This is a genomic window from Sphingomonas sp. KR3-1 (genome assembly GCF_040049295.1).
Taxonomy (GTDB): domain Bacteria; phylum Pseudomonadota; class Alphaproteobacteria; order Sphingomonadales; family Sphingomonadaceae; genus Sphingomonas.
On sequence record NZ_JBDZDQ010000004.1, the window covers coordinates 1 to 229,148 of the forward strand.

The 229,148-nt window shown below is 67.8% G+C and carries 203 protein-coding genes, 2 tRNA genes and 1 riboswitch (1 of these 206 running past the window's edge); of the genes, 94 read left to right on the forward strand and 111 right to left on the reverse strand.

The window, feature by feature from the left end:
• Positions 1–497 precede the first annotated feature (497 nt).
• The 8 genes from ABLE38_RS19205 to ABLE38_RS19240 all read left to right on the forward strand — a co-directional run bounded on the left by ABLE38_RS19205 (position 498) and on the right by ABLE38_RS19240 (position 10,903).
• Positions 498–2,027 carry a beta-3-deoxy-D-manno-oct-2-ulosonic acid transferase gene (locus tag ABLE38_RS19205; protein ID WP_348975862.1) on the forward strand — a complete coding sequence of 510 codons (1,530 nt, stop codon included), beginning with the start codon at positions 498–500 and terminating at the stop codon, positions 2,025–2,027.
• Positions 2,024–3,262 carry a capsular biosynthesis protein gene (locus ABLE38_RS19210; RefSeq protein WP_348975863.1) on the forward strand — a complete coding sequence of 413 codons (1,239 nt, stop codon included), beginning with the start codon at positions 2,024–2,026 and terminating at the stop codon, positions 3,260–3,262. The genes ABLE38_RS19205 and ABLE38_RS19210 overlap by 4 nt, the downstream gene beginning before the upstream one ends.
• The gene (locus ABLE38_RS19215; RefSeq protein ID WP_348975864.1) at positions 3,259–4,530 is read left to right on the forward strand and encodes a glycosyltransferase family 1 protein; all 1,272 of its coding nucleotides are present in this window, start codon (positions 3,259–3,261) and stop codon (positions 4,528–4,530) included. Before ABLE38_RS19210 ends, ABLE38_RS19215 begins: the two co-directional genes overlap by 4 nt.
• Before the next feature lie 23 nt (positions 4,531–4,553).
• On the forward strand, positions 4,554–5,336 hold the full coding sequence (locus ABLE38_RS19220; protein WP_348975865.1) for an ABC transporter permease: 783 nt from the start codon (positions 4,554–4,556) through the stop codon (positions 5,334–5,336).
• Positions 5,337–5,340: 4 nt separating this feature from the next.
• Positions 5,341–6,591, forward strand: coding sequence for a capsule biosynthesis protein (locus ABLE38_RS19225; RefSeq protein WP_348975866.1), 1,251 nt, complete (start codon positions 5,341–5,343; stop codon positions 6,589–6,591).
• Positions 6,588–9,101, forward strand: coding sequence for a glycosyltransferase (locus ABLE38_RS19230; RefSeq protein ID WP_348975867.1), 2,514 nt, complete (start codon positions 6,588–6,590; stop codon positions 9,099–9,101). Before ABLE38_RS19225 ends, ABLE38_RS19230 begins: the two co-directional genes overlap by 4 nt.
• Before the next feature lie 104 nt (positions 9,102–9,205).
• The gene (locus ABLE38_RS19235; protein WP_348975868.1) at positions 9,206–10,153 is read left to right on the forward strand and encodes a class I SAM-dependent methyltransferase; all 948 of its coding nucleotides are present in this window, start codon (positions 9,206–9,208) and stop codon (positions 10,151–10,153) included.
• Positions 10,154–10,243: 90 nt separating this feature from the next.
• Positions 10,244–10,903 carry an ABC transporter ATP-binding protein gene (locus ABLE38_RS19240; RefSeq protein WP_348975869.1) on the forward strand — a complete coding sequence of 220 codons (660 nt, stop codon included), beginning with the start codon at positions 10,244–10,246 and terminating at the stop codon, positions 10,901–10,903.
• Positions 10,904–10,948: 45 nt separating this feature from the next.
• On the opposite strand, the gene ABLE38_RS19245 is transcribed toward ABLE38_RS19240, so the two are convergent.
• The 6 genes from ABLE38_RS19245 to ABLE38_RS19270 all read right to left on the reverse strand — a co-directional run bounded on the left by ABLE38_RS19245 (position 10,949) and on the right by ABLE38_RS19270 (position 17,191).
• On the reverse strand, positions 10,949–12,040 hold the full coding sequence (locus ABLE38_RS19245; RefSeq protein WP_348975870.1) for a polysaccharide biosynthesis/export family protein: 1,092 nt from the start codon (positions 12,038–12,040) through the stop codon (positions 10,949–10,951).
• 23 nt (positions 12,041–12,063) lie between these two features.
• Positions 12,064–13,440 carry a glycosyltransferase family 1 protein gene (locus ABLE38_RS19250; RefSeq protein ID WP_348975871.1) on the reverse strand — a complete coding sequence of 459 codons (1,377 nt, stop codon included), beginning with the start codon at positions 13,438–13,440 and terminating at the stop codon, positions 12,064–12,066.
• On the reverse strand, positions 13,437–14,261 hold the full coding sequence (locus tag ABLE38_RS19255) for an FkbM family methyltransferase (RefSeq protein WP_348975872.1): 825 nt from the start codon (positions 14,259–14,261) through the stop codon (positions 13,437–13,439). Before ABLE38_RS19255 ends, ABLE38_RS19250 begins: the two co-directional genes overlap by 4 nt.
• Entirely contained in the window at positions 14,258–15,520 is a 1,263-nt protein-coding gene (locus tag ABLE38_RS19260) for a glycosyltransferase family 1 protein (protein WP_348975873.1), read from the reverse strand. The genes ABLE38_RS19255 and ABLE38_RS19260 overlap by 4 nt, the downstream gene beginning before the upstream one ends.
• Before the next feature lie 157 nt (positions 15,521–15,677).
• Positions 15,678–16,199: an AraC family transcriptional regulator gene (locus ABLE38_RS19265; RefSeq protein WP_348975874.1), complete on the reverse strand. Its 522-nt coding sequence runs from the start codon at positions 16,197–16,199 to the stop codon at positions 15,678–15,680.
• Between the two features lie 371 nt (positions 16,200–16,570).
• Complete coding sequence (locus ABLE38_RS19270) at positions 16,571–17,191, reverse strand: hypothetical protein (RefSeq protein WP_348975875.1); 621 nt, start codon at positions 17,189–17,191, stop codon at positions 16,571–16,573.
• Positions 17,192–17,593: 402 nt separating this feature from the next.
• Between ABLE38_RS19270 and ABLE38_RS19275 the strand changes: the two genes are divergently transcribed.
• Entirely contained in the window at positions 17,594–18,187 is a 594-nt protein-coding gene (locus ABLE38_RS19275) for a cell wall hydrolase (RefSeq protein ID WP_348975876.1), read from the forward strand.
• 16 nt (positions 18,188–18,203) lie between these two features.
• Here the strand turns inward: ABLE38_RS19275 and ABLE38_RS19280 are convergent, their stop codons facing one another.
• From ABLE38_RS19280 to ABLE38_RS19335, 12 genes are read right to left on the reverse strand one after another with little or no spacing between them, the layout of a single operon-like run.
• Positions 18,204–20,615 (reverse strand): tetratricopeptide repeat protein, encoded by a 2,412-nt coding sequence (locus ABLE38_RS19280; protein WP_348975877.1) that lies wholly within the window; start codon positions 20,613–20,615, stop codon positions 18,204–18,206.
• Positions 20,616–20,640: 25 nt separating this feature from the next.
• On the reverse strand, positions 20,641–21,486 hold the full coding sequence (locus tag ABLE38_RS19285; RefSeq protein ID WP_348975878.1) for a hypothetical protein: 846 nt from the start codon (positions 21,484–21,486) through the stop codon (positions 20,641–20,643).
• Entirely contained in the window at positions 21,483–23,531 is a 2,049-nt protein-coding gene (gene gspD / locus ABLE38_RS19290) for a type II secretion system secretin GspD (protein ID WP_348975879.1), read from the reverse strand. The genes ABLE38_RS19285 and gspD overlap by 4 nt, the downstream gene beginning before the upstream one ends.
• Positions 23,531–23,992, reverse strand: coding sequence for a hypothetical protein (locus ABLE38_RS19295; RefSeq protein ID WP_348975880.1), 462 nt, complete (start codon positions 23,990–23,992; stop codon positions 23,531–23,533). The genes gspD and ABLE38_RS19295 overlap by 1 nt, the downstream gene beginning before the upstream one ends.
• 7 nt (positions 23,993–23,999) lie before the next feature.
• Positions 24,000–24,551 carry a type II secretion system protein GspM gene (gene gspM / locus ABLE38_RS19300; protein WP_348975881.1) on the reverse strand — a complete coding sequence of 184 codons (552 nt, stop codon included), beginning with the start codon at positions 24,549–24,551 and terminating at the stop codon, positions 24,000–24,002.
• A complete protein-coding gene (locus ABLE38_RS19305; protein ID WP_348975882.1) occupies positions 24,551–25,570 on the reverse strand; it encodes a PilN domain-containing protein in 1,020 nt (339 codons plus the stop codon). The genes gspM and ABLE38_RS19305 overlap by 1 nt, the downstream gene beginning before the upstream one ends.
• Positions 25,567–26,250: a prepilin-type N-terminal cleavage/methylation domain-containing protein gene (locus tag ABLE38_RS19310; RefSeq protein ID WP_348975883.1), complete on the reverse strand. Its 684-nt coding sequence runs from the start codon at positions 26,248–26,250 to the stop codon at positions 25,567–25,569. Before ABLE38_RS19310 ends, ABLE38_RS19305 begins: the two co-directional genes overlap by 4 nt.
• A 3-nt stretch (positions 26,251–26,253) precedes the next feature.
• A complete protein-coding gene (locus ABLE38_RS19315; protein WP_348975884.1) occupies positions 26,254–26,625 on the reverse strand; it encodes a type II secretion system protein in 372 nt (123 codons plus the stop codon).
• Entirely contained in the window at positions 26,622–27,059 is a 438-nt protein-coding gene (locus ABLE38_RS19320; protein WP_348975885.1) for a prepilin-type N-terminal cleavage/methylation domain-containing protein, read from the reverse strand. The genes ABLE38_RS19315 and ABLE38_RS19320 overlap by 4 nt, the downstream gene beginning before the upstream one ends.
• Entirely contained in the window at positions 27,043–27,486 is a 444-nt protein-coding gene (gene gspG / locus ABLE38_RS19325; RefSeq protein WP_348975886.1) for a type II secretion system major pseudopilin GspG, read from the reverse strand. Before gspG ends, ABLE38_RS19320 begins: the two co-directional genes overlap by 17 nt.
• Positions 27,483–28,694, reverse strand: a complete 1,212-nt coding sequence (locus tag ABLE38_RS19330) for a type II secretion system F family protein (protein WP_348975887.1) — start codon at positions 28,692–28,694, stop codon at positions 27,483–27,485. The genes gspG and ABLE38_RS19330 overlap by 4 nt, the downstream gene beginning before the upstream one ends.
• Positions 28,694–30,355, reverse strand: a complete 1,662-nt coding sequence (locus tag ABLE38_RS19335) for an ATPase, T2SS/T4P/T4SS family (RefSeq protein ID WP_348975888.1) — start codon at positions 30,353–30,355, stop codon at positions 28,694–28,696. The genes ABLE38_RS19330 and ABLE38_RS19335 overlap by 1 nt, the downstream gene beginning before the upstream one ends.
• 594 nt (positions 30,356–30,949) lie before the next feature.
• Between ABLE38_RS19335 and ABLE38_RS19340 the strand changes: the two genes are divergently transcribed.
• Complete coding sequence (locus ABLE38_RS19340; protein WP_348975889.1) at positions 30,950–32,947, forward strand: hypothetical protein; 1,998 nt, start codon at positions 30,950–30,952, stop codon at positions 32,945–32,947.
• 129 nt (positions 32,948–33,076) lie between these two features.
• Positions 33,077–35,059, forward strand: a complete 1,983-nt coding sequence (locus ABLE38_RS19345; RefSeq protein ID WP_348975890.1) for a hypothetical protein — start codon at positions 33,077–33,079, stop codon at positions 35,057–35,059.
• 63 nt (positions 35,060–35,122) lie between these two features.
• Here ABLE38_RS19345 and ABLE38_RS19350 read toward each other — a convergent pair whose 3' ends face one another.
• From ABLE38_RS19350 to ABLE38_RS19390, 9 genes are all read right to left on the reverse strand, one after another.
• Entirely contained in the window at positions 35,123–36,961 is a 1,839-nt protein-coding gene (locus ABLE38_RS19350; RefSeq protein WP_348975891.1) for a sulfotransferase, read from the reverse strand.
• A gap of 55 nt (positions 36,962–37,016) precedes the next feature.
• Complete coding sequence (locus tag ABLE38_RS19355; RefSeq protein WP_348975892.1) at positions 37,017–38,477, reverse strand: Hint domain-containing protein; 1,461 nt, start codon at positions 38,475–38,477, stop codon at positions 37,017–37,019.
• Between the two features lie 43 nt (positions 38,478–38,520).
• The gene (locus ABLE38_RS19360; protein WP_348975893.1) at positions 38,521–51,582 is read right to left on the reverse strand and encodes a filamentous haemagglutinin family protein; all 13,062 of its coding nucleotides are present in this window, start codon (positions 51,580–51,582) and stop codon (positions 38,521–38,523) included.
• A gap of 118 nt (positions 51,583–51,700) precedes the next feature.
• Positions 51,701–53,491: a putative porin gene (locus ABLE38_RS19365; RefSeq protein WP_348975894.1), complete on the reverse strand. Its 1,791-nt coding sequence runs from the start codon at positions 53,489–53,491 to the stop codon at positions 51,701–51,703.
• A 79-nt stretch (positions 53,492–53,570) separates the two neighbouring features.
• A complete protein-coding gene (locus tag ABLE38_RS19370) occupies positions 53,571–54,308 on the reverse strand; it encodes an energy transducer TonB (protein WP_348975895.1) in 738 nt (245 codons plus the stop codon).
• A gap of 15 nt (positions 54,309–54,323) precedes the next feature.
• Positions 54,324–54,734, reverse strand: coding sequence for a biopolymer transporter ExbD (locus tag ABLE38_RS19375; protein ID WP_348975896.1), 411 nt, complete (start codon positions 54,732–54,734; stop codon positions 54,324–54,326).
• Between the two features lie 22 nt (positions 54,735–54,756).
• Positions 54,757–56,532 (reverse strand): DUF2341 domain-containing protein, encoded by a 1,776-nt coding sequence (locus ABLE38_RS19380; protein WP_348975897.1) that lies wholly within the window; start codon positions 56,530–56,532, stop codon positions 54,757–54,759.
• Positions 56,533–56,557: 25 nt separating this feature from the next.
• Complete coding sequence (locus ABLE38_RS19385; protein ID WP_348975898.1) at positions 56,558–58,258, reverse strand: ShlB/FhaC/HecB family hemolysin secretion/activation protein; 1,701 nt, start codon at positions 58,256–58,258, stop codon at positions 56,558–56,560.
• Between the two features lies 1 nt (position 58,259).
• Positions 58,260–59,063 carry a helix-turn-helix transcriptional regulator gene (locus tag ABLE38_RS19390; RefSeq protein ID WP_348975899.1) on the reverse strand — a complete coding sequence of 268 codons (804 nt, stop codon included), beginning with the start codon at positions 59,061–59,063 and terminating at the stop codon, positions 58,260–58,262.
• Positions 59,064–59,255: 192 nt separating this feature from the next.
• Between ABLE38_RS19390 and ABLE38_RS19395 the strand changes: the two genes are divergently transcribed.
• The 5 genes from ABLE38_RS19395 to kdsA all read left to right on the forward strand — a co-directional run bounded on the left by ABLE38_RS19395 (position 59,256) and on the right by kdsA (position 62,969).
• Positions 59,256–59,489 (forward strand): hypothetical protein, encoded by a 234-nt coding sequence (locus ABLE38_RS19395; RefSeq protein ID WP_348975900.1) that lies wholly within the window; start codon positions 59,256–59,258, stop codon positions 59,487–59,489.
• Positions 59,490–59,495: 6 nt separating this feature from the next.
• A complete protein-coding gene (locus ABLE38_RS19400) occupies positions 59,496–60,209 on the forward strand; it encodes an STN domain-containing protein (RefSeq protein WP_348975901.1) in 714 nt (237 codons plus the stop codon).
• 91 nt (positions 60,210–60,300) lie between these two features.
• Positions 60,301–61,290, forward strand: a complete 990-nt coding sequence (locus ABLE38_RS19405) for a KpsF/GutQ family sugar-phosphate isomerase (protein ID WP_348975902.1) — start codon at positions 60,301–60,303, stop codon at positions 61,288–61,290.
• Positions 61,290–62,123 carry a 3-deoxy-manno-octulosonate cytidylyltransferase gene (locus tag ABLE38_RS19410; RefSeq protein WP_348975903.1) on the forward strand — a complete coding sequence of 278 codons (834 nt, stop codon included), beginning with the start codon at positions 61,290–61,292 and terminating at the stop codon, positions 62,121–62,123. Before ABLE38_RS19405 ends, ABLE38_RS19410 begins: the two co-directional genes overlap by 1 nt.
• A 15-nt stretch (positions 62,124–62,138) precedes the next feature.
• Positions 62,139–62,969 (forward strand): 3-deoxy-8-phosphooctulonate synthase, encoded by an 831-nt coding sequence (gene kdsA, locus ABLE38_RS19415; RefSeq protein WP_348975904.1) that lies wholly within the window; start codon positions 62,139–62,141, stop codon positions 62,967–62,969.
• A gap of 46 nt (positions 62,970–63,015) precedes the next feature.
• Here kdsA and ABLE38_RS19420 read toward each other — a convergent pair whose 3' ends face one another.
• The 4 genes from ABLE38_RS19420 to ABLE38_RS19435 form a co-directional block, all read right to left on the reverse strand.
• Positions 63,016–63,756, reverse strand: coding sequence for a LuxR C-terminal-related transcriptional regulator (locus ABLE38_RS19420; RefSeq protein WP_348975905.1), 741 nt, complete (start codon positions 63,754–63,756; stop codon positions 63,016–63,018).
• 181 nt (positions 63,757–63,937) lie between these two features.
• Positions 63,938–64,909 (reverse strand): FecR domain-containing protein, encoded by a 972-nt coding sequence (locus ABLE38_RS19425; protein WP_348975906.1) that lies wholly within the window; start codon positions 64,907–64,909, stop codon positions 63,938–63,940.
• A 102-nt stretch (positions 64,910–65,011) separates the two neighbouring features.
• Positions 65,012–65,614: an RNA polymerase sigma factor gene (locus tag ABLE38_RS19430; RefSeq protein WP_348975907.1), complete on the reverse strand. Its 603-nt coding sequence runs from the start codon at positions 65,612–65,614 to the stop codon at positions 65,012–65,014.
• Positions 65,611–66,216 carry a TonB family protein gene (locus ABLE38_RS19435; protein WP_348975908.1) on the reverse strand — a complete coding sequence of 202 codons (606 nt, stop codon included), beginning with the start codon at positions 66,214–66,216 and terminating at the stop codon, positions 65,611–65,613. Before ABLE38_RS19435 ends, ABLE38_RS19430 begins: the two co-directional genes overlap by 4 nt.
• A 547-nt stretch (positions 66,217–66,763) precedes the next feature.
• Between ABLE38_RS19435 and ABLE38_RS19440 the strand changes: the two genes are divergently transcribed.
• A complete protein-coding gene (locus ABLE38_RS19440) occupies positions 66,764–69,103 on the forward strand; it encodes a Calx-beta domain-containing protein (RefSeq protein WP_348975909.1) in 2,340 nt (779 codons plus the stop codon).
• A gap of 103 nt (positions 69,104–69,206) precedes the next feature.
• Here ABLE38_RS19440 and ABLE38_RS19445 read toward each other — a convergent pair whose 3' ends face one another.
• From ABLE38_RS19445 to ABLE38_RS19460, 4 genes are all read right to left on the reverse strand, one after another.
• Positions 69,207–70,568 (reverse strand): HlyD family type I secretion periplasmic adaptor subunit, encoded by a 1,362-nt coding sequence (locus ABLE38_RS19445; protein ID WP_348975910.1) that lies wholly within the window; start codon positions 70,566–70,568, stop codon positions 69,207–69,209.
• A complete protein-coding gene (locus ABLE38_RS19450; RefSeq protein ID WP_348975911.1) occupies positions 70,565–72,298 on the reverse strand; it encodes a type I secretion system permease/ATPase in 1,734 nt (577 codons plus the stop codon). The genes ABLE38_RS19445 and ABLE38_RS19450 overlap by 4 nt, the downstream gene beginning before the upstream one ends.
• A 305-nt stretch (positions 72,299–72,603) precedes the next feature.
• Positions 72,604–72,960: a nuclear transport factor 2 family protein gene (locus tag ABLE38_RS19455; RefSeq protein ID WP_348975912.1), complete on the reverse strand. Its 357-nt coding sequence runs from the start codon at positions 72,958–72,960 to the stop codon at positions 72,604–72,606.
• Between the two features lie 10 nt (positions 72,961–72,970).
• Positions 72,971–73,723 carry an SDR family oxidoreductase gene (locus ABLE38_RS19460; RefSeq protein WP_348975913.1) on the reverse strand — a complete coding sequence of 251 codons (753 nt, stop codon included), beginning with the start codon at positions 73,721–73,723 and terminating at the stop codon, positions 72,971–72,973.
• 115 nt (positions 73,724–73,838) lie between these two features.
• Here ABLE38_RS19460 and ABLE38_RS19465 point away from each other — a divergent pair, with 115 nt between their 5' ends.
• Positions 73,839–74,762, forward strand: a complete 924-nt coding sequence (locus ABLE38_RS19465) for a LysR family transcriptional regulator (RefSeq protein WP_348975914.1) — start codon at positions 73,839–73,841, stop codon at positions 74,760–74,762.
• A 143-nt stretch (positions 74,763–74,905) separates the two neighbouring features.
• Here the strand turns inward: ABLE38_RS19465 and ABLE38_RS19470 are convergent, their stop codons facing one another.
• The 15 genes from ABLE38_RS19470 to ABLE38_RS19540 form a co-directional block, all read right to left on the reverse strand.
• Positions 74,906–75,139, reverse strand: a complete 234-nt coding sequence (locus ABLE38_RS19470) for a hypothetical protein (RefSeq protein WP_348975915.1) — start codon at positions 75,137–75,139, stop codon at positions 74,906–74,908.
• Positions 75,140–75,240: 101 nt separating this feature from the next.
• The gene (locus ABLE38_RS19475; protein WP_348975916.1) at positions 75,241–75,663 is read right to left on the reverse strand and encodes a hypothetical protein; all 423 of its coding nucleotides are present in this window, start codon (positions 75,661–75,663) and stop codon (positions 75,241–75,243) included.
• A complete protein-coding gene (locus ABLE38_RS19480; protein ID WP_348975917.1) occupies positions 75,660–76,247 on the reverse strand; it encodes an OmpH family outer membrane protein in 588 nt (195 codons plus the stop codon). Before ABLE38_RS19480 ends, ABLE38_RS19475 begins: the two co-directional genes overlap by 4 nt.
• Before the next feature lies 1 nt (position 76,248).
• Positions 76,249–77,040, reverse strand: a complete 792-nt coding sequence (locus ABLE38_RS19485) for a SapC family protein (RefSeq protein WP_348975918.1) — start codon at positions 77,038–77,040, stop codon at positions 76,249–76,251.
• A gap of 50 nt (positions 77,041–77,090) precedes the next feature.
• Complete coding sequence (locus ABLE38_RS19490; RefSeq protein WP_348975919.1) at positions 77,091–89,897, reverse strand: filamentous haemagglutinin family protein; 12,807 nt, start codon at positions 89,895–89,897, stop codon at positions 77,091–77,093.
• Positions 89,898–89,947: 50 nt separating this feature from the next.
• Positions 89,948–90,283, reverse strand: a complete 336-nt coding sequence (locus tag ABLE38_RS19495; protein WP_348975920.1) for a hypothetical protein — start codon at positions 90,281–90,283, stop codon at positions 89,948–89,950.
• A gap of 123 nt (positions 90,284–90,406) precedes the next feature.
• A complete protein-coding gene (locus tag ABLE38_RS19500) occupies positions 90,407–92,203 on the reverse strand; it encodes a putative porin (protein WP_348975921.1) in 1,797 nt (598 codons plus the stop codon).
• Between the two features lie 62 nt (positions 92,204–92,265).
• Positions 92,266–92,958, reverse strand: a complete 693-nt coding sequence (locus ABLE38_RS19505) for a hypothetical protein (RefSeq protein ID WP_348975922.1) — start codon at positions 92,956–92,958, stop codon at positions 92,266–92,268.
• A 4-nt stretch (positions 92,959–92,962) separates the two neighbouring features.
• A complete protein-coding gene (locus ABLE38_RS19510) occupies positions 92,963–93,364 on the reverse strand; it encodes a biopolymer transporter ExbD (protein ID WP_348975923.1) in 402 nt (133 codons plus the stop codon).
• Between the two features lie 6 nt (positions 93,365–93,370).
• Positions 93,371–95,086 carry a DUF2341 domain-containing protein gene (locus ABLE38_RS19515; protein WP_348975924.1) on the reverse strand — a complete coding sequence of 572 codons (1,716 nt, stop codon included), beginning with the start codon at positions 95,084–95,086 and terminating at the stop codon, positions 93,371–93,373.
• Between the two features lie 51 nt (positions 95,087–95,137).
• On the reverse strand, positions 95,138–96,703 hold the full coding sequence (locus tag ABLE38_RS19520; RefSeq protein WP_348975925.1) for a ShlB/FhaC/HecB family hemolysin secretion/activation protein: 1,566 nt from the start codon (positions 96,701–96,703) through the stop codon (positions 95,138–95,140).
• A 381-nt stretch (positions 96,704–97,084) separates the two neighbouring features.
• On the reverse strand, positions 97,085–98,071 hold the full coding sequence (locus tag ABLE38_RS19525; protein ID WP_348975926.1) for a FecR domain-containing protein: 987 nt from the start codon (positions 98,069–98,071) through the stop codon (positions 97,085–97,087).
• Between the two features lie 55 nt (positions 98,072–98,126).
• Positions 98,127–98,681: a sigma-70 family RNA polymerase sigma factor gene (locus ABLE38_RS19530; RefSeq protein ID WP_348975927.1), complete on the reverse strand. Its 555-nt coding sequence runs from the start codon at positions 98,679–98,681 to the stop codon at positions 98,127–98,129.
• 11 nt (positions 98,682–98,692) lie between these two features.
• Positions 98,693–99,418 (reverse strand): TonB family protein, encoded by a 726-nt coding sequence (locus ABLE38_RS19535; protein ID WP_348975928.1) that lies wholly within the window; start codon positions 99,416–99,418, stop codon positions 98,693–98,695.
• A 99-nt stretch (positions 99,419–99,517) separates the two neighbouring features.
• Positions 99,518–100,237 carry a TonB C-terminal domain-containing protein gene (locus tag ABLE38_RS19540; RefSeq protein ID WP_348975929.1) on the reverse strand — a complete coding sequence of 240 codons (720 nt, stop codon included), beginning with the start codon at positions 100,235–100,237 and terminating at the stop codon, positions 99,518–99,520.
• Between the two features lie 389 nt (positions 100,238–100,626).
• Between ABLE38_RS19540 and ABLE38_RS19545 the strand changes: the two genes are divergently transcribed.
• From ABLE38_RS19545 to ABLE38_RS19560, 4 genes are all read left to right on the forward strand, one after another.
• Positions 100,627–101,004 (forward strand): BlaI/MecI/CopY family transcriptional regulator, encoded by a 378-nt coding sequence (locus ABLE38_RS19545; protein WP_348975930.1) that lies wholly within the window; start codon positions 100,627–100,629, stop codon positions 101,002–101,004.
• Positions 101,005–101,006: 2 nt separating this feature from the next.
• Positions 101,007–102,656 carry a M56 family metallopeptidase gene (locus ABLE38_RS19550; protein ID WP_348975931.1) on the forward strand — a complete coding sequence of 550 codons (1,650 nt, stop codon included), beginning with the start codon at positions 101,007–101,009 and terminating at the stop codon, positions 102,654–102,656.
• Positions 102,657–102,742: 86 nt separating this feature from the next.
• Positions 102,743–103,681, forward strand: a complete 939-nt coding sequence (locus ABLE38_RS19555; RefSeq protein WP_348975932.1) for a hypothetical protein — start codon at positions 102,743–102,745, stop codon at positions 103,679–103,681.
• Between the two features lie 21 nt (positions 103,682–103,702).
• Positions 103,703–105,763, forward strand: coding sequence for a TonB-dependent receptor (locus tag ABLE38_RS19560; protein ID WP_348975933.1), 2,061 nt, complete (start codon positions 103,703–103,705; stop codon positions 105,761–105,763).
• A gap of 50 nt (positions 105,764–105,813) precedes the next feature.
• Here ABLE38_RS19560 and ABLE38_RS19565 read toward each other — a convergent pair whose 3' ends face one another.
• Complete coding sequence (locus ABLE38_RS19565) at positions 105,814–106,974, reverse strand: helix-turn-helix transcriptional regulator (protein ID WP_348975934.1); 1,161 nt, start codon at positions 106,972–106,974, stop codon at positions 105,814–105,816.
• 179 nt (positions 106,975–107,153) lie between these two features.
• On the opposite strand from ABLE38_RS19565, the gene ABLE38_RS19570 reads away from it, so the two are divergent.
• From ABLE38_RS19570 to ABLE38_RS19580, 3 genes are read left to right on the forward strand one after another with little or no spacing between them, the layout of a single operon-like run.
• A complete protein-coding gene (locus ABLE38_RS19570; RefSeq protein ID WP_348975935.1) occupies positions 107,154–108,449 on the forward strand; it encodes a hypothetical protein in 1,296 nt (431 codons plus the stop codon).
• Positions 108,450–108,452: 3 nt separating this feature from the next.
• Positions 108,453–109,037, forward strand: a complete 585-nt coding sequence (locus ABLE38_RS19575) for a hypothetical protein (protein ID WP_348975936.1) — start codon at positions 108,453–108,455, stop codon at positions 109,035–109,037.
• Between the two features lie 5 nt (positions 109,038–109,042).
• Positions 109,043–109,561 (forward strand): hypothetical protein, encoded by a 519-nt coding sequence (locus ABLE38_RS19580; protein WP_348975937.1) that lies wholly within the window; start codon positions 109,043–109,045, stop codon positions 109,559–109,561.
• Between the two features lie 243 nt (positions 109,562–109,804).
• Here the strand turns inward: ABLE38_RS19580 and ABLE38_RS19585 are convergent.
• Positions 109,805–109,879 (reverse strand) — tRNA-Gln (locus tag ABLE38_RS19585).
• A 23-nt stretch (positions 109,880–109,902) separates the two neighbouring features.
• A complete protein-coding gene (locus tag ABLE38_RS19590) occupies positions 109,903–111,000 on the reverse strand; it encodes a branched-chain amino acid aminotransferase (protein ID WP_348975938.1) in 1,098 nt (365 codons plus the stop codon).
• Between the two features lie 68 nt (positions 111,001–111,068).
• Between ABLE38_RS19590 and ABLE38_RS19595 the strand changes: the two genes are divergently transcribed.
• Complete coding sequence (locus tag ABLE38_RS19595) at positions 111,069–111,554, forward strand: MarR family transcriptional regulator (RefSeq protein WP_348975939.1); 486 nt, start codon at positions 111,069–111,071, stop codon at positions 111,552–111,554.
• Positions 111,555–111,623: 69 nt separating this feature from the next.
• Here the strand turns inward: ABLE38_RS19595 and ABLE38_RS19600 are convergent, their stop codons facing one another.
• From ABLE38_RS19600 to ABLE38_RS19625, 6 genes are all read right to left on the reverse strand, one after another.
• Positions 111,624–112,232, reverse strand: coding sequence for a hemerythrin domain-containing protein (locus ABLE38_RS19600; RefSeq protein WP_348975940.1), 609 nt, complete (start codon positions 112,230–112,232; stop codon positions 111,624–111,626).
• Positions 112,233–112,293: 61 nt separating this feature from the next.
• Entirely contained in the window at positions 112,294–113,082 is a 789-nt protein-coding gene (locus ABLE38_RS19605; protein ID WP_348975941.1) for a pyrroline-5-carboxylate reductase dimerization domain-containing protein, read from the reverse strand.
• The gene (locus ABLE38_RS19610; RefSeq protein WP_348975942.1) at positions 113,079–113,579 is read right to left on the reverse strand and encodes a YbjN domain-containing protein; all 501 of its coding nucleotides are present in this window, start codon (positions 113,577–113,579) and stop codon (positions 113,079–113,081) included. Before ABLE38_RS19610 ends, ABLE38_RS19605 begins: the two co-directional genes overlap by 4 nt.
• Before the next feature lie 106 nt (positions 113,580–113,685).
• Positions 113,686–113,997 carry an accessory factor UbiK family protein gene (locus tag ABLE38_RS19615; RefSeq protein WP_348975943.1) on the reverse strand — a complete coding sequence of 104 codons (312 nt, stop codon included), beginning with the start codon at positions 113,995–113,997 and terminating at the stop codon, positions 113,686–113,688.
• 19 nt (positions 113,998–114,016) lie between these two features.
• Complete coding sequence (locus ABLE38_RS19620) at positions 114,017–114,574, reverse strand: TspO/MBR family protein (RefSeq protein WP_348975944.1); 558 nt, start codon at positions 114,572–114,574, stop codon at positions 114,017–114,019.
• Positions 114,575–114,639: 65 nt separating this feature from the next.
• Positions 114,640–115,410, reverse strand: coding sequence for a TlyA family RNA methyltransferase (locus tag ABLE38_RS19625; RefSeq protein ID WP_348975945.1), 771 nt, complete (start codon positions 115,408–115,410; stop codon positions 114,640–114,642).
• Between the two features lie 135 nt (positions 115,411–115,545).
• On the opposite strand from ABLE38_RS19625, the gene ABLE38_RS19630 reads away from it, so the two are divergent.
• The 7 genes from ABLE38_RS19630 to ABLE38_RS19660 all read left to right on the forward strand — a co-directional run bounded on the left by ABLE38_RS19630 (position 115,546) and on the right by ABLE38_RS19660 (position 121,480).
• Entirely contained in the window at positions 115,546–116,013 is a 468-nt protein-coding gene (locus tag ABLE38_RS19630; RefSeq protein ID WP_348975946.1) for a lysozyme, read from the forward strand.
• A gap of 109 nt (positions 116,014–116,122) precedes the next feature.
• Positions 116,123–116,800, forward strand: a complete 678-nt coding sequence (locus ABLE38_RS19635; protein WP_348975947.1) for an alpha/beta hydrolase — start codon at positions 116,123–116,125, stop codon at positions 116,798–116,800.
• A 171-nt stretch (positions 116,801–116,971) separates the two neighbouring features.
• Positions 116,972–117,952 carry an alpha/beta hydrolase gene (locus ABLE38_RS19640; protein ID WP_348975948.1) on the forward strand — a complete coding sequence of 327 codons (981 nt, stop codon included), beginning with the start codon at positions 116,972–116,974 and terminating at the stop codon, positions 117,950–117,952.
• Positions 117,953–118,020: 68 nt separating this feature from the next.
• The gene (locus ABLE38_RS19645; RefSeq protein ID WP_348975949.1) at positions 118,021–118,407 is read left to right on the forward strand and encodes a MerC domain-containing protein; all 387 of its coding nucleotides are present in this window, start codon (positions 118,021–118,023) and stop codon (positions 118,405–118,407) included.
• 38 nt (positions 118,408–118,445) lie between these two features.
• A complete protein-coding gene (locus ABLE38_RS19650; RefSeq protein WP_180147944.1) occupies positions 118,446–118,904 on the forward strand; it encodes a transcriptional repressor in 459 nt (152 codons plus the stop codon).
• 93 nt (positions 118,905–118,997) lie between these two features.
• Positions 118,998–120,926, forward strand: a complete 1,929-nt coding sequence (gene dxs / locus ABLE38_RS19655) for a 1-deoxy-D-xylulose-5-phosphate synthase (protein WP_348975950.1) — start codon at positions 118,998–119,000, stop codon at positions 120,924–120,926.
• Positions 120,926–121,480, forward strand: a complete 555-nt coding sequence (locus tag ABLE38_RS19660; RefSeq protein ID WP_348975951.1) for an HNH endonuclease — start codon at positions 120,926–120,928, stop codon at positions 121,478–121,480. Before dxs ends, ABLE38_RS19660 begins: the two co-directional genes overlap by 1 nt.
• 3 nt (positions 121,481–121,483) lie before the next feature.
• On the opposite strand, the gene ABLE38_RS19665 is transcribed toward ABLE38_RS19660, so the two are convergent.
• The gene (locus tag ABLE38_RS19665; protein ID WP_348975952.1) at positions 121,484–123,199 is read right to left on the reverse strand and encodes an arylsulfatase; all 1,716 of its coding nucleotides are present in this window, start codon (positions 123,197–123,199) and stop codon (positions 121,484–121,486) included.
• A 134-nt stretch (positions 123,200–123,333) separates the two neighbouring features.
• Positions 123,334–124,233 carry a polysaccharide lyase family 7 protein gene (locus ABLE38_RS19670; protein ID WP_348975953.1) on the reverse strand — a complete coding sequence of 300 codons (900 nt, stop codon included), beginning with the start codon at positions 124,231–124,233 and terminating at the stop codon, positions 123,334–123,336.
• Positions 124,234–124,357: 124 nt separating this feature from the next.
• Here ABLE38_RS19670 and ABLE38_RS19675 point away from each other — a divergent pair, with 124 nt between their 5' ends.
• From ABLE38_RS19675 to ABLE38_RS19705, 7 genes are all read left to right on the forward strand, one after another.
• On the forward strand, positions 124,358–125,383 hold the full coding sequence (locus ABLE38_RS19675) for a COX15/CtaA family protein (protein WP_348976241.1): 1,026 nt from the start codon (positions 124,358–124,360) through the stop codon (positions 125,381–125,383).
• On the forward strand, positions 125,380–125,694 hold the full coding sequence (cutA, locus tag ABLE38_RS19680; protein ID WP_348975954.1) for a divalent-cation tolerance protein CutA: 315 nt from the start codon (positions 125,380–125,382) through the stop codon (positions 125,692–125,694). The genes ABLE38_RS19675 and cutA overlap by 4 nt, the downstream gene beginning before the upstream one ends.
• Positions 125,694–126,449: a hypothetical protein gene (locus ABLE38_RS19685; protein ID WP_348975955.1), complete on the forward strand. Its 756-nt coding sequence runs from the start codon at positions 125,694–125,696 to the stop codon at positions 126,447–126,449. The genes cutA and ABLE38_RS19685 overlap by 1 nt, the downstream gene beginning before the upstream one ends.
• Before the next feature lie 44 nt (positions 126,450–126,493).
• Positions 126,494–127,441, forward strand: coding sequence for a hypothetical protein (locus ABLE38_RS19690; RefSeq protein ID WP_348975956.1), 948 nt, complete (start codon positions 126,494–126,496; stop codon positions 127,439–127,441).
• Between the two features lie 142 nt (positions 127,442–127,583).
• Positions 127,584–128,063, forward strand: a complete 480-nt coding sequence (gene rplM, locus ABLE38_RS19695) for a 50S ribosomal protein L13 (RefSeq protein ID WP_348975957.1) — start codon at positions 127,584–127,586, stop codon at positions 128,061–128,063.
• A complete protein-coding gene (rpsI, locus tag ABLE38_RS19700; RefSeq protein ID WP_348975958.1) occupies positions 128,063–128,620 on the forward strand; it encodes a 30S ribosomal protein S9 in 558 nt (185 codons plus the stop codon). The genes rplM and rpsI overlap by 1 nt, the downstream gene beginning before the upstream one ends.
• 84 nt (positions 128,621–128,704) lie before the next feature.
• Positions 128,705–129,190, forward strand: coding sequence for a hypothetical protein (locus ABLE38_RS19705; protein ID WP_348975959.1), 486 nt, complete (start codon positions 128,705–128,707; stop codon positions 129,188–129,190).
• On the opposite strand, the gene ABLE38_RS19710 is transcribed toward ABLE38_RS19705, so the two are convergent.
• The 6 genes from ABLE38_RS19710 to ABLE38_RS19735 are packed head-to-tail and all read right to left on the reverse strand — an operon-like array spanning position 129,187 to position 133,267.
• The gene (locus ABLE38_RS19710) at positions 129,187–129,606 is read right to left on the reverse strand and encodes a hypothetical protein (RefSeq protein ID WP_348975960.1); all 420 of its coding nucleotides are present in this window, start codon (positions 129,604–129,606) and stop codon (positions 129,187–129,189) included. The genes ABLE38_RS19705 and ABLE38_RS19710 overlap by 4 nt on opposite strands.
• Positions 129,603–131,198, reverse strand: coding sequence for a DUF4166 domain-containing protein (locus ABLE38_RS19715; RefSeq protein WP_348975961.1), 1,596 nt, complete (start codon positions 131,196–131,198; stop codon positions 129,603–129,605). Before ABLE38_RS19715 ends, ABLE38_RS19710 begins: the two co-directional genes overlap by 4 nt.
• A complete protein-coding gene (locus ABLE38_RS19720) occupies positions 131,195–131,596 on the reverse strand; it encodes a thiol-disulfide oxidoreductase DCC family protein (RefSeq protein ID WP_348975962.1) in 402 nt (133 codons plus the stop codon). Before ABLE38_RS19720 ends, ABLE38_RS19715 begins: the two co-directional genes overlap by 4 nt.
• Complete coding sequence (locus ABLE38_RS19725; RefSeq protein WP_348975963.1) at positions 131,593–132,006, reverse strand: hypothetical protein; 414 nt, start codon at positions 132,004–132,006, stop codon at positions 131,593–131,595. The genes ABLE38_RS19720 and ABLE38_RS19725 overlap by 4 nt, the downstream gene beginning before the upstream one ends.
• Positions 132,006–132,692, reverse strand: coding sequence for a DUF4166 domain-containing protein (locus ABLE38_RS19730; protein WP_348975964.1), 687 nt, complete (start codon positions 132,690–132,692; stop codon positions 132,006–132,008). The genes ABLE38_RS19725 and ABLE38_RS19730 overlap by 1 nt, the downstream gene beginning before the upstream one ends.
• Positions 132,693–132,706: 14 nt before the next feature.
• Positions 132,707–133,267: a MarR family transcriptional regulator gene (locus ABLE38_RS19735; RefSeq protein ID WP_348975965.1), complete on the reverse strand. Its 561-nt coding sequence runs from the start codon at positions 133,265–133,267 to the stop codon at positions 132,707–132,709.
• A gap of 245 nt (positions 133,268–133,512) precedes the next feature.
• Here ABLE38_RS19735 and ABLE38_RS19740 point away from each other — a divergent pair, with 245 nt between their 5' ends.
• The 3 genes from ABLE38_RS19740 to ABLE38_RS19750 all read left to right on the forward strand — a co-directional run bounded on the left by ABLE38_RS19740 (position 133,513) and on the right by ABLE38_RS19750 (position 137,150).
• A complete protein-coding gene (locus tag ABLE38_RS19740; protein WP_348975966.1) occupies positions 133,513–135,204 on the forward strand; it encodes a DUF1800 family protein in 1,692 nt (563 codons plus the stop codon).
• 12 nt (positions 135,205–135,216) lie between these two features.
• Entirely contained in the window at positions 135,217–136,596 is a 1,380-nt protein-coding gene (locus ABLE38_RS19745; RefSeq protein WP_348975967.1) for a DUF1501 domain-containing protein, read from the forward strand.
• 173 nt (positions 136,597–136,769) lie between these two features.
• Positions 136,770–137,150 (forward strand): VOC family protein, encoded by a 381-nt coding sequence (locus ABLE38_RS19750; protein WP_348975968.1) that lies wholly within the window; start codon positions 136,770–136,772, stop codon positions 137,148–137,150.
• A 3-nt stretch (positions 137,151–137,153) separates the two neighbouring features.
• On the opposite strand, the gene ABLE38_RS19755 is transcribed toward ABLE38_RS19750, so the two are convergent.
• From ABLE38_RS19755 to ABLE38_RS19770, 4 genes are all read right to left on the reverse strand, one after another.
• Entirely contained in the window at positions 137,154–137,900 is a 747-nt protein-coding gene (locus ABLE38_RS19755; RefSeq protein WP_348975969.1) for a metallophosphoesterase, read from the reverse strand.
• Positions 137,897–138,733 carry a diacylglycerol kinase family protein gene (locus tag ABLE38_RS19760; protein WP_348975970.1) on the reverse strand — a complete coding sequence of 279 codons (837 nt, stop codon included), beginning with the start codon at positions 138,731–138,733 and terminating at the stop codon, positions 137,897–137,899. The genes ABLE38_RS19755 and ABLE38_RS19760 overlap by 4 nt, the downstream gene beginning before the upstream one ends.
• Positions 138,734–138,764: 31 nt before the next feature.
• Positions 138,765–140,216, reverse strand: coding sequence for a DUF5597 domain-containing protein (locus ABLE38_RS19765; RefSeq protein WP_348975971.1), 1,452 nt, complete (start codon positions 140,214–140,216; stop codon positions 138,765–138,767).
• 37 nt (positions 140,217–140,253) lie between these two features.
• Positions 140,254–140,327, reverse strand: a tRNA-Gly gene (locus ABLE38_RS19770).
• Positions 140,328–140,417: 90 nt separating this feature from the next.
• On the opposite strand from ABLE38_RS19770, the gene pncB reads away from it, so the two are divergent.
• Entirely contained in the window at positions 140,418–141,722 is a 1,305-nt protein-coding gene (pncB, locus tag ABLE38_RS19775) for a nicotinate phosphoribosyltransferase (protein WP_348975972.1), read from the forward strand.
• 62 nt (positions 141,723–141,784) lie between these two features.
• A complete protein-coding gene (locus tag ABLE38_RS19780) occupies positions 141,785–143,170 on the forward strand; it encodes a M20/M25/M40 family metallo-hydrolase (RefSeq protein ID WP_348975973.1) in 1,386 nt (461 codons plus the stop codon).
• A gap of 30 nt (positions 143,171–143,200) precedes the next feature.
• Here ABLE38_RS19780 and lspA read toward each other — a convergent pair whose 3' ends face one another.
• A complete protein-coding gene (gene lspA / locus ABLE38_RS19785; RefSeq protein WP_348975974.1) occupies positions 143,201–143,692 on the reverse strand; it encodes a signal peptidase II in 492 nt (163 codons plus the stop codon).
• A gap of 26 nt (positions 143,693–143,718) precedes the next feature.
• Positions 143,719–144,102: a hypothetical protein gene (locus tag ABLE38_RS19790; RefSeq protein WP_348975975.1), complete on the reverse strand. Its 384-nt coding sequence runs from the start codon at positions 144,100–144,102 to the stop codon at positions 143,719–143,721.
• A gap of 121 nt (positions 144,103–144,223) precedes the next feature.
• On the opposite strand from ABLE38_RS19790, the gene ABLE38_RS19795 reads away from it, so the two are divergent.
• From ABLE38_RS19795 to ABLE38_RS19810, 4 genes are all read left to right on the forward strand, one after another.
• Positions 144,224–144,793: a c-type cytochrome gene (locus tag ABLE38_RS19795; RefSeq protein WP_348975976.1), complete on the forward strand. Its 570-nt coding sequence runs from the start codon at positions 144,224–144,226 to the stop codon at positions 144,791–144,793.
• Complete coding sequence (locus ABLE38_RS19800) at positions 144,753–145,367, forward strand: hypothetical protein (protein ID WP_348975977.1); 615 nt, start codon at positions 144,753–144,755, stop codon at positions 145,365–145,367. The genes ABLE38_RS19795 and ABLE38_RS19800 overlap by 41 nt, the downstream gene beginning before the upstream one ends.
• Positions 145,368–145,451: 84 nt before the next feature.
• The gene (locus ABLE38_RS19805; RefSeq protein ID WP_348975978.1) at positions 145,452–146,366 is read left to right on the forward strand and encodes an ABC transporter ATP-binding protein; all 915 of its coding nucleotides are present in this window, start codon (positions 145,452–145,454) and stop codon (positions 146,364–146,366) included.
• Positions 146,359–147,204, forward strand: a complete 846-nt coding sequence (locus ABLE38_RS19810; protein ID WP_348975979.1) for an ABC transporter permease — start codon at positions 146,359–146,361, stop codon at positions 147,202–147,204. The genes ABLE38_RS19805 and ABLE38_RS19810 overlap by 8 nt, the downstream gene beginning before the upstream one ends.
• Here the strand turns inward: ABLE38_RS19810 and ABLE38_RS19815 are convergent.
• On the reverse strand, positions 147,197–148,165 hold the full coding sequence (locus tag ABLE38_RS19815) for a bifunctional helix-turn-helix transcriptional regulator/GNAT family N-acetyltransferase (protein ID WP_348975980.1): 969 nt from the start codon (positions 148,163–148,165) through the stop codon (positions 147,197–147,199). The two genes, ABLE38_RS19810 and ABLE38_RS19815, sit on opposite strands and share 8 nt — an antisense overlap.
• A 124-nt stretch (positions 148,166–148,289) precedes the next feature.
• Here ABLE38_RS19815 and ABLE38_RS19820 point away from each other — a divergent pair, with 124 nt between their 5' ends.
• Positions 148,290–149,879 carry an NAD(P)/FAD-dependent oxidoreductase gene (locus ABLE38_RS19820; protein WP_348976242.1) on the forward strand — a complete coding sequence of 530 codons (1,590 nt, stop codon included), beginning with the start codon at positions 148,290–148,292 and terminating at the stop codon, positions 149,877–149,879.
• Here ABLE38_RS19820 and ABLE38_RS19825 read toward each other — a convergent pair.
• Both ABLE38_RS19825 and ABLE38_RS19830 read right to left on the reverse strand, forming a co-directional pair.
• Positions 149,841–151,133, reverse strand: a complete 1,293-nt coding sequence (locus ABLE38_RS19825; RefSeq protein ID WP_348975981.1) for an amino acid permease — start codon at positions 151,131–151,133, stop codon at positions 149,841–149,843. The two genes, ABLE38_RS19820 and ABLE38_RS19825, sit on opposite strands and share 39 nt — an antisense overlap.
• A gap of 18 nt (positions 151,134–151,151) precedes the next feature.
• Entirely contained in the window at positions 151,152–151,907 is a 756-nt protein-coding gene (locus tag ABLE38_RS19830) for a molybdopterin-binding protein (RefSeq protein WP_348975982.1), read from the reverse strand.
• A 96-nt stretch (positions 151,908–152,003) separates the two neighbouring features.
• On the opposite strand from ABLE38_RS19830, the gene map reads away from it, so the two are divergent.
• Together map and ABLE38_RS19840 are read left to right on the forward strand one after the other, a co-directional pair.
• Positions 152,004–152,828: a type I methionyl aminopeptidase gene (map, locus tag ABLE38_RS19835; protein ID WP_348975983.1), complete on the forward strand. Its 825-nt coding sequence runs from the start codon at positions 152,004–152,006 to the stop codon at positions 152,826–152,828.
• A gap of 521 nt (positions 152,829–153,349) precedes the next feature.
• On the forward strand, positions 153,350–153,946 hold the full coding sequence (locus ABLE38_RS19840; protein ID WP_348975984.1) for a hypothetical protein: 597 nt from the start codon (positions 153,350–153,352) through the stop codon (positions 153,944–153,946).
• A gap of 61 nt (positions 153,947–154,007) precedes the next feature.
• On the opposite strand, the gene ABLE38_RS19845 is transcribed toward ABLE38_RS19840, so the two are convergent.
• Positions 154,008–154,235, reverse strand: coding sequence for a hypothetical protein (locus tag ABLE38_RS19845; protein ID WP_348975985.1), 228 nt, complete (start codon positions 154,233–154,235; stop codon positions 154,008–154,010).
• 259 nt (positions 154,236–154,494) lie between these two features.
• Here ABLE38_RS19845 and ABLE38_RS19850 point away from each other — a divergent pair, with 259 nt between their 5' ends.
• The 6 genes from ABLE38_RS19850 to ABLE38_RS19875 all read left to right on the forward strand — a co-directional run bounded on the left by ABLE38_RS19850 (position 154,495) and on the right by ABLE38_RS19875 (position 160,719).
• Positions 154,495–154,833 carry a P-II family nitrogen regulator gene (locus tag ABLE38_RS19850; protein WP_086131131.1) on the forward strand — a complete coding sequence of 113 codons (339 nt, stop codon included), beginning with the start codon at positions 154,495–154,497 and terminating at the stop codon, positions 154,831–154,833.
• 93 nt (positions 154,834–154,926) lie between these two features.
• Positions 154,927–156,339 (forward strand): type I glutamate--ammonia ligase, encoded by a 1,413-nt coding sequence (glnA, locus tag ABLE38_RS19855; RefSeq protein WP_348975986.1) that lies wholly within the window; start codon positions 154,927–154,929, stop codon positions 156,337–156,339.
• Positions 156,340–156,509: 170 nt separating this feature from the next.
• Positions 156,510–157,259 (forward strand): SDR family oxidoreductase, encoded by a 750-nt coding sequence (locus ABLE38_RS19860; RefSeq protein ID WP_348976243.1) that lies wholly within the window; start codon positions 156,510–156,512, stop codon positions 157,257–157,259.
• Positions 157,259–158,158, forward strand: coding sequence for a glycosidase (locus ABLE38_RS19865; RefSeq protein WP_348975987.1), 900 nt, complete (start codon positions 157,259–157,261; stop codon positions 158,156–158,158). Before ABLE38_RS19860 ends, ABLE38_RS19865 begins: the two co-directional genes overlap by 1 nt.
• Positions 158,159–158,214: 56 nt before the next feature.
• Positions 158,215–160,251, forward strand: a complete 2,037-nt coding sequence (locus ABLE38_RS19870; protein ID WP_348975988.1) for a M13 family metallopeptidase — start codon at positions 158,215–158,217, stop codon at positions 160,249–160,251.
• Positions 160,252–160,395: 144 nt separating this feature from the next.
• Positions 160,396–160,719, forward strand: coding sequence for a RebB family R body protein (locus tag ABLE38_RS19875; protein ID WP_348975989.1), 324 nt, complete (start codon positions 160,396–160,398; stop codon positions 160,717–160,719).
• A 47-nt stretch (positions 160,720–160,766) separates the two neighbouring features.
• Here ABLE38_RS19875 and ABLE38_RS19880 read toward each other — a convergent pair whose 3' ends face one another.
• On the reverse strand, positions 160,767–163,331 hold the full coding sequence (locus ABLE38_RS19880) for a TonB-dependent receptor (RefSeq protein WP_348975990.1): 2,565 nt from the start codon (positions 163,329–163,331) through the stop codon (positions 160,767–160,769).
• A 179-nt stretch (positions 163,332–163,510) separates the two neighbouring features.
• Here ABLE38_RS19880 and ABLE38_RS19885 point away from each other — a divergent pair, with 179 nt between their 5' ends.
• Positions 163,511–164,992, forward strand: coding sequence for a PQQ-dependent sugar dehydrogenase (locus tag ABLE38_RS19885; RefSeq protein WP_348975991.1), 1,482 nt, complete (start codon positions 163,511–163,513; stop codon positions 164,990–164,992).
• A 75-nt stretch (positions 164,993–165,067) separates the two neighbouring features.
• On the forward strand, positions 165,068–166,492 hold the full coding sequence (locus ABLE38_RS19890; protein ID WP_348975992.1) for an aldehyde dehydrogenase family protein: 1,425 nt from the start codon (positions 165,068–165,070) through the stop codon (positions 166,490–166,492).
• Positions 166,493–166,501: 9 nt separating this feature from the next.
• On the opposite strand, the gene ABLE38_RS19895 is transcribed toward ABLE38_RS19890, so the two are convergent.
• The 4 genes from ABLE38_RS19895 to ABLE38_RS19910 form a co-directional block, all read right to left on the reverse strand.
• Complete coding sequence (locus ABLE38_RS19895) at positions 166,502–167,338, reverse strand: hypothetical protein (RefSeq protein ID WP_348975993.1); 837 nt, start codon at positions 167,336–167,338, stop codon at positions 166,502–166,504.
• A 49-nt stretch (positions 167,339–167,387) separates the two neighbouring features.
• On the reverse strand, positions 167,388–168,362 hold the full coding sequence (locus ABLE38_RS19900; RefSeq protein WP_348975994.1) for a quinone oxidoreductase: 975 nt from the start codon (positions 168,360–168,362) through the stop codon (positions 167,388–167,390).
• Positions 168,363–168,376: 14 nt separating this feature from the next.
• The gene (locus ABLE38_RS19905; protein ID WP_348975995.1) at positions 168,377–170,149 is read right to left on the reverse strand and encodes an SLC13 family permease; all 1,773 of its coding nucleotides are present in this window, start codon (positions 170,147–170,149) and stop codon (positions 168,377–168,379) included.
• 240 nt (positions 170,150–170,389) lie between these two features.
• On the reverse strand, positions 170,390–170,602 hold the full coding sequence (locus ABLE38_RS19910) for a hypothetical protein (protein ID WP_348975996.1): 213 nt from the start codon (positions 170,600–170,602) through the stop codon (positions 170,390–170,392).
• Positions 170,603–170,759: 157 nt separating this feature from the next.
• On the opposite strand from ABLE38_RS19910, the gene ABLE38_RS19915 reads away from it, so the two are divergent.
• The gene (locus ABLE38_RS19915) at positions 170,760–170,945 is read left to right on the forward strand and encodes a hypothetical protein (protein ID WP_348975997.1); all 186 of its coding nucleotides are present in this window, start codon (positions 170,760–170,762) and stop codon (positions 170,943–170,945) included.
• Between the two features lie 138 nt (positions 170,946–171,083).
• Here the strand turns inward: ABLE38_RS19915 and ABLE38_RS19920 are convergent, their stop codons facing one another.
• Positions 171,084–171,707: a S24 family peptidase gene (locus tag ABLE38_RS19920; protein ID WP_348975998.1), complete on the reverse strand. Its 624-nt coding sequence runs from the start codon at positions 171,705–171,707 to the stop codon at positions 171,084–171,086.
• Positions 171,708–171,803: 96 nt separating this feature from the next.
• Between ABLE38_RS19920 and ABLE38_RS19925 the strand changes: the two genes are divergently transcribed.
• Both ABLE38_RS19925 and ABLE38_RS19930 read left to right on the forward strand, forming a co-directional pair.
• On the forward strand, positions 171,804–172,013 hold the full coding sequence (locus ABLE38_RS19925) for a hypothetical protein (protein WP_348975999.1): 210 nt from the start codon (positions 171,804–171,806) through the stop codon (positions 172,011–172,013).
• The gene (locus tag ABLE38_RS19930; RefSeq protein ID WP_348976000.1) at positions 172,010–172,327 is read left to right on the forward strand and encodes a hypothetical protein; all 318 of its coding nucleotides are present in this window, start codon (positions 172,010–172,012) and stop codon (positions 172,325–172,327) included. Before ABLE38_RS19925 ends, ABLE38_RS19930 begins: the two co-directional genes overlap by 4 nt.
• A 64-nt stretch (positions 172,328–172,391) precedes the next feature.
• On the opposite strand, the gene ABLE38_RS19935 is transcribed toward ABLE38_RS19930, so the two are convergent.
• Together ABLE38_RS19935 and ABLE38_RS19940 are read right to left on the reverse strand one after the other, a co-directional pair.
• Positions 172,392–173,369 (reverse strand): hypothetical protein, encoded by a 978-nt coding sequence (locus ABLE38_RS19935; RefSeq protein ID WP_348976001.1) that lies wholly within the window; start codon positions 173,367–173,369, stop codon positions 172,392–172,394.
• Positions 173,366–174,610 (reverse strand): TIGR04063 family PEP-CTERM/XrtA system glycosyltransferase, encoded by a 1,245-nt coding sequence (locus ABLE38_RS19940; RefSeq protein WP_348976002.1) that lies wholly within the window; start codon positions 174,608–174,610, stop codon positions 173,366–173,368. Before ABLE38_RS19940 ends, ABLE38_RS19935 begins: the two co-directional genes overlap by 4 nt.
• 87 nt (positions 174,611–174,697) lie before the next feature.
• On the opposite strand from ABLE38_RS19940, the gene ABLE38_RS19945 reads away from it, so the two are divergent.
• The 3 genes from ABLE38_RS19945 to ABLE38_RS19955 are packed head-to-tail and all read left to right on the forward strand — an operon-like array spanning position 174,698 to position 177,295.
• Positions 174,698–174,850 carry a hypothetical protein gene (locus ABLE38_RS19945; protein ID WP_348976003.1) on the forward strand — a complete coding sequence of 51 codons (153 nt, stop codon included), beginning with the start codon at positions 174,698–174,700 and terminating at the stop codon, positions 174,848–174,850.
• Complete coding sequence (locus tag ABLE38_RS19950) at positions 174,843–176,195, forward strand: putative O-glycosylation ligase, exosortase A system-associated (RefSeq protein WP_348976004.1); 1,353 nt, start codon at positions 174,843–174,845, stop codon at positions 176,193–176,195. Before ABLE38_RS19945 ends, ABLE38_RS19950 begins: the two co-directional genes overlap by 8 nt.
• Complete coding sequence (locus ABLE38_RS19955; protein WP_348976005.1) at positions 176,192–177,295, forward strand: acyltransferase; 1,104 nt, start codon at positions 176,192–176,194, stop codon at positions 177,293–177,295. The genes ABLE38_RS19950 and ABLE38_RS19955 overlap by 4 nt, the downstream gene beginning before the upstream one ends.
• Here ABLE38_RS19955 and ABLE38_RS19960 read toward each other — a convergent pair.
• Complete coding sequence (locus tag ABLE38_RS19960) at positions 177,246–177,797, reverse strand: type 1 glutamine amidotransferase domain-containing protein (RefSeq protein WP_348976006.1); 552 nt, start codon at positions 177,795–177,797, stop codon at positions 177,246–177,248. The genes ABLE38_RS19955 and ABLE38_RS19960 overlap by 50 nt on opposite strands.
• A gap of 104 nt (positions 177,798–177,901) precedes the next feature.
• Here ABLE38_RS19960 and ABLE38_RS19965 point away from each other — a divergent pair, with 104 nt between their 5' ends.
• From ABLE38_RS19965 to ABLE38_RS20015, 11 genes are all read left to right on the forward strand, one after another.
• On the forward strand, positions 177,902–178,921 hold the full coding sequence (locus tag ABLE38_RS19965) for a DNA topoisomerase IB (RefSeq protein ID WP_348976007.1): 1,020 nt from the start codon (positions 177,902–177,904) through the stop codon (positions 178,919–178,921).
• Positions 178,918–180,021 carry a mechanosensitive ion channel domain-containing protein gene (locus ABLE38_RS19970; protein WP_348976008.1) on the forward strand — a complete coding sequence of 368 codons (1,104 nt, stop codon included), beginning with the start codon at positions 178,918–178,920 and terminating at the stop codon, positions 180,019–180,021. The genes ABLE38_RS19965 and ABLE38_RS19970 overlap by 4 nt, the downstream gene beginning before the upstream one ends.
• A gap of 1 nt (position 180,022) precedes the next feature.
• Positions 180,023–180,454, forward strand: a complete 432-nt coding sequence (locus ABLE38_RS19975) for a nuclear transport factor 2 family protein (protein ID WP_348976009.1) — start codon at positions 180,023–180,025, stop codon at positions 180,452–180,454.
• A gap of 4 nt (positions 180,455–180,458) precedes the next feature.
• On the forward strand, positions 180,459–180,836 hold the full coding sequence (locus ABLE38_RS19980) for a VOC family protein (RefSeq protein WP_348976010.1): 378 nt from the start codon (positions 180,459–180,461) through the stop codon (positions 180,834–180,836).
• 189 nt (positions 180,837–181,025) lie between these two features.
• Positions 181,026–181,457, forward strand: coding sequence for a MaoC family dehydratase (locus ABLE38_RS19985; RefSeq protein WP_348976244.1), 432 nt, complete (start codon positions 181,026–181,028; stop codon positions 181,455–181,457).
• Positions 181,458–181,588: 131 nt separating this feature from the next.
• Positions 181,589–182,767, forward strand: a complete 1,179-nt coding sequence (locus tag ABLE38_RS19990; RefSeq protein ID WP_348976011.1) for an acetyl-CoA C-acyltransferase — start codon at positions 181,589–181,591, stop codon at positions 182,765–182,767.
• A 413-nt stretch (positions 182,768–183,180) separates the two neighbouring features.
• Positions 183,181–183,357 carry a hypothetical protein gene (locus ABLE38_RS19995; protein ID WP_348976012.1) on the forward strand — a complete coding sequence of 59 codons (177 nt, stop codon included), beginning with the start codon at positions 183,181–183,183 and terminating at the stop codon, positions 183,355–183,357.
• Entirely contained in the window at positions 183,336–183,707 is a 372-nt protein-coding gene (locus ABLE38_RS20000; RefSeq protein ID WP_348976013.1) for a DUF805 domain-containing protein, read from the forward strand. The genes ABLE38_RS19995 and ABLE38_RS20000 overlap by 22 nt, the downstream gene beginning before the upstream one ends.
• A 185-nt stretch (positions 183,708–183,892) precedes the next feature.
• Entirely contained in the window at positions 183,893–184,843 is a 951-nt protein-coding gene (locus ABLE38_RS20005) for an ROK family protein (RefSeq protein ID WP_348976014.1), read from the forward strand.
• A 44-nt stretch (positions 184,844–184,887) separates the two neighbouring features.
• The gene (locus ABLE38_RS20010; RefSeq protein ID WP_348976015.1) at positions 184,888–185,367 is read left to right on the forward strand and encodes a pyridoxamine 5'-phosphate oxidase family protein; all 480 of its coding nucleotides are present in this window, start codon (positions 184,888–184,890) and stop codon (positions 185,365–185,367) included.
• Positions 185,368–185,529: 162 nt separating this feature from the next.
• Positions 185,530–185,904, forward strand: coding sequence for a YkvA family protein (locus tag ABLE38_RS20015; RefSeq protein WP_348976016.1), 375 nt, complete (start codon positions 185,530–185,532; stop codon positions 185,902–185,904).
• Between the two features lie 121 nt (positions 185,905–186,025).
• On the opposite strand, the gene phaZ is transcribed toward ABLE38_RS20015, so the two are convergent.
• The gene (gene phaZ / locus ABLE38_RS20020) at positions 186,026–187,258 is read right to left on the reverse strand and encodes a polyhydroxyalkanoate depolymerase (RefSeq protein ID WP_348976017.1); all 1,233 of its coding nucleotides are present in this window, start codon (positions 187,256–187,258) and stop codon (positions 186,026–186,028) included.
• A gap of 273 nt (positions 187,259–187,531) precedes the next feature.
• Between phaZ and ABLE38_RS20025 the strand changes: the two genes are divergently transcribed.
• A complete protein-coding gene (locus tag ABLE38_RS20025; protein ID WP_348976018.1) occupies positions 187,532–189,313 on the forward strand; it encodes an ABC transporter transmembrane domain-containing protein in 1,782 nt (593 codons plus the stop codon).
• A gap of 159 nt (positions 189,314–189,472) precedes the next feature.
• Here the strand turns inward: ABLE38_RS20025 and ABLE38_RS20030 are convergent, their stop codons facing one another.
• Together ABLE38_RS20030 and ABLE38_RS20035 are read right to left on the reverse strand one after the other, a co-directional pair.
• The gene (locus tag ABLE38_RS20030) at positions 189,473–191,431 is read right to left on the reverse strand and encodes an ATP-binding protein (RefSeq protein ID WP_348976019.1); all 1,959 of its coding nucleotides are present in this window, start codon (positions 191,429–191,431) and stop codon (positions 189,473–189,475) included.
• Positions 191,432–191,592: 161 nt separating this feature from the next.
• Positions 191,593–192,018: an organic hydroperoxide resistance protein gene (locus ABLE38_RS20035; RefSeq protein WP_348976020.1), complete on the reverse strand. Its 426-nt coding sequence runs from the start codon at positions 192,016–192,018 to the stop codon at positions 191,593–191,595.
• Between the two features lie 134 nt (positions 192,019–192,152).
• Between ABLE38_RS20035 and ABLE38_RS20040 the strand changes: the two genes are divergently transcribed.
• Positions 192,153–192,596 carry a MarR family transcriptional regulator gene (locus ABLE38_RS20040; RefSeq protein ID WP_348976021.1) on the forward strand — a complete coding sequence of 148 codons (444 nt, stop codon included), beginning with the start codon at positions 192,153–192,155 and terminating at the stop codon, positions 192,594–192,596.
• 381 nt (positions 192,597–192,977) lie between these two features.
• Complete coding sequence (locus ABLE38_RS20045; protein WP_348976022.1) at positions 192,978–194,147, forward strand: saccharopine dehydrogenase NADP-binding domain-containing protein; 1,170 nt, start codon at positions 192,978–192,980, stop codon at positions 194,145–194,147.
• Here the strand turns inward: ABLE38_RS20045 and ABLE38_RS20050 are convergent.
• The 3 genes from ABLE38_RS20050 to rnr all read right to left on the reverse strand — a co-directional run bounded on the left by ABLE38_RS20050 (position 194,136) and on the right by rnr (position 197,172).
• Positions 194,136–194,489, reverse strand: coding sequence for a hypothetical protein (locus ABLE38_RS20050; RefSeq protein ID WP_348976023.1), 354 nt, complete (start codon positions 194,487–194,489; stop codon positions 194,136–194,138). The two genes, ABLE38_RS20045 and ABLE38_RS20050, sit on opposite strands and share 12 nt — an antisense overlap.
• Complete coding sequence (locus ABLE38_RS20055; RefSeq protein WP_348976024.1) at positions 194,447–194,863, reverse strand: hypothetical protein; 417 nt, start codon at positions 194,861–194,863, stop codon at positions 194,447–194,449. The genes ABLE38_RS20050 and ABLE38_RS20055 overlap by 43 nt, the downstream gene beginning before the upstream one ends.
• A 68-nt stretch (positions 194,864–194,931) precedes the next feature.
• Positions 194,932–197,172 carry a ribonuclease R gene (gene rnr, locus ABLE38_RS20060; RefSeq protein ID WP_348976025.1) on the reverse strand — a complete coding sequence of 747 codons (2,241 nt, stop codon included), beginning with the start codon at positions 197,170–197,172 and terminating at the stop codon, positions 194,932–194,934.
• Positions 197,173–197,226: 54 nt separating this feature from the next.
• Here rnr and glpD point away from each other — a divergent pair, with 54 nt between their 5' ends.
• Together glpD and ABLE38_RS20070 are read left to right on the forward strand one after the other, a co-directional pair.
• Positions 197,227–198,687, forward strand: a complete 1,461-nt coding sequence (gene glpD / locus ABLE38_RS20065) for a glycerol-3-phosphate dehydrogenase (protein WP_348976026.1) — start codon at positions 197,227–197,229, stop codon at positions 198,685–198,687.
• A gap of 48 nt (positions 198,688–198,735) precedes the next feature.
• Complete coding sequence (locus tag ABLE38_RS20070) at positions 198,736–199,068, forward strand: PilZ domain-containing protein (protein ID WP_348976027.1); 333 nt, start codon at positions 198,736–198,738, stop codon at positions 199,066–199,068.
• A gap of 271 nt (positions 199,069–199,339) precedes the next feature.
• On the opposite strand, the gene ABLE38_RS20075 is transcribed toward ABLE38_RS20070, so the two are convergent.
• From ABLE38_RS20075 to ABLE38_RS20085, 3 genes are all read right to left on the reverse strand, one after another.
• Entirely contained in the window at positions 199,340–200,347 is a 1,008-nt protein-coding gene (locus tag ABLE38_RS20075) for a pectinesterase family protein (RefSeq protein WP_348976028.1), read from the reverse strand.
• Complete coding sequence (locus ABLE38_RS20080) at positions 200,344–200,946, reverse strand: TIGR02466 family protein (RefSeq protein WP_348976029.1); 603 nt, start codon at positions 200,944–200,946, stop codon at positions 200,344–200,346. The genes ABLE38_RS20075 and ABLE38_RS20080 overlap by 4 nt, the downstream gene beginning before the upstream one ends.
• 82 nt (positions 200,947–201,028) lie before the next feature.
• Positions 201,029–202,564 carry an aminoacyl--tRNA ligase-related protein gene (locus ABLE38_RS20085; protein WP_348976030.1) on the reverse strand — a complete coding sequence of 512 codons (1,536 nt, stop codon included), beginning with the start codon at positions 202,562–202,564 and terminating at the stop codon, positions 201,029–201,031.
• A gap of 80 nt (positions 202,565–202,644) precedes the next feature.
• Between ABLE38_RS20085 and ABLE38_RS20090 the strand changes: the two genes are divergently transcribed.
• Entirely contained in the window at positions 202,645–203,295 is a 651-nt protein-coding gene (locus tag ABLE38_RS20090; protein WP_348976031.1) for a hypothetical protein, read from the forward strand.
• Positions 203,296–203,351: 56 nt separating this feature from the next.
• Complete coding sequence (locus ABLE38_RS20095) at positions 203,352–204,242, forward strand: DMT family transporter (RefSeq protein ID WP_348976032.1); 891 nt, start codon at positions 203,352–203,354, stop codon at positions 204,240–204,242.
• On the opposite strand, the gene ABLE38_RS20100 is transcribed toward ABLE38_RS20095, so the two are convergent.
• Together ABLE38_RS20100 and ABLE38_RS20105 are read right to left on the reverse strand one after the other, a co-directional pair.
• A complete protein-coding gene (locus tag ABLE38_RS20100) occupies positions 204,239–204,820 on the reverse strand; it encodes a DUF938 domain-containing protein (RefSeq protein ID WP_348976033.1) in 582 nt (193 codons plus the stop codon). The two genes, ABLE38_RS20095 and ABLE38_RS20100, sit on opposite strands and share 4 nt — an antisense overlap.
• Positions 204,817–205,326, reverse strand: coding sequence for a DUF1453 domain-containing protein (locus ABLE38_RS20105; RefSeq protein WP_348976034.1), 510 nt, complete (start codon positions 205,324–205,326; stop codon positions 204,817–204,819). Before ABLE38_RS20105 ends, ABLE38_RS20100 begins: the two co-directional genes overlap by 4 nt.
• Positions 205,327–205,435: 109 nt before the next feature.
• Between ABLE38_RS20105 and ABLE38_RS20110 the strand changes: the two genes are divergently transcribed.
• Complete coding sequence (locus tag ABLE38_RS20110; protein ID WP_348976035.1) at positions 205,436–205,909, forward strand: isoprenylcysteine carboxylmethyltransferase family protein; 474 nt, start codon at positions 205,436–205,438, stop codon at positions 205,907–205,909.
• Here the strand turns inward: ABLE38_RS20110 and ABLE38_RS20115 are convergent.
• Positions 205,906–206,220, reverse strand: a complete 315-nt coding sequence (locus ABLE38_RS20115; RefSeq protein ID WP_348976036.1) for a tail fiber protein — start codon at positions 206,218–206,220, stop codon at positions 205,906–205,908. The two genes, ABLE38_RS20110 and ABLE38_RS20115, sit on opposite strands and share 4 nt — an antisense overlap.
• Before the next feature lie 129 nt (positions 206,221–206,349).
• Here ABLE38_RS20115 and ABLE38_RS20120 point away from each other — a divergent pair, with 129 nt between their 5' ends.
• Positions 206,350–207,264, forward strand: a complete 915-nt coding sequence (locus ABLE38_RS20120; protein WP_348976037.1) for an oxygenase MpaB family protein — start codon at positions 206,350–206,352, stop codon at positions 207,262–207,264.
• 165 nt (positions 207,265–207,429) lie between these two features.
• Here ABLE38_RS20120 and gcvPB read toward each other — a convergent pair whose 3' ends face one another.
• The 7 genes from gcvPB to ABLE38_RS20155 all read right to left on the reverse strand — a co-directional run bounded on the left by gcvPB (position 207,430) and on the right by ABLE38_RS20155 (position 213,585).
• Entirely contained in the window at positions 207,430–209,004 is a 1,575-nt protein-coding gene (gcvPB, locus tag ABLE38_RS20125) for an aminomethyl-transferring glycine dehydrogenase subunit GcvPB (protein ID WP_348976038.1), read from the reverse strand.
• On the reverse strand, positions 209,001–210,359 hold the full coding sequence (gcvPA, locus tag ABLE38_RS20130) for an aminomethyl-transferring glycine dehydrogenase subunit GcvPA (protein ID WP_348976039.1): 1,359 nt from the start codon (positions 210,357–210,359) through the stop codon (positions 209,001–209,003). Before gcvPA ends, gcvPB begins: the two co-directional genes overlap by 4 nt.
• A 10-nt stretch (positions 210,360–210,369) precedes the next feature.
• Positions 210,370–210,729, reverse strand: a complete 360-nt coding sequence (locus ABLE38_RS20135; RefSeq protein WP_348976040.1) for a hypothetical protein — start codon at positions 210,727–210,729, stop codon at positions 210,370–210,372.
• Positions 210,730–210,791: 62 nt separating this feature from the next.
• Positions 210,792–211,163 (reverse strand): glycine cleavage system protein GcvH, encoded by a 372-nt coding sequence (gcvH, locus tag ABLE38_RS20140; protein ID WP_348976041.1) that lies wholly within the window; start codon positions 211,161–211,163, stop codon positions 210,792–210,794.
• A complete protein-coding gene (gene gcvT / locus ABLE38_RS20145) occupies positions 211,163–212,323 on the reverse strand; it encodes a glycine cleavage system aminomethyltransferase GcvT (RefSeq protein ID WP_348976042.1) in 1,161 nt (386 codons plus the stop codon). The genes gcvH and gcvT overlap by 1 nt, the downstream gene beginning before the upstream one ends.
• A gap of 159 nt (positions 212,324–212,482) precedes the next feature.
• A riboswitch (glycine riboswitch) is annotated at positions 212,483–212,571 on the reverse strand.
• A gap of 37 nt (positions 212,572–212,608) precedes the next feature.
• Positions 212,609–212,941: a DHCW motif cupin fold protein gene (locus ABLE38_RS20150; RefSeq protein ID WP_348976043.1), complete on the reverse strand. Its 333-nt coding sequence runs from the start codon at positions 212,939–212,941 to the stop codon at positions 212,609–212,611.
• Positions 212,938–213,585, reverse strand: coding sequence for a hypothetical protein (locus ABLE38_RS20155; RefSeq protein ID WP_348976044.1), 648 nt, complete (start codon positions 213,583–213,585; stop codon positions 212,938–212,940). Before ABLE38_RS20155 ends, ABLE38_RS20150 begins: the two co-directional genes overlap by 4 nt.
• 118 nt (positions 213,586–213,703) lie before the next feature.
• Here ABLE38_RS20155 and ispH point away from each other — a divergent pair, with 118 nt between their 5' ends.
• The 4 genes from ispH to ABLE38_RS20175 all read left to right on the forward strand — a co-directional run bounded on the left by ispH (position 213,704) and on the right by ABLE38_RS20175 (position 217,562).
• Positions 213,704–214,645: a 4-hydroxy-3-methylbut-2-enyl diphosphate reductase gene (ispH, locus tag ABLE38_RS20160; RefSeq protein WP_348976045.1), complete on the forward strand. Its 942-nt coding sequence runs from the start codon at positions 213,704–213,706 to the stop codon at positions 214,643–214,645.
• Positions 214,646–214,744: 99 nt separating this feature from the next.
• Positions 214,745–215,701 (forward strand): homoserine kinase, encoded by a 957-nt coding sequence (gene thrB, locus ABLE38_RS20165; RefSeq protein WP_348976046.1) that lies wholly within the window; start codon positions 214,745–214,747, stop codon positions 215,699–215,701.
• Positions 215,698–216,138 (forward strand): ribonuclease HI, encoded by a 441-nt coding sequence (gene rnhA / locus ABLE38_RS20170; protein WP_348976047.1) that lies wholly within the window; start codon positions 215,698–215,700, stop codon positions 216,136–216,138. Before thrB ends, rnhA begins: the two co-directional genes overlap by 4 nt.
• 65 nt (positions 216,139–216,203) lie before the next feature.
• Complete coding sequence (locus ABLE38_RS20175; RefSeq protein ID WP_348976048.1) at positions 216,204–217,562, forward strand: 50S ribosomal protein L11 methyltransferase; 1,359 nt, start codon at positions 216,204–216,206, stop codon at positions 217,560–217,562.
• Here ABLE38_RS20175 and ABLE38_RS20180 read toward each other — a convergent pair.
• Entirely contained in the window at positions 217,559–217,945 is a 387-nt protein-coding gene (locus tag ABLE38_RS20180; protein ID WP_348976049.1) for an STAS/SEC14 domain-containing protein, read from the reverse strand. The genes ABLE38_RS20175 and ABLE38_RS20180 overlap by 4 nt on opposite strands.
• A gap of 40 nt (positions 217,946–217,985) precedes the next feature.
• A complete protein-coding gene (locus ABLE38_RS20185) occupies positions 217,986–218,396 on the reverse strand; it encodes a thioesterase family protein (RefSeq protein ID WP_348976050.1) in 411 nt (136 codons plus the stop codon).
• 206 nt (positions 218,397–218,602) lie between these two features.
• On the opposite strand from ABLE38_RS20185, the gene ABLE38_RS20190 reads away from it, so the two are divergent.
• From ABLE38_RS20190 to ABLE38_RS20200, 3 genes are all read left to right on the forward strand, one after another.
• Complete coding sequence (locus ABLE38_RS20190; protein WP_348976051.1) at positions 218,603–219,772, forward strand: glycoside hydrolase family 88 protein; 1,170 nt, start codon at positions 218,603–218,605, stop codon at positions 219,770–219,772.
• Positions 219,773–219,780: 8 nt separating this feature from the next.
• Positions 219,781–220,722: a DUF4861 family protein gene (locus ABLE38_RS20195; RefSeq protein WP_348976052.1), complete on the forward strand. Its 942-nt coding sequence runs from the start codon at positions 219,781–219,783 to the stop codon at positions 220,720–220,722.
• 277 nt (positions 220,723–220,999) lie between these two features.
• On the forward strand, positions 221,000–221,497 hold the full coding sequence (locus tag ABLE38_RS20200; RefSeq protein WP_348976053.1) for a hypothetical protein: 498 nt from the start codon (positions 221,000–221,002) through the stop codon (positions 221,495–221,497).
• Positions 221,498–221,554: 57 nt separating this feature from the next.
• Here ABLE38_RS20200 and ABLE38_RS20205 read toward each other — a convergent pair whose 3' ends face one another.
• The 4 genes from ABLE38_RS20205 to ABLE38_RS20220 form a co-directional block, all read right to left on the reverse strand.
• On the reverse strand, positions 221,555–222,652 hold the full coding sequence (locus ABLE38_RS20205) for an alginate lyase family protein (RefSeq protein ID WP_348976054.1): 1,098 nt from the start codon (positions 222,650–222,652) through the stop codon (positions 221,555–221,557).
• 201 nt (positions 222,653–222,853) lie between these two features.
• Positions 222,854–225,748, reverse strand: coding sequence for a TonB-dependent receptor (locus ABLE38_RS20210; protein WP_348976055.1), 2,895 nt, complete (start codon positions 225,746–225,748; stop codon positions 222,854–222,856).
• Positions 225,749–225,904: 156 nt separating this feature from the next.
• On the reverse strand, positions 225,905–227,788 hold the full coding sequence (locus ABLE38_RS20215) for a hypothetical protein (RefSeq protein ID WP_348976056.1): 1,884 nt from the start codon (positions 227,786–227,788) through the stop codon (positions 225,905–225,907).
• Between the two features lie 70 nt (positions 227,789–227,858).
• On the reverse strand, positions 227,859–228,629 hold the full coding sequence (locus ABLE38_RS20220) for a FadR/GntR family transcriptional regulator (RefSeq protein WP_348976057.1): 771 nt from the start codon (positions 228,627–228,629) through the stop codon (positions 227,859–227,861).
• Between the two features lie 88 nt (positions 228,630–228,717).
• Here ABLE38_RS20220 and manD point away from each other — a divergent pair, with 88 nt between their 5' ends.
• Positions 228,718–229,148, forward strand: partial view of a D-mannonate dehydratase ManD gene (gene manD, locus ABLE38_RS20225; protein WP_348976058.1) — the 5' portion only. The gene runs 781 nt beyond the window's last position; the window shows 431 of its 1,212 coding nt (coding positions 1–431); the start codon lies at positions 228,718–228,720; its stop codon lies off the right edge, out of view.

Here is a 229,148-nt window from a genome sequence, read left to right on the forward strand (position 1 = left end):
AGGCTCGGCCGGCGACAACACCCGCGAGGGCCGCGCCTCCGTCCGCGTCAAGATCGGGTTCTGACGAACCCGTAACGCGGCGCGGGGTACGGAATCCCAACTCCCCCCGCGCCGCGTTTCGTCTTCGGGGCCGATCCACGCGCCAGCGCCGGTGGAGTGACCGACCCACGCCTCCAGACGCGGGGCGATCCGGCTCTTTTGTCTAATTCTTGCCCGGCTGGGGGAATCCCCAGCCCGGTCGCCGACAGCGCCTGCGATAGCGATTGCGAAAATTGCGATCGCAGACTTGCTGGAACCATGACCGCCTCTGTCGCCCCGATGCGCGCCGCCGCGGTTCTTCGCGCCATGTTCGGCGGGCGGCTGCGGCGATGACGCGGATCACGCTTCCGCTCTTGCAGGCACCGCCGGCCTTTGCGCGGCGGTCTCGGGCTCCGCTGGCAACGGTTCGCGGCCCGGTCGACCGTGCATGCTCCGCGCGGGCGGAACGGGCCGACGCGTTGATCGAGCGACTGTGCAAGGCGCGCGTCGGCGGCAGCTTCTGGGGCGCGCGGCCGGCACTGGCGCAAGGCTGTATCGTCGTGAAGTGTCGCGCGGGCGAGATTCCGCCGCTGCGCCTGCCAGCCGATGGCACGATCGTCCTGTGGACCGACGCGCCGCACCAAGTGCCGCCGGCCGCGCACCCGGCCAGGATTCTGACGGGCGAAATCGATCCCTGGCATATCCTCGACCACGCCGCCCAGGTGATCGCGCCACCGGACGAAGCGCTCGCAGTGCTCGCCCGGCTGCGCGGCATTCCCGCTACCGATTCCACCACCGGCGCACCGCTGGCGCGCGATGCAGAGGCCCGGCAGGCGCTCGCCTGGGACATGCTCGTCGCGGGGCTGGACTATCACGAGCCCTTCAACGGCGCGGCGATATCGGCAGAAGCGGCGATCGACTTGCTCGGCGAATGGCGGCGGCACCTCGAGGTGACCGCAGGAATTGCGGTGCAGCTGGGAATGCGCGCCTGGAAGCGCGGCCAGATCGATCGATTCCTCGCCCGCGGTTCCGACACGCCGCACCATGCAAACGGGACTGCCGACGCGTTGGCCAAGGCGCGGGCGGGCAACGCCGCGGTCGCGATCTGGCCCTCGCGCGTTCCACCCGGCTTCGAAGCCAGCGCGGCAGCGGCAGACGTGCCGATCGTGCGGATCGAGGACGGGTTCCTCCGCTCGCTGGGCCTGGGTGTCGATCTGGTGCCGCCACAATCGATCGCCGTCGATCGCCAGGGAGTCCATTACGACCCTTCCCGGCCCAGCGACCTCGAAGCGTTGCTGTCGCAGCATCCGTTCCCGCCGGAGTTGCTGCGCCGCGCCGCGGCCCTCCGCGCGGCGATAGTCGCCGCGGGCATCGGCAAATATGGCCGCGCCGGGGGCGAAAGCCCCGTGGTCCTGCCGCCGGGCCGGCGCAGCATCCTTGTGATCGGCCAGGTCGCCGATGATCGGTCGGTACGGCTGGGCGATGTCGCGGGCCTGGGCAATTCGGGACTGCTCAGAGGCGCCCGCGCGCTCGCGCCGGACGCGTATCTCGTCTACAAACCGCATCCCGACGTGCTCGCCGGCCATCGCCGCGGCGCGCTCGATCGCGACGTGCGCGGGCTTGCCGACAAGATCCTGGACGCGCCATGTAGCCTCGCACCGCTGCTCGACTGCGTCGATGAAGTCCATGTTCTCACCTCGCTCGCGGGGTTCGAGGCACTGCTGCGCGAACGCGCCGTCACCTGCCATGGCGCGCCCTTTTATGCCGGCTGGGGCCTGACCCGCGACCTGGTGGCGGTGCAGCGCCGCGAGCGGCGGCTCAGCCTCGACGCATTGGTCGCGGCGGCCCTGCTGCTCTACCCGCTCTATCTCGACCCCGGTACCGGGCTCCCCTGCTCGGCCGAGCGGCTCGTCGAATGCCTGGCAGGCGCCGCGCCACGCGCCTCGCTGCTCACGCGGCTGCGGCGGATCGAAGGCAAGGCGCGCGGCGTGCTGAGGCGCGCGGCATGAAGCGCCGATTCCTGTTCCTTCAGGGACCGCCCGGCCCCTTTTTCCGGCAGCTGGCCGCGGCGCTGCGCTGCGCTGGAAGCGATGTGATCCGCGTGAATTTCAACGGCGGCGATCGCCTCGACTGGCGCGGGCCGGCAATCGATTTCCGGCTGGAAGCCGAATGCTGGCCATCGGCTGCCGAAGCATTGATCGAACAGCATGATATCTCCGACCTCGTGCTGTTCGGCGATTGCCGGCCGTTGCACCTCGCCGCGGCATCCCTCGCGGCCGCGCGGGGGATCACCGTGCATGTGTTCGAGGAGGGGTATGTCCGCCCCGACTGGGTGACGCTGGAGCAGAGCGGCGTGAACGGCCATTCGCCGCTGCCGCGCGATGCCGAATATTATTGTCGGGCCGCGGCGGGCCTTGCGCCGGTCCCGGCGCTCCCGCCGGTGCCCGCAAGCTTCACCCAGCGCGCACGCGAGGCATTCGCCTATTACGGCGCGACCGCCGCGTTGGCGCCTCGGTTCAGGCACTATCGTTCGCACCGTCCGTTCCGCGGCGCGGCGGAAGCGGCAGGGTGGCTGCGCCGCTTCGCACGGCGTCCCTTCGCGCTGTGGCGGAGCGGCCGAGTGCGCCGCGCACTGGCCGGGCCCTATTTCGTCGTGCCGCTGCAGCTCGACTCGGACTATCAATTGCGCATCCATTCGCCGTTCGACGGCATGGAAAACGCCATCGACGCGATCCTGGCCTCGTTCGCGGCCCATGCGCCCACCGGGCCGATGCTGGTGTTCAAAGAACATCCGCTCGACAACGGGCTGCGCGACTGGCGCAGGCAGATCGAAGCCGCAGCCGCGGCGCGCGGCATCGCCGACCGGGTCCGCTATCTCGAGTGCGCGGACATCGCGCCGCTCGTCGCCCGCGCGCACGGCGTGGTGACCGTGAACAGCACCACCGGCACGCTGGCGCTCGCCGCGGGTGTGCCGGTCAAGGTACTGGGCCGTGCCGTTTATGATGTCCCCGGCATCACCCACCAGGGCCCGCTCGACGGCTTCTGGGCGGCGCCTGGACAGCCTCAGGTCGAGATATTCGCCGCGTTCCGCCGGGTGCTCGCGCATCGCTGCCTGCTTCGCGGCGGGTTCAGCAGCCGCGAGGGGCGTGCGCTGCTGATCGAGCCCGCAGTCACGCGGATGCTGTCGGCCGGCGATGCGATGCCGCGCGTCGAGGCTGCGAAACCAGTGCGGGCGCTGCCATGAAGCCGCAGATCCTGCTCGGCCCGACAGCCTGTCCGGGCGATCCGCGGCGGGTCCTGCCGGTCGCGCCCGAAATCGTCCTCGACCTCACGCGCCTGCTGTCGCGGGTGCGGCATCCCACCCCCACCGGCATCGACCGCATCGAGCTCTGCTACGCACGGGCACTGCTCGCGCGCACGCCCGAGCGGCTGCACTTCGCCGCGACGCATCCGTTTGGCCCCTATGGCCGGCTCGATCGCCGCGCGGTCCTGCGCTTCCTCGAGGCGACCGAAAGGCGCTGGAACGAGATTGGCGCCGGAGAGACCGGAACGGCCGGCTGGCGGCATCTGCTCGCGGCGCTCGCAGGATTGCGGCCGCGGCCGATCATGCCGGCTGCGCGCGCCCGCGTCCTGCTCCACATCTCGCCCAGCGCGCTCGAGAGTCCGCACAAGGTCGGCGCCCGGCTACGCCGCGAGAATGCCCGGCTGGTGTGCCTGGTGCATGACCTTATCCCGATCGCCGAGCCTGCCTTCGCCCGCGCGGACGGTCCGCATCGCCACGCCCGGCGGATGATCAGTGTGGCCCGGCACGCCGGCGGCGTTATCGCGAATTCGCAAGCGACCGGGGACGCGCTCACGACCTATCTGAGCGCCGTCGGGGAGCCGGTCCCGCCACTCATGGTCAATTCGCTTGCCGCTGCCCCGCTTGCCGCCACGGCATCAGCCGCACCGCCGATCGAAGCGCCCTATTTCCTGTGCCTCGGCACGATCGAACCGCGCAAGAATCATCTCCTGCTGCTGCACCTCTGGCGGCAGCTCGCGGAACGCGCAGGCACGCGGCCGATACCCAAGCTCGTCCTCATCGGGCGGCGCGGCTGGGAAAACCAGAGCGTGTTCCACCTGCTCGACCGCTGCGCGCTGCTCGGCCCGCATGTTCGCGAGCTCGGACGGGTTCCGGATCGGGCGCTGTCAGCATGGCTCGCCGGCGCATCGGCGCTGCTGATGCCGTCTTTCGCCGAGGGATTCGGGCTGCCGATCGCCGAGGCGCTTGCCGCCGGGACGCCGGTCATCGCCAGCGACCTCCCGGCGCACCGCGAAGCCGGCGGCGACGTGCCCGACTATCTCGATCCGCTCGACGGTCCGGGATGGCGCCGAAGCATTCTCGACTATGCCGATCCCGCTTCGCCCGCCCGCGCTGCCCAGCTCGCGCGGCTGGGGTGCGCGCGACGCCCGACATGGGACGACCATATCGAGCGTACGCTGGCGTTCGTCGACACGGTCGCGCGATCGTGATGACGGCCCACGCCCGGAGCGAATTGGCGCGGTATTTCCGAGGCCTCGAGGTCCAGGGCGCGGTGCTGGGTGCGTTGATCCTGCGCGAGCTGCACACGCGCTATGGGCGCGAGAATATCGGCTATGCCTGGCTCCTCGTCGAACCGATGCTGCTCGCCATATCGGTCGCGGCGCTGCACGGTGCGGAAAAGCCGCATGGCGGCAGCGACCTGTATCCGGTGCCGTTCGCGCTGGGTGGCTATTGCATGTTCATGCTGTTTCGCTCGGTGATTTCGCGCGCCGAGACAGCGCTCGAGTCGAACAAGCCGTTGCTGTTCCACCGGATGGTGACGATCTTCGACATGCTTGCCGCCCGCATGCTGCTCGAAGTCGCCTCGACGCTGCTCGCACTCATCGTCCTGCTGAGCCTGTCCTGGGCGCTGGGCTTCGGCGGCGTGCCCGCGTCGCCGCTGACGATGCTCGCCGGCTTCGGCTACATGGCCTGGTTCTCCTTCGCGCTGGCGATGCCGGTGTGTGCCGCATCCTATTTCAGCAAGGCGTTCGGCAAGTTCGTGCACCCGCTGGTCTATATCGCGATGCCGATCTCGGGCACGTTCTTCCTGCTCGAATGGATACCCGAGCCCTATCGGGGAATGCTGTCCTGGTTTCCGCTCAACCAGATATTCGAGCTGTTCCACGCCGGCCAGTTCGCCTCGGTGCGCAGCCCCTATTTCGACCTGACCTATCTCAGCTTCTGGTGCCTCGCCCTCAGCCTGCTGGGGCTGATCTCGATCCGCATCGTCCGCAAACACGTTCATCTGAGTTGAACCGATGGCAACGATCCCGCTTCATCCGACCGAGCACGAAACCGACCTGATCGAGGCGCCGGCGGCACCGCCCGACGAACCCGCCTTGCGCTTCAACCCCGAGCGCGGGCCCGTGCACGAGCTGCGCCAGTTCGAGCAGAACCTGCCCGGCGGGCCGGAACCCTGGCACCGCCGGCTCGCATGGCTGCGGAACCTTGCGCTGTTCGTGCTGCTGCCCACGCTCGCCGTGGCGATCTTCGAATATGGCGTCGTCGCGAACCAATATGAGTCCGAGACGCATTTCGTGATCCGCACGGCGGGCCAGAGCGGCTCGGCCGGCTCCGGGCTCGGCCAGCTGCTCGGCCTGGATCCCAATCCGACCGCCGCCGACAGCCAGACCGTCGTCGACTATCTGCTGTCGCACGACGCGGTCGCGAGCCTCGAGCGCTCGGTCGGACTGCGGGCGATGTTCCGCCGGCCGGACGCCGACATCTTCTCGCGGCTTGCGGACAACGCCCCGCCCGAGACGCTGCTGCGCTATTACCGCACGATGGTGGACGTCGAGGTCGGGCGCGACGCCGGCATCACGCGCGTTGCCGTGCGCGGGTTTCGCGGCGCCGACGCACAACGCCTGGCGGAAGCGTTGCTGGTCATCGGCGAGCGGCGCGTGAACGAGTTCAACAAGCGCCTTCTCGAGAGCCGCCTGGCCGCCGCGCGTGAATCGCTGCAGGCTGCGGAAGCCGGCGTCAGCGACACCCAGGCCGCGCTGAGCGGCTTGCGCGAGTCTGCGCGCGATGCCGACCCCGAACGCACCAGCGCAGCGCGCATCGCGATGGTGACCCAGATGCAGAGCGACCTCGCCCAGGCGCGCGCGCGCCTGGCGGGCATGGCTGCCGCGGTGCGGCCCGACAGCCCGCAATATGTCGCCCAGGCAGCACAAGTCCGCGCGATCGAACAGCAGGTCGGCGCGGCGCAGGCGAGCCTCACCGGATCGGCACAGGCCACCGCGAGCGGGCTTGGCCGGTTCGAGGGAATACGGTTTCGCCAGGAACTGGCCGCCAAACGCTACGAAGCCGCGACGGCGGCGCTCGATACCGCGCGCGAACAGGCGCTGCGCCAGCAATTGTACCTCGTGCGCATCGTCGAGCCCAATGCGCCGGGCAAGGCGCTCTACCCCAAGCGCATGAAGCTGATCGGCACCGTCTTCTTCGCGCTGCTGCTGGCCTATGCGATCGGCTGGCTGATCCTCGCCGGTGTTCGGGAGCATGCCGCATGACCAGCGACCTGATCCGCAACCTTCCGTTCAAGCTGCGCAGATCGGCCGGCGTGGCGGTGACGCCGCATGTCCACCGGATGATCGCCACGGGCAACAAGGCACGCGATGCCCGGGACTGGCCGGCGGCGGCCGGCGCCTACCGCGCCGCGCTCGATACCGATCCCTCGCTCAGCCATGTCTGGGTCCAGCTCGGCCACGCGCTGAAGGAACAGCGCGACCTGGATGCGGCCCAGGCAGCCTATCAGATCGCAGCGGATGCTGCGCCGGAGGATGCCGATCCCTGGCTGCACCTGGGCCATCTCCACAAGGAGCGCGGCGACCGCGCCGCCGCCAATCGCAGCTATATGCAGGCGCTCAGGCACGAGCCGGGCCATCCCGACGCACTGCGCGAGATCGCCCAGCTGGTCGGCAATGGCGACGGCGCGCAGATGCGCGCGCTGATCGCCGCGCTCGACCAAGGCGCGGAAGGAGGCGAGAGCGACGGTGCGCCCGACGCGCGGGAAGCGGAACGATCGCTGCGCCAGATCGACGCATTCCTCCGTACCCTCCCCGCGCAGGACCGAAACGTCGCCAGCGACCAGGTCCAGGCGCTGATCCAGCTCGTGCGCGGCGCCGGGCAGGCCTTGCCGGTGCCCGAAGCGTCGGAAGACGCCGCCGCCACGCCGGCGCTGGTGTTCGACGTATCGGACCTGATCTCCTATTTCCGCAACGCCCGGCTGCCGACCGGCATCCAGCGCGTGCAGATCGAGACGATCGGCAGCGCGCTTCGCATCGACGGCTTCCGCGTGCAGATCTGCGCCTTCATCGAATCGCGCGACGACTGGCTCGAAATCCCGGCGGCGAGCTTTGTCGCGCTCGCGCGGCTCAGCCTGACCGGCGGCGATCGCGACGCGCCGGAATGGATCGGCGCGCTCGCCCGGCTGCACCTCCGCCTGGCCACCGCCGAACCGATCGAGATGCCGCGTGGCGCCTATCTGATCAATCTCGGCACTTCCTGGTGGCTCCAGAATTACTTCCTCTTCGTCCGCCAGGCCAAGGCCCTGCGCGGCGTGCGCTACGTGCCCTTCGTCCATGACCTGATCCCGGTCATGGCGGGCGAACATTGCGTCAAGGAACTGACCCAGGACTTCGTCAGCTGGGCGATCGGCGCGTTCGCGCATGCCGACCATTTCCTGGTGAATTCGGAATCCACCAGGCGCGACCTGCTGCACGTCGCCGGAATCCTGGGCCATGCGATCGATCCGACCGACATCGCGGTGGTCCGCCTGGATGCCGATTGCCGCAAGCCGGACCTGGTTCCGGCGCCCGTGCGCGACCTGTCCCGCTGGGGCCTCAAGCCGAACGGCTTCGTCCTGTTCGTCTCGACCATCGAATCGCGCAAGAACCACCTCCTTGCCTTCGAGGCCTGGATCGCGCTGCTCAAGCGCCACGGCTCGTCCGCGATGCCCAAGCTGGTGTGCGTCGGCAATCGCGGCTGGCTCAACGATGCGGTCTATGCGCGCCTGGAGAGCCATGCCGGGCTGCGCGAGCACGTCGTGATGCTGTCGGGCCTGTCGGACGCCGAGCTCGAGCTGCTCTACCGCGCCTGCCTGTTTACTATCTACCCAAGCCGGTACGAAGGCTGGGGGCTGCCGGTGACCGAGGCGCTCTGCCACGGCAAGATCGCGCTGATTTCAGATGCCTCGTCGCTGCCCGAAGCGGGCGGCACGCACGCCGTCTATTTCCGATCCGGGGATGCCGAGGCGTTCACCGAAGCACTTGACCGGCTGGTCCGCGACCATGGCTATCGCGATGCGCTGCAGCGGCGGATCGCTGCCGAGTTCGCGCCGCGGGCCTGGAGCGACGTCGCCAACGACATGGCGGACGCCGCATTGGGCTGGCACGCGCGCGATCCCGAGACGCAGGCCAGCATCCCCGTCGCCCGGCTCGGCGCCTGGCATCCGCTCAAGCGCAACTACGCCACGACGATCTGGCCCGGCATGCGATCGGCCGAGATATTCCGTGCGGGAGACGGCTGGTGGGGGCCCGACAATTGGGGATGCTGGACCAAGCCGCAGGGCGGACGGCTGGAGATAGGCACCGACGCGCCCGGCGTGCCGATCCGGCTGTACCTGCAGCTGCACGGCATCCCCCGGCGCGAGCTGCGCTTCACGATCGACACCGGGAACCCGGCCATCGATATCGAAGGCGAGCTGAAGCCCGGCGAGTTCAAATGGCTCATGATGACGCTCGTGCCCGACTCCACAGGCGTCCTCCGCCTTGAGATCGGCAGCAGCACGAGCATCGATCTCGGCGAGGTGACCGAGGGAGGCGATCCGCGCGTGGTGTCGGTCGGCGTGGCGGGGTTCTTCCTTTGCCTGGAGGACGATGCCCCGGCCCGGCTGGCCTTCGTGGAAGCGTTGACGCTGGGCACGCTGGCGGACCTCGAATTCGGCGGCCGCGCTCCGGGATCGACCGAGTACCGCCGCCCGGGCGAAGCGGGCGCGAAGCCGCCTGCGACACAAGGCTGACATTTTCTCACCGCCCTAAGCGTAGGAGTGCCGAGTCCATGACCGAGTTGTTGTCGCCATCGCCGTCGCCAGCGTCCCCGACAGACGCGGGCCCCGCCGACCGAATGGCGACGCTCGACGATGTCGCGCACTGCTACCGGCAATTCCTCGGACGGGAGATGGACGACCTCGAAACCGCTATCGGGCATCTTGCCGACGGCCCCGACCTCTGGACGCTCATCCGGCGCTTCACGAACGCACCGGAAAGGCAACTCGCGCAGGCCTTTTCGGCCAGCCGCTACATCCAGGCGACGCAGGATGCCCGGAACATCGAGCATGCGATCGACGGTGCGCGGGAGCAAAGGCTCATCGATCATATCGAAACGGTGTGGCGCCGCTATGGTCGCGACGACGCCTATTATTCGGTGCTGACGCATCCCGCCTATCGCGCCGGGAGCATCACCGACGCCAATATCGATCATTTCTACACGACAGGCGCCGCCGAGATCGAGGAATTCGGCCAATTGTGCCGGCGCAACGCCGTCGAGCCCGATCCGGCCTGGTCGGTCTGCGAACTGGGCTGCGGGGTCGCGCGGGTCGGCACTGCCTTTGCGCGGAATTTCTCGGAGTATCTCGGCATCGACATCAGCACCGAGCATCTCGCCATCGCGCGGGCGCGCCTCGACGCGGAGGGCGCGACGCATGCGCGCCTGATGCTCCTGCCCGACTTCCTTCAGCAGGATGTCGCCTATGATCTGTTCTATTCGACGATCGTCCTCCAGCATAATCCGCCGCCGATCATGCGCCTGCTCCTCGATGCGGGGCTGGGCCGGCTGAGGCCCGGCGGCTATGCCTATTTCCAGCTTCCCTGCCATCTTAGTGGCTACAGCTTCGATACCGACTCCTATCTTGCCGGCGTCGGGCGCAAGGATGAGATGGAGATGCATGCGCTCCCGCAGCGGGAAGTGTTCGCATCGCTGGCGAAGCACGGACTGACGCCGGTCGAAGTGGTTCCCGACGGGCGCATCGGGCCGATCGGCTTCTCCTACGCCTTTTTCGCTCGGAAAGCCTGAGCCTCCCATGAAAGCGGGATCTATCCGGACACGCGATGACCGCGCGCGCGAAGGCGCCGGCGATCCGCGGTTCGAAGAAGGGACTGGCGCATGATCAGCTTCGATCGCGTGAGCAAGACCTATCATGGCCGTGGACTGACCAATCACGTCCTCCAGGATGCGAGCTTCACGATCCGCCCGGGGCAGGCGCTGGGGATTTGCGGAGCGAATGGCGCAGGCAAGTCGACGCTGCTCCGGCTGATCGCGGGCGTCGAGCATCCGAGCGGCGGAACCATTCGCCGCGGCATGAGCGTCTCATGGCCGATCGGCTATACCCATTGCTTCCAGGGCAGCCTCACCGGTGCGGACAATGCCCGCTTCATCGCGCGCATTTATCGCCAGCCGATCGATCGGCTGCTGGCCTTTGTCGAGCAGTTCGCCGAGCTCGGCGACTATTTCAACCAGCCGGTCAAGACCTACTCGGCGGGCATGTCGGCACGGCTCGCCTTCGGCGTCAGCCTCGCGATCGACTTCGACTGCTATCTGGTCGACGAAGTTACCGGAGCGGGCGACCAGCGCTTCGCCGAGCGCTGCCATGCCGCGCTCGCCCATCGCCGCTCCACGGGCACGCTGGTGATGGTGTCGCACAGCCCGATGACGCTGCAGGAATATTGCACCACCGGCGCGGTGCTCCACCAGGGGCGGCTCCATTTCTATCCGACGATCGAAGAGGCGATCGCAGTGCATCACGCGCAGCAGCTGGCGGCTTGAATCGATCGCACGCGCCGCGGCCGCCGACCCTGCGACCGCTTCGCCTTATCGCGTCAGCTCGCGCACGCCGTAGAAGGGCGAGAAGAGCTGGTTGATGATCTGAACCAGCTTGCTCGCCTGATTGGACCGGGCATTGGCGATGTAGATCACGTCGCCGTCGCGCATCGCGAAACGCTGCGACACGAAATAGCTTTCCGGATGGAGCATGTTGAGCCGGTAGATGACCGGAACGGGCGCCCCGCCGGGCGTGCCTGCCGCGGCCCAGCGGAACAGGAAGATCGCCGTCGGATCCGCCTGGCGATCGGAGGGGCCGCCGGCTCGCGCGACCGCCTGGGCGAGCGACAGCCGCCGTGCGTCGAACGGGATTTCGGAGACCTTGTCGCTCGCGCCGAACACGGTGAAGGTGCGCAGCTCGCGGAGCAGCTCGATCCGGTCGCCCGGCAGCAGCAGCAGGTCGTCGGGCGATCCCGCGAGCAGGGCGTCGAGGCCGATCTCGGCGCTGCGGCCCGCACGAGTGAGCCGCACGGTCGTGTCCTGCGCCGGGAACACCGTGCCGCCTGCCAGCGCGACGGCATCGAGCAGGTGCTCGCGCGCCAGCGACAGCGGAATGCGCCCGGGCGTCTTCACGCCGCCGAGCACGAACACCGCATTGGCGATGTTCTCGCGGACAACGACGTTGACCTGGGCGTGCTGGGAATAGCCGACCAGCCGTGCTTCGATGCTGTTGGCGAGCGACTGGGCGGTCTCGCCCGCGGCGGCGATGCGGCCGGCATAGGGCACCTGGATGGTCCCGTCCGCCGCGACGGTGATCGCGGGGAGGTTGGTCCCCGCCGCGGCAGGCTGGGCCGCGGCGGCCATCGGCGCGGCGAACAGCGTGGTGCCCACCTCGAAGATCGAAATCTGCAGCACGTCGCCTGGGCCGATCCGGTCGATGGCACCTTCCGCCGCCAGACCGGCGAGCGTCTCGGCCGGCAGCGACGCACGATTTGCCTCCAGCAAGGCTTCAGCGTCGAGCTCGATCAGCCGCGCCGGCAGCCGGGCGCCCGGCCGCGAGATCGCCACTATCTCGGGCGCGGTCGGGCCGCTCGACGGCAAGGTGACGCATCCGCCGGCGAGCACGGGCAGCGCGAGAAGCATGGCGCGAAACAAGGCAGGCAGTGTCATGCGATAGCCGTCCCGGAAGGCGAGGGTCGGGCAACCACGCCGGTCGCCGGAGCGAGCCCGCGGTAAAGCCCCGAAAGATTGGCGCGGAACCTGGCAGGCGCGAAGCAGGCCGCCTGGGCCGGGCCGGCGGTGGCCAGGCTTCTGCGCAACGCGGCATCCGTATCGAGCCTGCGGATCGCCGCAACCATCGCGTCCACATCATAGGGGTCGATGAGCAGCGCGGCGCTGCCGACCACTTCGGGCAGCGAACCCTCGGTCGAGGTCATGACGGGGACACCGCGCGCCAGCGCTTCGACCGCCGGCAACCCGAAGCCTTCGTATAGCGAGGGGAAGAGCACGCCGCGCGCGCCGGCGACAAGCAGGTCGAGCATCCGCCGCGGGAGATAGTCCAGCTTGCGGATCCGGGCGGCGCCCGAAAGCCCCTGCGCGGTGGAACTGCCGAGGAGGCGCAGCTCGTTCTCGGAACGCCATGCCCGCCCGCCGACGATGACGAGCGGCGTCGCGACCTCGCTCGCCAGATAGGCCTCGATCAGCCGTCCGACATTCTTCTTCGGCTCGATCGCGCCGAAATAGAGGAAATAGCCCTGTGCCTCGAGGTCGAACAGCGCGCGCAGTCGCCCGGCCAGATCCTCCGGCGCGATGACGGGCACCGGATCGATCGACTGGTAGCAATTGACCACCTGCCCGGGATCGGCGCCGAGAAGCGCGACGATGTCGCGCCGCGATGCCTCGGAAACCGTGCAGATCCGCGCGCCGCCGCTCACGCAGCCGCGCAACAGCCGATCGTGCAGCCGCTTGTTCTCGAGGCTGGTGTGCGGCAGCCGCAGCGGCACCAGATCGTGGATGGTATAGATATTCGCGGCCCCGGCCAGGCGGATCGGCAGCGGATAGGTCCAATGCATGATCGCGGGCGGATCGGGCATCGTCACGGTGAGGAAACGGCCGTAGCGCCGGAAGTGCCGCGCGGCGACCGACCAGAGCGAGCCGAAGCTGTAGAGCCGTGAAAAGGACGGCAGCCGATCGAAGAAGGCCTCGGCGCGGACGCGGCCTTCGACCGGGACCTCGACCAGTCGACGCGGCCAGGGCGAGACCAGCAGCCGCTCGCGCCGCTTCGCCGCGGCCCCCTCCCCTTCGGCCGGTGGCTCGTCGCGACCGAGCTCGGCGAAGAACAGCGTCTCGCGCAAGTCGCGCGGCGCACGCGGGTGGACGGGCAGGCCGAAGACCAGGTCCGGCGGCCGGCCGATCTCCGACACCGTCCGCGCGAGGGTGCGCGCATAGGTGGCGACGCCCGTGCCGCGCTGCATCGCCAGGTTGAGGCCGTCGATGCCAACCCGGAACCCGCCATCCGCGCCGGTGAAGTCGAATCCGGTCATCGGATCAGCACCAGCATCAGTTCGCATGCCGGCGGCGCACGCAGGATCTCGGCAACGCTCGTCCGGCGCAGCCCCCGGCCGGGATCGGTGCGATGGAGTGCGAAGCCCTCGCCGGCGATCGCCGCGAGGAACCCGGCGGGATCGGCATAGCGGATCGATGCGAATTCGAGCAGCACGGTCATCGGCCGGCGCTGGTCGAGCAGGCCGCGCATGCCGCGCCAGATCGCCTCTTCCGAAGATTCGGCGTCGATCTTGACGAAATCGGCGCGATCGAGCCCCGCAACCGCGTCGAGGCGGCAGGTCCGCAGCGTGGCCGCCGGATCGCCCTCGGGCAGGATGCGGACATGCGCGCCGCTCGGCTGCGTTATCGTGACAACCAGCTCGGCGGCGAGGCCGGCCGCGTCGTACACCGGATCGCCGTACGATCGCACCTGCCCTGCAAAGCCGTTCACCCGCGCCGCGTCGTCGAGCATCCCGCGCAACGCCGGATTGGGCTCGAAGGCGTGGACCAGCCCCGAGGGCCCCGCGAGATCGGCCATCAACATGGTGAAATAGCCGACATGCGCGCCGACATCGACGCAGACGAAGCCGGGCCGGATCAGCCTGGGCAACAGCTCGGTGACCCACATCTCCCAGAAGCCGTCGAGCAGGAGATGCGCGCCGATATCGACGTCCCGCGTGTCGACGAACATCTTGTAGCGCCCCAGCACCCGGACCAGCGCGCGGTGATCGCCGAGATAGGCGGTGTCGCACCTGTCGCGGATCGCCGCCTGGCGCCGCGCGCTCCTTCTCCGGCGAAGCAGCGCAGGCAGTCCGGTCACGCGCCGGCGCCCGTATCGAGCGGTGCGGCCAGCGCCTCCGCGTAGAGCGCGCCGAGCCGGCGGGCGTAGCGCTCCTGGCTGAACAACCGGCTGCGCGCGAACCCCGCGGTGCGCAACCGGGCGCAGAGGATGTCGTCGCTGTCGAGCTGGCGGATGGCCGCTTCGATCTGCCCCGACTCGTACGGATCGACCAGCAGGCCCGCCTCACCGACGATCTCTGCCGCAGCTTCGATGTTCGAAGCAAGCACCGGGCAGCCCAGGGTCATCGCCTCCACGATCGGCAGCCCGAACCCTTCGGCGAGCGAAGGGAACAGCAGCGCGCGCGCCCGGCGCATCATCCCCAGCAGCGCGGAACGCGCCACCCAGGGAAGGCGGATCACGCCGGGGAAAGCGCGCAGCCTCGCCTCGAGACGCGCCTCGCCCGGCACTTGCGGGCCGACCACGACCAGCGGCAGCGCCGTCCCGCTCGCCGCATGTGCGCTGGCGAGCCGATCGAGATTCTTGCGCGCCTCGATGCGGCCGCAGAAGAAGAAATAGCGCCCGGAACGCAGGCCCGCAGGCAGGGGCGGATCGGCCTGGAGCGGCGCATCGGCCGCCTGCCAGGTGTTGACCACCCGCGCGTCGTCGAGCCGGAGGTGCGCGATCGCCTGGCGCCGGACGGTTTCGGACACGGTGACGAGCCGATGTGCGTGTCGCGCGATCTCGCGCAGCACGGCAGCATGCCGGGCCGACGGAATCGCAGTGAGCTCGGGATGGGTGAGCGGGATCAGATCGTGCACCGTGTAGAGATTCTTGGCGCCGCGTACATGGAGCGGCAGCGGATAGGTCCAGTGCATGACTTGCGGCGGCCGGCTGAATTCGACCGGCAGCAAGCGGCGGTGCAGGTTGAAGAAGACATGCGCCTCACGGAAGAGGTCGCGCGCCACCCATTGCGCCGGTACTTCCTCGTCGTCCGCCCGCTCGGCCGCGGCAAGCCGCGCGCCGGTGCGGGTCGCCGCGAGCCAGCGGCCGAGCCGCGTCGGAAGCACCGCATCGTCAGTGGCTTGATCGCCAAGCAACAGCAGCGAGGCGCCCGCCGCCGGCAGGCAGGCCGCCAGCGTCCGCGCATAAGTGGCGACACCGGTGCCCATGGCCGCGCCGAGCATCCGCGTCTCGAGGCAGACCTGCACTGGCGCGTCCTGGATCGTGTCGACCCGGCGCACATAATCAGGATCGTAGAGCTGCCGAAGCCGCTCGATACCCGGCGCCGCGGCGCTCATCGCATGCTCTCGTCACGCCGACCTGCCCACGGCGCGACACAACATCCTCCGCCGGCTTCGATCGCGCTGAAATCTGCTGGTCGCATCTTCTCGACGGGGCTCGTCCACGCGACGATGTGCCGCCGCTCAGGACTATCGGGATACGCTCCGCCGGGCCCTAGTCGTTTCCACAGGTCAGCACCATTATCGACAAATCGGGGCCGAGGCCGCGCGCGCTGCTCCGCAAGGCTCGCCGCCATCGGCCCGGCGAGACACCGAGCAGGCGCGTGAATGCCTTGGTGAAGTGGCTCTGATCGGCAAAGCCGCATTCGTCGGCGACCTTGGACAAGGGGATCGTCTCGTCCCGCAGCAGCATCGTCGCCTGGGCGATCCGCCGCTGCACGAACCAGTGATAGGGGGACACGCCTTCGCTCTCGTGAAAGCCCTTGATGAAGTGGCTGACCGACATGCCGAGCCGGCGGGCAACATCGGCAAGGGCAAGACCGTCTCCCATCTGCGCGAGCATCATGTCCCGCGCCAGCTTGACCTGCCATGCGGCAAGATGCGCCCGCGCCCTGGGCTTTGGCGTGATCGGCGACGGCTCCGCCCGTTCCTCGACGATCAAATGATGCTCGAACGAATCCGAAGGCTGTACCTGACTCGCAGCAACACCCCCTGCGACCAGCATAGATTCCTCCATTGCGACCTCCCTGGAGCAAGGATGGGATCCGGGCACAGGGCGTCGGCCGCGTAGCGCACAGGCACCTCGCGACGCGATCTTGCCCCCGGGGCTCCCAAGGAACCGGAAACTTGGTTTCCTATCTCGTAGACACCTGGTCAGGGCTTTTCTGGCAGAGTTCGCCAAAAAATTTTTCGCTACGGAGCGTCATTTAGCGAAAAACATGAATGCCAATCAGTAAGCGTTGAAATGATTCACCGAAAAATCGACGACTCTTGCCGATGATCATTAATGACCTGCAAATCTATTGCGCCTTTTCCTATCGTATTTCTTGCAAGCTCCGTGACGATTGACGTATCGGACCAGCTTTCGGGGTACTGGCCGCGCTCTGCTCAGCGCGCGGCGAGCTTGCAATGGCCCGAATAGAGGTGCTCCTGATCCCAAGTGACCGCATCGGTCGCCTTGGTCATGAACAGGTCGACCAGCCCCGGCTTGGCTTCCGATCGCTGGAGGATGATCATGTTCACGGCGCCGCCGCCGACCGGCGTGGTCATCTCGACCCGCTCGGGCCAATAATCGACGACGCGCTCGAAGGGCCGGCCCAGGGCCCCGGATGCGATACCATCGGGATCCGCGACAATGCGCGTGCGCGGATCGACCGGTTCGGGCGGCAGGGTCGAGCGTGGCGGTTCCGTGGTGCGCACCGGTATCGACGGCAGGAACAGGTCGAAGCGGTGATTGCCTTCAAGGACAAGCTCGGAAGGCTTCTGTTCGTGCGAGGGATCGAAATTGGCGATTCGACCCAATCGACATTCGAGCAGCCGGGCAGGCAACATGGCGCCCCCCACCGCCTTGGCCGATACGGGCGGCGCAACTTGCGATTGCGGGGAAGCCGGAGCCTGGGCCGGTGCCGGGCCAACCGCCCCTGAGGCCGTAAGCGGCGACTGGCGCCAGGCCAAGGCGGACAGGCCCAAGAGGGAAACCATGCCGATCGCGACGATCTTGCCAATCATCTCAAAGCTCCATGCTCGAGTTCAAATTTTGTGACAGGAAATGACAAATTCCGACAAAATGACTTGATCAGATTCCCGATCCTGTAAGAAATTTTCCGCAAACACCTTTGCGCAATAAGCTTTGTGCCAATATTGCATGAGAATATTAGATCGATGTATCGCCAGAATTAGATAAATTGATTACAGATTAAGATCGTATTCGATTTTTCTGATCACAATGGTGGGGAGGATATCGTGCGCTCCGGCAAGTTCTGGCGAAACAGCGCAAGAACGAATGCCGCGACCTCTTGCCACGAACACTGTTTCCACGGGCGCCGGCGTTGCTCGTGGGTGATCGGGTTCGCCGGACAACCTGGCGGATCGACCTGGCCTGCACTCGGCCTCGCCTTTCTTTTCGCAGCGATGCTGACTACGCCGCACGCGCGGGCGCAAACCGCTCCACCGCCGCTCGAGGACCGCGCCCAGGCGCTGGAATGCCTGACCTTGGCGGTCGCCTATGAGGCGGGATATGAAAGCCCGGAAGGCCAGCAGGCCGTCGCCGAAGTCGTCCTCAACCGCGTCCGCCACCCCGCCTTTCCCAAATCGGTGTGCGGGGTGGTCTTCGCCGGCTCGACGCTGAAAACCGGATGCCAGTTCACCTTCACCTGTGACGGATCGTTGCGGCGGCATCTGCCCGACAAGGTAATGACGCAGGCACGGGGGATCGCCGAGCAGGTGATCGACGGCCGGCTGACGCCGGTCGTCGGCGATGCACTCAACTATCATGCCGATTACGTCTCGCCCTATTGGGCGCCGAGCCTCGACCGCGTGACCAAGATCGGCGCGCATATCTTCTATCGCCGGCGCGGCAGCACGCCGGCGATCGCAGCGCTGTCGTTCGCAGGCACAATGCCGGCGGCGCGCCCCGCCGCGTTCGCCCCAGGCGCGGCCCCAGCGCCCGCCTTCGCCCCCTGGGGCCTGGCCCCCCGGGCGCCCGCGGAGGCTGCCCAGCCATAGCCGCTGCTTCGCGCGGTCATGCCGGCAGGTGGAAGTCTTGCGGGGCTTCGCCGGCGTGGTGGCGCGCGTACATCGCGGCATAGGCGGCTTCGAGCTTGCCCGCGGTCGCGACCGGATCGAAGAGCAGCGAGCGTGCGCGGTTCGCGAGCAGCCGTGCGCGGATCGCTGCGAGCCGCGTCGGATCGCGGACGAGCGCGACGGCGCGGGCCTCATAGTCGGCGAGATCCCCTGCGATCAGCTCGGGCGCGTCCATCGCCGTGAGAAGGCTGGCGGCGACGCGCGCGGCGAAGCTCTGCCCGGCGCAGGTCAGGATCGGCAGGCCGATACGGAGCGCATCGCTGGCGGTGGTGTGGGCATTGCACGGCAGCGTGTCGAGGAAGAGGTCGGCGAGCTGCAGCCGATCGAGATGGCGCTCGCTCGGCTCGCTCCCCGCGAAGACGATGCGCGCGGGATCGATCCCCGCTTCGAAGGCGTAGCGCGCGAGGTTGCGTCGCGCGGCGGCATGGTCGACCCAGAGCCAGAGCACGCTCGTTTCCGTCGCGCGCAGGATCGCCATCCAGCGCGCGAAGATCGCGGGCACGATCTTGTAGTTCTGGTTGAAGCAGCAGAAGACGAAGCCCTGCTCGGGCAGTCCGGCCTGGCGCCGCGTGATCTGTTGCGAGACCGGCGCCAGGCGCGCGTTCGCCTGATAGCAGCCGGGCAGATAGGCGATGTTCTCGGAGAAGCCGCCCCGCCCCTCCGGCGGCACGACGACAGCGTCGGCGATCAGATAGTCGATCGCCGCGCTTCCCGAGGTTCCGGGATAGCCGAGATAGCTCGCCTGGATCGGCGCCGCGCGCTCGGCGAAGATGCCGAAGCGGCAATTCTGGGTATAGCCCTTCAGGTCCACCGCGATGTCGATCCCGCGCTCCCGCGCGATCTGCGCGACGGCGGCGTCGTCCTTCAGCCGGACATCGACAAAGGCGTCGACCGCCTTTTCCGTGCGGGCGCGCCAGGCGTCACCACGGCCATCGCCGAACCAGAACGCAGTGAGCTCGAGACAGTCGCGATCATGCGCCTCGAGCGTTTCCATGAACAACTGCATCGTCGCATGGTGATGGAAATCGGCGGAGAAATAGCCGAGCCGGATACGCTCGCGCCGCGGATAGCGCTTGCCGAGCGGCACCGCCGGGCGCTGGGGATGGCCCTCGGCGACAATCCGCGAACATCGGCGCTGGAGCACGGGATCATCAGCCAGCGCCAGCACCGGAAAAGGCAGCGCCCCCGGATTGCCGGCATCCGCCGCGTGCCGGATCGCGCCGAGCTGCGCGTCGAAATCCTCCCACTGCGACAAGTGCATTGCCGCATGCAGCCGCGCCGCGTGATGCTCGAGGCCGGGGGCGAGTTCCGTCGCCCGATCGAACGAACGAAGCGCCTCGGCATGATCGCGGCGCGAGACGCACAGGAAGCCACGTCTCTGGTGCGCGACGGCATTGTCCGGCGCGATCGACAGGAGATGGTCATAGCAGACTAGCGCGCTCTGAAGCTCGCCGAGTTCCTCCAGTGCCTGGCCGAGACCCCAGAGCGCAGCGAGGTTGTCGACGTCGATCGCCAGCGCGCGTTGATAGCAGCGCCCCGCTTCGTCGAAGCGCCGCTGCCGTCCGAGCAGCACGGCGAGTTCGAGCCATATATCGATCTGGCCAGGATCGCGCTCAAGGCTCTGGCGCAGGCAAGCCTCTGCCTCGTCGAGCCGCTTCGTCCGCCCCAGCGCGATGCCGAGATGCGCCAGGAGCTCGACATGGCCGGGCTGCACCGCGAGCGCCTGGCGGAATGCCTGGACCGCGTCCTCGGACCGGCCGAGAAGATTCAGCGCGATGCCGCGATTGCACAGCGCTTCGATATTGCGGGGATCGAGGGCGAGGGCGCGCTCGAAGCCACTCAGCGCTTCCTCGTGCCGGTCGAGCGCGGCGAGGGTAAGCGCGCGCTTAGCGTGGCCTGCGGCGAAGCCTGGCTCGCGGGCAAGCACCAAATCGAATGCCGCTAAGGCCTCATCGAAGCGGCCGACTTCGCGCAGCAGGTTGGCGCGGTTGTTCCGAGCGTTGAACTCCTCCGGCGCGATCGCCAGCGCACGCTCCACGCACTGGAGCGCTGCTTCGAACGCGCCCGAGGCAGCAAGCGCGACGCCCTTGCAGTCATGGGCCTCGGCCAGTTGCGGATCGAGCAGGATCGCCCGGTCATAGCTCGCGACCGCGGCGGCAAGCTGGCCGAGATCGGCCAGCGCGTTGCCGCGCTGGCAGAAGCTCGCGGCACTGCCCGGGTCGCGCGCGATCGCGTCGTCGAACGCGCGCAGTGCATTGGCCGGCTTCCCCTTGGCGAGGAACATGGCACCGCGCGCGAGCAGCGCCTCCACCTCGGCCTGGTGGCCGCCGCTCAGGATATGCGAACCCATATCGCCTCCCCTCCCTCGGATCGCGCTATTCATAGGCCCGCACCAGATAAGGCTGCCCGGGGTTGCCGGTGAACTCGACCACCAGCGTGCGCGCGGCGCGGCCGCCGCCGGGCAGCGTCGCCAGGACTTCGATCGAGACCGGGCGATCGACCAGCGACGGCGTATTGGCAAAGGCCAGTGCCGTCCGCTGGCCGCCCAGCTCGCGGGCGCGCTCGATCGCCGCCGGACCGTCCTCGCCGCCGGCATCCATCACCGCGAGCGCGCGCGGATCGGCATAGTGCGCGTCGAAGCCGCTGCGCACCGTGAAGGTGGTGACATAGGGGCGGATGCGCGCGACCGTCACCGGATCGATGCCCCGCACCAGCGCCAGCTCGCCGATCGACGAAAGCAACCCGCCCGGCGGGCGCAGGCCGGCGGCGCGATAATAGGGTTCTTCGGCGCCGAACGGGCGCTTGAGCTCGTCGTCGTCGATCCAGTCGAGCAACGAATCGCGCGCGATCAACAGCTGTTCGCCGCCCAGCCCTGCCTGTTCGAGCAGCTTGGTTGCCTGGGGCTCGTCGAGCAGCCCGAGCGGCACCTTGCCGCGCTCGTCGCGCACCGCGATCCGGAGATCGGCCTCGCCGAAGCGCAGTGCGTGCACCGCGCCGTCCGCCGGCCAGCGCTGCGGGTCATCCACGTCGAGAACGCGGCTCAGCGCGAGCGCGATTCCGGCATCGGCGGCGGCCACCGCCTGCATCTGGGCCTGTTCTGCGCCGGCATCCTCCAGCCCCATGCGAGTCGCATCGAGCACCACCAGCGCCATCGTCGCGAACACGGCGATGCTCGCCACTGCGGCGACCAGGGCGTAGCCGTCCTCGCCTTCCTGCCTCACGGGATCCGTCCTTCGGTGCGGAACGGCTCGAGCGTACGCAGCTTGGCGCGCAGCTCCTCGGTGACGGCACGACCGTCATCGGGCGTGCGGATCACATGCGGCTTGAGCAGCACGATCAGCTCGGTGCGATTCTGGACATTGTTGTGGCTGCCGAACAGGCCGCCGAGGATCGGGATGCGCGACAAGATCGGAATCCCGCTCTTGCCCAGGCTTTTCGAATCGCGGAACAGCCCGCCGAGCGCGATCACCTGTCCGTCCTGCACCGCGACCGAAGTCGAGATGCGGCGCGTCGAGATGGTGGGCGAGGACGGGGTCTTGTCGCCGCTGGCGACGGGCGCATTGACGTTGACGTCGCTCACCTCCTGCGAGATGTCGAGCAACACCAGTCCGCCGGCATTGACCCGCGGCGTGACCTTCAGGATCACGCCGGTGTCGCGATAGCTGATCGAATTGACGATCGGCGCATTGGGATTGTCGACACTCACCGCGCTCCCCGACGAGACCGGCACCTGGTCGCCGACCTGCAGCGCCGCGGTCTGGTTGTTGAGCGTCACCAGCTTGGGTGCCGAGACCACCTTGATGTTGGTGCGTTGCTCGAGCGCGTTGAGCGCCGCGGTGATGCTGTTGCCGGCGAGGAAATAGGAGAAGCCCGCCTGGGTAGGCCCGGCAGGCATCGCAGCGCCGTCGGTCACGCGGAAATTGCTGTCGCCGGTGAGCCAGTTCCACTGCACGCCATAGCGGAGCGTGTCGGTCAGCGAGACCTCGGTGATCGCCGCCTCGATCATCACCTGCACGGGCGGCACGTCGAGCCGGCGCAGCGCGTCCTCGATCATGCCATAGTCGCGCGGCGTGCCGTAGACGACGACCGCATTGTTCACCTCGTCGGCAGTGATCTTGCCGGACACCGGCGCATCGCGCTCGGTCGCATCCGGCTTCGCGGAGCTCGGGGCGCTGCCGGCCGGCCGCGCGGCGTCGGGCTTCGGCGCCGGAGACGCGGTGCGGCTCGCGGACTGGTCGCTGGCGGCGAAGGGGTCGTCGCTTCCGCTGTCATCGTCCCCGCCGCCACCGCCGAAGGCGCGGTTGAGCGTGCGCGCCAGATCGCGCGCGCGGCCGTTCTGCACGCGGTAGACGAAGATCCGGCGCTCGCTATTTTCCCCCTCGCGATCGAGTATTTCGATCCAGCGGCGGACATCGTCGAGATATTGCCGTTGGGTGCTGACCGCGAGGATGCCGTTCAGCCGCTCCATCGTGATCAGCCGGACGAGCCCGCGTGTCGGCGCATCGGCGGCATTGATCAGCTTGTCGAGCTCGGGAACGATCAGCCGCGCGTCGGTGCGTTCGGGCACGAACAGCGCGAAGCTCATGTTGCGCAACCAGTTGACGTCGAACTGCTTGATCAGATCGCGCGCGCTCGCGCGCTGGCCGGTGGTGCCCGCGATCGTTATCCGGCCACCCGCCGCATCGACGCCGGTGACCACGCCGGGGAGCGCGCCGTCGAGCACCTTCTTCACTTCCTCGGCGTTGATGAAGGCGAGCGGGACGATCTCGGTGCCGAAGCCGATGGCATCGGGCGCGACAGGAAGCTGGGCCGCCGCTACCGTGCGCACGACATAGCCGCTGCCCACGGGCACGAGCGCAAGATTGGCGGTACGCAAGGCGCTTTCGAAGAGCGCCAGGACCTCGGACCGGGCTATTGTTCCCGGCGTGACCAGCGAGACCTGGCCGGCCACGCCGGGCTCGACGGCGATAGCGACCCCCGTGGCGTCCTGGACCGATGCCGCGACCGCGCGCACATCGGCGCGCGGCAGGTTCATGCTGATATTGCCGGGCTTGGCCTGGCGGCGCGGCGGCGCGGCAGGACCCGGTGGCGGAGTCTCGCCGCCGACGATCGTCGACCGGACCTCGGGCGCCGCCTGCTCGGCCTCGGCGACGATCGGCGGCGCCTCTGGCACGGCAATCGCCCGCGGCGGCGGGGCTCCGGCACAGCCGGCCACTACCAGGGCCAGCCCCGCCGTCCCCGCTCGAAGCATGTGACGCGCACCCATTATTCTTCTCCCTTGCCGGCTGAGATGACCGGCCCGCCGATGCCGAAGCGGACCTGCATGCGCTCGCCGCCCCGCGACAGCTGCACCGCGTCGCGCGTCACGCTGCGCACGCGCCAGTCGCCGATCCGCTGGCCCGGCGCGGCGCGGAAGGCGCGATCGGGGCCCTGCACGATCGCATAGGCGCTGGCGCCGATCTGGACCGCGCCGACCACCGCGAAGCCGCCGAGCGGCGCCTGCGCCGCCGCAGTCGCTTCCTTCGGCTGGGCAAGGATCGGGGTGAACATCGCGCGGCCCGCGATCACCGGATCGACGAGCGCGCGCGCAGGCTGGACCGCTGCGACGCGCTCCGCCGGCGCCCCGCCCCGCACCGCACCCGCCGCCGGCAAGTCGAGTGCGTTGCCGACAAGCGCCTGGAACGCCAGCGCCACGCCAAGCAGCAACACGAGCGCGAGCGGCAGCATCGACGACCTATCGAGCGGCGGCAGGGCGAAGCGGGATCGAAGCCTCAATTTCCACATCCATGACTGGGGTTTGACCGGGCACGATCGTGTTGCCGGAACCAAGGCTGACCGTTTCGACGACCAGCCAGGGCGGCTGGTTCTGCAGGCGGGCCAGCGCGGCGGTGAGCTGCGGCAGCGTCATTCGTGCGGCAGCGCGCGCGCGCGCCCAGCCCGGGCGGCCTTCGGCATCGCCGCCTTCGCGGAAGCTGCCGCCCGCACCCTCGACCGCGCCCTGCAGCCGCTCCTTGAGCGACTCGCGCCCGGCCTCGACATTGGGCACGGCGGCGATGAAGGACGCGGTCGCTGCGCGCGCCGCCTCGGCCTGGCGCCGCAGCCGCGGGATCGTCGCGATCGTCCGGACATTATGGGCATAGGTCAGCGCGAGCCGATCGAGCCGCTCGGCGCGAGACTGGAAGCCGGCGATGATCGGCGCAACGATCAGGAAATGGACCGCGGCAACGACCGCAGTGAGGATCAGCAGCGCGACGAGACGCCGCTCGCGGGCGGATACCGGGCGCATCAGCGCGGCTCGACCTTGGCGGAAAGATCGAACGGCTGGCCGGTCGGCATCGCCGCCTCTGCGCTTTCACCCATGCTGCGCACGCCAACGAACCGGCCGGAACGGCGCAGCGCCGTTGCTACATCGGCACGCTCGGGGCGATAGCCGGTCAAGCGAACGGCCTCGCCGTCCCATGCAAGGCGCTGAAGCCAGGTGCCCGTGGGCAACGAAGCGCTCACCGCCGCGAGGACGTCCAGCGGATCCCGCGCGCGCCGCAATGCGAGCGAGCGAGCGACGAGACGGCGGTCCTGCTCGCCGCGGCGGGAAATCGCCTGGGCGATGCCGACCGCCGGCTGCTGCTCGGCGACGATCCGTTCGAACTGCGCGACGTGCGCGGCATCGCGCCAGATCGCCATTGCCAGATTGAGCAGGAGCAGGACCGCGACCAGCACCCAGAGCAACGGCGTGGCACTGCGTTGCCGCGCGAGCAGGCCGGCGGCGCGCATCGCCGGCGCGAAATCGAGCGGTGCCGGCTGGGGCTGCGGTTGTTCCACGACCACGGCCACCGGGACCACATCTGCCGCCTCGGCCGCCTCGGCGATCGCATGCGCCGCCGCAATCGGCAGCCCCGCGATCCTGACGCGGACCAGACCCGGCGCGTCCGCGGCCCCCTCGATACGCGCTGCCAGCACCACCGAGGCGACCGGAATCGGCAGCAGGGCATCGGCTTCGAATGCGAGCATGCGGTGCAAATCGCGATCGCCGAGCGCCGGGCGGGTGATGGTTCGCACCAGGCAATCGGCGGCAGGCACGACCAGCGTCACCCGCGCGCCTGGCCCGGGCACCGCGACGCGCTGCCCGGGCCGCGCCGGAGCCAGTGCACCGTCGCACACGATGAAGCGCGGCAGTTCGCGCATCGAAGAGCGCTGCAGGCGGGCAGGGATCAGCGCGCGGATCTCGTCGGACCACCATTGCCAGCCCTGGAGCAGCCATTGCCCGATCATTCGCATGTCGGCGTCGAGCAGCGCGCGCGGGTTCATGGCTCGGCCCCGCAACCGCCCGCGCGATCCGGCAAGCAGGTGCTGGTTGCAACCCGGGGCCGGACCAGCAGGTCGGGCCATTGCCGCGAGTCGGCCGGCGCGAATTCGACATGGATACGGATCAGCTCGGGCGGGCTGGCCCGATCCCACCAGCGATTGAGCCACGCGCGCGCGCCGCCCGAAGCGGGAACCCCGCGATAGCTGATCGACAGGCCCCGGGTGCCGCGCAGCAGCGTCGTCGGCGTCCAGCCGGCGAGATCATAGCCGCGCGCATCGATCCCCACCTTGCGCGTACTCACCCTGTAGAGGACGATATCGCCGGTCGCGGTGCGGAGGAGTTGAAAGCGCTGGAGCGCATCGGGCGCGTCGCGATCGAAGGGCGGCGCCACATAGCTCAGCATCGCGTCGTTGCCGCGGAACTCGATGACCGGCTTGGCGGTGTCCAGGCGCGCGACGGGCCAGAGGCGCTCGATCCCGGTGCGCAGAACGCGCTGCGCCGCGATCACATCGTCCAGCCCCGACGCGGTTGTCTGCGCGCGCATCGCCACGAGCCCCGCCATGCGCAGCCCGGCAAGCAGCAGCGACGCCGCCATGCCCATCAGCGCGAGCGCGACGAGCAACTCGATGAGCGTGAAGCCCGATGCATCCGCGCGGCGCGCCAAGGCTTCGTGCGGACGCATCGATCAGCGGGCGAGCCGGAGCGTGCGAACGCTGGCAAGGCGCCGGCCGGTCGCGCGATCGGCAACGTCGATGCGCACTTCCTCAAGCGGAATGCCACTGTCCAGGGCGCCGCCGCCGCGAGGCAGCCGACTGATCCGCCAGCTGAGGTTCCGGCTGCTGCCGCTATCGGCGACGGCGCGCGAATCGCTTGGCGCGGTCGTCGCGGCGAGCAGCGACTGGGCGAGCAGCATCGCCTCGCGCCGCGCGGCGACGGTCTGCGCGAGATGCGCGTTGGTGCCGATCGAATCGAAGAGCAGCCCGGACATCATCGCGATCACGGCGAGCGCGACCAAGGTCTCGACCAGGCTGAACCCCTCGGACGCCTGTCCCCTCATTGCCGGGGCTCGATCGTGCCAAGCGCCGCGCTGACGGCGATATGCCGCCGGAACACGCCGCTCGATATCTCCACCTCGCCGCCGGCCGTGCTGCCATCGGCAAAGAACGTGATTCCGTGACTGGGCGCGGTGATCGTCACGCCCTCGGGAAGGCGATCATCATGATCGGCAAACCGGAAACCACGGCCGTCGAGCGCTACGACGAAACGCGCCGGCGCACCGCGCGCCACTGCGGCACCGCGCGCCGCCCGCAGGCCCAGTTCCACCCGCCTTGCCGATTCGACGAAGCTCTGGCGCCGCATCGCCTTCTCGACCGAAGGAAAGACGATCCCTGCCATGAGCGTGAGGATAGCCAGGATCACCAGAACCTCGACCAGCGTGAATCCACAGGTGGCTGCCCAACGCCGCCGATGCGGATCAATAATTGCCGACATCGCGCGCCTCGCCGGTGCCGCCCGGCTGCCCGTCCGAACCCAGCGAATAGACGTCGACATCGCCATGCTCGCCGGGGATGCGCAGCAGATAGGGCCGGCCCCAGGGGTCAAGCACCGCCGACTGTTCCGGCAGATAGGGACCATTCCAGTTCGGCACGTTGGGCGGCTGCTTGATCAGTGCGTTCACTCCCTCCTCCGCCGTCGGGAAACGCGACGCGTCGAGCTTGAACAGGTTGAGTGCGGCGGCAACGTTCTTGGCCTGCACCCGCGCCGATTGCGACTTGGAGCTGTCGAGATACTTGATCACCTGCGGCCCGACGATCGCCGCGAGCAGCCCCAGGATCGCGAGCACCACGAGCAGCTCGAGCAGCGTGAAGCCCGCATCGCGAGCAGTTCTTTCCCCCATGGCGGTCCCGTCCTTGTTCATGATGTCAGCGCGAGGTCGTTGAAGCCGAGGATCGCCGACATGATCGCGGCGATGATCGAAGCGACCGTGGCGCCCAGCACCACGGTGATCACCGGCGTGAGGATGCCGATCAGCCGTTCGATGCGCAGGCGGATGTCGCGGTCGAGCACGTCGGCGAGGCGATCGAGCATCATGCCGAGCTGCGACGTCTCCTCGCCGGTGCGCAGGAAGCCGATCGCGAGGCGCGGCAATGCGCCCGACGCCGCGAGCGGCGCGGTCAGCCCTCCGCCTTCCTTCACACCATCGGCGACGCGCGAGATCGTATCGCCCAGCACCTGGTTCGAGATCGTGCGGCGTGCCAGCGCGAGCGCGGCGGGCAGCGGCACCTCGCCATCGATCAGCGCAGCGAGCGTGCGGGCGAAGCGGGCGGTGTCGATACGCCGGGCAAGTTCGCCGAGCAGCGGCAGCGCCAGCACCAGCCGGTCGCGGGCGAGGCGCACCCCCGGGCGGCGGAGCAGCAGGGCCAGGACGAATCCGGCGACGACGCCGCCGAGCAGCAGCACCAGCCCATAGCCGCGCAGCAACCGGCTCGCCGTCATCACCACGACGGTGGCAGTCGGCAACTTGCCGGCAGCACTGGCGAACATGCTCTCGAACTGCGGGACGACGAAGAGCAGCATGAGCAGCACCACGCCGACCGCGATCACCAGCAGCGCGATCGGATAGATCATCGACGATCCGACCAGTCGGCGGAGCTCGGCTTCCTGCTCCAGCGTGGCGGCGAGCCGCGCGAGCGCCTCGCCGAGCCGGCCATTGGCCTCGCCGGCTTCGATCATCGCCATCGCGCTGGGCGAGAACAGGTCTGGCTTCGGCGCGATCGCGCGGGAAAGCGGGGCGCCTTCGCGCACATCGCGCAATATCTCCGCCAGCCCCTCCGCTACGTTTCTGTCCTCGACATTCTCGATCGCCAGCGCGAGCGCGCGATCGAGCTGCAGCCCTGCGCCGAGCAGCACCGCCAGCTCGCCGATGCACGTCGCGGCGGCCGCGCGCGCCTTGGCCCCGCTGCGCCGCGGCCGTCCCGGTGCGCGCGGCGGCACCACGACCAGCTCGAGCGGGGTGGCTCCACTCCGGCGGAGATTCGCCACTGCAGCCGCGCGGTCCGCAGCATCGACCTCGCCGGCCAGTGCCGAGCCGTCGCGGCGAATCGCGCGGTAGCGCCAGGTGGCCATCAGCCTTCCCCGCTCGCGACGCGCAGGACTTCCTCGATCGTGGTCAGCCCCGCCGCCGCCTTGACGACTCCGTCTGCCGCCAGGCTGCGCATGCCGCCCTGCTCGGCCGCGGCGAGGATCTCGCGCGTATCGGCCCGCTTCAGGATCAGCCGCTCCACCGCGCCATCGACCCGCAGGAATTCGAGCAACGCAATCCGACCCGAATAGCCGCTGCCGCTGCAGTGCGCGCAGCCCACCGCGTGATACAGTCGCTCGACGCCGCGGAGCGCGAGGAGCGGACGCAGTGCCTCGGGACCTCCCTCCCGCGCATCGAAGGGCTGCCGACACTCCGGGCAGAGCCGGCGGACCAGCCGCTGCGCAAGCACGCCGGTGAGCACCGACCCGAGCAGGAACGGCTCCACGCCCATGTCGAGCAGCCGCGAGACCGCGCCCGCCGCAGTGTTGGTGTGCAGCGTCGAGAGGATCATATGGCCCGTCAACGCTGCCTGGACCGCGATCTGCGCTGTCTCCGGATCGCGGATTTCGCCGACCATCATCACATCGGGATCCTGCCGCAGGAACGAGCGCAACGCCGATCCGAAGGTGAAGCCGATCCCCGGATTGACCTGCGTCTGCACGACTCCGGGCAGGCGATATTCGATCGGATCTTCGACGGTGAGCAGCTTGCGCTCGGCCGCGTTGAGCTCGGAAAGCGCGGCATAGAGCGTCGTGGTCTTGCCGCTCCCGGTCGGGCCGGTGACGAGCACGATGCCATGCGGGCGGGTGATTGCCTCGCGCAGTTTCCCGGCAAGGCCCGGATCGAAGCCGAGCGCGGTGAAATCGAGTGCCAGCTTGGAGCGATCGAGGATGCGCATGACGACGCTCTCGCCGTGGATCGACGGCGCGGTGGCGACGCGCAGATCGATCTCGTTGCCGCGCACCGAAATGCGCATCCGCCCGTCCTGCGGCAGCCGGCGCTCGGCGATGTTGAGCCGCGCCATCACCTTGATGCGCGACGCGAGCGGCGCGCGCATCGCCACCGGCAGCCGGCCGGCATCGCGCAGCATGCCATCGACGCGGAAGCGAATCGACAGGCCGTCGTCACCCGGCTCGATATGAATGTCCGAGGCGCGCTGATCGACCGCGTTGGCGATCAGCCGATTGACCGCACGAATCACCGGCGCGTCGCTGACCAGATCCTTCAGCCGTTCGAGATCATCATCGTCCACGGCGTCATCGATGGCGTCGGCATCCGGCTGCTGCCCATGATAGAGCCGCTCGATCGCGACATCTATGTCGCTGGCCCGGCCGATCATGCGTTCGACTCGGCGCCGGAACATGAAGCCGAAGGCCTGCACCGCGAATGGATCGAACGGGTTCGAAACCGCGATGCGCACCGTGGCTTCGTCGATCGCGATCGGAACCGCGCGCATGTCGCGCAGGAAGGCAAGCGAAAGCTCGGGACCCTCGACCGGGTTCGCCGGGAATGCATCCGCGGCGATCGCGGCGAGGCCGGAGAAGCGGGCAAGTTCGGCAGCGAGCCGGTCCTCGGAGAGCATGCCCAGCCGCGTCACCACCGCCTCGAGCCGCTCGCCCGATTCGCGCTCGATGAGCAGCGCGCGTTGCAGCGCCTCCTCCGCCAGCAGCCCGCGGTCGCGCAGCATTGCGGCGAGGCCGTCCATGCCGGCTCCCTCCGTCGGCGCATCTCGCGATTTGTCCCAGGAACCTTCAATATTCGGCCCCGGCGTCGTGCTATCGATAATCATGTACCGCCTCTTGGCGCGTGTCCCGACGATTAGGGACGAACCCTAGGACGAGCTTGATAATAACGCAGCTCATATCCGTGAAATGCTACAATCAAATTTCATTATTTCCCGCATGTTTCGCGATTTGCGGAAGTATTTAATGGGATATTTATTCAATTTATCCCCATTTCAGTGCAGATCGTCTTTGCGGCTCATTTTAAGATAACAAAAATGTCATCTGAAAAGACTAGACGTTTATCGTCGGTTCAGAATCGAGTCGTAACCGATATATGGGCTATTTAATTTAAAAATCCGGCGACCGCGTAAGTACGCTAATGTAGCTACGTTCGCTTCTCGCCCCATCCGAACGAGGGTTCATCGTCATTCACAAGAATGCGCGATCGAACTTTGCGTGACCTTAAGAATACGCTTCGACCTAAATCAGGAAATCCATTGGATTCTTGAAATGCCGGAGCTTTGACTTCGAATGAACCGACTTTCTTAAGGCATGTCTCACACAGGAGAATATCCATGAAGCGTTTCAAGAACGCGCTGTTCGCGGCAACTGTCGCCACCAGCGCCCTCGCCGCCTCGTTCGCTCAGGCGCAGACCTCGGCCAACAATGACGGCGAGACCGCGGTGCACGGCACCGGCGCGACCTCGATCCAGGGCGTCCTCGTGCAGGAGCTGAACTGCGTCGGCGGCTATTCGAACCTTGGCGCCATCGGCACGTCGACGACCGCCGGTACTTCTTCGGCATCGGTCGAGCCGACCAACCTGTTCTCGCCGGCGCCGGCGAGCGCCTTCAACTGCGCGACGACCGATCTCTTTCCGGGCTTCGGCGGCCGCTACATCGGTTCGGGCTCGGGCACCGGCCGCAGCTCGTGGGTTGCCCCCGGCACGCTCACTTCGACCGCGCCGTTCGTGATCGGCACGGCCAACCCGAACCCCTTCGGCACCTGGAGCAAGGCTCAGTTCGCCTTCGCCGACTCCTCGGTCACCGACGGCGACCTGACCAGCTACACCGGCGGTGCCGCGCAGACCAATGGCGGCGCGCCGATCATGTTCCCGAAGTTCGTGCTCCCGGTCGCGGTCGCTTATAGCCCGATCTACGGCCACAACGACACGACGGGCTCGGACTACACCTTCAACATCCAGTTCCCGCAGAACATCCTCGGCACCGCCGCTGGCGGCCTGCGCATGAGCCAGTCGACGCTTTGCGGCGTGTTCAACGGCAACATCACCAACTTCAACAATGCCGCCTTCACCGCCGACAATGGCGGCACGGTCAGCCTGATGGACACCGACGACAACGCCGAAGCGCCCGGGCGCTGGGCCACGGATGGCGTTCCGATCCGCCTGGTCGGCCGTCTCGACCGTTCGGGCACGACCGACATCTTCACGCGCGCGCTCGCCGCGCAGTGCGGCACGGTCGCGAGCGGCAACCACTACGCCCAGAATGCCGAGACGCTGCCTTACAAGCGTTCGGACCTCGACAAGGCCTCGGGCGGCTTGCGTCCAGTGTTCCAGACCGCGCGTGCCGACACGGGTCTGCAGACCGCCAGCAGCCAGCCGGAAGCCGGCAACGGCCTGACCAACACGATGGTCGGCGCCGAATATTGGAGCGGCAGCGCGATCGTCACGCCGTCGACGAACACCGGCCTGGCGAGCTCGCAGCCGGGCAACCCGCTGTATCAGCCGGGCCTGTTCCTGGTTGCCGATGGCAGCGGCCGCGTCGCCAGCGCGATCAAGGCCACCGGTTCCGGGATTGACTATGCCTCGCCGTTCAACACCAACGTCAAGCTCAACGGCAAGATCGGCTATATCGGCGCTGACTTCATCGACGGCTCGCCCAGCGCGCCGGGCGGCCTGAAGGCGGCAGCACTGCAGAACAACACGTCGGGCGCCTGGCCCATGCCGAGCGCGGCGAACGCCACTGCGGCGTTCGGCACGATCCTCCCGCCGCAGTCGGACGCCACCGCGGCTGACGGCACCTTCAACGACGCCGTCGCCGACACCCGTCAGGTCCGCATCCCGACCTATCAGGGCGGCACGCCTGGCGTGACGGGCAATGCCAAGCGCACCAACCCGCTCGCCTGGTACGACGTGATCTATGCCGGCACGGGCCTGCAGAACCCCTCGGCCGGCTATCCGATCACGGGCACGACGCAGTTCCTGGGCTATACCTGCTACACGGTCGATGCCAGCGGCTCGAACGCTGCGGGGATGATCAACTTCCTCGACTTCAACACCGACTATGTCTCGACCACCGACAGCACGGGCACCGATCGCAAGGGCGCGTTCACCCGCGTCGGCGCGGCCTTCAACAGCTCGGGCCTGCTGATCCGCTCGAACATCGGCGCGCTGCCGGACTCGTGGAAGCACGCGGTTCGTCAGACGTTCCTGGTGAACTCGGGCGAAGCCTCGAGCGTCAACACCACGCTCGGCGGCTATAACCTGTACCTGGCGGGCACCGACGGCAGCACGACCTCGGCCAACAGCACCTGCACCGGCAAGGCAGGCATCTAAGCATCGCCAATACCTGAAAGCGGCGGCTCTGGAGAAATCCGGGGCCGCCGTCTTCGTTTCGAAAGGCAGCTCCGAGAACGAAACCCCGAAGGTTCGCACCTATCCGCATGACCAACAGGGAGAACTTCGATGAGACGTTCGAACAAGGCACTTCTTCTCGCCGCCATCGCCTCCGGGGCTGTGACCTGCGTTCCGGCACAAGCCCAGCGGACGATGGACAATGATGGCGAACGCGCGCTCCACGGTACAGGCTCCTCCTCGATCGAGCGCGAGCTGGCCCAGGAACTCAACTGCGTCGCCGGTTATTCGGACCTCGGCCGGCTCGGCGGCGGCCTCGTAGCGATACCGGAGCCGACCAATCTTCCGGCAGGTGGAACCTTCAACTGCTCGAGCGCCACGGTGAGCGGCGTTCCGCCAATGGAGCTCTTCCCCCTGTTTCTCGGCCGCTACATCAGCGCAACGCCGGACGTGGGCCGCAGCTCGTGGGTCGCAGCGGGCACCCTCACCTCGACCCCGCCCTTCGCGAGCGGCACGGCAAATCCCTTCGGCACCTGGACCAGGGTCCAGTTCGCCTTCACCGACTCGTCGCCCGTCGACAATGATTTCAACGCCTATGTAGGCGGCGCACCGCTTGCGCTTGGTGGCGCGCCGATCCTGTTTCCGAAATTCGTGCTGCCGATCGCGGTCGCCTACAGCCCGATCTACGGCCACAACGTCGCGACGAATTCGAACTACAGCTTCAACATCCAGTTTCCGCAGCCCATCCTGGGCACCAGTGCGGGCGGCCTGCGCATGAGCCAGTCGACCTATTGCGGCGTGTTCAACGGGACCATCATCAACTTCAACAACAGCGCGTTTACCACCGACAATGGCGGGGTCAGCCTGATGGATCCGGCCGACGCCAGCGAATCCCCCGGACGCTGGGCAGCGGATGGCGTTCCAGTCCGTCTCGTCGGTCGCCTCGACCTTGCAAGCGCTACCGACATCCTCACGCGCGCGCTCGCCGAGCAATGCGGATCGGTCGCGAGCGGCAACCATTATGCGCAGAATGCCGAGACACTGCCCTACAAGCGCTCGGATTCGGCGATGGTCCGTCCGGTGTTCGACAGCGTCCTCGCTACTACCGGGCTTCAGACCGCCAGCACCGCGCCCGAGGCAGGCAACGGCCTGGGCCAGACGATGGTCGGTGCCGAATATTGGAACGGCAGTGCGATCGTCACGCCCGTGGCCAATGTAGCCAAGGTCAGCTCGCAGCCCGGCAGCCCGCTTTATCAGCCAGGCCTGTTCCTCGTCGCCGATGGCGATGCGCGTGTCGCCAGCGCGATCAAGGCCGTCGGCGGCGGGATCGACTATGACTCGCCGTTCAACACGGCCGTCAAGCTCAACGGCAAGATCGGCTATATCGGCGCCAACTTCATCGATGGCTCGCCCAGCGCTGCGGGCGGCCTGAAGGCGGCGGCGCTGCAGAACAACACGACCGGCGTGTGGACCATGCCGAGCAGCATGAACGCGAACAACGCGATACGCACGATCTTGCCGCCCCAGTCGAACACGACCCTCGCAGACGGCACGTTCGATGACTCGGTCGTCGATCCTCGCCTGGTTCGCGTTCCGGGCTATTTGCGCGGCGGTATACCGGGCTTCGGCCCAGCGACCCGCGACAATCCGTTCGCCTGGTACGACGTGCTCTATGCCGGCGCGAGCGGAGGGCTGGCCAACCCCTCGGCCGGCTATCCAATCACCGGCACGATACAGTTCCTCGGCTATACCTGTTATCGGCGCGATGCCTCCGGCTCGAACGCTGCGGCGATGGTCAACTTCCTCAACTTCAACACCGACTATGCCTCGACTGTCGACAGCAACGGCGTCGATCGCAAGGGCATCTTCACGCGGGTCGGCGCGAGCTTCATCAGCTCGGGCCTGCTCATGCGCTCGAACATCAGCCCGCTTCCGGATCCATGGAAGCACGCGGTGCGCCAGACATTCCTAGTGAACTCGGGCGAAACCTCGAGCGTCAACACCACGCTCGGCGGCTATAGGCTCTGGATGGCGGAGACCAACGGCTCGGCCGCGTCGCCCAACAGCAACTGCACCGGCAAGGCCGGGATCTGATCGCCGATATCCGGTGGCGGCCCCGGAGAAATCCGGGGCCTTTTTCTCCCCCCGACCGGCCCCTCAACGCTCGATCGTATAGCCGAGCCGCTCGATCGCCGGCGCGAGGATCGGGATCACCGGCTCGAGGTGCTCGAGATAGTTGCGATAGCGGAAGCGTGAGCGCGTATAGAGCTTCTCGGTCACCTGCGCATAGCTGGCGGTGCGGGCATGCCGTGCGTTCTCATGGAAGGCGAGCACCGCCGGATCGAACGGCTCGCCGATGAAATCGAGCATCGTGCGCACCTCGCGCTCCTGGTTGGTCACCAGTTCTTCGTAGCGCACCGCGTGATAGCGGATCGGCATGGCCGCGCGATAATGGGCGATCAGATCGGCGATCAGCGCATAATGCGTAGCGGCGCTCTCCAGCGCGCTGGCGCAATAGAAGCCATGGGTGAGCGCATTCGAAAAGACCGAGAGCACCACGTCGAGCGGATGGCGGACGAGGTGGATGATCGGTGCGTTGGGGAACAACAGGCTGATCAGCCCGAGATGCGTCTCGTTGAGCGGCATCTTGTCGGTGAACCAGCCCTTGCCCGGCGTGACCGCACCCATCTCGTGCGCCTCGTTGAGGTAAAGATCGCGCAGCGTCTCGACATGGCCGCGGCGATCGCCGAGCCACAGCTCGCTCAGCGCGATCGGATAGGGGCCGGGGCTTCCCAGCAGCAATTGGGCGCGCTGCGCGATCGAATGGATGATCGGCAGCTCGTCGCCCGCCGAGATGTTCGGATGCGAGATCAGCGTCTGCTCGACGAGCGTGGTGCCGGAGCGCGGGAAACCGACGATGAAGATCGGCTGTGGACTGCCTTCGCGCACCGCGGCGCGCGGCAGCAGCCGCGTGCGCCCCGGCGTGAAGAAACCCTTGAGCGACGTGACGAGCTGGTTCGCATCGTCGGCGAGATAGCGCGCGCCCGCTTCGCGGATGCGCGCCTTGTAGCCGTCGAAACAGGCGAACGCCTCATCATAGCGGCCGAGCGAGTCGAGGATCTGCCCCTTGGTCAGCAGCGAACCGGCGCCCTCGCCCGCCACGTTCGGCGCGTCGATCGCCGCGAGCGCCCGCTCGGGCTCCTTCACCCGGCGATGGAGGCCGGCACGCATCACTGCCACCCGGACGTCGCCGGCATGTATCGTGTCCGCACGATCGAGCAGCGCGAACGCAGCCGGAAAGTCGCGCGCGGATTCCTCGAGCGCCGCCCAATCGAGCAACATCGGGAGGACGAGGTTGCCTTCCGCGGAGATGCGCTCGTAAATCGCCCGCGCCGCCGCGAACCTGCCCTGGTCGCGCAGCGCGATAGCGCGTGCCGCTTGGAGATCCGGCGCGTTCCGCTTGTCGGGATGCGCGAGCTGCTCAGCGGTCTCGAGGTGGATCTCCGCGGCCTGCGCCTTGCCGCCCGCCAGGAAGATGCGGCCCATCAACAGGTGCGCCACCGATTCCTCGGGCGCGAGCCGCACCAGCATGCGCCCATGCGCATGTGCATGCGGCAGGTCGGTCCGTTCGAGGAAGAAGCTCGCCGCCACCGATCGGATCGTCGCGTCATCGGAATAGAGGTGCGCCATCCGATTGATCGCGGAAGCCGCCGCCTGCCACTGCCCCGCCTCCCGCATCAGGTTGAAGAGCGCGCCCAGCGCCTCGCGCTGGCCGGGCGAGACCTCCAGCACTTCGGTAGCCAGGCGCCGGGCTTCTTCCCGGTCACCGGCGTGATAGGCACGTGTCAGCGCCGTCAGCGCTTCCGCGTGCCGCTCCGGCGGAACCAGCTCGGCCTGGCCAAGATCGAGTTCGCAGCAATTATGCGGGCTGAGCCCGGATCCGCAGGGACAAGTCGAGCCGCTATCGGCATCCTGCTTTTCGATCAGGTCGAGCAAAGACGAACTCCCTGGAAGGCAGGGGCCCGGCATCGCACCGGGCCCCTGCCGGATGTCACGCGACCACGCGGAGCGCCGGTATCGGGCTGGACCAAGACGGCGCAACCATGACGAGCTCCACTTCGAGCATCGCCGGCGCGCTATACGCGATCTTCAGCGAGGCATCGCCATCGGTCCAGCGCCAGCGGGCTTGCTCGCGCTGCTCGAGCGCGTGGAAGCCCGAGGCGAGCGCTTCGCTCTCAAGGTCGATCACCTCACCGTCGAGCCGTAGTTGCGAGACGGCCACGCCGAGCTGCCGGTGATCGGCAAGCCCCGGGACGAGTTGCGACAGCACGCCGCGATTGGACCGGAGCGCGATCTCGCGCGCCGCCGGCAATGCGAACCAGTAGCGGTTGTTGACCGCATGGACCGGCATCAGCGCGACGCCGTCGGCCAGGATCGAAAAATCGGGCTCCTCGCTGCGCACCCAGCCAAGCGCCTCGGCGCGCGCATGCAGCCGTTGCTGGATTTCCAGGAGCTGCGGACCCGCCGCCACCAACGGCGCGCACGCTTCGTCCCAGCTCTTCGGATCGAGCCGGCCGTGCAGCGCCACCGCGTCGTTCGAATTGAGGAAGGTCGCGCGATTGCCGTCGTCGAGATAGCTTTCGCACGGCAGGCCGGCGGCGATCAGGAGGTCGTGCGTGTCGAGCTCGATATGGAAATAGCGGATCGATTCCACCGCTTCCTGCACGATCGTCGCGCCGTTGATCAATCGCCCGGCGGGCACCAGCACGCCATCGACATGGACGGCATGGCCAGGCGAGAGCCGAACGTCGCGCTCGGGCACGTTCGGCGCAAAAGCATGCGCCTTGACACGGACCGGATAGACTTCATCCGGATGAGCATGGCGCGCGGGCCGCGTCGCCGTCCAGCCAATCCATTTGATTGCCCGTTCCTCGCCCGTGGCGGTGAGGATCGCATCGCCTTCGACCAGGTCCTCGACCAGCCGGTCCCCTGTCGGCGTCAGGAGCGGCGTGCCCTCGGCAAAGCAGGCGGTATGAACGCTCGCATCGTAACCGAAGGTAACGGGAAAGGTTACGCCGCTCGCGTTGAAGCCTTGTTCTGCGAATACCGCGCCACCGTAGGACGAGTCCAGTTGATCAATCGAAATATACCGCATGTCTGCGTACAACATCTTGTATAGCAGTAGTCCATTCGGCGAAAAACCGATAATCGCATATTGCTGCTTTGCACCTGGTATCTCCAGGCTGTTGTTGTCGATCTGCGAGAAGGTGATGATACCGAATACCGGGGGCCGGTAATTTGCGCCACTGCCGGATCCGGGCATGTAGGTATAGTCGACGACCGTCAGGGTTCCGACTTGGGTCTGGGTGGTGGTGCTGACAGCCCGAAGCTTGTCGCCTGCAGTTTGCAGATCGTCAGCATTCAGGGTCGCAAGCGCCTGGGTTGAACCGAAGTTCACACCATTCAACGTGCCGAGTTTGGTGTTGAAAGGATTGGAAGGATCGCCCGCCATTTTAAATCTCCAAGGAAAGAAGTGCGACTAGGGACTCATTCACTTATCGGGGTTGATCGTCCTGGCCCGGCACGCAGTCCGGATCGTCGCTTCGGCTGCGATCCTCGCAGCGTCCGTCGCGCGCCGGGCCGAGCACATCGACGGTGATGATCGAGCGGCGATCGGCCGGCGGCTGCGCGTTCCGCGTGACCTCGCGGAGCTGCGCCTGAACCTCGCTGGCGCCGTTGGGCGTCACGTTCACGGTGGTCGTGCCCTGGCTCGGCACGCCGCTGATATCCCCCGCGGCCTTGAAATTGTCGGCGTTCGCCACGCGCGCCGCCGCGACCACGACATTGCCCGAGGCGCGCACACCCGCATCGCCCGCATCGACCTCGCCGACCGGGGCGATCAGGATGACGTCCGATGCCGGATCCTCCGGCGTGCGCTTGAACGTGCCGATGCCCGCACCCGAGACGCTGCCGACGCTGTTGACGTCCGCCAGGCCTTCCTCGTCGAAGCGGACCGTCACCGGCGGGAAGTTCGAGGCGCTCTTGGGCCCCTGGCCGGCATTGAGGTCGCCATTCGACGACCACATGACGATGTTGCCGCCCTGCTGGGTGAACACGCGGCTCTGGTTCAGGATGAAATCGCCGTCGGTGAACGAACGGATCGCGCCGCCACGCAGCGTGAGCACGCCCTCATAGCCGAGCGGAACGGAGGTGAAGCGGGTACCGTTGCTCTGATAGATGATGCCTTGCTCCAGCAGGGACTGGGTCCCGGCTCCCGCCACCTGGAAAGCAGTCGCCCGACGCGTGGTCTGATCCGCGGTCCGCACCACCGAACCGGCGATCACGTCGCCGCCCGGGCCGAGGATGGTGACGTTGCCGCCGCGCGCGGTCTGGATCGTGGCAAGCCGCAGGTCGACATTGCCCGTGAGCACGCGCTTGGCCTTTTGCGGCTGGCCGTCGACGATGTTGCGCACCGGCTCGCCGAGCGGATGATCCGTCGAAATCGTCCGCGGATCGAGCGTATAGGGCGCGAGATTGTCGGTATAGCCCAGGCTCGCGGGGAACAGCGTCTGGATCGCGCGATAGCCGCGGACATATTGCTGGAACGAGGGGCCGTTCCTGTCGCCCACCTCCGCGATCTCATTGAAATAGAGGCGGTTCACCAGGAAGTCCTGCTGGCGGAGCGGATCGATCTTGGCGAACGCCTGGTACAGCGCGTCGGCCCGGCCATAGGCCGCCTGGCTGAGCGCTGCGTCGCTGGCGAAGGCCTGGCCGCCGAAGATGGCGGCAAAGGCCTGGGGCGCGTTGTCCCGCAGCCATTCCGCCAGCAGCGGCGCATAGATCGGCTTGCTGCGATCGGGCCGCTGGTTCCCGAACGAGTCCGTGACCTGCTCGAACAGGTCGCCGTCGAGCTTCGCGAAGTTCGCCGGGTTGAGATAGGTCTCCCGCAGCGCCGCATAGTCCGCGCCGAACGCCATGCCGAAACGCAGCTGGAGGTCCGCACCCGTGTCAGCCAGCCACGGGTTATAGTCATTGCCGATCGTGCGGATGCCACCACCGAAGCTCGCCGACTGGCCGGTGACCGGCGAGAGGATGTTCGCGGAGCTGGCGAACGGACCGATATCCCCGCCCGCCTCGACGATGAAGTTGCCCGGCCCGCCGAGAATGAAATCGTTCGACCGGACATAGGGCCTTAGGTCGGAAGTAGAGGCGATGGTGCCGAGGATGTCGCCTCCCGCGCGGATGCGCGTCACGTCGGACGAGACCAGGTTCTGCCCGTTGAAGAACATGTCGACGATGTCGCCGGCAGCGGTGATCCGCGCCTGCTTGGGCAGGAAGATCGACGTGTTGACGATGTCGCCATTGCTGTAGATTCGCACCGGCTCGGCATCGTCGGCATGGGTGATGCTCTGATTGTGCTGCCGGCGCAGATCCGCGTTGGTCGTCGTCGAGACGACATAGGGGATACGGAACGGGGTGGCGGCGCTTGGCGTGGTGAACGCGCCCGCCATCAGGCCCGGATCGGCGTCGCTCATCGCGATCGACAGATCCTTGATGTTGCCGTCGCTCAAAATGCGCAACTGGCCGAACGGCGACGGGTAGAGCAGTTGCTGCACCAGCGTTGGCAGCACCACGCTCCCGGACAGCGCGGTCAGCGCGACGGAGGGCGGCAGAACCTGCACGCTGCCCGACAGGCCGTAGTCGGCGCCGCTGGCAAGCGTGAAGGACGGCGCGATCTCGACCTTTTCATTGGCCGAAATGGCGATCGCGGCGGCCGGGCTGAAGAATCCGATCGAATCGGGCGTCTGCGGCACCGCGCTGTTCACCCCGAGTGCCGATACCGTGGCCAACGTCGCCGATCCCTTCGCCGATACATCGACCACCGCATCGGCCAGCCGGATTCGCGCATATTGAGGCGGCACCACCCGTTCGAGGATGAGGCTGGCGGCATAGGGCTCGAGGCCAAAGGCGCCGATGTTGCGCTCGGCATGAATGCTGCCCGCGCCCGACGCGACATCGAAGCGCCCCGCCAGGACGTCGCGGCCCGCGCTGAGCACCAGGTTGCCGTTGCCGAACGCCAGCATCACCGGCCCCGCCGCGGTCGGCGCGGTGGTGACGCTGTTGGTCAGCGCCACGTTGAGCTCGACGACGTCGCGTCCGGCCTCGATCGTCACGTCACCGCCGGCGAGCGCGCCCACTCCCGAGGTGAAGTAGCGCGGCGCGATGCCGATTTCGGTATCGACCGCGATGTCGCCGACGCGCCAGCGCTGGCTGCTCACGCCGATCGACGGGTCCTGGGGCGTGCCGTTGGCAAGGCTGAGAACGCGCTCGCTCCACACGTCGCGCGTGCCGAGCACGTCACGCCCCGCGGCCAGGCTGAGGTCGCCGCCGCCATAGGCCAGCACCGGCGGCGTGTCCGACAGCGCCGTGGGCGAAGGAATGAAGTTAAGCTTCTCTGGTGCGGGAGTCAGATAGGGGCTGTCGGGCCGGATCGTGACCAGTCCGCCCCCGACGATCCGCGCGCTGACGTCCACCGGCGCGACGCGCACGCCCGCCGTGTAGACCGCCGCCGCCGAGAAATCGAACGCGGCGTTGACGCTGTTGCCATAGTCCGGCGCCGTGGCCGAAGTGCCGTCCGCGCGGCGATAGGTGACGGCGTTGCGGTCGTTCAGATTGGCCGCACCGCGCAGATCGATGTCGCGCGATGCCGCAACGTCGATCGCGCCGTCGCCGGTTCGCACATAGGAGCGGACCCAGGCCTGGTTGGGCGCGGTCGGGCTGGTCTGCTGGGCGGCGGTGCCATAGCGGGTGATCGCCGGCGTCCGGTTCGCCGTATAGCCGGCCCGGCCGCTCGCCAGCCCGTTCATATAGGTCGTCTCGAAGCTCTTCAGGAAGCCGACGACTTCGGATAGCGGCGCCGTGATCCCGGTCGGCGCGGCCGCCGGCCCGATGAAGCTGTAGCCCTTGCCCGCGAAGTAGAGCAGCGCCGCCGCGCGCGCGTCCGCACCCAGCCCGGTCGATGTGCCCCAGTTGAGCTGGGTATAGGCATCGTCGCGCAGCTGGTTGAGCTGTGCGGTCGTGTTGGTCAGGTCCAGCGCGTCGCCAATGTTGAAATTGACCGGATTGGTGGTCGAAGACCGCAGGAGCTGGAACTGCAACGGATCGTCGAAGCTGACGGTGCCGCTCGCGGTGATCCGATAGCTATATTGGCCCGCCACGATCATGTCGGCATCGACGGCGCGATCGACCTGGAGCGGATTGACCGACAGGGTAGCGCCCGCCCCGGCAACCAGCCGCAGGTCGGACGAATGCATTGCGGTGTTGCCGTCGAGCAGCGGGAAGAGCTCGGCATAGCCCATCGAGTCTCCCGCCTCGCCGCCGCCCGCGGCGCCATTGCCTGCCAGCGCCAGCGGCGAATTGACGAAGGGTGCGCCAGAGAGGAGGCTGCCCTGCAGCGCTTGCGTGCCGAGCCCGATGACCAGCGTGCCCGAGGTGCCGGGGTTGCTGGCTACGCCCGCGGCATAGCTGGGAATGTTTGCGCAGGAGCCGGAGGCGCCGCCGCAGGAGAACTGGATCGCCGGCGAGAAAGTCCGGTCGCCGCCGCCGAGCTGCCAGTTGATATAGGCGGCGTTCGACTTGTCGTGGAAGGTGAAGAAGCCGTCGCTGATGCTGCGGTTGATCGTCAAGTTCCCGCCCGCGCGCATCGTCACCACCGGCGCCTCGCCGCGTGCCGATCCGCCGGTGCGATAGAGGAAGGTGGCGAAACGGTCGAGCAGCACGCCTTCCTTGCCCGGAACGACGCGATACTGGGTCTGGCCGCCGGTACTCAGCTCGGGAATGACCTCGAGCACGCCGGCCGCCACCGCAGCCTGGAGCTGGCTGGGCGAGAAAGTGGCTGCGCCGAGGTTCCACTGGGTGACGGTCTGGATGCCGCCATCCGCGGCGAGCTCGACGCCCGGGCGCAGCCGGATGCCGCCCAGGCTGCTGCCATCCAGCGTCGTGACGCCGAAATCCTGGACGAACCGCACCACCGACGATCCGCCATCGGCAAGCATGAAATCCTCGGTGAACGGATTGAACTTGCCGCCCGACGCGCTGCTCGCCGCCATGTCGAGCAGCAGGGTACCGTCCGCGGCGCGGCTGATACCCGAATAGAGCCCGCTATTCGCCAGCGCGTCGAGATCGTAGCGCTTGAACGCCTCGAGCTGCACCTCGCTCGCGCCCAGCACCGTGCCGTGCAGGCTGACCGACACCTTGTCCTCATTGGCCCCGAGCACCGGCGCGCGGAAACCGACGGTCCCGCCGGTATCCGGCGCCGCATAGCGATAGACGGTAATCGGATTGCCAGTCACCGGATCGGTGATCACCTGCGGGATCAGACGGCCGCCGGATTCGCCAGCAGCCAGCGCCGCCTGGGTCCGCCGCGCACCGACATCGATGACCGCGCCGCTGGCGACGGTGATTGTCGCGCCGGGCGCTTCGATCCCGATCATCACGTCGCCTGCCGAAGCGACGCGGCTGTCGGTATCGGCATGGCCACTGGTGTGCGTGTCGAGCTTGGCGGTGGCGGCGAGCGTCACGCCGGTGCGTCCCCAGAGCGCGATGTCGCCACCATCGACTGCGGCGTCGCGTGCCGCGTCCGCGGTCATCCCCGTGACGTCGACGCCCGAGGTGTCGATCGTGCCGGCGATCAAGATCGCGCCGCCATCGGCGGTGAGGCTGACGCTCTTCGCCTTCAGCACCTGGCCCGCCGCCAGCGCCAGGTCGCCTGCGCCGCTGCGCACGGCGACGTCGCCGCCGAACAGGCGGCCATAGCGCGCGGTGAAGCCGCTCAGGTCAAACGCCGACCGGCCCGCGTCGAAATTGAGCGAGCCCTGGCGATTGCCCTGCACGCCCGGATTGAGCGCCGCATTCAGGGTGATCGCGCCGTTGCCGGCGAGCAGGTTGAGGGTGCCAGCGGCGCCGACGCCATTGTCGGTGATCAGCGCGCTCGCCGCGTCGGCACCGATATTGCCGGTCTTTGACAGGAGGTTGATCGTGCCGCCCCCGGCCGAGACGGTCACTGCATCGACGCTGTCGCCGAAGCTCTTCTCATAGCCCGGCGTGGAAAGCGTCGCGCCGGTCAGCGTGATGTCGCCCTTGGATTCCACATCGATGATGCCGGCCGAGGCGCGGATCAGGCTGCCGATGATCGTTGCCGACAGTACCGGCGCGTCGATGGTGCCGATGCCGATGCTCGCGCCCGGCGCGGCATTGCCTGTCGGCGCCTGGGCAGCGGAGCCTGCCGGCGCCGTCAGCGTGAAGGCGGCGTTGGTGAGGAAATTATAGTCCGGCCGTACCTTCTGCGCGCGCGGATCGGCGACCGCCGCACGATCGGCGAGGAAGGGCGCCCGCAACGTCAGCGCCGCGTTGCCCGTCGAGAACGAGCCCTTGCCCTCGACATAGATGCCGTCGCGCGCGGCAAGCGTCACGGCGGCGGTGATGCCGGAGGTCCGCACCGCATTTGCGCCGAGGCTAAGCGAGGTCGCATCGATTATGAGGTTCGCAGCCTGGCCGCACAGGCCTGCGGTCGCGCAGCCATCGGCCGCGTTGGTCGAGTTGAGCAAACGGACCGCGCCGGCATCGATCGTCACGTTGCCATCCGCCGCGCCGCCGCTGGTCGCCGCAAGCGTCGCGGTGTCGAGCACTAGGTCATTGAAGCGGTGGGACCCCTGCGAAAAGCGGATCGCGCCCGGCGAGCGTACCGTCAGCTGCTGCGCGGTGGCGAGCTTGGCCTCGAGCCCCGCTCCGATCACGCCGGGCTGCCCGGCCGCGCCGGCGCTCGCGTCGAACTGGATCGCGCTGCCGCTGATCGCGATCCGCTGGGCGGAGATCGCCGCCGTGTCCGCGACCGCGAAGCTGCCGCTGGTATCCAGCGCGAGCGCGGCACCGGCGATAGTCGCTGCGCCGATCCGAAGCGTGGAGGCACCGGTGCCGCTCCGCGAAACGAGCCGTTCCGCGCCATTGGCGAGGCGGAGCAGCGATCCCGCCGTCGACGCCGTATAGTCGGTCGCCGGCTGCGTACCGAGCGCGCCGCTCGCCTTGAGCGTCACGCCGTCCTCGATGGTGAGCGTCGAGCCCGCTCCGCCGACCGCGAGGAGCAGTTCGGGCGTGTCCAGCGTCACGCCGCTCCGAATCAGCAGCGAGCGGGCGCTGGCAGTGACCGCCGTCGTCCCGTCGCTGCTGTCGGCGCGCTGGCCGCCGATCAACAGGCTGGTGGCGCCGAGCCGCGCCAGCGTCGCCGAGCTCACCGTGAGCGCGCCTGCGGTCTGCTGGCTGTCGTCCGCGGCGATGATGACGTTGGTCCCGAGCAAGTCGAACTGACCGCCTTGCCCGCCCTCGGCCGGGCTGGTGTCGAAGGTGCCGGCGATGCGCAGCGCGGTGAGCGGGCTGAGGATCACACGCGCCGCGTCGAGCGGCAGGCGGGGCCGGGTCATGCCCTTGTCCGCCGCGCTCTTGACCAGCGTGTCGGACCCGCTGGTGACGACGATGTCCGAATATTTCAGGAAGGTGTCGCGCGTCTGCACGGTGAAGGCGTGGCGCGTCGATTCCGCGATACCGTTCTCGGCATAGCCATAGGTGCCGCCGACGATGACGCTGCCGTCGAGCAGCGTCGCGCTCTGGCCCGGTAGCGGCGCGCCGGTGCCGGTATTCTCCACCAGGCGTAGCGCACCGGGGATCGCCATCGCATATTTGGCGGGCACGAGCAGATATTCGCCGGCGGGCACACCCGGCGCGCCGTCGAGCTTCACGGTCCGCCCGGCGCTGCTGCCATAGAGATCCACCGGCCCGCCGCTGCCGTAATCGGCCGAATAGAGCGGATCAAAGGGCGCGATCTTGCCTGCCTGGCTCACCGGCACCAGCGCGAAGACCTGGCGCTGGTCGGCGAACTGATAGCCCGTGCCGGTGACCGGATCGAAGCCGTTGCTGCTGAACGGATCGCGATTGAAGCGGTCGAGCACATCGCGCGAGCCGCCCACCCCCGACTGGAACTCATAGGCGAAGACGTCGCCGCCGCCGCGACCGTCAATGCGCGCGCCGGCTTCCTCGACGATGGAGGCCGCGGCGAGGTTGAGCTGCCCACTCGGCAGCCGCGTGATCGGGGTGGGGATCGTCGGGAAATAATATTCGATCAGGTCGCTGGTGCTGCCATAGGGGATGTTGAGGCCGGCGCCCGAGACCGTGGTGATGCTGCCCGCACCGAAACTGAGCGAAGTGGTCGCCTGGGCGCTCCCTCCTGCGAACGCGACCGCGGTGTTCGAGCCGAGTTCAAGCAGCCCCAGCGGCGCCGCAAGATAGCCGTTCTGCGCGATCCGCGCGGCGAGGACGCGCAAATGGGTGCCGGCGGAAAGCGGCGCGGACACGCTCGCGTCGAAATAGGTGTTCCCGAAGGTGATGCTGTGATTGCCGAGCGCGACGATGTCGAACGGTGTGATGTTGGTGGTGCGGCCTTCGATCAGCGCCTGCAGATTGCCCGTGCCGGTCGTCGCATAGGTCCGCCGCGCGTCGATCAGGAGATCGCCGGATGCGATGAGCTGGCCGTTATAGGCGACCTGCCCCACGCCGCGATCGTTGACGCCGATCAGGCGGACATCGCCCGAGCTGCGCAGCGTGACCGAGGCGATGGAAGCATCGAAGCCAATGCCGCCGGCGATGTCGATCCCCTGGCCGCCCGCGAAGAGCTCGACCTGCGCATCGCCTGTCGCAGCCGTGGAGGCCGCAGCCGTGCCTTGCCGGCTCGCCAGGCGGACATAGCCGGCGCCTACCGATGCATGCGTTCCCCGCGTCGCCGAGACATGGACCTCGGCATCGACGGCCAACGAACTGTCGGCGGGGGGATCCTGCGAGAGGACCGTCAGCGACTTGCGCAGCGTCAACGAGAAATCGCCGTCGAGCGTCAGCGAATTGCGGGCGACGAGGCTGTCGAATCCGCTCGCCGCGATCATGCCCGCATAGAGATAATCGGAACCGCCCGCCGCATTCGCGCCGAGAACCGGACGCAGCCATTCGATCGTGCCACCCTGCGCCTGGACCACGCCGCCATGGGCGTCGATCGCAGTGGTGCCGAGCGAGCCGCCGCCCAGCGCGGAGATCGAGCCCGCCGCGCTCCATTCGAGATAGGGCACGAAATTGCCCAGACCGGTCGCCTGGTCGAGAAACGCGCTCGCTCCGCTGATGTCGAGCGTCGCGTCATCACGCCGGATCAGGGTGGATTGTACAAGCTTTACGCCCGGCAGGCCGAGTCGCGACGCGGCCACTCCGGCGCCCAGCGCGATGCTGCCTCCGTCAAGCACGCGCCCCGCCCGGACCTGGGCGCCGCCCGGCTGAAACGGCGAATGCGGGTTGAGCACGGCGATGCCAGACAGATCGGTAACGCTGCCATTGTCGAGCAGAATGCCTTGCCCTGCGTCGAGCCGGCCGAGGAAATAGATCAACCGGTCCGAACCTTCGCGCGAGACTAGTTCCCGATTGGTGATCACGCGAGTGGGCGCCGACAGGTCCTTGACCCCTGCCGCGTTGAGCGCGTTCTCGTCGAACCGGCCGCGCGAGTCGGTCGCGCCGCCAAAGGCGTCGGCCAGGCCGTTGCCCCCGAGATCGGCGTCGCGCACGCCGAGCCCGCCGATGACGAGATCGTTGGGCAGATCGTTGCGCTGCGTGATCGAACCGCCGTGCAGCACGATCGTGCCCGCGTTGTAGAGCTTGCCGACGGTGAGGCTCGCCTCGGGCGCGCCGGTGATCGAGCCGCCGGCGAGCACGTCGAGTTCGGTAAGTCCACCCAGTACCAGATGCGCCGCCTTCTGATCCCAGGCTGCGTCCATCCGCGAGGGCGTGAGGAACGACTGGGCGTGCAGGTCTGCTCCCGTCGACAGCCCACGCAACGCGTTCGCCTGATCGGCGCTCAGCACCGAGGGCAGCAGCCATTGGGTGAGGTCGAGCGTCTCGCCCGCCTTCACCTCGAACCGGCTGGTCTCCAGGAATGCGGACTTGCCGGCGCGCGCATTGGTGAAGACATCGTCGACGATCCGCGATCGATAGCTGCTGAGATCGAGCGTCCCGAAGCCGGTATTGCGCAGGAAATCGAAGCCGATATGCGTGGCGCCGGCCCGATTGTCCGAACCGAAGCTGATGTCCGGTGCGACAAGGGCGAACGTGCCACCGCCGGCAAAGCCATAGCCCAGGATCGTCGCCCCGGAGATGTCCACCGTCGCGCGCGGATCGGGAACGAGCTGCGGCAGCACCGGGGTGCCGGGAAGCGGCAATCCGCCGATGGGAAGCGGCGTGAAGTCGACCGACTGGCTCGTGCCGCCGAGCGGCTTGTCCGCAAGCGGATTCGATTCGGCGACGAGGCGGCCGCTGTTGGTCAGGGTGGAGGACGCATAGGTGGTCGCCGCGGAAAGCGAGACGTCGCCGCCCTTGCCGTTAAGCACCAGGTTTCCGGTCGTGGTCACATAGCCGCCCGACATCACGTCGAGCGTCCCACTGACGCGCACGCTGCCGCTCAGGTCGATCGCCTTGGTCGCGGTCTCGAGGCTCGTGCCGATCGCGGCGAAGACGTTGCGCGCGGCCGACAGGCTGATGCTGCCGCCGTCGCTGAACGCCCCGCCGCGCGGGGCGCCCTGCTCGCCGTAATCGTTGACCCACAGCCCCGCGGTCGACAGCGTGCCCGTGACCACGATGTCGAACGGGTGAAGGTCCCCCGGATCGGTGGCGTACAGCAGAACGCCGTTCGTCCCGAGATCGTCTCCCGTGCCATTGCCATAGTTGCCGGTACGAAACGCCGACCCCGCCGGGGCCACACCGGGCGAGGCGCTGTTCAGGGTTCGCGCGTCGATCGATCCCGAATTCGCCGTGACGGTGCCGTCGAACCGGATCGTGCGCCCGGCGGACACCGTCAGCGCGCCTCCGGGCGCTAGCGTCAGGTCCGACACGCCCGTGATCCGCAACGCGTCGGGCGCCTGCAGCGTGAAAGGATTGATGCCCGCGAAGGTGACCGCGCCGAGCGTGGTGAGCGACAGCGCCGACAATCCGGCGCCGGTGAGCATCGCATCGTTGAGCAGCAGCTCGTTCCAGTTCGACTCCGCTGCGCCGCGCTCGCCATGATAGACAAGCATGTCGCCGCCGGACCGGATCGACAGGGCGCCGCCCGAGGGAAGCTCGAACACGCTGCGCTGGAGCAGCCGGGCGTCGCCGGTGAGCGCGCTGGCTAGGCTCGGCCGCATGCCCGCGGCGGTCTGGCGGGCGCCGGCAAAGGCGTTGCCGTAGAGGTTGCCGTCGATGGCGACGGCGGGCGCATTGACGTTGCCGGGGTCGCCGATCGTCAGCCGGCCGGCATCGCGCCCCTCGTCATAGGCGGCGTCGAGCCGGAGGCCCTGCCCCGATGCGCTCAGATAGGTGCGCAGCACGCCGAAACGCGGCTGGACCTCGGTGAAGCCATCGACCACGCCGACATAGACATCGTTGGGATCGGCTTTGCCGATATCGACGATCCGTCCGTCCTTGGTGATCAGCCGGCTGGTCCGCACCGTACCCGCGGCATAGCTGACCCAGCCCCCGGAGAAATCGATCGTCGCGTCCCGTGCGATGTGAATGCTCGGCGGATTCGAGGCAGTGCCGGCCAGCTGCGTGGTCAGCAGGCTGACATTGCCGCCCTTGGTCAGGAATTCCTGCGCGGTCACGCCGATCTGGCCCGCCAGGCTGCCCGCCTCGATCAGCGGCGAGCCGACCCAGGCGACGCCGTCCGCGCGCACGCCGGACAGGCGCGGGTCGACATAGAGCGTCGCGCCGTTGAGCGTGAAATCGCCGTCGAGCGCGACTTCGCGATAATTGGGTGTGTCGCGCAGCTCGTTCCGCTTGACCGGCGTGATCGCGATCGAGTTGCGCGACGCGTCGAGCTGCACGTCCTTGTAGCCGCTGACGTCGATCGTCGCGCCGCGGCCGATCTCGACATGCCCCGGGAATTGGGACTGGATCGTCGTGCCGGTCAGCGCCGCTATATCCTTCGTCGCGCCCACCACCACATTCGCGCCGGGCGCATAGATCAGCGCGTTCTCGCCCATCGTGAAATCGGTCGGCAGCATCGCATACGGCGCCGGTTGGTCCGTCGTCGCCTTCAGCACGACCCGCGTGCCGATCTCGACCTGCGATGCCTTGAAGCCGGCGGGCTCGTTTGCCGTGCCCTGCGGGATGGTCTCGCCATTGTCGTCGGCGACGATCTCGATCCCGCTGGCGAGCGCGGCATTGCTGTTGCCGCCAAGCGTGATCGTGCCGCCGGTCAGCGAGATCTTGCCGTTGCGCGAGACGCTGGTGGTCGCCGACAACAGGCCGTTCTGGGTGATCGTGCCACTCGTCCCGGTACCGAGCGAGAGATAGCCGCGACGCGATTCGATCAGGCCATCGACGACGATCTTGCCGGCCAGATAGTTTCCGGCGCCGCTGCTGCCCAGGATATAGCCGCGGACATAGGGATTCCCGCTGTCCGACCCGCCGGTGGACTCGACGAAATCCACTTCGCGTCCCGCCTGCAGGCTCACCTGGCCCTCGACCGCGCGCAGCGTGCCGGAGCTGCGGATCTCGGGCGCCGCGAGGATCAGGAAGCCGCCGCTGCCGGCGCTCAGCTGCGCGCCGCTGTCGATGACGATGCCGCCTTCCACCCCTTGCCCGGTCACGGCGGAGACCAGCGCCACTGCGGACAGCGGGTCCGTGGTCGGCGCATCCCGGAACAGGCCCGTCTCCAGATAGCCGGCATTGCGGTCCGCGATCGTGGTGGGCCGGGCGTTGGTGCCAATGCCCGTGCTTGCCGCACCCAGCTCGAGCGTGCTCGCCAGCAGCGAATGGGTGTTCACCTGGCTGTTCTTGCCGAAGATGATGCCCGAGCGGTTGAGCACCACGACGGTGCCGTCGGCCTTGACGTTGCCTAGGATCAGGCTCGGGTCGACCGAGTTGGTCACGCGGTTGACTGCGACCCAGCCCGGCTGGGCGACGCCATTGTCTTTCTGGTTGAACTGCAGCGTGGTATTGGCCCCGATGTTGAAGCGGTTCCACGAGAGCAGCGCCCGCTCCTGCGTCTGGTCGATCGTGACGACCACGCGGCCGTCGACCACCGTCTGGCTCGGCAGTCCCGCGCCTTGCCAGGTAGCGAGCCCGGTCGTGTCATAGGCCGCGCCCGCGCTGACGAGCAGCTGGTTCGCGCGGTCCGTGTCGCCGGCCTTGGCCGCGGCGATCGCCTGGCGGATCGCATCGGTCGGGTCGAGACCATCCGGGGAAAGCCCGTCGGTGGCGCCGGTGCGGGTGACCGCCTGGCGCAGCGAGCTCGCATAGGCGCGGATCTGCGCGATGCGCGACTGGGTCGAGCGCTGGCGCGACAGCGCGGCCTGCATCGTCGGCGAGCGCACCGGCGTCGTGCTGGGCTGCTGCGCCTGCGGCCGCGGCGCGCCGGTCTGCTGGCGGAGCATAGCACCGATCGTCTGGGCGCCTGCCGGAGTGGCGACCAGGCTGCACGCCAGCGTCGCGGCGCTCGTGCCGAGGAGCAGCAGGCGGCGGCGCGCCGGAACGGGCGACGACGAGCGGCGACGGATCATTGCGGTACTCCAACCGGAAATTCGTTCAAACACGCGAACAGGGTCGATGCGCGGCCACCGCTCCGCACCGCATGGTCGACGCGATCGCGCGAGCCTGACGGGGGGAAGCGGCCGGACATCAGAAGGCGACGCCCAGGTCGAGGTGCAGCACGTCGATCGCCAGCGGCGCATCGACGATCTGGTTGGCGCTCAGCCAGCGCGCGCCAAGGGCGATACCGTCGAAAGGCGACCAGGCGCCGCCGACAACGAAGCCGCGCGCATTGGTGCCGCCGAGATGGAAGTCGGAATCGGTGAAGCTGTCCGGGACGGCGTCGCTTTCGAGATATTTGTAGGCGAGGTTGACTGCCCAGGCGCCGCGCTTGGCGCGGCTCGGATTGACGCTGAACAGGTTCGGATCGCCGATCGAGAAATAGGCGCCATAGCCCTGGTTGCCGCCGACGAAGCGCGCCGGATTGGTCGCGTCGCAGGCACCCTGGAGCGGATTGTTGGTGGGATCCGAAAGCACGACATTGTTGAGCGGCGCGCCGTCAGGCCCCTCGGCGCAGATACCCTTGGGGTTGAAACCGAGATTGTACAGGTAGTTGCCGCTCAGCCTGGCGATGACCCGTTCGGAAATCGGCACGCTCACCGAGCCGTTGAGATCGAGCACGCGATAGGCGAACTTCAGGCCCAGATATTGCGGCTGCCGCGGATCGTTCGGATTGGGATTGGCGGTCGTGTCGAAACGCCGCAGGAACATCAGCGTGTTGCCCTTGGTCGCGAAGAGCGGGCGCAGCGCATCGGTCGAGCATTCGACATTCTCGACCGAATAGATGTCGCACGGCGCCGAGACGTGCCCGCGCAGATAGGTGAAGTCGTGATAGGCGCCGGCCAGATGCGCCTCGACGCCGTTGCCGAACTTCTTGGCCAGTTCGAGCTGGCCGCTGAACAGATAGCGGTCGCGCCAGTTGCGCTTCTCGGACGAGGTCGAGGGGAAGTCCGGGTCCTCGAACATGATCGGGAAGGCGCCGCCGCGCACCGCCACGGTGAAACCGTCCTCGCCAAGGATCTTGGTGAGGTTGGCCTCGCCGTAGAGCCCGTCGAGCGCGAGGTCGGGATCGAACATCAGGTCGGTGGTGCGGAACGGATTGTCGAACCGGCCGAGCATTGCCGTGAAGCCCGGCACCAGTTCGCCCTTCACATAGGCGTTCTGCAACCACAGGTCGCGTTTGCGGAAGCCGCCGGTGAGGGCGGCGTTGGTCGAGATCGGGCCGGGATCGTCGCCGGTGGCGAGCTGGAAGCCGAGCGTGAATCGCTGGGCGATCGTCGCCTCCAGCCCGATCCGCGCGCGGATCTCCATGTTGTTGCGCTTGTCGCGAGTGGTGTTGATGCGCGGTGCGAGCTGGCGCGTCAGGTCGATCGGCCCGGTATCGTTGAATTCGGACACGTCGATATAGTCGGGCGAATTGTCCTTCGCGTAGAAGCTCGAGGCCGAGCGAAAGCGCAGGTCGCCATGGATGCGGATATTGTCGACCCAGTCGGGCGCAGCCTTGTCGGGCGCAGCCTTGTCGGGCGCTGCCCAGCCTTCGGCCTTGGCCTGCGCCAGCACTTCCTTGCGCAGCTCGTCCTTGATCTGGGTGCGAACCGTCTCGGGAACATAGGGCACGCGCACCGTCCCCGCCGGGGGCGGCGGCAGCTCGGCCGACGCTTGCTGCACCGGAGCCTGCGCGGCTTGCGCCGTCGCGGCACGGACCTGCGCGGCCTCGGCGCGCGCCTGGTCCATCAGCGCCTTGCCCTTCTCCGGCGTCAGCACACCCTGCTCGACCAGCAGCCGGACCAGGTTCACCATCGAGCTGTCCGACGGATCGGCCGCGGGGGTCGCCTGCTGGGCCAGCGCGGGAGTCGCGCCCAGCATTGCGATGACCGCCACACCGCAGCGCCAGCCCCGAACCAATCGGCCAAAGTTTCGATGCCCTGACATTCGCTATCCCTTTTGCTCGCGGCGCCGCTCAGAGCGGCCGCCGCCCTCGAACCGTGATTCTGTATGGAAAGGCCATTCCGGACGGCGGTGGATCGAGCCGCGCCCCGCGCAGCACCGTCATCAGCCGCTGCAGCGTCGCCTCGTCGTCATTCCCGTGCGACTCCGCCAGGCGCGCACCGCTTACCTGACCCTGCGCATCGAGCGTCAGCAGCACGTCGGCGGAGAACACCTGCCGGCTGAGCCGGTCGTCCGCGGACACGCGCTGTTGCAGCGCGGTGCTCAGATAGCGGCGATAGAGGCCCAGCCCCACGCCCCCGCCGGCCGGCTTGGCGCCGCAATTGGTGCCAAGGCAGGTGCCGCCGCTCCCCGGCGCGCCGATCCCGCCGCCGCTGCCCGCCGCCAGCCCGAAGCTGTCGCTCCCCGCCTGTGCCGGCGCGGCGATCGTCACCGGCGCCGCCTGGGGCTGCTGCTGCGGCGTCTTCGGCGCCTCGGCCGGCGAAGGCTGGGGCTGCTCGGTCGGCTCGGGAGGCTTTTCCTTGAGCTCTGGCGGCGGCGGTGGCGGGGGAGGTGGCGGCGGCAACGGCATCACGTCGACCACCGACTTGGAATCCGCGTTGACGCGCACGCCGCGCACCGCAGTGATCTGGCTATAGATGAACCACGCCAACGCCCCGAGCAGCACCAGCCCAAGGACATAGGGCAACGCGCCGCGGATCGCCGAGCGATCCTCGAAAGCCTCGAAATCCGGGGGCTGCATCGTGCTCACGCGCGTTTCGCCGCCTCAGGAGGTGGGGCCGGGCTTGCCGGTGACCAGCCCCACCTTGTTGAGATCAAGCTGGCGGCACAGGTCGAGAATCTGCGTCACCTTGCCATATTGCGCGGTCTGGTCGCCCTTGAGCACGATCGGCACATCGGGATTGCTCGCCTTGGCGTTGCGCAGCCGCGTCTCGAGATCGGCGATCGTCACCGGAAAGGCGTCCATGAAGATTTGGCCGTCGGTGGTGACGGTGATCGCGATCGTCTTGGGCTGGACCAGGCTCTGCGCCGCGCTCGCCTTGGGCAGATCGACCTTGATCCCCTGCACCGAGGCGGTGGCCATCAGGATGAAGATGACAAGCAGCACATAGGCGAGGTCGAGCATCGGCGTGATGTTGATGTCGTCATAAGCCTTGCGGCCCTTGTTGATCTGCATGGCTGGTCTCCCCTCGCCGCAATCACTCGGCCGCCTGGAGCGCGGGCGGCGGGACGTCCTCGATCTGCATCTCGGCGAGGCGAGTGATCAGCCGGTCGACGAAGACGCGCATCTCGTCTGAGAGCGCCGAGATCCGGCTGTTGAGATAATTGTATCCGAACAGCGACGGGATCGCGCAGGTGAGGCCGGCGATCGTCGCCATTAGCGCTGCGGCGATGCCCGGCGCGATCGCGTTGACGTTGACGTCGCCCGCCTGCGCCACGCCGGCAAAGGTGTTCATCACGCCGAGCACCGTTCCGAGCAGCCCGATGAAGGGCCCGCCGGAGATCGCGATGGTCAGCAGCACCAGCCAGCGATCTAGCTTCTGGTTCTCCTCGACGACCACGGCATCGACCGCGGCGCGCATCGCCTCGACGCTCTCCCCGGCCAGCGGGCGCCGGCCGCGCGCCTGGCGGCGCACTTCGAGTTCCTCGATGCCGGTCTCGTAGATCCGGCCGAGCGGCGCGCGCTCGATCGCCGCCAGCTCGCGCGGGCCCACGCCTTCGACCTGCTTCATGCTGACAAGATGCTCGTGCAGGTTGCGGAAACGCCGCAGGAACACGCGGTTCGCCCGCACCGATCGGTTGATGTAGTTCGACTTGGTGATCATCACCACGACCGCGAGCACCAAGATGAACAGACACAGCCCGATGATGAAGGCGTCGATCAACTCGACCTTGCTCAGCACGTAGAAGAAGGTGCCGCCGCCCGAGCTCTGCCGCTCGGCGGTGCCGGCGACGGTGACGATCTTGTTGCTGGCCCCCTCCGCCTGGGCGCTCGCGAGCAGCATCGCGGCGGGGCGCGCGGTCTTGGACAGGCGAACCTCGTCGAGTTCGCCCGTGAACGGCCGGCCCGCGGCGCCGCCGAGCGTGATCGGCCCGTCGAGCGCGGGCAGCGCCCCCGCCCCGGCCGCCGCCTCGACGCCGTTCACGTAAAGCCGCACATTCTGCCCGTCGGCGACGAAGCCGAGCTGCGTCCATTCGCCGGGCTTTAGCGCCGCGGTCGCCTGGATGCGCTGCGCCCCGATCAGCGCGAAGGGCACGCCATTGGCGATGCCAAGGATCAGCGGCCCGCGCGTGAAGAGCGCTTGCTCGCCGGCTGGCTGGTCGGCCTTCACCCAGGCACTCAGCGTCAGCGGCGCGCCAGCGGGCATCGCCAGCGACGGCGTCGCCGGGATGACGAGCTCGCCCTGCCCCTGGAAGCGCGCCGCACGCGCGATCACGCCATTCTCGTCGATCGCCGGCACGGCGTTCTGGGCATTGTTGGCGTTCGCGGTCAGGTCGGCGGCGGGCTTCCCCGCGGCTTCGCTGAAATGATAGGCGGCGACCGTGTCGGGATCATAGGTCTGGGCGATATTGCTGCCCGCCGGCGCGTTCTTGTTGCCGAAATAGAGCCAGAGCTGCCGCTTCTCGCCGCCATTGAGACCGGGGACCGACACCCACAAGGTCGCGATGCTGTTCGCCGCGTCGTAGCGCTCGATATGGAAGGGCAACGGTGTCTTGCCGTCGCTGTCGATCACGCGCAGGTCGGCGCCGTTCTCGAGCGCGTCGCCAAAAGTGAAATTGCCATCGTGGAGCCGCACCAGCAGCACCGTGCGGCCGATCGCGCCGCTCAGATTGCCGCCGGTCGGCGACGTGTCGACCGTCACCGGCCGCCGATAGGGCCAGTCCTTGTTCCACCAGCCGCCGCTCGTCTGGGCAAAGGCCGGAGTGGTGATCGCGAGCAGCGCGATCAGCCAAGCGAGAAATATACGGCCCACAGTCGATCCCCATTGCTGTCCGAAGTTAGAACTCGCCCTTCAGCGAAAAACTGTATCGCGGCTCGCCTCGCCCGGTCGCCGGACCGCTGCGCAGCGGCACGCCGATCACGAGTTCGCCGCTGAGCAGCTTGAAGACCTGGAGCCGGAATCCGCCCCCGATCCCGGCGATCCGGAACTGGTCGGCCTGGCCGGCCGCGGGCGCGCGCAGCCGCGCATATCCCGCGTCGAGAAAGCTGAAGAAGCGCAGCTCGTCGACAAAGCTCGGAAGCGACGCGGCCAGGCTCGGCGTGCGCATCTCGATCGACGTGACGAAGCCGTCGTCGCCCACCGCCTCCGAGACATAATAGCCGCGCACGCTCGACATGCCGCCGATCGAGAACTGCTCGTTGGTGACCAGGCTGGAGTCCGCGAACTGGCCCGAGACGCGCAGCGCCAGCTGATAGTCGGCGACCAGGCTGCGCGTGTAGTTGAGGTCCAGGTTGAAATGGACGAAATTCTCGCTCGCATCGATCGCGCGGCCAGTGAACTGATCTGCGACGACGCCGACAACGCCATTGCCGAGCGCGCAGGTGAGCACGCCGGGGGGCGGCGTCGGCGTGTCGAAGGGGCTCTCGAAGCAATCGTCACGCTTGATCACGCGCAGGCCCGCCGTCGCGCCGAAGGTAAGGCCGAAGCTGCTCGTCTCGTCCGCGCCGCTCATCGAATATTCGGCGACAACCGGCAGATAGCGGATGCGCGTCGGTTGCAGCGCAGTGCCGTTCAGCGAGATGTTTTCCTTGAAGTCCTTGAAATCAGGACCGAAACTAATCTGCTGCGAAACCTTGTCGCTCGGCAGCTTGTAGGTGACGCGCGCGCCGATCTGATAGCCGTTGCCCAGCACGTTGGTACCGCCCAGCGCGGCAACGTTGCTGTTCGACTTGTAGCCGTAGAGCAGGAACGACCAGGGCGTCCCGATCAGCGGCGCATTGTAGGAAGCCGAGAGCACTGCGCTCTCCCGCGTATCCTGCGGCGTGAACGCGCTGGTGATCGTCAGCGTATGGCCCTGGCCCCACAAATTGGTGTGGCGTACCGTGCTGCTCAGCCGCAGCGGCCGCGTGTTCGGGCTGTTGTCGTTATTGAGTTCGATGCTCGCATGGACCGGCACCTTGTCCTCGACCGCGAGGTCGACATCGACGGTGCCCGGCGTCGCGCCGGGCTTGAACTTCGGGCTCAGCGTCCGGTCGGGGAAACGGTTGGCCTCGGCGATATCGCGCTGCAGCGCCGCAATGTTGATCGGCTGGCCCTCGACCAGCGACGGAACCTGCGCCCGCGCGACTTCCGCCGAATGGTGCCTGGCATCGACCACCTGCACGCGCCCGAGCGGGGCCTCGTGCACGGCGATCTGGACGATGCCCTGGCTGAAAGTGTTGCTCGGCTGGATCGGAATCTCGACCTCGACTGCCTCGAACCCCTTCGCCGCATAGGCGCGCTCAAGCGCCTTCTGCGCCGCGATGACGTCGTCATTGGTCCGGCCGGGCCCGAGAAAGGGATAGATCAGCGTCTCGATCTCGGCATTGCTGAGCTTGGTGACGCCCGAGACGTCGATCGCCGCGATCATGAAGCTGGCAGGCGCCTGGTGCGCGGCGGACGGCACCTGCTGGGCCGGCGCCGCCTCCTGCGCAAACGCCGCCCCGGGAAACCCGCAACCGGCCATAAGCGCCAGGCCCGGAAAGAACCGCACACGCATCTCAGACCTCGATCAGGCCCGCGCCAACCGCGATGGCGACGGCGTGGATCTTGTTGGCTGCGTTCAGCTTCTTGCTCGCCCGCGCGACGTGCAGTTCAACGGTCCGGACGGAGACGCCCAGCTTGTTTGCCGCCTCGGCCAACGTCTCGCCCAGCGCCGCGAGCCGCAGGCAGGCGATCTCCCGGTCGGACAGTGCCGGTCCCAGGCTGTTGCTGGCCGGCAGGATCGCCTTGGCCATCAGGTGGAAGGCAAGCGCCAACGTCGCCAGCCAGGGCGTCTGGGTGTCGACCAGCTGTAGCGCCGTTTCCTCGGTGCCGCCGAACAGGATCAGGCAGGCCGGGCCCGCCGGATGGTCCTGGACGGGAACGGTGACTCCCGCCGGCTGTTCGCGCAGCTGCTGCACTTCATACCAATCCCGCTGCTCATCGGTGAGCGGCCGCCCCCCGACGCTCGACCAGGCGAACGGAAGAAAGGTCATCAGGATGGTCTCCAACCCGGCGCGGTCGGTCATCCAGAGATTGGCGCTATCCTCATGCGTCGAGAGGAAGCGCAGGAGCTTCCAGTGCGGCAGGCGCTGCCCCAGATGCAGATGCCCGAGATGCATGTACCGCGCGCCGCGGAACCCGAGCCGAAGCGCATGATCGGCGAGCCATTGCTGCAGTGCATCCGCGGTCTCGCACCGCGCCAGATCGTCAACGAGCGCTGCAAGCGACTTCGTCGCAGTCAGACCCACCCGATCGGCAGGCCGTAACCGATCGGGCGCAACGCGGCTGACGTGGCGCGCGAACGCGCTGCTCGCAAACATTTATCTTTCCCCGCCGATCAGGCTCCCTGTTAAGAAGACACGGCGCTGCCTCAATTTTGGCAAAGGTTTTTTGTTGCAGTTTGATGACGACCCTTCTCCGAACACGGATCACGCATTCAACGTAAAGAAGTACTTCAAGTAGAATTTGAATAAAGTTCATATACTTTATGTATTTCTCTAGAGAAATTTGAAATGAACACTAAAAATGCCGCCAATATGGTAAAATCTTATCTGAAGTATATTTTAGATATTGCCTCGAGGAATGCGCGCAGCCGGTTACGCCGCCGCTTAACCGCCGAGCAGGTCGAGGCGTACATGGCCGGCAGGCTCGTCCGTATTTCGGCGATGCCTCGCTCGACCGCAGACGCTACCAGCCGCGGCAGGCAATGCGCGCGCCGCAACCGGCCCGACGCGGCTCGATCCTGATCCGCGATGGCGGCGCCGATCCTTCTCCGCGCAGGCCTGGCCTGGCTGGCGGTCGCTGCGCTGCCGGCCACGACGCTTGCGCCGAAGCAGGCACATGCCCAGAATCAGGCCCGGCCAGGTGGCGGCAACCAGCGCATCGCCTTCGACATTCCGGCGCAGCCGCTTGACGCGGCGCTCACCAGCTATTTCCGCGCCAGCGGCGTCCAGCTGCTCTACGACAGCGCGCTCACCGCCGGCCGCCGGTCGAATGCGGTGCGGGGCAGTCTCACTCCGCGCGAGGCGTTGCGCCAGTTGCTCCTCGGCACCGGCCTCATCGCCAGATACAGCCGGGCGAACGCGGCGATCATTACCAGTCCCGACAGCAGCGACACGACGCCGCTGGTCCCGCTCGGGCGCGTCGTCGTGCGCGAGCGGGTCACGGCCTCGCCCCGCGCCAGCGCGATCCAGCGCATGGCCTTCTACGCCCAGCTCTCGGACGAGCTAGAGGCCCATCTTCGCCGCGACCGGCGCACGGATCGTCTGACCTTCAGCGTCCATGCCTCGATCCAGATCGCGCCGGGCGGCAAGCTCGAGCATGTCCGTATCGAACGCGGCCAGGATCCCCGCGCCGAACAGGCAATCGCCGAGGTCCTGTCAGGGAAAATCGTATCCCCGCCTCCCGAAGGGATCGCGCAACCCCTTCTTGTCGTGCTCAAGGGAAAGGCCGGCGCCCACGACTGACGCGCCTGTGGTTTTCCCGAGCAAGGCCGCGCGTTCGCTGCATTACAACAAGGTCGCGCCAATTCCGGCGCTGAGGAGCCGAGCGCGCGGCATGGATGCGCTTGCCGAGAGAGCCGTGGACGACGGCGCGATCATCGCGATGGGACGACGCGCCATTGCGACCGAGGCGGAGGCCCTGTGGTCGCTCGCGCACGGGCTCGACTCGAGCTTCGCCGAAGCGGTGGCGCTGCTGATGGCGACTTCCGGTCGCGCCGTCCTGTGCGGCCTCGGCAAGTCGGGGCAGATCGCGCGCAAGATCGCCGCGACCCTCGCCTCGACCGGGTCGCCGGCAATCTTCCTCCACGCCGGCGATGCGGTCCATGGCGACCTGGGAATCCTGGCCACGGGGGACGTGCTCATCATCCTCTCCAACCTGGGCGATACGCGCGAATTCGGCGTGATCATGCGCAGGGCGGAGATGCTTGGGGTGCCAATCCTCGCGATCACCTCGAACCTGGATTCGCCGGTCGCAGCCAGTGCGCGGATCGTCTTGCCGCTGCCGCCACGGCCCGAAGCGTGCCCCTTCGGCAAGTCCCCCACCACCTCCACCGCGATGATGCTGGCGCTTGGTGATGCGCTCGCCGTGGCGATCATGCAGTTGCGCGGAACCACGGCTTCGGACCTGCTCGCGCTGCACCCCGGGGGACGGCTTGGCCTCGACCTGGTTTCGGTCGAGAGCTTCATGCATCACGGCGAGATACTCCCGCTCGCCGCGCCCGATACGCCGATGGGCGAGGTGCTCGACCTGATCAGCGCCCGCAATTTCGGCATCGCCGGCATCGTTGACAGCCATCGGCGGCTGCTCGGCGTCATCACCGACGGCGACATCCGCCGCTGCGGCATCGATCTCGCTTCGCGGTCGGCCGAGCAGGTGATGACGCAGCGTCCCAGGGCGCTGGGCGGCGAGGCCACGGCGCGCGATGCGCTGACCATCATGTCCGAAGCGCGGATCACTGCGGTCTTCGTCGTCAACGACGTGCTCGGCGGGCGGGTTCGCGGCCTCGTCCATATCCACGACCTCCTCCGGCTCGGCATCGGCTGATGCTCAAGCTGGTAGGGGGAACGGGAGTCCGGGCACAGCCCGAGCGCGTTGCGATCATCATCCCCGCACGTTTCGACTCGTCGCGCTTCCCGGGAAAGCCGCTGGTGCCGCTGCGCGGTGCCGCGGGCGCGGCCAAGAGCCTGATCCAGCGCAGCTGGGAAGCCGCGTGCGCAGTGGGCGGCGTCGCCGAAATCTGGATCGCCACCGATGATGACCGTATCGCGGATACGGCCCGGTGCTTCGGGGCGCAGGTCGTCCGGACCCCCGCCGATTGCCGCAACGGCACCGAGCGGTGCTGGGCGGCGATCCGCGAAGCGGGGATCGATGCCGACATCGTCGTCAATCTGCAGGGCGATTCCCCACTCACTCCGCCGCTCGCGGTCGAGGCGCTGATCGAGGCCCTGCTGGCCGAGCCGCACCTCCAGGTCGCGACCCCGATGATCCGCTGCTCGCCGCTTCAGCTCGACCGGCTGAGCGCTGAGGCCCGGCTCGGCCGCGCAGGCGGCACGACGGTGGTGTTCGACGGTGGCAGTGACGCGCTCTACTTTTCGAAGCGCGTGATCCCCTATGTGCCCGAGCGTTGGCGGGAGCCGCCAGTCCATTTCCATCTCGGCGTCTATGCCTATCGCCGCGCGGCGCTGGCGGAATATGCCCGGGCCGAGCCATCGCCGCTCGAGATCGTCGAAGGGCTGGAGCAGCTTCGGTTTCTTCACTGCGGCATCGGGATCCGAATGGTCGAGATCCCCGACCCCGCCGGCGGCGTGTGGGAGGTCAACAATCCCGCCGACATCGTCGTCGTCGAAGCCGCGCTCGCCGAGCGTCGTCTCACCTGACCGCAAGGATCACCGATGCACCTTCTTGGCCAGCCGATCGGCAACGACCGGCGTCTTTTCCTCATCGCCGGCCCCTGCGTGCTCGAATCCGAGCGGCTCGCGCTCGACGTCGCCACCATGCTCGCGGCGATCGCGGAGCGGCTCGGCATTCTGGTCATCTTCAAGGCCTCTTTCGACAAGGCCAATCGTACCTCGCAGGCCTCGTTTCGCGGGCCCGGGCTCGATGCGGGCCTGGCGATCCTCGCGAAGGTGCGCGCCGAGACCGGGCTTCCGATTCTCACCGACGTGCACGAAACCTGGCAGGTCGCGCCCGTCGCGCAGGTTGTGGATGTGTTGCAGACGCCGGCCTTTCTCGCGCGCCAGACCGATTTGATCGAGGCGGCCGCGCAGTCAGGAAGGCCCGTCAACATCAAGAAGGCGCAGTTCATGGCCCCCGGCGACATGGCGCGGGTACTCGACAAGGCCGAACGCGCCGCCGCCCGCGCAGGCCTGGATACGGGGCGTTTCCTGCTCTGCGAACGCGGCACGAGCTTCGGCTACAACAATCTCGTCAACGACATGCGCGGGCTGGACATCATGGCGAGCACGGGCGCGCCGGTGGTCTTCGACGCGACCCACTCGGTCCAGCTCCCGGGCGGGCAAGGTGACAAGTCAGGCGGCGAGCGGCGTTTCGTCCCGCTGCTCAGCCGCGCTGCCGTGGCGTGCGGCATCGCGGGCCTGTTCCTGGAGACGCATCCCGATCCGGACCAGGCCTTGTCGGACGGGCCCAATGCCTGGCCGCTGGCGCAACTCGAGCCGCTACTCGAGCGGCTGCTCGCGATCGATACGCTGGTCAAACAGGCATAGGACGGCGGAATTTAAAGGTCGATAGCTCCCGAGCGAAGCTGCGATTTCAGATCGCGACCGCCGCACCAGCACCGAAGGCGAGCACGACGGCGCGCAGCTTGGTCGGCGCGCCCAGCTTTTCCAGGGCATTGCGCAGATGAAACTCGACGGTCCGGCCCGAGATGCCGAGCGTCTGGCCGCTCTCGTCCACGGTCTGGCCCAGTGCCGCCAGGCGAAGGCATTGGAGTTCACGGTTGGAAAGCCGCGGCGCGCGCCCGACCCAGTCGGCGATCGGAACGAATGTCTTGGCGAGCGCATGGAATTGCCCGGCGAGGAAGCTCATTTCCGCCGCATATTGGTCGATCAGATGCTGGATCGAATCCTCATCGAACCCGAAAAAGCTCAGATAGGCTGGGCAGCCCGCGCTATCCTGCACCGGAATGACCAGCCCGGCATCGACTCCGCGCGCGCGCTCGCCGTCAAGCCAGGCACGGTGGCGGGCATCGAGCGCCGCGCTGCTCCGCGTCGACCAGGAAAAGGGCATATAGGCGCCGCGAATGCGCCCGATCGCGGGGTCGCTGGCGATCCAGTGCTCATCCTCGCGATCCGCCTGGCTCGAGGTGGAAAGATAGCGGATCGCGCAGCCCGGCTCGCTCTCCTCGAGGCCCCAGCACGGCCGGCCGAGCTGGATATAGCGCGCGCCGTAGAAGCCGAGGCCCCGGGCATATTTGAGCAGCCAGCTGCGCAGATCCAGCGCCGAAGCGCAGTGGTGCAGCGGCGCCGGGCCCGGCTCGGCCTTTGCGGCCACGCCAACGCCGGTGGGTCTTGTACCCGCATCCGGGCAGTCCTGCACGCACTCCGCATGCGCAGCTCTACTCGAAAGCATGGGTGCGTCCCTCCGGTGATCCCCAAATAGGAAGACACGGCGGATAGGGCTTTTTGGCAGAAGTTTTTTGTTGCAGTTCAGCGACTCCGGAGAAGCCGCCGGCTCAGCTGAGGACGACGATGTTCCCCGGGTAGCGCGCAACGTTGATACCCAGCGCGAGCTCGGCCTGGCTGAAGAAATCGTCCAGTCGATTGACGTAATAGGTGCCGCTCAGCGGTCGCGCGCCCAGCGCGCTGTTGGCGAGGAAAACGCGCCCGCTGCGATAGCGGTTGATCTCCGTCACCACCTGGCGCAGCGGCATGGCGCGGAAGATCAGCGTGCCCGACTGCCAGGCGGTGAGCGCCGCGGTGTCCGCCCCGCGCACGACCGCGCCGATGCCCGACGCCGCGTAGCGCACTTCGTCGGCCGGCCCGAGCGTGCGCATTTCCTCCGTCCAGCGCACCACGACCTCTCCCGCCAGGCAGGTGATGCACACCGCGTCGCCGTCGCGGCGCGCGTTGAACCGGCCGTTCTGGACGACGCTGGTCCCCGCCCCCGCGACGAGCGCGGCGCGGCCATTGCCGCCGCTGGAGAGCACGGCCTCGCCCGATACGAGCTCGATCGCCGGCATGCGCAGGTCCGCGCGCAGGTCGATCGCCGTGCGGGTGTTGAGGTCGACGCTTGCGCCGCCCGCCAGCCGGACGACCCGGCGCTCGCCGGGGCCGGTGCGATAGTCGGCCAGCGCCTCCGACGGACTCGGGATCAGCTCGAAGGTGCGCCCGACCACGATGCCGCCGCCCGCCACCGACGCGGCGATCGCGCCGCCGATCATTCGGCGCCGCGTCAGCTGCCGGGCCGCGCGCGGTACAAAGGTCAGGATTTCCGCTTCCGGCTGCGCATCGGGGACAGTTTCGTCCGGCCGAACTCCAGCCCCGCCCTCCACCGTGCGGACGAGCATGCGCAGCCGCAGCGCCGCGCGAAAGGCTTCCTCATGCGCACGGCTCTGGCTGCGCCAGGCGATCAGCGCGGCGGCGTCACGGTCGGTCGCATCGCCCGACTGGAGGCGATTGAGGTGATCCAGACTTTCGAGGCGCAAGCGCGCAAGGTCCGAATCCGTCCAGCCGCTCCGTTCCGTCATCCCCAATGGCCGTCCAATAGCTCCGCAAGGAACGCGCTGTGCCTGATCATCGCGCATCTCCTATTGAGGAGACACTTGGGACAGCCGTCTTTGCAAGTCCGCAACAAATATTTCTTCTGTCGCCGCATGCAGATAGCGTGTTGCGAGCAAGAGTTCGTGGCGGACCGTCCGTTCCGACACGTTGAAATCCGAAGCTATTCTTCCGTAGTCGGCATTCTCGACCCAGAAGCGCCGGAACATCGCGCGCCGCCGCGACGGCAGCGCCTGGAGCGCGCGCTCGACCGCGGCGAGCTCGGAGCGCGCCTCCGCGATGCGCAGCGGGTCCGGGCTCTCGTCGGCGATCTCCAGCAGGCCCTCGATATCCGTCGCGGACAAATGCCGCGCCTCCGATCGCACCCGGTTGGACGCGATGTTGATCGCCATGGTGATCAGATAGGAGCGCGGATTGCGCAGTTCGCCCTGGATTTCGGTCCGCTGCAGCCGGACATAGGTGTCCTGCAGCGCCTCATTGGCCGCCTCGGCCGATCCCAGCCGCCCGGTCAGCCGCCGCTTGAGGTCCGGATAGGAGGAGATGAGCAGCGCCACCAGAACGTCGCGCGCTGACCCGCTCATGTCGGCGCCCCGATCGGGCCGGTGATGGGCACGCACGTCGGAATGAGTCACTGGCGCCCGGCCGCTTGACTTGCGTCTTGCCGGATGACCGAGAGATCGATCTCGATCACGAAGCCCTGTTGCGACGGCAGCCCGGCGGGAAGCGGCGGCAGCGGCTGGGCCCGATCGAGCGCCGCGAGCGCCGCATCGTCGAGCAGTTCCGAACCCGAACTTTCCTGGATCCAGCTGTCGAGCACCTTGCCATCTCGGTCGACCTTGAAGGCGAGCCGCGTGACGCCCGAGAGGTTGAGGCGCCGCGCCTCTGCCGGATAGCGGCTGCTATTGGCGACGGCCTCATAGAGGCGGCGCTGATAGTCGCTGAACTGGGACGGGCTTACCGCCGAATGCTCGCGCTCCGCGTCGCCCGGCGCCTTCGAAAGCGAAGCGTCGGCAACCGGCATTGGCGCGATCGGTGCGGGCTGGCCGCGGTTGAGCGGTTCGGCCGCGCGGCGCTTGCTCTCGGCGAGGCGCACTGCCGGTGCCGCCGCATGTTCGCCATGCACCGCCCGGTCCGGCGTCCCCTCGGCGCTGGGCAATTCGAACGCCAGCAGCTGCGGCGCGCGCGCGTTCTTGGCCCCGAGCCTTTCCCGATGACTGTCCGACAGCCCGTACATAATCCCGCCCAATATGACGGCCTGGCCGACACACGAGCAGAAGAGACCCGGTAAATTGATCCGATTTGGACCAGGCATGAACACTCGCATTGAGTCGGAGCACGGTGCGCTTTTTAGATCACTCTTCTGGGACGCTAGTGTGACATCGCCGATTCCGCGATTTGATCGCCTAGGGGAATCACGGGGCCTTCTGCGCCACCACAGCGTCGGATTGCGGAAACCCGCAATGGGCCGCCGCTGCTACTTGCACGCCGGGAGCCGGGACCGGCCGTGGTGCCGCGCACGTCCCCTTCCCCTCGCCGGAAGGCGTCTCTTGCGCCCAAGCCCACAGCTTCAGACACAACATCGTACAAATCATCACAACAATAGACAAAACTAAATCAACAACAGACCAAAACATAACAAGATCGTAAAATTGAGCAATAAAACTCGACGAAATGGCCTTGTCATACTCGAAGATTACCAAAACTGGTCACTTTGTTTGTGATTCGCGTACCCGGTTCATCTCTGCGCGCTACGCGTGGACTTTCTAAAGGAATAATGTCCCATGGTCGGTCATCTCAGCATCAGTGATGCGAGCGTCGTCGAGGGTAATTCCGGCACCCGCAATCTCGTCTTCACCGTCACCCGCACCGGCGACGCCAGCGGCGCCGCGAGCGTCGAATATGGCGTCGATCTCGATGGCACCGCCGCGAGCAGCGACCTCGCCCCGGGCGCGGTCCTTTCCGGCACCGTGGACTTCGCCGCCGGCGAAACCACCAAGACGATCAGCGTCGCCGTCAAGGGCGACACCGTTATCGAGGCCAATGAGTCGCTCTCGGTCCATCTCTATCCGCTGAGCGGCGATGTCGTCGTCGATGACGGCGATGCGATTGGCACGATCGTCAACGACGACTTCCTGCCGAGCCATATCAGCATCAGCGACGCGAGTGTCGTCGAGGGCAACAGCGGCACCAGCAACCTCGTCTTCACCGTCACCCGCACCGGCGGCACCAGCGCCGCGGCCAGCGTCGAATATGGCGTCGATCTCGACGGCACCGCTGCGAGCAGTGACCTCGCCCCGGGCGCGGTCCTCTCCGGCACCGTCGACTTCGCCGCCGGCGAAACCACCAAGACGATCAGCGTCGCGGTCAAGGGCGACACGACGGTCGAGGCCAACGAGACGCTCTCGGCCCACCTCTATGCGCTGAGCGAGAACGCGATCGTCGATGACGGCGACGCCATCGGCACCATCGTCAACGACGACGTCCTCCCGAGCCACATCAGCATCAGCGACGCGAGCGTCGTCGAAGGCAACAGCGGCACCAGCAATCTGGTCTTCACCGTCACCCGCACCGGCGGCACCAGTGCTGCCGCCAGCGTGGAATATGGCGTCGACCTCGACGGCACCGCCGCCAGCAGCGACCTCGCCCCGGGCGCGGTCCTTTCGGGCACGGTCGACTTCGCCGCCGGCGAGACGACCAAGACGATCAGCGTCGCCGTCAAGGGCGACACGACGGTCGAGGCCAACGAAACCCTCTCGGCGCATCTCTACGCGCTCAGCGAGAACGCGATCGTCGATGACGGCGACGCCATTGGCACCATCGTCAACGACGACGTCCTGCCCGGCCACCTCAGCATCAGCGACGCCAGCGTCGTCGAAGGCAACAGCGGCACCAGCAACCTCGTCTTCACCGTCACCCGCTCGGGCAACACCACCGGCGCCGCCAGCGTCGAATATGGCGTCGACCTCGACGGCACTGCTGCGAGCAGCGACCTTGCCCCGGGCGCCGTCCTCTCCGGCACGCTCGACTTCGCCGCCGGCGAGACGACCAAGACGATCAGCGTCGCGGTCAAGGGCGACACGACGGTCGAGGCCAACGAGACGCTTTCGGCGCACCTCTTCCCGCTGAGCGCCAACCTGGTCATCGATGACGGCGACGCCACCGGCACCATCGTCAACGACGACTTCCCGAACCAGGCCCCGGTTGCGCATAACGACAGCGCGGCGGTCAACGAGGATGCGACCTCGGCGAACCTGTGGACCTCGCTGCTCGCCAACGACACCGATCCGGAAGGCCAGCCGCTTTCGATCAGCGCCGTCAACACCTCGGGCACGCTCGGCCATGTCGTGTTCGACGCGGCGCACCAGTCGCTGCAATATGTCGCCGACGCCGATGCGTTCGACGCGCTCGCGCCCGGTGCGACCGCGACCGACCATTTCAGCTACACGGTGACCGATGCCGGCGGCCTCACCAGCACCGCGACGGTGACCGTCACGGTGACCGGCGTGGCCGACGGCGTGGTGCGCATCGGCACCATCGGCAACGACACGCTCAACGGCACGGCGGGTGAGGACACGCTATGGGGTAGCCTGGGCAACGACACGCTCAACGGCCTGGGCGGGCATGACCTGCTCGACGGCAGCCTGGGCAACGACGTGCTCAACGGCGGCGACGGCAACGACAAGCTGTACGGCGGGCTGGGCAAGGACGAGCTGCACGGCGGCACCGGCAACGACGCGCTGTACGGCGGCCTCGGCAACGACAAGCTCTGGGGCGATGCCGGCGCCGACAGCTTCCACTTCAGCTGGCTCGAGGGCAACGACACGATCTACGACTTCAACACGAGCCAAGATCAGATCGTGCTCGACGACGGCGTCCGGGTGACCGGCACCCAGGTCAAGGACGTCAATCATGACGGCGTCAACGATCTCGTCCTGAAGTTCAGCCTGGGCGGGTCGGCAACGCTGCTCGGCGTGAGCAACGCCAGCCAGGTGCACATCGTCGAGGGCGATTCGTCGCTCGACCATCTGTCGGGCCTGGCCGGCCTGCTCGATGCCGATGGCGCGCTTTCGGGCACGCTCTCGCATCACGTCACCTCGATGGACCTCGCGCACGGCTTCTGATGCGCGAACATCCCGACCGGGCTTCCCCCGCCCGGCCGGGATGACTTTCCTTGCTAGCGGATACTCAGGCGGAAGAAGGAAACGGCGGCAACCTGCGGCCGGATCAATGCTCGCGGAACGAGGACCAGAAGCTGCCGACGAGCGGCTCCAGCGCGTAATCGAGCGCAGTGCGCTTGCGCAGCGGGATCAGGATTTCGACCGGCATGCCGGGGCGCAGCGCGAAATCGCTCCCGCGCACGGCCTGGATCAGGCGGATCTGGTCGCGCGGCACCGTGACTTCTCCGGTGAAGAAGCTCTGACCCGTCTTCTCGTCGATAAAGCTGTCCGCCGACAGCCGCGTGAGCTGGCCCTCCAGGTTCGGCAGGCGCCGCTCGTGCAGGCCGGTGAACCGCACCAGCGTCCGCTGGCCCACCGCGAGGTCGTCGGCGTCGTCCGGCGCGATCCGTGCCTGGATGCGCAGCGCGACATGCTCGGGCACGATGTCCATCAGCTTCTGGCCCGGCGAGATCACGCCGCCCGGCGTGAAGATCGACAGGCCGACGACCGCGCCGGTAGCGGGTGCGCGGATGGCGGTCCGCTCGAGCTGATCGCGCGCGGCGATCCATTTGGGCAGCACTTCGCCGAGCCGGTTCTCGACGTCGCGCAGGTCGGCGGCGGTCCGTTCGCGGAAGCTGCGCTCGGTCTCGAGCATCTGCATCCGGCTTTCGCCCATGGCGCCGCGCGTCTGGGCGACGCTCGCGCTATACTGGCCGCCCTGGCCCTTCAGCTCGGCGCGCGCGCGCTCGAGGTCGCGCATCCGGGTCTCCGAGACGAACCCCTTGTCCGCGACCGGGCGCAGCACGCGAATCTGCTCCTCGATCAGCCGTAGCTGCTCCTGCGTCGAGTCCGCCTGGCGGCCATAGCCGCGGCCCTGCTCGCTCGACTGGACGACGCGCTGGCCGAGCGCATCGCGCTGCGCCACGAGCACGGCGTAGCGCGCGGCGAGTTCGGTCCGCTGCAGCCGCATCGCCATGTCGGCCTCGGCGCGGTCCTCGGGCGCGAGCGCGGCGAATTCTGGCGGCGGCGCGAAGCTCGCCTTGCTCAGTTCCTCTGCCTGGAGCCGTGCGCGCTGGGCGAGCAGCCGGATCGACTGGGACGCCAGCGCCCGCTCCTGCGCCTGCACGTCGGCGGCGGCGAGCTGGACCAGCAATTGGCCGCGTTCGACGCGCTGGCCCTCGCGCACGAGAATCCTGCCGACCACCCCGCCGTCGCGGTGCTGGACCGATTGACGCTGCCCCGAGACGACCAGCGTGCCCGGCGCGTAGGCCGCCGCATCGAGCCGCGCAAAGCCCGCCCAGCCCAGGAACAGCACGAAGAACAGCGCGCCGACGCCCGCGCCGAACCGGATGTCGCGCATCGGATTGGCGACCGGCGGCGTGGCGAAGGGCACCGCCGTCTGGTGCGGCGCGAGCACGGCCGCGGTCATCCCGCGTTCGCCGCCGCGGCGCGCGCGACCCGCAAGGCGGGCGGCGTGATCTTGGGGAGCACTTCGTCGCGGGGTCCGAACATCTCGATCCTTCCTTCGCGCAGCACCAGGATACGGTCGACAACCGGCAGGATCCCCAGCTTGTGCGAAACGATCACGATCGTTCGCCCTTCCGCTTTGAGCGCGCCGAGGGCGGCGATCAGCGCGGCGTCGCCTTCGGCGTCGAGATGCGCATTGGGCTCGTCGAGGATCAGGATCGGTGGATCGCCATAGACGGCACGGGCCAGCGCGATCCGCTGCGCCTGGCCCGCCGACAGGCCAGCGCCGCGCAGCTTCAGTTCGTGCTCATATCCCTTGGGGAGCCGGCGGATCAGCGCATCGGCGCCGACCTTCCCGGCCGCGGCGATCACCGCGGCGTCGATCGCCTTGCGGTCCTCGCCCAGCTCGGCCGCGAAACGCGCGATATTCTCTGCAACTGTGCCCGAAAACAGGGCAAAATCCTGCGGCAAATAGCCGATATGGCGGGCCAGCCCCTCGGCATCCCAGTCGCTCGCATCAGCCCCATCAAAACGGATCACGCCATGATCGGGCAGCCGCGCGCCGGCGATCGTTCGGACGAGCGTCGATTTGCCTGCCCCGCTCGGCCCCACGATCGCGATCACCTCTCCCGCTGCCAGGCGCAGCGAGACCGAATTGAGGATCATGCCGTCGCGCGTGTCGTTGAGCACCGTCACGTTCTCGAGCGTCACGTCGCCGCGCGGCGCGGGCAGCCGGGTCCGCACGGGCGCTTCGGCCGCGCTGTCGAGCAGGATGCCGAGGTTGTGATAGGCCTGCCGCGCCTGGACAAGCGGGCGCCAAGTACCGATCAACTGCTCGATGGGCGCAAGCGCGCGGGCGATCAGGAAGGAGGCCGCGAAGATCGCGCCGCCCGAGATGAGATTGTCGACTGCGAGCAGCGCGCCAAGCCCAAGCGCCAGCGACTGGAGCGACAGGCGGACGAACTTGGTGGCGGTGAGATAGCCGCCCGTGGCGAAGCCCGCCTCGGTCTGTGCGTCGAGCATCGCCGCGCGGTGGCGCAATTGCCGGGCGACAAGCGCACGGCGCATGCCGAGCGCGCGGACGCTGTCGCTCGATCCCAGCGCCGCCTCCTGGCTGGCATAGGAAAGCGTGGCCACCTTCTGCGCCCGGTCCAGCCGCTTGCGCATCGCGCGCTCATTGGCCCAGGCAATCAGCGGCAGCACCACGCAGCCGAGGATCGCGACCGTGCCGAGCCAGGGATGCACCAGGAAGCAGACCAGAATGTAGATCGGCGCCCAGGGCGCATCGAACAAGCCGAGCACGCCCGGACCGCTGAGCGTGACACGCATCGTGTCGAACTCGCGCAGCGCCTGGCGCGCGAACGGGAGATCGGGACGCCCCAGCGTCGCGTCGAGGATCAGCGGCGCGAGTGCGGCGTCGAGTTGCACCCCGGCGCGCACCAGCAGCCGCGACCGCACGCCATCGAGCAGTGCCAGCGTGGCCAGCGCGAAGAGTAGCACCAACGTGAGGAATGCCAGCGTCTGCAGGCCCTTGGTCGGGACCACCCGGTCATAGACCTGGAGCATGTACAGCGTCGGCGCGATGTAGAGTAGATTGAGCAGCGCACTGAACACCGCCGCGGCGATCAGATGGCGGCGGCACAGGGCAAACGCCTTCGCAAGGCCGGAAGATGCAAGGCGAGACTTGTCCATCGCTCGACCCGGATGACCCCCTCAAGCAAGGGGAAGCCCATAGCTTCGCCCGGCGCGGCATCGCTACGGGATCAATGTGACGCTTTCTCGGAAAAACATCTCCGGGCAGAGGCCTCCCGGTTGATTGTGACAGCAATGGACAAAACTGCGGGCGCGGGAGCAATCTGGTCGTTAACCGGCGGATCCCTGCGCGAGCTACACTGACCGCCTTCCAATGTCCGACACCCGTCATGGGCTTGCGATACCAGCCTGGGCCGACCTGCCCCGCCCCCGGCCCGATCCGAAAAGCGAGGCATGACGCACCGTTAGCGATCGACGAAGGTGTAGATCTGCCTGATCAGCCCATCTTCCACGACCGCGACATCCATGCCGGTGACCTTCTCAGGCTCGCCGGCCGGGCCGTAGGCCCAGCGAAGCCGTCCCGCATTCTGCACGGCCTCCGCCGCACCTAGCGCCCCGAAGACGAAGCCCGGAGTTGCGGCCTGGAGAGCGGCAGCCGCCATCTCCACACCGTCCCATCCGACATGGCTCCCCTCGGGATCCGCGAACCTGGCATCCGGTGCGTAGATCGCTTGGATTGCGGCGCGACGCCGCGCGGAATCGCGCTCTCCAAACACTTCGTGCAGGTTGCGCAGCAGCAGCTGTTTCACCACGTCTTCCATATCGCCCTCCTCAGATCTGGGCCTGGCCGCCATCGACGAACAGCTCGATGCCATTGACGAAGCTGGCATCTTCGGAGGCGAGGAACAACACGGCCTTGGCGATCTCCTCGGGCTGGCCGACGCGGCCGGCGGGGATAAGGCTGGCGAGATAGTCCTTGGTGCCTTGTGCCTGTTCGCCACCGCCGAAGAGCTCGTTGAGGCCGGCGGTATCGGTCACGCCTGGGCTGACCGTGTTCACGCGGATGTGCCGGTCCTTGAGATCGAGGATCCAGTTCCTGGCGAAGTTGCGCACCGCCGCCTTGGTGGCCGAGTAAACGCTGAAGGCAGGCGTGCCCGAGACGCTTGTCGTGGAACCGGTGAGGATCACCGATGCGCCGCCCTTCAGGAGAGGAAGCGCCTTCTGCACCGTGAACAGGACACCCTTCACATTGGTGTCGAAGATCCGCTGGTAATGTTCCTCCGTGATCGCACCGAGGGGCAGCATGTCGCCGCCGCCGGCATTGGCGAAGACCACGTCGATCTGGGCGTGCTGCTGCTGGACCGCGTCATAGAGCCGGTCGATATCGGCGAGATTGGCCATGTCGCCGCGCACGCCAGTAACCCGGCCGCCGATCGCCTTGACCGCGGCATCGAGCGCATCCTGGCGACGCCCGGTGACGAACACCGAGGCACCCTCGGCAGCGAATGCCTTGGCGGTGGCGAGGCCGATGCCGCTGGTGCCCCCGGTGACCACCACCACCTTGCTGCTGAACCGGTCCGTCATTTTCAGTCTCCCTTCGAGTTACGGCAAAGCGCCGTCGCCCTTTGGAGATGCAGCGAGAACGATGATGCGTGTAGATAGCAAATATGGCACCTAGCGTTCCGTTAGGGGAACGATGATGCGGGTTGATCTCAACGACTATGCCTATTTTGCCGAGGTCGTGGCGCATGGCGGCTTCGCGGCCGCGGGACGCGCACTGCGCGAACCCAAGTCCAAGCTCAGCCGCCGTATCGCCGGGCTGGAAGAGCGCCTGGGGCTCCGGCTGATCGAGCGCTCGAGCCGCCGCTTCCGCGTGACCGACACGGGCCAGGCCTTCTACGAACGCTGTCGAGCGATCCTTGCGGAAGCCGAGCAGGCCGAGGCGCTGGTGATGCAGGCGCAGGCCGAGCCGCATGGCCGAGTGCGCTTCAGCTGCCCGACTGGCATGCTCGAACCGATCTCCCGTCTGATCACATCGTTCCTTGCCCGCTACCCCAAAGTGCGTCTTCAGCTCGTCGCGACCGATCGCGCGGTGGACCTGATCGAGGAGCGGATCGATCTCGCACTGCGTGTCCGCACGAACCTCACCGGCGATGCCGCGCTGACGATGCGATCACTGGGAATGTCGACCCGCATTCTGGTCGCGAGCCCGCAAATCGCGAGCCGGATCGCGAGCATCGACCAATTGGCGTCTTTTCCCGCGCTGGCCACTCAGGATGCCGCGGACGATCTCGAATGGCACCTCGAAGCGGAGGACGGGCGCAAGGAGATCGTCCCATTCGCGCCACGCCTGGGCTGCGAGGATATGGCCATGGTGCGAGCCGCCGCGATCGATGGGTTGGGGATCGCGATACTTCCCGATCACGTCTGCGCCGAGACGTTGCACGCAGGGAGGCTGGTGCGCGTCCTGCCGGCATGGCGCGGCGTGCAGGGGATCGTACACTTGGTCTTTACGACGCGTCGCGGACTGCCGCCTGCCGTTCGCGCCCTTATCGACCATCTGGCTGCGGGCTTTCCCCGAGATCTCACCCCGGGGACAGGGACTGCGTCTTCCGAGGGGTAGATGCCCCGATCCACCGGCCGCATCCACCCTGCTGCCCCCGGGGCCTGTCGACACCCCTCGCCGCGCACAACGACTTCACCCAGGCTCCCGCTCAGCCGGGAGCCTGGGCGAAACGCATCCGGTCCTTCAGCGAAGGCTCCGCGTTAGAAGCGGAGATAGAAGCCAACGGTGATGCAGCGCGCGATCGGATCATCGGAGAAGGCATAGGATTGGCCCGGCGCCGTGCCGGCCGCGAATGCCGGGGGCGAAGTATTGAGCAAATCCTGCACATTGACGTAGAATTCCGGCTTGCCCCGAGTATCGGCGAGGTGGAACGCCACATTCAAGTCCATATAGGCAACCGCGGGCAGCCGCTGGGCAAAGATGTCTGTCGGCACGCCATCGCAGCGTATTTCACTGCACCAACGTTCCGATCCTAAGCTGGCTCGTCGCGCCATAGTGGACCTGGCCGTTGACGCGCAGATCGATCCTGCTTTGGCTATTCGCCTCGATCCGCGCCCGTATCCTCAGCCCGCGCGGCGATACGCAGCGGCAGGAGGATGCCAGCGGGCGGGACTTGCGACAACTTCAAACCCTTGAGCAGCGAGCGCGCCGCCTCCCCTGCCGCAGGTTCGACTCCCGTCGCGGCTTCGACGCGTGTCACGATACCGTCTGGACCGATCCACAAGCTGAGCTTGATCACTGGCGTCGCACCAGCCGATTGCACTAGCTTCCGCAAATTGAGTGCGCGCGCGTCGTCCCCGCCCAGGATCGTCGCTGCTTCGCGACTGACCAATTCGGCATAGGCAATCCAGGTTGCTGGTGCCTCTGCCGGCGTAACCTGCTGCGCCGATGCGGTGCCGGCGGCAACGCCGAGACCGAGCGACGCCAGCGCAGTGACCCTCCGGAGCAGCCGCATCATTGCGCAGGCGCCGGGGCAGGCAGCGTCTCGCGATTGAAGCTGATCGTGGTGAGCTTGGCATCGAGCCCCTTAACCACATCGGCGGTGAGATCGTTGGCCAGATTACCGCCGAGCACCGAGTTGCGATCGACCAGCAGGCCACAACCATGCGCCTTGTAAACCTGCGCGATCACCGGCTGCGCCTGGTCGGAGATCTGCGCCAGCGCCTTCTGACGCGTGGCATCGATCTCGGCATTGCGCTGCTGTGCCTTGGCCTGTGCTGCCTGGAGGCGCGGCGACAGCGCCTTTTCACGCGCATCGCGTTGCGCTTGCGTCATCTTCGCCTGCTCCGCCTGGAACGCCTTCAGTTCGGCTTCGAGGGAGCCTCGCTCCGCAGCAAGTTCCTTGCGGACGTCTTCGGCGAGCTGCGCGAGCCGCGCCGATGCCGCTACGCCGACCTTGGCATTGGCGAATACGGCTTGGCGGGAGAGCAGGCAGAGCCCGGCGATGGGCGTGCCGCCGAGGCCCGGCGTGGCGGGCGCGGTTTGCGCCTGGGCGCTGCCGGTGCCGAAACCAAGGGCGAGCAGGACGAGAAGATACCGCATGTCAGTGCACCTCGATGGAAGAATCGATGCCGACAATGGCATCGGATTGTGACGAGTCATCTGTAGCTGAAGCCAGTGCGCTCTCGCGCACCAACAGGTCCTGGAAGCGATCGAGCGAGGCGAAATGGAAATGGATCAGCGCGAGCCAGCCCAACCGATGCCATTCGAGCACTAGCGCATCGGAGAGCTTGCCGAACGCTTCGCGATCGACGACGCGGAAGCCGCCGAGCCGCATCGGCTGCCCGGAGGCGAGCCTTGCCTCGGCTTCCTGGATAACTAGTAGGTCGTTGGCGAGCAGCGCCTCGACAAAGGCGCGGGTCTGGCCATGCGCGGCCTGAAACTCGTTGCAGAACGCCATCGCGCCTAGCGTGAATTCGGTCGGCTGATTGCCCTCGAACAGCGCGACACCAGCCTCGTCCCCGCGTACGACGCGTTCCGAGCCGGTATCGAGCGCCAGCGCGAAACCGCGCGCGCCGGCGTCGATGAAGCCGAAGGGATAGCGGCGCAGATAGGCCGGCAGGTAGATGCCTTCGCCCCAGCGCCCCTGCTCGACGAAGCGATTGCCCTGGCCGAGGCCGAGGATCGCGACGGGGAAGCCATCATCGCCGGCGAAAACGATCGGATAGTGGCGCATCGCCGCGGCGAACTCGCCGAGCACGATCGGGAGTGCGTTGGTGTCGGCGGCGAAGGCAAGGTCACCCTCGACGATTCGCAGATCGCCATGCTGCGCCGCGTTGAGCGGCTCAGGCGTGCGATAGAAGAGCGGCAATTGCCGCCGGACTGTGTCGGTCATGGTTGCTCCGGGAAGGGTATGGCCGGGCGCCGGGCCCGGCCGTTCGGGGATCACTGGTCGTCCGAGGCCGGGCCAAAGCCTTCGATCTCGACGATCACGGTAGAGGGGCGATCGTTGCGGCGGCTGTCCTGCACCGCATCCTGCGCCGCCTTGACCGCGCTGGCCGCGGCGTTCGACGCGCTGAGGTTGGCACTGACATCGACCGTGTTGGTCGGCACGCCGATCGCCTTGCCCTCGACCTGGATATTGTCGGCATTGGCGACGGCCTGCGCCGCGACGATCAGATTGCCGGCGACACGGATGCCGGCATCGCCCGCATCCACCGTGCCGCGCGGCGCCACCAAAGTGACCGTGGGCGGCGTCACGCCCGCCTCCCCGGCGAAGGCGGCGATACCCGCCCCGGTCACCTGGCTCGCGCCATCGATCCGGCAATAATAATCGACCGAGCAGACGAACTCGACCGGCTTGATCTCGCTCGAGGTCTTGCTGCCCTTGCCGGCGTTGATGTCGCCGTTCGACGACCAGATCGTCATGTCGCCACCGCGCTCGGTGAAGATGCGGCTCTGGGCGAGCAGCAGCGACTGGTCGAGAAAGATGTTCACCGCGCCCGTCTCCCAGGCAAGGATGCCCTGCGACTGCGGCCCGATGCCCGCCCGGCCCGGCGTGGCGGGAACATAGGGCGGGGACGCGGTCGAGCCGACCAGCATCTGGCCACCGGGCCCCATGATCGAGATGTCGCCGCCCTGCTGGGTCTGGATGGTCGAGCCGCGAATGTCGAGGTTGCCGGTCGCCACCCGGGTGGCCGCGCCGTTGGCTCCGCCCTCGAGATTGTTCTTGGTATAGCCGAGGCCCGAGGGGAACAGCGCCTCGATCGCCTGATAGCCGCGCGCATATTTGTTGAAATACAGGCTGTCGGGATCGTTGTAATCCGCGCCGGTCACCGCCAGCACGCGGAAGAACGCCTTCTCGACTAGCGCCTCGCGCTGTGCCACCGGCATCAGCTGGAAAGCGGCCCAGGCCTGATTGGCGGTAAGATCGGGCAAGGCGCCGTTTCCGCCCCCGCGCTTTTCCTGGTCGGCCTGATATTGCGCGACGGCGTCGATCAGATCGGCGTCGAAGGACGGGATGCCATCCAGAGCCCTCGACGGATCGAGATAGGCGGCCGCGAACGCATCCCACGCCACGCCCGAACCGGTGCCGAACAGCACCGAGATGCTGGCGCTGCCGCGCGGCAGATAGGGGTTGTAGTAATTGCCGATCGTCTGGATGCCCGTGCTCGGCAGGCGGCCGGTATCGGGCTGGTCGCGGTCGAGCGGGCCGAGGTCGCGCCCGGCCTGCACGTCGAGCGTGCCGGGGCCGGCGAGCTGGATCAGGCCGGGATTGACGTAGGCGGGGTAGATCCCACCGATACCAGAGGTCACCTTGCCCCCCGCCCGATCGATGATGTCGCGACCGGCGATGATGCTGGTAACGTCGCTGTCATAGAGGTTCTGGCCGAGGAAGATCAGGTCGTAGATATCGCGACCGGCATGAATCTGGGTCGGCTTGGTGGTCTGGAGCATCAGCGCATTGGTCTGCAGCCCGAGCAGGATCGGATCTTGCGTCTCCAGCCGGCCGCCGATGACGTCGCCGGTCAGGCTGTAGATCCGCGCGGGCTCGGTGTCGCCGGCATGGAGCAGCCCGTCGATATTCTGGATCGCCACGCCCGGGTTGCTCTGTAGGGCCAGGCTGACGTTGGGATTGACGTTGAGGATCGAGAGCAGCAGCGATGCCTTCACGTCGGTCATGCCGAAGGCCGAGTTAATGGCGACATCGCGGTTATAGACGAAGCGCACATCGCCATCGGCGATCAGGCTGAGCTGGCCCTTCGCAGACGGGTAGAGGTAACCGTCGCCCGCGACGGTGATCCCGCCGTCCAGCGCCGCGATGTCCACCGTCGCGGGCAGCATCGAATTGGCGCTTTCGCGCGCGCCGAAATAAGCGCCCAGCAGCCAATCCTGATTGTTGATCGTCAGGAAGCCGACATCGCCGATCGTGCTGCTGACGTGCAGCGCAGAACCGGTCGTGAGGCTCTGGTTGTCGCCGAAGAAAATGCCGGCATTCGGTGTCGCGCTTCCCATCTGCGAAGGATTGACCACGCCGCCGATATCGATGTCGCCGCGCGCATGGACCGCGAACTGCGAGTCCTGCACGCCGAGCAGCGTCGAAACCGGGCTCGACGTGCCGCTGGCCGCCTGGGTGAAGGTGAAGGACGGGCCGATCTTGCCGCCCGCGTCGATCCGCGCGCTGCCCTTCGACACGAAATAGGCGCCAGCGAGGACGTCACCACCCGCGGTAACGCTGAGATCGCCACCGCCGACTTGGTTGACCGTCTGGCTCGCGCGCGGGCCGGTGCCGGTGAGATACCAGGTGGTGGGCAGCGACACCGAGAGCTCGCGGATATCGCCGCCGGCCGAGACGGTCACGTCGCCGCCGGTGCTGAGAATGCCCTGGTCGAAATTGCCGAAATTGATCGAGCTGGCGGTGTCCTGCACGACCTGTGCGCCGTTGTTGCCGGTCTGCATCCACGGCCACCAATATTGGGTGATCAGCTGCCCCTTGTTCTTGGTGATGCTGCCGTCGAGATCATAGACCTGCTGGTTGCCGAGGATGTCGCCGCCGGCGGTGAGCGTGATGTCGCCGGCATCGTCGGACTGGACCGGCGCGGTGACGAGCAGCGTCGGCAATCGGTTATAGGCCGCGGTGAGTACCGAGCCGCGGATCACGCGGACGCCGGTGCCGGCGGCAGGCGCGCCCTCGGCCGGGGTGCCGGCGGTGTAGATCGCGCCCGGCGCGAGCGGATCGAGCAGGGTGATATCGTCGACCGCCGCGATGTCGATCGATCCAGTGCCCGTACGGATCACCGTCGGGAAGACGAGTGTCTTGCCGTAATAGGGATCCTTGACGTCGATCGCCTTGCCGCTCTCGTCGGCGGTGGCGCTGTCGATCACCGCAAAATGGCCCGTCACATCGACCGAGCCGGTGCCGGTGAGGCTGTTCAGCCCCAGCGGGTCGACCGCACCGAAATCGGCGCCCGCGACGAAGCGGAACGAACTGCTCTCGCCGCCGAACAAGGTCGCCGACGCGAGGCTGACCGGGCTGCCGGCGATCGGCATGTTCGACGGGCTGTTGTTCGGCCCGCGTGGTGCGACCGGCACTGTGACCGGGCCGCTGCCGCCGCCCGCGGCGGCGTTCTCGCGCGGAGCGAACGGCGCGTAGAAGAGCTGTGTGCCATCGACCTGATTGCCGACGCTGCCCCAGACGTAGAACGAATAGGCATAGTGGCCAGGGATGTAGATACTGCGATAATTCTGGCTGTAGGCGCCATAGTCCGCATCGATCGGCAGCTGCAACGGGATCGGCGTAGTGTCGTTGAAGCCGCTGTAATCGAAGAAGTTATTATAGAGCCAGCTATTCTGATAATAATCCTGATATTCCGCATAGGTCGCGAAATCGGATACCGGCCGCAGCGTGTCGCCAAACGGCGAATTGTTCGGTGAAACCGGCTTGAACCCCGGCCCTGCGCCGGTCTGATACTGTGCGAACAGCGTCGCCCAATTGTCGCCGCGCTGGGTGCCCACCTCACCGATATAGGCGGTGTAGTTCATGTAATATGCGTCGGTCTGCGAGGTCAGCGGCGCCTGGATCGGCTGGTAGCTCGGATCGGCGAGCAGGCTTGCGGTGCCACCCGACACCAGCTTGATCGAGCCGTTCCACAGCCCCTGAGAGTTCAGGAACGCCTTGCTCGCCTGATAGGCTGCCAGCGCATCCTTGTACGCCTGACTGCCGGGCGTGTCGCTGCGTGGCGCGAAGGGGGCGTAGAAGAGCTGCGAACCGGCGAGCACATTGCCGACCTTGGTGTTCACATAGGTGATGTAGGCGTTGTAGTTGGTCGCATAGGTCGCATAGTCAGCGGAATAGATGCCGTAATCCTGCGCGATCGGCAGCAGCAGCGGCGACGGTGTCTTCAATTTCAGGGCAACGGGCGTGGCCGCGAAATTGCCTTGCAGCCAGGTCGTATAGGCTGCCGCATAGGCGGCATAGGTCGAGTATGCAGCAGGCTGCGGCGCGACCAGGGTCGTCGGGCTATACACGAGGAAGCCGCGCGCCGCCGTGTTCTGGAGCCGGAAGCGGTACAGGAACTTCGACGTGTCCGAGCCGTCGCCGACCTCGCCGATATAGAGACCGTAATTGCCGTAATAGGCGTCCGACTGATCGGTCAGCGGCGCGATGATCGGTGAATAATAGGGATCGGCGGTGATGTCCGCGGTGCCGCCGCCTGGCGTGAGGCCTGATGCCGCCGCCCCCGATTTTAGCCGGACCGTGCCGTCCCAGGTGCCCCAGGTCTCCTGATAGCTGACGGCATCCTGATATTTCGCCAAGGCATCGGCATAGAGTTCGCCGGGCGTCGGCCCGCTGCTGGGCGGCGCCACCGGATCCTGCAGCACCGCGCCGTCATTCTGCTGGTAGAAGCCGTCGGTGATCGAGGCCTGGAGATCGATGTCATGCTCGGCGCGCACGGTCAGCACCGGCGCCTCGCGGCCATAGCGATAGGCGAGCGTGACGCCGCCGGTCTGGCCGGTGACACCCGCGCCAAGGTTCCAGTTGGTGAGGACCGAGATGTTGCCGCCGTTCACCGTCTCGCCGGGATTGGCGAGCTCGATGCCGGGGCGGACATGGACGTTGGCGATACCGGCATAGCGATTGCCGAAGCTGAAGCCGGGCGCCTGGATGAAGCCCATCAGCGTGCCCGGCCCCTGGGCGACGTCGCCGTTCTTGTAGCCGTAGAAGCCGGTGTGATCGGCGTTGGCCGTGGTCGGCGTGAAATAATATTTGTTCAGATAGTCCTTGAGCGCGGCGTCGTCGGCGGGCGGATCGAGGACGAGACCCTTCTCGTCGGTCCATTGGCCGGCGACGAGCCTGCCGTCGGCGCCGTACCAGCCGGCGGGATCGATGATGCCGTCGAAATGCTGTGCGCCGGTGGTGGTGTCGCCGGTACTCCACTTGGCATAGGGCTCGATCGTGACGCGGCCGGCGCCCTTGATGTTGGCATTGCCGCCGTCGATCGCGATGTTGACGTCGCCGTCGGTGAGTAGGGGGGCGCGGAATGAGACACTGCCGCCCGCCTCGCTCGAGCCGCCCGATACGTCGATCAACGCGCCGTTTCGGACGCGAATCGTGCCGCTATCGGCCTTAACGACATTCTCATAGCCATATTGGAGGTTGTAGCCGCTGCCAGCCACGCCGCTGGTGCCGATCGTCACGGCGCCGCCGTCCTGATGCGCCACCGAGCTGCTCGCGAGCAGCTTGCCGGACAGATCGACGCCGCTGGCACCGTACAGGTCGATATGGCCCGCCGCCTGGCCCGACACGTCGATCGTGCCGCTGACGATGACATTGCCGTCCGTCGCGCTCGGGTGCGTGCCGCCGTTGGCGGCGAGGTAGATCACCTGGCCCTTGAGAATCTTGTCGGCCGAGAGGGTAAGGTTGCCCGCGCCGCTGGTGACACTGAGCGCACCGGTGATGCCCGAGCTGGCGGTGAGATCGGCGATGCGGTCGAGGTCGATCGCGCTGCCCGAGGCGAGCGTGAGGCGCCCGCCGCGATACTTGTCCGCCGCATTGCCCTTGAGCGTGCCACCCAGATTGACCGCGCCCGAGGCCGAAAGCGTCAGGCCGCCGGCGTCGCCGCCCTTGTCGGCGCCCGAGAAATCGAGCGTTGCGCCGCTGCCGATCGCGATCGCGCCGTTGCTGGCAGTGAGCGTCAGATTGCCGCCGGGGGCATAGGCATCGGTGTCGAAGAAGGACTTGCCATAGCCCTTGGTGCTGACCAGCGCGCCGTCGCGCAGGGTCAGGTCGCCGGTGGTGGTGGCCAGCGTGACGTTGCCGGCAAGCGCCTGGATCGTGGCGTTGGTGGAGAGCGTACCGCCGGTGAGGCTGAGCGCGCCGCCCAGCGTCTCGCGGTCGATCGCGGTGCCGGCGCCGCGATTGAGCGTGAGCGCGCCCGTCGTCTTGATCGCAGTGTTGGCGCCGCTGTCGACGGTGAAGACCGGGGCCGTCATCGTCACGTCGAGCGTGCCGAAATCGACGCTGCCATTGCCCTGGCCGACAATGCCCTGGCTTGCGGTCGCGGTGACGCTGGCGAAGCCGCGGACGGTGACGTTGCCGACGCCGAAATCGAGCTCGCCGGCGTTGATCGCCAGCGTACCGGTGCCGCCCGCGAAGCTCGCGGTGCCGCCGACGTCGTTGGCGAGGGTAAGCCTGGGCGCAGTGATCGTCACATCGCCGCCGTCGCTGGCAAAGGCCGCCGCGCCGAGGATCAGCGACTGCTTCGTCGCGAGATCGACATCGCCGTAGAAGGTCATGGTCGAGCGGCTGTGCAGCCCGAGCGTGCCGACATTGGCGAGCTGCGCGAGCAGTGCCTCGCCGACGACGAAACCGGTCGGCGTCGCCGCCGAGCCGTCGCCGAGGAAGGCGATGGCGTTGGCGTTCACATCGATCGCGTCGCCGGTGAAGCTGGCGCCCGGATCGAGCAGCAGATTGCCGGTCGCATCGAGGATCGCCGACTTGCCGCCCTGGATCGAGGCACCGGCGCGAATGTCGAGCAGGCCGGTGGCGGTGCCCGCCACGCCGTCGAGGCCGGGGACGTTGGTGCGGATCACCGCGACCGAACCACCGTTCGAGACGCGGACCAGCGCGCCGTCGCCGCTCGCACCGCCTGTCGCGCCGATCAGGATCGGGGCGCTCGACGGATTGGCGATGTCGCCCTTGGCGGCGAGCACGCTGCCGCGCTCGATCAGCAGGCCCGTCGCGCCGCCGGCCTTGGTGACGAGCATCACTTCGGGGCCGGTGAGCGCCGAACCGCTGTCGTTCGACAGCACGACGCTGGTCGCCGCGGCGTTGATCGTGGTGCCGTTCACCCCGTCGCTGCGCGTGCCTCCGATCAGCAGGCTCTCGGCGCCGAGATTGGAGAGCGCGGTCGCGTCGACCTGGAGATAGCCGGTACGCGCGACGCCGCTGCCGCCGAGGATCTGGATCGCCTGCGCGCTGATGTCGACCGCGGCGCCGCGGCCCTTGTCGCCGGCCTTGGCGTTGAGCGTGCCGTCGAGCTTCAGTGCGTTGGACGCCGCCAGCACCAGCCGGCCGGCATCGACCGGCGTACGCGTCGCCGAGGTTCCGGCATGCGTCGCCTGACCCGGGAAGTAGGTATCGGCCGGCGTGATCGTATATTCGCTATACTGCTTCCACACCTCCTGCGACTGGACGAGGAAGCTGGTGCTGCGGGCATCCTGCTTGCCGGTCAGCGCATCGACATAGCGGCCGGAGACGACGCGGCTGCCGTCGGCGAGCGTGACATTGTCGCTCGCGACGCTGTCGACCGTGCCGGTCTGCTGGACGACGCGGAAGGCGCCCGGCATCGTCGCATATTCGCCCGGGAGCAGCGTGTAGACGCCGTCGGGCAGGCCCGGCACACCCGAGAGATAGACCGACTTGCCGACGCTCGAGACGAGGTCGCTGCCCGGATGGCCGAAGCTCGGGTCATAGGCGGCAACCGGTGCGGCATAGCCCGGCACCACCGCATAGACCGGGCGGCCATCGGCGTAGAGCGGCGTCTGCGTCGCCGCCGCGCCGCTCGAATAAGTGGTGTTGACGGCGTTGAGCAGGTCGCGCGAGCCGCCGGTGCCGGGCACCCATTCCTGCGCATAGAGATTGCCGCCGCCCGACAGGTCCACCGGCGCGCCGCTCGCGAAATCGACGCTGTCGCCGGCCAGGCCGATCAGCTTCTCGGGCGCCTGGGTGAGCGGATCGAGCCTGGTGGTGGTGCCGTTCGAATTCTGGACGACCAGCGCCCAGTCCTTGCCGTCCGTCGTGCTGCCATAGGGCAGCGAGCGATTATCGAGCGAGACCGAAGTCAGGCTGCCCGCGCCGAGCGTGACCGACTGGGTATGGATCAGCGGCAGGTTGTTGAACGCCGTCTTGATGCCCGCGTCGGCGATGTCGCCGACACCGAGCTGGATCGTGCCCGACGGGGCGCGGATCGTGCCGTCCTGGACGATGGTGGCTGCGTCGACGAGCAGCGCTCCGCCGGCCGAAACCGGCGCCGTGGTGCTGCCATTGCCGAGGAAGGTGATCGTCGAGCCTGCAGTCGGCGCGGCGATCAGGAACACGGTGCCGGTCGCCGGGTAGAGCTGCGCCGCCTTGAAGGTCAGGTCGCCCGCAGTGACCAGCTCGCCGGGGCGGCCGGTCTTGAGTGCGCTGACATAAGACAGCTCGGCGGGCATCATCAGGCGGATGTCGCCGCTGCTGGTGAAGTTGGCATCGCCGAAGCGCTGGAGCGCGAACTGGCCGATCAGATCGATCTGGCGGGCGTTGACGTCGAGCGTCGCATCGCCGCCAGCCAGGACCGGCGTGATGTTGGTGAGACCGCCGCCGGCGAGCGCGACATAGGCGGAGTCGATGTTGACGTGCGTCCCGCCGACCGAAACCGTCCCCGCGCTCTGGGTCGGGACGCTCGTCGCCCCCTTGGGCAGCGCGAGATAGTTGTGCGCGTTCATCACCACGGCGCGATCGAGCGACAGGTTCACATCGCCAGCGAAGGCAATCGTGTTCAGCGTCGCCGGCAGGATCGTGTCATAGCTGGTCGACAGGCGCGTCGGATCGTCGCCGAGCACCAGCGTGTCGATGCCCGATCCATCGAGGCGATCAACGGCGAAATGCATCACCGTCGAGATGCCGCCACCCTCGATCGCGCCGCCCGCTTGCATGCCGCTGGTGACGAGATTGCCCGATTGCTGGACAAGGATCGCCGTGGCCGACGGCGGCAAGGCGGTGGGCAGGCCGCGTCCGTCGAAATCGGGGATCGCCGCGATCTGCAGCGTGCCGCCGCGCGCCGCCGCGCTGCCGCCCTGCGCGACCAGCGTGCCGTCATAATAGAGCCCGTTGCTCGAGCCGAGCACGATGCTGCCGCCGTCGCTCGCCACCTGCGTCGCGCGCCAGTCGACCGGGGCTAGCGGGTTGGCGGATTGCGTGCGGATATCGAGTATCGCGGAGGCGCCCGACGCGTCGATCCGGCTCCCGGCCTCGGCGACGACGAAGGCGTTGGTGCCCTGGACCGAGACGCTGCCGCCGTCCAGCACCACGCCGGCGACGGGGATGGTGCCATCGCGCAGCGGCGCGGCGAACGGATCGACCAGCGCGATGCCCGAGACGTCGATCACGCTGTTCTTGCCGAGCCAGACCGAGCGGCTGGCATAGTCATAGCCGGCGCCGCCGTTGCGCAGGCCGGTGATCTCGACCGAGCCGCCATGCGCGGTGATCCCGCCGAGCAGGGTCAGCTGGCCATAGGAAGACAGCGCGATATCGGCGCCGGCATCGGCCTGGATCGACGCCCCCTCGCCCACCAGCAACGTGCCGGTCACGCCGGTGAAGCTCGCCCGCGTGGCCGTGCTGCCGCCATTGGCGATGCCGTCGTTCCAGGTGAGATAGCTGCCCGCGGTCAGCGCGAAGTCGGTCGCCTGGCGGTGATAGGGATCGAGCGTGCCGAGCGTCGCGACGCTGTCGATATCGCTGCCGGTGCCGAGCTGCGCGAGCGCGGGCAGGTCCGCGACATAGTTGCGCTGCGACACGGCCACCGTGGTGCCGGCGGCGATCGTCGCATCATAGACCGCGCCCAGCTTGTACGCGCCGAAGCCCTGGCCAGCGAACCAGTCCGCGGACAGATAGGTGCCATAGCTCGGCGCCACCGCCGGATCGCCGCCGATCTGGAGGCCCAGCGCCTGGATCGACAGCGTGCCGCCGCCCGAAAAGCCATAGCCCTTGAGCGTCGCGCCCAGCTCGAGCCGCGCCCCGGTCAGCGGCGCGCCGCCGCCGGCCTCCACCAGGTTGCCGATCACCCATTCGGGCGTGTCCATATAGACGCCGAGGCTGATGTTGCCGCCCTTGCCGGTGACCACGCCGTTCCGCGTCGCGACGCGGCCGAGCATGTCGACATAGCCGCCGCCCGACGCATCGAGCACGCTGCCCTGCTTGAGGATCACGCTGCCGGTGGTGTCATAGGGGCCGCCCCCGCCCCCGCCATTGCTCGCGCGCGCATACATTGCGGTGGCGATCGACTTGATCGTGATCGATCCGCCATTGGCGAAGCTGTCGCCGGTCCGTGCGTCGAGCGCGAGGCCGCGATCATTGACCCACAGGCCCGACACGTCGAGCAGCGCATGCTCGCCCACCATGATGTCGCCGTGCACGGGCACGGTGCTGTCGGTATAGAGGACCGGGCTGGCGCCGATGCCGGCATCGGGCGCGCCGTTGCGGAGCAATGTCACGCCGGTGATGCCGGTCGAGACGAGATTGATGCTGCCGGCGTGCGCGGTGAGGCTGCCGTAGACGTTCATCTTGCCTGCGGTCAGATTGATGCTGCCGCCCGGCGTCACGCGCAGCGCGGCATCGGCATCGACGGTGAGCATGTCGGCGACCAGCGATACCGTGCCGAAACCGCCGGCGTCGATCGTGTCCGCGGAGACGTTCGGCGTCCACAGGATATTGCCGATGTCGCTCGGCGCGAGCGCGAGCCGCTCGGGCGTGTAGAGGCTGGTCTTGGCCCCGAAATCGGCGCCGAGATCGGCATAGTCGGTGCCGTCCGCCGATACGCGCAGCCCCAGCGCGGAGAGCGTCAGCGCGGCGCCCTTCGGCTCCTTGCCGCCGCCGATCTGGTAGCGCCCGATCACCGTTTCGCCGTGCAGCGTTCCCGCGAGGACCATCTGCCCGGCAGTGATGCTGAGCGCACCGCCCTTGCCGCCCTGGACATAGCTGCTCTCATAGGCAGCGCCGCCGTTCATCATGCCGTTGCTGAAATTGTCGGTGACGCCCCAGCGGCTGTGGTCGATGCTCGTCTGGCCGGCGAAGCCGACATAGGTCATCAGCGGATCGGCGCTGCTCGCGTCGTAGATCCGTCCGTCGGCGCCGATCAGCCGCGTCGTCTGCACCGAGCCGCCGAGATATTGGGTATAGCCGCCCGACACGTCGAGCGAGCCGCCCGGCGCCAGCACGACGCTGTTGCCGGTGATCGCGATCGATCCGCCATCGACCAGCAACTGGCTCACGCTGCGCGGCGTGTTCTGGACATAGCCGCCGACATTGGCGACCGGCGAGCCGACCCAGAACAGGCCGTCCTCGCGCGTGCCGCTATCGCGGCCGTCGACGGTGAACGGGCTCTTGTAGAGAATGCCGTCGCGCTGCACCGGCGAGTCCGCAAGCTCGTTCTGGCCGAGGCGCGGCACCGTGACGAGATTGTCCGACATCGGCCGCTGCACGTCCGCCAGCCCGGCGACGCTGATCATCGCGTCCTTGTCGATCTGGAGGCGCCCGGGAACCATGCCGTTGAGGATCTCGCCGAAGAAATCGCTCTCCTCGCGCGAGGTCGCGCTCGTCAGCGTCAGCGCCGCGCCCGGTGCGTACAGCGTCGAGCCCGACTGGAACCAGAGCGCGGCACCGGTGACGTTGACCGATCCGGCCTCGAACACGTCGTCCGCCGCCGGCGTCGAGGACGTGGTTTCGCTGCCCGCATCCGGCAGCACGCCGGTGAACGAGCGCCCGGTGAAGCTGACGGCACCGATCACGGTGGAGCCGCTATTGGCATCGAGCGCATAGCCGGCGAGGATGTTGACGCTGCCGGGCTTGGTGATGCCGGTGGTCGCCATCACCAGCCCGTCCTGCGTGACCGAGCCGGCGATCAGCGAGACATTGCTGCGCAGGCCGACGATCGAGCCGGTGTTGGTGACCGAATAATGGACGGAGTCGCCGTTCGCCAGCGGCGTCCGGACCGAATAGACCAACGGCACGAGCGTGCCGGCGCTGCTCCTGGAGAAGTCGAACGTCATGCTGCGGCCGGCGGCGAGGATCGTCTGCCCGCCATTGGCGACGATGTTGCCGGCATTGTTGACATTGGTGCCGAGCAGGATCGAGTAGCCGCCCTCCTTGGTCTCGATGTTCGCGCCTGCCTCGACCGTGATGTCGCCGGTCGCCGCGACCGGGGCGGTGTCGCCGAAGATCGCGGTGCTGTTGCTGAGCGGATTGCCGATGCCGCCGTTCAGGAACGCCTGGTTGGACTGGTCGACCGTCTGGTTGTTGAGCTGCATGAACGACAGCGAGCTGACGATCAGCGAGTGGGTGTTGACCTGGCTGGTGCCGGAGAAGATCACGCCGTTGCGGTTGATGAGGTAGACCGAACCCTCGGCCTTGATCTGGCCCTGGATCTGCGAGGGCGCGAGGCTGGGATCGTTGATCCGGTTGAGCGCGATCCACTCGTTCGAGCCGTCGGCCTGGGTGCCCTTGGTCTGGTCGAAATGGACGGTCGTGTCCTTGCCGACGTTGAAGCTGTCCCAGGTCAGGATCGCCTTGGCCGCGGTCTGGTCGATGGTGACCAGCGTCTTGCCGTCGGCGCCGAGGATCTGGGTGGGCTTGTCGGCATTCTGCCACAGCGACGCATTGGTGGTGATCGCGCCGGCGGGAACGAGACCGCCGGCGATCAGGCCGTTGGGCACCGTAGTCGGCTTGGCGAGCGCAGCGGCGCGCGCGGCAGCCTGGGCCTGGTTGGCGAGATCGAGCGCCGTCGCGGTGCGCGCCTTGATCGCGTTCTGGCGAGCCAGCGCCGACTGGGCGGTCGGCGGCAGCGTCGTTACCGGGGCGCCGTTCGACGGGCGGCCGCCGCTCGCCAGCGCGGGCGCGCCGCGGATGCCGGAAACGGTCTGCGCGAACGCCTGCTGGCTGACGAGCAGCGTGACGAGGCTGGCGCCGGTGAGCAACGCGGTACGGACATGCGACATGGGAAGCCCCTGTTTGAAACGGTTTGGATGGCGGTCTCGGCGCGGCGCGATCATCGCGGCACGGGCCCTGCCGGGTGGGAATAGCTTGGTGCCGGCGGCCGGTACGGCGTCGCGGCCTTGCCGAAATTGCGGCCCATGCGCTGGGCAGTGGCGGTCTGGCTGAAGGTGCCGACGCGGCTGGGCGTCGTCGCCTCGGCCTCGCCTTCGCGCGCAGGCGAAGGCGTCGGGTGGCCGGCGCCGGATAGCTTCAGCTGGGCATTGAGGCAGGCGAGGTCGGCCGGGCGGCAGGCGGGTGCCTGGCCGGTGACGACGATGCCCGGATCGCTAACAGGCTGGCGGCTGTCCTGCGCGCCGGCGGGCGCCGCCGTCAGGATCAGGCCCGGCAAAAGGAGGCGAGGCGCGCTGGCCAAATGCGACGATAGCCAGCACGCCCCGCCCATGGGCAGGCGGCGCGTATACGCGTCATGCGCGGTGAAAGGGAGAACGCCGAACATGCCCCGCCGCCTGCGTTAGAAGTGGACGTTGAGATCGACCTGAAGCAGGTCGACCTTGAACGGCGGGCCGGAAAGCTCCTGCGCGCTCATCCAGCGCGCACCGATATTGGTGTTGTGCAGCAGCCCGTAGGTGCCGCCGATCGTCCAGCCCTGGGCATTGGTGCCACCCAGATGGAAGTCGCTGTCAGTGAAGGCGTCGAGCAGCGCGTCGGGCTCGATATGGCGATAGGATGCGGTGAGCGCCCACAGCCCGCGACGATCGACCACCGGCGCGCCGATCGTGGCGCGGACCAGCCAGGCGGTGTCGCCGCTGGCGAAGATGCTCTTGCCCGCCGGACAGATGCCGCCGACCAGGGTGACCGAACAGGCCTCATTGTTGTTGGCGATCTGCGACAGTCCGGAATTCGGGTTGAAGCCGCGCGCCAGCGCCTCGGCACGGTCAAAGCCGAGATTCCTGGCGAAATGGCCGGCCAGGTTGAGGTGGATGCCATCCGACAGCGCCCAGTCGACATCGCCCGACACGGCGAGGACGTGGAACTGCGAGGCGAGGCCATAATATTGCGGGCTCGCGGTGTTGGTCGGATCGGTGGTGGTGATGTCGCGCAGCGCGAACAGCGTGTTGCCACGCTGGCTGAAGCCGGGCCGCGAATAGTCGGTCAGGCAGAAGTCGGCGAGGTTCGAGCAGGACGGCGACAGGTCGCCTTCGATGTTCTTGTAGTGATAATAGGCAGCGTTAATCCCGGCGGTCACGCTGTCGCTCGCGGTCCAGGTCGCGCCGACCTGCCCGGCGAACAGCCATTTGCTGGTGCTGCCGCTGTCCTTGATGCTCGAGATTGCAGTGCCGGGCGTATCCTGGCCGGCAAAGTCCAGCGGGAAGGCGCCGGCGAGCACGAAGCCTTTCAGGCTGGAGCCAACGCCATATTCGTAGCTGAGCGCGGCGCCGTCGAGATTGACGTCCTCGTCCCACACCAGCTCGCGCTGGCGGAACGGATTGGCCATCCGCCCGAGCAGCACATGCGCGCCCGCGACCGGGCGATAATCGACATAGGCGCGATCGAGCCAGATGCTCTTCTCGCCGAAATAACCGCCCAGATTGGCGTTGGTCGAGACCGGCCCCTGCTGATCGCCGGTGGCGAGCCGGAAATAGGCGGTCAGATCCTTGTCGATATCGGCCTCGACGCCCAGCCGGGCGCGAATCCGCGCATAGTTGCGGTCGCGGCGGGAGTTGAGGATCGGCGGGTTGTAGGGATTGGTCGAAGGATCGGTGTTGAACGGCTGGCCGTTGTTGATCGCAGCGACATTGACGAAATCGAGCGCGTTGTTCTTGTCAAAGAACATCGCGTCATCGCGCACGCGCAGGTCGCCGGTGATGCGGATGCTGCGCGTCCAGGCGGGCACGGCGTCCGGGGCGACCAGGCCGTCGCGCCTAGCGTCGGCGAGGACTTCCTTCTTCACTTCCTCCTTGAGCTGGTCGCGGACGAACTGCGGCACGTAGCGGACCGAGGTACCCGGCTGCGCCGATGCCGGCGAGGCCGCGGCGATCGCGGTCTGCGCGTTGCTCTGCGCGGCCTGCGCGACCTGCGCGGTGGCGCGCGCCTGGTTTGCCTCGGCTTCGGCCTGGGCGATCATCTCGTCGGCCTCGGCACGGGTGAGCACCTTCTTCTCGACCAGCTTGTTGATCAGGTTGACGGTGGCGTTTTGCGATACCGGTGCATCCTGCGCGCAGGCGGCGCTCGCCGAGAGCAGCGCGCTGGCGCCGAGCAGGGCGGCAACGAGAGTGCGCGCGAACGGGCGCTTGGACTTCGAAAGCATGGAAATTCCCCTTTGGGCGCTGCGGCCCGATGCGGTGATGCTTGTGGTGGCGAGGGACGGGTTCATCCGTTCCTCCGGAATTCGACGCGGATCTGGACCGGCATGGAAAGGCTTGGGTCAGGCGGGCGCACCGAGCGGCCGAGCAGCGCATCGCGGATCGCGTCGCTCTTGTCGGTGTCGCTCACCTCGGCGCGGGTGATCCGCCCCGAGGCGTCGATCCAGAGGCGCGCGCGCGCGCTGAGCACTGCGGTGCGCAAGCCCTTGGCGTTCTCGACCGCGCGGCGCAGCTCTCCCTGGAGGTAGCTTGCATAGGCCGCGCGGTTGAACCCGCCCACGCCACCGGTGCCGGCCAGACCGCCGCCGCGCATCCCGCCGCCCGAACCCGAACCGATGTTGAAGCCGTCGCCGCCGGCCTGGGCCGGGCCGTCGATCGACACTGCCTGCCCCGCCGATGGCGCCGCCGCCTGGGGCTGGGCCGGGGTCGGTTGCTGCGGCGTCGGCTGCGGCTGGTTGACCGGCTGGGGCGGCACCTCCTCGGGCTGCGGCTCGGGCTTGGCCTGCTCGGGCGGTGGCGGCGGTGGAGGTGGGGGCGGAACGAGCGGGATCAGCACCGATTGCTCGGCGGACTGGCGCGTCATCGTCAGCCGCTGGGTCGAAGCCCACCAGCCAAGCAGCGCCAGCGCCGCCACCGCGCCCCCGGCCAGCAGCCAGGGCCGGATCGGCGTGCGTCCATAATCCTGGCTAAGGGTGGCCATCGGCTCAGCCCTTCGCCTTGCCGGTCACCAGACCGAATTTGGTGATCTCCAGCCGCCGCAGCAGGTCGAGCACCTCGACCACCTTGGCATACTGAACCTGGCCGTCGCCCTTGACGACCACCGGGAAGTCCGGGGTCTGCGCCTGCTGTGTGCGCAGCCGGTCCTCGAGCTCGGTCATCGAGACCGGGAAAGCCTCGAAATAGACCTGGCCCGCGTCGTCGATCGTGATCGCCTTGGTGTTACTCTCCAGGCTCGCCGCCGAACTCGCCTTGGGCAGGTTGACCTTGATCCCCTGCACGCTCGCCGTCGTCATGATGATGAAGATGACGAGCAGCACGAAGGCGAGATCGAGCATCGGCGTGATGTTGATGTCGTCGTACGGTTTGGCTTCGGACTGGATCTTCATCGCCGCTTACTCCGCCGGCTGGGCGCGGAGCGCCCGGCGGTGGAGATCGGCGAAGCGAGTGATCAGCTTGTCGACGAAGACCTGCATGCCCGCCGTCACTTCGGAGTTGCGGCTGGCGATGTAATTGTATCCGAACAGCGCCGGGATCGCGACGAACAGGCCGACCACCGTAGCGAGCAATGCGGCGGAGACGCCCGGCGCGATCGCGTTGACGTTAACGTCGCCGGCCAGCGCGATCGCCGCGAAGGTGATCATCACGCCGAGTACGGTGCCGAGCAGGCCGATGAACGGACCGCCCGAGATCGCGATCGTCAGCAGCACCATCCAGCGGTTGAGCTTCTGCGTCTCCTCGACCTGCTGCGCGTCCAGGCTGGCACGGATCGCTTCGACGGTTTCCTCGGCGAGCGCGCCGCCATGGGCTTCCTGCGAAGCCAGCTCGAACTCGGCGACGCCGGCGGCGTAGATGCGCGCGCGGGGGCTGTCGGCGAGCAGGCGGCGCTCGCTGTTGCTCAGTTGCTCCTGCCAGCCGGTGGAGAGCACATCGCCGCGGCGCTGGGCGAACATCGCCTGGAAGGCACGGTCGGCGCGGCTCGCGCGGCCGACATAGCTGCCCTTGGCGATCATCACGACCCAAGAGATAAGCGACATGATCATCAGCAGGCCGATCACGCCCCAGGCATCGGGGGTGACGTTCTTGAAGATCACGCCGAAATAGCCAAAGCCTTCGCCCGAGGGCTGCTCGTCGGCACCGAAGGCGAGCAGCTTGCCGCCGCGACCCTGGCTGGCGAAATTCGCCTTGGCCCAGGCGGCATCGCGCGCAGTGCCCGAGAGGCGGAGTTCGTCGATCTGGCCGGTAAAGCCCTCGCCGATCGTCGCGGCGCCGGTCAGCGCCGGCAGCGGCGCGGCAAGCCTGGCGGCCTCGACGCCGTTGACGTAGAGAACCGCGCCCTCGGCATTGGCCGAGACGGTGACCTGGCTCCAGTCGGTGATCGCGGCAGTGGCGGCGGCGCGCTGCTCGCCGATCGCGACATAAGGCATGCCTTGCGCCAGGCCGATCACAAAGCCTTCCGGCGTCTTGTAGAGCGTCGCGTCGCTCGGCGTCGCGGGCTTGACCCAGGCTTCGAAGCTGAAGCCGTTGGCCGGGTTGACCGCAGTCGCGGGCGAGGCGGCGATGGCGAGCGGCGCGCCGGTGAACTGCGCCCCCTGGCCGATCGCGCCGGCCGCGAAGCTCGCCTGGCCCTGGGCGACAGTGGCGTTTGCGGTGGCGTCGCTCAGATTGCCCGCGAAGTGGAACACCGCGCGGTAGCTCGCGTCGAACGACTTGGGCGCCGAGGCGGCGGCAGTGGCGTCCTTGCTACCATAATAGAGGAACAGCTTGGCCTGGCCGTTGGCAGGCAGCTCGGCCAGGTCGACCCAGACCATCGCGAGGCCGATCTTCGGATCGAAGCTTTCGATGTGGAAGGCGAGCGGCGTCTTGTCGTCCTGCGCGACGAAGCGGATGTCGCTGCCATCGGGCTTGGCATCCTCGAAGCGGAAGTTCGAGCTGTCGAGCCGCACCAGCACCGGGAAGCGCTTCTCCGCAGCGGCAATGCCGCCGGCGGCGGTGTCGACGGTGATTGCCTTGCGATAGGCCCAGCCATTGTCCCACCAGGCCGCCGCCGGGCTCGCCCAGCCGACCAACGCGGTGGCCGCGAGCGCGAGGCTCAGTATCTGCTTCTTCATGTCAGTCCCCCAAAGGATAGGCGCGACCGCTTGGCCGGCGCGCGGCGTGGTTCAGAAATCGGCGGAAACGCGGAAATGGACGCGGACGTCACCGGCATGGGTGAGCCCGACATCGCGGAGCGGCACGGCGACATCGAGGTCGCCCGACAGTGTGTGCAACAGCTTGAGCCGAAGCCCGCCGCCAACGCTGAACAACCCGAAGCTGCCCTGCTGCTCGGGCAGCGGATCGATCAGCCACACCCGGCCGCTATCGGCGAAGGCGATCAGGCGGAGCTCGTCGGCGACCTTGCCGGTGAAGCGGTCGAGCGAAGGCGAGCGCAGCTCGATCGACGCGCCCACGCCATTGTCGCCGATCGCCTCGCTCTGCAGATAGCCGCGCACCGTGCCGGCGCCGCCCAGTGCCATCTGCTCGTTCGAGACGAGCGGCTCGCTGGCGAACTGGCCGTTCGCGCTCGTGTAGAGCTGCATGCCCAACGGCAGGTTGTAGAGATAGTCGACGCTGCCATGGAGATAGGCGAAGCCGCCGGTCGCGCGGTAGCGCTTGGTATCGAAATCGGCGAGGTCGCTGCCGAGCCCGCGGAACGCAAAGGTCGTCGCCAGATCATAGCCGAACGTCCCGTGATCGTCCGCAAGCGAACCCGAATATTCCAGGCTGACCGGGAAATAGGTGATCGGCGCCTTGCTCACCGCGGCGCCGAATACGGTGTCTTCCTTGAAGTCCTTCCACGCCGCCGACAGGCTGATGCGGTGGTAGAAACCGGGGCCGCCTTTCAGCGTCTTGGTCAGCGCCATCGTCACCGAGGTGCCGTCACCCAGCACATTGGTGTCGCCCACCGTGGCGACGTCGCTGTTCGAGATCAGCCCGGTGGTATCGAGCCGCAGACTGTCACTCAGCGGCACGCCGTAGGAGACGACCCAGACTTCGCTGTCCTTCCGCCGCTCGGGCGCGACGGCATAGAAGACCGAAGCCGACTGGCCGGTGCCCAGCACGTCGTCCCAACGCAGATTGGCCTGGACGCGAGTCCTGGTGGTGTCGCGGCTGTAGCGGTTGCTCAGCTCGACGCCGCCATGCACCGGCAGCTTGTCCTCGACCGTGAGCGCCACGTCGATCGTGCCGGGCTGGCTGCCCGGTTTGAGCTCGGGCGTCACCTGGCGATCGGCCGAGCGGCTGTTGAGCGCTGCCAGTTCGCTGCTGAGCTTGCCCAGATCAGGAACGCTGCCGGTGGCCGCCGAGGGCAGCGCGGCGGTGACCTGCTTGTCCGAGGTGAACTTGCCGCCCGCGACGGAGACCGTGCCGATCCTGGTCTCGGTCACCAGCAACCGCACCCGGCCGCCCACGACATTCTGCTGCGGAATCTCGACGAAGACGGTCTTGAGGCCCCTGGCTTCATAGACCTTCTGCAGCGCGGCCTTGGCGCCCTCGACATCGGCGAGCGTCTTGTCGGGGCCGAGAAACGGATAGACCGCACGCTCGATCTCGTCGTCTGAGAGGACCGTGTTCCCCTCGACATAATATTCGTTGATGTCGACATGGCGCGCATCGGCGCCGCTGCTGGCCTGCGCGTCTTCTCCGGCGCTTGCCGGCGCCTCCTGCGCAAGAGCAGGATGCGCCGTCATCGCCATCACGGAGCCAAGCAACAGGACACGCAGCCGCGTTCGGCCCCGTGCCGTTGAAATAACGGACATTCGAAATCACCCCCAAAAGCAGGTAAAGCACGATCAATCTCATCCAACATCATTGGATAAGCTCGCATGTATTCCCGATTTAACTTGGATTCGCGCCTAAGGACGCGCTCCTAAACAGACTGTGTGACAGTATTATTTAAAACGGGCGCGACTTCGTGTTTTCTCCTCTTTTTGAAACAGCTTGATGCCGTTCGCAAAGCAGCGAGGGATGACCGCAAGGCGCGCCCGCGCAACTGCGCGGACCGCGATGTATTCATGCCTCTACCTGAAGAATGCCGGCCGAAGCCCGGCGCGAAATCTTTTTTGAAAAAATCAGCCGAGCAGGACGATGCCGCCCGGCAGGTGCCTGGCCGAGGCGCGCGAGACCGCCTGGATCTGCGCCAGCGCACGGTCCATCGCGCCAAGGCGGAACACCGCGTTGACCGGGATCCGCCCGAGCGCGGCGTTGGTCAGGATGATCCGGCCCGAGCGATAGCGATTGATCTCCTCGACCACCTCGCCGAGCGGCCGATCGGTGAACACCAATTCGCCCCGCCGCCACGCTTCGACCTGGCGGGTATCGACTGCGGCCACCGCGCCGAGGCCGGCATCGCCCACCACAACCTGCTGGCCGGAGTCCAGTTGCAGGCGGCCGGTGCGCCGATCGGCGACCTCGACCGTACCGGCAAAGCAGGTGACGCAGGTACCGCTATCGGCGAGACGCACGGAAAAACGCCCTTCCCCGCTCCGCGCCTCGGCGGCGGCGGTCTCGATCACTGCGGGCATCCCCGGCCGCGCGGCATCGACCGCGACTTCACCCGAGATCAGCGCCAGCCGATGCGCCGCGCTATCCTGCCGGCGCGCGACGCTGGTGCGCGTGTTGAGTTCGACCGAGAGCCCCTGCGCGAGCTGCAGCGTACGCTGCTCGCCCGGAGCGGTACGATAGTCCGCCCGGAGCTCGGCGAAGGAAGGCCAAAGCCCAAGCGGCGGACGCACGAGCAACACGCCGCCCACCGACGCCGCCAATGCCCCGCCGAGAAACGCCCGACGCGCGAGCACGGGCTTCTTCGCCGGCGGCGCGACCTGGAGCAAATGCGCGAATGCGGGCTCGCTCCGCATCGCGTCGCGCGCACCGCGCATGCGGCGGTGCAAGCGCACCGCGTCGCGCAGTGCCTCGGCATGGTCCGGGCTGCGCGCGCGCCACAGCAGCATCGCATCGGTATCGGCGCGCGTAGCCTCCGGCGCCGAGACACAATCGATCCACTCGCGCGCTTCGCGTGCGAGGTCCTGGGGTGCAACGTCGTCGGCCTGGTGGCTCATCCGGCGCCTTTTCTAATCGTGATCATGCTGCGCGGGCACAGGCGGTTCTTTCCTCTCATTCTTCAGATGCCTTGGATCGCCGGGCCGCGAAATCGACGACATGCCGCCCTTCCAGACGCTCGGCAATATGTTCGCGTGCCTGTTTGAGTTCGATCTGGATCATGCGCGGCGATAAGCCGTAGCGATCCGCGATTTGCGCAGGCGACAAATCCTCGAACCAGGCCAGCACGAAGATCTCGCGGCGGCGTTGCGGCATTTCCTCCAGCGCACGCGCCATCGCCCGCATGTCCGAGCGCCCTTCCTCGATCTCGGCGGGCCCGGGCGCCTGGTCGACCGGATCGAGCATCTCCTCGATGTCGAGCCATTCCAGCCGGCGCCGGTCGCTCCGCGCGCGGCCGCGGGCGAAGTTGAAGGCGATGCGGTAGAGATAGCCGCGCGGGCTCTCGAGATGGTCGGAGATCTGGCCGCCGCGCGCCAGCCGCAGCCACGTGTCCTGCAACGCCTCGCTCGCGAGCTCTTCCGATCCCACCTGCCGGGCAAGCCGACTACGGAACAGCGCATAGTCGCGAACGAGAAGGCGTCGGAGCGCGTGCCAGGTCGTTTCGGACATGGCCTGTTCGCTCAGCCCGGCGTCCGGTCGAACGACAATGGCAGGACGAACGAGATCCGGTCCGGCAGCCCCGCGGGAATCGCCGGCATCGGCCGGGCGCGCAGGATCCAGGCCAGAGCTTCGTCATCGAGCAATTCGGTGCCCGAACTGGTCGAGACGCGCAGCGCTGATATCTCGCCACTGCGGCTGACGTAGAAGCGCACCAGGACGACGCCCTGAGGCTGGCCGGTGGCGACCAGCGTGCGCCGATAGCCAGCGACGTGCTTCTGCAACCGCTGGAAATAGTCCGTGCCGCTCACCGCACCGTCCGGAAGCGGTTGCGCCGCGCCGGCGGGCGCCGCAATGGCAAGGCTCGGCGCGGCCGGCGTGCTGCTCCCGGTCGCGATGGAAGAAGGCCCAGCGGCCGCGAGCGCAGTCGGCGCCGCTACAGTCGCATCCGGACTCTCCGCGCCAGCCTGGCGCGCGCCGGCATCCTTTGCCTTCGATTCCGCTTCCGCCTTGTCGAGCGAGGTCGCGGCCGCTGGCCGCTCAAATGCATCCGCCCCAAGAAGCGCAACATCGATCGACTGCCCCGCCCCGCCCCGCTCGACAGGGCGCGTCGCGGCAGGGGTCCCCGAGCGCAAGCCGAAGACCAGCAGGAGCAGCAACGCGTGGACGGCGAGCGAGACAAGGATGCCCGCCACCACCGATCGGTCCATCGGCCAGCGGCGCGTCGAGGCTCCGAGATCGGTGCGCATTACATCCACATCCGTGCGATACAGGCGGCGAAGCGGGTGCTGTCAAGCCGGGCAGATTATGACAAATTTGTGAAATGCGTTTGTCATTCAGATACTTAGCTAAATTGCGATCAGCGCGATCCGGATCGGCAACGGCATCCCCTTGGGCGGTGCGTCGAGCCGCATCTCGCCGAGCACGCGTCGAATCGCCGCATCCAGTGGATCATTGCCGGAAGACTTGATCAGCTTCGTCCGGCCGACCACCCCGCCGCCATCGACCCAGAGCTCGAGCCGGGCGCCGTAGATTCGGTTCTGCGTCGCCGGATCGCGCCCCAATGCGTCCTTGATCCTCCCGCGCACCCGGCCGGCATAAGCGGAGAAATCAGGCCGATCCTCGACGCCTGGCGCAACATCGACGTGCAGCGTGTCGAGCACCACGGTCAGTTCCGCGCCATCTCCCGCAGATGTCGTCGTCTCGCCCGCCCCCACCGTCGCAACGGCGGCGAGCATGATGTCCTGCGATCCTGTCGGCAGCACGGTGAGGTTCGTACCCTCGATCATCATGCGTAGCGCGGTCTCGGCGGTGAACAGACCCTTGACGGCCTGCGAGCGCCGGTTCGTCGCCAGGCGGCTGTCATAGATGATCTGGTTGCCGACGACATTGCTGTAGGCGAGCAGCGCCGAACGCAGCGGCTGGGCGGGGATGTTGAACAGATAGACCTTGGGCGCAGCGCGTTGGGGACTGGCCGCTACGGGTTGTGCGAGGGCGGCATCGGGAAATGTGGGTCCCACGGCGCAAAGCCCGAGCACCATGCCGCCGATGAAGATGCCGTGCGCCATGGCATGGCGCCCTATAGCGAATCCGGTTTGCCCGATAGGGCATCCCAGCAAAATCGACGCCCTCGGCCTCGAGAAGCCGCTGCGCCAGCGCCCCGCCCGCATCGCGCCCGAACTCGATTTCGAGCCCCGAAGCCAGCGCTGCCATCACGGGATCGGCTACGCCTCGATTGGCGCAGATCACTTCGATTCCGTCGCTCAGCCTGCTGCGCGATAATCCCCGACACTGCCGAAGCGAGCAACCAGCGCGGGTGGACCGATGAGGTCACTATTATCCCCTCCCCCTGAGAGTTTGAGGTCAACCTGAAACCTCGCTGTTGACGAGGCAGCACAGGCTTGCGCGCGCTACAAATGTAGCGTAGGACTACAAATGTAGCGTAGAGAGAATCGCCATGTTGAACAGCTTGCCGCCCCGCGAACGCCAGATCGTCGACCTGCTCTATGAACGCGGCGCGATGGCCGTGGCCGATGTGTGCGATGCCCTGCCCGACAAGCTCTCCGCCTCGGCGGTTCGCGCGATGCTGACCCGGCTCGAACAGAAGGGCTTTGTGCAGCGCGCGCATAGCGACCGCGGCTATCTGTTCTCGCCCACCATGGCGGAGCGCAAGGCGAGCGAAACGGCGCTCGGCCATGTCGTGCGAACCTTCTTCAACGGCTCGACGACCAACGCCGCCAGCGCGTTGCTCGGCATGAGCGAAAAGCTGGACGACAATGATCTCGACGAGCTCGAGGCGATGATCGCCGCGGCCCGCGCCAAAAGGGGTAGCTGATCATGAGTGTGCTGCTTGGCCTGATGCTCAAGTCTCTGGTGATTGCCGGCGTCGCCCTTGTCCTCCTTCGCCTCACGCGTAGCCGGTCGGCGGCGGAGCGTTCGCTGATCGCGCATCTCGGCCTGGTCGGGCTGGTGATCCTGCCGGTCGCCACGCTGGTGCTGCCCTCGCTCAGCCTGCCCATGCCCGACTTCGTCCAGAGCCGGCCGGAGGCGCCTGCCGCGCATTATGTCTCGCAGCCGGCGGCCAGCCCTGCGGCCGCCGAAGTGCCAGGGGCAACTACGACGCCGGTCAGTGTGGCGCAGCAGCCCGGTTTCTCGCTCCCGCAGGGCTGGGAACGCTATGCCTATGCGTTGCCCGTATTGGCGCTGCTGCTGCTCACCGCGCTCGCGCTTCTCCGCCTGGTGCGCCTGCGCGCCGAGGCCGAGGTGCTGGTCGATCCGGTATGGCTGAGCGCCCTGGCCCACGCCCAGCGCCGGATGGGCATGAAGAGCGGCACCGCGCTGCTGGTGAGCGACGCGCTCCCCTCCCCGATCTCCTGGGGACTGGCCCGCCCGACCATCCTCCTCAGCGCCGATGCGCTTGCCGCCACCGACGAGGCGGAGGCGATCATCGCACACGAGCTGGCGCACGTCTCCGCGTTCGACTGGGCCAAGCTGATGCTCGCCCGCGTAGCCACGGCGATCCACTGGTTCAATCCACTCGCCTGGCGGCTCGCCCGCGAGGCGCACCAGCTACGCGAGGAGGCAGCCGACGACGCAGTGCTCGCCGCCAATATCGATGCGCCGGACTATGCCCAGCTGCTCGTTCGGGTCGCCCGGCACGAGAGCAAGGGCTTGCTGCTCGGCGCGCACGGCGTTGCGCCCGGCAAGGGCAGTCTCAAGCGCCGGGTTGGCCGCGTGCTCGACGCGACCCTTCCCCGCGGGCGCGCCCAGGGGTCGTGGATCGCGGGCTTCGGCGCCGGCATGTTGGTGATGGCCGCCCCGCTCGCCGCGCTCACCGTGGGCGCCACCGAACGCCATGACAGCGCCTCCGGTGCCGTTCCGCGCCAGGAGACCGGCGGCAGCACACGCTTCGCCGAAGCGACGGCCTTGCCCGAACGGGCCCATCCCGCCGCAAGCGCGCATGCCCCCATGGACCCAGTGCCGCCGAGGCCGGCCGCGACGCCTCCGTCCGCACAGGATCGCGAGGCCGACCGGAACGACCATGCCAGGCACGCGCTCGATTCGATCGTCGGCGCCAAGGCAGTCGGCGTCACGCCCGAATATGTCGACGCGCTGCGCCGCGCCGCGCCGCAGCTCGGCCCGGTCACGCTCGACGATGCCACCGGCATGCGCGCCGTCGGCGTCACGCCCGAATATGTCCGGGCGATGATGGCCACCGGCCTGCGCATCCGCTCCTTTGACGACATCATCGGGGCCAGGGCAGTTGGCGTGGACCCGGCCTATGTCCGCCGCATCGTAGCCGCCGGCTATCGCGGCAAGCTCGACGATTTCATCGCGCTCGCCAGCATGGGCGTGAGTCCCGACGATGTCCGCCGGTTGCATGGTGCAGGCATGCGGGTCGATGTCGATACGCTCGTCCTGACCAAGCATGGCAGCGGGCCCAATCCGCACCCGGACCCTGATTCCGACCCCGATACCGACAACTAACGCCGCCGCCCCCTCAGTGCCGAAGTGCCAACACCCCGTCCTGGGGTGGACGCTCCCGGCTTGCCTTCCGACCCAGGAGAAATGCCATGAACCGCACGCTTGTTGGCATCGCTGCCATAACCCTGTTCGCCACCACCGCGATCGCCGGTGGGCGGGATCATATCACCGGCTCCACCCCGATCGGCTTCAAGCTCCAGTTCGAGGCGAGCCGCGGCCATTTCGCGCTGCGCCTCACCATGGGCCCGCGTTCGAACATGAACACCGACGCCACCGACGCACAGATCGGCCTCGACGCCAAGGCGCTGCAGGCCGATGGCCCTGTCCGCTTCGCCATGGCGCGCGCGCCCGGCCGCCTCGAATGTGCCGGCAACACCGCCCGGCAGATCGCCACCGGCAGCTGCAACTTCACCCCCGGCGCCGAGTTTGCCCGCTATCTCGAAACCCGTGGCATCGGCACGCCCAGCTTCGAACAGTCGCTCGACCTGACGATCGTGGACGCCGACAAGGCCCTGGTCGAAGCGCTTGCCGAAGCGAACTATCCCAGGCCGACGATCGACCAGCTGATCGCGCTCTCGGCGCTGCGCGTCACCCCCGCCTATATCGCCGATCTCTCGCACCAGGGCTTCCGTCCGGAGGACCTCGACGACCTCGCCGCCTTCGCCGCGCTCAACGTCACGCCCGATTACGCCGGCAAGATGCTGCGTGCAGGCCTCGGCAAGCTCAGCGCCAAGAGCCTGATCGAACTCAAGGCTCTGGATGTCTCGCCCGAATATCTGGCCGACATGGTCAAGGCCGGCGTACCGCGCCTCACCGCCGACCAGGCCGTGCAGATGAAGGCGATCGGCGTCACCCCCGCCTATGTCCGCGAGATGGCCGAAATCGGCCTGCTCGACCTACCGGCGGACCGGCTGGTCGAGATGCGCGCGGTGGGCGTCACTGCCGAAGACGTGCGCCGCGCCCGCAAGATCGGGATCGCCGACCCGACGGCAGATCAGCTCGTCCAGCTGCACGTGCTGCACAAATAAGCGCCGGGAAGAACCCGTATCATGCGTCTCGCCATCCCGCTTCTGCTCGCCGGCACCGCGCTTCTTCCCCGAAGCGCGACCGCCCAGACCGCCGCGCCCGCAACCGGCGCGGCAGCGGCCAAGCAGATCTTCCTGCCCGAGGACTTCACCCGGTTCGCGCCCAAGACCGCCTATGACATGCTCGCGCAGGTCCCCGGCTTCACCCTCCGCAGCGCGGACCAGGAGCGCGGCCTGGGCCAGGCTTCGGAGAACGTCCTGATCAACGGCGAGCGCATCGCCAACAAGACCGGTGGTGCGATCGCCGAACTCCAGCGCATCGCCGCAGCCAATGTCGCGCGGATCGAGCTCGTCGACGCCTCCACCCTCGGCATCGCCGGGCTCGCCGGCCAGGTCGCCAACGTCATCCTCACCGACGCTCGCAAGGCCGGCGGCCAGTTCGAGTGGCGGCCCGATTTCCGCGCACATTATTCGCGCCCCAATCGCTATCGCGGCAGCATCAGCTATTCCGGCAAGTCGGGCGTGGTCGATTACACCGCCTCGCTCGAGGATCAGGCCGGCCGCGGTGCTATCGGCGGTCCCGAGCTGTTCTACGCCGCCGACGGATCGCTGATCGAGCGCCGCGAGGAAGTCTTCCATTCGGAATCGGACACGGTCACTGCCAAGCTCAAGCTCGGCTTCGACGGTCCTCGCACCTCCAAGGGCCATCTGACCCTCGGCTATTCGCCCTATTGGGGCCCGGTCTACGACAAGGAGCAGCGCTTCCGCGCGGACGGCAACAACAGCACCCGCCTGCGCCGGAACCGCCTCGATGGCTGGATGTACGATATCAACGCCGACTATGAGTTCGCGTTCGGGCCAGGCCGGTTCAAGATTATCGGGCTGCGCCATTTCGACCACGAACCGCTTGTCTCCACCCAGATCGACAGCTTCGCCAGCGGCGCGCCCGATCAGGGCACGCGCTTCGGGCGCAACTCGCACATCACCGAGACGATCGCCCGTGCCGAATATGGCTGGAAGATGGGGAAGAACGACCTGCAGGTCTCGTTCGAGCGTGCCGTCAACGGACTGGACCAGCGCGGCTCGCTCGCCGCGCTCGATCCCGGCGGTACCTTCGTGCCGGTCCCCTTTCCCGGCGGCAGCGGCATTGTGCGCGAAGTGCGCCATGAAGGGATCGTGACGTTCAGCCGCCCGCTCGCTTCCAACCTCAACCTGCAGGTCGCGGGCGGTGCCGAGACCAGCTCGCTCGAACGCGTCGATGGCGACGTGCCCGCACGCCGCTTCTTCCGCCCCAAGGGCAGCGTCACGCTGGGCTGGCAACCGGACAAGCAATGGGATCTGAGCCTCAAGCTGCGCCGCCGCGTCGGCCAGATCAGCTTCTACGACTTCCTCGCCCAGCCCAACCTGAAATCGGAGCGCCAGAACACCGGCAACCCCGACCTGGTCCCCCCGCAGAGCTGGGAAGCGGAAATGGAAGTCGGCCGCGCGCTAGGTGCCGCGGGCAAGACGCGGCTGCGCGGCTATTACCACCGGATCGAAGACATCATCGACATCGTGCCGATCGGCGCAGACGGCGAAGGCGTCGGCAACCTGCCGCGCGCGACGCGCTTCGGCCTGGTGAGCACGAGCACGATCCAGTTCGCTCCGCTCGGCCTGGCTGGCGCCAAGCTCGACGCGACACTCGGGATCGAGATCGCCCGCGTCCGCGACCCGCTAACCGGCGCTATGCGTGCCATCAGCGGAACGCAGGACCGCTGGGCGGAGCTTTCTTTCCGCCACGACATTCCCAAGACCGACCTCGCCTGGGGCATCGACGCCAGCTCCTATCACTATCAACCCTATTACTATCTCACCGAAGTGAACCAGGAGAATGAAGGACCCTGGTTCGCGAACATCTATGCCGAGCACAAGGATGTGGGCGGCCTCACCCTGCGCGTGCAAGTTGGTAATATCCTCAACGCGCGGCACCGCTACGACCGCCAGGTCTATGACGGCCGCCGCACCTCCAGCCCGCTTGTCATCCGCCAGGTCAACAATCAGCTGATCGGCCCGATCTTCACCTTTACGGCTCGCGGAAGCTTCTAGGTGCGGCACGTGCTGGCCAGCACAGGGACTAGGCGCAGCGATCCAGCCTCTTACTGCGGCATCTGCCCAATTCGGGCGACGAGTTGCGCCTGGCTCGCGGTCTCGGTCTTGAGGAAAATATGTTTGAGGTGAAAGCGCACCGCGTTCACGCTGACCCCGTTGCTGGCGGCATAGTCCTGCGGGGTTTGTCCGTCGACCAGCGCGGTGACCACCCGCGCTTCCGTCGGTGTCAGCCCGAACCATTGCGCCAGTCGGTCGATCCCCAGGACCGGCGCTTCGCCAACCCCGCTTCCGATCGTGATGATCATCGCCGCGTCGGCAATCGCACCGCCGATGATCGGGATTGCCTTGGGTTCGATCAGCACGCCCAATACCGGCCGTTCACGTCCCGCGCGGTCGATTGCCTGAAAGGCAAGATCGTCGCGGGAAGACAGCCCCATCTTCGCGAGCTTCTGCTGGCTGGCCGGATCGACGAATGTGAGCCTTCCGCCTGCAGTGGTGATCAAGCCGGTCTCTTCATAATGGGCGACGCGGTCGTTGACCGAAAGGATGTTGAGATCCTTGTCGAGGCTGATCATGGCGTAGCGCGAGCGGTTCGCCGCGGCTCGTGCCGCACTGGCCAGCACCTCGACGCTGGCGATACGCTGGCTGATCCTGACCGCACGCTGGATGTGCGGCCCAAGAACCCGCAGGCCGCGCCGCAGCAATGAGAGGTTGCGGTCACCCGGACCGATCAGCAACAGGCCGAGGCGTTCGCCGTCACGGCGGTCGAGCATGAGGCACAGCGTGCGGTCCACGTTCATGGCCGCCAGGAAGTTCTTGTAGAGGCTGGTCCTGCGCAGCTCCTCACGCGGGAGGATGTCGTCGGTATCGATCAGCTGCCCGTTTCGCGCGAGCCACCCCCGCTGTGACCAGGGATTGCTGTAGGCGAAGACCGCGCTGTAGGTCGATTCCACCCCCGGCCCGACATTGGTGGACGCGATGAACCGCGCGCTTGGTGGATCGCGCCGCTCCAGCATCAGGAAGGCGGTTCGCCACTCGGGCGGGCACAGCGCCAGCCGGATCTGCTCGATCGTTGCATCCCATTGGGACGGATCGAGCGCGCATTCATAGATCTGGCCGATCAGCCGATCGAACGTCTCCCATGCGAGCGGCAGGTCGCCGGGATCGACCAGTGCGTCCGGGACGATGTCGGCGACCATGAGCGACATGATTTTACGAACTCCTACCCAAACAGGGAGCGCGACCAGAATAGGGGTGCGCCATTGGTCGAGCAACGGCCGATGTGCGGTGCACAAACACGCCCGTCGAGGTGCTGCGCGATTGCGCCGTGGTTTCCGCAATCGAGCAGAGAAGTCCGCCGATTGCATTCGAACAAGAGGGATTTTCGATGGTCATCATTTCACATTGGGGCTCCGGTTGCCTGCGCGTGCTCGGTGGTCGGCGTCGCGTCGTTCCGGTCGTGATCGCGGCTGGAGCATTCACCCTTTTCGCCACGCCAGCAGCGGCGCAGGTCCAGATCGGGATCGGAGGCTCGGGCGGTGCGGCCGGAGGCGACGAGGTCGTGTGCTCGGTAGACGGCAGGGTTGGCTTCGGGGACGGGGACAGTTGCGACAACTTTCCCGTTGTCTCGAACGATACCCGCATCACAGTCGGTCCCGCCGGGCAGGAAGTTGTCCTCAACGGTGCGGACGGCGCGGCTACATTCAACGGGGGAACCACCTTCAACGGCGGGACCCAGTTCAACGGCCAGGTCACGCTCAATGGCTTCACGTCGATCAACCAGGTCAATTCGAACAGCATCAACAATGCCGGCGCGCTGAACACGGGGTCCATCACTAATTTTGGGTCGCTGCTGCAGTCGGGCAATGCCCGGTTCAACGGGTCCGTCACCATGGATGGCTTCTATGCCAATGCGGGCACGATCGGGACGTTGAACACGAGTCTGGCAACCGCCTCCAGCCTGAACATCGTGGCCGGCGGGCAACTCAATTTGAACGGCAACCGCATCCAGAATGTCGGGTCGCCGATCGCGGGGACCGACGCGGCGAACCGGAACTATGTCGACACCGCCATCGGCAATGTTGCCGGCAACGTCGCCAATCTGACGAACCAAGTGAACGACCAGGGCACGCGAATATCCGCGGTCGAGGCGACGAACCTCCAGCAAGACAACCGGCTGACCAATGTCGAGAACGTCAATGTGGTGCAGGATGCCCGGCTGACGAATGTCGAGAACGCCAACACGGTGCAGGATACCCGCTTGACCGGCGTCGAAGCCATGAATGTCACCCAGAACACGCGGCTGACTTCGATCGAGAACGTGAACGTCAGCCAGGATTCGCGGATGACTGCGATCGAAGCCGTGAACATCGCCCAGACCCAGCAGATCGGCACGCTCCAGAACGAAGTCGGCGGGTTGCAGACCTCGGTCGAAGGGCTGCGCCGCGACATCCGTGCCGCCAATGCCGGGATCGCCGCTTCGGTGGCCTTGGGGGGAACAATGGTCGTGCCGGACAGCGCGCTTTCCATCTCGTTCAACCTCGCGACCTATCGCGGGCAACAGGGTTTCTCGGGATCGCTCGTCGGCCGGATCGCGCCGAAAGTCTATATCAACGCCGGCGTTGGCGGCTCGACCATTGGCGGTTCCACCGCCGGTCGTGTCGGCATCAGCTTCGGGCTGTAGGCCATGAAGTCGCTCGGAAACCTGGCGATCGCGGTAGCGGTCGCCGGAGGGCTCTTCGTCGCGCTGATCCTGGCCGAGGCGAACCTCGCCGGCCTCGATCTCGGCGGCGTCAAATATGTCATGCCGATGGTCCTCGGTACCGGACTATATACCGGGCTGAACCGCCGGGCGGGCAATCGCAGGATGCCGGTGGCGAACGATGCCCGGAAGGCGGAACTCCTCGCCTTTCCGCCATACGCCGGAGGCGGCTGGATCGTCGTGATGCGCGACAAGAACGTCGCCACGGCGGCGCTGGGTTTCGATGTGTCGGTCGATGACAGGGGGATCGCGCAGCTGATGCCGAAGCGGTTCACGCTGGTGGCGGTGCCGGCGGGCACGCACCGCCTCCTTGCCGAAGTTCCGGGTGCCCCAGGCGATTTCACCGTCACGCCCCTCAACGTCGCAGTCGCGCCGGGCGAAATCCTGATCTTCGCGATCCGGTCGTCGATGGGCGTGATGCGCAGTTCGCTACGGTTCGATCCCGTTGCTGACACGCCCGCTGCGCGGGCCGCACTCGTCCGGATGCAACTGGTAGAAGCGCAGGGATGACGACCATGGGCCAGATCGTCAGCCAATTGATCGTCACCAAGCTGCCGTTGCTGGTCTTCGGCGCAATCGGCATCGTCCTGCTGCTTCGCGGGAGAGCGACCCGAGCGCCCCGGGTCGCACCCCACGAAGTCGCGGCGGGCGGAACGATGGCCGTGCCAATACGCGCACTCTATCTGCGCCGTGGAGGCATCCTGGGAAGCAAGTCGCACAACAATCTCAATCCTCGCTTTGCGATCGCACCGGAGGGCATCCGTTACCGGGTGTTCCGCGAGAGCCGGCTCGCCTTTTCGGACATCGGCCATGTCGAGGTCCGCACGCGCTTCGGATTTGTGTATCTGTTGTTCGTGAATAACGCCGGTCTCCGATTGCTCAGCGTCAATGTGGGGGACCGCGGCAATGCGAAGCTGGTGCTCGATGCGCTGCCGCGAACGGTGGCACTCACGCACGAAGCCGCGACTATTCGTGATGGCACGGCAGCCGCAGGAACCTCGGGCTTGCATCTATATAGCGGGCGCTTCGCATGACGGGCGTCAAGGCGGGCAAGGCAAAGGCCGGCCCGTTGCCGTCGCTATCGACAGCAAGGGCACCTGCTGATCGCCGATGGCGGGTTACCGGCAGCTGGGTTTCCGGACGGCGAGGCCGGCGTTCGGCTTGCGCGCGCCGGGCATTGCCAAACTCGGCCCAACCGCGCCCAGCTGGCGGAAGCCATCGCAAATCGATATTTGCAGCCGTTTCAGTGCTTTGAGATCGAATCACGAGGATTCGAATGGCTGGGGCGGGAGGATTCGAACCTCCGTATGACGGTACCAAAAACCGTTGCCTTACCGCTTGGCGACGCCCCAGCAGAGCGGGCGCTTATAGGGGTTTAGGCAATGCGTTCAACCCAGCCATGCACATCCTCAGCAGTGCCGCGCTGGATGGCGCCGAGCTCGCCGCGGAGCTTCTCCGTCAGCAGCCCCGGGCCGCCATTGCCGATGACGAATTCATAGCCGCGCCCGCGCACCTTGCCGATCGGCGTGAGCACCGCCGCGGTGCCGCAGGCGAACGCCTCGCGCAGCTTGCCGCTCTCGGCATCGGCCTTCCACTGGTCGATCGAATAGCGCTCCTCGCGCACCTCGATGCCCTGAGACCGCGCCAGCGTGATCAGCGAATCGCGGGTGATGCCGGGCAGGATCGTGCCGCCGAGCGGCGGGGTGACGATCGAGCCGTCGGCCATCACGAACATCACGTTCATGCCGCCCAGCTCTTCGACATAGCGGTTCTCGACCGCGTCGAGGAACACCACCTGGTCGCAGCCCTCGCCGATCGCTTCCTTCTGCGCGATCAGGCTCGCGGCATAGTTGCCGCCGCACTTGGCCGCGCCCGTGCCGCCCGGCGCCGCCCGCGTGTAATGCTCCGAAACCCACAGCGTCACCGACGGCGCGCCGCCCTTGAAATAGGCGCCCGCCGGCGAGGCGATCACCATGTAGAGATATTCGCTGGCCGGCTTCACGCCGAGGAACACCTCGCTCGCGAACATGAAGGGGCGCAGATAGAGCGAGCCGCCCTCGATCTCCGGAATCCACTTACTGTCGATCTTCACCAGCTCGCGGATGGAGTCCAGGAACATCGCGTCGGGCAGCGGCGCCATCGCCATCCGCTCGGCGGACTCGCGGAAGCGGCGGGCATTCTCGTCGGCGCGGAACAGGGTCACGCTGCCGTCGGGCGTGCGATAGGCCTTGAGCCCCTCGAAGATCTCCTGCGCGTAATGGAGCACGGCCATCGCCGGATCGACCTGGATCGGCCCGCGCGGCAGGATCTTCGCGTCGTGCCAGCCCTTGTCGGTGCTGTACTTGATCACGGCCATGTGATCGGTGAACACCTTGCCGAACCCGGGGTTCTCCAGCACCACTGCCCGATCCGCGTCGCTGACCGGATTGGGATGCGCTTCGAACTCGAAATCCAGGATCGTGGTGTCTTCCATAGCACTCGCCTTCGACTCTGCCTTGAGCGGCTTGCAGCGGGTTAGGCGCGGTGGCAGAAAGCGTCAACATGGCTGCCCCAATTCCTGCATCCCCGCTCTTCCTGCGCGAAACCGAGATCCGGCGCGGCGTGGAACTGCTCTATTTCGGGTACGCCCACCTGACCCGCTCGATCGATGCCGGGCTGGCGGCGCAGGGCCTCGGCCGTGCGCATCACCGAGCGCTCTATTTCATCGCGCGCAAGCCGGACCTGACGGTGAGCGAGTTGCTCGCGATCCTCGCGATCACCAAGCAGTCGCTCGGCCGCGTGCTGACCGAACTGGCCGATCGCGGCTTCGTCGAGACGCGCACCGGCGACAAGGACCGGCGCCAGCGGCTGCTGCGGCTGACCCCGGCGGGCGCCAAGCTCGAGGGCGAGCTGTTCGACGCGCTGCGCGGCAAGATGGCCGCGGCCTATTCGAGCGCCGGCCCGGGCGCGGTGGGCGGCTTCTGGGCGGTGCTCGAAGGGCTGGTCCCCGAGGAAGAGCGCGAGCGGGTAGCGGCGCTGGGGCGATAAGCGCCGCAGACGCCAGGCCTCACCTCATTCTCCCTCGCCAAATCGATGATGGAGAACAACGGGCCAGTTTCACGCCACCTTGAACCCTTCCTTGTTCATCGTCAGCGTCAGCGCCTTGTTCTTCTCGTCGCTCAGCTGGGCACGGAGCATCGGGAAGAGGCGCAGTTCCTCCTCGGCCATATGCTCCTCGAGTTCGGTGCGGAACTGGCGGACCTTGGCGATCCAGTCGGGCGAGGCGGTGGGCGTGTTCTCCAGCTCGTAGAGATACTGCTTCACATAGCCATGTTCCTTGGTCAGCTCGTCGGCCGCCAGCTTCTGGCCGGCCTCGCGCAGCGCCGGGTAGATGACGTTCTCCTCCTCCACCGCATGCTTCATCAGCGCGTGCTTGAGGTGGGCGAGCAGCAGGTTGCGCTTGGTGGTGGAGCGCTCGTCGGTCGCCTCGATCGTGTCGAACACCTTGCGCACCGCTTCATGCTCGGTGGCGAGCGCCTCGTCCCAATTGCCGGCGAGGGCAGTGGGCGCCTGGACCGCGGCCTTGCGGCCGAGCAGCGCGAGCACGCCAAGCGCCATGCCGCCCGCGGCGGCGGCGCCGACCACGGCGAGGTTGTGGCCGGTGCTGGTGCGCTTCGATCCGGTGAAGCGGCCCTTGTTGTCACGCGTGGCGGTGGTGGTTGTCATGGCTGCGCCTCCAGTGTTTCGCATTCGACGGAACAACGGTGGAGGCGAGCGGGCGTTCCGGCTAGCGGCGGGCTTCGGCGGCCATTTCGGCGCTGCGCTTGGCCGAAGCCTCCAGCGTGGCGCGCAGCAGCGTGCGGATCGCGCCGTCGGCGTCGAGCACGTCGAGGCCCTTTCGGGTCGAGCCACCCGGGCTGGCGACGCGGTCGGCAAGGGTCGAGGGCGGCGCATCGGCCTGGGCGGCGAGCAGCCCCGCGCCTTCCACCGTGGCGATGGCGAGGCGCAGCGCCTGGTCTTCGCCGAAGCCGATCGACGTGCCGGCGGCGGCGAGCGCGTCGATGAAGCGATAGACGAAGGCAGGGCCGCAGCCGGCGAGCACGCCGAGCCGGTCCAGTCCCGCCTCGTCGACCCATTCGACCAGGCCGAGCGGCCGCATCAGCGCGTCGACGGCATCGCTGCGCGGGCCGGCGAGGCCAACCACGCCCTTGCCGATGGCGACGGGGAGATTGGGCATGGCGCGGACGATCGCGCCGGCCTGGAATCGGGCGGCGAGCGAGGAAAGCTCGGCGCCGGCGAGGATCGAGATCAGCAGCGGCACGCCGGCGAAGCGACGGCCATGCGTCTCGGCGATCTCGCCGATCTGCTGCGGCTTCATGCCGAGCATCACGGCGTCCGGCAGCGGGCCTTCAGGAAATTCGCGGCCCTGACGGACGCCTTCGGGCAGGTCACGGTCGTGGCGGTTGACGACGAACGCGGCGGCGGGATCGAGCGTGCCGGCATCGATCCAGCGGCGCAGCATCGCGCCGGCCATGTTGCCGCAGCCGACCAGCCAGATGCTGGCCGGAGCGCTCATGCCTCGCCCTGGGTTTCGATCAGCGAGGAAGCGAGGGCGTCCTGCGGCGTCTTGCCGCCCCACAGCACGAACTGGAAGACGGGATAGAAGCGCTCGCACTCGTCGATTGCGCTCTCGACCAGCAGCTCGGCCTGGGGGAGGCTGAGCGTCGGCTCGTCGCCGTCGATCAGCGCGGCGTGGCGGAACAGCAAGATGCCGCTCTGCGACCAGAGCTCGAAATGGCCGATCCAGAGCTGCTCGTTGACCAGGCCCACTGTCTCGTAGACCGCCAGGCGGCGTTCGTCGGCCACGCGGATATCGGGGAACGCCAGGAACTGGAGAACGCCGTCATCCTCGCGCCAGATCGCGCGCAGCTCATACTCCGTCCAGCTTCCCTTGACCTTCGCCACGATCTCGTCGTCTTCGCGCGTATGGGTCCAGCCATGCGCGGCGAAATAGCTTTCGAGCATGTCGATAGGGGCTGCGTCGTCGCGGTCGAATTCCGCTTCGTCGAGCATCAGTTTCTCCACTGGGGCCGGATTGCTTGGGCAGAATCTGCCAACCGCATCGGGCCCGCACAAGCGCGGGGTTCACAACCCTGCGCAAAAGCTGTGGACAAGGTGTTTACGCTTGTCCTGCAGGCTTTTTAGGCGATTTCGGTGCCTTGGGGGCGGCTGCGGCGGGGGCACTCCCGCCCAGCTGTGCCTCGAGTGCGGCGAGGCGCGCCTTGAGCGCGTCATTCTCGTCGCGGGCGGCCACCGCCATCGCCTTGACGGCCTCGAACTCCTCGCGGGCGACGAAGTCCATCCCGCCGATCCACTCGCGTGCGCGCTCGCGCGCGGCGCTCTCGGTCTCGCGGGCGACGCCGGCCAGCGTGCCAGCCGCGCCGTTCACGAACTTCACGAAATCGTCGAACAGGCGGTTGTCGGTCTGCATTGCACTATCCCTTACGCGATCACTTGATCTGTATTTCGTCAGCCGGGCGCGCAGATACAAGGCTTCCGGCGTTCGGGTTCAATTCATGGATCTGATACAGGAGAACGCCGGCAAAGGCGATCCAGGCCAGATAGGGCAGCAGCAGCACCGCCGCGAAGCTGCGAATCCGCGCGAACAACACGAAGGTGACCAGCGCCAGCACGAACAGCGCGCCGAGGATCGCCAGCGCCGGCACGACCAGGTGCATGCCGAAGAACACCGGCGACCAGACTAGGTTGACCAGCATCTGCACCGCGAAGACGACGAGCGCGGGCCCGCGCAGCGTCGATCCGCGCGCGTTGATGATCATCGCCAGCGCCAGGCCCATCAGCACGTAGAGCGCGGTCCAGGCGGCGGGGAACACCCATTCGGGCGGCATGATCTCGGGCTTCGCAAGCCGGGCGAACCACGGATTGGCGCTGCCCGACGGCGCGAGCCTAGCCGAGGTGAAGCCGAGCAGCAGGATGAACGGTACCGTCACCACGGCCCATCGCAGATAGGCGAGCCTCAGCTGCCCCTTCGATGCGATTTCCCTCAAGACGCCGACCTCCGCTTGTCCCCGGCAGCAGGGCTATGGTGCGGCGCGACGAAAGGCAAGCGCTGCTATTGTGTGTCCACAGCTTGATCTGCGGTACCGGTATCAGTGCGCGTCGCGGCGATGAGGAATTCGACATTGCCCTCGGGCCCGGTGATCGGGCTGGTGGTGATGCCGGCGACCGCCCAGCCCTGCGCCGCGACCCATTCCTCGACCTCGCGGCAGACGCGTTCGTGCACTGCGGCATCCCGCACTACCCCGCCCTTGCCCACTTCCCCACGCCCCGCCTCGAACTGGGGCTTGATCAGCGCGACCAGCCGCGCGCCGGGACGGGCGAAGCGGAACGGCACCTCGAGCACCTTGGCGAGGCCGATGAAGCTCGCATCGCAGACGATCAGGTCCACCGGCTCGGGGATATGGCCCGAGGTGAGCGTGCGGGCGCTGGTCTGCTCATAGACGGTCACGCGCGCATCCTGGCGGAGCTTCCAGGCAAGCTGGTTGGTGCCGCTGTCGACGGCGTAGACATGCGCCGCCCCCTTGCTGAGCAGCACGTCGGTGAAGCCGCCGGTCGAGGAGCCGACATCGATCGCCACCGCGCCGGTCACGTCCCAGCCGAAATGCTCGAGCGCGTGCGCAAGCTTGACGCCGCCGCGCGAAACCCAGGGATGATCGCGCCCGCGCACCTCGAGCACGGTTTCCTCGAGCAGCTGCTGGCCCGGCTTGTCGACCTTGCGATCGCCGTTGAAGACCAGGCCGGCCATGATCAGCGCCTGGGCGCGGCTGCGGCTCTCGGCGAGGCCGCGATCTACGAGCATCTGGTCGGCACGCTGCTTGGACATGGCTCCCCTTAGGGTCCGCACCCACTACCCGCAATGGCCGGGCGAGTACGGTCACCAGGTGGCACCGCATCGGATGCAAAGCCGCGGGCCTTCGTGCGGGCGCTGGGGCAGGATGGCGGCAAATACGGGAGACCGATGATGACGCCCAGCCCGGCATGCATAGCCCTGGTCCAGGAATTCGAAGGCTGCGCCCGGCAGCAGCCCGATGGCAGCTTCGCCGCCTATCCCGATCCCGGCACCGGCGGCGCGCCCTGGACGATCGGCTGGGGCACGACTGGGCCTGACGTGACGCCCGGCACGATCTGGACACAGGCGCAGTGCGATGCCCGGCTCGACCAGGACGTCACTGCCTTCGCCCAGCAGGTCACCACCACGCTCGGCGGCGCGGCGACCAGCCAGAACCAGTTCGATGCGCTGGTCGATTTCGCCTATAATCTCGGCATCCGGAACCTGCAGACCAGCACGCTGCTCAAGCTCCACAAGGCGGGCAACTATCCCGCCGCCGCCGCCGAGTTTCCCAAGTGGAACATGGCCGCCGGCAAGGTCCTGCCCGGGCTGGTGCGCCGCCGGGCGGCCGAACAGGCGCTCTACTCGAAACCCTGACCCGAACGGCCCGGCGCGTCGGCCCTTCGGCTCGGCGCAGGCCTATTGCCTATCGAATTAGTGGGAATAAATTGGAGGTCCGGCCTGCTCTCCACTGGAGTGCGCAACGATGACCATTTTTACTCCATTTGACGACCATTCGCCGATCGTCCTCACCGTTCCCGGGCTCGGCGGCTCGGGGCCTTCGCACTGGCAGACGCTCTGGGAGCAGTCGCGCCCCGATACCAGCCGAGTCGAGCTCGGCATGTGGGATACGCCGCATCGCAATGCCTGGGTGACCAGGCTCGACCAGGCGATCCGCTGCGCGCAGGCGCCGGTGGTGCTCGCCGCGCACAGCCTGGGCTGCCTGGCCGTCGCCTGGTGGGCGGCGCTCTCGCCCCAGCCGTTCGGTTGGCCGGTGGCGGGCGCCCTGCTCGTCGCGCCGGCCGATGTCGATCGCAGCGAAGCAAAGCCCGAACTCGCCGGCTTCGCGCCCGCTCCCGCCAAGCCGCTCCCCTTCCCCTCGATCACCGTGGCGAGCCAGGACGATCCGTGGATCTCGCTCGACCGCGCCCGCGAGCTTGCCAAGGGCTGGGGCAGCCTGTTCGTCGATGCCGGGCCGCAGGGGCACCTCAACGCCGCGAGCGGGATCGGCTGGTGGCATGAGGGCCAGGCGTTGCTCGACCGGGTGCTCGACGCTGCCTCCGATCGCTCGGGCCGGGTCCGCACCGCCGCCGATGCGCGCTCGCTGCTCGCGATTAACGCTACGGAAGCCGCGCAAGTCCATTATCTGGGCCGGCACGCATGATTTCACCGTGCGCTGCCCCCTGACCGGCGCACGGCACTGGAAACTGCCCGCAAATCCCCTACATTGGGAAATGCGGGCGTGGCCGGGTGGCGTCCCCTAGAGCGTCACCCGGCCTACCCGCGCCCCTCCCCGCATCTTCCGTTACGTCCGCCGCGCCGCTAGACCCGCGCCATGGATCGCCGAGACCTGCTCGCCGCCGCCGGGATTGCCGGCCCGCTCCTGCCCCTCGCCGCCAGGGCCGGCACTGCGCCTTCCGCCGGCCCGGTGCAGCCCGATGCGAGCTTCGATCTGTGGCCCGGCGACGCCCCCGGCCTGCGCGACAGGAATTTCCAGGACCATGTCGTGGTCCGCAATCCCGATCCCGCCTTCCCCGATCGCGCGATGGACCACATCCGCACGCCGCGGCTCGACGTGTTCCGCGCGAAAAACCCGAACGGCGCCGCGATGCTGGTCATCCCCGGCGGCGGCTACGCCCGCGTCGTGGTCGACAAGGAAGGCTATGAGCTCGCCCCCTGGCTTGCCGCGCGCGGGATCACCGCCTTCGTGCTGTTTTACCGGCTGCCCGGCGACCCCTGGCAGAATCCCAGCAACGTCCCCCTCGCCGATGCCCAGCGCGCGATGCGGCTGATCCGGCACCAGACGGCCAGGTGGCACGTCGATCCCCGGCGCGTCGGCGCGATGGGCTTCTCCGCCGGCGGACATCTGTGCGCCGATCTCGCCACCCGCTTCGGCCGCACGGTCTACGACCCGGTCGACGCCGCCGACGCGCAGGACGCCCGCCCGTTCGTCGCCGCGCCGATCTATCCGGTCGTCACGATGGACCCGGATTTCGCGCATATGGGCTCGCGCACCCTGCTGATCGGCAAGGATCCCGCGCCCGATCTCGCCGCCGAGCATTCGCCCGAGCGCCAGGTAAGCGCGCAGACCCCGCCCTGCTTCCTCTGCCATGCCGAGGACGACACCACCGTGCCGATCCGCAACACGATCGCGCTGCACGCCGCGCTGAAGGCGGCCAAGGTACCGGCGGAGGCGCACCTGTTCGAACAGGGCGGGCACGGCTTCGGCTGGGGTCCGCGCACCCAGGGCAAGCCGGCGCATCTGTGGCCCGAACTGTTCCTCGCCTGGGCCAGGGGGCACGGGCTGCTGGGCTGATCGCATCGCCCCAAAATCGCTGCGATGTTATGTTGTATCTTTAACCAGCTTGCCCTATATCACTGCCCATGCCGGTGAGTCTCCCGTTAGCCCGCGTCTGGGGCAATATTGATGCGCGCCTCGATCGTATCGCGATCGCGGTCAGCGGGCTGTGCCTGGTGCACTGCATCGCCACCACCGTGCTGCTCACCGTACTTTCCTCCGCCGGCGGGCTGCTCAACCCGGCGATTCACGAGATCGGCCTCACCCTCGCCATCGGCATGGGCACCTTCGCGCTGATCAAGGGCGTGATGTCGCACGGCTATATGGCGCCGGCGATCGTCGGCGCATTCGGCCTCGGCATCATGGCCGGCGCGCTCTCGCTGCCGCACGGCGATTTCGAGATCTTCTGGACGCTGGTGGGCGTGAGCGTGGTCGCGCTCGGCCACGATCTCAATCATCGCGCCAGCCACTGAATCTTGCCGGAAGGCCCCTGCGGGCCTACATAATCCGCATGCACGCGCACGATCATCATGAGCATCAGGGCAACGACCTGACCAAGGCCGCCCAGGCGACGCTGGAGAAGTCCGGCGAGCAATGGACCGCGATGCGCGAGCGCGTGTTCGAGGCGCTGGCCGGGTTCGAGAAGCCAGCCTCTGCCTATGACATCGCCGAGGCCGTCTCCAAGGCCGAGGGTCGCCGAGTCGCCGCCAATAGCGTCTACCGGATCCTCGACCTGTTCGTCGGCTCGAACCTGGCGCGCCGGGTGGAGAGCGCCAACGCCTATATGGCGAACACGCACCCTGACTGCCTGCACGACTGCATCTTCCTGGTGTGCGACAGCTGCGGCCAGACCACGCATATCGACGACGACTCGATCACCAAGACCGTGCGTGCCGCCGCCAAGGGTGCGGGCTTCTCGCCCGAGCGGCCGGTGATCGAAGTGCGCGGCAAATGCGCGGACTGCGACTGAGCGACGCTACGGCACGGCCTGCATGGGCCCTGCACGCAAAATCCACGCGCGCAAGGTTCGACTTCGCGAAATCGGAAGAGTAAGGGCAGTCGGATGGCCGATCTTCCCAGCACGCCGCTGCTCGATACTGTCGATACCCCCGATGCCCTGCGCAAGCTGAAGCCGCAGCAGCTCCGCCAGCTCGCCGATGAGCTGCGTGCGGAGACGATCTCGGCAGTCGGTAGCACCGGCGGCCATCTCGGCTCGGGCCTGGGCGTGGTCGAGCTGACCGTCGCGATCCATTACGTGTTCAACACCCCCGACGACCGGCTGATCTGGGACGTCGGCCACCAGTGCTACCCGCACAAGATCCTCACCGGCCGCCGCGACCGTATCCGCACGCTGCGCCAGGGCGGCGGCCTGTCCGGCTTCACCAAGCGCAGCGAGAGCGAATACGATCCGTTCGGCGCGGCGCACTCGTCGACCTCGATCTCGGCGGCGCTCGGCTTTGCGGTGGCGAACAAGCTCGCCGGCACGCCGGGCAAGGGCATCGCAGTGATAGGCGACGGCGCGATGAGCGCGGGCATGGCCTATGAGGCGATGAACAATGCCGAGGCGGCGGGGAATCGCCTGATCGTGATCCTCAACGACAACGACATGTCGATCGCACCGCCCGTCGGTGGCCTCTCCGCCTATCTGGCGCGGATGGTGTCCTCGTCCGAATATATGGGCCTGCGCAGCCTGGCGAAGCGCGCGATCCGCAAGTTCTCGCGCCGCCTGACCACCGCGGCCGGCAAGACCGAGGAGTTCGCGCGCGGGCTCGTCACCGGCGGCACGCTGTTCGAGGAGCTGGGCTTCTATTATGTCGGCCCGATCGACGGACACAATCTCGAGCATCTGATCCCGGTGCTCGAGAATGTCCGCGACAGCGCGGAAGGCCCGATCCTCATCCATGTCGTCACCAAGAAGGGCAAGGGCTATGCCCCGGCCGAAGCGGCGGCGGACAAATATCACGGCGTCCAGAAGTTCGACGTGATCACCGGTACCCAGGCCAAGGCGCCGCCGGGCCCGCCGGCTTATCAGAACGTGTTCGGCGACGCGCTGATCGAGGAAGCGAAGCGCGATCCAAAGATCGTCGCGATCACTGCCGCCATGCCCTCGGGCACCGGCGTCGATCGCTTCGCCAGGGCCTTCCCCGATCGCAGCTTTGATGTCGGCATCGCCGAGCAGCATGCGGTGACCTTCGCCGCCGGCCTCGCCGCACAGGGCATGCGCCCCTTCTGCGCGATCTACTCGACCTTCCTGCAGCGCGCCTATGACCAGGTCGTCCATGACGTGGCGATCCAGAACCTGCCCGTTCGCTTCGCGATCGACCGCGCCGGGCTGGTCGGCGCCGACGGCGCGACGCATGCCGGCAGCTTCGACGTCACCTATCTGGCGACGCTCCCCAATTTCGTGGTGATGGCCGCCGCCGACGAGGCCGAGCTGGTCCATATGACCCACACCGCCGCGCTGCACGACAGCGGCCCGATCGCGGTGCGCTATCCGCGCGGCAATGGCACCGGCGTCGCGCTGCCCGCGGTTCCGCAGCAGCTCGCGATCGGCAAGGGCCGGATCGTCCGCGAGGGCAAGACCGTGGCGATCCTCTCGCTCGGCACCCGCCTGGCCGAGGCGCTCAAGGCCGCCGACACGCTCGAGGCCAAGGGGCTCTCAACCACCGTCGCCGACCTGCGTTTCGCCAAGCCGCTCGATGAGGAGCTGATCCGCCGCCTGCTCACCACCCACGAAGTCGCGGTGACGATCGAGGAGGGCGCGATCGGCGGCCTCGGCGCGCACGTGCTGACCATGGCAAGCGACCAGGGATTGATCGACGCAGGCCTCAAGCTGCGCACGCTGCGCCTGCCCGACATCTTCCAGGACCAGGACAAGCCCGAGATCCAATATGCCGAGGCCGGCCTCAACGCCGAGAACATCGTCGACACGGTGCTGAAGGCGCTGCGCTACAACGAAGCCACGGTGGCGGACGGCGGCGCGCGGGCCTGATGCGGCCGCGCAAGCCGCTCAAGATCACCAGCCGCGTCTCATCGGTCACCAATGGCTTCGTGCAGGCAATCCTGCCCGATGCGCCGCCCACCGCCGCGGAGATTGCCGAAGCCGCCGCGATCCTGGGCATGGACGCATCCGATCTGCGTTGCGTCTATTGCGGCGTCCGCTCGACCGATTGGGATCATCTCCGTCCCCTCGTGCGGGGCAAGCGCCCGACCGGTTACCTGAATAATATCCGCAACCTGGTCCCCGCTTGCGGGCCCTGCAACCAGTCCAAGAGCGGCCAGGACTGGCGCAACTGGATGGAAGGCAATGCCAGGGGCTCGCCCACGACCCGCGGCGTCGAGGACCTGCCCGGGAAGATCGCTGCACTCCAGCGGTTCGAGCAATGGGAGGGCCGACCTTCAGCCGACCTCAAAGCCATTGCCGGCGCCGAACGCTGGGAGCGCTATTGGGAGAAGCTCGCCGAGATCGAACGGCTGATGTTCGAGGCGCAGAAGGACGCGGAGGTCATTCGCGCCCGTATCTCTGCCGCGATTGGCCGCGAATAACGCCTAGTCGACCATCGCCTCGGGGTGCTGCGGCGTATCGAACCCGCCCCAGTTCTGCCGGGGCTTGGCGCGCGGCTTGCCCTTGTGGTCATATTCCTCGCGCCACGGATCGACGTCGCTGGCCGCGGCCCAGTCGTCCCATTGCTTCGCCATCTTCTTCACCCGCTCGGGCTGGGCGGCGGCGAGATCGTGCATCTCGGCGCGGTCCTTGTTCATGTCGAACAGCTGCCAGGGCTTGAGGAAGCGGGCGACCAGCTTCCACTCGCCGTCGCGCACCGCGCGGTTGCCCTCATGCTCCCAGAAGATCGGCTTGTCGCGAGTGAGCGGCTTGCCGCTGAAGGCGGGGACCATCGAGCGGCCCTGCATGGGCACGATCTCGTGCCCGTTGAAGCTCTTGGGATAGGTCGCGCCCATCACCTCGACCAGCGTCGGCATCACGTCGATCAGATGGCCGGGCTCGCGCACCAGCGTGCCGCGCTGCTGGGCGCCGATACCCTTGGGCCAATAGGCGATGAGCGGCGTGGCGATGCCGCCCTCCTCGGTGAAGTGCTTGAAATACTGGAAGGGCGTGTTCTGCAGCGTCGCCCAGTTCATGCCCCCGAACACCAGCGATTGCGGGCTGCCGGGCGCGCCCTTGCCGGTCAGCCGCCCGTCCGGCCCGGTTTCGGCGTTGCCGCCATTGTCGTGCATGAACAGGATCAGCGTGTTGTCGAGCTCGCCCGACGCGCGCAGCCGATCGACCAGCGTCCCGATCGAGCGGTCCACCCGGCTGATCACCGCGGCATAGACCGCCATCATCGTATCGAACCGGTCCCGGTCGGTGGCCGAGAGCTTGTTCCAGTCATAGCTGCCGGGAAGCGCCGGCGGCAGCTCGGCGTCGGCGGCGATGATGCCGAGCTTCTTCTGCCGCTCGAACCGCTCGCGGCGTATCACGTCCCAGCCGCGCAGATATTTGCCCTTGAACTTCGCCACGTCCTCGGGGGGCGCCATCAGCGGAAAGTGCGCGGCGGTGAAGGGCATGTAGAGGAAAAAGGGCTTGTGCTCCGCCCGGGCCTGCTCGGCGAACTTGGTCTGCCAGTCGACATACATGTCCGACGAATACCATTCGCCGCTGCCCACGCGCGGCGAGCTGGCTGGCACCTTCTCGCCGTCGATATAGACGTTCTGCGCGGGGGGCTGCGGCTGGTCGGGATAGTAGAGCTCGCCGAAGGGCGAGGTGAGCGAATGATCGAAGCCGCGGTTCCACGGGCCGACGCCGTGCGAGATGCCCATGTGCCACTTGCCGGCCATCGCGGTGTAGTAGCCGGCGGACTTCGCCACCTCGGCCAGCGTCACCACGCGATCGAGCAGCCTGGCCTTGAGCCCCCGCGAACTCGGCACGTCGATCGCCTCGAGATGCCCCAGCCCCGCCTGGTGCGGATAGGTGCCTGTCATCAGCGCCGCGCGCGAAGGGCTGCACCGTGCGCTGTTGTAGAATTGCGTGAAGGCGAGGCCGCCCCTGGCCAAGGCGTCGATGTTCGGCGTCGGGATCTCGCTGCCGAACGCGCCGATGTCCGAATAGCCGACATCGTCGAGCAGGATGACGATCACGTTCGGGCGGGTCGGCTGCGGTTTCGCTGCGGTTTGCGCCCCGGCTTGGAGCGGCAATGCGGCCGCCGCGACGGCGAGCGCGGCGCCGCAGGCACGCGTCAGCAGGCGGCGAATGTGCGCAGGCTTCATGCAGGAGGGTCCCCTCGCTTATATCCTATGACGCCGAGACCCATCCCCTGGTGCAGGCGCGGGCAGACGCTACACGCGAGCGAATTTTCGCATCAATGCTGTAGTTTCCGAAATTTGCCAGGCCCGCGCCCGGGCTAGCGGTCAAAGGCGAGCGCAGTGAAGCGCACTTCGCAATTGCCCGCAGCCTGGAGATAGCAGCCCGACTTGAAATAGGCGGTCTTGCCGGCAGCGGCCCAGAAGGCGAGGTTCTCGGTCAGGCGCGTCGTGAGGTTCGAGCCGCTGTAATAGACTTCGATCGCATCGCCGACATTGTAGGTGATGCGTACGCGTGCCGTCTGCCCTTCCGCCGGTGCCGGCCCGAGATCGATGCTGGTGCCGTCGCTGTCGCCGGTGCCCTTGCGGTAGGCGATCCAGAGGTGATCGGTCAGGCCGTTGCGGCTCGACGCGAAGAAGATGCGCACGATCGGCAGCCCGGCGGATTCGCCATAGACCTGCGAGATGGTGAAGCTGGTCGAGCGCCCCTCGATCGCGGGCAGCTGGAAGCTGGCGTCGAGCACCTTGCCGCTCGATGTCGCATCGAAGCTCATGCCGCGCAGTTCCATCCGCGTCGTGTCCGACGAATCGCTGGAAACCGTGCCGCCGCGGATCGAGAAGACCATGCGGCCGGCGCTGTCGCGGTAGAAATTGTCGAGATCGACGCCGTAGGCCTGGAGCTGTGCGGTGTTCATGCAGGCGTTCAGGCTGGTCGGCCATTGGAACGAGCGCGCATTGTCGATCACTTGCTTGAAGGCGGGATCGGAATAGGGCGAGAGGCTGACTGGATCGGCGGTGACTCGCTCGCAGGCCGGTGTCGCGCGCGCCACGGGCGTGGACGTCGGGCTCGGGGAGGGGGTCGGCGTGGGCGCGGCAACCGTTGCCGTCGGTGTGGGCGCCGGCGCGATCGCCGTGCCGCCACTTGCGGATTCGGCGGCACTGCCACTGCAGGCGGAAACCACAACCGCGGCAACCATCAGCGTCGAAATTTTATAACGCATACAAACCCCTCTCCGGCATTCTTGCGATGCCACCGATGGCATATAGGCGGGTCCTTTGCGCCGGATCAACGACTTGGCTGGTGCAGGCGCATATCCGGCCCTAAAGGTAATTTCCGTGCTGCAGATGACTTCGCTCCCCGCCTCCGCCCGCCCGCGCGCGCTCGCCCATTGGCTGTTCGTTGTGGCGAGCCTGATCGTGCTGATGGTCGTGATCGGTGGCGTCACTCGCCTCACCGAATCGGGCCTGTCGATCACCGAGTGGAAGCCGTTCACCGGCGCGGTCCCGCCGCTCACCGAGGCGGCCTGGCAGGCCGAGTTCGCGCGCTATCGGCAGATCGGCCAATATCAGCATCTCAACCGCGGCATGAGCCTGGCCGAGTTCAAGAACATCTTCTTCTGGGAATATCTCCACCGGCTGCTCGGCCGGGTGATCGGCCTGGCCTTCGCGCTGCCGTTGCTCTGGTTCGCCGTTCGTCGCGCAATCCCCAGGGGCTATGGCTGGCGGCTGGTCGCGTTGCTCGCGCTCGGCGGGCTGCAGGGCGCGCTCGGCTGGTGGATGGTCAAGTCCGGCCTCAACAAGACGAGCACCGCGGTCGACCATTTCTGGCTCGCCGCGCATCTGCTCACTGCGCTGTTCACGCTGGGCGGGATCATCTGGACCGCGTGCGACCTGCTGGCGCTCAGGCGCTCGTCGCTGGCCCGCCCCGCCCGCCTGACCGGCTTCGGCATCGGCGTGCTCGCGGTGCTCGCCGTCCAGCTCTTCTACGGCGCGCTCGTCGCCGGGCTGCGCGCCGGCATGGTGACCGATCAGTGGCCGCTGATGAACGGGCGCTTCTTCCCGGGCGCGACCCAGCAGGGCGAGAGCCTGAGCCATGCGCTGTTCTCCGATCCCGCGATCGTCCATTTCATCCATCGCTGGTGGGCCTGGGTGGCCGTGGCGGCGCTGGTGCTGCTTGCCCGCAAGGTCCGCGCCGCCAGCCGCCCTGCCTCGATCGCGATCCACAGCGCCTTCGGCACGCAGATCCTGCTCGGCATCGCCACGGTGATGGCAGGAGTGCCGATCTGGCTCGCCGCGCTTCACCAGCTCATCGGCGCGCTGGTCGTGATCGCCACCGTCTGGGGCGTGCACGTGCTCGGCCGCCGCGCTTGAGCGAGCTGACGCTCTTCTACGTCACTTTCACCACCCGCGCCGATGCCGAGCGCGTCGCCGAGACCGTGCTGGCCGAGCACCTTGCTGCCTGCGCCAATATCCTCGCGCCCTGCGCCTCGCTGTACCTCTGGCACGGCAGCCTCGAGCGCGCGGAGGAAGTGCCCGTGCTGTTCAAGACGCGGACGATGCTCGCCAATCGCCTGCGCGAGCGGATCGCCGCGCTGCATCCCTATGAACTGCCGGTAGTCGAGAGCTGGACCGTCACCGCCAGCCCGCAAGTCGCCGCCTGGGTCGAGGGCGAGACGCGCTGATGCTGCTCGCCGCGATTGTCCTCCAGGCAAGCGCAGTCGCCTTCTCTCCGCCGCTCGACGTGCCCCTGCGCGTGGCCAGCGAGCGCCGCGAGGATACTCGCGCCTACCGGCTCGAGCGCCAGCTCCGCTTCGTCCGCGAAGGCGAGGGCTATCGCGCGGACGTGGTGCTACGCGCCGCCACGGGTGACACGCCAGACAGCAGCGGCACGCTCTACGAGGCAGGGTATGCCGCGCTGATCGGTACGCCGATCCGCCTCCATCTCGACCGCGCCGGCGCGGTGACCGCGGTGGACGACTTGCCTGCGCTATGGGAGCGCTTCTGCGCGCGTGTCGCCGAAGTTGCCGCGGCACGGCGGGTTCTCGCGCCTGCCGATCGCGCCAGGCTCGCCGCCCGGATCGCCATGCCGCTGCGCGCGCTTCCGGCCGAGCGCCAGCGCGCAATGTTCGCCTCGCTCGTCTCGGTGGCGATCGCCGACGAGGACCTGACTCCCGGCTCCCGGCCGGTCACCCTGCCCGCCAGTTCGGCCTTCGGCAGCGCCACTCCGCTCGATGGCACCCGCACGGTGACCCCGCTTCCCGGCGGCCTGGTCCGCAGCACCACCCGCGCGGCCTCGGCCACCGTAACGCTGGAACGCGTCCTCGACATCGATCCCGGCACCGGGCTGGTAATGCGCAACAGCAAGACCGTGACCGTCCGCGCCGGAGCGCTGGAAAAGGCCAGCGTCACGCTGATCACCGTCGGGCCCGGCGATTGACTCCCCGCCCGCCACGTGGCGGTGTCCCGCCAAAGGGGATTTCCATGCGCTCGATTCCGATGGCTGCGGCCGCCGCGCTGCTTGCCAGCCTTGCCCCCGCCCTGCCCGTAGCGGCGCAGACCAGCATTGCGCCCGCGCCGGCAACGATCGAGGTTCCGTTCAACCCGCCGCTCGACACCCCGTTGCGCTATCAGGTCAGCACCAGTCGCGCAGCGCGCCCGGGGCAACCGGCCCTGGCGCTGCGCTGGGTGGAGGAGCTGCGCTTCACCAGGGTCGAGGGCGGCTTCCTCGCTTATTGGCGGATGGACTGGGCATCACTCCCGCCCGAGATGCGCTCCCCCGCGGTTGCGCCAATGGTCAAGCCACTCACCGGCGAGCCGATCGCGCTGGAGCTCGATGCCACCGGCACGGTGTTGCGCGTCCATGACTGGCCGGCGGCCCGCGCAAAGATCCTCGCCGCTGTTGAAGGCACCCGGCCGCTGGTCCCGGCCGCAGTGGCGGCGCAGGTCATGCCGAAGGTCCGCGAGATGTACGAAGCGCTCACCGCCGAAACCGCAGTGCCGATGATCCTCAAGAATCTCGGCCCGGTGTTCGAGTTCGGCGGCGTATCGATGGCGCCAGGCGAGGTACGAAGCGGACAGGTAGAGCAGCCGGTTTCGATCGGTGGCGGCACCGTCACCGCCAACATGTCGCTGACGCTCTCCGCCCTCGAGGCCGGCCGCACCGCCACCTTCGTCTCGCGCCGGGAAATCGACAAGGAGTCGATGCAGCGGCTGATGGAGCGGGTGATCGCGCAGTTCGGCGCCGCCGACAGGGCCGCAGCGGAGCGCCAGCGCGTCGAGCTGGCAAAGACCCCGATGATGATGACCGACATCACGACCACGGTCGTCGATCTTTCCACCGGCCTGCCGGTGCGTCTCGACAACGCCACGACGGGCTCGGACGCGCCGGCGACGCCGGTCAAGACGCTCAGCCTGGTCTGGCTGCGCTAAGGGAATTGCTGCATGGTATTCCAATACCCGTCAGCAAACCCACGCATTTCTTGACTTTTCGCCGGCGAATCGTCAGAGGCCCTTCAACCGCGCTGCCCGAGAGGGTGGCGCGCTCGCGTTTCATACTTGAAAGGTCTCGCCCATGAAGGCGCTGATGAAGACCACCAAGTCGGTAAAGCCGACCGAGGTGGAGAAGAAGTGGCACATCGTCGATGCCGACGGCCTGGTCGTCGGCCGCGCTGCCGTCGTGATCGCCAACGTCCTGCGCGGCAAGCACAAGACGAGCTTCACCCCGCACATCGATTGCGGTGACAATGTCATCGTCATCAACGCGGACAAGATCCGTTTCACCGGCAAGAAGCTGGCCCAGAAGGTGTACTACAAGCACACCGGCTATGCGGGCGGCATCAAGGGCATCACCGCCGCCAAGGTTCTCGAGGGTCGCTTCCCGGAGCGCGTGCTGGAGAAGGCCGTTGAGCGCATGATCCCGCGCGGCCCGCTCGGCCGCCAGCAGATGCGCAACCTGCGCATCTACAACGGTGCTGCGCATCCGCACGAAGCGCAGAACCCCGAGGTCCTCGACATCGCCGGCATGAGCCGCAAGAACAAGGTGGGCGCATAATGTCCGACAACCGCCAGTCCCTTTCCGATCTCGGCAGCATCGCCGCCGGCGAGCAGGCCGTCGCCACCCAGGCCCACACCGCCTCGGACAACGCCGCGGATGCGTATCTCGCCGGCCAGATCAACGAGCCGTCGACTCCGGCCGTGCTGCGCCAGCAGGAGCTCGACAAGTTCGGCCGCGCCTATGCGACCGGCCGTCGTAAGGACGCCGTCGCCCGTGTCTGGATCAAGCCGGGCACCGGCAAGATCACGATCAACGGCCGCGACCAGGAAGTCTATTTCGCGCGCCCGACGCTGCGTCTCGTCATCAACCAGGTGTTCGGCATCACCGAGCGCGAAGGTCAGTACGACGTGATCGCCACCGTCAAGGGCGGCGGCCTCTCGGGCCAGGCCGGCGCGGTGAAGCATGGCATCAGCCAGGCGCTCACCAAGTACGAGCCGATCCTGCGCGCGCCGGTCAAGGCGGCCGGGTTCCTGACCCGCGACAGCCGTACGGTCGAGCGTAAGAAGTATGGCCGCGCCAAGGCGCGTCGCAGCTTCCAGTTCTCGAAGCGCTAAGGCGCGGGCGGCAACGCTACAAAAGGGGCGGTCCGGCAACGGGCCGCCCTTTTCGTTTGTATCGATGCCCGCTAGCCTCACGCCATGGCGCTCGACGATCCCGATACGCTCCGCATCCTCGATTTCCTGGAGGAGATCGGGATTCCGGTGACGCAGGGCGCAATCACCGGCGATAGCTTCCTGCCCGGCATCCAGATCCGCAATGGCGGGCTCGTGCTCGATCCGGCCCAGACCTTCTATCCCGGCGACCTGCTCCACGAGGCGGGGCATATCGCCTGCACCGATCCGGCCGCTCGGCCCACGCTTTGCGAAGTGCAGAGCGATCCGGGCGAGGAAATGGCGGCGATCGCCTGGTCCTACGCCGCCGCCCGCGCGATCGGGATCGATACGCGCGCGCTGTTTCATGCCGATGGCTATCTGGGCGGCGGCGAAGCGCTGGCAGTGGCCTTTGACGATGGCCGCGGCCCCGGCCCGCCGATGCTCCAATATTACGGCATGTCCGCCGAGCCGCGCCACGCCGAGCGATACGGGCTGCCCGCCTATCCGAAAATGGGGCGCTGGCTGCGCTAGGCCCTGGTTTCGGCTGCGACGCGCAAGGCGCCGCGAAAGGCCAGCCCACCCAGCGCACCGCCAAGCACGAGTTCGGCCAGGCTCAGCCCGATCCCCTGCGCGCTTGGACCGCCTGGCATCGCCTGCACGAGCGCTGGCACGCAGATGATCAGCGCCCCGGCAAGCGCCGCGACCCGGCGGCGCAAGGGCGGGCGCCCGGCGATCAGATAGGCAGGAAGGCCGATCGCGGCCGCGAGCAGGCCGGCATAGAACCAGCCGACGAACACGCCGAGCATCGCGAAGCCGACCCAGCTGCTCAGGTCGCCGGCGCCGGCCGCATATTGCATGCCGATCAGCGCCCCCGATACGGTGCCCGCGGTCAGCGCCGCCGCCAGGGTCGCAGCGAGCAAGGGGCCGATCCGTCCGGATGGCTTCATATGCGCTCCAACCAGCCGGCATAGTGCACCACCGCGCCGAGCAGCGGCAAGGCCACGCCCACCTCGAAGCGGAAGCGCCCGTCCTCCTGCCATTCGCGCGCGGCGATGCGGGGCCCAAGCCAGCGCGGCATCGGCACGCCGAACGCGGTCCAACGCCTGAGCACCATCGCCAGGCCAGCGCCGTCCGAGGGCAAATCGAAGCTGAAGCGCAACGGCCCGAAACGCTCGGCGACGCCCTGCCCCGCCGGGCTCAACTCGCTGGAGAAGGCATGGCCGCCGAAATCGCGCGTCCAGCATTCCTTGCCGTCCTGCGCGGCGAAGGCGACGTGGAGCGGATAGGTGCCGGCGGGCGGGAAGCCCATCACCCGGCCGAGCAGCCAGGCCAGCCCCTCGCCGCGCCGCACGCTCCCCTCGCCCGCCGCTCCCGCATCGCCGGTGAAATCGTGCATCTCGCGCACCAGCGCCGGCAGCGCATCGAAGCGCGCGCCCATCGCGCGGGCATAGAGCGGCACGATCCGGCGCTCGCTGGTCTCGCAGCGGATCGCCAGCGCGGCGAACAGCGACGCGAACCGATCGAGCGCCAGCAGCCCGCTCGCATCGCGCGCGCCGGGCGCCACTTTGCCGGCAAGGATGTCCTCCGTCAGCAGTTGCGCGGCGAGCGTAGGGATCTCCGGCCCGTCGCCGCGTTCCGCGATCAAGGTCCAGCGCCGCTCCACCCCCGAACCGGTGAGCGTCACCGACATCGCCGAGCGGTCGCTGCCCGCCCGGCCGGTAAGCTGCTGGAGCGCGTGCAGCCAGCGCGTGGCGGGGCGCAGCGAAGCGATCCAGCCCCAGCGCACCAGCCAGCTCAGCGCCCAGAGCGCGAGCATCTGGAAGCCGAACTCGGTGCCGGCACGGAAGGTCACCGCCGGGCAGCCGGGCAGCGCTTCAGGCATCAGGTCCAGGTCCGGCACCTCGGCGAGCGCGACCCAGCGGCGCAGCGGCGGCACGTCAGCGACGCGGAACTCCTCGCGCCGCAATTCCTGCCAGCCGATCCCCCGTGCCCAGCGCCGCCCGCGCCACAGCCGCACCGGCTTGCCGACATAGGAGAGGATCGCCGCCGCCACCGCCGGCCCTGCCACCGCGCGATTGGAGGCGCTGAGCGCGATGTCGATGCGCTCGACCCGCGCCAGCCCCGCGGCCAGATCCCGGGCCACCGCGCCCGACAGCACCGGCACGCTCGATGCGCCGCTGAGGATCGGCACGCTCGCACCCTTTAGCGCGCCGATGCCGGTGACGAACGCGCGCGCATCGGCCAGGTCGAGATAGGGGATGCGCATCGCGAGGCACGCCTCGGGCACGGTATAGGCGCTGCCCTGGAACGGCCCGGCCGCGTCGATCACCAGATCGGGCCGCTCGCGCGCCAGCACCATGCCGATGCCGTTGGTCCGGTCGGCGACCACCGGCTCGGCACCCGGATGCACCGCGCAGAACGCCGCCGCCCTGTCACGGCTCCGTCCGGCGACCAACAGCTGATGCCCGGCGCCGAGCAGTCGCCGGGTCAGCCGCGCGCCGAACCCGCCATAGCCGCCGATGACAAGGATACGGCTCACAGGATCCGCGCCCGTTGCTCGGGGCTCGGCACCCAGCAGGTCGCGCGCTTGCCGAACAGGCGATAGCGGTTGCGGGCGACGCGGCGGTAAACCGCGTCGCGCCAGGCCCGCGGGACCATGCGCAGCGCGCCCAGTGCCCGCCACGGCCAGCCCAGCCCCTCGGCGATCGCCAGCACCGCATCGCTGTCGCGCCGCGCCCGGTCGCCCTCGATCACCAGCATCGTGTCGGGGTTCTCGGGATCGACCCCGAAGCGCGCGCACAACGCCCGCCCCGCTTCGCTCTGCACAGAGGCAAGCCGGAAATGCCCGCGCCGATCATGCCGCAGCACGAACTGCGCATTGGCGGTGCACAGCACGCAGACACCGTCGAACAGGATGATCGGCCGGAGGGCGCTCACAGCGATCGGCCCTCCCCGACCAGTGCACGAAAGATCAGGCCGCCGACCATGCCGGCCAGGCCCAGCCCGATCACCGACGCCGTCCAGTCGAGGAGCGGCAGGGGGTGGCCGAACGCCGCGCGCAACGGCGCCAGTACGACCAGGACTATGGCCGAAGGCAGTCCGCCGACAAGCAGGCCGAGCGTCGCCGCGTTCGCCCAGTTGAGCGGTGTCCGGCCGAACACCCATTTGGCGATAGGTGGTCCTGCCAGAACCATTTGCGGAAAGGCGATCAGTCCGATCGGCGAGATCGCCCAGCGCAGGATATAGGCTGGATCGTCCTGCCCAAGCGCGAATACCATCATGATGGCGGCGACGATCGAAGCCGCCGCGGTGGCGAGGCAGGCCGCCCCAAGTGCACTCAGGCGCATCACTCCGCCGGATCCGCGAACACGCAGAGCTGGTGAACCAGCTCGCCCAGCACCGGGTGGACCAGGTCGAGGCTGAACACGAAACGCCCGCCGCCGATGTCCATATGCCCCACGCTCAGCGCGCCCGGCATCGCCCATCCGGGCAGCCGCAGCCGCAGCCCGCCGAGCTTCAGGAAATAGTGATCGCTGACGAACAGCAGCGCGCCGCCGGCTTCCTCGAGCCGCAAGGCGATACCCACGCCAAGCCCCAGATATTCCTCGATTCCGGTCGGCCCGGCGAAGCGCTTGGCGCTGTGGATTACCTGTGGAAAACCCTGTGCACGGTTATATTGCCGCGTCCAATATTGGCCGCGCCCTTCCGCATCAGCCGTGACGCTCACGCTGGCCGACACACCCGTGTCCGTGCCGAGCGGCAGCGGCGCGCCGATCGCGCGGGCGAGCTGCGCCAGCGCCCATCCCGCGCGGCTCATCCGGCATTCGGTGACTTCGCCGAGATAGCTCACGCATGCCCCCGCGGCGATCTTGCGCAGGAAGCGGCAGCGCGTGGCCGGCGGCAGGAACAGCCAGCGTTCGCCGAGCAAACGGGCGAACGGGCTGTCGGCATCGGCGTAGCGCGGCGCCTCGCGCCGGTGCCAGTCGGCATATCGGGCCAGCGAGCCCGGTGCATATCCCGCTACCGCCGCCATCGCCCGCCTCCTTGCTAGTCCGCCCTGCCCTTGGGCAGGAACGCCAGAACCTTCTTGCCCAGCTTGATCAGCATCATCAGCCGCCCCGGCGGCACGCTCATCATCTGCTGGTACCAATCGTCGATCGTCGTGACGAAGCCCTGCATCGCCTCGATCCGCTGGCGCGCCGTGTCCGAGATCCGGCCGTCGCGCCTCGCTTCCTCGGTGCAGACGCGCAGCGCCGCCACCGCCGGATCGATCTCGCGCGCCTTGCGGCCCTGGGCGATGCGCGTGAGCATCTGCATCAGGTCGACCTCAGCCTCATAGTGATCGCGCCGGTCGCCCAGCACCGGCACGCGGCGGATCAGCTTCCAGCCGAGCAGCTCCTTCAGGCTGTTCGAGGTGTTGCTCCGCGCGATGCGCAGCGTGTCGCTGATCTCCTCGGCGTTGAGCGGTCGGTCCGAGAGATAGAGCAGCGCATGGATCTGGGCGACCGAGCGGTTGACGCCCCATTGCCCGCCCATCTCGCCCCAGTGCAGCACGAACTGCTGCACCGCGATCGGCAATTGAACAGCGTTGTCCGTAATTTCTGTCATGACAGAAATATGAGACACGATTGCGCATATGTCAATGCGTCTCACACTCCGTCGCGCATTCCGCGCGCCTCGCCGCCGTGCGCGCCGTTGCGGCTGCGCAACTAGCGGCCTGGGCTGCGGGGTTTGCGCGCCGCGCAATCGCGATGAAGATTTCCTTAGGTATTTCTGCAGGTTGTCCAGATTTTGCGTCTAAATTATTCAAGGACGTGCAGGTCGCGCTTTTCGCGAACGGCGGGGGATACCAGGTGTTTCAGCAACGTAAGATGGCCGTGCTTGGCGCGGCGCTCGGTCTGCTCGCGCTTGCGGGCTGCGATGGCGGTGGCGGCGGCTCGTCCGCGTCCAGCGGCAGCGGCGGCGTGGTCGCCACGCCCGCTCCAACGCCCACGCCGGCGGCCTTCACCGAAGGCGACGCCGCGCGCCTCGCCAAGCAGGCGAGCTTCGGCCCGACGCCGGACCTGGTCGCGCGCATCAAGTCGCTCGGCGCCACCGCCTGGGTCGACGAGCAGCTCGCTGCCTCCACCAGCACCTATGCCGATCTCGCCGTCGAGGTCCGCCGCGATTTCTGCGTGAGCACCGATACGGTCTGCAACCGCGCGCACAACAGCCGCACGCCGGTGGCGATGCGCTTCTATGCCAATGCGATCGCCGGATCCGACCAGCTCCGCCAGCGCACCGCCTTCGCGCTCGGCCAGATGGTCGTCGCATCGGAAGCCGAAGTGAACTCGACCGCGGGCATCGCCGCGTTCAACCAGATCTTGCTCGCCAACGCCTTCGGCAATTACCGCGACATCCTCCAGCAGGTGACGATGAGCGGATACATGGGCGACTATCTCGACATGGCCGACAGCAACAAGTCGGGCCCGTCGGAGAATTATGCCCGCGAATTGCTCCAGCTCTTCTCGATGGGGCCCGACCAGCTCAACATGGACGGCACGCTGAAGCGTGACGGCAACGGCGCGGCCATCCCCAACTACACGACCGACGACATCAAGGGCGTCGCCAAGGCGCTGACCGGCTGGACCTATGCCCGGGTCGGCGGTGCCGCGATCACCGACGGCAATGCCCGCGACTATTCGCAGCCGATGATCCAGGTCGCGTCGCGCTATGACAGCACGGCCAAGAGCTTCCTCGGCACCAGCGTCGCCGCCGGCGCCACCCAGGATGCCAGCGTCGCCGCCGTGGTGGATGCAGCCTTCAACAACGCCTCGACCGCGCCGTTCGTCGCGAAGCACATGATCGTCCACCTCGTCACCGCCAATCCGAGCCCGGCCTATGTCGGCCGCGTCGCGGCGGTGTTCGCCGACAATGGCAGCGGCAAGCGCGGCGACATGAAGGCGGTGGTCCGCGCGATCCTGCTCGATCCCGAGGCGCGCAGCGCACCGGGCGCGACCAGCGGCAAGCTCAAGGAGCCGGTGCTGCTGATGACCGCGCTCGCCCGCGCGATCGGCTTCGCGACCGACGGCTATGTCTTCCAGACACGCGACACCAGCCTGGGCCAGCCGGTGTTCCGCTCGCCCTCGGTGTTCAACTTCTATCCCGACGATTTCCCGCTGCCGGGATCGGCGACGCTGAAGAGCCCGGCCTCGAAGCTGCTCAATACCTCCAACGTGCTGCGCTGGCACAATTTCGTCTATGACTGGACGATCTCGGGCGATGCGACGCGCAGCGAATATGCGCTGGATTCGGGCCTGCCGATGTCCTCGCTCACCCAGCCGCTCTGGGCAAGCTGGGAAGCCTATGGCAGCGATCTCGACGCGATGGTGTCGCGGATCGATCTGACGCTGTTCGCGGCGACGCTGACCCAGGCGCAGAAGGACGCGCTCAAGGCCGCCGCCACGCCCATCACCAATGCCGATGCCAACATCCAGGCGCGCAAGCGTGCCCAGATGATGCTCTACGTCGCGGCCACGAGCCCGATGTTCCTGGTCGACCGCTGAGGAGCCGGACCGATGACTATCTCTCGACGCGACTTCATGCGGATGACCGCCGGCGCCGGTGCGCTATCCGCGATCGGCCAGCTCGGCCGCACCACGGCGATCGCCGCCCCGAACGGCAGCTACCGCGCGATGGTCGGCGTGTTCCTGTTCGGCGGCAATGACAGCTGGAACATGGTGATCCCCACCGACGCCCGGCATGCCCAGTATCTCGCCGCGCGCGGCACCGTCGGCATCAAGGCGAGCCAGCTCACCTCGCTCACCGGCGCACCCTATGCGCTGCACCCGGCGATGGCCGCGCTCCGCCCGATCTGGGACGAGGGCAGCCTGTCGCTCGTGCTCAACGCCGGCACGCTCTTCGCGCCGCTCACCAAGGCGACCTATCAGTCGCGCCCCGATCTGCGCCCGATGAACCTGCTCAGCCATTCGGACGAGCAGGCACATTGGCAGGGCGTGCGCGCCCGCGATTTCGCGACCGACGGCTTCATGGGCCGCCTCACCGACAAGATGGGCGTCAGCGCCGTGCCCTCGATGATGTCGATCGCCGGCTCGAACCTCGCCGTGATCGGCAAGACCAGCTCGGCGCTCGTCCTGCCCTCCACCGGCACGCTGTCGCGCTCGGGCTATTCGACCGCCAGCAACGCGGCGAACAACGCCAAGAACGCCGCGCTGACCAGCTTCGCCTCCGGCACCGGCCTGGGCGAAGTCACCGATGCGAGCGCGCGCGACATCAACGCGAGCTACAGCCAGGCGACCACCGCCAACACGATCATCTCGGCGACGAGCGCGCTGGACGGCTATTTCGTCAACCCGACCACCGGCGCCGCGCTCACCAGCGACGTCGCGCGCCAGCTGATGCGCGTCGCCCGCATGATCGATGCGCGCGGCAGCCTAGGCCACAACCGCCAGACCTTCTTCGTCAGCCAGGGCGGCTTCGACAATCATTCGGGCCAGACCAACGGCGGCAACAACGATACCGGCGTCCACGCCAACCTGCTCGGCGACCTCGCCATGGCGCTGGCCGGCTTCCACCGCGCGATGCAGTCGATCGGCATGGCCGAGAACGTCACGGCCTTCACGATGAGCGACTTCGGCCGCACCTATCGCGGCAACGCGCAGACCGGCACCGATCATGCCTGGGGCGGCAACCATCTCGTGGTCGGCGGAAACGTCACCGCGGGCGGCATCTTCGGCGCCTATCCGGATCCGGTGCTGGGCGGCGCCACCGATGTGAGCAGCGAGGGCCGCTTCCTCCCCGCGGTCTCGCAGGAGCAGTATCTCGGCGCGATCGCCCGCTGGCACGGCGTCAGCGATGCCGACATGCCCTATGTCTTCCCCAACTGGTCGACCTGGAGCACCGGCGGGCTCGGGCCGCTGGGCCTGTTCAAGGCTTAGGTTGAAGACCGCGATACCCGCATTCCTGCCGTCATCCCGGTCGTGAGCCGGAGTGACGAGGAAGGGTGACGGCCCTCCGCCGCGCTCTTAGGTTGTTGCGCGCTTAACCCCGTATCCGGATTGCGCTATCGTTTCCCCTGGGTAATGGCGCCCGCCTTTCGGGGAGGCGAAATATGGCCAATCTCTACCGCATTACGCCGTTCATGCATGTGCCGGACATCGAGAAGGCCGTGTGGTTCTTCACCGAGATACTGGGCTTCACGCTCTATTTCCGCACCTCGAACTACGCCTATGTCCAGCGCGAGGCCGCGGCCTTCCGCCTGCTCGAGAATATCGGCAGCGACGGCGCGCCGCCGGGCAACCGCCGCTTCTGCTATTATATCGACGTCGAGGACCTCGATGCGGTCGCCGAGGAGCTCAAGCCCAAGGCGGCGCTGCTCGGCGATGGCGACATCTACGGCCCGATCGACCAGATCTACGGCCAGCGCGAGCTGATGGTGATGGCACCCGACGGCAATCTGGTGGTGTTCGGCCAGGATATCTCGAAGCGCTAGCGCCTAGAGCGCCACGCTCCCCTCGCCCATGAACCGCGCGCGGGTGGAGAAGCGCGCGCCATCCACCGTGATCTCGTTGAACGACGGCGGCTTGGCGCGCACGCGTTCGGAGAGCGTGCCCGCGCCGATCAGCCGTACCGTCCGCTCGCCCACCTCGTGCTCGATGTCGAACGGGTCATGGACATGCCCGGTCAGCACCGCATGCGCGCCCGCCTGTGCCAGCGCGCCCAGCGCCTCGCCGCCGCGCCGGGTGTGCGAGGTCGCCAGCGTCCCGCCCTCCACCAGCGGATGGTGGCAGGCGACGAACACCAGGTCGCCCTTGGGCACCGCCTCGACCAGCGCCAGCGATTCCTCCAGCGCCCGCGTGCTGACATAGCCTTTCGACCAGTTGAGCCGCCACTGGAAGCGCGCCGTGGTCTTGAGCGGCACCACCGCCACGCCCTGCACGTCGAGCGGCTTCTCGATCATCGCCTCGAGCGCGCGGTAGCGCTTGTAGGGCGTCACGAACCGCGCCCACAGGTTGAAGTACGGCAAGTCATGGTTGCCGACCTCCACCGTCACCGGCCGGCCCAGGCCTTGCAGCCACTTCGCCGCGGCCTCGAACTCGTGGCGCCGCGCCTGCATCGTCAGGTCGCCGGTCATGATCACCGCGTCGGGCTGCTCTTCCTTGACCCGCGCGCCGAACCAGTCGACCGCGGCACGGTCCTCGCGCCCGAAATGGACGTCGCTGACGTGAAAGAGGCGTGTCATCCCAGCTCCTCGCGCGTTGCGATGAAGGCCTTGCGGCTCATGCCCGCCTTGATCGCCGTGCCCGGTGCCAGCGACACCGGCTCGCCATCGAACAATGCGAGCACCGGCTTGTTCCCCTTGGCCTTGAGTTCCTTGGTCAGGCACTCGCTCACCGCATGCGCCGCCACCCAGTCGCCGGTCAGCCATTCCCAGCCGAGCTGGACGATCGACGTCCAGTCGCGCGCGTCCACCGCCGCGACGTGCAGCTCGCCGCCCTCGGGCCGGACGAACACCGCCTGGTACTTGTCCTTGAGCGACGGCACGCCGGCGATCCGGATGCCGCTGCCGCCAAAGGTCCGGTTCCAGGCGACATGCGCCGCCGAGAACAGCTTGCGGATCGCGCCCTCGCGCGCCGCCTCCCGCGCGCGGAACCACGCCGTCGCCGGCCCCAGGATCAGCCCGACAAAGCCGCGATGCGCGCCCGCCTCGACATAGGGGATCGCCACCCGCGTGGTCTCGTCATGCGCCGCTTCGATGATCGCCTTGGGATCGAGCGTGTCGTGCAGCGACTTGGCGAGCAGGTTCATCGTGCCCCCGGGCAGGATCAGGAAGCTGCCCTTCCAGCTCGCCAGCGCGCACAACGTCGTGTTGATCGTCCCGTCGCCGGCGAACAGCACGACGGTATCCACCTTCTTGCGGGTGAGCGCCGTGCCCTTGGGCAGATCCTCCGCGGGGAATTCGGTCCGCCCGACCAGGGTCAGCCCGCGCTCCTCGAATACTGCCTCGAGCGCGTCGCACTTGGGCTTGGTGGTCGATCCCGAGCCGGGGTTGGTAATGAACCAGAGTCTTTCCATCCGGTTCGTAACGCTCGGGATACGAAATGGCTCAATACCGGTAGAGTCGAACCTTCTGGATGCCGAACTGCCCCGGCGGCAGGCGGACATGGCGGCCCTGGTGCGTCTCGTCGCCATTGAGCCTGCGCCCCGCCACCCACTTCCCATTGAGGAACTGGCTTTCCTCGACGCGGTCGAGCCCGACGCGCGGCTCGAAGGTCAGCGTGATCCCGCTGCCTGCGACGAGATAATCCTCGCCGCCCAGCCAGAGCAGGATCGCGCCATGCTCGGCCGGCTCCTGCTTGTCCTTGGCCGTCCAGGGATCGACGAAGTTCACGGTGATCCTGTAGCCGCCCATCACAGCCGCCTGCGGCATGCTGTCGACCACGCCGTCGAAGCTCACCACCGGCGCGAAGCCGTCCCGCGCCTTCGCCGCGAACAGCTCCGGCGTGAGCTGCTCGAGCATCGCGTAGAAGCCGCCCAGCCGGTCCTTGTCGGCGATGGTCTCGATCGCGAACGGGCTGAACCCGATCGCGCCATGCTTGCCGATCACCCGCATCGCGTTGGCCGGCGCGCGCGGATCGCCCGCCTGGTTCGCCTCGGGCACGAACAGCACATTGCCCGGCACGGCATAGCCCTCGGCGATCCCGGCGAAGTTCGGGAAATAGATATCGGGCGAGAGCATGTCGAGCGCGGGGCCTGCGTCCTTCCATTCCCGCATCAGGTGCGCGAGCGGGCCGCCGCTGGGATAGTCGCCCGGCAACTTGCCCGGCCGGCCCTGCGCGCCGTTGACGTACATCGGCAGCGCATATTCCCGCTTCCCCGCCTCGGCGACGGCATTGGCCCAGCGCGCATAATGATGCGCAGTGAAGCCCTCCTCGCTGCCCTTCCACTGGGCAAACGCCGCATCCGCCAAGGGCCCGTGCTCGCGCGCGGTCGGCAGGAAGCCGATCTCGTTCTCAACCTGGACCATCAGCACCGTATGCCGATCGCCGTCGATCGCCTTCAGATGCTTCATCACCGCCGCGAACGCCCGCGCGTCTGCGTCCAAAGTCGCCTTGCCGAACACCGAGAGAATGTCCTGCGGCTGCCCATCCTTGCCGGTCGAGCGCAGGAAGCGCCTGCCGTCGCGCTTCACCCAGGCGGGCGCATAGGTCGACATGCTGTTCTTCCACGTCCCGAACCACAGCAGCACCAGCCGCATGTCGTTCGCCCGCGCATCCTCCACGAGCCAGTCGAGGCTGGAAAAGTCGAACTTCCCCTCCTCGGGCTCGACGGCCTCCCAGGTCACCGGCGCCAGCACGGTGTTGAGATGGAGCGCCTTCAGCCGCTGCCAGTGCGGCTCGAGCCATGCGCGATCGGTGGCCGAGCTGTTGCCCAGCTCGCCCCCACGGATCAGGAACGGCTTCCCGTCGACGATCAGCCGCCCGCCCGCCAGATGCGGCGCCTGGGCCCAGGCAGGGGTGGCGAGGAGAAGGGCGAGCAGGGTCAACCAGCGCAGCATGCCGCGCACAATAGTCTGATTTAATCGCAAGGGAAGTTGGAGCGGGTAGCGGGAATCGAACCCGCGCTAGAAGCTTGGGAAGCTCCTGTGATACCATTTCACCATACCCGCTCGGGTCCGACGGCACTGCCACAGCCCCTGCCGCCCGGTCAACACCGATCCTGCTGGCCCCGGCCGCAAACGCTGCCTATCTGCTAGGCCATGCCCGTCACCGACATCGCCACCCGCGTCTACAACCATGGCTGGCGGCTCGATCCGATCGTCCGCAGCCTGCTCGATACGGACTTCTACAAGCTGCTGATGCTGCAGATGATCCGCCACGTGCATCCCGAGGTGCAGGCGACCTTCTCGCTGATCAACCGGACGAAAAGCGTGCGCCTGGCCGAGGTGATCGACGAGGCCGAGCTGCGCGCCCAGCTCGATCACGCCCGTTCGCTGCGCTTCTCGAAGAAGGAGCTGATCTGGCTCGCCGGCAACAGCTTCTACGGCAAGCAGCGCATGTTCGCGCCCGATTTCATCGCCTGGCTCGCCGAGTTCCAGCTCCCTGAATACGACCTCCACAAGGTCGACGGCCAGTTCGAGCTCCATTTCGACGGCCCCTGGACGCACACCAGCATGTGGGAGATCCCCGCGCTCGCCATCGTCAACGAGCTGCGCTCGCGCGCGGCGATGAAGGGCAAGGGCCGGTTCGAGCTCGACATCCTCTATGCCCGCGCCAAGGCCAGGCTGTGGGACAAGGTCGAGCGCCTGCGCCAGCTTCCCGACCTCGTCCTCTCCGATTTCGGCACCAGGCGGCGCCACGGCTTCCTCTGGCAGCGCTGGTGCGTCGAGGCGCTCAAGGAGGGTCTGGGCAGCCGCTTCATCGGCAGCTCGAACGTCCTCCTCGCGATGGACAACGACCTCGAGGCGATCGGCACCAACGCGCACGAGCTGCCGATGGTCTTCGCCGCACTCGCCGACAGCGACGCGGGCATAGCCGCCGCGCCCTATCGTGTGCTGGAAGCGTGGCAGGCGCATTATGACGGCAACCTGCGGGTCGCGCTGCCCGACGCCTTCGGCACCAGCGCCTTCCTCAAGGGCGCGCCCGACTGGGTCGCCGACTGGACCGGCTTCCGCCCGGACTCGATGCCGCCGATCGAGGGCGGCGAGCAGATCATCGCCTGGTGGCAGGCACGCGGCCGCGATCCGCGCACCAAGCTGCTCATCTTCTCCGACGGCATGGACGTCGACAGCATCGAGGCCACCTATCGCCATTTCCACGGCCGCGTCCGGATGAGCTTCGGCTGGGGCACCAATCTGACCAACGACTTCCGCGGCTGCGATCCCGCCGGCGGCCACGCGCTCGAGCCGATCTCGCTGGTCGCCAAGGTGACGAGCGCGAACGGCCGCCCCGCGGTCAAGCTCTCGGACAACCCCGCCAAGGCCACCGGCGATCCAGCCGAGATCGCGCGCTATCTGCGGATCTTCGGCGACGACGGCCGGAGGGAGCAGCGCGTAGCCGTCTAGCTTCGCGATTGACCTGCCACCCCCGCCCGCTAGCGTGGCGCGGAACAGGGAGTGTCGGAAAAATGCGGGTTTTGGCAGGAGTTGCGCTGGTCGGGCTGGCATTGGCGAGCGGCACCGCCCGGGCGCAGCAGAATCCCCAGGCGGAGGCCCAGGCGCTCGAGATGCTCAAGCGCGGCATCGCCTTCCGCACCGTCGCCGGCCCCGGCAACCAGACCCCCGACTACGCCGCCTATCTCAAGGCCCAGCTCGTCGCCGGCGGCTTCGATTCCGCCGACATCCGCATCGAGAAGGTCGGCGACACCGCCTATCTCGTCGCCCGCTATCCGGGCACCAGCAGGACCGCCAAGCCGATCTACATCTCCGGCCATATGGACGTGGTCGAGGCCAGGCCCGAGGACTGGACGCGCGATCCGTTCACGCCGATCGTCGAGAACGGCTATATCTTCGGCCGCGGCGCGACCGACATGAAATACGACCTGTCGAACCTGGTCGCCACGCTGATCCAGCTCAAGCGCGAGGGCTATCGCCCCGCCCGCGACATCGTCCTCCTCGCCTCGGGCGACGAGGAGACCAGCATGAAGACCACCGCGCTGATGGCGGATCAGTATCACGATGCCGAGATGCTGCTGAACATCGACGGCGGCGGCGGCAGCCTCGACGAGAACGGCAAGCCCGAGATCTTCGGGCTGCAGGGCGCCGAGAAGACCTATGCCGATTACGAGCTGACCTTCACCAATCCCGGCGGCCATTCGAGCGCGCCCGGCAAGAGCAACGCGATCTATTCGCTCGCCCATGCGCTCGATCGGATCGAGGCCTATCAGTTCCCCGGCGAGATCAACGAGATCACCCGCGCCGGCTTTGTCGAGGGCGCCAAGACCGCCGATGCGGAGATGGCCCGGGCGATGCGCGCCTTCCTGGTCAACCAGCAGGACCCCAAGGCGCTCGCCGTGCTGCGTTCGGAGCCCGGGCTGATCGGCCAGACCGGCACCACCTGCGTCGCGACGATGGTCACTGCCGGCCACGCCACCAACGCGCTGCCGCAGCGCGCCACCGCCAACATCAACTGCCGCATCTTCCCCGGCACCTCGGTCGAGAGCGTCGCCGCCACGCTCGCCAAGGTCGTCGGCGACCCGGCGCTCAAGCTCAGGACGCTCGACAGCGGCACCGTCGCCAGCCCGGCCTCGCCGCTCCGCCCCGATCTGGTCGCGCTGGTCACCCAGGGCATCCATGCCCGCTTCCCCGGCGTGCCGATCGTCCCCGCCATGTCCGCCGGTGCCAGCGACTCGATGTGGTTCCGCGCCAAGGGCGTGCCGAGCTACGGCGTCAGCCCGATCTTCATGAAGGGCTCGGACAGCTTCGCCCACGGCCTCAACGAGCGCACCCCGCTCAGCGAGATCGCGCCGTCGATCACCTATTACAAGTTCCTGCTCAAGGGCCTGACCAGATAGGGGCCTGACCAGATATGACCAAATAGGCCGTCAGGCGGCGGTGGCACGGGTGCGGCGCTCGCCCAGCACCGTGTCGAGCAGCATCAGCCCGATGCCTGCGTCCAGTGTCGCGTCGGCCAGGTTGAAGATCCACACGAAGCCGATCTTGCTCGAATCGAGGAAGTCGATCACCGGGCCGATCAGCAGCCGGTCGAGCCCATTGCCGATCGCGCCCGCCACGATGAGCGCCAGCCCGAACCGCATCAGCGGGCGCAGCGGCTTGGCCAGCATGACGTACAACAGCCCGCCGGCGACGGCGAAATTGAGCGTCATCAGGAACCAGCGCGTCGCCTGCCCGATCACCGGCGTCAGCCCAAAGGCGTTGCTCTGGTTGAAGCTCAGCGTCAGGTCGACCGGCCCAGGCAGCGTCACATGGCCGCCCACCGGCCCGAGCGCCGCCAGCGCCCAATATTTGGTCGATTGGTCGAGCGCGATGGCGAGCGCCGTCACGAGCAGCGCGATGATCCGGGTCCGGCGGTCCATTTCGCCGCAATAGCCGGTTCGGCGCGCTACCGAGAGTCCGAAAATGCTTGGCGCGCTGCCGCGCGGAAGCAGGCCGCCGATGCCAGCCACAGTCCGGCAAAGCCCGCGGCGAACGCCAGCGCATGAAGCGGAGCGCCTGGCACGCGCGCCGTGATCGGCGCCGTCGCGATCGCCACGCCGAGCAGGACCTGCATGACCGCCACGCCGAGCATCGCCCGCGCCATGCCCGCAGGCCGGAACCACGCGGCGAACGCGCCCGTCGCCGCCGCCAGGATCAGCAGGAAGAAGCTCATCCCCGTGCCGTCGTCGCGCACCACGGTCGTCCATATGGTCAGGAACGACGCGGCCACCGCGATGCCGATGCCGGCGCGATAGGCCCAGCCGCCGCTTGCATCGTCAGGTCGGTTCATCTGCGCGCCTCCGTCATGTCTCGCAATCCTGATAGCACGCCGCGATGCGACGCCCGTGCAGGCGATGCGGAGAAACCGAGGATATTGACGTGCCCGGCGCGACCCGCTTGGGCATGGCATCATGCCGCGCCCCACCCGCCTGCTTGCCCCCGCTCTGCTCGCTTCAGTCCTGCTGCTCGCCGGCTGCTCCGACGACCGGCATGAGGAGCGCCTGCGCCAGGCCGGCCCGCGGCCGTCGCTCGATGCCCTGCTGAAGGTCGCCGACGCCGATATCGGCGCGCGCAAGTTCGATCGGTGTGCCGCCTGCCACAAGATCAACCCGGACGCGCCCGACTTCGGCGGGCCCAATCTCTACAATGTCTATGGCCAGCCGATGGGGCAGAACAGCCCGCGCTTCGGATACACCGCGGCGCTGCGCGACGCCGGCGGCACATGGGATGCGGCGACGCTCGACGCGTGGATCGCCAATCCCCGGGCGGTGGTGCCGGGCACCAGCATGCAGTTCGCCGGCATCGCCGATCCGCTCGATCGCGCCGACATCATCGCCTATCTGAAGACCCGCATTGCCGGGCACCCCGGCCCCCAGATGGCAGCTGGCGCCGCTTCCGGCCGCCCTGCATCCTCGCGCGGCAACGACTCGGGGACGCGCGATGCCGATACTTCCGCAGGAGCTCTACGGCGTCGGCCGTGACGGCAATGTCGGCATCCGCTCGCAGATGTTCGAGGCCTGGGCCAGTCTCGGCAATCTCGGCGGCTGGACGCTCCGCTCGCTGACCACGACGCCCACCGGCGAGATTTACGGCGTCGGCACGCAGGGCAATGTCGGCGCGTGGCGCGGCTATTGGCAGACCGCGGATGTGCCGACCGGCTGGACGCTCCAGTCAATGGCCTGCGGGCCGGACGGCACGCTCTACGGCGTCGGCACCCAGGGCAATGTCGGCATCTGGCGCAACGGCCGCTGGGAGGACCAGGGCAATCTCGGCAACTGGACGCTCAAGATGCTCGCCTTCGATTCGCGCGGGCGGAAATATGGCGTCGGCACCGAGGGCAATGTCGGGCGCTGGGTCGACACGCAATGGGTCGATTCGGGCTATGACGGCTGGACGGTCGACATGATCACCTTCGACGCCACCGATCGCGCCTGGTGCGTCGGCACCCAGGGCAACATCGCCGGCTGGCAGGAAGGCCTTGGCTGGTACGAGCTCAAGCACCTCACCGGCGAATGGAGCATGGCCTGGATCCAGTTCGGGGCGATCACGCAATAACAGGCTGCGTATTAGCTTGCTACTACACGCGAGTTGTGCAGACTGGCCGGCAACGACAAGCGGCACCCGGGGGAACACCTGCCCATGCTCGAACCTGACGGCACGCCCGCGCTCGAACTGCGCGGGCTCGGCAAGACCTATGGCCGCGGCAGCGGCGCCAAGCGCGCGGTCAGCGATGTCTCGCTCAGCGTCCGCAAGGGCGAGGTCTATGGCTTTCTCGGCCCCAATGGCGCGGGCAAGAGCACGACGATCCGCATGGCGCTCAGCCTGATCCGCCCGAGCGACGGCGAGGTCCTGCTGTTCGGCGAGCCGGTCTCCGCCAGGGCGCTGCGCCGCGTCGGCGCGCTGGTCGATGGCGGAACCTTCTATCCCTTCCTCTCGGGCCGCGACAATCTGCGCGTGCTCGCAAAGACCCAGGGCAGCGATGGTTCGCGCATCGAAGCGGTGCTCGAGCGCGTCGACCTGGCGCGCGACGCGAAGCGCAAGGTGAAGGGCTATTCCACCGGCATGAAGCAGCGGCTCGGCGTTGCCGCGGCGCTGCTCGACGATCCCGATCTGGTGATCCTCGACGAGCCGGCCAACGGCCTCGACGCCGCCGGCATCCAGGACATGCGCACGCTGCTGCGCGGCCTGGCGGCGGACGGCAAGGCGGTGTTCCTCTCCAGCCATCTGCTCCACGAAGTCGAGCAGATCTGCGACCGCGTGGCGGTGGTCCACAAGGGCCGGCTGCTGCGCGAAGCCACGGTCCGCGAGATGCTCGATCAGGGCGAGGCGCTGCGTGTCGAAGCCGAGCCGCTCGACAAGGCCGCCGCCGCGCTCGACGGCCGCTGGCCGTTCGAGCGGGCCGAGGGCGGCCTCAAGGTCCTGGCGGGCCGCGCCGATACGCCGGCGATCGTCCGCCAGCTGGTCGAGGCCGGCGCCGATGTCTTCCATGTGGGGCCGGAAGAGCAGAGCCTCGAGGAAATCTTCCTGACGATGACGAGGGACTCCGATGCTTGACGCCGTCCTTGCCGAGGCGCTGAAGCTGCGCCGCCACCGGGCGACCTGGATGATGGTCTGGATCTATCCGATCGTCATCACCGCGATCATCGCCTGCGTGCTGGTCTATGGCGCGTTCAAGGCGCATGCGCCGGGCGCGGCCGAGCCTGCCGCCGAGTGGATCAGGGAAGGCACCATCCTGTGGAACGTGCCGACCTCGGCGCCGGGGCGTTTCCTCACCGCCGGCTTCACCGCGGTGGTGTTCGCCGGCGAATATGGCTGGAATACCTGGAAGCTGATCATCCCGGCGCGGGCGCGCTGGCAGCTGATCGCGGCCAAATGGGTCGTCGCGCTCGGCTTTCTCATCCTGGCCTATGTCGCCGCCGACCTGATCTCGCTGCTCGGCAGCTGGCTGGGCTCGTTCCAGGGCGACAGCATCCCCGCCGGGGTCACGCTCGCCGGCGTCCTCGAGGCGCATTGGCATGCGGGCGTGCAGGCGCTGGTTCCGGTGGTCTACACGATCGCCTTTGCCGGGCTGTTCGCGATCCTCACCCAGTCGATCCTCGCCACCGTGATCCTGTCGATCGCGCTGGTCGTGATCGAGGGGCTGTGGCCGCTGATCGGCCTGTTCCTCCACCAATATGTTCCAGCGCTGATCGAGGGGCTGGTGAAGGTGCTGCCCTTCTATCACCTGGCCAACCTGCATGCCTGGTCGAAGGGCGCCGGCCTGGCGCTGCCGCTCGGCCCCGGCGCGATCATCTCCTTCTCCTGGGGCATGTCCTTCGCGGTGGTGAGCGCCTGGATCCTCGCGGCGCTGGCCGGCACGCAGCTCCGCTTCCTGCGCCAGGACCTCAACTGAGGGCCGGCGCGGGCGTCGGCGGCAGGTAGCGCATCGCGACGTCGCACCGCGCGTAGCGCGCACCGTAGCGGGCCATGATCCCGGCATCGTGCCGGAAGCCGAGCTTCTCGTAGAGGTGGATGGCCGTCGCGCAGCGGGCATTGGTGAGCAGATAGAACGGATCGGCGTCCATCGCCCGCGCCCGCTCGATCAGCGCCGCCAGCAGGAACTCGCCCGCCTTCAGCCCGCGGGCATGTTCGCGCACGCCCATCTTGGTCAGTTCCAGCCCGCCATCGCCAGCGCGCTGCAGCGCGCCCGCGCCGACGATGCCGAGCCCGCGCGCTTCCACGAACAATATCGCACCACCTGTCTCGACGATCCGTTCGCGCGGATTGTCCAGAACGTCGCGGTCGGTTGCCTCGAGGCTGAACATCGTGCCGATCCACTCGGCGTTGATGTCGCGGAAATGATGCGCCAGCGCGTCGGTGTATTCGTGGATGATCAAGGTGTCCGTTCGTGCGCGCGCCGCCAGCACGTCGATCGGCGTCGCCGTCAGCGCCGCCTCCAGCCGCGCGATCTGCGCCATGAAGCCGTCCGCCTCCGCACCCAGCAACAGGCGGGCCGCATCCTCGACTTGTGGCCACACATGCACCTTCGCGCGCACCAGCACCGCTTCTCCGGCCGGAGTCAGCGAAATCGTCCGCTGGCGCTGGTCCTCGCCCTGTTCCGAACGGGCCAGGCCGAGCCCGACGAGCTGGCCGATCGCCCGCGTCACCCCGGGCTGGCTGATCCCGACCGCCTGCACCAGTTGGCCGATCGTCCGCGCCTCGCCGTCGAGCGCGGCGAGGAACGCCATGTGCGCGGGCTGGACCGGCAGGCCGGCATCGGCGGTGACGCGCGCCGCCCCCGCCTGCATCCGCTCGCCGAGCCGCTTCAGCCGACTGCCGAGAAAGCCGATGCCCTGCTCGCGAATAACGTCCATCTCGAACCCCATATACTGTTATATACCACGTTATATAAATTGAAGTGGCGGTCAAGGCCTGCCCCCTTGCGAACCGCCATCCCGGCGCGTCTAGTGCCCGTGGACCTAGATGGAGTTGCCCCACGTGACCGCCAGATACGACGCCCTGATCCTCGGCGGCGGGCATAACGGCCTGGTCTGCGCCTTCTACCTCGCCCGCGCCGGGCTCAGGGTCCGCGTGCTCGAGCGCCGCCACGTGGTTGGCGGCGCGGCGGTGACCGAGGAGTTCCACCCCGGCTTCCGCAACTCCACCGCCAGCTACACGGTCAGCCTGCTGCGCCCCAAGGTGATCGCCGACATGAAGCTCCCTGCGCGCGGCTGGCGCGTGGTCGAGCGGCAGATATCCAATTTCCTGCCGCATGACGGCGGCTATCTGAAGCTTGGCGGCGGCCACGACCGCACCCGTGCCGAGTTCGCCCGCTTCTCGGCGCACGATGCCGATGCCTTTCCGCGCTACGAGGAAGCGCTGGAGCGCGTGGCGCAGGTGCTGCGCGACCTGGCGCTCAAGACCCCGCCCAATGCCGGCGGCGGCATCCGCGCGCTGCTTGCCGCCGCCGCGCAGGGCCGCAAGCTCGCCGGCATGGGGATCGAGGCGCAGCGCGACACGCTGGACCTGTTCGTCAAGTCGGCGCGCGACTTCCTCGATGGCTGGTTCGAGAATGATTATATCAAGGCCGCGTTCGGCTTCGACGCGGTGGTCGGCAACTATGCCAGCCCCGACACGCCGGGCAGCGCCTATGTGCTGCTCCACCACGTCTTCGGCGAAGTGAACGGCAAGAAGGGTGCCTGGGGCCATTCGATCGGCGGCATGGGGGCGATCACGCAGCTGATGGCCGAAGCCTGTATCGAGGCCGGCGTCGAGATCAGCCTGGAGGCGCCCGTCGCTCGGGTGCTGGTCGACGGGGGCAAGGTCGCCGGCGTCCGTCTCGAAAGCGGCGAGGAGATCGCGGCCGGCATCGTCGCCGCCAATGTCGGCCCCGCCCTGCTCTATCGCCAGCTCGTCGAGCGCAGCGACATGCCCGCCGACTTCGCCCGACGCATCGACCACTACAAGGCCGGCTCGGGGACCTTCCGGATGAACGTCGCGCTCTCCGAATTGCCCGACTTCACCGTGCTGCCCGGCACCGGCGAGCATCACACCGCCGGCATCATGCTCTGCCCGACGCTCGATTACATGGACCGCGCCTATACCAGCGCTCGCGCCAACGGCATGTCCGACGAACCGATCGTGGAGATGACCATTCCCTCGACGGTGGACGACAGCCTCGCGCCGCCGGGCCGGCACGTCGCCGCGCTCTTCTGCCAGCAATTCGCCCCCGGCCTCGACTGGGACGCGCACCGCGAGGCCGCTGCCGACCGGATCATCGATACGGTCACCAGGCACGCGCCCAACTTCAAGGCATCGGTGATCGCCCGCCAGATCCACTCGCCGCTCGATCTCGAGCGCAAGTTCGGTCTGGTCGGCGGCGACATTATGCACGGCCAAATGTCGCTCGACCAGCTCTGGGCGGCGCGCCCGGTGCTCGGGCACGGCGACTATCGCGGGCCGATCCACGGGCTCTACATGTGCGGCGCGGGCACCCATCCCGGCGGCGGCGTCACCGGCGCGCCCGGCCACAACGCCGCGCACGAGATCCTATACGACCGGAGCCTGTTCGGCCGCCTTCTCGGCTGATCCGCGCATCAGATAGAGCGGGATCGCCGTCGCCATAAGCAACAGGCTGAGCCCGATCGCTTCATAGCCCGCGCCCCAGATCGCCCAGAGCGCGAAGACCAGTCCCAGCGCCGCGGCGGGCCGCACCACGCCGAGCGCCAGCGCCGAGAGGCACGCGCCCGCATAGAACCAGAGCGTCGCCGCCGTCGTCACCCGCAGCATGAAGTCGTAGATCGCCGACGTGTCGCGGGTGATGTTGCTCAGGATCAGTACGCTCGCCAGCAGCGTCGAGGCGAGCAACGCGCCCACGGGCACGTCGCGCCCGCTGGTCCGTCCGATCGCCGCCGGGATCACGCCCGCCCGCGCCAGCCCAAGCGGCGTCTCGCCCTGCAGCAGCACCCAGCCGTTGAGGGCGCCAATCGCCGCCACCGCCGCGAACCCGGCAACCGCCAGCCCGGCCCAGCGCCCCCAGAAGGTCTCGACGAACAGCGCGACCGGCGCATTGGCACCGGCGATCTGGTCCTGCGGCATCGCGAAGATGATCCCCGAACAGGCGATCAGGTAGATCAGCCCGGTCACGCCGACGCCGGTCAGCGTCGCGCGGCTCACCGTGCGTCCGGGGTCGCGTACCCGCTCGGCAGCCAGGCCCGCGCATTCGAAGCCGACCATCGCGAAGAACGCCATCGTCACCGCCGGCGCCAGCTGCCCGGCATCGAAGGGCGCATGCGGGTGCGCGTCCAATGCGAGACCGCCGCCCCAGCCGAGTTGCGCGAGAAGCAGGATGATCGCCGCCATCGGCACCAGCTTGATCAGGGTCGTCGCCACCTGGAACTCGCCCGCCGTCCGCGCGCCGCGCAAGTTGAGCAGGGTGATCAGCCATAGCAGCGCCACCGCCCCCGGCACCAGGCTGAGCGAGGACGCTGCCAGCGGCGGCCAGAACACCGCGAGATAACGCACCGCGGTCAGCGCGATAAAGGCGTTGGCGGACCAGATGCCGACCCACATCGTCCAGCCGATCAGCACGCCCGGCAGCGGCCCCAGCGCCTTCGCGCAGATCGCCAGCGTGCCGGTCGCCTCGGGCATTGCCCGCGACAATCCGGCGATCACCCAGGCGATCAGCATCGCGCCGGCGATGGCGGCGATCCAGGCGGCGACGCTGGTGAGGCCGAAGGGCGCGAGCTGGGCGGGCAAGGCGAAGAAGCCCGATCCGATCATGTTGCCGATGACGAGCGCGGTCGCCGTCCACAAGCCGAATGGCCGTTTCGCTTCGCTCATGCCCGCTCCCCGGTTCGATCAGATCCCGCCTTCGACGGCCTCCAGCCCACGCGCCCGCAACCCCGCGGCCAGCGCCTCGGCACAGGCATCGAGCACGGACTGATCGGTCGCCCGCACCACGAAGTTCGCACCGGTCTTCCCGTCGCGGAAAAACGGATAGCTGCCGATCGCCACGCCCTCGAAGGCGCGCTCGGTCTCGCCCAGGAAATCGGCGATCTCGCTCTCCGCCGCCCAGCTGCCAATCGTGCGCGACAGCACCGGGTGGCCGCCCTCGAGCGTGCCGGTCAGCGCATCGAGCATACCCGCGGTGATGTGCGGCACGCCCGCCAGGATGAAGACATTGCCCGCCCGGATGCCCGGCGCGCCGGACATGCGGTTGGGGATCAGGTCGGCGCCCTCGGGCACCCGCGCCATCCGCAGCCGCGCATCGGTGAGCCCGCCGCGTGTCTCGTAATAGCGCTCCAGCACCGCGCGCGCCTCGGGGTGGATCACCACGCCCACGCCCAGCGCCACCGCAATCGCATCGACGGTGATGTCGTCATGCGTCGGGCCGATGCCGCCGGTGGTGAAGCAATAGTCGTAGCCGGCGCGCAGCGCGTTCACCGCCTCGACGATCCGGCCCTCGACATCGGGCACCACGCGCACTTCGGAAAGCCTGATGCCCTGCACGTTCAGCCAGGTCGCGAGTTGCGCGATATTCTTGTCCTGCGTGCGGCCCGAGAGGATCTCGTCGCCGATCACCACCAGTCCCGCCGTCCAGATGCGCTCGCCCATGGCAGGGACATACCCGCAAGCCGCGCCCGCGACTAGGGTCCGTACCCGGCGTTTCTGCCTCTCGAAAAACGCCGGCAATCGGCCTATATCGCCCCGATGACCGAATATGTGACCGTAACCGCCGACAGCCCCAAGGCGCGCGATGGCGCGATCAAGCTCCATGGCCCCGAGGGCTTCGAGGGCATGCGCCGCGCCGGACGCCTCGGCGCCGAGATCCTCGACGCGCTCGTGCCCCATGTCGTGCCGGGCGTCACCACCGCCGAGCTCGACGACATCGTCCGCGAGATGAGCGTCGCCGGCGGCGGCGTGCCCGCCACGCTCGGCTATCGCGGCTACACGCACAGCTGCTGCATCTCGATCAACCATGTCGTCTGCCACGGCATCCCGAGCGAGAAGACGCTCAAGGACGGCGACATCGTCAATATCGACGTGACGCCGATGCTCGATGGCTGGCACGGCGATACCAGCCGCATGTTCCTGGTCGGCGACGTGCCGATCAAGGCGCGCCGGCTGGTCGACGTCACCTATGAGTGCCTGATGCTCGGGCTCGAGCAGGCCAAGCCGGGCAACCATATGGGCGACGTCGCCAATGCGATCCAGCGCCATGCCGAGAAGCATCGCTACGGCGTCGTCCGCGATTTCTGCGGCCACGGCCTCGGCCAGATTTTCCACGACGCACCCGAAGTCGTCCATGTCGGCCGCCCCGGCACCGGCCCGGAGCTGCGCCCCGGCATGTTCTTCACCGTCGAGCCGATGATCAACATCGGCCGCGCCGATGTGAAGCTGCTCGAGGATGGCTGGACGGCGGTGACCCGCGATCGCTCGCTCTCGGCGCAGTTTGAGCACTCGATCGGCATCACCGAGACCGGGCACGAGATCTTCACCAAGAGCCCCAAGGGCTTCGACCACCCGCCCTATTGAGGCGCGCTGCGCCCCACAATCTCCCGCCGCCTCCGCCCCTGCCTGCCCGGTCGTCCGCCGGCGCGGGGACCGGCGGACGCGGGGCGGCGGTTGGAGGGAGTGGGCCGGGCCGCCGCCCGGGGGGATGCTAGCCGTCCCCGCCTGCGAATATTCAGTCGATCGCAGGTCGATTCGTGACAGCGACTTCAGAATCCGTATTCTGTATTTTAAGTCAATGCGCGACCAAGATAAACGTCGCCGTTTTGGATAGATATTACGAAATACTGATCTTACGTAAAACTGAAGATAAACTGTAACACATCTCCGCAGCAGACACGTGACATGCCGCTTTCAGCGCACCAGATCCGTGCCAGGCCTCCGCAACATCACGAGAACAATATTCCACAAGACTCGTGACAACTACGCCCTCGCAGGTGCAGCATATCCGCGCCCACTAACGTAGCGTAAACCAAATAGAATTTGACGTTTGTTGCAACTCTCGGCACCACCGGCCGGCAAGTTCTTTGCAATAGGGGGAAAATATGAACATCGTTATTGGGGCGATCCTGCTTGTGTCCGGCGCGCAGGATGCGCCGCAGACCGCGCCGCAGCCCACGCCCGTCGTCGCCACCGCTGCACCCGCTGCGCCGATCGTCGCGCGCCCGACCGCGGTCAACATCACCGGCTCCACGGCAACGCTGCCCGCCAACACCGAAGTCGTGGTGAGCATGAATGCCGAGCTCAACTCGAAGAAGTTCAAGAAGGAAGGCCACAAGTTCGATCTGAGCGTCGCCAGCGACGTGCGGATGGGCGACTATGTGATCATCCCCAAGGGCACGCCCGCCTATGGCATCGTCACCTATCGCACCGGCAAGGGCGCGTTCGGCAAGTCGGCCAAGATGGAGTTCGACATCACCCATATCGACCTGAACGGCAATCGCATCCCGCTCAAGGGCCATTTCCGCCAGGAGGGCCAGGGCAACACCGGTGCCGCCGTCGGCGCAGTGGTCGCGGTCGGCGTGTTCGGCGCCTTCGTCACCGGCAAGAGCGCGATCGTCGAGCAGGGCCGCGAGTTCCGCGTCTACACGACCGAGCCGCTCAACGCGCAGGTCGGCGGCTCGGCGACCTCGTCGCGCTGAGCACCTTTTCGGTTTGAGCTTCGAAGCGCCCCTGGAAGCCCGGCTTCCGGGGGCGTTTCCCTTAGTGCGGCAATTGCGACCAGCCCTCGAGCTGCGCCTCTGCCTCGGCGGCATCCAGGTCGCCCGCCTCGCTATGGATCCAGCAGCATTTGCGCGCCTCGGGATCGAGCGCGAGCAGCCCGTGCGCCATGATGACGAGCGGCCCCGTGGCGACGATCACGTCGCTGTCAGGCAGGTCGCTTCCCCGCCGATGAAGCTCGGCGGGCAGGTCCATCGGCAAAGGCTGCATGGCCACACCCCGGTACGCTCGAAACGCGTAAAACCCGCATTCCCGCGCTTCGGTTCCAAACAGACCATACGGTCGCATCATCGCGGACGCGCAACGGTCACTGCCCCCAAATCCGGCACCGTGCGGCGCGCTGCCTAAAGGATAGGCACTTGTGAAAGCCGCGCGCGGCGTGCAACCGAGAGCAGGCGCCGACTCTCGCACTGGCACGAACCTTGCCAGACGCGCGGATAGGCAAGCCTCATGTGCCTCGGGGGAAACCGTGAAAAAGATCGAAGCGATCATCAAGCCGTTCAAGCTCGACGAAGTGAAGGAAGCGCTCCACGAAGTGGGCGTCTCCGGCATCACCGTCACCGAAGCCAAGGGCTTCGGCCGCCAGAAGGGCCATACCGAACTCTATCGCGGCGCCGAATATGTCGTGGACTTCCTTCCCAAGGTGAAGCTCGAGGTTGTGGTCGAGGATTCGCTTGCCGATCGCGTGGTCGAGGCGGTGGCCGCGGCGGCGCAGACCGGCCGGATCGGCGACGGCAAGATCTTCGTGATCCCGGTCGAGACCGCGCTGCGCATCCGCACCGGCGAGCGCAACGAAAACGCGATTTGACGCAGCGCAACATAATGGCGATGTAGCCCCGTTACGGGGCAAGATTCTTTCCCGATTCGTCGGGTCAACGAAAGAGAGCGAAAGGGCTTAACAATGGCGAATTCGGCCAGCGACGTTCTGAAGATGGTCAAGGAGAACGAGATCGAGTGGATCGATCTGCGGTTCACCGATCCCAAGGGCAAGTGGCAGCACCTCACCATGGTCGCCAAGGTGATCGGCGAGGACGAGCTGACCGACGGCCTGATGTTCGACGGTTCGTCGATCGAGGGCTGGAAGGCGATCAACGAGTCCGACATGATCCTCAAGCCGGATCTGGACGCGGTGTGGATCGATCCGTTCTCGGCCACCCCGATGCTGATCCTGGTCTGCGACATCGTCGAGCCGTCGACCGGCGAGCTCTATGCCCGCGACCCGCGCTCGACCGCGAAGCGCTCGGAGGCCTATCTCCAGTCGCTCGGCATCGGCGACACCGTCTATGTCGGCCCCGAGGCCGAGTTCTTCATGTTCGACGACGTCCGCTTCGAGAACAGCTACTCGACCAGCTACTACGCGATCGACGACATCGAGCTGCCGGGCAATTCGGGCAAGGAATATGAGGCCGGCAATCTCGGCCACCGTCCGCGCGCCAAGGGCGGCTATTTCCCCGTCGCCCCGGTCGACTCGGCCGTCGACATCCGCGGCGAGATGGTCGCGACGATGCTCGAAATGGGCCTGCCCTGCGACAAGCATCACCACGAAGTCGCCGCCGCGCAGCACGAGCTCGGCCTGACCTATGGCACGCTCGTCCAGACCGCCGATCGCATGCAGATCTACAAGTATGTCGTGCACCAGGTGGCGCATGCGTACGGCAAGACCGCGACCTTCATGCCGAAGCCGATCAAGGAAGATAACGGCTCGGGCATGCACACCCACATCTCGATCTGGGAAAAGGGCGCCAACACCTTCGCCGGCAATGGCTATGCCGGCCTGTCGGACGCGTGCCTTTATTTCATCGGCGGCGTGATCAAGCATGCCAAGGCGCTCAACGCCTTCACCAACCCGACCACCAACAGCTACAAGCGCCTGGTGCCGGGCTATGAGGCGCCGGTGCTCCTCGCCTATTCGTCGCGCAACCGCTCGGCCTCGTGCCGCATCCCCTATGGTGCAGGCACCAAGGCGAAGCGCGTCGAGTTCCGCTTCCCGGACGCGCTGGCCAATCCGTATCTCTGCTACGCAGCGCTGCTGATGGCCGGCCTCGACGGCATCCAGAACAAGATCCACCCGGGCGATCCGATGGACAAGAACCTGTACGACCTGCCGCCGGCAGAGCTCGAGCAGGTCCCGACCGTGTGCGGTTCGCTGCGTGAGGCGCTCGACAGCCTGGAAGCCGATATGGACTTCCTGCTCAAGGGCGACGTGTTCACCAAGGATCAGATCGCGGCCTATGTCGAGATCAAGCGCGGCGACGTCGCCCGCTGGGAAATGACGCCCTCGCCGGTCGAGTACGACATGTACTACAGCGCGTAAGCGCTTCGCCCTCGGGCAAGGAAAAGGGGCGTCCGGCGTTTGTCCGGGCGCCCTTTTTGCATGCACGCAACCGCGCCAGCCCGGCCCTGCGTGAACTATTTGTAACGGAGCCAATCGCCCGCGCGCCGGTTTAGCCGTGCGTGGAAGAAACGCGCATCCCAGGGACGGCATTGGTGACCGGCGGCGAGTCCGGGATCGGCCGGGCGAGCGCGATCGCGCTGGCCCAGGCTGGCTGGGACGTCGCCATCCTCTATTACCGCGACGCCGCCGCTGCGGCGGAAACTGCCAAGGCCGTCACCGATGCCGGCCGCCGCGCGGCCCAGGTCCAGGCCGATGTCGGCGACGAAGCCGCGGTCGAGGCCGCGTTCGATGCGGCCGTCGCCGCACTCGGGCCGATCGCGTGCCTGGTCAATTCGGCCGGGCTCAACATGCGCGGCACGCCGGTCGCCGATATGGCGCTCGCCCAGTGGCAGCAGATGCTGCGCACCGATCTCGACGGCGTCTTCCTCACCTCGCGCCGCTTCGTCCGCGATGCGCATGCACGCAAGCAGGGCGGCAGCATCGTCAACATCTCGTCGATCCACGCCGTCGATGTGCGCGCCGGCGGCGCCGATTATTGCGCCGCCAAGGCCGCCGTGAAGTCGCTCACCGAAACGATGGCGCTCGAGGAAGCCCCGCACGGAGTCACCGTCAATTGCGTCGCGCCGGGCATGATTCTCACCCCGATGAACGCCCGCGCGGTCGCCGACGCCGACTATCGCCGCGCGCTCGAGGCCAATATCCCCGCCGGCCGCGCCGGCACGCCCGAGGAGGTCGCCGCGCTCGTCGTCTTCCTCGCCTCGCCGGCCGCGCGCTACATCAACGGCGCCACGCTCACCATCGACGGCGCGCTGTCGCTCTTGCTCGCGCAGGACGCCTGATGGGGCTCGATTTCGCCGTCGAAAAGATCGAATCGGTCACGCTCGAGCGCCCCGAAGCGCTCGCCGGCCACGCCTTGATGAGTCCGTATGTGTGGGGCCTGGAGGGCGGCGGCTTCGGCATGTTGCTGCGCGTGGTGCCGCCCGCCGATGCGGCGCAGTTCCACACCGGCAGCATCTGGTATGCGCAGAGCCCCGACGGCCTCCACTTCACGCTCGACGCCGCGCCCGTGCTCGCGCCCGAGGCCGGGCAGATGGATGTCGGCGGATGCGAGGACCCGACGCTGGTGTTCGATGGCGACCGGGTGCTGGTCTATTATACCGGCGTCGATGCCGATCATTCGACCGGGCGGCTGATGCTCGCCTCGGGACCCGACGTCCATCACCTGGCCAAGCAGGGCGTCGCGCTCGCCTCGTCCAAGACCGCAGGCAACACCAAGGAAGCGACGATCGACCGCACTACGGACGGCGGCTGGCGGCTGTTCTACGAATATGCCCATGCCGACGCGTCGCGCATCGGCGTCGCGATCGGCGACGGCGCGTGCGGGCCGTGGCACGAGCAGCCGCATCCCTTCACCGTGCGCGAGAAGGCCTGGGACAGCTGGCACCTCTCGACCGGCCCGTTGCTCACCGCCGACAAGGAACGGCCGGTGATGTTCTACAACGGCGCGACCCGCGATGCGCGCTGGCGGATCGGCTGGATCGTGTTCGATGCCGAATATAGCCGCGTGGTCGATCGCTGCATCGAGCCGCTGATCGCCCCGCCGCCCCAGCCCGAGCGCGCGATGGCGGACATCGCCTTCGCCGCATCGGTGATCGCGCATGGCGACACCGCGATCCTCTATTATTCGGTCGCCGATGCGCGGCTGGCCCGCGCGCACATCCGCCCCTTCCGCTTCTGATTGCGCCTCGCTTCTCCGGTGTGATAGCCCGCTGCATCACCCGGAGGTCTTCCCACATGCGACTCACTCGTTTCGCCGCCGCCGCGCTGCTGCTCGGCACGTCCGCCCTCGCCGCGCCCGCCTTCGCCCAGACCGCCACGCCCAAGCCCAGATACGGCACCTGGGGCGTCGACTATGCGACGATGGACAAGAGCGTGAAGCCCGGCGACGACTTCTTCCGCTATGCCGAGGGCAGCTGGCTGCGCGACGCCCAGATCGCGCCGGACAAGTCGCGCGCGGGCTATAATTACGACCTGCCCGACGAGACCGAGATCGAAGTCCGCAAGCTGGTCGAGGATGCCGGCGCCGCACCGGCCGATCCGGTGATGCGCCAGGTCGCCAACTTCTACGCCGCCTGGATGGACGAGGCCGGGATCGAGGCGCGCGGGCTCGCCCCACTCAAGCCCTATCTCGCCCGCATCTCGGCGGTGAACAACCGCAAGGCGCTCAACCTGCTGATGGCCGAGCCCGGCTATGCCTCGCCCGTCGGCATCGGCATCTCGGCCGACGAGAAGAACCCGACCCAGTACACCGTGATGGCCGGCCAGTCGCGCCTCGGCCTGCCGACCCGCGACTATTATCTGCTCGACGGCGAGAAATACGTCGCGATCCGCAAGGCGTACCGCGCCTATGTCGTGAAGATCCAGCAGCTCGCCGGCATCCCCGATGCGGAAGCGAAGGCAGACGCGATCCTCGCGCTCGAGACCCGCATCGCGCAGGACCAGTGGACGCCGGAGGCGCGCCGCGATCCGCAAAAGACCTACAACCCGATGACCCGCGCGCAGCTCGACACGCTCGCCCCGGAATTCGATTGGGACGCCACGCTCGCGCATATGGGCCTGGCGAAGATGCCGACCGTCGTCGTCCGCGAGACGACCGCCGTCACCGCCGCCGGCAAGCGCATGGCCGATGTGCCGCTCGCCACCTGGAAGGACTGGGTCGCCTATCGCTTCGTCAGCGACCACGCCCAGTATCTGCCCAAGGCGTTCGACGACGCCCGCTTCGATTTCTACAGCCGCACGCTGCAGGACGTGAAGGCGCAGGCCCCGCGCTGGAAGCGCGGCGTCCGCATGCTCGACGGCAGCCTGGGCGAGGCGATCGGCAAGATCTACGCCGAACGCCACTGGACCGCGGAAGCCGACACCCAGGCCAAGGAGCTGATCGAGGATCTCCGCGCCGCCTATGCGGACAAGATCAACGCCGCCAAGTGGATGGACGCGCCGACCCGCAAGGAAGCGCTCGCCAAGCTCGCCGCCTTCGATCCCCGCATCGGCCATCCGGTCAAGTATATCGACTACTCCGCGATGAAGGTCAGCCGCACCGATCCGCTCGCCAACAGCATCGCCTCGGGCGATTTCGAGTGGAAATTGCAGCTGTCTCGCCTCGGCAAGCCGGTCGATCGCAGCCTGTGGGACATGACTCCGCAGACGGTGAACGCCTATTACGACCCGGTCCTCAACCAGGTCACCTTCCCCGCCGCGCAGCTCCAGCCGCCCTTCTTCGATCCTGCCGCCGATCCGGCGGTCAACTATGGCGAGACCGGCGCCACGATCGGCCACGAGATGGGCCATGGCTTCGACGACGAGGGCCGCCAGTACGACGCGAGCGGCAAGCTGCGCGACTGGTGGACCAAGGAATCGGCGGACCGCTACACCGCGCACGCCCAGGCGCTGGTCAAGCAGTTCGACGCCTACGAGCCGATCCCCGGCGTCCACATCAAGGGCCAGCTCACCCTCGGCGAGAATCTCGGCGACCTGGGCGGGCTCGAGGCGGCCTATGCGGCCTATCGCCGCTATGTCTCGCGCCACGGCGAGCCCGCGGTGATCGACGGCTATACCGGCGACCAGCGCTTCTTCATCGCCTATGCGCAGAGCTGGCAGGGCAAGGCCCGCGAGGGCGCGCTGCGCTCGCAGCTGCTCTCCAACCCGCACAGCCCCGAGGAATACCGGGTCAACGGCATCGTGCGGAACATGGACGAATGGTATGCGGCGTTCGGCGTCCAGCCGGGCGACAAGCTGTACCTCGCGCCCGCGGACCGCGTGCACGTCTGGTAACCGACCCACGGCGAGGATGAGGGGGCGTCCGGGCATCGGCTCGGACGCCCCTTTTCCGTTCCGGAACGGCTGCAATACTCATTGCTACACGAGGCCTTGGCGGCTCACATTCCCGCCCCGGGGGGCCCCTTCCGGAGAAGCAGCATGCCGAGCACCGTGAACCCGCAGATCACCGACGCCGTCACCCAGGCCAACGTCAAGGTGATCGGCGAAGCCCCGGCCTTCGCGATGGGCAGCATCTACCAGTCGATGGCGCACTCGAGCGGCATCCTGTTCGAGAACGCCGTGAACGCCCAGCAGCAGCAGAACACGCTGTCCCAGGCCGCCGCGAACCAGGGCGTGATGCAGATCTACTCGGTCGATACGATGGCAGGCGCCGGCGCCACCGAGAAAATCGCACAGGGCGGCGTGGCGGACAATCTCACCAGCCTGCTTACCGTGCTCCGCGCCTTCAACAACGGCCAGTAAAAACACGCCCGGCCCCTAGGGACCGGGCGCATTCCCCCTTTTAACTCTCAGCGCTTGCCGATCTTCAGGCTCGCCGCGATGCCATAGATGCGCGGCTCGCCGGCGATGAAGGTCGGCATGCCCAGCGCGTCGCCGGTGTTGCCGGCGTCCTTGATGTATTTCTGGTCGAAGATGTTGGTGACGAAGCCTTCGATCCGCCAGCGGCCATCCGCCGTCTCCAGCCCCAGCCGCGCATCGGCCAGCGCATAGCTGCCCTGCAGCTCGTCCTGCACCAGGTCGGGCACCAGGTTGTTCACCTGCAGCGCCGGCAGGTCGTTGTCGTCGTCGAAGAACACCTTGGACTGCCAGGTCAGGCTCGGCGTGAAGTCGATGTTCACCCCGCCCACCGGCGCCTTGAACTGCACCGCCACCGCCGCGCTGTGATCGGGCGACAGGCGGAAGTGATTGCCCTCGCGCGCGCCGCTGGCGAAGCGGCTGTGGTTATAGGCGTAGCTGCCGAACACGTTGACCCAGGCCGCCGGCTTCCAGGTCAGCTGCCCCTCGAAGCCATAGCTCTCGGCCTTGCCGGCATTGACCGTGACGAAGGTCGTGCCCTGCTGCTCGGTCGTCTGGAAGTTCGAGTAGCGATAATAGAACACCGCGCCGTCGATGAAGAGCGTGCGGTTGGCGAGCGCGGTTTTCAGGCCGGTCTCGTAGCTGTCCACCGTCTCCGACGGCAGGACGCTGAACCGCGCCGCGCCGCCCGGCGCCGCCGGCCCGCTGACGCTCAGGATCTCGGGACGCCGGCCGCGCGCATAGTTCACATAGACATTGGCCTGGGGCGAGATCGCGTACTTGATGTTGGCGCGCCAGGTGAAGCCGCTGTCGTCGTGATCGGCGCTGTAGAGCTGGCCGTTGGTGCCGGTCGGCTGCACGCCCAGCCCGAACAGCGGCACCGGGTAGAGCGCCGAGGTCGGGATGTTCGCAGCACCCGGCACCGCGAGCGCGCCGAGCAGCGCGGTGCGCGTCGCCGCCGGCTGGCCGAGCGCGCCGATGAAGCCGCCCAGGATCGAGCGGCCATTGCTCACCGCCGAGGAGAAGCCGGTGGTCTTCGCGTCATGGCTCCAGCGGATGCCGCCGCCGATGTCGAGCCCGTCGGTGATCGTGAAGGTCGCGTCGCCGAACAGGTCCCAGCTCTCGGTGCGGCCGGAGTTGGTGCTGGTCTCCTGATGGCCCGATTTCAGGTTGGCGGCGATCGCCTGCGCCTGCGCGGTCGGCAGCGCCACGCCATAGGCTGCAGCAACGCCCTGGAGCAGCTGGCCGGTGAACGCGGTGTTCGAGAACAGCGCGATCGGCGCCGGATCGGTCGCCGCGCGGCCCGGGATCGCCCCGCCGCCGTTCAGCGTGTTGGTCAGGCGCGCCAGGGCGACCCGCTCGTCGAACTGGCTCGGGGTACGCTGGAAGCCGTTCTCGCGGAAATAGGTGCCGCCGAAGAACGCCGTGAAGCGATCGTCCTTCCAGGTCAGCCGCGCGGTGCTCATCGTCTGGTCGCCCTGCGCATCCTCGGCGGCGGTCAGCGCCGGCAGCGAGATGCCGTCGGCGTCGAACACCTCGATGCCGGCGAACTTGCGGTACGATCCGATCGCGTTGAGCGAGAGCTTGTCCGAAAAGGCATAGTTGGCGATGCCGGTGACGCCCCACACGTCGCGGTCGAGCCCGAGCGGGCGGCCGCGCTCGAAGGTCGAAGGGCTCGCCAGCGCCGCCGCGCTGTTGCGCCCGCGGTCGCCGATCACCGCGCCGGTGGTCGGATCGGTCGGGTTGTAGGCGATCGACTTGAACGACGTGCCGCTGGTCTCGTCATGCTGGTAGTTGCCGATCAGGTCGAAGGTCAGCGCGCCCGGCGCCCAGCGCAGCGAGCCGCGCACCGCTTCGGACTTGATGCTGTTGAAGTCCTCGCCGCCGAGCAGGTTCTCGATCGTCCCGTCGCGCTGCTTGAAGCGGCTGGCGACGCGGAGGCCGACATCGCCGCCGAGCGGCAGGTTCACCGTCTCGTCGACTCGGTAATTGCCGAAATTGCCGTACTGGCCATAGACATAGCCATAGGCATTGTGCGGATCGGCCTTGGCCTGGACGATATTGACCGCACCGATCAGGCCCGAGCGGCCATAGAGCGTCGATTGCGGTCCCTTGGCGATCTCGACGCGGTCGAGGTCGAACAGCTCGACATAGGAGCCGCGCGACTTGGAGATCGACACGCCGTCCTGGAAGACCGAGACGCGCGGCTCGTTATAGGCCGCGCCCGAATCCGAGGTGATGCCGCGCATCACGAAGCCGGGATTGTTGGGGCTCTGGTTCTGCACGTCGAAGCCGGGGACGAACTGGCCGAGCTTGTCGAACTCGGTGATGCCCAGGTCGTCGAGGAACTTGCCCTGCAGCGCGGTGAGCGCGAACGGCACGTCCATCGGGCGCTGCTCGACCAGCTGCGCGGTGACGACGATCTCGCCGCCATCGGCCGGTGCTGCGTCCGGCTGGGCCGGTGCCGGGGCGGGCGTGGCTTCCTGCGCGGCCGCATCGGTGGCGGCGAGCAGGGCGATCGGGCTCACGAGCGCGAGCAGCGCGAAGCGGATGGACATGGACGGCTCCCTGTTTGGCGGGAGCATTGCCGGCCCCCTTGCCGCACGCCGTTGGGCCCGGATCATGACATCCCTGTTGCAGTGCAGCGTAAACGCAATGACTGCAGATATTGTTGGTTAAGCGGAACGGGCATGCCCGGCGCCGCGTTGCGGCCTATGATCCTGTGGGAGGAGTGCCCATGCGTATCGTGACGCCGCTCGTCGGCATGTTGCTGCTCGCCGCCTGTTCCAGCTCGGGCGATTCCGGCGGCGGCCCCGCCCCCACGCCAACCCCCACCGCGGCCAACACCGCGCCTACCTTCAGCTCGGCCGCCACCGCCAGCGTCGCCGAGAACACCGCCCTCGCCTATCAGGCCACCGCCACCGATGCCGAAGGCAACCCGATCACCTTCTCGATCGCCGGCGGCGCCGATTCCGCGCTGTTCACGATCACCGCGGCGGGCGCGCTCAGCTTCGTCGCCGCGCCGAGCTTCGAGACGCCCAAGGATGCCGATGGCGACAATGTCTACCAGGTCCAGCTGCGCGCCAGCGACGGCACGCTGAGCTCCACCCGCGACGTTGCGATCACGGTCACCGACAGCAAGGAAGGCATCGCGGTCAAGCGCGTCGGCACCGGCTTCAGCCAGCCCGTGTTCGTCGCCCCCGTGCCCGGCGACAATGCCCGCGTCTTCGTCGTCGAGCGCACCGGCGCGGTCTATTATCTGACGCCCTCCACCGGCGCCAAGACGCTCGCCTTCACCGCCGCCGGCCTCACCACCGATGGCGAGCGCGGGCTGCTCGGCCTCGCCGCCCGCCCCGATTTCGCCATCTCGAACATCGTCTTCGTCCATGCGACCGGCACCGGCGGCGCGGTCGAGATCCGCGAGTACAATGTCTCCTCGGGCGCGATGCGGCTGGTGCTCTCGACGCCGCACGCCGCGGCGAACAACCATAATGGCGGCTGGATCGCCTTCGGGCCCGACGGGCTGCTCTACGACGCGATCGGCGATGGCGGCGGCGGGGGTGACCCGAGCAACAATGCGCAGAACGTCAATCTGCGCCTCGGCAAGATCCTGCGCCTCAAGATCGACACCACGCCCGGCTCGGCCACCCCGTTCGCGCCGGCGCCCGGCAATGTCTTCGCGGCAGGCGGCGGCGATCCCTACATCTTCGCCTATGGCCTCCGGAATCCCTTCCGCAATTCGTTCGACGGCAACACGCTCGTCATCGCCGATGTCGGGCAGGACGCGGTCGAGGAGATCGACCTCGCGCCGATCGCCTCCTCGGGCCTGAATTTCGGCTGGAAGTTCCTCGAGGGCACCTCGGTGTTCAGCGGCACCGCCCCGGCCGGCCTCACCGCTCCGGTCTCGCAATATCTCCACGGCTCGGGCGCCAAGCAGGGCAACTCGATCATCGGCGGCTATGTCTATCGCGGCCCCGTCACGTCGCTTCAGGGCAGCTACATCTTCGGCGACTATGTCAGCGGCAATATCTGGACGCTGCCCTATGCGTCGCTCGCCCAGGGCGCGCTCTTCCCCGCCGCCAGCTACGAGCGCCGCAACGCCGATTTCACCCCGGACACCGGCACGATCTCCAGCCTGGTCTCGTTCGGGCAGGACGGCGCCGGCAATGTCTACCTCGTCGATATCGGCGGCAGCATCTTCGAGATCACGCCAGGCTGAGTCGCGCACTTGCGTTGCGAAAGGCAACTGTCCATCTAGACGCCATACCGTAAATTCGAATCGGAGTGGTGAGGGATGCGCAGCTATCTGAAGCAGTTCATCGGGGGCGAGTGGGTCGAAAGCGCAGGCGGCACCCGCCACGAGGTGATCAACCCCGCCACCGAGGAAGCCGTCAGCGAGATCACGCTCGGCTCCGACGCCGATGTCGACAAGGCGGTCGCCGCCGCGCGCAAGGCGTTCGAGAGCTTCTCGCGCACCAGCGTCGAGGAGCGCATCCAGCTGATCGAGGCGATTCTGGTCGAGTACAAGAAGCGCGCCGGCGACATGGCCGAGGCGATCAGCGCCGAGATGGGCGCGCCGATCAGCCTGGCCAAGACCGCGCAGGTCGGCTCGGGGCTCGGCCATTTCATGTCCGCCGCCAAGGCGCTCAAGGACTTCGCGTTCGAGGAGCAGATCGGCAACTCGCTGGTCGTGCACGAGCCGATCGGCGTCGTCGCGATGATCACACCGTGGAACTGGCCGCTCAACCAGATCGTCTCCAAGGTCGCGCCCGCGCTCGCCGCCGGCTGCACGATGATCCTCAAGCCCAGCGAGGAAGCCCCCGGCTGCGCGATGATCTTCGCCGAGGTGCTCGCCGCCGCCGGCGTACCTGCAGGCGTGTTCAACCTCGTCAATGGCGACGGCCCCGGCGTCGGCACCGCGCTCAGCCGCCACAAGGGCGTCGACATGGTCAGCTTCACCGGCTCGACCCGCGCCGGCGTGCTCGTCGCCAAGAACGCCGCGGAGACGGTCAAGCGCGTCCATCAGGAGCTGGGCGGCAAGTCGCCCTCGCTGATGCTCGAGGGCGCCGACCTTGGCCGCGCCGTCCAGACCACCTTGTTCAGCGTGCTGATGAACTCGGGCCAGAGCTGCATCGCCCCCACCCGCCTGCTCGTGCCCAAGGGCATGCAGGACCAGGTCGCCGCCGCTGCCGCCGAGGTGATGAAGGCCACCCAGACCGGCGATCCCGCCGAGGAGGGCCGCCATATCGGCCCGCTGGTCAACAAGACCCAGTGGGACAAGGTCCAGGGCCTGATCGCCAAGGGGATGAAGGAAGGCGCCAAGCTCGAGGCCGGCGGGCCCGGCCGCCCCGACGGCGTCGAGACCGGCTATTTCGTCCGCCCGACGCTGTTCTCCGGCGTGACCAACAGCATGACGATCGCCCGCGAGGAGATCTTCGGCCCCGTCGTCACGATCATCCCTTATGAGGACGAGGAAGACGCGGTCCGCATCGCCAACGACACCGATTACGGTCTCTCCGCCGTGGTGTTCGGCAGCGGCGAGGCGATCAAGCGCGTGGCCCCGCGGCTGCGCGCCGGCATGGTCTATGTCAACGGCGGCCAGCCCGACCCCAACCTGCCCTTTGGCGGCTACAAGCAGTCCGGCAACGGCCGCGAGCACGGCAAGTTCGGCCTCGCCGAGTTCATGGAAGTCAAGGCAATGGTCGGCGCGCTGGCCTAGCGCCGGCGGCTATCGGTGCTCGCGCGGCTGGTCTGAATTGTCCTTTTTCAGCCATTCGGGCGCCGGCCGTTCCGGCGGTGGAGGTGACGGCGGCGGCGAAGGAAGGGGTGAGTCGCTCATCCCTTTTGAGCCGCCTTTTGCTTCGGGAGCGGCAGGAAGCTCGCGCCTTCCCAGACCCATTGGGGCTCGGGCGGCACTGGCCGGGAGAGGGGATTGGGAGCGGCCGCCTTCTTGTCCTGCCGTCGCACAGCCTGCTTGTTTTCGGCCACTCCAGCCTCCGTCGGTCTTTTCCGTCACAGGCGAGAACGCCTGCGACGCCAATATAGTCGCTTCACAAACGAATGCGACCAGAAACCCGGCCATGGCGAAAAGCAGAACCTGGCTGCGCGCCCGCAGCTTCGCATTGTTGTTTCGGCGATTGTTGGTCGTGGTCTGGGCAAATTCATCGAGGATGAAGGTGCGCAGCTCATTCCGCACCGTCTCATCCCATTCGTCCGCGCTGCCGGCCCCCTTGTGGAATGCGCGGAGCGCCTCGGTATAGTCGAGTATCGCGCGATCGGAGGGCGGATAGCGATATTCTCGCGGCCGGATCACCACCCAGAACCACCACGCTGAGATAGCAAATGAAATAATCGACGCCGCGAGTAGCGTGTAGATTAAAGCACCCCATGGCAGCTCGACCGTTCCTGCCGCCGATCGATAGATCTGGGGCAATAGCGCGATTGCCAGGCCAAGCATGGCACCGAAGAAGGGCAAGGACCGCCACACCGCTTCGTCGGCATCGACTTCGCGCTTGAAGGAATCGCTCAGCAGCGACGCGAGATATTCGTCGGTCTTGGTGCCCATCGCCGCCTCCCCGCTCCGAAGCTAGCGGCGGGCCACCGAAGCGACAAGCTCACACCACCAGCACCGTTGACCCCGTCGTCTTCCCCGCCTCCAGCGCCCGGTGCGCCTCGGCAGCGTCCTCGAGTGCGAAGCGCTGGCCGATCTCCGCCGTCACCGCGCCCTTCTCGAGCATCGCGAACAGCCGCGCGATGCCCGCCGCGCGCTCCTCGGGCGTGACATAATAGTCGAACAGCTTGGGCCGGGTGACGAACAGCGAGCCATGCGCGTTGAGCGTCGCGAGGTTCACGCCCTCCACCGGGCCGCTGGCATTGCCGTAGCTCAGGATCAGCCCGCGCCGCGCGCACGACGCCAGCGAGGCCTCCCACGTCGCCTTGCCCACCCCGTCGAGCACCACCGGCACGCCTGCGCCGCCGGTGATCTCCTTCACCCGCGCCGCGACATCTTCCTCGCGCGACAGCAGCACATGCGCCGCCCCCGCCGCCTCGGCGAGCGCCACCTTGTCGCGGTGCCCGACCGTGCCGATCACCGTCGCACCGATGTCCTTCAGCCAGCGTACCGCGATCTGCCCGACCCCGCCCGCCGCGGCGTGGACGAGCACCGTCCAGCCCGGCTGGACCCGGGCGCAGCGCTCGATCAGGAATTCCGCCGTGCAGCCCTTGAGCAGCACCGCCGCCGCGGTCTCGTCGCTGATGTCGTTGGGCAGCGCGAACAGCGTCTTCGCCGGCACGTTGCGCGCGGTCGCATAGGCGCCGAGCCCCGGCCCGAAGGTCGCCACCCGGTCGCCCACGGCAAAGCCATTGACGCCCTCGCCCACCGCTTCGACCACGCCCGCCGCCTCGCCGCCGAGGCCGCTCGGCAGTGGCACCGGATAGAGGCCCGAGCGGTGATAGGTGTCGATGAAGTTCAGCCCTACCGCGCGGTTGCGCATCCGCACTTCGCCCGGCCCCGGCGGCGGCAGTTCGACATCGGCCCACTGGATCACCTCGGGCCCGCCTGTCGCCTCGATCAATGCCGTCCGTTCCATATGCGCGACTCCCATCAGTGTACCGGCCACACCCATAGGATCAGCGGCGTGCCGACCACCAGCACCAGGAACGACAGCGGCGCCCCCAGGCGCGCATAGTCGCCGAACCTGTAGCCGCCCGGGCCCATCACCAGCGTGTTGCACTGGTGGCCGATCGGGGTGAGGAAGTCGCAGCCCGCGCCCACCGCGGTCGCCATCAGGAACGCCTCGGGCCGATAGCCGAGCTCGCCGGCAAAGGTCGCCGCGATCGGCGCCATCACCAGCACGGTGGCGGCATTGTTGAGGAACGGCGTCACTGCCATCGCCGAGACCAGGATCAGCGCCACTGCGCCCCAGGGCGGCAGGATCGCGGCGAAATGCCCCAGCCAGTCGCCGATCACCTGGCTCGCGCCCGTGGTCCTGAGCGAATCCGATACCGGGATCAGCGCGCCGAGCATCACCAGGATCGGCCATTCGATATGGTCATAAGCCTCGCGCACCGGCAGTGCGCCGAGCAGGATGGTCAGCCCGGCGGCGGCAAAGAACGCCACCGCAACCGGCACATAGCCCGTCGCCGTCGCCGCCATCGCGCAGGCGAGGATCGCCAGCGGCAACAGCCCCTTGCGCGCGCTGCCCAGCCGCAGCGTCCGCTGGGCGAGCGGCAGGCAGCCGAGCTCGGACAGCCGCTCGAACAGCAATTCGAGCGGTCCCTGCAGCACGATCACGTCGCCGGGCGCGAGCGCGATCTCGCCCAGCCGCTTGGCGAGCCGCTCGCCCTGGCGCGAAACCGCGATCAGGTTGACCCCGAAGCGCTCGTGCAGCCCCAGCCGCCCGGCGGTGCGCCCGATCAGCGGGCTGTCGGTGCCGATCACCGCTTCGATCACGCCGACCTCGCCCTGGGCGCCCTCGGGCGCCTCGCGCTGCGCGCCCTCGAGTTCGAGCCGGTCGGCGGCGATCACGCGCTCGAGGCTGTCGGGCGGGCCGGCGAGGATCAGCAGGTCCTCGGGCTTCAGCACCGCGTCGGGGAACGGGATCGATCGGATGCCGGCGCGCAGGATCGCGGTCACCTGCACCTCGCCGTCATGCCGCTCGCGGAACGCCGCGACGGTCTCGTCGACCGCGGGCGAGCCCGCCGGGATCTCGGCCTCGGTCACATAGTCCTGGATGTCGATCGCCTCGCCCAGCGTCGGCGCGGCGCGGCGGTCGCGCGGCAGCAGCCGGTAGCCGAAGCGCAGGAAAATGAGGCCCATCAGCGTCAGCCCCAGGCCGACCGGCGCATAGTCGAACATGCCGAACGGGTGCCCGGTCATCTGCTCGCGCACCCGGCTGACGATGATGTTGGGCGAGGTGCCGATCAGCGTGATCAGCCCGCCGAGCAGCGATGCGAACGACATCGGCATCAGGTACGCCGCCGGTGCGACGTTCGATTTCTTCGCCATCTGGAACGCGACCGGCATCATCATCGCCAGCGCGCCGATATTCTTGACCAGCGCCGACGCGAAGCCGACCGAGGCGCAGAGCAGCAGCAATTGCGAGCGGACCCGCGTCACGCTGCGCTGGAGCATCAGCATCGCGCTCTCGATCACGCCCGATCGCTGCACCGCGCCGGAGAGCACCAGCGCCGAGGCGACGATGATCACGATGTCGTCGGAAAAGCCGGTAAAGGCCTCTTTCGGCTTGACGATGCCCAGCGCCAGCGCGGCGAGCAGCGCGATCACCGCGACCATGTCGTAGCGCAGCTTGCCCCAGATGAAGAGCAGCATCATGCCGAACAGCACGCCGACGGAAAGCAACTGGGGAGTGGTCATCGCTGGGGAACGCCGCGCGATGGTTTCGGGTCCGCCACTATCTCATTCCTCCCCGAGCTCGCTCGGGGAGGGGGACCATTTGCGCAGCAAATGGTGGAGGGGTCGGCGCGAACGCGCCGGTGCCCGAGTTCCAGAGTCGGATCGCCCCCGGCGCACGTTCAACCCCCGAACGCCCCTCCACCACCGACCTGCGGTCGGCGGTCCCCCTCCCCCAGGCAAGCTGGGGGAGGAATCAAAAACTCAATGCACGGTCCCCACGGCGCGGCCGACCGACATCAGCACGATCAGCCGCTCGATCTGGCGCCAGCGGCAGAAATGGATGTGGTTGCCGAGGTCGCGGCTATGGTCGGCGCGCGCGGCGGCCTCGCTGCCGGCGAGCTCGCCGAACAGGGCGATCAGCTCGTTGGCGTCGGTGATTTCGCGGCGGTCGCCGAGATAGGGCATCATATCCATGCGCGCGCCGATGCGCGTGCCGTGCCAATTCCCGTGGAATCAACGCTTTGCGCGCCACACGATGCTGAACTTTCGCTAACCATCCCGGAATCGCCGTGCCAGCTGCCCCGGCATGGCACAGGTGGCGTCCCGCCGCGGGACGTGGCAGAGACGCAGCATGACCAAGACGCCCTCCAAGACCCCGCTCGCCGGCGGCTTCCTCCTCGCGATCAGCCTGATCATCGGCGTGTTCGTCGGCATCGCGAAGGGCGAGGCATCGTTCGGGTTCATCATCGGCCTGGGCGTCGGCCTGGCGCTGCTGCTCGCGGTATGGCTGGTCGATCGGATGCGCGTGGGGCGGTAGCCATAAATTCCTCCCCGAGCTCGTCTCGGGGAGGGGACCATTCGCGCAGCGAATGGTGGAGGCGCGGAACGCGGCGGTGGCCCGCCGCCCCTCCACCACCGCCTTCGCCGGGGAAAGGCTCAGCTCCGGAGCGGTCGCCTAGATCGCCCGCCCCAGCCACGCCACGCGCCCCACCACGTCCACCGCCCGCGCCGGCACCGTGCGCGTCTCCCATTCCGGATTGTCCGAGATCACCTCGATCCCGCCGACGCCGATGCGCAGCCGCTTGACCATCAGCTCGCCGTCGAGCCGGATCACGAACACCCCGCCGCGCCCCTCCACCCGGCGCTGGTCGCGGTTGACCAGGATCTCGTCGCCGTCCTCCAGCGTCGGCGCCATCGAATCGCCCTGCACGCGGATCACCGACGCCGCCTCGGGCCGCACGCCCAGCGCGCGCAGCAGCTCGGGCGAGAACTCCGCCCCGCGCCGCCGCCGCGCCTCGCCCTCGACCAGCCCGCCCGGCCCGGCCGACGCGCCGACATCGAGCCGCGGCACCGCCACCAGCCCGTCCGCCTCTGGGCCGCCCAGCCGCGCCTCCGCCACGCCGAAATAGCGCGCGAGCAGCGCCCGGTCCGTCTCGGCCAGCAGCCGCGGCGTGCCGCGCACCAGATATTGCTGGAGATAGGCCAGGTTGCGCCCGAGCAGCCGCGACAGCTCGGACAGGCTCGCGCCCGTCTCGGCGATCAGCGCTTCCAGCGCGGCGCGTTGCGCATCCGGATCCATGGCGCATCCATACCCGTAGGAATTTTCCTAGACAAGTAGGAAATATGGAACAAATTAAGAACGATCTTCAGCGAATCGAGTCGGGAGATCGGAGCAATGACAGTGCATCGCGAGATCGAAAAATTCCTTCGGGCGACCAACATGCCGCCCACCAAGTTCGGCCGGCTGGCGGTGCGCGATCCGCGCATCGTGCTCGACCTGCGCATGGGCCGCGAGCCCGGCCCGCGCATGATCGCGCGGCTCAAGGCGTTCCTCGCTGCCGAGAAAGCGGCGCAACAGGCCCGCCAGCAGGAGCCCGGCCAATGAGCCGCGGCCCCGATGCGGAAACGCTGCTCCGCCGCGCGCTCGAGGCCGGCGCCGAGGCGGCCGGCTGCCCGGTCACCCTGGTCCAATCGGACTGGACGCGCTGGGCCAGCGCGACGTTCACCGGCGCGCGGCACTTGCTGTCGCTCGCCGCCCCGCCCTCCCCGGCGCTCGACGCCTGGATCGCAGGCCTGCCCGAGACCGAGCTGCGGCTGCGCGGCCATCTCGTGGCGGACCTGGTGGTCGAGCATGTCCGCCGCGCCGAGGACCGGGTGACGATCGCGCTGGAGGTGCTGACGGTGGAGGAAGGGCGGTGAGCACGCGCCCTCTTGGTTCCCCGGCGAAGGCCGGGGAGCAGCTTCGTTCAACGCTCAGGAAGGATCACGCCGTGCGCCGCGCCAGGTTGCGCAGCGTGACCAGCGCTTCTTCCAGCCCGCGCTCCTGCGCCTTGGCCTGGGCGCGCGGCGTCGCGGTCAGCCCCTTGTCGGCCACCCCGCGCTCGAGCCGGTCGAGCAGCGCGTGGATCGAGGCGTCGGTCTCCGGCCGCACGATCCGCTCGCGCGGCGCGGCGGCGGGCGCCTCGGCGACCGGCGGCGGCACATGCGCGCGCACCGGCGGCGTCAGCTCGAACACTTCGAACCGCTCGGTCTCGTCGAAGATCGACGGGCGCGGCTGGCGGCGCAGCGGCGCGAGCGGCACCGGAGCCGGCTTGGGCACGGCCGGGATTGCCTGCGGATCGAAGGCCGAGAGCGGCTGGTCGAAGTCGCTCGGCAGTTCCTGCTCGGCAAGCGAGTCGCGCGCGTGCGCGTGAATGTCGGGGCTTTCGTGACTTTCCGGCGCTTCCGCGACCGGTTCGGCGACCTCGGCAACCGGAGTCGCCGCCTCTTCCACCGGCGCCGTCATCGGCCGCGGCGGGAAGATCGCGTCGAAATCGACCGTGTCGTCCTCGATCGCGGCCGGCGCGGCGGCACGGACCTCGAGGAACGGGCGACCCAGGTCGCGCGTGGCGAGCAGGGGCGGGCGCGGCGGCGCGTCAGGGTGCGCATCGGCACGGCGCAGCACCGGCACGGCGACTTCCTCCGGGTCGACCGGCTCGGCGTCGCCGCCGATGGTCAGCCCGCGCGAGCCGAGCAGGATGAAGGCGGAGAGCCACATGAACGCGCCGACGAACGCGCCGCTGCCCAGTGCCACCGCCAGCCGGGCGGTCAGGCCCAGCGGCGGCTCGGCCATCGCAAGAACGGAGGGGAGACCGGAGTCCATCACCAGCGCCTCGAGCGCGGGCACGGGGATCATCGCCACGCCAAGCGCAGCGAGGCCGCCCGCGACCAGCGCGATCAGGGGCGCCAGCGGCAGGTTCATGCACGCACCGTCTGGGGGAGGGGCCGCGAGTCTTCCATGGCCCCCATTTTGGCGAGTCTTTGGTAAACGGAGTCATAACGGCCGACATTGATCGCCCAGCTTCGCTCGGCCTCGACGAACGCGCGCCCGCGCTCGCGCCGCTCGTCCCACTGGTCGCGATCGGCGAAGAGCTGCGCGACCGAGGCGGCCAGCGCCGCGGGGTCGTCGGGAGCGAACAGCGTGCCGGTGTCGCCGTCGCGGATCAGCTCGCGGTGTCCGCCGACATCCGAGGCCGCGACCAGGCTGCGCTGGGCCATCGCTTCCAGCGGCTTGAGCGGCGTCACCAGGTCGGTCAGGCGCATGTGCTTGCGCGGATATACGAGGACGTCGATCACGCTGTAGTAACGCTCGACCTGCTGGTGCGGCACCCGGCCGACGAAATGGATGCGTTCCGCCACCGGCGATGCTGCCGCCTGCGCCATCAGCGCCGCGTCGCACGGCCCGCCGCCGACCAGCACCAGGTGCATCTTCGGGCGCCGGGCGACGAGATCGGGCATCGCCGCGATCAGCACGTCGAGGCCTTCATAGTCGTAGAAGCTGCCGATGAAGCCGATCGTCTCGGCGCCCTCGATCCCCAGCGCCTTCGCCAGCGCCGCGTCGTGCGGCAAGGGTTCGCCGAACAGGCCGAGGTCGACGCCATTGGGCGAGACCAGGATCTTGCCCGCGTCGATCCCGCCGCGCGCCACCAGGTCGCGCTTCAGCCCCTCGCAGATCACCGCCACCGCATCGGCCTTGCGCACCGCCCGCGTCTCGAGCCAGCGCGTCGCCCGGTATTTCCAGCTGCCCTCGGTGCCGGTGCCATTGCCCACCGCGGCGTCTTCCCAGAAGGCGCGGATCTCGTAGATCAGCGGCAGGCCGAGCTTGTCCGCCACGCGCTGCGCCGCCATCGCGCCGAGCACCGGCGAATGGGCGTGGAGCACATCGGGCTGCCACTGCCGCGCCACCGCTTCGATCCGCCGGGCGAACGCGGCAACCTCGCGCAGCTCGCCGATCACCGGCGGCCCGGAATTGACTCGCGGCGTCCGGTAGAAGCGGATGCCGTCGATCGTCTCCTCGTCGGTATCGAACTTGCCGTGGCGCGGGCTGGTCACCGCGGCGACCTCCCAGCCGCGCGCCATCTGCGCCTTGAGGATCGCCCGGGTCCGGAACGTGTATCCGCTGTGCAGCGGCAGCCCGTGGTCGAGAATGTGGAGAATCCGCATGCCCCTCCCCTTGCCACGCGAGCACTTAACGCCGCGTCAACCGCATGCCGCTACACGGGCTCCGGAAGCAGGAGCGCCGACGGGCCCATGATCGACAATCTATCGCTGGCGATCTCGCACGGGCTCATGCTGCTCGCGGCCTTCCTCCTGCTGCGCCGCCCCGATCTCGACCACGAACCCGGCCCGAACGACGAGGCATCCAAGGCCAAGCCCAGCAAATGGGGCAAGCCCGGTGCGTGATCTCGTCTTCGTCGCCTTCCTGCTGGCCTTTTTCGGGATGGGCTTCCGCAAGCCGTTCATCTTCGTGCTGGTCTATGCCTATATCGACATCGTCTCGCCGCAGCGGCTGACCTATCTCCTGCTCAACTCGGTGCCGATCTCGCTGATCGCGGTCGGCCTCTCCGTGCTCGGCTGGCTGGCGATGGACGACAAGAAGGACGTCCGCGTCGCGCCGCGCCAGCTGATGATCCTCGGCCTGCTCGCCTATTGCTTCTACACCACGCTCAACGCCGACTTCAAAGTCGAGGCCTTGGACAAATGGGACTGGGTGTGGAAGGCGCTCGCCTTCGCCGCCTTCCTGCCGCTCACCCTGCGCACCAGGCTGCGCATCGAGAGCCTGCTGCTGTTCATGGTCCTCTCCGCCGCGTCGATCATCATCGTCGGCGGGATCAAGACGCTCGGCTCGGGCGGCGGCTATGGCGAATTGAACCTGATGGTCGCCAACAATTCGGGCCTCTACGAAGGCTCGACCATCTCCACCGTCGCGATCGCGATCATCCCGCTGATCGTCTGGTTCACGCGCTTCGGCACCATTTTCCCGCCCGACTGGAAGGTAAAGGGGTTCTGCTACGCCCTCATCTTCGCCTGCCTGCTGATCCCGGTCGGCACCTCGACGCGCACCGGCCTGCTCTGCATCGGGCTGCTCGCCGCGCTGATGCTGCGCGATAGCAAGCGCAAGCTCGTCTATATCGGCGCGCTCGGCGCCATGGCGCTGATCGCCATCCCCTTCCTGCCCTCGGCCTTCACCGAGCGGATGAACACGATCAAGACCTATCAGGGCGACGCCTCCGCCTCGACCCGCCTCGCCGTGTGGCAATGGACGATGGACTACGCCAAGACCCACCCGATGGGCGGCGGGTTCGAGGCCTATCGCCAGAACCAGATCCGCTACGAGAAGGTCAGCGTCGAGGGCCAGGGCGACGGCAATGCCAAGGTCGATCGCAGCCTCGAGGTCGACAAGGCCCGCGCCTATCACAGCGCCTATTTCGAGATGCTCGGCGAGCAGGGCTATCCGGGGCTGGCGCTGTGGCTGGTGATCAACATCCTCGGCATCTTCCGCATGGAGGTGCTGCGCCAGCGTTATAAAAAAGCCGAGCCTGACCAGCTATGGGTGAGCCCGCTCGCCTCGGCGCTGCAGAGCGCGCACATCATCTACATGCTGGGCGCGACCTTCATCGCCATCGCCTTCCAGCCCTTCGTCTACATGCTGATCGGCGCGCAGATCGGCCTCGATACCTATATGGCCCGCAAGCGCGAGGAGTCCGCCTGGCGCCCGCTGCGCAAGGCAAGGCCGGCGCTGGCATGAAGGGACCCGAGCAAGCCAAAGGGGAGCTTAGGGCGCTCACCAGCGTGCGCGGCATCGCGGCGTGGTTCGTCGTCTTCTTCCATATCCGCAAGTCGATCGCCGACCTGCCCGACGCGGCGATGGCCGTCCTCGCCAAGGGCTATCTCGCCGTCGACTTCTTCTTCCTGCTCTCGGGCTTCGTCATCTGGATGGTGTGGGGCGAACGCATCCGCCTGGGCGGCCTCGCCTCGATCCCGAGCTTCCTCCAGCGCCGCGTCGCCCGGGTCTGGCCGCTCCACCTGTTCATGCTCGGCTTCGCGGTGGCGCTCGCGCTCGCGCTCCAGCTGACCGGCCGGGGCAGCGATCATTTCCCCTGGCACGAGCTGCCGCTCCATATCCTGCTGCTCCAGAACTGGGGCTTTACCGAGCATCTCACCTGGAACGACCCGGCCTGGTCGATCTCGTGCGAGCTTGGCGCGTACCTCCTCTTCCCGCTGCTCGCGCTGGCGATCGACTGGCGCCGCGTGCCGAGCTGGGCGGTGATCGCCTCGATCGCCGCGCTGCTCGCCCTGCTCCACAGCATCTTCGCCAGCCGCGGCGCGACGGCGCTCGGCCAGGAAATCCCCAGCCTCGGCCTGATCCGCTGCATCCTCGAATTCGCCGGCGGCACCGCGGTCGCCGCGCTCTGGCTGCGCTGGCGGGAGGCCTGGCGCCTGCCCGCGCTGGCCAGCGCCGGGATCGCGCTCGCCCTGGCAGCCGCCTGGGCGCTCGGCCTGGCCGAGACCTTCGCCGCCCCGGCCTGCTTCGCCGCGCTGCTGCTCGCGCTGGCGCTGAGCGCGGCCCGCCGCGGCAATCCGCTCGAGGCGGGCTGGCTCCATTATCTCGGCGAGATCAGCTACGCGACCTATCTGTCGCACTATCTGCTCTGGTTCGCCTTCAAGCTCGCCTTCGTCAGCGACGCGCATGCGGTCAGCTGGCCGTTGGTCGCCGCCTTCCTTGCGCTGGTCCTCGCTGCATCGGTGACGCTCTACCACCTGGTCGAGCGCCCCGCGCAGAAATGGGTGAATGGCGTCAGACTGGCATCGGCACGGTCGCCAGCGCTTCGATCACGGCGCGGTTGAACGCCGGGATATCGTCGGGCTTGCGGCTGGTGATCAGCTTGTCGTCGACCACCACTTCGCGGTCGACCACCTCGGCCCCGGCATTCGCCAGGTCGGTGCGGACCGACGGCCAGCTGGTCACTTCGCGGCCGTCCACGACATCGGCCTCGACGAGCAGCCAGGGCGCATGGCAGATCGCCGCGACGATCTTGGCATCGTCCATGAACTCGCCGACGATCTCCACCGCGCGCTCGTTCATCCGCAGCTTGTCCGGATTGGCGACGCCGCCGGGCAGCACCAGCGCGTCGTAATTCTCGGTATCGACCTCGTCCACCGTAGTGTCCGGCGTGATGCTCTCGCCCTTCTCGCCGCCCTTCTCGCCGGTGATCGGCCTGGTGTCGAGCGACGCCAGCGTCACTTGCGCCCCGGCATCGATCAGCGCCTGGCGCGGCAGCATCAGCTCGTCCTGCTCGAAGCCGTTGGTCGCCATCATCAGAACGCGGACATGGGAAAGATTGGTCACGGCTAGCTCCTTGCAAACACGCCGGCTCAACCGGTCGGCCCGCCGCGGGTTCCGGAACGAAGCGGCAGGCCGCGCATTGACCGGGACATTGCGAGGAGGCTCCCTTGTCCCACGACGATATCGTCTATGTCGATGATCACACGCCAGGAATCACGCGCCGCAAGGTGCGTCACGGCTGGGGCTATTGGGATGCCGAGGGCGCGCGCATCAAGGATCGCGAGGAGATCGACCGGTTGAACGCGATCGGCCTGCCGCCCGCCTATCACGACGCCTGGTTCTGCCCAGATCCGCGCGGCCATATCCAGGCGACGGGCTATGACGACAAGGGCCGCAAGCAATATCGCTATCATGCCGGCTTCCGCGAGGCGCAGGAGGCGGCGAAGTACGATCGCTGCGCCGGCTTTGGCGAGCACCTGCCCAAGCTGCGCGCCAAGGTGGAGCACGACCTCAAGCTGCGCGGCCTGTGCAAGGACAAGGCCGTCGCCGCGGTCGTCCGCCTGCTCGATCTCGGCACGATCCGCGTCGGCAACGAGCAATATGTCCAGGCCAACAAGAGCTTCGGCGCCACCACGCTGCGCAAGCGCCACGCCAAGGTGAAGGGCCAGACGCTGCGCCTCCAGTTCCGGGCCAAGTCGGGCAAGATGCGCGTGCTGACGATCACCGACGGCTCGCTCAGCCGCTTCGTCAAGAAGTGCCAGGACCTGCCCGGCCAGCACCTGTTCCGCTGGATCGACGATGCCGGCGAGGCGCATCCGGTCACCTCCACCGACGTCAATTGCTGGATCCGCGAGGCGATGGGCGAGGATTTCACCGCCAAGCATTTCCGCACCTGGGGCGCGAGCGTCCTCGCCTTCCAGGCGCTGGCGGCGGGCGACGGGCATGTCGGGCTCAAGGCGCTGCTCGAGCCGGTGACCGAGGCACTGGGCAACACGCCGGCGATCGCGCGCAAATCCTATGTCCATCCCGCGCTGATCGATCTGACCAAGGATCGCGAGGCGCAGGCCGCCTGGCGCGAAACGCTCCACTTGCCGCGCGCCACGCGCTGGCTCAATCGTTACGAACGTGGTTTGATCGCCTTTCTCGAAGGCGAAGCCGCGCATAACCAGCCCCGAAAGGCCGCATGAGTACCAATATCGAACTCCCCAAGAGCGGCGCGGATCTCCAGGTTCAGGCGCGCAGCTTCGTCCAGGAAGCCGGCCAGTGGCTCCACAACATCCAGGATAACTGGCTGACCATCGCCATCGCCACCGCTGTCGCGGTGGTGGTGTTCTTCGGCCTGCACATGGTGCGGCGCTGGGGCCTGCGCCTGTGCAAGCAGGGCGAGGGCGTCGCCAACTGGTATGCGGTCGTCGGCCGCGCCGTCGCCAGGACCGGCAACTTCTTCATCCTGATGACCGCGATCCGGCTGGTCATCGGCTATGTCGATGCGCCGCCGATGCTCTACACCACGGCGACCTTCCTGTTCACGATCGCCGCGGTGTTCCAGGCGACGATCTGGCTGCGCGAGGTGATCCTCGGCGGGATCGAGCATCGCACCGCGTCGGAGGAATATCAGGGCTCGAGCCTGGCCAGCGCGATCGGCATCATCCGCCTGCTGGTGACGATCATCCTGTTCGCCATCGCCTTCGTCGTGGTGCTGAGCAATCTGGGCGTCAACGTCACCGGCCTGGTCGCCGGCCTCGGCGTCGGCGGCATCGCCATCGGCCTCGCCGCGCAGGGCACCGTCGCCGATCTGCTCGCGGCGCTGGCGATCATCTTCGACAAGCCCTTCCGTGTCGGCGACACGATCCTCTACGACAAGAGCAAGGGCACGGTGGAGCGCATCGGCCTCAAGTCCACCCGGCTGCGCGGCCCGGGCGGCGAGGAGCGGATCGTCGCCAACAAGAAGCTGCTCGACTACGAGATCCTCAACAGCACCAACCGCGACTATCGCCGGATGGCGCTCACCTTCGCGATCGCCAACAGCGTGCCGGCGGAGAAGCTTGCCGGGCTCAGCGATCTCGCCAAGCAGGTGATCACCGAGGAGAAGCTCGTCTTCAGCCACGCCTGGTTCACTGGCGTCGTCCCCGGCGCGCTTACCTTCGAGGTCGAATTCGATTCACCGTCCCCCAGCGCCGATCTGGCCGATGCGGCGAAACACCGCGTGGTGATCGCCATGCTCAGGCGTTTGGAAGCCGAAGGCATCCGGCTCTACGTACCGGCGATGCTGCAGGCAGAGGCATGACATGACCGACACGCCGGACGCGATCTTCACCCGCTACGAGGATGCCATCCGGCGACGCGACGCCGACGCGATCGTCGCCGATTATCTGCCCGACGCGATCGGCTACGATCTCGCCCCGCCGCTGGTCCACCGCGCGCCGGCGATGCTCGACCCCGAAGGCATCCGGCAATGGTTCGAGACCTGGGAAGCCGACCTGCGCGTCACCCACCGCGACGCGCAGGTGCTGGAGCAGGGCGACCTAGCGGTCGTGCATGCGCTCCAGCACATGACCGGCACCAGAAAGGGCGAAGGCCCGTCGAGCCTGTGGTTCCGCGCCACCATCGCCGCGCGTCGCGTCGAGGGCGCGTGGAAGATCGCGCATATCCACACCTCGGTCCCCTTCGCGATGGACGGCAGCGGCAAGGCGCTGCTCGATCTCGAACCGGAGGATTGAGACGATGCTCAAGGACCACGCCTCCCACGCGATCCTCCCGTGCAAGGACATCGCCATCGCACGCGCCTTCTACACCGAGACGCTCGGCCTGCCGCTCGCCGCCGATCACGGCGAGGTCTTCCTGCTCCGCACCGGCGCGACGCTGCTCAACGTCTATCGCAGCGACTTCGCCGGTACCAACCAGGCCAACGCCGTGGTGTTCGACGTCCATGACGACCTCGAGGCCATCGCCGCCGACCTGCGCGCCAGGGGCGTCAAGCTCGAGGAATATCCCGACGGCTTCGACCGGGTGGAAGACGGCGTCCACATCCTCGGCAGCTTCCGCGCGATCTGGTTCAAGGATCCCGACGGCAACATCCTCCACGCCAATAGCGGCGGCTAGGCCTGAGTCGCGCCTTTTCGAACATCGGGTTCGGTCAAGCGCCGGGAGGCCACCCCACGGATGACGCTACGTCCGTCGCATCTTTCAAATTTCCGGTTGGGCGAGGCTTGCAGGAGCCCCCACGCCGCCACTAGATGGGGCCCGAACAGGCGAGAGGATGGCCCCTTGGCGACGATCACGGTGCAGCAGATGGCCGAGAGCATCGGCACCGAGCGCGTGTCCGACTGGGTCGAGGTCACCCAGACGATGATCGACCAGTTCGCCGAGGCGACCGGCGATCACCAGTTCATCCATGTCGATCCCGTCCGCGCCGCGCAGACGCCGTTCGGCGGCACGATTGCGCACGGCTTCCTGTCGCTCTCGCTGATGCCGATGCTCGGCGCACGCGCCGGCGCCCCCGCGATCGAAGGCGCCAGGATGGGCGTCAACTATGGCGGCAACAAAGTCCGCTTCATGCAGCCGGTCCGCTCGGGCAAGCGCGTCCGCGGCCGTTTCAAATTGCTGAAATTCACCGAGCGCAAGCCCGGGGTCTGGGAGCAGGTCCAGGAATACACCCTCGAGATCGAGGGCGAGGAAAAGCCCGCGCTGATCGCCGAGTGGATCGCGCTGGTATATGTTTGACGTCAACTAGCCCCTCCTCCTCGGGGGAGGGGTTGGGGTGGGGCCTCGCCGCGGGCGACTGCGATGGAGGCACTGCCCCACCCCAACCCTTCCTCTGAAGGGGAAGGGCCTAAACGAAGAAGGAACACTCCATGTCTCGCTCCGCAGTCATCGTCTCCACCGCGCGCACCGGCATCGGCCGGGCCTATCGCGGCGCATTCAACGCCACGCCGGCGCCGACGCTCGGTGCCCATTCGATCAAGGCCGCGGTCGAGCGCGCCGGCATCGATCCGGCCGAAGTGCAGGACGTCGTGTTCGGCGCCGCGCTCCAGCAGGGCAGCACCGCGGGCAACATCGCCCGCACCGCCCTCCTCCGCGCTGGCCTGCCGGTCACGGTCGCCGGCATGTCGGTCGATCGCCAGTGCGCCTCGGGCCTGATGGCGATCGCCACGGCCGCCAAGCAGATCATCGTCGACAACATGGACATCACCCTCGGCGGCGGCGTCGAGTCGATCAGCCTGGTGCAGACGCCGCAGATGCGCCTCGAGCCCGATCGCGAGCTGCTCGCCATGCACGCCGACATCTACATGCCGATGCTGCAGACCGCCGAAGTCGTCGCCGCCCGCTACGGCATCGGCCGCGAGCGCTGCGACGCCTATGGCCTCCAGTCGCAGCAGCGCACCGCCGCCGCGCAGGCCGCGGGCAAGTTCGACGACGAGATCGTCTCGGTCACCGCGACGATGAACGTCGTCAACAAGGAGACCAAGGAAGTCTCGCAGAAGGAAATCACCCTCGCCAAGGACGAGGGCAACCGCGCCGATACCACGCTCGAGGGCCTGCAGGCGCTCAACCCGGTGCTGCCGAACGGCACCGTCACCGCCGGTAATGCCTCGCAGCTGTCGGACGGCTCGTCGGCCAGCGTGCTGATGGAAGAGAAGGTCGCCGAGAAGCGCGGCCTCCAGCCGCTCGGCCGCTATATCGGCATGGCCGTCGCCGGCACCAAGCCCGACGAGATGGGCATCGGCCCGGTCTTCGCGATCCCCAAGCTGCTCGAGCGCTTCAACCTCAAGATGGACGATATCGGCCTGTGGGAGCTCAACGAGGCGTTCGCGGTGCAGGTGCTCTATTGCCAGGACCAGCTCGGCATCCCGAACGAGCTGCTCAACGTCAATGGCGGCGCGATCTCGATCGGCCACCCGTACGGCATGAGCGGCGCGCGCATGACCGGCCACGCACTGATCGAAGGCAAGCGTCGCGGCGCCAAATATGTCGTCGTCACGATGTGCATCGGCGGCGGCCAGGGCGCTGCCGGGCTGTTCGAGGTGCTGTGAGCCAATTGAAAGTTGGAGCATTTGCGCTTATACAAGTAACGCAAGACTCATGGGGCTTGCCCCGTTGATATGGGCCTCGGTCGTGGCAGCGACCGGGGCCCAAATCGTTCGGGGCCCGGCTGGCAGGCCGAGCCCCTCCCGTCGTGCTTACTTGGAACGCGCCACCTCGATGACCTTGAGGATCAAGGTCGCGAAGGCGAACAACGCAACAAGGATCAGGCACAAGTCTGCAAGACTCATAGTGCCGCCTCCGTTGCTATGGCGGCGGAATTGCCGCCACCTTCGAACCTAAGCTTGATAAGCAATGCCCTGCGCAGCCGACTGATCGGGAATGGAGGCGTCTGTCGTGGCCGCGTGCGTAGTGCGACGCCCAGGCCTTGACGCCTGAGCCGCAGCCACGCACCCTTGCCGGCATGGCAGGCGTGATTCCCTCGGCCGGCATGCAGATCGGCATCGGCCTATCAGTCTGGCTGCGCATGTTCGACTTTCGCGGGCGCTCGACGCGCAGCGAGGCGGCCTATTTCCTGCTGGTCAATATCATTCTCTTCGCGTCGGTAATGGTCGTCATATGGCTCAGCGGCTGGATGTGATTTTTGATCGCTGGCCGAGCTATCGCATGCCTGGCGCGGCGCTCCGGACGGCGCTCGAGATGTTCTTTGTCCCGCCGCTCTTCGCCTATTACGCACGGCGACTGCACGATATCGGTCTGCCGGGCTGGCCGGGCCCTCCACTCGTGCTAGCGACCGCCGCGCTCGGATTCTGGCATGAGCTACCCTTCCGCACCAGCTTCGCGATTGCCGAGCTCCCTTCTTCGCTCGAATATGTTCGCATGGCCTGCGTTATCGCCTTCTACGCGATTATGCTCTGGGCGCCGCAGCGGCATGCCAATCGCTATGGCTCCGATCCGCGCACGGACGCGTTCGCCACCGCATCCGCATGAACTAGCTGCCGGCACTGCATCAGCGCTCAAACCGAACTCGTAACAAACCCGCTTGCTCGCGTCCGCTTGTTCGCTTTTCCCTCTGACAACGCTGCCAAACGCAAGCTTATTGCTTCGGTAACAAGTGTTAGCGATAACAGCGTCCGGACTTCGCAAAGCGGGGCCGAAACAGGAGGGGCGCCGACATGCGCGAAGACGTGGCTTTGGTGGCCGATATCGGCCGCCAATCGGTTCGATTTGGCTTGACCGGCGGCATCGAGGGGCTCGAGCCGCGCGACGTGCGCCGCTTCTCGACCAGCGAGCACCCGACCTTCACCAGCGCGCTCGTCGCCTATCTGAACGGCGTCGGCCTGCAGGACGCACGGCTGCCGAGCGTGCTCGCCGTCGCCGGTGCGGCGCGCGGCGACCTGATCAACCTGACCGGCAGCCGCTGGTACATCTCCTTGTCGGGCGTCGAGGCGGTGCTGCGCGCGCCGCCCCGTGCGCTCAACGAATGCGCGGCCAATGCGCTGGCGCTCACGCTGCTCCCCGCCACGGCCTTCACTGCGCTGCACGGCCCGCCGCCCCGCGCGGTCGAGCCCGGCGGCAATTATGTCGTGATCGGCACCGGCACCGGGCTCGGCGTCGCCGCGCTGATCAGTTCGGGCGGGCGGCTGATGCCGGTGCAGAGCGAGGCCGGCCATATCGCCTTCGCCCCGCAGACCGCGGACGAGCGCAAGTTCGCCGATCATTGCCGCGCCAAGGCCATCCCGCTCGATGTCGAGACGCTGATCAGCGCGCCCGGCCTGTGCCTCGCCTATGAGGCGCTGTCGGGCGGCAGCAAGATCGCCAGCCCCGAGGACGTCACCCGCAACGCCGGGCGCGATGCGGTCGCCGCCGCCGCGGTCCGCATGTTCGTCGAGCATCTCGGCGCCTTTGCCGGCGATCTGGCGCTTGCCTTCGGCGCCTGGGACGGCGTGTTCCTCACCGGCGCGATCAGCCGCGCGCTGCATCCCCAGCTCGTCGATCCGGCCTTTCGCCGCCGCATGGAAGGCAAGGCCGCCTTCCGCCGCCAGCTTTCCGAGGTGCCGGTGGCGCTGGTCAACCGCAACGACCTCGAGCTGCTCGGCGCGGCGGCGGCGCTCGGGAACGCCTGACGCGCCCTGCCCGTTCTCCCGGTACATTCTCTCGGGAGCGCATCATGGCCGACACCAACGAACTCAAGAAGCACCTCTGGAAGAAGCTCGCCGACAGCCCGTTCGTGATGATCGGCCTCGAGGGCGGCCAGCACAGCGTGCCGCTCACCGCGCAGCTCGACGAGGATCAGGTCGACACGCTGTTCTTCTTCACCGGCAAGGACAATCGCCTCGCGCCCGGCGGCAAGGCGATGGCCCAGTTCGTCGCCAAGGGGCATGATTATTTCGCCTGCCTCGCCGGCAACGTCCGCATCGACAACGACTTCGCCCAGATCGACAAGCTCTGGAACAAGCAGGTCGAGGCCTGGTTTCCCGGCGGCAAGGACGATCCCAACCTGGCGCTGCTCCGCTTCGACATCGAAAGCGCAGAACTGTGGGAGGCCGACATGTCGCTTGGCGGCATGGTCAAGATGCTGTTCGGCGGCAAGATCAAGGGCGACGAGGAAGGCAGCCATGCCGTGGTGGAGACGACGGCCGAGAGCTGAGTCCCACTTCTATCCGTCGTCCCGGCGAAAGCCGGGATCTCGGGCGAAGGCGCGGGAGAGAGCCGCACGAGATCCCGGCTTTCGCCGGGATCACCTTTGCTCGATGCAGTGACGGCGCGGCTTTGGCTTGACCCGCCGCCCCACCCACGTCACCCCATCCCCATGACCGGTCCATCGCTCGCCCACCGCATCCGCACCGAGGCCCATGCCATATGGTTCGCGGTGCGCGACCCGCGCACGCCGCTGGCCGCCAAGCTGGTCGGGGTGCTCGTCGCCGCCTATGCGCTGTCGCCGATCGACCTGATCCCGGACTTCATCCCCGTGCTCGGCCTGGTCGACGATGCGATCGTGATCCCGCTCGGCGTCTGGCTGTTCGAGCGGCTGGTGCCTGCGGCGCTCTTCGCCGAGCACCGCGCCCGTGCAGAGATCGAGACGCAGCGCCCGGTCAGCTGGCCGGGCGTGCTGATCATCATCGCGATCTGGGCAGGTGTCGCCTGGCTGATCTGGGGCGTGATCGCGACGAGCGAGTATAACTGATCTCCCTCTCCCCTCCGGGGAGAGGGCTGGGGAGAGGGCTGGGGAGAGGGGAAGTGCGATGCGCTCCACCTCTACCCCTCTCCCAACCCTCTCCCCGGAGGGGCGAGGGCTTTAGGAGCGCTCAGCCCGTGTGTGCCGCCATCCACTGCTCGACGATCGGCGCGATGCGGTTGCGCCACTTCGAGCCGTTGAAGATGCCGTAGTGGCCGACGCCTTCCGCCAGATGATATTGCTTCATCGCCTCGGGCAGCCCGGTCGCGATGGTCAGCGCCGCCTTGGTCTGGCCGATGCCCGAGATATCGTCCTTCTCGCCTTCGACCGCGAGCAGCGCCACGTCCTTGATCGCGCCGGGATCGACCTTGCGCCCGCGGTGCAGCATCTCGCCCTTGGGCAGCGCATGCGCCTGGAACACGGTGTCGATCGTCTGGAGGTAGAATTCCGCGGTCATGTCGCAGACCGAGCGATATTCCTCGTAGAAGCTCATCGTCGCCTCGGCGCCCTCGTCATCGCCCTGGACGAGATGCTTGAACATCTCCCAATGGCTGATCATGTGGTTGCCCAGGTTCATCGTCATGAAGCCGGCGAGCTGCAGGAAGCCCGGATAGACCTTCCGCCCCGCGCCCGGATAGCTCATCGGGATCGTCGCGATGACGTTCTGCTCGAACCAGCTGAACGGCCGCTCGGTGGCGAGCGTGTTGACTGCGGTCGGCGCCTCGCGCGTGTCGATCGGGCCGCCCATCATCGTCAGCGTGCGCGGGCGGTTGGGGTGTTCGTCCGCGCTCATCAGCGAGACCGCGGCATAGACCGGGACCGAGGGCTGGCACACCGCGAGCACGTGCGGGCGCGGGTCGCCGTCCTTGCCCATGAACGCCATGAACTCGATCAGGTAGTCGATATAGTCGTCCAGGTCGAAGCGCCCGTCCGCCAGCGGCACCAGCTTCGCGTCGCGCCAGTCGGTGATGTAGACGTCCGCCACCGGCAGCATCCGCTCCACCGTGCCGCGCAGCAGCGTGGCATAATGGCCGGACATCGGCGCGACGATCAGCAGCTTGGGACCGCCCTCCACGCCGGCGCGCGCGAAGCGCTTGAGCTGGCCGAAGGGGCGGCGCAGCACGATCTCCTCGTGCACATCGACCAGCTTGCCGTCGATCTCGGTGTGGTCGAGCCCGAACTCGGGCTTGCCGCGCGGCGCCGATGCGTGCGCGAACACCTCGAGCGCGGAGGCCATCACCGGCCCGCCGCCGAAATAGGCGAACGGATTGGCGGGGTTGTTCAACAGCCCGGCGGAGAAATTGGCCAGCGCGCTCGCACCTGCGAGAAGCGAGCGCTGAATCTCATAAGCGTCGTACAGCATTGCGTCCCTTCCGCCGTCCCCCTCCCCATCCGGCGGCGGCTCATGTTAGCGTTATAGGCGGCTCGTGCTGCGGTGCAACGGCGACCGGTATCAGAATGCGACAGGGCGATGTCCCGTTCCCGTACCGCAGCTACGAATTTTGCTTCTCACTCTGGCTAAACCTCTCTGAGCGCTCGATTAATCCACCATCCTGGAATTTGGGTGAATCACCCATGCGCGCGCACCGGCAAAGGACGGTTCCCCTCCCCGCGCAATCGCGCTAGTCCGCCGCGCATGGCCGATCCCGTCACGCCCCCGGCACCGCCCAAGCGCAAGCTGTCCAACCTGCTCGTCATCTGGAGCTTCACCCGGCGCTATCCGCTCCAGCTGCTGATCGCGATCGTCGCGCTGATCGGCTCCTCGGTGACGACGCTGCTGATTCCGCGCACCTTCCAGAAGATCGTCGACCACGGCTTCGCCGCCGGGGCGGACACCAGCCGGATCGGCATCTATTTCGAGGGGCTGCTGCTCGTCGTCCTCGCGCTCGCGCTGTTCACCGCGATCCGCTTCTACTTCGTCTCCTGGCTCGCCGAGCGCACCGTCGCGGACCTGCGCGTCGCGGTCCACCGCAACCTGCTGCGCCTGCCGCCCAAATGGTTCGAGGAGAACCGCCCCTCCGAGATCGCCTCGCGGCTGACCGCCGATACCGCGATCGTCGAGCAGGTCGTCGGCTCGACCGTCTCGATGGCGCTCCGGAACCTGCTCACCGGTGCCGGCGGGGTGATCTACCTGTTCGCGCTCTCGCCCAAGATCGCCGCCTATCTCGTCGTCGGCATTCCCGTAACCATCCTGCCGATCGTCTGGCTGGGCAGCCGTGTCCGCCAGCTCTCGCGCAACAGCCAGGACCGCGTCGCCGATGTCGGCTCGATCGCCTCGGAGACGCTCGGCGCGATGCGCATCGTCCAGGCGTTCGGCCAGGAGCGGCGCGAGGGCGAGCGCTTCGAAGGCGCCGTCACCCGCACCTTCGAGGCCGGCAAGCGCCGCTTCGGCCTGCGCGCGATCATGACCGCGCTGGTGATCGGCGCGCTGTTCTCCGCGATCGTCCTCATCGTCTGGGCCGCCGTCGCCGACGTCGCCGCCGGCCGCGCCTCGGGCGGCTCGATCATGGCCTTCGTGCTCACCGCCGGCCTGGTCACCGGCTCGTTCAGCACGCTGACCGAAGTCTATGGCGACCTGCTGCGCGCCTCGGGCGCCGCCAGCCGCCTGGCCGAGCTGCTCCAGGAACAGCCCGACATCGCCGCCCCGGCGAGCCCGGTCGCGCTGCCCCAGCCGCCCCAGGGCGCGATCGCCTTCGACCATGTCGGCTTCCGCTACCCGACCCGCCCCGAAGTCTCCGCGCTCAGCGACTTCTCGCTCGAGGTCCGCCCGGGCGAGACCGTCGCCGTCGTCGGTCCCTCGGGCGCCGGCAAGTCGACGCTCTTCCAGCTGCTCCAGCGCTTCTACGATGTCGACAGCGGCGAGGTGCGAGTCGACGGGGTGCCGGTCCGCGACGCCGACCCCGCCGAGATCCGCGCCCGCATGGCGATGGTCCCGCAGGAGACGGTGATCTTCGGCGCCTCGGCGCGCGACAATCTGCGCTACGGCGCCTGGGACGCTAGCGACGACCAGATCTGGGCCGCCGCCGAGGCCGCCAATGCCGCAGAGTTCCTGCGCGAGCTGCCCCAGGGCCTCGATACCTTTCTCGGCGAAGCCGGCGCGCGCCTCTCGGGCGGCCAGCGCCAGCGCATCGCCATCGCCCGCGCGCTGCTCCGCGACGCCCCGATCCTGCTGCTCGACGAGGCCACCTCCGCGCTCGATGCCGAGAGCGAGCGGCTGGTCCAGGACGCGCTCGACCGGCTGATGGAGAACCGCACGACGCTGGTGATCGCCCACCGCCTCGCCACCGTGCGCGCCGCCGGCCGGATCATCGTGATGGACGAAGGGCAGATCGTCGAGACCGGCACCCATGCCGAGCTGGTCGCCCGCGGCGGCCTCTATGCCCGGCTGGCCGCGCTCCAGTTCAACGACGCGGCGTAACTTCCCCTCCCTGCAAGGGAGGGGTTAGGGGTGGGTCAGAAAAGCCGGGGCTCGATGCCCCGGCCTTTTCTACCCGGCTACCGGCTGGCTGGGCTCCCCCGGCCTTCGCCGGGGTCGCAACCCATCCCCGGCCCCTCCCTTGCAGGGAGAGGAGCACCCTCAATCGAACACGCTCTTCACCACCGCGGGCAGCGTGAAGCGGAAGGTCGCGCCGCCTTCGTCGCGGTTGAACGCGCTCATCGTGCCGCCATGCGCCTCGATGATCCGCCGCGAGATCGACAGGCCCACGCCCATCCCCGCCCCCGCCTTGGTCGAGGTGAAGCGCTCGAACAGCTGGTCGAGGATCGCCTCGGGCACGCCCGGCCCGTCATCGCATAGCTGCAGCTCCACCCATTCGGGATCGGACTGGGTCGCCGCGATCGTAATCCGGCCGCTCCCGCGCTCGCTCGATCGGATCGCTTCCACGGCGTTGCGCAGCAGGTTGACCACCACTTGCTGGAACTGGATGCGGTCGACGAAGACGCGGACATTCTCCGGCTTCACCGCCAGCTCGATCTCGACATCGTGTCCGCCGGTGCCGGCGAGCACCAGCTGCAGCGCGTCGTGGATCATCGGCACCAGCGGCTCGGCGCGCTTCTCCACGTCGCGGTGCTGGGCGAAATCGCGCATCCGGCGGATGATCTCGCCGGCCCGCGCCACCTGGCTTCGCGCCTGGGTCACCATCTCGGGCGCGCTGCTCTCGTCGCCGCGCTGGCTGAGCAGGAAGCCTACCGCCGAGAGATAGTTGATCGCCGCGGTCAGCGGCTGGTTGAGCTCGTGCGCCAGGTCGGCGGCCAGCTCGCCCATCGCGTTGTGGCGCGACACATGCGCCAGCTGCGCACCGAGCTTGGCCATGTGCTGCTCGGCGGCCAGCTTCTCGGACAGGTCGCGGGCGAACAGCGTGAAGCAGGTCTCGTCGTCGATGCCCTTGAACGCCGCGCCGCGCAGCTCGAGCGGAAAGCGTGTGCCGTCGGCGCGCACCCCCTCCCCGGTAAGCATGAATTCGGCCTGGCCCTCGGCGAGCAGGCTCGCCAGCTTCGCCCCTTCGCGGTCGCCGAGATAGTCCGCCATGTCGCATCCCGGCGGCGTGCCGGGCGCCAGCCGCCACAGCTGCCCCGCGGCGGCGCTGAACTCCTTCGAGCGGCCTTCGCGATCGATGATGATCACCGCATCGGGCACCCCGGCCAGGATCGAGCGCAGCTGCTCCTCGCGCAGCCGCACCGTCTCGCTCTGCTGGCGCGCGCTGCGCAGCCCGATGGTGAGCAGCAGCGAGACGATCAGAATGTTGCACGCCACCACCACGAACTGCGCCTCGTTGAGGCTCAGCAGGTCGCCGCCCACGGTGAGCAGCGCGAGCAGCGAGGGGAAGACCGGCAGCATGACGATCGCCGGCGAGAGCCGCCGGAACAGCCGATATTCGAAGTCGAGCTCGCTTTCCTGCCGCCCGCTCAGCACATGGAGCAGGATCGCGACGGCGAGCAGGAAATTGGGCACGGCAGTGGTGATCGATCGGCCGATGAAGGTCGGCGCGATCAGCGCGGGGCTGTCGATCAGCATCATCGTCGCGGTCAGCGCGGTCAGGCCGATGCTCGTGCTGGCGAGCAGCAGCGCCCAGGTGCGCGGCAAGGCGGCCTGGCGCGTGACCAGCAGGATCGCCAGGCAGTCCAGCACCATCACGCTGATCGCGCCGGTGCCCGGGAAGCCGCGGTTGAGCACGTTGAGCGCGATCACCTGGCGGTAGAAGAACAGCCGCTCCACGCCGAGATCGAGATGCACGAGGTAGCGCAGCGCCAGCAGGCCGAGCAGGCCGAGCGTCACGCCCGTGACGATGCGGGCGGCGCGCCGCATTTCGCGATGCGCCAGCAGCCCGCCAAGCGCCACCAGAAGGAACAGCAATGCCGCGAGCGGCATCACTGAATAATGGGGGTTCCCCGCGCCGCGCAGCAGCGGGATGCCGAAGGTCCAGCCGATCAGCACGAACAAGGGCGGCACCAGCGAGACGACGAACAGCCCCGTCGACCAGCGATGGGCCGCCGCGCTTCTTGCCGTCTCGACTCCCTCCGCCCTCGCGATAGCCATCGCTTCCTTTCACCGGCCCACCGGTCGCCCCATCGGCACGTCGCTTAGGAGCGCTTTACCATATCCACTCGTTCCTTCACGCTTGCATAGATTAGCTGCCAGCCCGGAAAAATGCGGAGGTTCCGTAATTTGCGGGCCGGCAGCGCGATTGCGTGTCAGCTTCAGGCGATGGTCAGGCCAACATCGATGTTGTTGCGGGTCGCGTTCGAATAGGGGCAGATCTGGTGCGCCGCCTCGACCAGCTTCTCGGCATCGGCGCGCTCGACGCCCGGCAGGCTGATTTCCAGGTCCGCGGTGATGCCGAAGCCGCCCGCTGCGCGCGGCCCGATGCCCACCGTCGCGGTCACCGTGGTTTCCGCCGGCACCTTCAGCTTCAATTGCTGCCCGGCGACCTTGAGCGCGCCGATGAAGCAGGCCGAATAGCCCGCGGCAAACAGCTGCTCGGGGTTGGTGCCCTCGCCGCCGGCGCCGCCGAGCTCCTTCGGAGTCGCGAGCTTGGCAGTGAAGCGCCCGTCCTCGCTGCGGGATTCGCCGTCGCGGCCGCCGGTGGAGGTGGCGCGGGTGCTGTACAGGACGTTGACCGACATGGGGTTCTCCTCAATTGCATTGCGATAAACATTATCGCGATATCTATTCTCTAGGCGATGAGTCGGGGCTTGTCCAGCGAATTATTTATCGCGATATATGTTCCTGTGATATTGGCCCTGGCCAGGAGACGACGATGCCCGCCGCGATGCCCCTCGACGATCAGCTCTGCTTCTCGCTCTACGCGACGAGCATGGCGATCACCCGCGCCTACAAGCCGATGCTGGACGAGCTCGGCATCACCTATCCGCAATATCTCGTGCTCCACGCGCTGTGGGAGCAGGACGGCCGCACCGTCGGCGCGATCGCCGATCGGCTGGCGCTCGAATCGAGCACGATCACGCCCTTGGTGAAGCGGCTCGAGGCCGCCGGCTTCGTCACCCGCGAGCGCAATCCGCAGGACGAGCGCCAGGTCCAGGTTCGCCTCACTCCGCGCGGCGCCGGCATGCGCGAAGCCTGTGGCTGCCTCGCCGAGGCACTGCTCGAGCGCTCGGGCATGAAGGGCGAAGAACTGGGCGGCCTCAATCAGGAGGTGAAGAAGCTGTGGAACGCCCTGCGCGAGACGCGGGATCAGGGCTAAGGCGGCATCGATTCGATTCCCCTCCCTGCAAGGGAGGGGTTAGGGGTGGGTTAGAAGAGGCCGGGCTCGATGCCCGGCCTTTTCTGTTTTCCGCTACCGCCTGGCTGGGCTCCCCCGGCCTTCGCCGGGGTCGCAACCCACCCCCGGCCCCTCCCTTGCAGGGAGGGGAGCAAGATCGGGCCGGCTATGGAGAATATGAAGCTTCTCCATACCGCCTCTTCCAATGTAGGATTTTCCCTGCTTCAGTGATTCGGCTCGCATCGGCCATCATGCGGGGGATCGGCCCGCCGCCGCTCTCCCAACGATACAAAGAAGCGAGTCAACGGAATCAATGAATCGCTCAACCGATCGGTTGAACGTCGAGGAGCAGGAACCCGGCAAATGGCAGACCGCGAATTCGATATCATCGTGTACGGAGCCACCGGCTTCACCGGCCGCCTCGTCGCCGAATATCTCGCCGCCCATTATCCGGCGACCAAATGGGCGATGGCCGGCCGCTCGCTGACCAAGCTCGAGGAGGTCCGTGACGAGATCGGCGCGCCCGCGTCCACCCCGCTGCTCACCGCCAATGCCGATGATCCCGCCAGCCTCAAGGCGATGGTGTCCCGCGCCACCGTGGTGATCACCACGGTCGGCCCGTACCAGCTCCATGGCGAGGCGCTGCTCGCCGCCTGTGCCGAGACCGGCACTGCCTATGTCGATCTGTGCGGCGAGCCCGCCTGGATGGGCCAGATGATCCGCAAGTACGAGGCGACCGCCCAGGCCAGCGGCGCGCGGATCGTCTTCTCCTGCGGCTTCGATTCGATCCCCTTCGACCTGGGCGTCTGGACCGTGCAGCAGGCGGCGATCGCTCGTTTCGGCAAGCCGGCGCCGCGCGTGAAGGGCCGGGTGCGCGCGATGAAGGGCACCTTCTCCGGCGGCACCTTCGCCAGCGGCAAGGCGTCGATGGCCGCGGCGGCCAAGGATCCCTCGATCCTCAAGCTGATGGTCGATCCCTTCGCCCTCACGCCCGGGTTCGAGGGGCCGAAGCAGCCGAACGGCATGCTCCCCTATCATGACGCGGCGGTCGATGCCTGGGTGGCGCCGTTCATGATGGCGGTGATCAACACCAAGAACGTCCACCGCTCGAACTTCCTGGCCGGCCAGCCCTATGGCGCCGATTTCGAGTATGACGAGATGCTGGTCGTCCCCGGCCTCGGCGAAGTCGGCAAGGCGGCGGCGGAAGCGCTCGCCAAGTTCAACCCGATGGCGTCGGACAAGGGCCCGGCTCCCGGCGAGGGGCCGAGCAAGGAGGAGCGCGAGACCGGCTATTACGACCTCGCCTTCATCGCCGAGATGCCCGGCGGCGGGCGGCTGACCGCGGTGGTGAAGGGCGACAGGGATCCCGGCTATGGCTCGACGAGCAAGATGATCGCCGAAAGCGCGCTCTGCCTGATCGAGGATGTGCCCGCCGAGGGCAGGGGCGGCATCTGGACCGCAGGGGGGCTGATGCCCGAGCCGCTGGTCAAGCGGCTAGAGGCCCATGCCGGGCTCAGCTTCTCAGTAGAGTAAGGTGATCAGCCCGGCGACGAGCAGGCAGAGGGTGATGACGATCGGGACCAGGAAGGCGCGGGTGCGGTCCTGGTCCTTCCGGAAGGCGGCCAGGTCGAACCAGTAGCGGCCCGGCCCGGCCTCCCGGACGATGCCCTTGCCGAGCATGCGCTCGAACTGGGTGCACTCGATGCGGCGCTGGGGCACGAACGGCACCGCCTCCTCGGCGGTCACGGCGTGCTGGGCAAAGAAATGGGCGCGGATCCGCCGCCGCGCCCGCACGGCCAACGCCCCGATGGTCACCGGAGCGTTGGAAGCGATCACTTCGGCGCGGCCGGCGCGGCGGGCGGTGCCGGCGGGCACTTGGCGGTCACCGGCCCCTTGACCAGCTTGCCGCCGTCGAGCGAGTCGACCCGCATGGTCACGCCGGTGGTGAAGAATTGCGGCGCGGTGGTGCAGAAGCCGCCGACCAGGGCGTTGGAGATGTCAACCGGGGTCAGGCCGGTGCGCCAGCCGGCGGGGCCGTCGACGAGGAGCACCAGCGTGTTCGCTTCTGAGGTGATGTCCTTGAGGATGATGCCCCCCTCGAAGGTCTGGCCGACGGCGCCCTGCATGTTCTTGGCGAACTCGGCGGCGGTCGGCTTGGCCTGGGCGGCGGGTGCCGGCGCGGTCTGCGCGGCGACGGGCAGCGCCGGCGCAGCGGTAAGCGCCAGGGCGAGGATGAACGGCTTCAACATCTGGTCGATTCCCCCGGAATGTGGTCGCCGAAGCATAGAGCCGCACCGGTTCGGGTCAATCGACCCGATCAGCGCCGCTTGCTGTCGTGCCGGATGTTGCCCGGCCGGCCACGCCGCTTGATGGGACGGGGCCGGCCCTTGTGGACCCGGTCCCGCTGGAAGGGCGAGGGTCCGGCCGAGCCCTTGCCGTCGGGCAGCTCGAAGCGCAGCGCCCCGGAGACCGGATTGGCCTCCACCAGCCGCAGCTGGAGCCGCATGCCGATGGTGAATTCGTCGCCGCTCTCGTCGCCGACCAGCCGCTGTCCGGCCTCGTCGTAGCGGAAATACTCCGTCCCCAGGTCCCGCGCCGCGACCAGCCCGTCGCCGCCGACGCCGTCCACCGTGGCGAAGAAGCCGAAGCTCTGCACCCCGGTGATCCGTGCCTCCAGTATCTCGCCGACATGGTTGGCGAGATAGGCGGCGACATAGCGGTCGATCGTCTCCCGCTCGGCCTCCATCGCCCGCCGCTCGAGGCTGGAGATGCTCTCGCCGATCCGCTCCATCGTCGCGGCCTCGTCCTGCGTCAGCCCGCCCGGCCCGAGGTCATAGGCCTGGACCAGCGAGCGGTGGACGATCAGGTCGGCATAGCGGCGGATCGGCGAGGTGAAGTGCGCATAGCTGCCCAGCGACAGGCCGAAATGGCCGTGGTTGGCCGGCCCGTACGACGCTTGCATCTGGCTGCGCAGCACCTGCTGCATCACCTGTTCGCGGAAATCGCTCTCCCCCACCCGCTTCAGGATATGGTTGAAGGTCGCCGGCTTGATCACCTGCCCCAGCGCGAACTCGACCCCGAAGGTCTTGAGATACTCGCGCAGCGCGACAAGCTTCTCACGCGCCGGCGGCTCGTGGATGCGGTACATCACCGGCGCCTTCTTCGCTTCCAGCGCCTTGGCCGCGGCGACATTGGCCGCGATCATATAGTCCTCGATCAGCTTGTGCGCATCGAGGCGCTCGCGCGGCGCCACCGAGAGGATGCGGCCCATCTCGTCGAGCACGATCCGCCGCTCGGGCAGATCGAGGTCGAGCGGCTCGCGCTTGTCGCGCGCCTTGTTGAGCGCCGCCCAGCAGCCCCAGAGCGGCCGCAGCGCCGTCTCGGTCAGCGGGTGCTCGATCTTGCCGTCGATCGCCGCCTGCGCATCCTCATAGGCGATGTTCGCCGCGATGCTGACCACGGCGCGGGTGAAACGCCAGGATTTGAGTTCGCCATGCTTGCCGATCTGGAGATGGCAGGCCAGCGCCGCGCGGTCCTCGCCTTCCTTCAGCGAGCAGACTTCGGCCGAGAGGATCTCGGGCAGCATCGGCACGACGCGGTCGGGGAAATAGACCGAGTTGCCGCGCTTGCGGGCCTCCCGGTCCAGTTCCGAGCCAGGGCGGACGTAGAAGCTGACATCGGCGATGGCGACCACGGCCTTCCAGCCGCCTTCGTTCTTGGGGTCGTCGTCGGGCGCAGCCCAGACCGCGTCGTCATGGTCGCGGGCATCGGCGGGATCGATCGCGACGATCGGCAAGTGGCGAAGGTCTTCGCGCTTGCCGAGGTCGAGCTTCGACACCCGCTCGGCCTCTTCGAGCAGATCCTCGGAGAAGACATTGGGGATGCCGTGCCGGTGGATCGCGATCAGCGAGAAGCTGCGCGGGGCGAAGGGATCGCCGAGCCGCTCGACCACCTTGGCGGTGATCCGCGGCGGCCGGCCGGTCTTCTCGGCCAGCACCAGGTCGCCGACCTCGGCGCCGCCGGCGTCGGAGACCATCCAGTTGCGCCGCTCCTTCTTCTCGACGCCCTGCAGCCAGAGCCGCCCGGCCTCTTCCTTGAGCACGCCGAGCATCAGTTCCTCGCCGCGGGCGAGCTTCTTCATCGGATGGGCGATCCAGCCGTTGCCGGCTTCCTCGGTGCGCGCCAGGATGCGGTCGCCGATCGCCAGCGCCGAGCGCTTGCCGCGCTGCTCGCGGACGCGCAGGCGTGGCACGGGGATGCCCTCAGCCTCCCAGCTTTCGGGTACCGCCCAGGTCGTGTCGCCGTCCGCATCGGTGATGCGCAGCACGGTGACCTTGGGAATGCCGCCCATCTTATGGAAGGCGCGGCCGGGGGCGACGTCGATCAGCCCCTCGTCGCTCATGTCCTTGAGCAGGGCCTTGAGCAGGATCTTGTCCTGTCCGTGGAGCCCGAAGGCCTTGGCGATCTCGCGCTTGCCGGCCGGGGTGTCGGAACGAGTGATGAATTCGAGAATCTGCTGCCGCGTGGGCAGTCCAGCTTTGATCTTGGTTTTTGCCATTGACCCCCAAGATAGGGACTCGCGGGCGGCCTGCCAACGCAATAACCTGCCGGCGTGACATATGACCTTCTGATCGTCGGCGGCGGCATCAACGGGTGCGCGATCGCCCGCGAGGCCGCGCTGCTCGGGCTCAGCGTGCTGCTCGTCGAGAAGGACGACCTCGCCGGGCATACCAGCAGCGCCTCGACCAAGCTGATCCATGGCGGCCTGCGCTATCTCGAGACCTATGAGTTCCGCCTGGTCCGCGAGGCGCTGCACGAGCGCGAGCGGCTGCTCGACGCCGCGCCGCACCTGATCCGCCCGCTCACCTTCGTGCTGCCGCATGCCCATTCGGTGCGGCCCTGGTGGATGGTGCGGCTCGGCCTCCACCTCTACGACCTGCTCGCCGGCGGCACCTCGCTGCCGCGCTCGCGCGGGCTGCGCAAGGGCGACCGGGCCTATACCGATCCGCTGGCCGGCACGCATCGCGGCTTCGTCTATTCGGACTGCCGGGTCGACGACGCCCGGCTCACGCTCGCCAACGCCGTCGATGCCGCCGCGCACGGCGCCGAGATCGCCACGCGGACGGCGTTGCTGGCCGCCCGGCGGGAGGGCGCAACGTGGCGCGCCGCGCTTTCCGACGGGCGCAAGATCGAGGCGCGCGGGCTGGTCAATGCCGCCGGCCCCTGGGTGAAACAGCTGCTCGACACGCTGGCTATCGCTAATCATTCGCAGGTCCGGCTGGTCAAGGGCAGCCACATCGTCGTCCCCAAGCTGTTCGACGGCGACCATGCCTATATCCTCCAGCAGCCCGACCGGCGGATCGTCTTCGCCGTCCCCTATGAAGGCGAATTCACCGAGATCGGCACGACCGACATCCAGGTCGATCGGCCCGAGGACGCGATCTGCTCCGAGGAGGAGAAGCTCTACCTGCTCGAGGCAGCGAACCGCTATTTCACCCGCCAGGTCACCGCGCAGGACATCGTCTGGGCCTGGTCCGGCGTGCGCCCGCTGCACGATGACGGCGCGGCCAAGGCGCAGGCGGTGACGCGCGACTATGTGCTCGAGCTCGACCGCGACGGCCCGCCCTTGCTGTCGATCTTCGGCGGCAAGATCACCACGGCGCGGGCGCTGGCCGAGGAGGCGCTGGCCAGGATCGGACCGGCGCTAGGCGCCGAAGTCGAGCCGATGACGCGGGCGCGGGTGTTTCCCGGCGGCGCGATCGCCGACCTCGACAAATGGGTGGCCCAGGCCAGGGCGCGCTGGCCGTTCCTGGGCGATGCGCGGGCGACGCGGATGGCGCACGCCTATGGCTGCTGCCTGGGCGACATGCTGCGCGGCGTGACCGACATCGGCGAAGACCTGGGCGCGGGCCTCACCGCCACCGAGGTCCGCTGGATGCGCGACCATGAATGGGCGCGCACCGCCGAGGACGTGCTGTGGCGGCGCTCCAAACTCGGGCTGCATGCCGGGCCCGAGCTGGCGGCGAAGGTCGAGGCGATATTGGGCGAGTCCGTTAGCGCTAACGGGCTTTAAGTCCTTCTTAAACCTCCCGAGGCAGTTTCGCCGCGGGGTGGAGAGAGAATGGCGACCAAATTCTCCCAATATCGGGCCGTGGTACCCGCGCTGGTCGAACAGCGCGCGGCGCCGCGTCACCGTATCCTGGTCACCCGCGCCACGCTGACCAAGCGCGGCAACAAGCCCGTCGAGGCGATGCTTCACGACCTCTCCGTCTATGGCTGCCGGCTGGCCTGCACCGCGCCGCACGGCGAAGGCGAGAAGGTATGGCTGAGCCTGCGCGGCGACCAGCCCGTGCCCGCCACGGTGGTGTGGAACGACGGCGCGCATATCGGCTGCCGGTTCGACGACCCGATCGAGCGCAGCCTAGTGCGGCAGCTGACCCTGGTGATCTGCTGATCCTACACGTGCGGCATGAGTCGCGCGCGGAAAGTCACGAAGGCCGCACCAATGGCGAGCGGCGCCCGGCCCGAACCCCGGCCTTTCGCAACAGAATTGCGCGCGGCTTTCCCTATATTTCCAACAGTGGAAAGAGCGGCGGAATTGCTTCCGGCCGAGCGAGGGAAGCAGGCGAAATCCTACATTGCAAGCCATTCGTCCCAGCGCCGTCATCCCGGCGAAGGCGGGGGATGACGATGCAATGGGGATGCTGATTAGGCTAGAACTTAGGCTAGAACCCGATCACGTTCGCCCGGGTGAAGCGCTTCGCCTGTTCCGCGGTCAGCAGCTTGCGGTCCTCGCCGGCGGCGCCGGCACCGCCGCCGCGGTTGGCGAACTCGTAGAGCCGCGCTTCCTGCGGGGTCAGGCGGCGCGGGTCGCCGTCCGGGCCCTTGTAGCCCATCCAGGTCCAGCCCTCGCGGCGGATATGCGCGTCGAGATAGCAGCGCAGGAACGCCGCCTGGCCGAGCAGCGCCATGTTGCCGCCGGCGCGCCAGGGGCGGCCGAGAAACGCCGAATGGTCGGGCACGCCGTTCTCGCGCATCAGCTTGCAGTCCGAAAAGACCAGGCCGAATTCCTGCGCAGCGGGGGTGCTGGGCGCGGCGACATAGCCGAAGCCCTCGGCATTCGGCACATAGCGGGTGACGATCTCGCAGCCCTGGAACCAGGCCGCGGCGCCGCCGAAGATGAAGTCCACCCCGCCGACGATCTTGGTGTCGGTGACCAGGCTGCGCGCCTGCAGGTAGAAGGTGTCCTGATAGCCGAGCAGCACGCAGCGATCGACGGTCGTGCGGTCCGCCTCGCGGCCGATCGCCAGCGCCACCGCCTGCGCGCCATTGCCCGCGCCGTCGCGCCGGGCGCCGATATAGTCGAAGCTGTTGCTGACGATGAGGTCGCGCAGCGTGACGTTCGGCGCGGCGATGGTTAGCGTGGCCGAACCGCCGGTACCCCAAGTGCCGCCGCCGGGCTTGGGCGTGCCGCTGGCGGTACCATATTCGATCACCGTGCCCTCCGAGCCCTGGAGCGTGACGCCGGGCGCGCGGACCACGAGCTTTTCGGTGAAGAGGCCGGGCTTGAGCAGGATCCGGAACGGCCGCCCTGCCCGCTCGGCCTGCGCCAGTGCCGCGCCGAGCGTGCCGGTGGCGGGATCGACCACCGCGTCCCAATGCTCCGCCCCGCGCGCCCGGGCCGCGACCGGCAGCGCCAGCGCACCGGCGAGGAAGGCGCGCCGGCCGGTCATCCCCAGCGATAGTTGAAGCTTATGCTGATCCGCTGCTCCTTGCCGGAGCCGGGCGGGACTTCGTGGCGGAGCCAGCTTTCCCAGAGCAGCACGGTGCCGGGCTCGGGCACGATCTCGACGAAGCTCTGCAGCGCCTCGGGCGCATCCTCGCGGCGCGGCGGTGCGGCCATCATCATCGCCAGGCGCGGGTCCTCGAGCTTCAACCCGCGCGACCCCTTGGGCAGCGCAACGTAGAGCGTGCCCGAGACGACGCTGTGCGGATGGATATGCGCGCTGTGTCCGCCCTTGCCGTCGAGGACATTGACCCAGAGGCTGTCGAGCTTGAGCTTCCTGCCGCCGAGATCGAAGGCGCAGGCCGTGGCAAACTTCGCGACATGCTTGTCGAGCAACCGCTTGAGATCGGCGAAATTGGGGTCGCGGATCGGCAGGTCGTCGAGCGAGGCGTAGCTGGTGTAGCCGCGATAATTGTGCTCGCGGCACCAGCGGCGGCCGGCGCTGTCGTCCTCGGCAAGCTGGAGGCACGAATCCTCCAGCGCCTCGAGGAGCTCGGCGTCGCCGAGCGGCTGCTCGTAGAGCTGGGTGGTGAAGAGCGTGCGCACGGTGCGGGCTATCGCCGGTAACGGGGGTAGGCGCAAGCGCACCCCTTTTCGTCATCCCCGCGAAGGCGGGGATGACGGTTAGTTAGTACGCGCGAGCGACGAGGATGCGCTCCACCGCGGGCGCGCCGGTGAAGATGCAGGTGCCGGTGGCCGGCGCTGCGTCGCTCGGCACGTTGCGGAAGGTGAGCTTGAGCGCCTTCAGCCGCTCGACCACCTTGTCGAGATCGGCACCGCTCGGCCTGGACCACTCGACCTCGACCCAGCCGGGGAACTTGCCGGCCTTCTCGAAATAGGCCTCGAGCCCGGCGAAGTCGGTGACGTCGCGGACGATGTTCGCGTCGGTGCGCGCCCTGGCTTCGGCGAACAGCGTCTTCTGCACGCCCTCGAGCGTGGCAACCACGTCGCCGAGGAACGCGTCGCGCGCCACGATCGCCGAGTTGAGCTTGCCGTCCTCGCGGTAGAGATCGGTGCGGACGGTGACCGAGACATTGCCGCCGGCCATGTCGCGCCCGCCGACCTCGACGACGATCGGCGCGCCCTTCTTGATCCAGCCCCAGCGCTTGGTGACCGCCTTGATCGCCTTGAGATCGAGCAGCGCGCGCACGGGCTCGCCGAACGCGCTGAGCCCGGAGAGTTCCTGCTGCAGCGACTTGCAATAGTCGATCAGCGCGGCGTCCTCGTCATTGTCGCGCAGCATCGGCACGATCGCGACCTGCCAGGGCGCGATGCGCGGCGGCACGCGCAGGCCGTCGTCGTCGCCATGCGTCATGATCATGCCGCCGATCATCCGGGTGGACATGCCCCAGCTGATCGTCTGGGCGAGCTCCTGCTGGCCTTCCGAATTCTGGAACTTGATGTCCTGCGCCTGGCTGAAGGTGGTGCCGAGGAAGTGGCTGGTGCCCGCCTGGAGCGCCTTGCCGTCCTGCATCATCGCCTCGATCGAATAGGTCGAGACGGCGCCGGGGAAGCGCTCATTCTCGGGCTTCTCGCCGGCGACCACCGGCATCGCCGCGCAATCCTCGGCGAAGCTGCGGTAGATCTCGAGCGCCTTCAGCGTCTCCTCGCGCGCCTGCTCGGCGCTGGCATAGGCGGCATGCCCCTCCTGCCACAGGAACTCGCTGGTGCGCAGGAACATGCGCGTGCGCATCTCCCAGCGCACGACGTTCGCCCATTGGTTGATCTGCACCGGCAGGTCGCGCCACGACTGGACCCAGCGGCTGAACGCGGCGCCGATCACCGTCTCCGAGGTGGGACGCACGATCAGCGGCTCCTCGAGCTTCGCGCTGGGATCGGGCATCAGCCCGCCCTTGCCGTCGGCGATCAGCCGGTGGTGCGTGACCACCGCCATCTCCTTGGCGAAGCCCTCGACGTGATCGGCCTCCTTCTCGAAATAGGATAGCGGGATGAACAGCGGGAAATAGGTGTTGTCGTACCCGGCACCCTTGATGCGATCGTCGAGCAGGCGCTGGATCCGCTCCCAGATGCCATAGCCCCACGGCCGGATGACCATGCAGCCGCGCACGCCGCTTTCCTCGGCCATGTCGGCCTCGGTGATGACGACTTGGTACCATTCGGCGAAATTGGCTTCGCGGGTGACGCTGAGGGCATGCTTGATCATGACCGCGCGGATAGCGGCAAAGCTTGACGCGGCAAAGAGGAGTCGCGCTTGATTGCACCATCACAGTTTCAAGGAGGCACATGGTGAGCGGACGGTGGCGGACTCTGGCGCTGGTGCTGGTGGCGATCGGCGCGCTGGCCTGGGCGCTCACCCAGTTTCGGCACGCAGGCCCGAGCAACCCGCTGACCGACCCGGCATCGGTGGAGCGCGAGCTGCTCGCCGACGAACCCGGCGGGGCGCTGAGCCGGACGATCAAGCAGACCTTCCCCGACGAGTTCAAGGCGCTGACCGCCGCAGTGGTCGCGCGGGCGCGCGACGGCGGCGGGCCGGCCGAGGTGCAGGAGACCGCCGGCGCGTTCATCAGCAAGGCGACGCTGCGGCACGCGCCCGAGCTGGCCCGGGCGCCGGTGGGGGCACTGCGGGCCTATCTGGCGACCCAGATCGCGCTGGCCGAAGCGCTGTCGGCGACTTCGCCGGAGCGCTGTGCGGCCTATTTCGCCGATCCGCTGGAGGGGGAGAACTGGTACGCTCCCGACCTGCGCGCGCGCTACCTGCGGCAGAATATCGCGCTGTGGCAGGCCGCCGCCGCGGCGCGCGACACGCCGGTGGACCGCATGATCCCCGCGCCTTCCCCCAAGCCCGTTTCCTGCGCCGAGGGGCTGGACGCACTAAAGCGGACCGCGGCCTTGCCCGACACGCAGTTCGAGCAGGCCTATCCGGCGATGCTCTAGGCTTGCCCCCGGCACCGCCCTGCCGCAAAGCCGCAGGCGTGCAGGGCGATCGGATATTGAAGGGCATCTTGCTGCGGCTGTTCGCGGTCGCCTGCCTCGCGACCATGTCTGCGCTGATCAAGCTCGCCGAGGCGCGCGGCGCCGGGCTGGTCGAGACGATGTTCCACCGCCAGCTCTGGGCGGTGCCGCTGGTCACCGCCTGGGTCGCGGCCGGGCCTGGGCTGGGCTCACTCCGCACCGAACGCTTCGGCGCGCACCTGTCGCGCACCGCGGTGGGGCTGACCGGGATGATCTTCACCTTCGGCGCGGTGCTGCTGCTGCCGCTCGCCGAGGCGACGACCTTCCAGTTCACCGTGCCGATCTTCGCGACGATCCTGGGCGCGGTGCTGCTGCGCGAGCCGACCGGCTGGCATCGCTGGGGCGCAGTGCTGGTCGGGTTCGTCGGCGTGCTGATCGTCACCCAGCCGTGGAGCGCGCATATCCCGCCCTTCGGCGCGCTGGTCGGGCTGCTCGCGGCGCTGTTCGTCGCGATCGTCGCGATCCTGCTGCGCCAGATCGGCAAGACCGAGGCGACGGGCACGACGGTGTTCTATTTCTCCGCGCTCTCGGTGCCGGTGCTGGGTATCGCCTATGCCTTCCAGCTCAAGGCGCATGATCCGCTCACCTGGGCGATGCTGGTCGGGATCGGGCTGATCGGCGGCGTCGGCCAGCTCGCGCTCACCGGATCGGTGAAGCACGCGCCGGTGAGCGCGGTGGTGCCGATGGACTATTCGAGCCTGATCTGGGGCACGCTCTATGGCTGGGCGATCTTCGGGATGTGGCCGAGCGGCTGGACCTGGCTGGGCGCGCCGGTGATCATCGCCAGCGGGCTCTACATCGTGTGGCGCGAGCGGATGCGCGGCATCCCCGAGCCGGCGGCGACCGGGGCGGAGATGGAGCCGGTCTAGCCCCGGCGATACACCAGCACGAGGTTGTTCGCCGGCATTTCGACCAGCCGCTCGAGCGTCAGACCGTGCGGCGCCGCAGCATCGGTCACCTCCTCGACGAAGCGCAGCCCGAAGCGCGCGTCCTTGTCCTTGAGCCACAGCTCGAACTGCTCGTTCGACGGCGCGGTCTCGACGCCGTGGCGGCGATAGGGGCCGTAAAGGATCAGCGGGCCGCCTGCGGACAGCGCCCGCCCCGCCCCGGCGAGCAGGCCGAGCGTCGCTTCCCACGGGCTGATATGCACCATGTTGATGCACAGGACCGCGTCGGCGACGGGGAAGTCGCCGCGCGCCGCGTCGATCGCCAGCGGCGCACGGACATTGGCGATCCCGTCGCTCCACGCCGCGATCGAAGCGAGCGATTCCGCGTCCGGATCGCTCGGCTGCCAATCCAGCGCCGGGAAGCGCGCGGCAAAGGCGGCGACATGCTCGCCGGTGCCGCTGGCGATCTCCAGCACCAGGCCGGCGAGTGGCAATATCTCGGCCAGCACCGCCGCGATCGGATCGCGGTTGCGTTCCGTCGCGGGGGCGTGGCGCTTCATGCCGCGCGCGCTTCCTCGAGCAGACGGCGGCCGCGCAGGTACATCTCGACGCGCATCATCGTGAAGGTGCCGAGCGCGAGCATGCCGAACGCCTGGGTGACCAGCGCGAGATCGAAGTGCAACGCCGAGCCCTCGACCTGCGCGCCCATCTTGAGCGCGATCAGCACGACGATGAAGAGCAGCCCGGCCATCGAGGCCTTCTGGTTGAGCCGGTGCGTTTCCGGATCGACTGCGATATGCATCAGCCTGCCGCGCTGCCAGCCAAGCGCACAGCCGACCGCCAGCGCGACGGCGCACACCGCCCAGCCCAGCGGACTCGGCAGCCCGCGCGTGAACAGCAGGGCGACGAGCACCGCATAGACCGCCGGGACGATCCACAGCTGCTCGAGCTTGAGCGGGCGCATCTGCGACATGCGCCGCATGCGCAGGAACAGCACCAGCGCGATGACCACGCCGGTGATTGCGTACTGGATGAACGGATTGGGATGACCAGGCTGAACGTGCATTTGCGACTCCCCCGAGTTTCGAGGCGGCTTATATCCACAACACAGTGACTTGCGCCAGACGGCTTGCACGGGCACGCGCACCGGTCCATCAAGCCGGCCGGGAGGGCGCATGCAGATCGAACAGGATAGCGCCGGCGTGAAGTTCGCCCCGCCCGCGGCCTTTGTCGGCGCGCTGGTTGCGGGGCTGGTGCTCGGCAAGGTCGTCGGCAGCCCCGGGCTGCCGCTGCATGAATCGACCGAGCGCGGCATCGGCTGGCTGGCCGTGATCCTGGGCGTCGGCATCGTCTTCTCGGCGATCGGGCTGTTCCGCGCGGCGGGCACCGATCCCCAGCCGTGGAAGCGCTCGACCGCGCTCGTCACCGACGGTGTCTATCGCTGGTCGCGCAACCCGATGTATTTCGGCATGGCGCTCGCCTATGCCGGCATCGCGGTCTGGATGGACAGCCTGGTCTCGCTGCTGCTGCTTATCCCGCTGGTGATCGTGATCCAGAAGGAAGTGATCGAGCGAGAGGAGGCCTATCTCGCCGGCAAGTTCGGCGCGCGCTACCTGGCCTACAAGTCCGCCGTCCGCCGCTGGGTCTAGGGCCGGCGCGGATAGTCGCCGCGCACCGCGATGCAATAGCGCAGGTGCGGACCTGGCGCCGCCTTGCGCAGGTCGGGAATCGCGAAATTGGTCCTGCCGTCGCCGCCATAGGTGGGGCCGAGGATCGAATAGAGCACTTCATAATTGCGGACCGGCAGGATCCGGCCGTCGGCGTCGAGCCAATGCTCGGGGCAGAAGCTCCCCGAGAAGAGCATCACTTCGCCGACAAAGGGGTCCGGGCCCGCCAGCGCCGGCGTGGAGACGGTAGCAGCGGCGGTGACGATGGCGGCCGTGAGCAGCGCATGTTTCATGTCGAGTTCCCCTTGATCCTGCGCCGGACAGGCTGCCCCGGCGCTGGGCCGGCGCGCAAACCCGATTTGGTCGGTTCCGGTGCATCCGGCGGGCAATGAACGAAGCCGCGCCCGGCACGTTGACTGCGCATGGCCGCGATCTCCTTCCCCGAACCCATGCTCCGCCGCATCGGCGCCGCCGCCGGCGAGATGATGGGCACCGCGCCCGGCATGGACTTCGATTTCGCCGCGCCGGCGGGCGAAGCCGCGCTGCTCCCCTCGGACTCGGTGTCGTGGCGGGTGTTCAAGAACCCGGTCACCCTGTTCATCGGCGGCGTCGCCGCGGTGCTGCTCGAGCTGGCGGAGCCCGGCGTGCGCGACGGCGTGTGGCAGCATTCGAACTTCCGCACCGATGCGCTCACCCGGCTGCGCCGCACCGGGCTTGCCGCGATGATGAGCGTCTATGGCCCGAGGAGCCGCGCCGAGGCGATGATCCGGGGCGTGGTCCGCGCGCACGAGCGCGTCACCGGCACCACCAGCGAAGGCACGCCCTATCGCGCCAACGATCCCGTGCTGCTCGACTGGGTGCAGGCGACCGCGTCCTATGGCTTCATCCGCGCCTATCACGCCTATGCCGAGACGCTGAGCTATCGCGAGCGCGACAGCGCGCTGGCCGAGGGCGCGGTGGTGGCGCGGCTCTATGGCGCGACCGGCGCGCCGACCAGCGAGGCGAAGATGGCGGCGATGTTCGCCCGGATGGACGCGCGGCTGGTGCCCTCGCCGATCATCGCCGAGTTCCTCGAGATCATGCGCACGGTGCCGGCGCTGCCCTGGGTCGCGCGGCCGTTCCAGCGGATGCTGCTGCGCGCCGCGGTCTCGCTGCTGCCCGACGCGCTGATCGCGCGGCTCGACCTGGAGGAATGGCGGCTGCGCGAGCATGAGCGCCGCATCGTGCGGCTGGTCGCCAGGCTAGCCGACCGGGTGCCGCTGCTCGAGGCGCCGCCGGCCAAGGCGAGCGAACGGGTCGGGCTGCCGGCCGACTGGCTGTGGCAGCGGCACCGCTGACGACTAAGCCCCTCTCCTTCCTCCCCTTCTCCCGTTGGGAGAAGGAGGGGCCCGCCGCCCGCAAGGCGTGGGAGGGTGAGGGTGAACGCCCCTCAGGCCGTGCCGCTCATGGAGCGCTCGCCCTCACCCAACCCTCTCCCAAAGGGAGAGGGCTTTTGAGGTGGCTTACTCCGCAGCTTCCGCCTTTGCCGGGGCCTTCCACGCGAGCACCGGCTTGCGCGCGGCGAGCGTCTCGTCGAGGCGGCGGCGCGGCGCGAAGTGCGGGGCGGTCTTGATCGTCGGGTCGCCGTTCTTGGCGCGGGCTGCCACGCTGCGGAACGCGCCGATGAACTGGTCGAGCGTCGCCTTCGACTCGGTCTCGGTCGGCTCCACCAGCATCGCGCCGTGGACGACGAGCGGGAAGTACACCGTCATCGGGTGATAGCCCTCGTCGATCAGCCCCTTGGCGATGTCGATCGTCGAGATGCCTTCCGGCAGGCCGCGGTCGCTGAAGATCGCCTCGTGCATGCACGGTCCGTATTTGGCGAAGGGAGCCTCGAGCACGTCTTCCATCGAGCGCAGGATATAGTTGGCGTTGAGCACCGAATCCTCGGCGACCTGACGGAGACCGTCCGCGCCGTGGCTGAGGATGTAGGTCAGCGCCCGCGTGAACATTCCCATCTGGCCGTTAAAGGCGGTCATGCGGCCGAAGGTGCCGGCATGATGCTCGCCCGCAGTCTCTTCCTCGACGAGGTGGAACTTGTCGCCCTGCTTCTCGACAAACGGCAGCGGCGCATAGGGTGCCAGCGCCGCCGACAGCACGACCGGGCCCGAGCCCGGGCCGCCGCCGCCATGCGGGGTCGAGAAGGTCTTGTGCAGGTTGATGTGCATCGCATCGACGCCGAGATCGCCCGGGCGGACCCGGCCGACGATCGCGTTGAAATTGGCGCCGTCGCAATAGACATAGCCGCCCGCCGCGTGGACCGCGTCCGAGATCGCCTTCATCTCGCGCTCGAACAGGCCGCAGGTATTGGGGTTGGTGATCATCACGCCGGCGATGTCCGGCCCCAGCCGCGCCTTGAGCGCCTCCAGGTCGACACGGCCGTCCTCGGTGGCGGGGATGTCCTCGACCGAGAAGCCGGCGAACGCGGCGGTCGCCGGGTTGGTGCCGTGCGCGCTGGTCGGCACGAGCAGGATCTTGCGGTCCTGCTGGCCCTGCGCGTCGAGCGCCGAGCGGATCGCCAGGATGCCGCAGAGCTCGCCATGCGCGCCGGCCTTGGGGCTCATCGCCACCGCCTGCATGCCGGTCAGCGTGATCAGCCAGTGGGCGAGCTGGTCGATGACCTCGAGCGCGCCCTGCACCGTGTCGACGGGAGCGAGCGGGTGGATATCGGCGAAGCCCGGCAGGCGCGCCATGCGCTCGTTGAGGCGCGGATTGTGCTTCATCGTGCACGAGCCGAGCGGGAACAGGCCCAGGTCGATCGCGTAGTTCTGGCGGCTGAGGCGGGTATAGTGGCGCACCGTCTCGGGCTCGGACAGGCCGGGCAGGCCGATCTCGGCATCACGGGTCAGGCCGCCGAGGCGCGACTTGGCCTGCGGCACCTCGCCGAAATCGACGCCCGTGGTTTCGGACGAACCGATCTCGAAGATGAGCGCTTCCTCGAGCATCAGCGCGCGATTGCCGGTGAAGGTCGAGAGGTCGCTGGCCTCGCCGGCCTGCGGGGTGGTCGGGCGCCAGCCGGACTGGTTGATCGTGCTCATGCCAGCACCTCCTGGAGCGCGGAGGCAAGCGTCTCGACGTCCTCCGAAGTAGTGGTTTCGGTGACCGCGACGATCAGGCCGGTGCCAAGATCCGCGGCCGAAGGATACAGTCGGCCGAGGGAGACGCCTGCGAGGATGCCCTGCTCGGCCAGCGTGCGAACCACCGGGCGCGCTTCCTTCGACAACTTAAGGGTAAACTCGTTGAAGAAGGTCGGGGTGACCAGCTCGACCCCCGGCACCTGGGCCAGGCGATCGGCGGCGGCCGAGGCGCCGGCATGGTTGATCGCGGCGAGCTGGCGCAAGCCCTTCTCGCCGAGCAGCGTCATGTGCACCGACATGGCCAGCGCACACAGCACCGAGCTGGTGCAGATGTTCGAGGTCGCCTTCTCGCGGCGGATATGCTGCTCGCGGGTGGAGAGCGTCAGCACATAGCCGCGCTTGCCCTCGGCATCCTGGGTCTCGCCGCACAGGCGGCCCGGCATCTGGCGGACCAGCTTCTCCGAGCAGGCGAACAGGCCCACATAAGGCCCGCCAAACTGCAGGCCGACGCCGAGCGACTGGCCCTCGCCCACCACGATGTCCGCGCCCATCTCGCCGGGCGAGCGGATCGCGCCCAGCGCCACCGGCTCGGTGACGACGGCGACGAGCAGCGCCTTCTTCGCATGCGCGGCTTCGGCGAGCTTGGAGAGATCGGCGATGCGGCCGAGAATGTCGGGATACTGGACCACGACGCAGCTGGTATCGTCGTCGATCTGGGCGATCAGGTCGTCGGTGTCGGACGTCGGCGACAGCGTCGGAACCGCGGTGACGAGCTGGTCACCGGTGAACTTGGCCATCGTCTCGGCGACCGAGACATAATGCGGGTGCAGGCCGCCCGAGAGGATCGCCTTGCCGCGCTTGGTGACGCGCCGCGCCATGGTGATGGCTTCCCAGCACGCGGTCGAGCCGTCGTACATCGAGGCGTTCGCGACGTCGCAGCCGAGCAGGCGCGCGACCTGCGACTGGAACTCGAACATCATCTGCAGCGTGCCCTGCGCGATCTCGGGCTGGTAGGGCGTATAGGCGGTGAGGAACTCGCCGCGCTGGATGAGATGGTCGACGCTCGCCGGCACGTGGTGGCGATAGGCGCCGGCGCCGAGGAAGAAGGGCGCGGCCCCCGCGGCGAGATTCTTCGCCGCCAGCCGGATCATGTGGCGTTCGACCGCGAGTTCGCTCGCGTGCATCGGCAGGCCGGCGATCGGGCCTTCGAGCACGGCGCTCGCGGGGACGTCGGCGAACAGGTCGTCGATCGACTTGGCGCCGATGACGCCGAGCATCGCCTCGCGGTCGGGCTGGGTAAGGGGAAGGTAGCGCATCAGGGCCTTCTCATTTGGTTTTGGTGGGCGACCAGGGCTGGATGTCGGTGGGCTCGATGCCGGCGGAGCGATCGGTGCCGCCTGCGCCGGTGCAGGTATCCTTGGCGACGGTGCCGGTGATCACGACATAACTATGTTGAAGCGGCGCGGCCTTGCGGTCGAAAGCCTCTTCGCCGCCGATACCGATGCTCGCATCTGGTTCGGCCAGCTTGCCGCGATCCTTCGCGCCGGCGGCGAACGCCGCATCGTAGCGCGCCTTTTCCGCGTAGAGGTGGCAGTCATAACCCGCGCATTCGCCGAGATAGCCGGCGAGCTGGACCGGCTTGCCCTTGAGCGCCTCGCACCGGGCGAGATAGCTTTCTACCGTCAACGCCTTCTGCCCACCGCAACCGGCGAGCAGGGCCGCGAGGGCGCCAAGGGCAAGCGGCCGAATCACAGCTTCGAGACGTAGTCCTGGTAGGCGCTGTCGTTCATCAGGCTTTCCAGCTCGCTCGGATCGCTGAGGGTGAGCTTGAAGAACCAGCCTTCGCCCTCGGGGTCCTCGTTGACCAGCGCGGGATTGTCGGCGAGCGCCTCGTTGCCCTCGATGACGGTGCCCGAGACCGGCGCGTAGACGTCGGACGCGGCCTTGACCGACTCCACGACGGCGGCGTCGTCGCCCTTGCTCACTTCCTTGCCCTCGTCCGGGGTCTCGACGAACACGATGTCGCCGAGCTGGCTCTGGGCATAGTCGGTGATGCCGACCGTCGCGGTGTCGCCGTCGACGTCGATCCACTCATGATCTTCGGTGAAATAGCGGCTCATCAGGCTCCCTTTCTGACGTATTTGTGGGCGACGAAGGGCATCTTCACGACCTCCGCCGAATGGATCTTGCCGCGCTGGGCAAGGGTGATCTTGGTGCCGGGCTCGGCCGAAGCGGCGGGCACATAGGCCATCGCGATCGGCTGCTGCAGCGTCGGCGCGAAGCCGCCCGAGGTGACCTTGCCGACCTCGTTGCCCTCGGCGTCGAGGACCAGGCCGCCCTCGCGGACCGGCTGGCGCCCCTCGACGACCAGGCCGACGCGCTTGAGGATCGGGCCCTGCTCGCGCTCGAGCATGATGCGGGCATGGCCGGGGAAGCCGCCTTCCTCGCGCCGGCGCTTCTTGAGCGCGAAGCCGAGCTGGGCGGAAACCGGGGTGGTCTCGGTATCGAGGTCATGGCCGTAGAGCGGCAGGTCCGCCTCGAGCCGCAGCGAATCGCGGGCGCCCAGGCCGATCGGCTTGACCTCGGGCTGCGCGGTGAGCGCGTCGGCGAGTGCTGCGGCCGCTTCGGCAGGTACCGAGATCTCGAACCCGTCCTCGCCGGTATAGCCCGAGCGGCTGATCCACAGCTCATGGCCCTGCCAGCCGAACGCGGCGCCCTGCATGAAGACCAGCGCCGAGACGCCGGGGATCACCCGCTCGAGCGCGGTCGCCGCCTCCGGCCCCTGAAGGGCGAGCAGGGCGTGATCCTCCATGTGGTTCATGCCGATCTCGTCGGGCAGGAACTCGCGGAAATGGGCGATGTCGTCCCATTTGCAGGCGCCGTTGACGACCATGTAGACGCTGCCGTCGTCGCGGCGGGTGAGCATCAGGTCATCGAGGATGCCGCCATTCTCGGCCATCAGCAGCGAATAGACTGGGTGGCTCGGCCTGGCGGCCTGGATGTCGGCCGGCATCAGCGCCTCGAGCGCGGCTTCCACGCCTTCGCCCGAGAAGCTGAGCTGGCCCATATGGCTGACGTCGAACAGCCCGGCATGCTCGCGCACCCAGAGATGCTCGGCCATGATGCCCTCATACTGGACGGGCATTTCATAACCCGCGAAGGGGACCATGCGGCCGCCCCGGGCGCGGTGCCACGCATCGAGCGGCAGCTGAAGCAGGGCGTCCTCGCCCTCTGCGGCTTCGGGATCCTGGCCATGGGGATCCTGGATTGTCTCGCTCATGCGCATGCTCCGGATTCGTGCAGGATACGACGAAGCGGCGCGGAATCCTCGCGCACCGGCCCATCGCCCCCTCTGTCACGGAACCTGAGAGCTTTCGCCAGCATGCTGGCTTACCCCTTCGGTGGGACGTGGCATCGCCGCGTCCGCTTTCCAGAGTGTCGTGTACGCGCGGTCCCTGGTGCCTGAGAGATTCCGGGGCGGTTGCTCCTTCGGCGGCAGGTTACCCTGCACTCTCCCGCGCGTGCCTGTCGACGGACGCAGCCTTGGCCGCGCCCTCGATTCGAGTCAATCGACGATGAAGAGCTTGGCGCCCGTCGCTGTGGACGAGCGGTGCGCCGCATCGCCGAAGTCGGACACCTGATAGGACATGCCCGCGGTCAGCCGGGTGCGCCGGCCGTCGCGCAGCTCGCTCTCGATCTCGCCTTCGAGGACCAGCAGCACATGCCCGCGATCGCACCAGTGATCGGCGAGATAGCCGGGCGAATATTCGACCATCCGCACGCGCAGATCGCCGACGGCGAAGCTTCGCCACCAGGCCATCCCGGTCTCGCCGGGATGCTCGGTGCGCGGAACCTGCGACCAGTCGGTGGCGGTAAAGGCCAGTTCGGGCAGCTTCACCGCGTGACGTTGTACTTCAGCTGATCCTCGGTCAGCTGGAAGCCGACCAGCGCCTCGAAGGTGGCCGAAAGCACCGCGCCGCGCACCGCGGGATCGGCCAGCGGGTCCATCGCCGCCGACTGCTCGCCGGCCTTGCGCTTCTCGGTCAGGCGCTTGCGGACGTCATCGGGCAGCGTCGCTGCGGCGTGATCGACATAGGTGGTCGCGGTGCCGGTGGTCTGCGCGCGCAGCTGGCCGGGCTCGAAATGCACGGTGACGCGGTTGATCCGCTTGGCGACCACCGAGGTGCCGCCGCGCACCACGGTGACGAAATAGGGGAAGCTCACGTCGCGCGCGCCGTCCGCGCTCTGGCGGCGGGCCAGCACGTCGAAATTGACCGTGGTCACCACCTGCGGACCGGCATCGTCGCAGGTCGAGGTGACGTTGGTCATCACGGCGTTGACGTCAATCGCGGTCGCCTCGCGGCTGCTCGCGGGATTGAAGATCGTCATGTCGCCGGTGCCGGCAGGAATCCCGACATGCGGGCAGGCCGAACGCGTCGCGGTCACGCCGGCGCCGCCTTCGGAGACGTCGATCTCGCCGGAGCGTTTGCAGCCGCTGAGCGCGAGCGGGATCAGGGCGAAAACGGCGAGCTTGCGGACCAAGAGGAAACCCTTTCAACGACACGGGACCAATGGGGTCCAAAACGGCGCGCAGCATAGGAACCGCGTTGAGCCCGCGCAAGCAATCGCGTAGGTGCGAGGCGGAACTATGGCAGACCCAATGAAACCCGTACTCGAACTGCTGATCGCAGCGCCCCGTGGCTTTTGCGCCGGGGTGGATCGCGCCATCCGCATCGTCGAGCTGGCGATCGAGAAATATGGCGCGCCGGTCTATGTGCGCCACGAGATCGTCCACAACAAGTTCGTGGTCGACACGCTGAAGGCGAAGGGCGCGATCTTCGTCGAGGAGCTCGACCAAGTGCCCGACGACGTGCCGGTGGTGTTCTCCGCGCACGGCGTGCCCAAGGCAGTGCCGGCCAAGGCCGAGGAGCGCGGGCTCGACTATCTCGACGCCACCTGCCCGCTGGTCTCCAAGGTCCACCGCCAGGCCGAGCGGCTGGTCGCGGCCGGGCGCCACATCCTGTTCATCGGCCATGCCGGCCATCCCGAGGTGATCGGCACCTTCGGCCAGGTGCCCGCGGGTGCGATGACGCTGGTCGAGACGCCCGCCTGCGCCGAAGCGGTGCAGGTCGCCGATCCGGCCAACCTCGCCTTCCTCACCCAGACCACGCTGTCGGTGGACGATACCGCGGCGACGCTCGAAGTGCTCAAGCGCCGCTTCCCGACCATCCTGGCGCCGGGACCCAACGACATCTGCTACGCCACCACCAACCGCCAGGGCGCGGTGAAGGCGATCGCATCCTCGGTCGACCTGATGCTGGTGATCGGCAGCCGGAACTCGTCCAACTCGCTGCGCCTCGTCGAGGTCGCCGAGCGCCAGGGGACCACCGCCTATCTGATCCCGCGCGCCGAGGATATCGACTGGAGCTGGTTCGACGGCGTCGGCACCGTCGGCGTCAGCGCGGGCGCGTCCGCCCCCGAGCTGCTGGTGCGCGAACTGGTCGACAAGCTGGCCGAGCGCTTCGAGGTGACCGAGCGCGAAGTCGAGAGCGTGCCCGAGAACGTCGTCTTCAAGCTGCCGCGCGGGCTGGAAGCGGCTTGAGCCTTCCGCCTTGGGCGGCCCCAAGCACAACTGCGGTTGTGCCGGCCGCGCTGGCGGGAGATGGGTCCCCGCGTTCGCGGGGATGACGAAGGGGGATTTGTGGCGGTCTACACGCAGGTTTCGGCAGAGGCGCTGAGCGCGTTCCTCGACAAGTTCGATGTCGGCGAGCTCGTCTCGGCCAAGGGCATTGCCGAGGGCGTGGAGAACTCCAACTATCTCGTCGATACCAGCAAGAGCCGCTTCATCCTGACGCTCTACGAGAAGCGCGTGGCAAGCGGCGACCTGCCCTATTTCATGGCGCTGCTCGATCATCTGGCGGATCGCGGCCTGCCCGTGCCGCCGGCGGTGCCCGATCGCGCCGGCACGCTCATCCACGAGCTGGAGGGGCGCCCGGCCTGCCTGATCCAGTTCCTCTCGGGCGTATCGGTGTCGCACCCCACCCCCGCCCAGGCGCGCGCCGCGGCAGAGTCGATGGGCAAGATGCACAAGGCCGCCGAGGATTTCCCGCTCAGCCGGCCCAACTCGATGGGCGTCGCCGAGTGGCGGCCGCTGTTCGAGCGCTGCGGGCGCGATCTCGATGGCATCCAGCCGGGCCTGTACGACCGCGCCGGCAAGGCGCTCGACACGATCCTCGCCGCCTGGCCGACCGACCTGCCGACCGGCGCGGTCCACGCCGACCTGTTTCCCGACAATGTGCTGATGCTCGGCAACCGCATCACCGGGCTGATCGACTTCTATTTCGCCTGCACCGATATCCGCGCCTATGACCTCGCAGTGATGCACGGCGCCTGGGCATTTGACGGCAAGGGCGAGAACTACGCGCCCGAGATCGGCCGCGCGCTGGTCGAGGGCTATGACGCCAGCTTCGGGCTGGGCGCCGCCGAGCGCGCCGCGCTGCCGATCCTGGCGGAGGGCGCGGCGCTGCGCTTCTTCCTCACCCGCGCCTGGGACTGGCTCAACACGCCGGCGGATGCGCTTGTCACCAGGAAAGACCCGCTCGCCTATATGCGCCGTCTGGACTTCTATGCCGAGAAGGGCGACGCGCTCTTCGCATGAGCGAACTGCAACATGTCGAAATCGCCACCGACGGCGCGTGCAAGGGCAATCCCGGCAAGGGCGGCTGGGGCGTGGTGCTGCGTACCGGCGGCGTCGAGAAGGAACTCTCGGGCGGCGAGGCGCACACCACCAACAACCGCATGGAGCTGATGGCCGCGATCGAGGGGCTGAAGGCCCTGAAGCGCCCCTGCCGCGTCACGCTGTCGACCGACAGCCGCTATGTGCTCGACGGGCTGACCAAGTGGATCCATGGCTGGCTGAAGAACGGCTGGAAGACTGCCGACCGGAAGCCGGTGAAGAATGCCGACCTCTGGCAGGAACTGCTCGCCGCCGCCAAGCCGCACCGCATCGAATGGGTGTGGGTGAAGGGCCATGCCGGCCACCCCGACAACGAGCGCGCCGACAAGCTGGCCAGCGATGCGGCGATCGGCATGTGACCGGCGGCGGCGATTGGCCTATCGAACAGGCCGCGCCCCGACACTGATATTCTGGGAAAGACGACGTGACCGATCCGGCTTCCACTGACCATCTGAACGCGGCACGCGCGGCGCTCGCCGAAGCGATGGCTTTGCACGAACAGGGGGACCTCGAAGGCGCCGAGGCAGGCTATCGTCATGTGCTGGCGCAGGGCTATCGCGCGACCGACGTGCTGCCGCTGCTCGCCGGCCTGCTCGGTCGCCTCACCCGCCCCGAAGATGCCCTCGCCGCCTGGGACCAGCTTCTAGGCATCGAGCCCGATCATGCCGTGGCGCTGCACGAGAAGGGTCTGACGCTGCACTGGCTCGGCCGCACCGCCGAGGCGATCGCCACGCTCGAGCGCGCCTGCGCGGTCGATCCCGACAATGCGACCGCGATCGGCAATCTGGCCGTGGTGCTGGCCGATGCCGGGCGCAACCTGGACGCGCTGCGGCAATTCCGCCGCGCGCTCGCGCTGCAGCCGGACAATCTGCACCTGCGCCATCAGGTCCGCCGGCTCGGATCGAGCTCGGTGCCCTTCTGGCACATCCCGATGATGAACGACGCGCCGCGCAACGATGCGTTCGAAGCGGCGATCAAGGCCGCGATCGCCGTGACCGGCCCCGATGCGCGCGTGCTCGACATCGGCGCGGGCAGCGGCCTGTTGTCGCTGATGGCCGCCCGGGCCGGGGCGCGAAACGTGGTGGCGTGCGAGATGGAGCCGATGATCGCCGAGATGGCGCAGCAGATCGTCGCGCTGAACGGCTATGCGGACCGCATCACCGTGCACGCCAGGCCTTCGACCGAGCTCGCCGTGGGCGCGGAGCTCGACGCGCCGGCAGACATCCTGGTCTCGGAAATTCTGTCGAGCGACCTGCTGACCGAGAAGGTGCTCGACACGTTCGAGGACGCCCATCGCCGGCTGCTTGCGCCCGAGGCTATCGTGATCCCGCGCGCGGCGAGCGCGATGGGATGCCTGGTGGCGAGCGAGAACCTGGCCGACTACAGCTTTGTCGGCGAGGTTTCGGGGTTCGACCTCTCCCCCTTCACGGCCTTCGCGCCGCAGCGCCTGCCGGTCCACGGCACGATGACCGGATGGGAGCGCCTGTCGGACGACCTCGAGCTGGTGCGCCTCGACCTTACCCAGAAGAAGCATGACGCCACGCTCGCCCGGCTGAACATACCGGTCACCGCGAGCGGGCGTGCCATCGGCATCGTCCAGTGGATGCACATCGACCTGTGGGACGGCGTGTCGTTCGACAATCATCCCGATCGCTACACCGACGGCGGCTGGCTCCAGATACTGCACAGCTTCCCCGAGCCGATCGAGGTGGAGGCGGGGCAGACGCTAGACATTGCGGTCGGCCATGACCGGATCACGCTGATCCTGCTGCCGCTCGCCTAGCCCGGTTCCGCGCGGCGATCCTGTTCCGAATCCGGCTGCAGCAGCCAGCTCAGCGCGGGCTCGGCGCGGTCGAAGATGCGCAGATAGGGCTGGGTCATCTCGCGGCGGACCTGCATCCGGGTGATCGCGCTTTCGGTGACGATCGCGATGCGGCGCGCCGCCGGGAAACCGGCAAAGTGGCGGCGAAAGGCGAACACCGCCTCCTGCGCCTGCACGCCGCTGCTGCGCATGTCCATCCGCAGCAGATAGCCGGGCGCGAAACCCTCGGCATCGAACTGGTCGCGCAGGCGGCGGGCATAGTCGCCGACGCGCTCGGGCTCGAACATGGCGAGCCACTTGATATCGAGAAGATTCAGCTCTTTGCGGAACGATACGCGATACATCGGGCCGATTTCGCAGGCAGAAGTTAACGGATTCTCGCCGTCAGTCTTCGCTCTTTACGAAGAACTTGTCGATCACGTCGCGTGCCAGCCGCGCCGGGCGCAGCGTCTCGGCATCGAGGCAGCACCAGCTCGACTTGACCTCGGCCAGCACTTCGCCGCCGCGGCGGATCACCGTTTCGTAGAAGGCGCGCGCGCCCTGGACCTTCTCGAGCAGCACCGTGGCGACCACGTCGTCCTCAAGGAACGCCGGTCGGCGATAGGTGATCTCGTGCTTGAGCGCGACCCAGAGGTGCTCGGCCACCGCCTCGACCGGCGCCAGCGCCTGCCAATGGGCGATCACCGCCTCCTGCACCCACTTCAGATAGGAAGCGTTGTTGACGTGCCCCATGAAGTCGATGTCGGACTGGGCGACGTCGATCTGGAACTCATAGGGAAGCGCGGTGCCGGACATATGCCAGCATCATAGGGCGAATCGGGTTTCGAAGCGACTAAAATCCCCGGAAAACCGCTGGTTCTGCACGAATGGCGGTTGCCGTAGCGTCAACCAGATTTGCGCCCGCCGCGGGTGAATTGGCCTTACCACTTGACTTGAACCCATCAGGCCAACATCGTTCGGCGGACCCGCGATGACAGCGGTAGCAACGATGGGGAGATCCGATGAAGCTCAAGCTCGCTGCCGTCCTGGCAGGCGCCGCGCTGGCCGCCAGCCCGAGCGGCATCGCCCGCCCCGTGGCTCCGGCTGCCGCGACGGCTCCGGCGCTGCCGGCCCGGGTGCAGGTGATGGCATCGCTCGAGCGCGTCGCCGACTGGCAGCTGACCCATCTCGACGACCTCAGCTACATGCCCGCCGCGCGGCCGAGCACGAAGAGCGCGCGCGACTGGCAGCAGGCGACCTTCTGGGTGGCGCTGACCAGCCTTGCCGATCGCTCGAAAAGCGTGCGCTACAAGGACGCGATCCTCGCCAAGGGGCGCGAGGAAGGCTGGCGGCTGGGCGACAGGCCCTATCATGCCGACGACCATGTCATCGGCGCTGCCTGGATCTGGGCGGCGCGGCACGGCGCCGGGTCCGCCGCGCTGGCGCCGATGCGCGCGACTTTCGACCAGGTCCTCGCCGCGCCGAAAACGAACGATCTGAAGTTCATCGCGCCGGAGAGCGGCGACCCCGCCTGCACCACCCGCTGGTGCTGGTGCGATGCGCTGTTCATGGCGCCGCCGACACTCTGGGCGCTGAGCCGGGACACCAGGGATGGCCGCTACGCCGGCTTCGCCGACCGGGAATATCGCGCGACCACCGCCTATCTGTTCGACAGGAACGAGCACCTCTATTTCCGCGACAGCCGCTTCTTCGACCAGCGCGGGCAGCATGGCGAGAAGCTGTTCTGGAGCCGCGGCAATGGCTGGGTGTTCTCCGGCCTGGCCCGGATGATCCCCGAGATCCCGGCCAAGGATCCGCGCCGCGCCTATTATGTCCGCCTGTTCAAGGAGATGGCTGCAAAGCTGGTGACGCTCCAGCGCGGCAATGGCTATTGGCCGCCCTCCTTGCTCGCCGACCCCGAGCGCTCGACCGATGAATCGAGCGGCACCGGCTTCTACGTCCATGGCATGGCGTGGGGGATCAAGGCTGGTCTTCTCGATCGCAAGACCTATCTTCCCGCAGTTACAAGGGGTTGGGCCGCGCTGGAACGTGCCGTTCAGCCAAATGGCATGTTGGGCTGGGTACAGCAGGTGAGCGACCGGCCCGATGTGGTGAAGGCCCAGGACGCGCAATTCTACGGCACTGGCGCCTATCTGCTCGCCGGCGCCGCGGTATATGATCTGAGCAAGTAAGGAAGCATATGAAGCACGCCCTCTGGCTCCTCGCCGCCCCACTGCTGATCGCGGCCGGGCAGGATACCGCCCCGCCCGCGGCGCTGGCGACGCTCAACGTCCGCCAGGCCGATGGCAGCTACAAGCTGGTCGACCGGTTCGACGTGCCCGCGGACCACAAGATCCATGACGGCGAAGTGGCGATGGAGGGCCCGGGCTGGGAGAGCGACAAGGTCGCCTATCGCCTGTATCTCGACGAGCGCAACGTGCCCGACATCTACGGCAAGAAGCTGCCCGGCAACGTGCTGCCGACGATCGGCATGGGCAAGGACGACTATCACTCGATGGCGCCCTGGGGGCAGGACATCTTCCAGGTCGACCAGTCGCTCGGCATGGGCGGGATCGGCGTGCTGCGCGGCGGCGCGGCGACCCAGCTCGGCAAGGCCAAGATTAGCGCGCGCGTGTTCAACACCGATCGCGCCGCGACCGTGCTGGTGACCAATAGCGGCTTCGCCGGCGAGGGCGGCCCGGCCGACCTTTCGACCACCTACCGGATCTTCGCCGGCTCGCGGCTGACCAATGTCGAGGCGCGGGTGAGCGGCAATGTGCCGGCGATGGTCGCGGGGCTGGTGCTGCACGACGGCGTCACTCGGATCGAAAGCCCGAAGCGCGGCAAGTGGCGCTATTTCGCCACCTGGGGCGCGCAGAGCCTGGCGCACGACGACCTCGGCATCGCGCTGTTCTATCCGGCCGACGAGGTCGTGGGCACGGGCAGTGACGGCAAGACGCTCTACGCGCAGTTCTGCGATCCGCGGAACATCCGCTACGCCTTTGGCGCGGCCTGGGTGCAGGAGCCCGGCGCGCCGAAGACCGAGCGCGAGTTCCGCAAGTGGCTGGACGACACCGCGGCGGAGCTGGCGAGCAAGCCGTTCGTGGTGAGCTCGGCGCAGAAGACCTGCCCGGCGAAGTGATCCTCCAGAATCCCTTCCCGCCGGGAGGATTCTATGCGCCGTCGAAAGCGGGGCCGTTCCCCGGCGAGAGCCGGGGCCCAGGGTCACAAGCGACACGGCAGAGAAACCCTGGGCCCCGGCCTTCGCCGGGGAACAGCTTTCCTCCAAGAGGATCGCTGCTTATGCACCGGTGATGCTTGGCCTGTTCGCGCTTTCCCTCGCCCTGATCGCGCCTTCGCGACAGGACGCTGATCCATCACGGGTCAGCGAAGCCGATGCCGTCGGCTGTCGCCTCTCCGTGCCCGAATATATCGGGTTCGCGCTGGCGCTGGACGGGCGGGACGGCATCGCCCGCGCCCGCGGCTGGAAGGAGGTCGCGTCGGCGAACGCATTCCTGCGCGAATATACGCTGCCGGCCGAGATCGTTGTTGCAGGCGCCTATCGCACCCAGCGCATCGCCTTCACGGCCGATTCGATCCTGGCGGTGCTCGATGTGGCGGATCCGGCGACGATCGCGCGCGGCGAGAATATCCGCAATGCGATGGACCCGACGCCGCTGATCGAGAGCCTTGGGCCTGCCGATGCGAAGCGGGCCGAGGCGGAGATCAAGTTCCGCAAGTTCCTGGGCGAACGCATCGTGAAGGACGAGACCGTGCGGCCACAGGGCGATGAGGCCTTCGGCGCGCATCTGACCGTCGCGCGCAGCATCTCCAATGTCGCCAGCCATCCAGGCAAGACCTTCTATGGCTGCGCCTATCGGATGGAGATGCTGGGCAGGGACGGGAAGCCGCTTTGAAGGGCCGGTAGCTGTGTTCCCCGGCGAAAGCCGGGGAACAGCTTTTGCACTGCTCGCTTATTTCTCCGCCGCCTTGTTCGGCTCGCTCGGGCCGGGAGCGGTGCCGAAATAGCGCTTGATCTCCGTCTCCGGCGCCAGCGGATAGCTGTCTCCCCAGGCCCCCCGGGCGCGGCGCATCAGCTCGTCCAGCTCGTCTGGCTGCTGGCGCAGCTCGGGCAGCGGCCAGGTCTCGACCTTGCGGTAATAGGGCTTCAGATAATCGGTCGCCCCGCGCAGGCTCTTGCCGCCATCGGCATAGTTCCACACGTCCACGCCGACGCACTTGGCCATGTCCGCCACGTCATAGGCCGCGAACAGCGCGTAGATCGAGTAATGGAGGCTGCGCGTACGCGCGAGCTCGAGCGGCAGCTTGCCCTCGGGCGTGATCTGCGGCGAGATGCGCTTCCTGCCGAACGCTTCCGCGACGGCTTTCGTCATCTCCGCGCGCCGTGCGAACAGCGCGAATTGTGCGGTCTGCGCGTCGAACCACATGCCGTGGTTGTTCTTCGCTGCGTTCTCCGCCTTGCCGTTCCGGCTCGTCTGCATCCAGTCGAGATAGTCGGAGAACCACTTCTCCAGGCCCTTCTGCTCCTCGGCGGTGAGTTTCCCCGCCGGCCCGATCAGCCCGATCCCCTCGACCACCCGCTCGAGCCGCGAGGTATCGAGCACGCCCTCGGCCCGCCCCTCCTCGCGCCCGGGCACGGCCTGGGCATAGTTCATGTTCGGGTTCATCCGCGTGGCGGGCGCGAGGAACCAGGTGCGCACCAGGCTCGCGGCGCGGCCGGCATAGCGCGGGTTGTCGGAGAAATAATAGGCCAGGCTCAGCGTCTCGACGTCCGAACTCATGCCCTCCAGGTCGGTGACGTCGTACTTGTCGGTGTTGCGGTCCGGATTGATCTCGCCGTCCTTGCGCAGATACGGCACGCCGCCCGGCTTGCTGGGATCGGGCCACCAATAGGGCGCGAGGCTGAGATAGTCGTGCGGGTCGCGCGACGGCGGCGACGCGCGCTTGTCGACCACCGTGTAGAGCGAGCGCGCCATCGCCTTCTCGGCGCGCGCGATCAGCGCGTCATAGGCTGCCTTCACCGCCGGATCGCTCTGGATAGCGGCCTTCATCCGCATCATCGCGCCCGGCGCCAAGAAAAAGGTCCTGCGTCCACCGAACGAAGCGGAATATCCTTCCGCACCGTCGCAGACCGGCTGCTGGGTATTGAGGCCAGGGGAGGCGTTCCCGGCATGGGAGGCAGCCTGCGGCGCAAGCACCGCAGCCAGGACTAGGAGGAGTTTCGATTTGCGCATCATGTCTCTCCCGGGCGATCAGTAGCGGAGCCGGAAGCCGAAATAATATTGCGGCCCGCTCTCGCTCACTTCGGCGATCGAGTCATAGCCGCCCTTGTAGAACACGTCCTTGGTGTTGGTGACGTTGAGCGCCTGGAGCTTGAGCTGGAGGTTCTTGGTCACGTCGTACTGCGCGGACAGGTTGAGGTATCCCGCGTCCTGCACGCCGCGGTTCGTGCCGCCGTTCGGCTTGTAATAGTGCGAGCGGTAGCGATACATCGCGCGCAGCGAAAAGCCCTTGCGCTCCCAATAGACCGTGCCGTTGGCGACATATTTCGACAGGCCGATCAGGTTCTCGGGATCGAGATAGGCGGCCAGCGTCGACGTGTCCGGATACTGGAAGTTCGCCCAGGCGACGTTGAACGAGCCGTTGACGCCGAACCCGCTCAGGATGCCGGGCAGCCAGGAGAAATTGTGGCTGCCGGTGAACTCGACGCCATAGAGGTGGCGCATGTCCGGATCGTTGGCCGGCGCGATGACGTTGACGTTGTAGCTCGCCTGGCTCGGCGCGCCGTTGTCGATCACGGTGGTGACGGTGATCGTCGTCGGGATGCCCGCCGAGCGGCTGATCACAGAGCCGCGCAGCCACTTGTAATAGCCCGCGATCGAGAACAGCGAGTCGCGGCTGGGGTAGAATTCCAGGCTGAGATCCGCGTTCCAGGCGCGCATCGGCTTCAGGTCCGGATTGCCGCTGGTCGGGTTGAAGATCACGCCGGTGGCGCCGCCGGTGCCGCTCGCCTGCGGATTGAGCGCGATACCCGCGCCGAAGCTCTCGATCGGCGAGCGCGACAGCGCACGGTAGCCCGCGGCGCGCAACTTGACCTTGTCGCTCAGGTTGAAGGCGACGTTCAGGCTGGGCAGCCAATATTGATATTCGCCCTTAAGCGTATCCGTCTGGATCGCGCCGCTGGGATCGGCGACGACGGTATAATTGTCCGACGCGCTGTCGATCGACACCTTGTAGGGCAGGCGATAGCCGAGCGAGACGATGTTGGTCTTCACATAGCGCAGGCCGATATTGCCGCTGAACGGCGTGCTGCCCAGATCGCCGCCGAAGCTCGCCATCGCATAGGCGGCGGCGATCTTCTCGGTCACGTCGATGTCGCTCGGATCGCGGCTCTCGGCCGGGAGCGGCAGCGAATCCTGGCCGGTGAAGGCCTTGAACAGGCACTGGTTGTCGAACGTCGCCCAGCTGGTCAGGTTGGTGTTCGTCGTCGGGAAATAGTCCTTGGTGGGGAAGGCCTTGCGGCAATTGGCGTTCGCATTGGCGATGATCTGCGCGACGCTCATCCCGCCATAGGGCACCAGCGTGGCGAGATCGTTGTTGCGGTTGTTGTCGAGCGTGCGCTGGTGTTCCGAATAGCGCCCGCCGAGCTTGATCGACTTGAGGAAGCCATCTTCGGCGAAGCGATACTCGCCGTCGAGTCGCCCGGCCCAGATATCATCCTTGCGATCGGTGACGAAGCGCTGGCGGGCATAGACCGAGGTGGCGGTGTTCGCCGCGAAATTGGCCGGGTTGTTGACGTCGAAATTGAGGAAGGTGACGCGCGGGACGATCGGGCTCTCCGAATAGTCGAGCTCATAGCCGACGCGCGTGGTCGAGCGCATGCGCGTCGCCTTCTGCGTCTCGGTGCGGTGCGAGTCCGAGAAGCTGCCATCGGCGGTGAAGATGAAGTTGCCCGGCTTCCAGGTGACGGTGGCGCCGCCGCCCTTGTAGGTCTCGTCGCGCTCGCGCAGCTCGAGCTGGTCCTCGATGTTCGAGTTGCCGCCATACTTGATCAGCGCGCCCTTGCTGAAGCCATTCGTGCCGTCGCCGACCAGGATCGGCTTGATGCCGCGCAACGCCTCCGCGATCGACAGGATGTTGCGGTTCTCGGTCGATTCGCGGCGCGACCATTGGCCGTCGAGCGCGATGTCGAGATTGTCGGTCGGGCGCCACTGGATCGCGCCGATCACGGCGTTGCGCAGCTCGCGGGTGTTCTGCTGGCGGAAGTTACGCGACTGGGTGGCGTAGTAGGTGCTGCCGATCGTCTCGCCGATGCCGGTGCGCGGTGCGGTGCCGACGGTGCAGTTCGAATTGGCGCCGGCGGCGTTGAGCACCGCGGTGGTGCCGGTCGCCAGCGTGCCGTTGCTGGCCGCGGTGTTGCACGGCACGAAGGCAGAGTTGCCGTTGTAATAGTCTTCCGGCGCGGCGACGTCCTGGCGCTGATAGCCGATCGCGATGCCGAACTCGCCGATCCCGGTGTGGAACTGCTTCACCAGGCTGGCATTGGCGCGGTAGCCGAGGCCGTCGCGGCCGATGATGGCGTCGTCCTTGGGCAGATAGGTGCCGCGCACCTCCGCCTGGAAGCGCGACTTGCCGAAATCGAGCGGCTTCATCGACCTGAGCTCGATCACGCCACCGATGCCACCTTCGAGGAAGTCGGCCTGTTGCGACTTGTAGACGATGACGCCATTGACCAGCTCCGAGGGGAATTGCTGGAAGGCGACCGAGCGGTCGGCGCCCGCGGTGGAGACTTCGCGGCCGTTGAACGCGGAGAAGCTCAGCGTGGGGCCGAGACCGCGCACCGACAGCTCGTTGGCATTGCCCTTGAAACGATCGGCCGAGACGCCGGTGATGCGCTCCAGCGTGTCGCCCACGCTGTTGTCGGGCAGCGCGCCGATCTCGTCATTGACGATGCCGTCCATGATCACGGTGGCGTTGCGCTTGACGTCGATCGAGCTGCGCTGTTCGGCGCGCGCACCGGTGACGATGATCGCCTGGCCATCCTCCTGGGGTACGCTTTCCGCCGGGGCCGGCGCGGGCGCCGTCTCCGCGGTCTGCGCATAGGCAGGCATCACCGCACAGGCGGAGGCCAGCAGCGCAAGGCGCACGGAATTGCGTCCGAAAGCGGAAAAGGCGGTCCCAGGCATGTATTCTCCCCGTCAGTATTGTACGCCCGCTTTGCGGGTCAGATTGTTTGGTAAGGCCAATTTGGCACCGGTGTCAACCCAATTGGCCCGAACGATCGAGCCGGATGGTTGCGGCGGTCACTTGTAGGTGATCGTCCAGCGCAGGACTCGCGTGCCGTCGAGGCGAGTCGGGCCGATCCGGCAGCGGACCAGCGAGGCAAAGGCGCCCGTGGGCGCGCGATAATCCTTGCCGCTGGCAGGACCGACTGTGCAGCCGTCATAGCCGGTAGCGGAGAAACCGGTGACCTCCCCTGCCCCGAACGCCACCGCGCTCGGGCCGGCGCTGCGTGCGTCGCCCGAGAAGCTGGCGAATTCCATCACCGCCTCCGCGAGCGCGAGCGGTGCGGCCGCGCGATAGCTGTCGGTGCGCGTGATGCGGCCAGGCGCGAATTCGTACCGCGTGGTGACGGTGAGGCGCTTGTCCTGGACCGGCGCGTCCTTGCCCATCCGGTCCATCGCATCCTGCCGCCAGCTGACGATCGTGCGGTCGCCGAGACGCTTCCACGTCACTCCGCGGAACCAGGCGAGCGGCATCAGCACGCTGCCGTCCGCCAGCGCAAAGCGGGGGACGAGTTGCGGAAACTCGGCGTCCGCGGCCCCCTGCAGCATGCCGTCGGCGAAGGGGATCGGAAAATAGGGGTTGTGCATGTGCTGGTCTTCGGCGCCGTTGATGATCGGCAGGCCGATGACATGCGCGCCATCGCGCAAGGTGAGCAACGCCCGATCATATTGGCCGCGGGCGAACCAGGTGAAGGTCGCGGCCGGCAGCGTCTTCAGCCAGGCGGCATAGCCCGGCGACGGTGCGGCGCGCCGGTAGCCCAGGTCGTTCCACAGCTTGTTGGTGTAGATATATTGGCGGGCGAGGCTGAGATTCTCGCCCAGGATCCGGTGCTTGCCGCGATAGCCGTCGGTGCGGCGGCCCGCGTCCCACAGGTTCACCGAGCCGGTGGCAGGGTTCAGCCAGAAATCGGCATAGCGGGCAGCGATGCGGCTGGAGAGCGCATAGGCCATGTCCTGCTCACGCTTGCTGAGCACGCCCAGCTTCGCTGCGGCGGTGAGCACTTCGAGGAAGCAGGTCTCGCCATAGGTGCCGATGCTGCGGCCATATTCCCAGCCTTCGCCGGTCAGGCTGGCCCGCGCGAGCATGAGGTCGGCCGACTTGCGCAGCCACGCCCTCACTTCGGGCGTCGGCGCCATGCCGGTCTCGATGAAGCGCTGGGCGATCTCGCCGATCAGCAGCACCGAATAGCGGTCGAACCGGCCATGCCCCTCCGTCTCGTCGGCAAAGCCGTATTTGCCCGAATAGCTGCGATAATGGGCGAGCATCCGCTGGAGCAGCGCTTCGGACGCGCGCTTGTCCTCCCAACCGAGCAGATAGCGCAGGCGAGCGACGCTGAAGGCGACGCCATAATAGTTGTTGGGCAGGTTGTGGAGCAGCTTGAGCGACTTGGCGTCGACGAAGTTGCGCCAGTCGAGCCGCTGGCGGAGCCGTACCAGCGTTTCGGGACGCACCGCCTGCTCGAGCAGCCCGGCCTGCTTCAGGGCTTGGAGCGCGGAGATATAGTAATAGATCCCCCAAGTGTCGTTGGGATCGTCGATCGTCAGGTCGGCGATGTCGCGGTAGCCGGCGAGATAGGTGACGAGCCGGGGATCGCTGCGCGGCGTATCGAGCAGCAGATAGTGCAGGCCCGAGGCGAGCTTGCCGGGGAGGAACTTGTCGCCGCTGTCGAACACCGGCACGCCGTCCAACGTCATGTCGCGCTTCTCGCGCAGCAGCTGGTGGAGCAGCGCGGCGAGCTGCGGCATCAGCCGCTGCTCGATCGTCGCGTCCATCGGCGGGGCGACTTCATAGACCGGGCCATGCGGCGCCGGGGCGGCGGGCTGGGCCAGCGCGGCGGGGCTTGCGGGCAGCGTAAGACAGGCGGCGGCGCCGAGCAGGCGCGCACGCGGACGGGTTTGCAATCGGCCTCTCCTTTTGGTCAGGCCAATCTCTGCGTTTAGGTAATCGGTGTCAAGCCACTCGGCGAACCGGTCAGGCCGAACCGATCTTCAGCCGCCGCGCCACGCTGTCGCGCCGCGTCTCGATCTCGTTGCGCGCGCGCTCCATTGCCTCCAATTCGGTGGCTTCGAGCAGGTCGTCGACCACACCGCGCAGATGGCGCCGCATCGCGTTGCGCGCACCGTGCGGGTCATGCGCCTTGAGCGCATCGAGAATCGGGCGATGCTCCTCGACCCGCGGGGTGATGCCGCCGCGCTTGGCGCGGGCGAACATGTTGGCGGCGAGCGGCGAATTGACGCGCAGGTCCCAGAGATAGTCGACGACGCTGCGGATCGCGGCATTGCCGGTGGCATTGGCGATGGCGAGGTGGAAGCGGTGGTCCGCGTCCATCACCGACGGCTCGTTCGAGTCGTCGGCGGCCATTTCGGCCAGCAACTCCTCGAGCTCGGCAATCTGCTCCTCGGTGATCGAGACCGCAGCCAGGGCCACCGCCTCGCCCTCGAACAGGATGCGAGCCTCGGTCAGGTCGAAGGCGCCGACATCGAAATTGAGCGAATCCGCACGCTCGCCGCTGCCATGATCGCGCTTGGTGACATAGAGGCCCGAGCCGTGCCGCGCCTCGATCCAGCCCTTCATCTCGAGCGCGATCATCGCCTCGCGGATGGTCGGCCGGCTGACCTTGTATTCCTCGGCCAGGTCGCGCTCGCCGGGAAGCCGGGAGCCGGGCGACCAACGCCCCCCTTCGATCGCCTCGGTGATCGAGGCCGCGACGCGCTGATAGAGCTTGTTGCCTGTAATCTTCATTGCGTCCTCATCGATACACCACCTCGTAGGTTGACACGATAGGTCATACAAGTGGATATTGGCCTGACCACTTCCAGGGGATCCTGTTTTGCCACGTATCACGTCCGCCCGCGTCATCGTGACGCGCCCCGGCCGCAACTTCGTAACACTGAAGATCGAGACCGACGAGGGCGTCTACGGCCTTGGCGACGCGACGCTGAACGGGCGCGAGCTGGCGGTGGCAAGCTATCTGACCGACCATGTCATCCCCTGCCTGATCGGCCGCGACGCGCACAGCATCGAGGATATCTGGCAATATCTCTACAAGGGCGCCTATTGGCGCCGCGGCCCGGTGACGATGAGCGCGATCGCCGCGGTCGACATGGCGCTGTGGGACATCAAGGGCAAGCTGGCGAACATGCCGGTCTACCAGCTGCTCGGCGGCGCAGCGCGCGAGGGCTGCATGGTCTATGGCCACGCCAATGGCAGCGACATCGCCGAGACGATCGAGCGCGCCCAGGAATATCTCGAGCAAGGCTA

Coding starts and splice junctions, on each gene's coding strand:
- ABLE38_RS19210 (WP_348975863.1), top strand. CDS start 2,024: ATGAAGCGCCGATTCCTGTTCCTTCAGGGACCGCCCGGCCCCTTTTTC.
- ABLE38_RS19215 (WP_348975864.1), top strand. CDS start 3,259: ATGAAGCCGCAGATCCTGCTCGGCCCGACAGCCTGTCCGGGCGATCCG.
- ABLE38_RS19225 (WP_348975866.1), top strand. CDS start 5,341: ATGGCAACGATCCCGCTTCATCCGACCGAGCACGAAACCGACCTGATC.
- ABLE38_RS19230 (WP_348975867.1), top strand. CDS start 6,588: ATGACCAGCGACCTGATCCGCAACCTTCCGTTCAAGCTGCGCAGATCG.
- ABLE38_RS19235 (WP_348975868.1), top strand. CDS start 9,206: ATGGCGACGCTCGACGATGTCGCGCACTGCTACCGGCAATTCCTCGGA.
- ABLE38_RS19240 (WP_348975869.1), top strand. CDS start 10,244: ATGATCAGCTTCGATCGCGTGAGCAAGACCTATCATGGCCGTGGACTG.
- ABLE38_RS19245 (WP_348975870.1), bottom strand. CDS start 12,040: ATGCTTCTCGCGCTGCCCGTGCTCGCCGGCGGATGCGTCACCTTGCCG.
- ABLE38_RS19250 (WP_348975871.1), bottom strand. CDS start 13,440: ATGACCGGATTCGACTTCACCGGCGCGGATGGCGGGTTCCGGGTTGGC.
- ABLE38_RS19260 (WP_348975873.1), bottom strand. CDS start 15,520: ATGAGCGCCGCGGCGCCGGGTATCGAGCGGCTTCGGCAGCTCTACGAT.
- ABLE38_RS19265 (WP_348975874.1), bottom strand. CDS start 16,199: ATGGAGGAATCTATGCTGGTCGCAGGGGGTGTTGCTGCGAGTCAGGTA.
- ABLE38_RS19270 (WP_348975875.1), bottom strand. CDS start 17,191: ATGATTGGCAAGATCGTCGCGATCGGCATGGTTTCCCTCTTGGGCCTG.
- ABLE38_RS19275 (WP_348975876.1), top strand. CDS start 17,594: ATGCTGACTACGCCGCACGCGCGGGCGCAAACCGCTCCACCGCCGCTC.
- ABLE38_RS19280 (WP_348975877.1), bottom strand. CDS start 20,615: ATGGGTTCGCATATCCTGAGCGGCGGCCACCAGGCCGAGGTGGAGGCG.
- gspD (WP_348975879.1), bottom strand. CDS start 23,531: ATGGGTGCGCGTCACATGCTTCGAGCGGGGACGGCGGGGCTGGCCCTG.
- ABLE38_RS19295 (WP_348975880.1), bottom strand. CDS start 23,992: ATGCTGCCGCTCGCGCTCGTGTTGCTGCTTGGCGTGGCGCTGGCGTTC.
- gspM (WP_348975881.1), bottom strand. CDS start 24,551: ATGCGCCCGGTATCCGCCCGCGAGCGGCGTCTCGTCGCGCTGCTGATC.
- ABLE38_RS19305 (WP_348975882.1), bottom strand. CDS start 25,570: ATGAACCCGCGCGCGCTGCTCGACGCCGACATGCGAATGATCGGGCAA.
- ABLE38_RS19310 (WP_348975883.1), bottom strand. CDS start 26,250: ATGCGTCCGCACGAAGCCTTGGCGCGCCGCGCGGATGCATCGGGCTTC.
- ABLE38_RS19315 (WP_348975884.1), bottom strand. CDS start 26,625: ATGAGGGGACAGGCGTCCGAGGGGTTCAGCCTGGTCGAGACCTTGGTC.
- ABLE38_RS19320 (WP_348975885.1), bottom strand. CDS start 27,059: ATGTCGGCAATTATTGATCCGCATCGGCGGCGTTGGGCAGCCACCTGT.
- gspG (WP_348975886.1), bottom strand. CDS start 27,486: ATGAACAAGGACGGGACCGCCATGGGGGAAAGAACTGCTCGCGATGCG.
- ABLE38_RS19330 (WP_348975887.1), bottom strand. CDS start 28,694: ATGGCCACCTGGCGCTACCGCGCGATTCGCCGCGACGGCTCGGCACTG.
- ABLE38_RS19335 (WP_348975888.1), bottom strand. CDS start 30,355: ATGGACGGCCTCGCCGCAATGCTGCGCGACCGCGGGCTGCTGGCGGAG.
- ABLE38_RS19340 (WP_348975889.1), top strand. CDS start 30,950: ATGAAGCGTTTCAAGAACGCGCTGTTCGCGGCAACTGTCGCCACCAGC.
- ABLE38_RS19345 (WP_348975890.1), top strand. CDS start 33,077: ATGAGACGTTCGAACAAGGCACTTCTTCTCGCCGCCATCGCCTCCGGG.
- ABLE38_RS19355 (WP_348975892.1), bottom strand. CDS start 38,477: ATGGCGGGCGATCCTTCCAATCCTTTCAACACCAAACTCGGCACGTTG.
- ABLE38_RS19360 (WP_348975893.1), bottom strand. CDS start 51,582: ATGATCCGTCGCCGCTCGTCGTCGCCCGTTCCGGCGCGCCGCCGCCTG.
- ABLE38_RS19375 (WP_348975896.1), bottom strand. CDS start 54,734: ATGCAGATCAACAAGGGCCGCAAGGCTTATGACGACATCAACATCACG.
- ABLE38_RS19385 (WP_348975898.1), bottom strand. CDS start 58,258: ATGCGTGTGCGGTTCTTTCCGGGCCTGGCGCTTATGGCCGGTTGCGGG.
- ABLE38_RS19390 (WP_348975899.1), bottom strand. CDS start 59,063: ATGTTTGCGAGCAGCGCGTTCGCGCGCCACGTCAGCCGCGTTGCGCCC.
- ABLE38_RS19395 (WP_348975900.1), top strand. CDS start 59,256: ATGAACACTAAAAATGCCGCCAATATGGTAAAATCTTATCTGAAGTAT.
- ABLE38_RS19400 (WP_348975901.1), top strand. CDS start 59,496: ATGGCGGCGCCGATCCTTCTCCGCGCAGGCCTGGCCTGGCTGGCGGTC.
- ABLE38_RS19405 (WP_348975902.1), top strand. CDS start 60,301: ATGGATGCGCTTGCCGAGAGAGCCGTGGACGACGGCGCGATCATCGCG.
- ABLE38_RS19410 (WP_348975903.1), top strand. CDS start 61,290: ATGCTCAAGCTGGTAGGGGGAACGGGAGTCCGGGCACAGCCCGAGCGC.
- kdsA (WP_348975904.1), top strand. CDS start 62,139: ATGCACCTTCTTGGCCAGCCGATCGGCAACGACCGGCGTCTTTTCCTC.
- ABLE38_RS19435 (WP_348975908.1), bottom strand. CDS start 66,216: ATGTACGGGCTGTCGGACAGTCATCGGGAAAGGCTCGGGGCCAAGAAC.
- ABLE38_RS19440 (WP_348975909.1), top strand. CDS start 66,764: ATGGTCGGTCATCTCAGCATCAGTGATGCGAGCGTCGTCGAGGGTAAT.
- ABLE38_RS19445 (WP_348975910.1), bottom strand. CDS start 70,568: ATGACCGCGGCCGTGCTCGCGCCGCACCAGACGGCGGTGCCCTTCGCC.
- ABLE38_RS19450 (WP_348975911.1), bottom strand. CDS start 72,298: ATGGACAAGTCTCGCCTTGCATCTTCCGGCCTTGCGAAGGCGTTTGCC.
- ABLE38_RS19455 (WP_348975912.1), bottom strand. CDS start 72,960: ATGGAAGACGTGGTGAAACAGCTGCTGCTGCGCAACCTGCACGAAGTG.
- ABLE38_RS19460 (WP_348975913.1), bottom strand. CDS start 73,723: ATGACGGACCGGTTCAGCAGCAAGGTGGTGGTGGTCACCGGGGGCACC.
- ABLE38_RS19465 (WP_348975914.1), top strand. CDS start 73,839: ATGCGGGTTGATCTCAACGACTATGCCTATTTTGCCGAGGTCGTGGCG.
- ABLE38_RS19475 (WP_348975916.1), bottom strand. CDS start 75,663: ATGATGCGGCTGCTCCGGAGGGTCACTGCGCTGGCGTCGCTCGGTCTC.
- ABLE38_RS19480 (WP_348975917.1), bottom strand. CDS start 76,247: ATGCGGTATCTTCTCGTCCTGCTCGCCCTTGGTTTCGGCACCGGCAGC.
- ABLE38_RS19485 (WP_348975918.1), bottom strand. CDS start 77,040: ATGACCGACACAGTCCGGCGGCAATTGCCGCTCTTCTATCGCACGCCT.
- ABLE38_RS19490 (WP_348975919.1), bottom strand. CDS start 89,897: ATGTCGCATGTCCGTACCGCGTTGCTCACCGGCGCCAGCCTCGTCACG.
- ABLE38_RS19500 (WP_348975921.1), bottom strand. CDS start 92,203: ATGCTTTCGAAGTCCAAGCGCCCGTTCGCGCGCACTCTCGTTGCCGCC.
- ABLE38_RS19505 (WP_348975922.1), bottom strand. CDS start 92,958: ATGGCCACCCTTAGCCAGGATTATGGACGCACGCCGATCCGGCCCTGG.
- ABLE38_RS19510 (WP_348975923.1), bottom strand. CDS start 93,364: ATGAAGATCCAGTCCGAAGCCAAACCGTACGACGACATCAACATCACG.
- ABLE38_RS19515 (WP_348975924.1), bottom strand. CDS start 95,086: ATGAAGAAGCAGATACTGAGCCTCGCGCTCGCGGCCACCGCGTTGGTC.
- ABLE38_RS19520 (WP_348975925.1), bottom strand. CDS start 96,703: ATGACGGCGCATCCTGCTCTTGCGCAGGAGGCGCCGGCAAGCGCCGGA.
- ABLE38_RS19525 (WP_348975926.1), bottom strand. CDS start 98,071: ATGAGCCACCAGGCCGACGACGTTGCACCCCAGGACCTCGCACGCGAA.
- ABLE38_RS19530 (WP_348975927.1), bottom strand. CDS start 98,681: ATGTCCGAAACGACCTGGCACGCGCTCCGACGCCTTCTCGTTCGCGAC.
- ABLE38_RS19535 (WP_348975928.1), bottom strand. CDS start 99,418: ATGCGCACCGATCTCGGAGCCTCGACGCGCCGCTGGCCGATGGACCGA.
- ABLE38_RS19540 (WP_348975929.1), bottom strand. CDS start 100,237: ATGGCGCACGGCATCTTCATCGGCGGCATGGTGCTCGGGCTTTGCGCC.
- ABLE38_RS19545 (WP_348975930.1), top strand. CDS start 100,627: ATGTTGAACAGCTTGCCGCCCCGCGAACGCCAGATCGTCGACCTGCTC.
- ABLE38_RS19550 (WP_348975931.1), top strand. CDS start 101,007: ATGAGTGTGCTGCTTGGCCTGATGCTCAAGTCTCTGGTGATTGCCGGC.
- ABLE38_RS19555 (WP_348975932.1), top strand. CDS start 102,743: ATGAACCGCACGCTTGTTGGCATCGCTGCCATAACCCTGTTCGCCACC.
- ABLE38_RS19560 (WP_348975933.1), top strand. CDS start 103,703: ATGCGTCTCGCCATCCCGCTTCTGCTCGCCGGCACCGCGCTTCTTCCC.
- ABLE38_RS19565 (WP_348975934.1), bottom strand. CDS start 106,974: ATGTCGCTCATGGTCGCCGACATCGTCCCGGACGCACTGGTCGATCCC.
- ABLE38_RS19570 (WP_348975935.1), top strand. CDS start 107,154: ATGGTCATCATTTCACATTGGGGCTCCGGTTGCCTGCGCGTGCTCGGT.
- ABLE38_RS19575 (WP_348975936.1), top strand. CDS start 108,453: ATGAAGTCGCTCGGAAACCTGGCGATCGCGGTAGCGGTCGCCGGAGGG.
- ABLE38_RS19580 (WP_348975937.1), top strand. CDS start 109,043: ATGGGCCAGATCGTCAGCCAATTGATCGTCACCAAGCTGCCGTTGCTG.
- ABLE38_RS19590 (WP_348975938.1), bottom strand. CDS start 111,000: ATGGAAGACACCACGATCCTGGATTTCGAGTTCGAAGCGCATCCCAAT.
- ABLE38_RS19595 (WP_348975939.1), top strand. CDS start 111,069: ATGGCTGCCCCAATTCCTGCATCCCCGCTCTTCCTGCGCGAAACCGAG.
- ABLE38_RS19600 (WP_348975940.1), bottom strand. CDS start 112,232: ATGACAACCACCACCGCCACGCGTGACAACAAGGGCCGCTTCACCGGA.
- ABLE38_RS19605 (WP_348975941.1), bottom strand. CDS start 113,082: ATGAGCGCTCCGGCCAGCATCTGGCTGGTCGGCTGCGGCAACATGGCC.
- ABLE38_RS19610 (WP_348975942.1), bottom strand. CDS start 113,579: ATGCTCGACGAAGCGGAATTCGACCGCGACGACGCAGCCCCTATCGAC.
- ABLE38_RS19615 (WP_348975943.1), bottom strand. CDS start 113,997: ATGCAGACCGACAACCGCCTGTTCGACGATTTCGTGAAGTTCGTGAAC.
- ABLE38_RS19625 (WP_348975945.1), bottom strand. CDS start 115,410: ATGTCCAAGCAGCGTGCCGACCAGATGCTCGTAGATCGCGGCCTCGCC.
- ABLE38_RS19630 (WP_348975946.1), top strand. CDS start 115,546: ATGATGACGCCCAGCCCGGCATGCATAGCCCTGGTCCAGGAATTCGAA.
- ABLE38_RS19635 (WP_348975947.1), top strand. CDS start 116,123: ATGACCATTTTTACTCCATTTGACGACCATTCGCCGATCGTCCTCACC.
- ABLE38_RS19640 (WP_348975948.1), top strand. CDS start 116,972: ATGGATCGCCGAGACCTGCTCGCCGCCGCCGGGATTGCCGGCCCGCTC.
- ABLE38_RS19645 (WP_348975949.1), top strand. CDS start 118,021: ATGCCGGTGAGTCTCCCGTTAGCCCGCGTCTGGGGCAATATTGATGCG.
- ABLE38_RS19650 (WP_180147944.1), top strand. CDS start 118,446: ATGCACGCGCACGATCATCATGAGCATCAGGGCAACGACCTGACCAAG.
- dxs (WP_348975950.1), top strand. CDS start 118,998: ATGGCCGATCTTCCCAGCACGCCGCTGCTCGATACTGTCGATACCCCC.
- ABLE38_RS19660 (WP_348975951.1), top strand. CDS start 120,926: ATGCGGCCGCGCAAGCCGCTCAAGATCACCAGCCGCGTCTCATCGGTC.
- ABLE38_RS19665 (WP_348975952.1), bottom strand. CDS start 123,199: ATGAAGCCTGCGCACATTCGCCGCCTGCTGACGCGTGCCTGCGGCGCC.
- ABLE38_RS19670 (WP_348975953.1), bottom strand. CDS start 124,233: ATGCGTTATAAAATTTCGACGCTGATGGTTGCCGCGGTTGTGGTTTCC.
- ABLE38_RS19675 (WP_348976241.1), top strand. CDS start 124,358: ATGACTTCGCTCCCCGCCTCCGCCCGCCCGCGCGCGCTCGCCCATTGG.
- ABLE38_RS19685 (WP_348975955.1), top strand. CDS start 125,694: ATGCTGCTCGCCGCGATTGTCCTCCAGGCAAGCGCAGTCGCCTTCTCT.
- ABLE38_RS19690 (WP_348975956.1), top strand. CDS start 126,494: ATGCGCTCGATTCCGATGGCTGCGGCCGCCGCGCTGCTTGCCAGCCTT.
- rplM (WP_348975957.1), top strand. CDS start 127,584: ATGAAGGCGCTGATGAAGACCACCAAGTCGGTAAAGCCGACCGAGGTG.
- rpsI (WP_348975958.1), top strand. CDS start 128,063: ATGTCCGACAACCGCCAGTCCCTTTCCGATCTCGGCAGCATCGCCGCC.
- ABLE38_RS19705 (WP_348975959.1), top strand. CDS start 128,705: ATGGCGCTCGACGATCCCGATACGCTCCGCATCCTCGATTTCCTGGAG.
- ABLE38_RS19710 (WP_348975960.1), bottom strand. CDS start 129,606: ATGAAGCCATCCGGACGGATCGGCCCCTTGCTCGCTGCGACCCTGGCG.
- ABLE38_RS19725 (WP_348975963.1), bottom strand. CDS start 132,006: ATGCGCCTGAGTGCACTTGGGGCGGCCTGCCTCGCCACCGCGGCGGCT.
- ABLE38_RS19730 (WP_348975964.1), bottom strand. CDS start 132,692: ATGGCGGCGGTAGCGGGATATGCACCGGGCTCGCTGGCCCGATATGCC.
- ABLE38_RS19735 (WP_348975965.1), bottom strand. CDS start 133,267: ATGACAGAAATTACGGACAACGCTGTTCAATTGCCGATCGCGGTGCAG.
- ABLE38_RS19745 (WP_348975967.1), top strand. CDS start 135,217: ATGACTATCTCTCGACGCGACTTCATGCGGATGACCGCCGGCGCCGGT.
- ABLE38_RS19750 (WP_348975968.1), top strand. CDS start 136,770: ATGGCCAATCTCTACCGCATTACGCCGTTCATGCATGTGCCGGACATC.
- ABLE38_RS19755 (WP_348975969.1), bottom strand. CDS start 137,900: ATGACACGCCTCTTTCACGTCAGCGACGTCCATTTCGGGCGCGAGGAC.
- ABLE38_RS19760 (WP_348975970.1), bottom strand. CDS start 138,733: ATGGAAAGACTCTGGTTCATTACCAACCCCGGCTCGGGATCGACCACC.
- ABLE38_RS19765 (WP_348975971.1), bottom strand. CDS start 140,216: ATGCTGCGCTGGTTGACCCTGCTCGCCCTTCTCCTCGCCACCCCTGCC.
- pncB (WP_348975972.1), top strand. CDS start 140,418: ATGCCCGTCACCGACATCGCCACCCGCGTCTACAACCATGGCTGGCGG.
- ABLE38_RS19780 (WP_348975973.1), top strand. CDS start 141,785: ATGCGGGTTTTGGCAGGAGTTGCGCTGGTCGGGCTGGCATTGGCGAGC.
- lspA (WP_348975974.1), bottom strand. CDS start 143,692: ATGGACCGCCGGACCCGGATCATCGCGCTGCTCGTGACGGCGCTCGCC.
- ABLE38_RS19790 (WP_348975975.1), bottom strand. CDS start 144,102: ATGAACCGACCTGACGATGCAAGCGGCGGCTGGGCCTATCGCGCCGGC.
- ABLE38_RS19795 (WP_348975976.1), top strand. CDS start 144,224: ATGCCGCGCCCCACCCGCCTGCTTGCCCCCGCTCTGCTCGCTTCAGTC.
- ABLE38_RS19800 (WP_348975977.1), top strand. CDS start 144,753: ATGCCGATACTTCCGCAGGAGCTCTACGGCGTCGGCCGTGACGGCAAT.
- ABLE38_RS19805 (WP_348975978.1), top strand. CDS start 145,452: ATGCTCGAACCTGACGGCACGCCCGCGCTCGAACTGCGCGGGCTCGGC.
- ABLE38_RS19810 (WP_348975979.1), top strand. CDS start 146,359: ATGCTTGACGCCGTCCTTGCCGAGGCGCTGAAGCTGCGCCGCCACCGG.
- ABLE38_RS19815 (WP_348975980.1), bottom strand. CDS start 148,165: ATGGACGTTATTCGCGAGCAGGGCATCGGCTTTCTCGGCAGTCGGCTG.
- ABLE38_RS19825 (WP_348975981.1), bottom strand. CDS start 151,133: ATGAGCGAAGCGAAACGGCCATTCGGCTTGTGGACGGCGACCGCGCTC.
- ABLE38_RS19830 (WP_348975982.1), bottom strand. CDS start 151,907: ATGGGCGAGCGCATCTGGACGGCGGGACTGGTGGTGATCGGCGACGAG.
- map (WP_348975983.1), top strand. CDS start 152,004: ATGACCGAATATGTGACCGTAACCGCCGACAGCCCCAAGGCGCGCGAT.
- ABLE38_RS19840 (WP_348975984.1), top strand. CDS start 153,350: ATGAACATCGTTATTGGGGCGATCCTGCTTGTGTCCGGCGCGCAGGAT.
- ABLE38_RS19845 (WP_348975985.1), bottom strand. CDS start 154,235: ATGCAGCCTTTGCCGATGGACCTGCCCGCCGAGCTTCATCGGCGGGGA.
- glnA (WP_348975986.1), top strand. CDS start 154,927: ATGGCGAATTCGGCCAGCGACGTTCTGAAGATGGTCAAGGAGAACGAG.
- ABLE38_RS19865 (WP_348975987.1), top strand. CDS start 157,259: ATGGGGCTCGATTTCGCCGTCGAAAAGATCGAATCGGTCACGCTCGAG.
- ABLE38_RS19870 (WP_348975988.1), top strand. CDS start 158,215: ATGCGACTCACTCGTTTCGCCGCCGCCGCGCTGCTGCTCGGCACGTCC.
- ABLE38_RS19875 (WP_348975989.1), top strand. CDS start 160,396: ATGCCGAGCACCGTGAACCCGCAGATCACCGACGCCGTCACCCAGGCC.
- ABLE38_RS19880 (WP_348975990.1), bottom strand. CDS start 163,331: ATGTCCATCCGCTTCGCGCTGCTCGCGCTCGTGAGCCCGATCGCCCTG.
- ABLE38_RS19885 (WP_348975991.1), top strand. CDS start 163,511: ATGCGTATCGTGACGCCGCTCGTCGGCATGTTGCTGCTCGCCGCCTGT.
- ABLE38_RS19890 (WP_348975992.1), top strand. CDS start 165,068: ATGCGCAGCTATCTGAAGCAGTTCATCGGGGGCGAGTGGGTCGAAAGC.
- ABLE38_RS19895 (WP_348975993.1), bottom strand. CDS start 167,338: ATGGGCACCAAGACCGACGAATATCTCGCGTCGCTGCTGAGCGATTCC.
- ABLE38_RS19900 (WP_348975994.1), bottom strand. CDS start 168,362: ATGGAACGGACGGCATTGATCGAGGCGACAGGCGGGCCCGAGGTGATC.
- ABLE38_RS19905 (WP_348975995.1), bottom strand. CDS start 170,149: ATGACCACTCCCCAGTTGCTTTCCGTCGGCGTGCTGTTCGGCATGATG.
- ABLE38_RS19910 (WP_348975996.1), bottom strand. CDS start 170,602: ATGGATATGATGCCCTATCTCGGCGACCGCCGCGAAATCACCGACGCC.
- ABLE38_RS19915 (WP_348975997.1), top strand. CDS start 170,760: ATGACCAAGACGCCCTCCAAGACCCCGCTCGCCGGCGGCTTCCTCCTC.
- ABLE38_RS19920 (WP_348975998.1), bottom strand. CDS start 171,707: ATGGATCCGGATGCGCAACGCGCCGCGCTGGAAGCGCTGATCGCCGAG.
- ABLE38_RS19925 (WP_348975999.1), top strand. CDS start 171,804: ATGACAGTGCATCGCGAGATCGAAAAATTCCTTCGGGCGACCAACATG.
- ABLE38_RS19930 (WP_348976000.1), top strand. CDS start 172,010: ATGAGCCGCGGCCCCGATGCGGAAACGCTGCTCCGCCGCGCGCTCGAG.
- ABLE38_RS19935 (WP_348976001.1), bottom strand. CDS start 173,369: ATGAACCTGCCGCTGGCGCCCCTGATCGCGCTGGTCGCGGGCGGCCTC.
- ABLE38_RS19940 (WP_348976002.1), bottom strand. CDS start 174,610: ATGCGGATTCTCCACATTCTCGACCACGGGCTGCCGCTGCACAGCGGA.
- ABLE38_RS19945 (WP_348976003.1), top strand. CDS start 174,698: ATGATCGACAATCTATCGCTGGCGATCTCGCACGGGCTCATGCTGCTC.
- ABLE38_RS19955 (WP_348976005.1), top strand. CDS start 176,192: ATGAAGGGACCCGAGCAAGCCAAAGGGGAGCTTAGGGCGCTCACCAGC.
- ABLE38_RS19970 (WP_348976008.1), top strand. CDS start 178,918: ATGAGTACCAATATCGAACTCCCCAAGAGCGGCGCGGATCTCCAGGTT.
- ABLE38_RS19975 (WP_348976009.1), top strand. CDS start 180,023: ATGACCGACACGCCGGACGCGATCTTCACCCGCTACGAGGATGCCATC.
- ABLE38_RS19980 (WP_348976010.1), top strand. CDS start 180,459: ATGCTCAAGGACCACGCCTCCCACGCGATCCTCCCGTGCAAGGACATC.
- ABLE38_RS19985 (WP_348976244.1), top strand. CDS start 181,026: ATGGCCGAGAGCATCGGCACCGAGCGCGTGTCCGACTGGGTCGAGGTC.
- ABLE38_RS19990 (WP_348976011.1), top strand. CDS start 181,589: ATGTCTCGCTCCGCAGTCATCGTCTCCACCGCGCGCACCGGCATCGGC.
- ABLE38_RS19995 (WP_348976012.1), top strand. CDS start 183,181: ATGGCAGGCGTGATTCCCTCGGCCGGCATGCAGATCGGCATCGGCCTA.
- ABLE38_RS20000 (WP_348976013.1), top strand. CDS start 183,336: ATGGCTCAGCGGCTGGATGTGATTTTTGATCGCTGGCCGAGCTATCGC.
- ABLE38_RS20005 (WP_348976014.1), top strand. CDS start 183,893: ATGCGCGAAGACGTGGCTTTGGTGGCCGATATCGGCCGCCAATCGGTT.
- ABLE38_RS20010 (WP_348976015.1), top strand. CDS start 184,888: ATGGCCGACACCAACGAACTCAAGAAGCACCTCTGGAAGAAGCTCGCC.
- ABLE38_RS20015 (WP_348976016.1), top strand. CDS start 185,530: ATGACCGGTCCATCGCTCGCCCACCGCATCCGCACCGAGGCCCATGCC.
- phaZ (WP_348976017.1), bottom strand. CDS start 187,258: ATGCTGTACGACGCTTATGAGATTCAGCGCTCGCTTCTCGCAGGTGCG.
- ABLE38_RS20025 (WP_348976018.1), top strand. CDS start 187,532: ATGGCCGATCCCGTCACGCCCCCGGCACCGCCCAAGCGCAAGCTGTCC.
- ABLE38_RS20030 (WP_348976019.1), bottom strand. CDS start 191,431: ATGGCTATCGCGAGGGCGGAGGGAGTCGAGACGGCAAGAAGCGCGGCG.
- ABLE38_RS20035 (WP_348976020.1), bottom strand. CDS start 192,018: ATGTCGGTCAACGTCCTGTACAGCACCCGCGCCACCTCCACCGGCGGC.
- ABLE38_RS20040 (WP_348976021.1), top strand. CDS start 192,153: ATGCCCGCCGCGATGCCCCTCGACGATCAGCTCTGCTTCTCGCTCTAC.
- ABLE38_RS20045 (WP_348976022.1), top strand. CDS start 192,978: ATGGCAGACCGCGAATTCGATATCATCGTGTACGGAGCCACCGGCTTC.
- ABLE38_RS20055 (WP_348976024.1), bottom strand. CDS start 194,863: ATGTTGAAGCCGTTCATCCTCGCCCTGGCGCTTACCGCTGCGCCGGCG.
- rnr (WP_348976025.1), bottom strand. CDS start 197,172: ATGGCAAAAACCAAGATCAAAGCTGGACTGCCCACGCGGCAGCAGATT.
- ABLE38_RS20070 (WP_348976027.1), top strand. CDS start 198,736: ATGGCGACCAAATTCTCCCAATATCGGGCCGTGGTACCCGCGCTGGTC.
- ABLE38_RS20075 (WP_348976028.1), bottom strand. CDS start 200,347: ATGACCGGCCGGCGCGCCTTCCTCGCCGGTGCGCTGGCGCTGCCGGTC.
- ABLE38_RS20085 (WP_348976030.1), bottom strand. CDS start 202,564: ATGATCAAGCATGCCCTCAGCGTCACCCGCGAAGCCAATTTCGCCGAA.
- ABLE38_RS20090 (WP_348976031.1), top strand. CDS start 202,645: ATGGTGAGCGGACGGTGGCGGACTCTGGCGCTGGTGCTGGTGGCGATC.
- ABLE38_RS20100 (WP_348976033.1), bottom strand. CDS start 204,820: ATGAAGCGCCACGCCCCCGCGACGGAACGCAACCGCGATCCGATCGCG.
- ABLE38_RS20105 (WP_348976034.1), bottom strand. CDS start 205,326: ATGCACGTTCAGCCTGGTCATCCCAATCCGTTCATCCAGTACGCAATC.
- ABLE38_RS20110 (WP_348976035.1), top strand. CDS start 205,436: ATGCAGATCGAACAGGATAGCGCCGGCGTGAAGTTCGCCCCGCCCGCG.
- ABLE38_RS20115 (WP_348976036.1), bottom strand. CDS start 206,220: ATGAAACATGCGCTGCTCACGGCCGCCATCGTCACCGCCGCTGCTACC.
- ABLE38_RS20120 (WP_348976037.1), top strand. CDS start 206,350: ATGGCCGCGATCTCCTTCCCCGAACCCATGCTCCGCCGCATCGGCGCC.
- gcvPB (WP_348976038.1), bottom strand. CDS start 209,004: ATGAGCACGATCAACCAGTCCGGCTGGCGCCCGACCACCCCGCAGGCC.
- gcvPA (WP_348976039.1), bottom strand. CDS start 210,359: ATGCGCTACCTTCCCCTTACCCAGCCCGACCGCGAGGCGATGCTCGGC.
- gcvH (WP_348976041.1), bottom strand. CDS start 211,163: ATGAGCCGCTATTTCACCGAAGATCATGAGTGGATCGACGTCGACGGC.
- gcvT (WP_348976042.1), bottom strand. CDS start 212,323: ATGAGCGAGACAATCCAGGATCCCCATGGCCAGGATCCCGAAGCCGCA.
- ispH (WP_348976045.1), top strand. CDS start 213,704: ATGAAACCCGTACTCGAACTGCTGATCGCAGCGCCCCGTGGCTTTTGC.
- rnhA (WP_348976047.1), top strand. CDS start 215,698: ATGAGCGAACTGCAACATGTCGAAATCGCCACCGACGGCGCGTGCAAG.
- ABLE38_RS20180 (WP_348976049.1), bottom strand. CDS start 217,945: ATGTATCGCGTATCGTTCCGCAAAGAGCTGAATCTTCTCGATATCAAG.
- ABLE38_RS20185 (WP_348976050.1), bottom strand. CDS start 218,396: ATGTCCGGCACCGCGCTTCCCTATGAGTTCCAGATCGACGTCGCCCAG.
- ABLE38_RS20190 (WP_348976051.1), top strand. CDS start 218,603: ATGAAGCTCAAGCTCGCTGCCGTCCTGGCAGGCGCCGCGCTGGCCGCC.
- ABLE38_RS20195 (WP_348976052.1), top strand. CDS start 219,781: ATGAAGCACGCCCTCTGGCTCCTCGCCGCCCCACTGCTGATCGCGGCC.
- ABLE38_RS20205 (WP_348976054.1), bottom strand. CDS start 222,652: ATGAAGGCCGCTATCCAGAGCGATCCGGCGGTGAAGGCAGCCTATGAC.
- ABLE38_RS20220 (WP_348976057.1), bottom strand. CDS start 228,629: ATGAAGATTACAGGCAACAAGCTCTATCAGCGCGTCGCGGCCTCGATC.